The sequence below is a fragment of the Pseudoxanthomonas sp. Soil82 genome (assembly GCF_040446535.1).
GTDB classification, from domain to species: domain Bacteria; phylum Pseudomonadota; class Gammaproteobacteria; order Xanthomonadales; family Xanthomonadaceae; genus Pseudoxanthomonas; species Pseudoxanthomonas kaohsiungensis.
Genome location: NZ_JBEAAK010000001.1, coordinates 1 through 226900, shown reverse-complemented (window position 1 = coordinate 226900; position 226900 = coordinate 1). Strand labels below are relative to the sequence as shown.

Sequence of the window (226900 nt, the reverse complement as noted above, 5' to 3'; positions counted from 1 at the left end):
GGTGCGCGTCGCCCCGGTCGCGGTGGAAGTGCAGCTGGAGCCGGGCATCTTCCGCGCCTACGACATCCGCGGCGTGGTCGGCCGCGAGCTGACCCCGCAGGTCGCGGCCTGGATCGGCCAGGCCATCGGCACGGTCATGGCCGAGCAGGGCCTGACCGACATCGTGGTCGGCCGCGACGGGCGCCTGTCCGGCCCGGAACTGGCCGGCGGCCTGATCGAGGGCCTGCGCAAGGCCGGCCGCAACGTGATCGACGTCGGCATGGTGCCGACCCCGGTGGTCTACTTCGCCGCCTACCACCTGCGCGCCGGCAGCGGCGTGGCGGTCACCGGCAGCCACAACCCGCCCGACTACAACGGCTTCAAGGTCGTGGTCGGCGGCGAGACCCTGTCCGGGGCGGCGATCCAGGACCTGTACGCGCGGATCCGCGATGGCCGCCTGCAACAGGCCGACAGCGCCGGCTCGCTGCAGCAGCAGGCGGTGGACGAGGACTACATCCGCCGAATCGCCGACGACGTGCAGCTGGAGCGTCCGCTCAAGGTGGTGGCCGACGCCGGCAACGGCGTCGCCGGCGAGATCGCCCCGCGCCTGCTGGAGGCGATCGGCGCCGAGGTCATCCCGCTGTACTGCGACGTGGACGGCAGCTTCCCCAACCACCATCCCGACCCCAGCGAGCCGCACAACCTCGAGGACCTCATCGCCACGGTCAAGCGCTTCGACGCCGACCTGGGCCTGGCCTTCGACGGCGACGGCGACCGCCTGGGTGTGGTCACCAAGGAAGGCCAGATCATCTTCCCCGACCGCCTGCTGATGCTGTACGCGGCCGACGTGCTGTTGCGCAATCCCGGCGCGCTGGTGATCTACGACGTCAAGTGCACCGGCAAGCTGTCCGACTACATCCTGCGCCACGGCGGCAGCCCGATGATGTGGAAGACCGGGCATTCGCTGATCAAGGCCAAGATGCGCGAGACCGAGGCCGAGCTGGCCGGCGAGATGAGCGGCCATTTCTTCTTCAAGGAGCGCTGGTACGGGTTCGACGACGGCCTGTACTCGGCCGCGCGCCTGCTGGAGATCCTGGCCGGGCGCTTCGAAACGCCGTCGGAGGTGCTGGCCGAGCTGCCCGACAGCGTGTCCACGCCGGAGATCAAGGTGCCGGTGCAGGGCGATCCGCACGTGGTGGTGGCGCAGTTCGCCAGCGCGGCGCAGGCCGACGAGGCGACCTTCGGCGGCGCGCGCCTGACCACGATCGACGGCCTGCGCGCGGACTGGAACGACGGCTGGGGCCTGGTGCGCGCGTCCAACACCACGCCGGTGCTGGTGCTGCGCTTCGAGGCCGACGATGCCGCCGCCCTGGCGCGGATCAAGGACCTCTATCGCGGGCAGCTCGCCCGCCTGCTGCCGGACACGCCGCTGGAGTTCTGAGGTACGCCGGTCTCCTGCGCCAGTGCGGGATCCCCTGTAGGAGCCCATCTTCATGGGCGACACGGGCGTCCGAATGATGGAGCACCGCTTGTGCCGACGGCGCCGGGTCGCCGATGAATCGGCTCCTGAAACGGTCGATGGCGTCGGGTCGCCCATGAAGATGGGCTCCTACAAACAACGAGGCCGCGTTTTCGGGCGCCGTGACGGGGAGTGGCAGGGGCGCATCGCCCCGCGAGGCCGCGTTGGCGCGCCGACGGGCGCCTGGCCGCCCGGCGGAGCAGCGGGGCAGAGCCCCGCTCTACTGCTTCGGCGCCGGCGGCAGGTCCAGGGCCACGCGCGCGCCGGGGGCGTCGCTGGCCTTCAGGTCGCGGTAGCGCTGCATGATCTGTTCGATCTCCACGTCGAGCTCGGCGCGCTGCCGCTCGAAGCTGGCCTGCAGCGCCGTGTGGTAGAGCAGCTGCGCGTGGCGCACGCGGATGTCGCCGGCGAGCTTGTCCGGGACCGGCTTGCCCGACAGTTCGCGCTCGCCGGCCGTGCGCAGCAGGGTCACCAGCCCCTCGCGCAGGCTGGCCACGTTGTAGCGCGCGGTGTTGATGCTGTTGTCGACTAGGTTGACCCGTTCGGCGAACACGCGACGCAGCTCGTCCTCGGTCTGGAACGAGGTCAGCATGGCCTGGTCGGTGCGGCGGCGGGTCTCGGCGGCAAGCGCCTCGGTCTTGCGCTTGGCTTCCTCTTCGGCCTGGGCGGCGCGCTCCTCGTCGGTCAGCGCGCGCTGCACCTCGCCGGTGCGCATGCCGCTGCGCACGTTGATCTCCTCGCGCGCGGCAGCCATCGCCTCCGGCGGCAGCGAGTCGGCGCACTTGCGCTGGCCATTCTCGTTCCAGCAGTACAGCTTCTTCGGCGCGGCGTCCTTGTTGGCCTGGGCAAGCGCCGCCGCCGGCAGCAGGATTCCCGCTGCGAGGAGGCCGAGCATCGTTGGATGGATCGTCTTGATCGGCATCGCGGCAGCCCCCTGCTGTCAGTCAGCCCGTCGGATCGCAACCGTAGCGGGCACGGTAGGCCAGCAACGGTGCGCGGAATGCGGCCAGTTTCTCGTTTCCGTCGGCGAATGCAAGCAGGTCGCCCAGCCCGGCCACGGCCAGCACCGGCACCCCCGCCTCGGTGGCCACCGCCTGCGCGGCCGAGCGGCGGTCGCCGTCGGCGGCGATCTCCTGGCGGTCCAGGGCCACGGCAATGCCGGCGACCGTGCCGCCGCCGGCGGCGATGATCGCCAGCGCCTCGCGGATCGCGGTACCGGCGGTGATGACGTCGTCGACCACCAGCACCCGGCGCCCGGCCAGCGGCGCACCGATGAGGGTGCCGCCTTCGCCATGGGCCTTGGCCTCCTTGCGGTTGAATGCCACTGGCAGGTCGCGGCCGCGGCGGGCGTATTCGCACGCCAGCGCAGTGGCCAGCGGAATGCCCTTGTACGCGGGGCCGAACAGCAGGTCGAACTGCAGTCCCGCGGCCTCGATCGCGTCGGCGTAGCAGGCGGCCAGGGTGGCCAGGGTCGCGCCGCTGTCGAAGCGGCCGGCATTGAAGAAATAGGGAGACAGGCGCCCGGACTTCAGGGTGAATTCGCCGAAGCGCAGCGCGTCGGCATCCAGCGCCAGTTGCAGGAAACGGGTGCGGTGGTCGGACATCGGACACGCGGGTGCTTCGGTGGGGACGCCTAGGATACCTGTCCGCCTCGCCGGGGCGGGCCGTGGGCTGCGTCGTGTCCGCCGTGGCGCCCGGCCTGCCTGGCGGCCCGGCGCGGGTCTGCACGGATCGGGAGGACAGCGGGGCGAGCCCCGCTCTACGGGCACGCCGGCGATGCCGGCGCGTGGCAGCCACGCGGGCCACCGCCGGATTCGCTAGGCTAGCCGCTGGCCTGTCTCGGTTCACCGCATGCGCATCATCAGCTTCAACGCCAACGGCATCCGCTCCGCCGCCAACAAGGGTTTTTTCCACTGGCTCGACGCGCAGAAGGCCGACGTGGTCTGCCTGCAGGAGACCAAGTCGCAGGAGGACCAGCTCTCCGATCCGCGCTTCCGCCCCGACGGCCACCACTGCTTCTACCGCGACGCGAGCACCAAGAAGGGCTACAGCGGCGTGGCGATCTATGCCAGGCGCGAGCCGGACGAAGTGCGCACCGCGCTGGGCCGGCCGGACTTCGACGAGGAGGGCCGCTACATCGAGGCCCGCTTCGGCAACCTGAGCGTGGTCTCGTTCTACATCCCGTCCGGCTCGTCGGGCGAGCTGCGCCAGGGCTACAAGTTTCAGGTGATGGAATGGCTCAAGCCGATCCTCGACCAGTGGCTGGCCAGCGGCCGCGACTACGTGCTGTGCGGCGACTGGAACATCGTCCGCTCGCGCCTGGACATCCGGAACTGGACGTCCAACCAGAAGAATTCCGGCTGCCTGCCGCCGGAGCGCGACTGGCTCAACGGCCTGTGCGCCGACCAGGCCGGCGAGGCCGATGCGAAGCAGGGCCGGGGCTGGGTCGACGCCTACCGCGTGCTGCATCCGGAAGGGCAGGACTACACCTGGTGGAGCAACCGCGGCGCGGCGCGCGCCAACAACGTCGGATGGCGGATCGACTACCAGTTCGTCACCCCGTCGCTGCGTGATCGGCTGCGCGCCTGCTCGATCTACCGCGACGAGCGCTTCTCCGACCACGCGCCGTTCACCGTCGACTACGCGGACGGCGGCAAGTGAGCGCGGGCGTCCCGGAGCCGACGCGGGCGAGCCCGGCGCCGCCGACGAAGCCGGCGTACAAGGGCTGGACCGGCATCCGCCGTGCGTTCGGAACGCCCTCGGCGCTGACGATGGCGGTCCTGGGTTTCGGCTGCGGGTTGCCGTTCCTGCCGATCGCCTCGATGACGCTGTCCACGCGCCTGCGCGATTCGGGCCTGGAACTGCACGACATCGGCCTGATCAGCCTGGCCAGCTTCTTCTACCTGTTCAAGTTCCTGTGGGCGCCATTGCTGGACCGCTACGTGTTCAGGCCGCTCGGATTCCTCGGCCGCCGCCGTTCGTGGCTGGTCGGGGCGCAGCTGGGCGTGGGCCTGGGCCTGGCGGCGCTGGCGTTCACCCGCCCGGAACTGGGGGTGGCCCCGCTGGTGGGCTGGGTGCTGTTCTGCTCCTTCGCCGGCGCCACCCAGGATTCGGTGGTCGATGCCTACCGCATCGAGATCGCGCCCGCCGACGCGCAGGCGGCGCTGGCGGCGACCTACACCCTGGGCTACCGCATCGGCCTGATCCTGGGCGGCGCCGGTGCGCTCTACCTGGCCGACTTCGCCGGCTGGAAGGTGGCATACCTGGGCATGGCCGCGCTGATGGCGTTGCCGCTGCTGGCGACCCTGCTCAGCCGCGAGCCGGCCACCCCGGAGCTGAGCGTGCAGCGCCGGATCGATTTCATCGGCGCGTTCTGGCAGCCGTTCGCCAGCTTCTTCCGCAACAACGGCGTGACCTTCGGCATCGCCCTGCTGCTGTTCGTGGGGCTGTTCAAGTTCCCCGACCAGGTGATCGGGGTGATGGCCGGGCCGTTCTACCTGGATTCGGGCTATACGAAGGCCGACATCGCCACGGTGTCGAAGCTGTACGGGATCTGGGCCGGCATCGGCGGCGCGTTCCTGGGCGGGGTGTGCGTGGCCGCGTTCGGCTTCCGGCGGATGCTGCTGGTGGCGGCGCTGGGCGTGGCGCTGTCGAACCTGGCCTTCCTGCTGATGGCGCAGTATCCGTCGCAGATCTGGGCGTTCTACGCGGCGATCACCGCCGACAACGTCGCCCAGGGGTTCGCCGGGACCACCCTCGTGGCGTTCATGTCGTCGCTGACCGACCGCAACTTCACCGCCACCCAGTTCGCGCTGATGGTGTCCCTGGCCAACCTGCCCGGCAAGTTCGCCGGCGGGCTGTCCGGCTACCTGGTCGAGGCCAGCTCCTACGCCACCTTCTTCACCCTCAGCGCCATGACCGTGGTGCCGACCCTGCTGCTGCTGGCGTGGCTGTGGCCGCGCATCCGCGAGGCCGCGCCGGCCCCGGCATCCGGATGAACAGGGCGGCCGGCGCCGGCTCCAGCCCGCGTTGGATTCGTGGCAGTCTTGGCGGGCAAGGGGCCGAACAGGGGGCTGCATGACCGACCTGCTGCTGCGCGACATCGATCCGATCCTGGCCGACCGCATCCGCCGGGTGTCGGTGGCGCGCGGCTGGACCCAGCACGAGACCATCCTGCGGCTGCTCGAGCAGGGGCTGTTCGCCTCCGAGCACGAAGTCCGGGGCGGCTTCGAGGAGAGCGAGGTCGACGCCCTCGCGGAGGCCATCGCCGCGCTCAAGGAAGTGCCGGCCGGCAAGGGCTTCTGACGCCGCCGCCATGGCCGGTTTGCGGTTGCGCGCGTTGCAGGCCGACATCACCACCCTGGCGGTGGATGCGATCGTCAACGCGGCCAACGCGTCGCTGCTGGGCGGCGGCGGGGTGGACGGCGCGATCCATCGGGCCGCCGGTCCGCAACTGCTCCGAGCCTGCCGGACGCTGGGTGGATGCCCGGCCGGGCAGGCGCGGATCACGCCCGGCTTCCGCCTGCCGGCGCGTCATGTGATCCACGCCGTCGGCCCGGTCTGGCGCGGCGGCGGCGATGGCGAGCCGGAGCTGCTCGCCGGCTGCTACCGCAACAGCCTGGCGCTGGCCGAGGAAGCCGGCTGCACGAGCGTGGCGTTTCCTTCGATCAGCACCGGCGTGTACGGCTATCCGGCCGACCTGGCCGCGCCGCTGGCGGTGGACACGGTCGCCGCATTCGCGGCACGGCGGGTACGCGAGGTGGTGTTCTGCTGCTTTTCGACCAACGACCTCGACCGATACCGGGCCCTGCTCCCGTAGAGCGGGGCTCGCCCCGCTGCTTTTGCCAGCCGTCGTGCGCTCGAAGCCTGATGTCGCAGAAAACGACGCGTAGGCGCAGCGGGGCAGCGCCATGCCGTCACGTAGCCGCCGCCTTACGGCCGGGGCAGCGCCTCGTCGCGGAACACCGCCACGTGCGGCACGCCGTCGGCGCCGATCCAGCCGCGGTACATGCCCTCGGTGTTGAACGGGAACGCGACGCTGCCGTCGGCGCCCAGCGCGATCGCGCCGCCGTCGCCGCCGGCCGCGGGAACGTCGCGGTTGATCACGCCGTCGGCGGCGCGGGCCAGCGGCTGCCCGGCCAGGCGCACGCGCGCGCAGATCTCGTGCGCGGCGGCGGCGCGTATGTAGAACTCGCCCCAGCCGGTACCCGATACCGCGCAGCGCGCATCGGCCCAGGTGCCGGCGCCGATGATCGGCGAATCGCCGACGCGGCCGTAGCGCTTGTTGGTCATGCCGCCGGTGGAGGTGCCGGCGGCCAGCTTGCCTTGCGCATCCAGCGCCAGCGCGCCGACCGTGCCGAAGTAGGCCTTGCCCGGCAGTTCCAGCGGCGTGTTCGACGCCTGCGCCTTGGCTTCCGCGGCCAGCGCGTGCTGCAGCTGCTGCCAGCGCTTCTCGGTGCGGAAGTACGACGGGTCGACCAGTTCGACGCCCTGTTCGGCCGCGAACGCCTCGGCGCCGTCGCCCACCATCATCACGTGCTTCGAATGCTCCATCACCGCACGCGCCAGCACGATCGGGTTGCGCACCCGGTGCACGCCGGCGATCGCGCCGGCGCGGCCGCTGGCGCCGTCCATGATCGAGGCATCCAGTTCGTTGCGGCCGTCGTGGGTGAACACCGCGCCGCGGGCGGCGTTGAACTGCGGCGCGTCCTCCAGCACCCGGATGGCCGCGGCCACCGCGTCCAGCGCCGGCTTGCCGGCCTCGAGCTGCGCGTGGCCGGCGCGCAGCGCCGCCTCCAGCGCCCTGCGCGCGTCGGCCTCCTCCGCCGCCGACAGTCCGGCGCGCTCCACGCCGGCACCGCCGTGGATCACCAGCAGCGGCGCATCCAGGGCGACCAGCACGCCGTCGCGCACTGCGTAGCGGCGCTGGGCGGCCGGACGGTCCACCCTGCCCGAAGGCAGGTGCAGCAGCGAATCGACGCCTGCGACCACCGTGTCCACCCGTGCCAGCTGCATCGGCTCGTCTTCGGCCTGCTTCTGCGCGAAGCCGCCCCTGACCACGGTCGCGCCAGCCCCCGGCGCGGTCGCGTACACGCGGGCCCGGCCGTCGCCTTCCACCGCCACTGCCGCGTCCTCGTCCACGCCCAGCCCGATCAGCGGCCTGTCCGCCAGCGCCTCGCCCTTGGCGACGAAGGCGACCAGCCGTCCGAGGCGGCCGCGTTCGCTGAAATGGGTATCGGTGATGACGCCTTCGAGCGCGTCCAGGTGCAGGAAGCCGGTCTCGATGGTGTTGCCGTCGCCGAGCGGATCGGCCAGCGCCGCCGGAGAGGTCTGGCTGCCACCGTCCATTGCGCCGTAGAAATACTCGCCCTGCACCGCCAGGCCGGCGCTGGTGCCGCCCAGCGGCTTGCCGGCGCGCACATGCGCGTCCAGCGCCGCGGCCACCGGCGTGCCGCGCCAGTAGCGGACGTAGCGCGACTGGTCGCCGCCGGCCAGGAAGATGCCGTCGGCGCGCTTGAGCGCGGCCAGCACGGCCGGGTCGTACGCGGACTCGCGATCCTTGAACACGAACGTCTCCACCGAGGCGATGCCGCCGACCTCGTTGAAGAACTCCTCCCCGATCTCGCCACCCTGCGAAGCGCGCAGTACCACGATATGGCCATTGCCGGCCTTGCGCATGAACCAGCGCATCGCGTCGAAGTTGCGGTCGCCGCCGCCCATCAGCAGCAAGCCGGGCTCGACTTTGCCGGGGGTGCGGGCCGCAGTGTCGCCGAGCAGGTAGTGGCCCAGGTCGGCCGCCGCCACCGGCAGGGCCAGCAGCAGGCCCACCAACACCGCACCCGCCATCTTCCGCACACCGACACGACGCATCGACATTCCACCGCTCCCGGGATCCGGCGCCGCGGCAGGACGCCGTGGGCCACCACCAGCCTAGACGAACCGGCGGCCGCATTCCCCCATCGAGGCGCCCATCGACGGCCACGCGCTGGGCTAGAGTGCGACCATGTCCACTGAACTAGACGACTGGTTCGTCCGCGAGGTCCTGGTCCACGAGCGGGTGCTGATGCAGTACCTGCAGCGCTGCTGGCCGCACCGCGACGAGCTGCACGACCTGCGCCAGGAGGTCTATGCCCGCGTCTACGAGGCGGCGGGGCGCAGCCGCCCGACCGCGCCACGAGCCTTCGTGTTCACCACCGCCCGCCACCTGATGACCGACCGGCTGCGTCGCAGCCGGGTCGTGTCCATCGAGCCGGTGGGTGATTTCGAATCCTCGAACGTCTACCTGATCGACGAGGTGTCGCCCGAACGCTGGACCGGCACCCGCCAGGCGCTGCGACGGCTGGTCGAGGCCCTGGATGCGCTGCCCGAGCGCTGCCGCCAGGTCGTATGGCTGCGCCGGGTGGAGGAACTGTCGCAGAACGACGTCGCCCAGCGCCTGGGCATCAGCGGAAGGACCGTGGAAAAACACCTGGCCAAGGGCATGCGCTTGATCGCCGACCACCTCTACGGTGGCGGCGCCTCGGTGCCCGCCCGGCGGGTGCCGCGGACCGGAGCGGACGGGGATACGGGACATGGCCGACAGCAGGAGGATTGAGCACGTCGCCGCGGCCTGGCTGGCGCGCCGCGATGCCGGGCCATGGACCGACCAGGACCAGCAGGCGCTGGATGCCTGGCGGGACCAGGACACCGCGCACCGGGTGGCGCTGCTGCGGCTGGAGTCGGCCTGGCACCAGGCCGGGCGGTTGCAGGCGCTGGCCGCCGGGCTGCCCGAAGGCCAGGTGCCGCCGCGCCACCAGTGGTCGGACTGGGTTGCGTCCGGCGCGCGCGAGCCGGCGGCGTCGAACGGGGGTGCGATCCCCCATGCGCCGGACCTGAGTGCCGTGGCTTTCGCACCGCGCCGTGCAGCCACCCGCTCCACCGGTTGGCGGCGAGGCCTCGCCGCCACCGTGGTCGTGGCCCTGACCGCTGGACTGGGCTGGGGCGGCTGGCAGCTGGGCGGCCGCCACCAGGCCAGCCATGCCAGCGCGCTGGGCGAAGTGCGCGAGCTCGTGTTGGCCGACGGCAGCCACGCCACCCTGAGCAGCGACAGCCGGCTGGAAGTGCGCTTCGACCGCGGCGAGCGCCATGTCGCGCTGCTGCGCGGCGAAGCCTTCTTCGATGTCGCGCCCGACAAGGGCCGGCCGTTCGTGGTCGAGGCCGATGGCCACCGCGTTGTGGCGGTGGGCACGCATTACGCGGTGCGCCGGGATGCGGGCACCCTGCGGGTGGTGGTGACCGAAGGCAGGGTCAGGCTCGAGGCCAACCCCGGCCGCGACGGCCGCGCCGCGCCGGCGGCGCTGCTGCCGGCCGGCAGCTTGGCCACGGTCGGGCCGACCGGCGTGCTGGTGCGCTCGGTGCCGCTGGCGCAGGCGCAGCGCTACCTGGAATGGCGCGACGGCTTCCTGGCCTTCGATGATGTGCCGCTGGCGCAGGCGGCCGACGAGTTCAATCGCTTCAACGTCCGCCGGCTGGTGCTGGCCGATCCGGAGGTGGCCGGCGTGCGCATCGGCGGCAACTTCCGCTGGTCCAACCTGGACGGCTTCGTCGGCCTGCTCGAACAGGGATTCCCGGTCCGGGCCGAGCGCCATCCGGACCGGATCGTGCTGCATTCGCGCTGACCGCTCGCGGCCATGGGGGCATCGGCCGCGTCGTTCGTCCATAGCTCGAAAGAGTGCCGTTCCGGCACCGGGGAGAGAAAGATGCGTCATCCGTCGCGTGTCCTGCTGTTGAGCCTGGCCTGCACGACCGCGCTGGCGGCGCAGGCGGGCAATGCCTCCGGTCCGATCAACGTCCCGCCCGGCGACCTGGCCGCCGCGCTCAACACCCTGGCCCGCCAGTCCGACACCCAGCTGGTCTACCGCGCCGACGAGCTGAAGGGGCGCCGCACTGCCGGCGTCCAGGGCGCGGCCTCGACCGACCAGGCGCTGCAGCAGCTGCTCCACGGCAGCGGTTTCGACGCGCGGCGCGACCAGGCCACCGGCGCAGTGCTGGTCGCGCGGGCCGACGTCGCCCCGCGCCGGCCAGTGGCGCCGGCACCGGCCGCGCAGGATCTCGATGCCGGAAGCCCGGCGGCGGCGCAGGAAGAGGAGGTCACCGAGATCGAAGCGGTCCAGGTCACCGGGTCGCGCATTCCCCGCGCGCAGATCGAAGGCCCGGCGCCGATCAGCGTGATCACCGCCGAGGAGATCCGCGCCAACGGCTTCACGTCGGTGCCGGACATCCTGCGCGGCATGACCCAGAACAGCGGCGAGACCCAGAGCCAGCAGTCGGCCAGCGGCGCGGATTTCTCGCCCGGCGCGCAGCAGGTCGACCTGCGCGGACTGGGTCCCAACCATACCCTGGTCCTGGTCAACGGCCGGCGCATCGCCGACTTCCCGATGCCGTTCAAGGGCCGCAGCAACTTCACCGACATCTCCGGCATCCCGATCGGGATGATCGAGCGGGTCGAGGTGCTGACCGGCAGCGCCTCGGCGATCTACGGCTCGGACGCGATCTCCGGCGTGGTGAACTTCATCCTCAAGAAGAGCGTGGATGGCGTGCTGGTCGACATGCGCATCGGCACGACCAGCGATGGTGGCGGCGAATCCTTCAACGGCACCGTCGTCGACGGCTTCGAGCGCGGCCGCTTCAGCGGCCTGTTCGGCGTGGAGCTGCAATCGCAGACGCCGCTGTGGGCATACGAGCGCAGCATCCAGGATTCGACCCTGGACGCCCCCACCGCCAGCTCCCGGGCCGCACGCCGCGCCTGGCTGCGGACCGACTGGTGGGACTACTACATCGACCCCGGCCAGGCGGCATGCGACGCGCTGGCCGGGCAGAACCAGGGCAGCACCTACTACGCCTCGCGCCCCGGCTGGGGCTACGACGACGACCTCGGGGAAGAGGTCGATGGCTACTACTGCGGCAGCGACAAGTCGATCGGCTACGGCACGATCCTGAGCGAGCGCCGCGGCATCAACGGCTATGCCTCGCTGTCGTATGCCTTCGACAACGGCAGCGAATGGTTCGCCGACGTGCAGGTCGGCTACCACAACGTCGAGCTGTTCCGCGACGTGAGCTCGTGGAGCTACATGGCGCCGGACGGCAACGAGGAGGGCTATTTCTACAACGACGCCACCGGCCAGGTCGAATACTGGCAGCGGCAGTTCTCGCCGGAGGAAATGGGCGGGCTCGACCGCGGCATGGTCGAGACCACGCAGGAGACCTTCGGTGCGACCACGGGCTTCAAGGGCACGTTCGCCGCCGACTGGGACTACGAGGCGTCGCTGAGCTGGTCGCAGTACCGGGCAGAGATCAGCTGGCCGCAGATCGTGGCGGCTGCCGCCAACGCGCTGTTCCTGGGTCCGCAGCTGGGCGTGGACGACGACGGCTTCCCGATCTTCAACGCCGACCCGGCGCGCCTGTACACGCCGCTGACCCGCGACGAGTACGACAGCATCGCCGCGCGCTCGGTCTACCGGCCGAAGTCGGAAACCGGCACCGCGGCGCTTACCGTCAGCAAGGCCGACCTCTTCGTCCTGCCCGGCGGTGACGCGGGCTTCGCCGGCACGGTCGAGTTCGGCCACCAGGCCTATGAACTCAATCCCGATCCATTGGCCACCCAGTACTACTACTACAGCTGGAAGGACTCGGACGGCCATGGCAGCCGCAACCGCTGGGCCACCGCCGGCGAGCTGCGCATGCCGGTGCTCGAGAGCCTGAACTGGAGCCTGGCTGCGCGTTACGACCAGTACCGCTACTCGGGCAACTCGATCGGCAAGCCTACCTGGAGCACCGGCCTGGAATGGCGGCCGCTCGACAGCCTGCTCGTGCGCGGTTCGTACGGCACCGCGTTCCGCGCCCCCGACCTGCACTACGTGTACGCCGGCACAGGCAACGACGAAACCTCCGGGAACGACTACTACTACTGCCTGCTCGACGATGCCGACGACTGCTCCGACTACGAGGAAGGCCTGATCCGCACCCGCGAGGGCAACCGCGAACTGGACGCCGAAACCAGCACGTCCTGGACCGCCGGCTTCGTCTGGTCGCCCCTGGAGGGCCTGGACCTGTCGGCCGACTGGTTCGACATCGACATGCGCGACCAGGTGCAGGACATGAGCGTCGACGCGATCCTGCGCGACGAAGCGGCATGCCGCCTGGGCGAACTGGACATCGCCTCGCCGACCTGCGTGGACGCGATCGCGCGGGTGACCCGCACCGCCAACGACTCGCTCTACGGCATCTACGTCAATCCGATCAACGTCGCCCGCGAGACCACCAGCGGTATCGACGTCGTGGCGCGGTACCGCTTCGACACCCCGGTCGGGCGCTGGACCCTGAGCTTCAACCACACCTGGGTCAACGAGCACGAGTTCCAGCAGTTTCCGGGCGACCCGGTCGAGGACGAGTTCGCGGTCAACAGCGGCTTCGACATCCCGCGGACCAAGAGCAACGCCAGCATCGGCTGGGAGAACGGCACCTGGTCGGCCACGCTGTACGGCCAGCGCCTGGGCAAGCTGCCCAACGGCTGGTCGTACGACCAGGTGTGGGAGGAGGGCGATCCGGGTCCGTACATCGCCGCGACCTACCGCTACAACGCATCGATGGCCTACCGCTTCAACGAGCGCTCGCGCCTGGCGCTGGCCGTGACCAACCTGGCCAACAAGATGCCGCCGAAGGATCCGACCTATACGGCGTATCCATACTACGACATCTCCTGGTTCGATTCGGTCGGCCGTACGATCAACCTGCAGTTCACCCACCAGTTCGGCGGCAGCGCGCAGTAGGACCCAGGTCGCGGCGCCGCCGATCCCGGCGGCGACCGCGAATGGCGGGGCGGCCACGGCCGCACCGGGTGGTTGCGGCGGTGGCGCCGTCGTCATGGCGAGGCACGGCCACGGCGCCGCCGCGTTTGGGTCGTGCTACTCGTCATGCCATCGCTTCCCGGAACGCTTCACCGCGTTGCCGCCTTGCGTGGCGCTCCGTCGCATCGCCGCTTCCTTAGAGCGGGCTCGCTCCGGCTGCCTCATGTGGCGGGCAAGAGCAGCGGGACAAGCCCCGCTCTACGCGAGCAGGGTGCGCGGGTTTCGCGCCGGGTGCCCGCTCAGGCCGGATGCACCACGCCGAGCACGCGCGGTCCACGCGCGCCGGTCACCGCGGCCAGGTTGCCCGGCCGCCCGGCGAGCGTTTCGCGCGCCAGCCAGGCGAACGCCATCGCCTCGACGAAGTCCGGATCCAGCCCGTGGACATCGGTGGACTCGATGCGCGCGCCCGGCAGGTGCGCGGCGATGCGCGCCAGCAGCCGGGGATTGCGCACGCCGCCGCCGCAGGCGATCACCCGCGCGGTACCCGGCTGGTGCGCATCCAGCGCGCGGGCGACCGTTACCGCGCTTAGCTCCAGCAGGGTTGCCTGCACGTCGGCCGGCGACTCGCCGCCGAGCAGCCGCCGGTCGACCCAGTCCAGGTGGAACTGTTCGCGGCCGGTGCTCTTGGGCGGCGGCAGCGCGAACCAGGCCTCGTCGAGCAGCCGTTCCAGCAGTCCGCCGTCGACCTGGCCGCTGGCGGCGAACGCGCCGTCGGCATCGAACGGCTGGCCGGTGTGGCGCAGGCACCAGGCGTCGAGCAGCGCGTTGGCCGGGCCGGTGTCGAAGCCGCGCACGTCGCCCTGCCTCGGCAGCAGGGTGTAGTTGCCGATCCCGCCGAGGTTGAGCACGGCCCGATCCTCGTCTGCCGAATGCAACAGCGCGGCGTGGAAGGCCGGTACCAGCGGTGCGCCGTGGCCACCGGCGGCGACATCGCGGCGGCGGAAGTCGGCCACGGTGGCGATCCCGGTGCGCTCGGCGATCACGTTGCCGTCGCCGACCTGCATGGTGAACGGCGCGTCGCCGTGCGGGCGGTGGCGCAGGGTCTGCCCGTGCGAACCGATCGCCGCGACGCGCGCGGCCGCCACGCCGGCTTCGTCGAGCAGGGCCAGCGCCGCATCGGCAAACGCGCCGGCGACCTGCACGTCGAGCCGCCCCAGTTCGTCCAGCGAGGTCAGCTCGCCGCCCTGGCCGAGCGCGACCAGGCGCTCGCGCAGCGCCGGCGCCCAGGCGTGGGTACGCGCCGCGCGCAGCCGCAGGCCGGCCGTGCCGGTGCGATCGGGGAATTCGACCAGCGCGGCGTCGATGCCGTCGGCGCTGGTGCCGGAGATCAGGCCAAGGAAGAGGTGCGACATGCGCGAAGCGTAGCCGGAACGCGCCGCGGCGGCGATGGAGGGTTGGCGGGAAGGGGGGGCGGGTCGGCGGTGCACCATCCGCAGGGTCCGGCTTGCCGGCGCACGGGCGGCGGGATCAGCATTGCGCAGGGGCGGTGCGTCGGTGGCGTCGCCTATGCCGATGGCGTCGCGTCGCCGCTGGATCGGCTCCTACGCAAACGGGCGCGTCGGCTTTGCCTGCAGGAGCCCATTCATGGGCGACCCGAGGGGTTCAAACGGCGTCGCCTGTGCCGTCGCCATCGCGTGCGGGCACCCCCGGCCCATGCAACGACACGCGCTTCGCGTCGCCTGCAACGGCGCGCGCCGGCCGGTAATCAGCCGCGCTTGTTCTTCTTCTGCTTGGCCTGGTCGGCGTGGGCGAACATCAGCTGTTCCATCGATTCCATCCGCGCCAGGGTCGGGGCGGTCGCCGCCTTGAACGCAGCCAGGTCGGCGCCCTTGAGCGGCTCCGGCGGCGGCATGGTCACCGACAGCGGGTTGCGGTGCACGCCGTTGACTCGGAATTCGTAGTGCAGGTGCGGGCCGGTGGCCAGGCCGGTGGAGCCGACGTAACCGATCACCGTGCCCTGCGCGACCTGCTGCCCCTTGCGCACCTTGCCGAAGCGCGACATGTGCGCGTACAGCGTGGTGTGGCCGCGGCCGTGGTCGAGGATCACGACGTTGCCGTAGCCGCGCTGGGTGCCGACGAACTGCACCCGCGCATCGCCGGCGGCCATGATCGGGGTACCGGTGCCGGCGGCGTAGTCCACGCCCTTGTGCATGCGCATCTTGCCCAGCACCGGGTGCCGGCGCGCGCCGAACTTGGAGGACAGCCGCGCGTACGGGATCGGCATGCGGATGAAGCTCTTCTTCAGCGGCCGGCCGTCTGCGGTGAAGTACTCGGCCTTGCCGTTGCGCTCGAAGCGGAAGCCGGTATAGGTCTTGCCGTCGGTGGAGAAGGTCGCGGCGAGGATCCGGCCGGTGCCGATCCGCTCGCCCTCGCGCCAGGTCTCCTCGACCACCGCGCTGAAGCGGTCGCCCGGCTGCACGTCCTTGAAGTCGATGTCGTACTTGAAGATGTCGTCGGTCATGACCGCGATGGCGGCGGGGCTCAGCCCGGCCTTGCGACCGGCCGCGTACAGCGAGTGGTCGATCTCGGCGCTGGTCACCGCCAGGCGGGTGGTGGTGGCGCGCTCGAGCACCTTCTCGTGGATCTTCTCGCCGCGCAGGTCCAGCTCGACGCGCTGGGTCGGGCTGCGGTCGAAGCGGAACCCGCGCAGGTCGCCGTGCTCGTCCAGTTCGAACGCCAGCTCGGCGCCGGGGCGCAGGCGCACGAGCGCATCGCGGTTGGCGGGGTTGTCGAGGATGCGGTGCATGGTCGCCGCGGGCACGCCCATCCGGTCGAATACGCCGCCGAGGGTCTGGCCACGCTCGACCTGGACCACGTCCCACAGCCGCCCGGCGCCCTCGCCGGGCGCACGCACGGTCAGCGGCGGCAGTTGCAGCGGCAGGGTCGCGTGCAGCTGCGAGGCCGGCTGCAGCTGCGAGGAGAATCCGGGGACGATCGTGGCCAGCAGTGCGCCGAGGGTCGCGAACAGGCTGGCGTGCAGCCAGTGGCGGCGGGTCCAGCGGGTGTTGAAGGCGGCGGGGAAGCGCTCCTTCAGCTTGCGGTGCAGGTGTCGGTGGTGAAGGATGCCGAGGCGGTCGTGGAACTGCTGCTTGCGGACGCGGCCGTGATCGGTCAGGGACATCGCTTAACTTCCTTCACGGGACCCCGGGGTGCGGCCCATTCCGCCGGTACCTTAAACACCTGAAACTAGTGCGTCAAACCATTGAAGAAGCTGAACTTTTCGCTGGCTTTCCGGTTAACCCGCACGTAACATTTCGTTCAAGTTTGTCGTCGCCCGAACTGTGGAGCCGGTCGTGTTTTCCCCCCAGAACAAGTCCCCGTCCGTGGAAGATTCCCTCGCCCTGATCGGCCGCGGTGCCGACGAGCTGCTCAAGCGCGAGGAACTGGAGGCCCGCCTGGCGGCGTCGCTGCAGGCCGGCGGCCGGCCGCTGCGGGTCAAGGCCGGCTTCGACCCGACCGCGCCGGACCTGCACATCGGCCATACGGTGCTGCTGAACAAGATGCGCCAGTTCCAGGACCTGGGGCACCAGGTGATCTTCCTGATCGGCGACTTCACCGGGATGATCGGCGACCCCACCGGCAAGAACGCCACCCGCAAGCCCCTGACCCGCGAGGACGTGCTGGCCAACGCCCGCACCTACGAGGAGCAGGTGTTCAAGGTGCTGGACCGCGAGCGCACCGAGGTCCGCTTCAACAGCGAGTGGTTCGGCAAGATGAGCGCGGCCGACATGATCCGCCTGGCCGGCCAGTACACCGTGGCGCGCATGCTCGAGCGCGACGACTTCGCCAAGCGCTATGCGGCGCAGCAGTCGATCGCCATCCACGAGTTCCTCTACCCGCTGGTGCAGGGCTACGACTCGGTGGCGCTGGAGGCGGACGTCGAACTCGGCGGCACCGACCAGAAGTTCAACCTGCTGATGGGCCGCGGCCTGCAGGAGCACCACGGGCAGAAGCCGCAGATCGTGCTGACCATGCCGTTGCTGGAAGGCCTGGACGGCGTCAACAAGATGAGCAAGTCGCTGGGCAACTACATCGGCATCAGCGAGCCGGCGATCGACATCGTGACCAAGACGATGAAGATCGGCGACGAGCTCACCTGGCGCTGGATCGACCTGCTCAGCTTCGACATTTCCGTGGCCGAGGCGGCGAAGCTGAAGGCCGAGGTCGAATCGGGCGCGCTCAACCCGCGCGAGGTCAAGCTGCGACTGGCGCGCGAGCTGGCCACGCGCTTCCACGACGCCGCCGCGGCCGAGCAGGCCATCGCCGGCTGGCACGCGGTCGTCACCGGCCAGGGCGACACGTCTTCGCTGCCGCTGCAGGACGTGGTGGTGCCGGCCGAAGGCATCCGCATCGCCGCGCTGCTCACCGCCGCCGGAATCACGCCATCCAACTCGGAAGCCAACCGCAAGCTCAAGGAGCGCGCGGTGAAGGTCGAAGGCGCGGTGGTCGAGGATGCGCAGCTGTCGTTCGCGCCGGGCTTCGAGGGCGTACTGCAGGTGGGCAAGCGCAACTTCGCCCGGGTGCGGCTGGTGGCCGGCTGAGCGAAGGAGCCGGCGGCGGTTTCGGCACGGCCACGGTACGGCACGGCGAAAGCGGGAATGCGGGAGCGGAGCTGCGGGTGCGCGGCTCCGGAAGGGGCCGCCGTCCTGCCGCATGGGGGTGCGCCGCTCGGACCGGCATCCATGCCTCACCTCGCGGCCGCAGCCATCCATGGCTGCTCGCACCCCCATGCGACAGGACGACGTCCTCGGTGACCGGGATGGTCGTGGCTTTGTTCGCCGTGGCCGACGGCAACGCCGATGCCGATGCGGCAGCACGCGGGTGGTGATTGTTCTCGGGCAACGGCGACCGGTGCGATCGTGATCGCGGAGTGCAGCAGCCCAGAGTCTTGCTGTGGCTTCCGCAGCCTCAATCCACGCCACGACCCCAACGCCTGCAGGGACGTCGTCGCCCCGGGGGTTGGCCCAAGTGGCACATGGATGTGCCACGACCCGAGTACGGACAGGACGTCCGCCCGAGGGATGGGCCAACCCCCGGGGCGGCGACGGCCCCTTCCGAAGCCAGCACCCCCGCTTCACCGCTCGATGCTTCGAGGTATGAAGGCCTAAAGGGCGATACGACTCCGCCAGCCGCGCGCATCAGAGCGAGTGCGTCACCACGCAGTCGCGACCCGCCCGCTTGGCCGTGTACAGCGCCTCGTCGGCGCCGCGCATCAGCATCGACAGCGGCATCGGACGGTTCGAAACCGCCACGCCCAGGCTCGCGGTGACCCGCACCGGCGGGGCGGGCGCGTCGAGCCGCATCGTCGCCAGCGCCTGGCGGATCCGTTCGGCCAGGTGCTGGGCGTTGGGCGCGTCCGGGCCGGTCACCACGATCACGAACTCCTCGCCGCCGGTGCGGGCGAACACGTCGTGCTCGCGGGTCTGGCCGCGGATGGTGTCGCTGAGCTTCTGCAGCACCAGGTCGCCGATCTCGTGGCCGTAGCGGTCGTTGACCCGCTTGAAGTGGTCCAGGTCCAGCGCGATCACCGCCAGGTGCGCCTCCCGGGTCAGCTGCTCCAGCTCCGGGTCCAGCCGTGCGAACAGGCCGCGGCGGTTGAGAGTGCCGGTCAGCGGATCGAGCATCGCGGTCTGCCGCAGCGACTCGGCGGCACGGAAGCTGGCCAGCATCAGCATGCAGAAGTTGATCAGGTACCAGGTCGACAGGTCGACGTTGACCCAGGCGTCGTTGGGCCCGTACCGGCCGGTCAGGGCCTGCAGCAGGTCGCGGCCGTAGAGGTAGGCCAGCACCGCGCAACCCAGCATCACCAGGCGCGCGGGCACCCGCAGCGGCGGCACGTCCAGCCCGCGCAGCTGCCACAGCACCACCGCCAGCATCGCCAGTTCGGCCACGCTCATCGCCGCGCCCTGTCCGTCGACCGCGTCGCCGGCCAGCCACGCGGCCAGCGACATCGCCACGAAGCCGGGCACCACCATCCACTCCGCGCGCGTGAGCGGCCGCTGCTGGCCGAACTTGATCGCCGCGCCGGTCATCACCGCCAGGCCGCCGCAGGCCAGCACGCCGCCGGTCGCGGCCACCACCGCCGTGGCCGTGGTCGAGCCGGCGCGCTCCAGCCCGGTGGCGGCGCCATCGAGCATCGCCGCGCCCACGGAATAGAAGAAGTGACCCAGCCCCCAGGAGGCGATGCCGCGCACGCCGCGCGACACGCGCGATACGTACCAGAACAGGCCCAGCAGGATCGCCGCCAACGCGCAGTCGGTCAGCAGCAGGTTGTAGAAATCGGTGGTCATCCGCCGCCTCCGTCCCGGCACGGAGCGCCGGTTGCCCCGCGTCCTGCGGGTTCTCCTACCTCGGCGGCAAGGGTCGCCGATGGCGGCGGCGGCCGGCAAGCCCCGGTGGTCGGGGTGGCCGTCGGCGGCGCGCGCGGGCGCCCGCTGGCGCGCCCGCGCGACTGGAGCGGGTTCAGTCGCCCAGGGTCAGCAGCGAGGCGTTGCCGCCAGCGGCGGTGGTGTTGACCGTCACCGTCTTCTCGGTGGCGAAGCGCGGCAGGTAGTGCGGGCCGCCGGCCTTGGGGCCGGTGCCGGACAGGCCCTGGCCGCCGAACGGCTGCACCCCGACCACCGCGCCGATCTGGTTGCGGTTGACGTAGACGTTGCCGACCTTCACCCGCGACACGATCCGCTCGACGGTCTCGTCGATGCGCGAATGCACGCCCAGGGTCAGGCCGTAGCCGGTGGCGTTGACCTGCGCGATCACCGCGTCGAGCTGGTCGGCCTTCCAGCGGATCACGTGCAGCACCGGGCCGAACACCTCGCGCTGCAGTTGCGACAGCGACTGCAGCTCGTAGGCGCGCGGGGCGAAGTAGGTGCCATGCGCGGCCGCTTCGCCCAGGGCCACGGTGGCGATGTGGCGGGCCTCGCGGTCCATGCGCTGCGCATGGGCATCCAGCAGTGCCAGCGCATCGGCGTCGATCACCGGGCCGACGTCGGTGGCCAGCAGGCCGGGATCGCCGACCTTCAGCTCGGCCATCGCTCCAGCAAGCATCGTCATCACCTTGTCGGCGATGTCGTCCTGCACGAACAGCACGCGCGCGGCCGAGCAGCGCTGGCCGGCCGAGGTGAACGCCGAGGCGATCGCGTCCTTGACCAGCTGTTCGGGCAGCGCCGAGGAGTCGGCGATCAGCGCGTTCTGGCCGCCGGTCTCGGCGATCAGCACGGCGATGGCCGCGTCCTCGCGCGCGGCCAGGGCGCGGTTGATCGCACGGGCGGTCTCGGTCGAGCCGGTGAAGGCCACGCCGGCCACGCGCGCGTCGGCGGTCAGTGCGGCACCGACGGTGGCACCGTCGCCGGGCACGAACTGCACTACGTCGGCCGGTACGCCGGCCTCGTGCAGCAGTTTCACCGCCGCATGGCCGACCAGCGAGGTCTGCTCGGCCGGCTTGGCGATCACGCTGTTGCCGGCGGCCAGCGCGGCGCAGACCTGGCCCAGGAAGATGGCCAGCGGGAAGTTCCACGGGCTGATGCACACGAACACGCCGCGGCCCTGCAGCTGCAGCGCGTTGGACTCGCCGGTCGGGCCCGGCAGCTGCTCGGGGGCGCCGAACTGGCGGCGTGCCTGGGCGGCGTAGTAGCGCAGGAAGTCGACCGCCTCGCGGACTTCGGCGACCGAGTCGGGCAGGGTCTTGCCGGCCTCGCGCACGCACAGCGCCATGAACTGCGGCATGCGCTGCTCGAGCAGGGTGGCGGCGTGTTCGAGGATCGCCGCGCGGCTGGCGGCCGGGGTGCGGTCCCAGGCCGGCTGCGCGGCCACGGCATTGGCCAGCGCGCGCTGCACGGTGGCCGCATCGGCCGGCTGCCACTGGCCCACGATCTGGCGGCGGTCGGCCGGGCTGGTCACCGTGATCGCATCGCCGGCAGGGGTGGCGCCCGGCACCAGCGGCGCGGCGCGCCACGGACCGGCATGCTCGTCCAGGCGCGCGGCCAGGGCCTTGAGTTCATTGTCGTCGGCGAAGTTGGCGCCCATGGAGTTGTCCCTGTCGAAGCCTTGCTGGGTATAGAGGTCGCGCGGCAGCGGAATGCGCGGATGCGGAATCGATTCGAAGCCGGCCACGGTGGTTACCGGGTCCTGGATGAGGTCGGCCACCGGCACGTCCTCGTCGGTGATGCGGTTGACGAAGCTGGAGTTGGCGCCGTTCTCGAGCAGGCGCCGCACCAGGTACGGCAGCAGGTCCTCGTGGCTGCCGACCGGCGCATACACCCGGCACGGCACGCCCAGGCGGTCGGCCGGCACGACTTCGGCGTAGAGGTCGTCGCCCATGCCGTGCAGCTTCTGGTGCTCGTAGTCGCGGCCGTTGGCGATCGCGCGGACCGCGGCGATGGTCTGCGCATTGTGCGTGGCGAACATCGGATAAAGCGCGTCGGCGTGGCCGAACATGCGCCTGGCGCACGCCAGGTAGGACACGTCGGTGTTCTGCTTGCGGGTGAACACCGGATAGCCGGCCTGGCCTTCGACCTGGGCGCGCTTGATCTCCGCGTCCCAGTACGCGCCCTTGACCAGGCGCACCGGGATGCGGCGGCCGACGCGGCGGGCCAGGTCGGCGAGGAAGTCGATCACGAACGGCGCGCGCTTCTGGTACGCCTGCACCGCCAGGCCGTAGCCTTCCCAGCCCTCGAGCGAGGGGTCGGAGAAGGTCGCCTCGATCAGGTCCAGCGACAGCTCCAGGCGGTCGCTTTCCTCGGCGTCGACGGTGTAGCCGATGCCGTAGGACTTCGCCAGCCGCGCCAGTTCCAGCACCGCCGGCGCCAGCTCGGCCATCACCCGCTCGCGGTTGGCGTGCTCGTAGCGCGGGAACAGCGCCGACAGCTTGATCGAGATGCTCGGCGCGGCGAACACGCTGTTCGAAGCGGGGTCGCTGCCCACGTAATCGCCGCTGCGCCCGATCGCGTGGATCGCGTCGCGGTAGGCCTGCAGGTAGCGCTGGGCGTCCTTCATGGTCAGCGCGCCTTCGCCGAGCATGTCGAACGAATAGCGGTAGGCGGCGTTGTCGCCCTTCTTCGAGCGCGCCAGCGCCTCGGCGATGGTGCGACCCATGACGAACTGGTGGCCCATGATCCGCATCGCCTGGCGAACGGCCAGGCGCACGACGGGTTCGCCGACCCGGCCGACCAGGCGCTTGAACGCGCCGGGCACGTCGTGGCGGGTGAGGTCGTTGAGGTTGACCAGCTTGCCGGTGAGCATCAGCCCCCAGGTCGAGGCGTTGACCAGCACCGACTCGCTCTGGCCCAAGTGCTTTTCCCAGTCGGCGTCGCCGAGCTTGTCGCGGATCAGCTTGTCGGCGGTCTCCTGGTCGGGGATGCGCAGCAGCGCCTCGGCCACGCACATCAGCAGCACGCCCTCCTCGCTGCCGAGGTCGTACTGGCGCATGAACGCCTCGATCGCGCCCTGGTCCTGGGCGCGGGCGCGCACGCGCCGGACCAGGTCGGCCGCCAGTGCGTCGATCTCGGCCTGGACCAGCGGTTCCTGGCGGGCCTGCAGCAGCAGTTCGCGGACGTGGGTGGCCTCGTCGCGCAGCCAGGCGGCGGTGATCGCCGCGCGCAGCGCCGATGGCGGCGCGGCGGCGGGCGCGACCGGGATGGCGGCGTGCGGCGGGACGGGGGAATGCGGTTCGGGCGAGGCGTTCATGGGCGGGGGTCGGCTCTGGATCGAACGCCCGGGGCGCCCGGCGACGGCCGCAGGGCGGCGTGGCGGGCGCGGGCGGTCTGGCGGGGCGCCAGGCGCGCCATGATCGCCGGGGCCTGGGGTGCTGGCTTGACGGATTCCCGCGCCGCCGCCGCGGGAGGCGGCACAAAGCCGGCGGGCGGCCGCGTAGAGCGGGGCTTGCCCCGCTGGACGTGTCTGGGTGGTGGCCTGCGAAGGGCAGCGGGTACGCGAAGGGCAGCGGGGCAAGCCCCGCTCTACGTCGGTGGGGGCGGCGGGAGGGCGGGAGCGGGCGGCGAGCCACCCCGGCGCATCGGAGCGGCGGGACCGTCAGTCCCGGCGCAGGGCCCGGTATTCGCTCGGGGTCATCCCCACCAGTGCCACGAACCGGCGGGTGAAGGCGCTCTGGTCGCCGAACCCGCAGGCCTGGGCGATCGAGGCGATGCTGCCGGGGCCGTGCAGCCGGTGCATCGCGGCCTGGATCCGGATCCGGGTCAGCAGTTGCAGCGGCGCCAGCTGGAACACCTTCTGGAAGGTGCGCTCCAGCTTGGACTCGGAGAAGCCGGTGATCGCCAGCAGGTCCTGGACGCGGACGTTCTCGGCGTAGTGCCGGTTCATGTGGACCAGCGCTTCCCGCAGCGAGCGGTAATCGGCCTCCAGGCCCTCGCGGCTGGCCAGGTCGCGGGAGATCCCGATCAGCCCGATGACCTCGCCGTCGCGCAGCAGCGGCCGCTTGCAGGTCAGGCACCAGCCGGGCTCCTGGTCGGGGAACAGCTGCAGCTCGAGCAGGTTGTCGATCACCGCCCCTTCCAGCACCTGCTGGTCCTGCAGGCCGTAGGTGGCGCCCAGGCCGCTCGGGTACACCTCGCTGGCGCGCCGGCCGATGATGTCCCGGCGCGAGCGCAGCCCCAGCCGGCGCAGCATGGTGGCGTTGACATGGGTGTAGCGGCCTTCCCGGTCCTTGATGAAGAACAGGACGTCGGGGATCGAGTCGAACAGGGCCTCGACCTCGGCGGCGTCCACGGTCGGCAGGGCAGGCTTCACGTCGCGGCGGCGCAGGTCTTTCCGGGGAGGCGCCATTCTAGGGCCGGCGGCGGGCCGGAGCGGCCGCCCGCCTCGCGCCGGCGCTGCGCGGGCGGCCGTGGCGGCCCGCCAGGGCGGGCCCGCGCGGCCTGCGCCGGATCAATGCAAGTTGCCGCTGGATATGCCCAACGCTTACCATCCCGGTGTTTTCCGCAGGCGGCAAGCGGCGGTGGGCGGCATGATCGAGGTGGTTCCGGGCAGGTCCGGCGATGCCGGCGCGCAGTTGCGGCTGCGCCCGCCGCGGGCCCTGTCGGCCCGCCAGTTCAGGGGCCTGTTCACCGCGCTCTCGGGGGCGATGTGGCTGGTGGCCGGGCTCGGCTGGCTGGCCGGCAACGTCTTCGCACCGGCCTTCGCCCTGCTGCACAGCGCGGGGCTCGCGCTGGCGCTGCGCTGGCTGTGGCGCAGCGGGGAACGCGGCGAGGAGATCGCCATCGGCGCGGGGGCGGTGGAAGTCCGCCGCGGCGCCGATATCGTCTTCAGCGCCCATCCGCACTGGGTGCGGATGCAGCGGGAAGGGGACGACGGCAGGGTGATGCTGTCGTCCAGCGGCAGGCGGGTGGAGGTGGGCGCTTTCCTGGGCCCGGCCGAACGCTCGCAGCTGGCAGGGTGTTTGAAGCAGTTCCTGGCGGCCGCCGATGGCGACGGCCGCAACCGATGACGCAACCAGGGTCTAGGCAATGATGCAAGCGAAGGGATGGTGGAAGCGGTGGATGGCGGCAGGCGCGCTGTTGGCGGCGCCGGCGCTGGCCTGGGCCCAGTCGGCGGACCCGCACCGCTGGCAGCTGAACATGGGGCGCGGCGTGACCGCCTCCTCGCAGAACGCCTATGAAGCCCACATGATCGTGCTGATCGTCTGCGTGGTCATCGGCGTCATCGTGTTCGGCGCGATGGGCTACGCGATGTTCAAGTTCCGCCGCTCCAAGGGTGCGGTCGCGGCGCAGTTCAGCCACAACACCACCGCCGAGGTGATCTGGACGGTGATCCCGGTGCTGATCCTGATCGCGATGGCGTGGCCGGCCACGGCCAAGCTGATCGCGATGTACGACACCCGCGATTCCGAGATGACGGTAAAGGTCACCGGCTACCAGTGGATGTGGAAGTACGAGTACCTGGGCGAGGGCGTGGCCTTCACCAGCCGCCTGGACCGCGAGTCCGACCGCATCCGCCAGAGCGGCGAGCAGCCGACCCACGAGGCGAACCCGCACTACCTGCTGGACGTGGACAACCGCCTGGTGCTGCCGGTGGACACCAAGGTCCGCTTCGTCATCACCGCCGACGACGTGATCCACGCCTGGTGGGTGCCGGCCCTGGGCTGGAAGCAGGACGCCATCCCGGGCCTGATCAACGAGGCCTGGACCGAGATCAAGGAGCCTGGCGTGTACCGCGGCCAGTGCGCCGAGCTGTGCGGCAAGGACCACGGCTTCATGCCGATCGTGGTCGAGGCGGTGTCGAAGGACGAGTTCGCGCGCTGGCTGGCGGCGAAGAAGCCGGCACCGGCCGCGCCGCCTGCCGCCGAGGCGCCGGCCCCGGCGGCCGAAGCGCCGGCCGACGCCGCCACGCCGGCCGACGCCGCGCCGCAGGATGCCGCGCCCGAAGGCGCCGCCGCGCAGGGCTGATCCGACGAACACGCAACGGCCGCCGCGCGGCCGCCACGCAAACGCATTCCAGAGGTAGCAACGCCATGGCCCATTCCGCCGCCGGACACCACGACGACCCCCACGGCCACAAGCAGGGGTTCTTCGAGCGCTGGTTCTTCTCCACGAACCACAAGGACATCGGCACGCTGTACCTGCTGTTCTCCTTCACCATGTTCATCATCGGCGCGGCCATGTCGGTGGTGATCCGCGCCGAGCTGATGAAGCCGGGCCTGCAGTTCGTCAGCCCCGAGTTCTTCAACCAGATGACCACGGTGCACGCGCTGGTCATGATCTTCGGCGGCGTGATGCCGGCCTTCGTCGGCCTGGCCAACTGGATGATCCCGCTGCAGGTCGGCGCGCCTGACATGGCGCTGCCGCGCATGAACAACTGGTCCTTCTGGATCATGCCGTTCGCGTTCACCCTGCTGCTGATGACCCTGTTCCTGCCCGGCGGCGCCCCGGCCGGCGGCTGGACGCTGTACCCGCCGCTGTCGCTGCAGGGCGGCTACAACGTGGCCTTCACGATCTTCGCCATCCACATGATGGGCGTCAGCTCGATCATGGGCGCGATCAACATCATCGCCACCGTGCTGAACATGCGCGCCCCGGGCCTGGACCTGCTGAAGATGCCGATCTTCTGCTGGACCTGGCTGATCACCGCGTTCCTGCTGATCGCGGTCATGCCGGTGCTGGCCGGCGCGGTGACCATGCTGCTGACCGACAAGTTCTTCGGGACGAGCTTCTTCAATGCGGCCGGCGGCGGCGACCCGGTGATGTTCCAGCACATCTTCTGGTTCTTCGGCCATCCCGAGGTCTACATCATGATCCTGCCCGCCTTCGGCGTGGTCAGCGAGATCATCCCGACTTTCAGCCGCAAGCCGCTGTTCGGCTACCAGGCCATGGTCTACGCGACCGCCTCGATCGCGTTCCTGTCGTTCATCGTCTGGGCCCACCACATGTTCACCGTGGGCATGCCGCTGGGCGGCGAGATCTACTTCATGTTCGCCACGATGCTGATCGCGGTGCCCACCGGCGTGAAGGTGTTCAACTGGGTCAGCACGATGTGGAAGGGCTCGCTCACCTTCGAATCGCCGATGCTGTGGTCGGTGGCCTTCGTGATCCTGTTCACCATCGGCGGTTTCTCCGGCCTGATGCTGGCGATCGTGCCGGCGGACTTCCAGTACCACGACACCTACTTCGTGGTCGCGCACTTCCACTACGTGCTGGTGACCGGCGCGGTGTTCGCGCTGATCGCTGCGGTCTACTACTGGTGGCCGAAGTGGACCGGCCGCATGTACAGCGAGAAGGCGGCCAAGTTCCACTTCTGGTGGACGATGGTGTTCGTCAACCTGCTGTTCTTCCCGCAGCACTTCCTCGGCCTGGCCGGCATGCCGCGCCGCATCCCGGACTACAACGTGGTGTTCGCCGACTGGAACCTGGTCAGCTCGATCGGCGCGTTCGGCATGTTCGTCACCCCGTTCATGATGGCGGCGATCCTGTGGCACTCGCTGCGCAACGGCGCCAAGGCCGAAGCGCGCGCCTGGGAGTCGGCGCGCGGCCTGGAGTGGACCGTGCCGTCGCCGGCGCCGCACCACACCTTCGCCACCCCGCCGGTGATCAAGGACGGCGACCTGGCCCACGGCGACGTGAGCCATTGAGGCGAGTCCCTCGCAAGAGCCCGCACATCCATGTGCGGGTTATCAAATGTAGGAGCCGATTCATCGGCGACGTGAACCCCTGAGAAGCACGGATCCATGACCGCACCGGGCAACCACAACCAGGACAGCGCGCAGCGCCGCAAGGGCGTGGTGCGCACGGCGCTGGTGCTGGGCGTGGTCGCGCTGGCGATCTACGTGGGCTTCATCCTGTCGGGCGTGCTCAACGCATGAGCCAGGCGCAGTCCCCGGCCAGGCGTGGCGCCGGTTGGCTGAAGCTGGCAGGCGTGGCCGTGCTCGCGTTCGCGTTCACCTTCTCGCTGGTCCCGCTGTACCGGATCGCGTGCGAGAAGGTGTTCGGCATCCGCCTGGAGGGCGGCACCGGGCAGGCCCGTGCCGGCGCCGTCGCCGCGGCCGGCGCAGCCGAGCGGCAGTCGCGCACCGTCAGGGTGCAGTTCGACGGCGGGGTCAATTCGAAGTTGCCGTGGGCGTTCGAGCCCGAGCAGCTGACCATGGACGTGGTGCCGGGCGAACTCAACGAGGCGCTGTACTTCGCCCGCAACGACGGCGACCGGCCGATCGTCGGGAGCGCGGTGCCCTCGGTGGCGCCTGCGCGCGCCTCGGCCCATTTCACCAAGACCGAGTGCTTCTGCTTCACCGCCCAGACCCTGCAGCCGGGCGAGAAGCGCGACATGCCGGTGCGCTTCATCGTCGACCCCGACCTGCCGGACGACGTCAGGACGATCACCCTGTCCTACACTTTCTTCAAGAACGAGGACCTGACCGCGCGACTGGGCGCGGCGCAGGCCACCAACGCGCCGCACGCGGCGCCCTGACGAGCACGGAACCACCGCCATGGCCCAACCGCAGACGGACCACTACTTCGTACCGACCCACAGCAAGGCGCCGATCATGGCCTCGGTCGCGCTGTTCACGCTGATGATCGGCGTGGCCAGCTGGCTCAACGGCCTCGGCTGGGGCAAGTGGGTGTTCTTCACCGGCGTGGCCGCGATGCTGGCGGTGCTGTTCTACTGGTTCAGCGAAGTGGTGCGCGAATCCCTGGCCGGCCACTACAACCGCCAGGTCGACGTCTCGTTCCGGATGGGGATGATCTGGTTCATCTTCTCCGAGGTGATGTTCTTCGCCGCGTTCTTCGGCGCGCTGTTCTACGCCCGGCTCCTGGCCCTGCCATGGCTCGGCGGCGAAGGCGACGGCGTGATGACCAACGCCCTGCTGTGGGACGGTTATTCCGCCGCCTGGCCGACCGCCGGCCCGGGCCAGGTCGGTGGCCAGTTCCAGACCATCCCGGCCTGGGGCCTGCCGCTGCTCAACACCCTGATCCTGCTGACCTCCGGCGTGACCCTGACCATCGCCCACCACGCGCTCAAGGCCAATGCCCGCCGCCAGGTGCTGCTGTGGCTGGGCCTGACGGTCCTGCTCGGCCTGCTGTTCCTGTTCTTCCAGGCCGAGGAGTACATCCACGCCTACAAGGAGCTGAACCTGACCCTGGGTTCGGGCATCTACGGCTCGACCTTCTTCATGCTCACCGGCTTCCACGGCGCGCACGTGCTGCTGGGCACGATCATGCTGGCGATCATGTGGCTGCGGGTGGCCAAGGGCCACTTCACCCCCGACAACCATTTCGCCTTCGAAGCGGCCGCGTGGTACTGGCACTTCGTGGACGTGGTCTGGCTGGCGCTGTTCCTGTTCGTCTACGTGCTGTAAGGGCGGGATTCGCGAGCTGGGATCCGGGTTTCGCAGACGCGAACCGTGCAGTCCCCCTCAAGGGCGCCCTCGCGGCGCCCTTGGCTTTTCACCAATCCCGAATTCCCGATGCCGTATGCCGGGTGCCGATTCAGCCGCCGACGCCGTGCGGCTGGATAACCCCGGTCCAGATGCCGAGGATGACCAGCAGGATCAGCGCCACCGACAGGCCGATGCGGCGGGTGAGCGCATTGACCGTGCGCTTGCTCTGGCCGCGGTCGACCAGCAGGTAGTACAGGGCCGAGCCGAGGTTCCAGAGGATGACGAGCAGGAACGCCACCACCAGCAGGGTCTTGAGCGAATCGTTCATGGCGCGGGCCTCGGCGGCGACGTGGATGCAGTGCCCGGCATTATCGCAGGCACGCACGGGCCTGGCGCGATGAGCAGCCGACGCCTGCCATTGTGGGCCGGCTGGCTGCTGGCGCTGGCCGTGGCGGCGGCATGCGCCTCGCTGGGCGCGTGGCAGCTGCAGCGCATGCACGCCAAGCAGGCCCAGGTGGATGTCGCCGCGCAGGTCCTGGCCGACCGCCGTGCCGATCCGTTGTCCGCCGCGGCCGATCCGGCGAGCGCGCGCGGCTACCGGTGGTCCGCCGGGGAGGGCGCGTTCCTGCCGTTGCCGGCGGTGCTGCTGGACAACCAGAACCGTGGTGGCCGCGCGGGCGTGCATGCGTACCGGGTGTTCCAGCCGCGGGCGGAGCACGCCACGCCGCTGCTGGTCGACCTGGGCTGGCTGCCGCTTCCGGGCGACCGCCGCCTGCCCGACGTGCCGCGGCCGCCGGCCACGCGCGTGGCCGGCCTGCTGGCGCCGCCGCCCTCGCCGGGCCTGGTCGCGCCGGTGCTCGAGGTGCAGGCCGATGGCACGCTGCTGGCCGTGGTGCTGGAGCCGGCGGCAGTGGCGGATGCGCTGGGCCTGCCCGCGCTGGCGCCGCGCGTGCTGCGGCTCGACCCCGACCTGCCCATGGGCTACGCGCGGGACCTGGAAGTGCTGGCCAACACGCTGCCGCCGGAGCGCCACCTGGGCTATGCCGTGCAGTGGTTCGCCCTGTCGGCGGCGGTGCTGGTGATCGCGCTGCTGCTGACGCTGCGGGCCCGTCGCCGGCGCTGAGCCCGTCGATAGCGCGTGTCGTGCGAAAATCCCGCCCATGAACCTGCCTGCCCCCGATCCTGCCCGCACCCGCCGCGGGCGCCTGATGCTGGTCGCGTTGTTCCTCCTGTTCTTCGGCAGCGCCGCCGGTGCCGGCCTGCTGCGCCTCAGCGGCTGGATGCCCGCGGGCCTGAAGAACCACGGCGAGCTGTTGCAGCCGCCGGCCGACCTGCGCGAGATGCGCCCGTTGCTCGCCGACGGCACGCCCTACGAATGGAACCCGGCGTCCCGCACCTGGCGGATCGCAGTCGCGCCGCCGGCCGGATGCGCGGCCGACTGCGGGCACCTGCTCGCCGAACTGGACAAGGTGTGGCGGCTGTTTGGCCACAACGCCGACAAGGTCGAGATCCTCTGGCTGGGCCCCTTGCCGCCCGGAGCACCCGCGTTGCCCGAGTTGCGGCCGCTGCGCGCCGACGACACCCTGCGAGCGGCCCTGCCGCGCGCCGACGACCCGGCCGGCATCCCGCTGTACGTGATCGATCCCAACGGCTTCGTGATCCTGCGCTATCCGCCGCAGGCCGACCCGGCCGGCATCCGCACCGATGTCGCCCGCCTGCTGAAACTCAAGTGAGGTCACTGCGCCGATGAACGCGATCGTCCGGCCCGCGCTGGCCCGCCATTTCCACCGCATCGCCTGGCTGGCGGTGCTGCTGACGGCCTGCGTGGTGGTCTTCGGCGCCTTCGTGCGCTTGTCCGACGCCGGCCTGAGCTGCCCGGACTGGCCGACCTGCTACGGCCGCGCGACCTGGCCGTCGGCGCCGCAGGATGCGGCCGCGCATGCGGCCAGCGAGATCCGCCCGTTCGAGACCCACAAGGCCTGGCGCGAGCAGGTGCACCGCCACCTGGCCGCCTCGCTCGGCGTGCTGGTGCTGGTGCTGGCGCTGCTGGCCGCGCGCCGGCGCCGGTTCGGCGTCGCCCAGGTCGTCGGCGCATCGCTGCTGGTGGCCGCGGCCATACCGGCCTACATGCAGGGGCATATCGGCCTGGCCTTCGCGCTGGCGGGGGCGGGCGAGGCGGTTCTGCTGCTGGCGGCCCTGCGCTGGTCGAACATCGACCTGGCGCGCGCGGCGGCGCTTACCCTGGCGGTGATCGTGTTCCAGGCGCTGCTCGGCAAGTGGACCGTGACCCTGCTGCTCAAGCCGATCATCGTGATGGGCCACCTGCTCGGCGGCCTGGCCACGTTCTCGCTGTTGTTGTGGATGGCCTGGCGCGCGACCGGCCTGCCGATCCGCCTGGCCGATGCGCGCTGGCTGCGGCGCTGGGTGATCGCCGGCATCGTCCTGCTCGGCGTGCAGATCGCGCTCGGCGGCTGGACGAGCGCCAACTACGCCGCGCTCGCCTGCGGTGGCGGCGGCTGGACCACCGCGCAGCATCACTACCTCGACTTCCCGCGATGCGTAGGCCAGTGGTGGCCGCCGGCGGATTTCCACGAGGGCTTCGTCCTCTGGCGCGGCGTCGGCGTGGACTACGAGGGCGGCGTGCTGGACGGCGCCTCGCGCATCGCCATCCAGATGGCGCACCGGATGATGGCGGTGGTGGTGGCGGTGTACCTGCTGTGGCTGGCGCTGCGCCTGTACCGCCTGCCCGGCATGCGCGGCTGGGCAACCGCCCTGGGCCTGCTGGTGGTCGCGCAGGTCAGCCTCGGCATCCTCAACGTCAAGCTCGCGCTGCCGCTGTCGGTGGCGGTGCTGCACAACGCCGGCGCGCTGGCGCTGCTGTTCGTGCTGGTGACGCTGCTGGCGCGCCTGAAGGAACCCGAGTCGGTCGCATGAGCGCCATTCCCCTCTGGCGCCAGTACCTGGAACTGACCAAGCCGCGCGTGGTCGCGCTGCTGGTGTTCACCGCCCTGGTCGGCATGTTCCTGGCGGTGCCCGGCCTGCCGCCGGCGCGCGAAGCGCTGCTCGGCCTGCTGGGCATCTGGCTGGCCGCGTCCTCGGCCGCGGCGATCAACCACCTGATCGACCAGCGCATCGACAAGGTCATGGCGCGCACCGCGCACCGGCCGCTGGCCACCGGCGCGTTGCGGCCGGCACAGGTGCTGGCCTTCGCGCTGGTGCTCGGCGCCGCCTCGATGCTGGTGCTGGTGCTGTGGGTGAACACCGTCACCGCGGTGCTGACGTTCGCCTCGCTGATCGGCTACGCGGTGGTCTACACCGGCTGGCTCAAGCGCGCCACGCCGCAGAACATCGTGATCGGCGGCGTGGCCGGCGCGGCGCCGCCGTTGCTGGGCTGGGCGGCGGTCACCAACATGGAAGGGGCGTGGGACTGGCAGCACGCGCTGCTGCTGGTGCTGATCATCTTCGTGTGGACGCCGCCGCACTTCTGGGCGCTGGCGATCTTCCGCCGCGAGGACTACGCCCGCGCGCTGATCCCGATGCTGCCGGTCACCCACGGCGTCACCTACACCCGCTGGCAGATCCTGTTCTACACCGTGCTGCTGCTGCAGGTGAGCATCCTGCCGGTGGTGTTCGGCATGAGCGGCTTCTTCTACCTGGGTGGCGCGCTGGTGCTGGGCAGCGTGTTCCTCTGGTACGCCTGGCGGCTGCTGGATCCGCCGGACGAGTTCTTCGCCATGCGCGTGTTCAACTACTCGATCATCTACCTGATGGCGCTGTTCGCCTTCCTGCTGGTCGACCACTGGCTGCCTCTGCTGCTGCCAGCCTGAAGCGGCGGCTCGGTCGCCGCCACCGCGACCTGGTCCCCGTAGAGCGGGGCTTGCCCCGCTGCACTTCGCGTGCCGCGGAGGCCTCCAGGGGCAGCGGGGCAAGCCCCGCTCTACGGGGCGGTCTGCCCACAGGCATCGACAGCCTGTGGCTGGCCGCGCCGGACCCGGATCCGGCGCGGCCGGTCTGGCCGGTATCGAGGACCGTCAGCCGCCGCCCGCCTCGCCGGCCGAGGCGGCGGTCTTCTTCTCGCGGCTGCGGATCCACATGTTGATCGCCTCGACGAACACCGAGAAGGCCATGGCGGTGTACACGTAGCCCTTCGGGATGTGCATGCCGAAGCCGTCGGCGATCAGCACCAGGCCGATCATGATCAGGAAGCTCAGCGCGAGCACCTTGACCGTCGGATGGCGCTCGACGAAGTCGCCGATCGGGCCGGCGAAGGCCAGCATGAAGGCGATCGACACCACGATCGCGGTGACCATGACCCAGCGCTCGTCGACCATGCCGACCGCGGTGATGATCGAGTCCAGCGAGAACACGATGTCCAGCACCATGATCTGGGCGATCACGCCGGCGAACGAGGTGGCCGCGCGCTTGAGCGAAGGGTCGCCGCCGGCGCCCTCGACCTTGTGGTGGATCTCCAGCGTGGCCTTGGCGATCAGGAACAAGCCGCCGCCGATCAGGATCATGTCGCGCCACGAGAACGGCTGGCCAAAGGCTTCGAAGACCGGATAGGTCAGGCGCGTGATCCAGACGATGGCGAACAGCAGGCCCAGTCGCGTGATCGCCGCGCCGGCGATGCCCAGCCGGCGCGCGCGGGCGCGCTGCTCCGGCGGCAGGCGCCCGGCGAGGATCGAGATGAAGATGATGTTGTCGATGCCCAGGACCAGCTCGAGCGCGGTCAGGGTCGCCAGGGCGATCAGGATTTCGGCGGTGAACAGGGATTCCATGGCGGGTTCGGTCGAAGGGGTGCGGCCGGAGGGTGCCCGCGTGCGGGTGCACGCGGCGTGGTGGTCAGCGGAAGGATGCGGGCTGGGCCGCTAGAAGTCGAACAGTTCGCCGAGCAGCGACTTGGGCTTGCGCGGCTTGTTGCCGTAGCCGTGGGCGTCGTGATGGCCGTGCGGGCGCGGCGCGTGCCGCTCGTCGGGGCGGTAGGCCGGGCGCTGCGCGGGCATTTCGGCGCCGGCGCGTTCGATCAGGCGGTCCAGTTCACCGCGGTCGAGCCAGACGCCGCGGCATTGCGGGCAGTAGTCGATCTCGATGCCCTGGCGATCGGTCATGGCCAGGTTGACGGTCTTGCAGGCGGGGCATTGCATGTGGGGAGGCTCCGGGAAATCCAGGGCCACGACGGCCGTGCTCCGGAAATGGACGCACCTTCGCCGTGGGACGGCGAAGGTCTTGCCCACAGGCCTTTGGGCCTGCCGCCGCGCCGGGACCGGGGTCCGTAATGACGACGCGGGCGTTGGGGGCTACTCCCCTTCGATGCGCGATCCTAGCACGCGCATCATGACTGGCAGGCGGCGGTCACTCCGCCCCGGCAGGCGCACCGGTGCGCTCCAGCTGCGCGGCCACGACCGGCTCCAGCGAGGCCAGGCCGGCCTTCCGGCCCAGGGCGAGCGCCTCGGCGGCCGGCATCCCGGCGCGCGCGGCGCCCAGCGCCAGCAACGCGCCGGCGCGGTTGCCGGAGGCGCAATGCAGCAGTACGCCGCCGCCGCGCTCGGCGAGCAGTGCGGCCAGCGCATCGGCATTGGCGGGGGTGACGTCGTCCTTGCCTGCGATCGGCAGGGCGACGTAGTCCAGCCCCAGGCGGGCCGCTTCGGCGGCCTCATCGAAGCCGCGGTCCTCGCCCGGACCGCGCAGGTCGATCACCGTGCGCACGCCCTGCTCCTTGAGTCGGGCCAGGTCCTGCGCGGTCGGCTGGCCGCCGGTGCGCAGGCCGGCGCGCGGCTCGGCGAAGCGGTCCGGGCCGTCGAGCAGGTGCTGCTGCCAGAACAGCATCGAGGCGGCGTTGAAGTAGTCGGTGTTGGTCTTCTTGCGGAAGCCATGGCCCTCGTCGGCGAACTCCAGGTACCACACCGGCTGGCCATTGCCGCGCACCGCCTTCACGATCTGCTCGGCTTCGGTCCAGGGCACGCGCGGGTCGTTGCGGCCCTGGGCGACGAACAGCGGCGCGCGGATCCGGGCGGCGTGGTTGAGCGGGGCGATCCGGGCGAAGAACTCGGCCATTGCCGGGTCGCGCTCGTCGCCGTACTCGGCGCGGCGCAGGTCCCGGCGGTAGTTCTCGGTGTTCTGCAGGAAGGTGCGGAAGTCGGAGATGCCGACCACGTCGATCCCGGCGCGGATGCGGTCGCTGTAATGCATCAGCGCGGCCAGCACCATGTAGCCGCCATAGCTGCCGCCGTAGACGCCCACGCGCGAGGCGTCCAGATCGGGCTGTGTGGCGATCCAGTCCAGCAGCGCGCCGATGTCCTTGACCGAATCCTCACGCTTGAAGCCATTGTCGGCCTGCAGGTAATCCTTGCCGTAGCCGGAAGAGCCGCGCACGTTGGGCACCAGCACCGCCACGCCCAGGTCGGCGAGCATGAACTGGATGGTCGGATTGAACACCGGCTGCGACTGGCCCTCCGGGCCGCCGTGGATGTTGATCAGCACCGGATGCTTGCCCGATGCGGCGGCCTTGGCCGGGCGGTAATAGAACGCGGGAATCTTGCGCGGCGTGCCGTCGACTTCGTCGAAGGTCGGATAACGAATGAGCGTGGGCGCGATGAAGGCCGACGCATCCAGGCCGCCGACTTCGCTGCGCGTCCAACGCTCCAATGACTTGCCATCCAGGCCGAGCACGTACACGTCGCTGGGCGAGGTGGCGCTGTTGAGGTCCAGCGCCAGGCGCTTGCCGTCAGCGGAGAAATCGAAGTTGCCGATCACCCCGACCGGCAGTTGATCCAGCGCCGGCAGTTGCACCGGCTGCAGGCCGGGCAGGCGCAGCACGTGCAAGCGCGAGATGCCGTCCTCGTTGGTGCTGTAGGCCAGGTGGCGGCCGTCGCCGGCGATGCGCACTTCGTCCACGTCCCAGGGGATATGCGCGCTGATCAGCTTCGGCGCGCCCATGCCCGGCCCATGCCATCGCAGCGTGCGGAACTGCTGCGGCTTGCCGTCGATGTCCTCGTCTGAAATGTAGAACACGCTCTTGCCGTCCGGCGCGTACTGGAACTGCCCCAGCGCGGCCTTGCCGCCATCGACCGGGAACATCGCCAGCTTGCCGCTGGCCAGTTCCAGCTCGCCCGGATAGCTCTCGTTGGCCGAGACATAACGGCTGACCAGCAGGCGCGTGCCGTCGGGCGAGAAATCGCTGGCGCTCCAGCTGCCGCCCTCGGTCAATACCGCGCGCGACTGGCCGCTGCGCGTGTCGCGCACCCAGATGTCGCGGTCGGTGCCGTTGCGCACCGTGCTCGAGTAGGCCAGCAGCCCGCCGTCGCGGCTGACCACCGCGCCACCGTTCTGGCTGCGCCTGCCGTCGGTGAGCAGGGTGGTGACGCGGGTGGCGTCGTCGAACCAGTACAGCTGCGAGAACTCGTCGCCGCCGCGGTCCTTGGCGAATACGAAGCCATCGCGCCATGCGCCCGGCGGCGCCGGCACCAGCCCCGTGACCGGCTCGCGATGGAAGGTCAGCTGCTCGCGCATGCCCAGCGGCGTGCAGACGCGATGGGCCTGGGCGGTCTCGGCGAAGCGCGTGCTGACCAGCAGGCAGCCCTCGCGCGTCCAGCCGGCGAGGCTGGCGCCTCGGGTGTTTTGGTAGCGGTCCAGGCGTTCGAGCAGGTCGGCCGGCACCTCGGGCACGTTCTCGGTGGTGCGGTTGCCGGCCACCTGGCGCTGTACCGGATCGGCGGCCGCGGCCTGCAACGGCAGCAGGGCGAGCAGGAAGGCGGTGAACAGGTTGTGGCGCATCGAGGACCTGCGGAGTGCGATACCAGCCTGCAGGGTAAGCGGCCTATCCGCGGCCGGCCAGTCCCTGCAGCAGCATCCGCATCTCGTACTTGTCGGTCTCGTCCAGCCCCTGCGCGCGCTGCTTCTGCTGGAGCTCGTCGATGCGCTGCTGCACCGTCTGCCGTTCAAGCTGCGCGACGGCGTCGTGCAGCTCGTGCGCCCAGCTGGCCTCCTCGCCGGGCAGGACCTGCGCGGCGAGCCTGCGCAGCGCCTCGGCCTGTTCGTGCGCGGCGAAATGTTCAAGCAGGGCGCCGGTGCTGATCTCCGGCCGCTGCGCGACCACGTCCAGGATTTCCAGCAGCAAGGGCACGCCCGGCAGGCGCAGCTCGGCGAACCGGTAGGGGCGCTCCAGCTGCAGGCCCAGCGATGGCTGCTGCAGCAGCAGCGCGATCACGCTGCGCACCAGGCTGCGCCGCTGCTGCGCGGGGGCGGCCTGGCGCGCCGGCGGACGCGCCTCGGCGACCGGGCGGGCGGCATCGACGCCGGTCTGGCGTTGCAGTTCCTGCCGCATCAGGTCGGCGAAGGCACCATCGGGAAGCTGCGCCAGCAGCGGGCGTGCGCGCTCGGCCAGGCGCGCACGGCCGTCCAGCGTGCCGCGGTTGATGTCGCGGCCCAGTTCCTCGAAGAAGAACTGCGACAGCGGCGTGGCCTGGGCCAGGCGCGCGTCGAAGCCGGCGGCGCCTTCCTTGCGCACGATGCTGTCCGGATCCTCGCCGTCGGGCAGGAACAGGAAGAACGCCTGGCGTCCGTCCTTCATCCGCGGCAGCACCGATTCCACCGCGCGCCAGCCGGCGCGGCGGCCGGCGGCGTCGCCATCGAAGCAGAAGTAGACGTCCGGCGCGTTGCGGAACAGCAGTTCGGCGTGGTCGGCGGTGGTGGCGGTGCCGAGCGTGGCCACCGCCTGGGTGATGCCGTGCTGGAAGAGTGCCACCACGTCCATGTAGCCCTCGACCACGATCAGCCGTTCCAGCTTCTGGTTGGCCTGGCGCGCCTGCCACAGGCCGTACAGCTCGCGGCCCTTGTGGAACAGCGCGGTCTCGGGCGAGTTGAGGTACTTGGGGCCGGCGTCCCGGCCGTCGGCAGGCGCGGAGAGCACGCGGCCGCCGAAGGCGATCACCCGCCCGCGCCGGTCGTGGATCGGGAACATCACCCGGTCGCGGAACTTGTCGTAGACGTGGCCGCGGTCGTTCTTCGACAGCATGCCGGTGCGTTCGAGCAGCTTGAGCCGGCGCTCGTCGGTGCCCAGCGCGTCCTTGAGCGTGGAATAGCCGTCGGCGGCGTAGCCGATGGAAAAGCGGGCGCGGTTGTCCGCGTCGACGCCGCGGCCGTCCAGGTAGTCGCGCGCGCGCGGGCTGTCGGCCAGCTGCCGCTGGAACAGTTTCGCGGCCGCTTCCAGCGCCGCGTACTGGTCGCGCAGGTCGCTGTCCTGGTTGTTCTGGCGGGTCTCCTTGGGCACCTCGATGCCGGCCCGGCGCGCCAGTTCCTCGACCGCGTCGAGGAACTCGAGCCGGTCGTAGTTCATCAGGAAGCTGATCGCGGTGCCGTGCGCGCCGCAGCCGAAGCAGTGGTAGAACTGCTTGGTCGGCGAAACGTAGAACGAGGGCGTGCGCTCGTCGTGGAACGGACACGGCGCGCTGTACTCGCGGCCCTTGCGCTTGAGCGGCACGCGCGAACCGACGATCTCGACGATGTCGGAACGTGCGAGCAGGTCGTCGATGAACGCGTCGGACAGGCGGGCCATCGCAATAGGATGCCATGGCGCGTATTCCCGGGGGCGAAGCGGCATGCAACGGCGATGGCAACGACGGAGCGGCGGCGTCTGCCCCGGAGCGAGTCCGCCGGCACCTGGTCATGTGGTCCACCCCGGGACGACATCCCGTCCTTACGCGGTGTCGTGGCACATCCCTGTGCACTGGTTTCCTATGCCCGGGTGCCGGCGGACTTCGCCTGCTTCGCGGCTCGCACAATCCGGCTCAAGGCGGGGTCCGGGCCATGCCGTTCCGGGAGAGTGCGGAGTTCTCGAGGCCAGCTGCGCGCAGCTTCAGCCGCGACTGCGTCCGTTCGTCGATGACCGCGGTGATCAGCGCGCCGGCGAAGAACACCACCGCCGCGTAGTAGGTCCACAGCAGCAGCAGGACCAGCGCGCCCATCGAGCCGTAGGCGCTGCCGGGTGCGGCCTGCGCCAGGTACAGGCCGATCAGGTAGCGGCCCAGGGCGAACAGCAGCGCGGTGATCGCGCCGCCCAGGAACGCCTGCCGCCACGCCACCCGGCGGTCGGGCAGGTAGTGGTAGAGGAAGGCGAAGGCCAGCGTGTAGAGCAGCAGGGTGGTCGCGTAGCCGATCGCCGGCAGGACCGAGGGCAGGTGCGCGAACACCACCTGCAGCGCGGTGGTGGCGATCATCGACACGATCAGCAGGAAGCCCAGCGCCAGCACCACGCCCAGCGAGAACACCCGCTTGCGCAGCCAGGCGCGCAGGCCGCCGAGCCGCTCGCCGCCGGTGCGGAAGATCAGGTTGAGCGCCCCCTGCAGCTGGGCGAACACCACCGTGGCGCCCACGAACAGCAGGGCCAGGCTCCACACCCCGGCCAACGAGCCGATGTCCGGCTGCGCGTCGGCATTGCGGATCACCGTCGCGGCGACCGCCTCGGCGCTGGGACCGGCCAGGTCGCCGATCTGCGCGACCAGCGACGCCTGCGCCGGCGGATACAGCGACGCGGTCAGCCACAGCAGCAGCACCAGCAGCGGCGCCAGCGACAGCAAGGTGTAGAACGAGAGCGAGGCGGCCTGGGTCATCAGGTCCGCCTCGGCGAAGCGCCGGACCAGCGCCGCCGGCAGGCTCTGTTCGAGGCGGTCGAGGTGGCGGCGCAGCTTGGCGGGGGACAGGCGCTTCATCGCATGGGCGGGATGCACGGGCCCGGCCAGCGTCACCCAGGCGGCGTGGCAAGCGCGTGAGCGGAGCCCGCGTCGCCATTCGCGGCCAGGGTGCGCAGGGCGTCGCCGCTGACACGCTGCACGGTCCAGCCTTCCATCGGCCGGGCACCGAGGCCGCGGTAGAAGTCGATCGCCGGCGTGTTCCAGTCCAGCACCGACCACTCGAAGCGGCCGTAGCCGCGTTCCAGCGCCAGCCGCGCCAGGTGCACCATCAGCCGCCTGCCGATGCCGCGGCCGCGCAGCGCCGGCAGCACGTACAGGTCTTCCAGGTACAGGCCCGGCTTGCCGAGGAAGGTGGAGAAGGAGACGAAGAAGAGGGCGAAGCCGGCCGGCTGGCCATCGCATTCGGCGATCACCACCTCGGCGGCCGGGCGCGGGCCGAACAGGGCCGCTTCCAGGTCCGCAGCGGTAGCCACCGCCTCGTGCGCCAGGCGTTCGTACTCGGCCAGGCCAGCGATGAGTTCGAGGACCAGCGGGATGTCGGCGGGTACGGCCGGGCGCAGGTGGATCGTGTCGTTCGGCATGGCGGCGGCCCTGGGAAGTCGCTTCCATTGTGGCCGCAATGGGCACGCTTTCGCCGGATCATGAGGGTCGTACCCCGTGCCGTGCTGCTCGTGCCGGAGGCGGTGGCTTCCCTGCCGCCCCGTGGATCCCTGGCTGCCTACTTGGTGCCGGTGGAAGTGGCGGTCACACGCCAGATCGCGTTGCCGACATCGTCGGCGACCAGCACGCCGCCGCCGGCGTCCACCGCCACGCCGACCGGGCGCCCGCGGGCCTTGCCGTCATCGCCGACGAATCCGTCGAGCACGGTTTCCGGCGGGCCGGAGGGACGGCCGTCGGTGAACGGCACGAACACCACCTGGTACCCGACTTTCGGCGAACGGTTCCAGGAACCATGCAGGCCGATGAAGGCGCCGTCGCGATAGCGCGCCGGCAGCGCGTCTGCCGCGTAGAACGCCAGGCCCAGCGGCGCGACGTGGGAGCCCAGGCCGTAGTCGGGCACCACCGCGCGCGCGACCAGCGACGGATCCTGCGGTTCGACCCGCGTGTCCACGTGCTGGCCCCAGTAGCTGTAGGGCCAGCCGTAGAAGGCACCCTCGGCGACCGAGGTCAGGTAGTCGGGCACCAGGTCGTTGCCGAGCTCGTCGCGCTCGTTGACCACCGCCCACAGGCGCCGGTCGCGGGGATGGATCGCCAGCGCGGTCGGATTGCGCAGGCCGCCGGCATACACCCGGCGCGTGCCGGCGGCCGGGTCCACTTCCAGCACTGCGGCACGCTCGACCTCCTCGTCCATGCCGTGCTCGGCGATGTTGCTGTTCGAGCCCACGCCGACGAACAGCGTGGCACCCGCCGGGTTGGCGACCAGCGACTTGGTCCAGTGGTGGTTGCGCCCGGCGGGCAGGCCGACGACGCGGGTGGGCCTGGTGGCGATCGCGGTCGCGCCGGCGTCGTAGCGCACCTTCACCAGGGCGTCGGCGTTGGCGACGTACAGCGTGTCGCCGACCAGCGCCATGCCAAACGGCGAGTGCAGGCCCTCGAGGAAGACGTGGCGTTGCTCGGCCACGCCATCGCCGTCGGCGTCGCGCAACAGGGTGATCCGGTCGGCGCTGGGCACGCCGGCGCCGGCGCGCTCCTGGACCGCGGCCATGGCCTTCGGGCGCAGGCCGCGGACCGGTTCGGCCGGCGCGGGCTTGTTGGTTTCGGCCACCAGCACGTCGCCGTTGGGCAGGACCAGCAGGGTGCGCGGATGGTCCAGGCCGCGCGCGAACGCGGTGACCTGGAAGCCGTCGGCGGGTCGCGGCTGGCCGTCCGCCGGCCCGCCCACGGCCGGGGCGATCTCGACCACGGGAATGGCGGTCGACACTGGCGCCGGCAGTTCGGGCGATGGCCCGGTGCCGGGCGGGTACACCGGCGCCTGCGCCGCGGTGGCCGCGGCCGGCGCGGTCTCGTTCACCGGCGGCTGGTGGCTGCTGATGCAGCCGGCGAGGGTGGCGGCGAGCGCCGTCGCCAGCAGTGCCGGCCGGATGCGCCTGAAGGTGGGTGCCGCCATGGGGCCCGCTCCGCGTGGGGAGCGGGCATTGCAGCAGCGGCGCCGTGACGGCCCGGTCAGGGCCGATGTCGCCGGCCCGCGCGTGGGCTCAGCCCGCCAGGCGGCGCTTCACCAGGGCCGAGACCTGGCCCATGTCGGCCTGGCCGGCCAGCTGCGGCTTGAGCACGCCCATCAGCTTGCCCATGTCGGCCGCGCCGCTCGCACCGGTCTGCGCGATGGCCGCGTCGATCGCGGCCAGGATCGCGGCCTCGTCCAGCTTGGTCGGCAGGTAGCGCTCGATCACCACGATCTCGGCGCGCTCGATCGCGGCCAGGTCCTCGCGCGCGGCGGCTTCGTACTGGGTCACCGAGTCCTTGCGCTGCTTGACCATCTTGTCGAGCACGGCCAGCACCGCGGCGTCGTCCAGCTCGACCCGCTCGTCCACTTCCTTCTGCTTGATCGCGGCGTTGATCAGGCGGATCACGCCCAGGCTGTCCTTGTCGCCGCTCTTCATCGCGGCCTTCATGTCATCGGTCAGTTGCTGCTTGAGGGTCATGGCGTAGCCTGTCGGTTCGGTGGAGGGGATGCGCCGGCACGGCGGCAGGTAAGGTTTCGCGGGAAACACAAAAAGCCGGCCACGCGTGGGCGTGCCGGCTTTCGGTTTGCCTCGTCGACGGGGCGGCCCGTGCGGGCACCCCGGCAACAAACGCTGGCCTCAGTAGAGGCGCTGGCGCTTGGTGACGTCGCGCGACATCCGGCGCACCTGGCGCTTCACCGCCGCGGCGGCCTTGCGCTTGCGCTCCTGGGTCGGCTTCTCGTAGAACTCGCGCTTGCGGGTTTCGGCCAGGACGCCGGCCTTCTCGCAGGTGCGCTTGAAACGGCGCAGCGCGAACTCGAAGGGCTCGTTCTCGCGGACTTTGACGCTGGGCATGGAATCTCCGGGACACAAATAACCGGGTCGCGCCCGGTGAGCCGCGTATGATAGCGGGGTCCCCGGGGCCGGTGCAAGCCGGTTCCAGGGCCGCCCGTCACCTCCTTACCCGGCCCAGTCCCAGCCCATGCGCGTCCTCGGCATCGAAACCTCCTGCGACGAGACCGGCGTGGCCGTCTACGACACCGCCGTGGGCGGGGCCGCCGGCCTGCGCGCCCATGCGGTCTACAGCCAGATCGCGCTGCACGCCGAGTACGGCGGGGTCGTTCCCGAACTGGCCAGCCGCGACCACGTGCGCAAGCTGCTGCCCCTGGTCCGGCAGACCCTGGCCGAGGCCGGGCTGGGGACCGGCGACCTGGACGGGGTGGCTTACACGGCCGGCCCGGGCCTGGTCGGGGCGCTGCTGGTCGGTGCCGGGACCGCGCGCGCGCTGGCCTGGGCGCTCGACGTGCCGGCCATCGGCGTCCACCACATGGAGGGGCACCTGCTGGCACCGCTGATGGAGGACGACCCCCCGCAGCCCCCGTTCGTGGCCCTGCTGGTCTCCGGCGGGCACACCCAACTGGTGGCGGTGGAAGCGATCGGCAGCTACCGGCTGCTGGGCGAGACCCTCGACGACGCGGCCGGCGAGGCCTTCGACAAGACCGCCAAGCTGATGGGCCTGCCCTATCCGGGCGGCCCGCAGCTGGCCGCGCTGGCCGAGCAGGGCACCCCGGGCGCCTACCGCTTCGCCCGGCCGATGACCGACCGGCCCGGCCTGGACTTCAGCTTCAGCGGCCTGAAGACCCAGGTGCTGCTGGCCTGGCAGCAGTCCGACCAGTCGCCGCAGACCCGGGCCGACATCGCCCGCGGCTTCGAGGACGCGGTGGTCGACACCCTGGCGATCAAGTGCCAGCGGGCGCTGGACGCGGCCGGCTGCGACACCCTGGTGGTCGCCGGCGGCGTCGGCGCCAACAAGCGCCTGCGCGCGAATCTGCAGGCGATGTGCGCGCAGCGCGGCGGCCGCGCCTGCTTCCCGCGGCCGGCGCTGTGCACCGACAACGGCGCGATGATCGCGTTCGCCGGCGCGTTGCGGCTGCAGGCCGGCCAGCACGACGATGCGCAGGTGATGGTGACCCCGCGCTGGGACATGTCGGCGCTGCCGGCACTGACCTGAGCCTTGGAGGTCGGGATGCGCCCGCCTTCGCCGGGCGTGCATGCCGCCCGCGCTACCATGCGCGCATGGACAAGGTATTCATCGAAGGCCTCGAGATCGAGGCGCTGATCGGCATCTACGATTGGGAGCGGCGCATCCGCCAGGTCCTGCGCTTCGACCTGGAGATGGCGTTCGACAACCGCGTGCCCGCGGCCAGCGACGACATCGCCGACACGCTCGACTACAAGGCGGTGAGCAAGCGCCTGGTCGAGTTCGTCGGCCAGTCCGGTTTCGGCCTGGTGGAGACGCTGGCCGAGCGGTGCGCGGCGATCGTGCTCGAGGAATTCGGCGTGCAGTGGCTGCGGCTGAAGCTGAGCAAGCCCGGCGCGGTGCGCGGCGCGCAGGCGGTGGGCGTGGTGATCGAGCGTTCCCGCCCCGCCGGCGGGGCGTGAGCCGGTGATGGCGATCGCCCAGGCCGAGGCCGGCGCGGTCCGCTGGCTGGAAGGAACGCGGCTCGCGCTGGAGCCCTATCCGTGGGCCTACACCCTGCTGGTGCTGTCGCTGCTGCTGCTGGCCGCCGCGCTGGCCAACCTGCTGACCCGGAAGGTCCTGCTGCGCGGGTTGCGCCGGGTGGTGGGCCGGCTGGTGCGCCGTGGCGAGGGCGAGGACTCCTACCGGCTCAAGGTGATCCCGCGGCTGGCCAACGTGGTTCCGGCGCTGGTGATCTCCGCCGGCATCGGCTGGGTCCCGGGCGTGCCGCCGGCGGTGGTGGCCTTCGTCCACGGCGCATGCCAGGCGTGGGTGGTGCTGACCCTGGCGCTGGCCTTCTCGCACGCGCTCGACGCGCTCAACGACCTGTACGAGCGCCGGCCGGACGCGCGGCACAAGCCGATCAAGGGCTACGTGCAGGTGGCCAAGATCGCGGTCTTCATCCTCGCCGGGCTGTCGATCATCGCGACCCTGGCCGGCGTGCGCATGCTGCACCTGGTCACCGGCCTGGGCGCGGCGACGGCGGTGGTGATGCTGGTGTTCCAGGACACGATCCTGTCGTTCGTCGCCAGCGTGCAGATCAGCAGCGACGGCCGGGTGCGGGTCGGCGACTGGATCGAGATGCCCAGCCAGAATGCCGACGGCGACGTCACCGACATCGCCCTGCACACGGTCACCGTGCAGAACTGGGACAAGACCGTCACCACGATCCCGACCCGCAAGCTGATCAGCGAGTCGTTCAAGAACTGGCGCGGCATGACCGAATCGGGCGGCCGCCGGATCAAGCGCGCCCTGCACCTGGACCAGGCCAGCGTCCGCTTCCTCGATCCGGCCGAGCGCGACGCGCTCAGGCGCTTCACCCTGCTGCGCGACTACCTGGACACCAAGGAGCGCGAACTCGCCGACTGGAACGCCGGCCTCGGCGCCGATGGCGAACTGCCGGTCAACGCGCGCCGGATCACCAACCTCGGCACGTTCCGCGCCTATGTCGAGCGCTACCTGCGCCACCACCCGCAGGTGCACCGCGACCTGACCCTGCTGGTCCGCCAGCTGCAGCCCGGCCCGACCGGCCTGCCGCTGGAGATCTACTGCTTCACCAGCGACACCCGCTGGGCGGTGTACGAGGGCATCCAGTCGGACATCTTCGACCACCTGCTGGCGATCCTGCCGGAGTTCGGCCTGCGGGTCTTCCAGGAGCCCGCCGGTGCGGATTTCCGCACGCTGGCGGGCAGCGGGGAGCGGCGCGGGGATCCCGCCGCGTCGACTTGACGCCTGCAGCGCCCGCGTGCATGTTGCGATGCACAAGCCGGCGCGGGGACGACGGCGGCCAGGCAGGCAGGCGCGATGGATTGGGCTAGGTACCGGACGCCGTCGTATGACGAGCTGATCGACGGGGAGGGCCGCCCGCGGCCGGCCGCGCGGCCGCTGGTCGAATACCTGTCCGGGCTGACCGGGCGTGAACTGGCCGAACGCCAGCTCGCCGCCGACGTGGCTGCCCGGGTCATGGGCATCACCTTCACCGTCTACAGCGACGGTCGCAACGTCGACCGCACGCTGCCGTTCGACCTGATCCCGCGGATCCTCGACCGCCGCGAGTGGCGGCGCACCGAGGCCGGGCTCAAGCAGCGCATGCGCGCCCTCAACCTGTTCATCGGCGACATCTACGGCGACCAGAAGATCGTCCGGGACAAGGTGTTCCCGGCGGCGCTGCTGAAGCAGTCGGTGAACTTCCGCGAACAGTGCGTCGGCGTGCGCCCGCCGCTGGACGTGTGGGCGCACATCTGCGGATCGGACCTGGTCCGCGATGGCGACGGCACGCTGTACGCGCTGGAAGACAACCTGCGCATCCCCTCCGGCGTGTCGTACATGCTCGAGAACCGGATGGTGGCCAAGCGCGTGTTCCCGGAGCTGTTCGAGACCAGCGCGATCCTGCCCGTGGACGATTATCCGGCGCAGCTCTACGACACCCTCGCCGCGCTGTCGCCGCGGCCGGGCGACACCCCGGCGATCGCGCTGCTGACGCCCGGCGTACTCAACAGTGCCTACTTCGAGCACGCCTACCTGGCCCAGGCGATGGGGATCGAGCTGGTCGAGGGCGGCGACCTGTTCGTCGGCGACGACGACTGCACCTACATGCGCACCGTCTACGGGCCGCAGCGCGTGGATGTCATCTATCGCCGCGTCGACGACCTTTTCATCGACCCGGAAGTGTTCCATCCCGACTCGATGCTCGGCGTGCCTGGCCTGATCCGCAGCTGGCGTGCCGGCAAGGTGGCGCTGGCCAACGCGCCCGGCGCCGGCGTGGCCGACGACAAGGTCGTATTCGCCTACGTGCCGAAGATGATCCGCTACTACCTGGACGAGGAGCCGATCCTGCCGAACGTGCCCAGCTACCTCTGCCACAACGCGAAAGACCGCAGGTACGTGCTGGAGAACCTGGACAAGCTGGTGGTGAAGCCGGCCAACGAATCAGGCGGCTACGGCATGCTGATCGGGCCGCGCGCCAGCCGCAAGGAGCGCGAGAAGTTCCGTGCGCTGATCGAGGCCGACCCGCGCAACTACATGGCCCAGCCGACGCTGGCCCTGTCGACTGCGCCGATCGTCACCCCCGACGGCCCGGCGGCGAGGCACATCGACCTGCGTCCGTTCATCCTGTCGCGACAGGACACCTACGTGACCACCGGCGGCCTGACCCGGGTGGCGATGACCGAGGGCTCGCTGGTGGTGAACTCGTCGCAGGGCGGCGGCGCCAAGGACACCTGGGTGGTCGACCTGGAGGAGATGGGCTGATGCTCTCGCGCGTCGCCGACCACCTGTACTGGTTCAGCCGCTACCTGCGCCGCGCGGAGAACACCGCGCGCCTGGTCGGCGTGGGCAGCCTGCTGCAACTGGACCTGCCGCGCTCGGTGCGCTTCACCTGGCGGCCGATGATCGCCACGGTCGGCGCCGAGGCGCTGTTCACCGGCGTCCATCCGGAGCCCGAAGACGCGGACGTGCTCGATTTCCTGCTGCTGGATGCGCGCAATCCGTCGTCGTTGCGGACCTCGGTCGACAGCGCGCGCGAGATCCTGCGCGGCATCCGCGATGCCCTGCCGCAGGAAGTATGGGAGGCGGTGAACGACCTTCACCTGTACATCGATGCCGATGGCGAGCGGGTGCTGACCCGCCGCTACCGGCTCGAGTTCATCAACCGCATCACCGACGGCTGCCTCAAGGTCTCCGGCCTGCTGGCGGCCAACGTCAGCCGCGACATCGGATTCCATTTCCTGCGCCTGGGCACGGCGATCGAGCAGGCGGACATGACCACGCGGATCATCGACGCCGGCGCCTCCGGGCTGGTGACGCCGCGCAACGAGGACGACCGCGAGGCCTACCAGAACATGCAGTGGATGGCGGTGCTGCGCGCGCTGGCGGCGTACCAGATGTACCGGCGGCACGTACGCCAGCGGGTATCGGGCACGCATGCGCTACGCTTCCTGCTGCACAACGCCGAATTCCCGCGCAGCGTGCAGTTCTGCCTCACCCGCGTGCAGCGGATCCTGCCGGCGATGCCGCCGCGCCCGCCGGTGGAACGCGCCCTGACGCGGGCGACCGGCCTGGTGCGCCAGGCCGATCCGGTGCTGCTGGCCGCGGGTGATCCGGCGCGGTTCATGGACGAGGCGCAGGTCTACCTGGGCCAGCTGCACCAGGCCATTGCCGGCGGCTACTTCGCGGGATGAACGCACTCCATCGCCGGGACGCGGCGGGAACGCCGGGGATTGGTCGCGTTGTAGAATCGCGTCGCACAGCAACCACGGCCCGGACATGACCTATTGCGTCGGCATCGAAGTGGATGGAGGCCTGGCCTTCGCCGCGGACACGCGCACCAATGCCTCGCTCGACGACGTGCGCGTGCACCGCAAGCTGCACGTGTTCGAGTACCCGGGCGAGCGGGTGTTCGTGGTGATGAGTTCGGGCAACCTGGCCACGACCCAGCTGGCCGTGTCGCGGTTGCGGCGCGATGCCGAGGATCCGTCGGCGGCGCGCAGCCTGCGCACGTTCCGGCACCTGTTCGAAGTGGCCGAGTACGTGGGCGAGGTGCTCGTCGCCAGCCAGGTGCAGGCCCAGGACAGCGGCCAGCACAGCGGCGTCAGCACCCAGGCCACGCTGATCCTCGGCGGGCAGGTGGCGGGCGAGCGGCCGGGCCTGTACCTGGTCTACCCGCTGGGCAACTGCATCGCGGCGTCACCGGAAACGCCCTACCTGCAGATCGGCGAATCCAAGTACGGCAAGCCGATCCTCGACCGCATCATCCGGCCGGAAACCGAGCTGGAGGATGCGGCGCGCTGCGCACTGGTGTCGCTGGACTCGACCATCCGCTCGAACCTGTCGGTCGGCCTTCCGATCGACCTCGCCCTGATCCGCGCCGGCGACCTGCGCATCAGCCAGCAGATGCGACTGGAGGGCGACACGCCGCTCTACGCGGAGATCCACGAGAACTGGTCGCGCAAGCTGGAGAACGCGGTGCGGACGCTGCCGCGCTTCCCCTGGGAGGCCGAGCTGCCGGCGGGCGACGATCCGGTCGCGCTGCCGCCGCTGCCGCCGCTGCCGCCGCGCCGCTCGCCGTCGCGCCCGGATCCGGGCGACCAGTCGGCGCAGCAATAGCCAGCCTCGCCGCCATGCATCCGTCGAGCGAGAACCCCGCGTCCCGGGCGGGCGCCGTCACGGTGCTGCTCAGCCTGGGCAGCAACATCGAGCCGCAGCGGCACCTGCGCCTGGCCCTGGACGAACTGCGCCAGGCGTTCGGCGAGGTGGTGGTCTCGCCGGCCTACCGCACCGCGGCCGTGGGTTTCGACGGCGCGCCGTTCGTGAACGCCGCCGCGCTGATCCGCAGCACGCAACCGCTGCAGGCGCTCGAAGACTGGTTGCACGCGCTGGAAGACCGGCATGGCCGCGACCGCAGCGGCCCGCGCCTGTCCGACCGGACCTTGGACGTGGACGTGGTGTTCCATGGCGACCTGGTCGTGCGCGAGGGCGAGCGCGTGCGCGTGCCGCGGCCCGAACTGCGGCACGCATTCGTGCTCAAGCCGCTGGCCGACATCGCGCCGGACTTCGTCGATCCACTGGGCGGGCGAACGCTTGCGGAGATGTGGCGCGACCACCCGCAGCACGACGAGCCGTTCGAGGTCGTGCCGTTATAGGAGCCGGGGAGACCGGACATGCGTCCGTGGAAAAGCGCCCGCGACGCGACGTCCCGGCAAGCGCGACCTCGCCGCCATTCCGGCGTCCGTGTCGCCGGCAAGCTGCGCTCCCGCGATCGGACATGGCATCGCATCAACGCTCGCGCCCGCCGTCCACGTGCAGCACCTGGCCGGTGACGTAGCCGGCATCGGCCGACAGCAGCCACGACACCGCGGCGGCGATGTCGTCCGGCGCGCCCGCCCGTCCGAGCGCGGTGGCGGCGAGGATCGCCTGCTGCGCCTGCGCCGGCTGGCCGTGTTCCGGCCACAGGATCGCGCCCGGCGCCACCGCGTTGACGCGCACCTGCGGCGCCAGCTCCAGCGCCAGCGCGCGGGTCAGCGAAACCAGCGCCGCCTTGCTCGCCGAGTAGGGTGCGTGCGTGGCCAGCGGTCGGTGCGCGTAGACGTCGGCGAGGTTGACGATCGCGCCATGCGCGGCGCGCAGGTGCGGCGCCGCGGCCTGGGCCAGGAAGAACGGCGCGCGCGCGTTGACCGCGAACAGGGCGTCCCATTGCGACGGCGTCACCGTGTCCAGCGGCGTGGGATGGAACGCGGAAGCGTTGTTCACCAGGGCGTCGAGCCGTCCGAAGTGGCCGACCGTGGCCGCGACCAGTTCCGGGAGCCGGTCGGGCGCGGCCAGGTCCGCACGCAGCACGAGCACGCTTCCCGCCCGGACCTGCTCGAGTTCGCTGGCCAGCGCGGCCATTTCGTCCGACGAGTGCAGGTGGTGCAGCGCCAGGTCATGGCCGCCGGCATGCAGGCGGCGGGCGATCGCCGCACCGATCCGGCGGGCGGCTCCGGTGACCAGGGCGACGGGACGTTCTGGATTCATGCGCGGCCTCGCTCGGCTATGCTGCCCATTGTCTCCGCGAACACGCGCCGCTGCACGACCCGATGCATTCCGATCTGCCGCTTCCCGATCCGCTTGCCCAGGCCCATTCCGACACGCTGGCCGCGCACCTGCGCGCCGAGATCGCCGCGTCCGGCGGCGCGATGCCGTTCTCCCGCTTCATGGAGCTGTGCCTGTACGCGCCGGGCCTGGGCTACTACAGCGCCGGCAGCACCAAGTTCGGCGCTGCCGGCGACTTCGTCACCGCGCCCGAGCAGGGCAGGCTGTTCGCCGCCACCGTCGCCGGGGTCCTCGCCATGGCGCTGCGATCGCTGGGCCCCGGTGCGCGCGTGCTCGAACTGGGTGGCGGAAGCGGCGCTTTCGCCGAGGTGACGCTCAAGCGGTTGCTGCAGCTCGACGCCTTGCCCGACCGCTACGCAATCCTCGAGCCGAGCGCCGACCTGCGCGAGCGGCAGCGCGACCACCTGGCGCGCACGCTGACGCCGCCGGTGTTCGACCTGGTCGAATGGCTCGACCGCCCGTTCGAGGACGACTGGGATGGCGTGCTGTTCGCCAACGAAGTGATCGATGCCTTGCCGACGCCGCGTTTCACGCTGCGCGACGGCGAGGTCTTCGAGGAGTACGTGGCGATGGACGGCGATGGCCGTTTCGTCCGTACCGACCGCCCGGCCGACGCGTTGCTCGCCGCGGCGGTGCGGCATGTCGAGCACGCGCTCGGCACGCCGTTCGCCGATGGCTACCGCTCGGAACTGCTGCCGCAGCTGCCTTACTGGTTGCAGGCGGTGGCTGGCGGCCTGCGTTCGGGGGCCATGCTGTTCATCGACTACGGCTATCCGCGCGGCGAGTATTACCTGCCGGAGCGCGAGGACGGCACCCTGCGTGCGTTCTATCGCCAGCGCATGCACGCCGACGTGCTGCGCTGGCCGGGCCTGCAGGACCTGACCGCCTCGGTGGATTTCACCGCGCTGGCCGAGGCGGGGACGGGCGCCGGTTTCGACCTGGCCGGCTATTGCAGCCAGGCCAGCTTCCTGCTAGGCAACGGCATCGACCGCCTGCTTGCCGAGGCGGAAGCGCGCACGGACGAGGCCGGCGCGATGCGCCTGCGCCAGGAACTCAAGCGGCTTACCCTGCCCGCGCACATGGGCGAGCGCTTCCAGGCCATGGCGTTCGCGCGCGACGTCGACCTCGATGCGGCGTTCCTGCTCGGCGACCTGAGCTGGCGCCTGTGAAGGCAGCCAAGCCGTTCCGCCGGCCATGGCTCTGGCTCGGCCTGTGGTGGCTGGCGGTGCTGGTGGTGGTCGTCGCCAGCCTGTCGCCCCCGCCCCCGGTCGAACTGCCCCGCCACGGCGACAAGGTCGAGCACCTGCTCGCCTATGCACTGCTGGCCGCGGGCGCGGTGCAGGTGTTCCGCCGCGGCGCGCCGCTGTGGCTGGCAGGCCTGGGCCTGGTGCTGCTCGGCATCGGGCTCGAACTCGCGCAGGGGGGGTTCACCACCACGCGCATGGCCGACCCGGCCGATGCGCTGGCCAATGCCGCCGGCGTCGCGCTGGGCCTGCTCACCGTGCGCGCACCCTGGCGGGATGCGCTGCTGGGAGGCGAGGGCCGCGATGGTTGAGGCAGGGTCGCGGCGCGCATGCCGGTGCATGCGGCGGTGAGCGCGATGCTGCCGCCTTCGCAGCTGTATGCCCGTGCCGTCGCCGCCTACCGGCAGGGCGACAGCCGTGCCGCGTTGGTCGTCCTGCAGCAGCTGCTGCGCCAGCACCCCGGGCATGCCGACGCCTGGAACCTGGCCGGCGTGATCCACGGCACGCGGCAGGAACCGGCGCTGGCCGCCGACTGCTACCGGCGCGCCATCGCCGCCGGCGCCGGCGCCGGCGCGTGGATGAACCTCGGGCTCGCCGAGCAGCGGCGCCAGGCGCACGACGCGGCCGAAACCGCCTACCGGACCGCCCTGCGCCTGGACCCGGCGATGACCGCGGCCTGGCGCCAGCTCGGCACCCTGCTCGAGGAACAGGCGCGCCGCGAAGAGGCGCTGGCCTGCTACCGCCGGGCGTTGCGCCTGGATCCGGAGGACCTGCGCTGCCTGGGCGACGCGCTGATGCTGCGGCGCTACCTCGCCGACTGGGACCCGGCGGCCGTCCCGCAGCCGGAGGCGCTGCTGGCCGCCACCGCCAGCGCGACCCGCAGCGACCTCGCGCCGCTGCTCCTGCTGGCGCTGCCGCAAGCCGACGCGCGGGCGCAGCAGGTCGCGGCAAGGACATTCGCGGCCACCCAGTGGCACGCGCTCCTCGCGGCCACGCCGCTGTCGGCGCCGCCCATGGCCGCCGACGGACGACGCCTGCGCATCGGCTACCTGTCCTCGGACTTCCGCGAGCATGCGGTGTCGTTCCTGGCCCTGGACGCGATCGCCGCCCACGACCGCGACCGCTGCGAAGTGGTGCTCTATGCGCATGGTCCACCTGCGGAGGATGCGTGGCGCTGCAAGGCGCGCGCGGCCGCGGACCGGTTCGTGGAGCTGCAAGGCGACGATGTCCTCGCCGCACAGGCCATCGCCGGTGACCGCCTGGACGTGCTGGTCGACCTCAACGGATACACCGCCCACTCGCGGATGGGCATCGTCGCCCGCCGCCCGGCGCCGGTGATCGCGTCCTGGCTGGGCTACATCGGCACCCTCGGCGACCGCCGGCTCGTCGACTATGTCATCGGCGATGCGGTGGCCATCCCGGCCTCGCTGTCGGAGTTCTTCAGCGAAGCGGTGGCCAGGTTGCCGCTCTGCTTCCAGCCCAACGGCGGGCCGGAGCCGGTGCCGGCGACGACCCGCGAGTGCGAAGGGCTGCCGCCCGGTGCCATGGTCTTCTGCAGCTTCAACCAGGCCTACAAGCTGCATCCGGCGCTGTGGGACGACTGGTGCTCGATCCTGGCCGGCGTGCCCGGCAGCGTGCTCTGGCTGGCGCCGCCGCGCGACGACATCGCCCGCGCGAACCTGCGTCGCGAAGCACAGGCGCGCGGCGTATCCCCGGACCGCATCCTGTTCGCGCCGCAGGTCCCGAGGCGGCAACACCTGTCGCGGCTGGCGCTGGCCGACCTGGCGATCGATACCTGGCCCTACAACTCGGGCACCACCGCCAGCGATGCGCTGCGCATGGGCGTGCCATTGCTGACCTTCCCCGGGACCACCTTCGCCGGTCGCATGGCGACCAGCCTGCTGACGGCACTGGACCTGCAGGAATGCATCGCCACCGACCGCCAGGCGCTGGTCCGCGAGGCGATACGGCTGGGCAACGATGCGGCCGCGCGCGCAGCGCTGCGCGAGCGCCTGCACGGCAAGCTGCCGGGTGCGCGCCTGTTCGATCCGGCGGCGATGGCCGCCGACCTGGAGCGCCTGTTCCGGGCGATGCATGCCAACGCACTCACAGGCCGCCACGAGGACATCGATCTCGCCTGAAGGGGCCTGGCGGCTGGCGGTGGCAAAGACGCATGGCGGATGGCCCGCCATGCGTGTCGCCCGCGGCGCCGCTCAGCGCAGCTGCAGCGTGGCCCGGTCCAGCACCCACATCGCCGGCCGCGTATCGCCGGTGAAACGCAGGCAGAGGTCGTGCCGGCCGGCCAGCTCCTCCGCCAGCGGGGCAACGACTTCGACGAACCCGTCCGCGCCCGGCGTGGCGGGCAGCGGCACGCTGGCGATGCGTTCGCCGCCGCAGCCGCCGGCGTGGATGTCCAGTTCGCCGTGCGCCGAGCGCGCCGGTTCGAAGCGGCGCGCCGGCTCGTCGTGGGCCAGCTGGAAGTAGTACGGGATCCGGCCGGCGCGCACCTTCACCGAGGCCACGCCCTCAAGGTCCGCGCCGTTCCACTGCCAGCATGGGTAGAAGATCGTGGTGTTGAAGATGGCGCGCTCACCATCGGCCGGGCCGTCGTCCTCCAGGCGCAGCAGCAGGCGGCCGGCATCGGGGCAGGTGGCCAGCTGCTCGTCGGTGCGGCTGAGCATCGAGGCGGCGTCGTACGCGAAGGTGCGGGGCGCGGCGAGCGCCTTGCCGTCGGCGAAGGCGGCCGCACGCAGCGCAGCCGGCAGGGTCACCGGCACCGGCGCGGTGTACAGCGCCGAGGTCGCGGTCGGTTCGCTGCCGTCGTTGGTGTAGCGCACTTCGTAGCCGAGCGGATTGGCCAGGGTGACGATCGCGGTGCCGGCCTTGCGATCGTCCTCCGCTGTCGCGTCCACCTGGAACGGCGTCTGCGCGTAGCCGATTCCCCAGCGCCGGTAGCGTTCCAGCTGCGCCGGCAGGCGCTGCACGAAGCCGGCATAGTCCTTGCGCGCCTGCGGGGTCCAGCCGGTCTCGGCCACCGCGGCCAGCCGCGGGAACACGTTGTGCTGCAGCCGCTCGAAGGTGCGGGTGTGCTCGGTCCACATGTTCGCCTGCAGGCCGAGGATGTGGTGGCGCTGGCCCTCCTCGAGCGCGGCCGGGACCGGCTCGAAGTCGTAGACCTGCTTAATCGGAATCGTCGCCGGGCGGCCCGGCGGCTCGTCGGGCGAGGAGGTCTGCAGGTAGTCCAGGTACAGGTCGCTGGAAGGTGACATCACCACGTCATGGCCTTCGCGCGCGGCCTTGAGCCCGCCTTCGATGCCACGCCAGGACATCACCGTGGCCTCCGGCGGCATCGGGCCTTCGAGGATCTCGTCCCAGCCCACCAGGCGCTTGCCGTGCGCGGCCAGGAACTTCTCCAGGCGGGCGACGATGTGGCTCTGCATCTCCATCTCGGTCTTCGCACCGACTTCGCGCATGCGCTCCTGCACGCGCGGCGAGGCTTCCCACTGGTCCTTGACCGCCTCGTCGCCGCCGACGTGGAAGTAGGTGCCCGGGAACAGCGGGATCAGTTCGCCGATCACGTTCTCGAGGAAGGCGATCGTGCTCTCCTCGGTGTTGAACAGGTTCGGGAACACGCCCCATTCGCTGGACGGCACCAGCTTGCGGTCGGTGGAGCCCAGCTCGGGGTAGGCCGCGATCGCGGCGGTGGCGTGGCCGGGCTGGTTGATCTCCGGGACGACCGTGATGTGCCGCGCCGCGGCGTAGGCGACGATCTCGCGGACCTGGTCCTGGGTATAGAAGCCGCAGTACTGGCGCGGCTTGCCGGTGGACGGCTCGATGCCGCCGTCGCCCGCGGGAACGCGGCAGCCGCCGACTTCGGTGAGCTTGGGATACCGCTTGATCTCCACGCGCCAGCCCTGGTCGTCGGTCAGGTGCCAGTGCAGGGTGTTGAGCTTGTGCAGCGCCATCGCATCGATGACCTGCTTGACCTGCTCCACGGTCCAGAAGTGGCGGGAAGGATCCATCATGAAGCCGCGCCAGCCGAAGCGCGGCGCATCCTCGATGCGCACCGCCGGCAGCGTGACCGCGCCGGCGTCGTCGGCTGCGGCCAGCTGCAGCAGGGTCATCGCGCCGTAGAACAGGCCGGCGGCATCGCCGGCACTGACGGTCACGCCTTCAGGGGCGACTTCCAGGAGATAGGATTCCGCACCCGCGGCGGCGCGGGCCGGGTCGATCGCGAAGCGGATCGCGCCGGCGACACCGGTGCCGTCGGCGAGCGCGGGTTCCACGGCGAAGCCCTTGGCCAGCAGCGTCGCGAACTGCGTGGCGACCGTGCGTGCGCCTTCGCCTTCGGCCAGCAGGGGCGTGGCGGCTGTCAGGTCGAAGCGGCCTTCGCCGTGCTCGACGCTGGCCGGGAGCGGAATCAGCGATACGGGCGGTGCCGCCGACGCGGGGGCCGGCGACGCATCGGCCTGCTGCGGTGCGGCGGCGGTGTCGTGCCGGCCCTGGCAGGCGGCCAGCACGACGGCGATGCCCGCGGCGCACAGCAGGCGCGCGGGACGGGAAAGGCTGGATCGGTTCATCGTCACTCCCTCTGGTGCGGTGATGCGTTGCCTTGCATGCCTTCAAAAACGGAACGGGCCCGGATTTCTCCAGGCCCGCCCCGCAACGGACAGCCTGCGCTGCCGTCATGTGCTACCGGTCAGAACTGCACGCGCAGGGTCGCCATGTAGCGGCGGCCGGTGCGGTAGTCGCCGCGGACCAGCTTCTCGGTGTTGGCGATGCCTTCGACTTCCGCGTACGTGTAGTAGTTGGTGTCGAGCAGGTTCATGCCATCCAGGCTCACGCTCAGGAACTCGTTGATCCTGTAGGTGATGTTGGCGTCCAGCGAGTCGTAGTCGTCGGTGACCAGGAAGTTGCCGCGGTCGACCTGGGTGTAGTACTTCGAGCGCCAGGAGTAGGTCACGCGCGCGCTCCAGTCGTCGTTCTCGAAGAACGGGCTGACGTTGACCTGGTTCTTCGAGTTGTACGGCAGCGGATCGCCGTTGTCGGCCTCGGCGTCGGCGTAGGTGTAGTTGGCCAGCAGGCCGAAGCCGGCGCCGAAGGTCTGCTGGAACGCCGCCGAGAAGCCCTGGATGCTGGCGTTGCCGGCGTTGTTCGGGCGCGAGACGTCGTAGACCGTATCGCGGCCCTGGTTCTGGTTGAAGTGCGTTTCCTCCTGGGTGGTGACCAGGATGTAGTCGGACACGTCCTTGTAGAACAGGGTGCCGGCCAGGATCGAGTTCTCGGCGAAGTACCACTCGGCCGAGAAGTCCCAGTTGGTGGAGCGGTACGGATCGAGTTCCGGGTTGCCGCCGCCGCCGGTCAGGGTCTGGTCGCCCAGCCACAGGTAGCTCGACATGTCGCCGTAGTTCGGACGCGCCATCACCTGCGCCGCGGAGAAGCGCAGCACCACGTCGTCGGTGGCGTCGAACGCCACGTTCACGTTGGGCAGGATGTTGTCGTAGTCCTTCTTGACGCTGGTCGGCTCGTAGGCGGTGGCCGGGCAGGGGCTCACGTTGACGGTGCAGGCCCAGCCCATGCTGTTCGATTCGGTCTGCACGTAGCGCACGCCGAAGTTGCCGCGCACGCGATCCCAGCTGAAGTCACCCTGCACGTAGAACGCGTTGATGTCCTCGGTCACCGTCCAGGTGTTGGCGGCAAACGACGGGTCGTTGAACGTGCTCGGCTCCGGCATGGTCTGCCAGGGGGCCAGCCAGTCGCCGCTGAGGATCCAGTCGGCCAGCGCCCAGCCGTCGATGGTGAAGCGTTCGGACAGGTCGCCGGTGTTCGGGAAGCCGCTCAGGTAGTTGCCCGGCAGCGGACGCGGGCTGAACTGCGAAGCCAGTGCGTTGCCGTAGCCGGCGACGGTGGCCAGCGAAACGCCGCCCATTTCCTGGCCGGTCTCGTGCTCGCGGCGCTTGGCGCCGAAGCGGACCTGGTAGACCGGCGAATCGAGGCGGATGCCGAAGTCGACCTGGGCGTACTTCTCCTCGTCGCGGGTCGGCTTGAACACGATGTTGCCGCCCCAGCCCGGGTTCCAGGTGGCCGCGCTGCCCGGATCGGAGCCCCAGCCGCCATCGATCTGGAAGGCATCGGGGTTCAGGAACGGATTGGCGCCGTGGAAGGTCAGGCTGCGGTCGCCGCTGATGTCGTAGCTGTAGTCGGACCAGTTCAGGAACTCGCCGTACACCTGGCGGCCGGTGCCGCCGGTGGCCTTCGAGGTGCCCAGGTGGGTCGAGGCGAACCAGCGCTCGTCGTTCCAGGTCGCCTTGAGGTCGTAGGAGTCGGTGTCGATGGTGGACTGGCGGTTGATCAGGTCGTACACCACCAGCGCATTGTCGAAGGTGGCCTTGGTGATCACGCCGCCGTCGACGGTCAGGTCGGTCAGCTTCATGAGGCCGTTCCAGGCGTTGCCCGGGAAGGCGAACATGGAGTGGCTCATGTTGTCGAAGTCGGCCTTGACGTCGAGCATGTTGAACTCGATGTCCAGCTGGTCGACAGGCTTGAACTGCAGGGCGACCGAGATCGTGTCGCGGTTGCGCTGCTGCTCGAAGTAGTGCGCGCTGACGGAGTTGGGGCCGACCGCGTCGAGGTTGTCGAGCAGGGTGTCCTGGCAGGTGCCGACGCACGCGGCCGGCAGGGTCGGCTGCACGCCATTGACCGGGGCCTGCGACCAGTCCGGCGGCAGGTTGAACACCGAGCCGCCGCCGCCCTGGCCATAGGCGTAGTCGCGGCCGGTCACGGTGCCGTAGGACTCGATGCCGTCGCGGCGGATGCTCTCCTGCGCGCGCTGCGCCGAGACGATCACGCCGAAGTTGTCGGCGTCGTTCTTCCAGCCCAGCAGGACCGAGGCCTGCGGATCGCCGGTGCCGATGCGGTCGTTGTAGAGGTAGCCGATCTGGCCGGAGATGGTGGTCTTCTCCAGGTCCAGCGGCTTGCGGGTGATGATGTTGACGGTGCCGCCGATCGAACCCTCGTCGACGTGCGCTTCGGGGGACTTGTAGACGTCGACGCGGCCGACGATCTGCGGCGCGAGCAACGAATAGTTGAAGGTGCGGCCCGGTTGGTCGGTGATGAACCAGTCGGCGGAGGCCACGGTCTGGCCGTTGAGCAGGGTGCGGTTGAGCGCCGGGTCGGTGCCCAGGATCGAGACTTTCTCGCCCTGTCCGAACGCCTTGTCGATGGTGACGCCCGGGATGATCGTGATCGCCTCGGCCACGTTGGTGGCCGGGAACTTGCCCACGTCCTCGGCGGTGACGACGTCGACGATGTTGTCGGCGTCGCGCTTGGCGTCGAGGGCCTGCTTGAGGCTGCCGCGGATGCCGACGACGGTGACTGTGTCGAGTTCGGTGGCGGTGGCCTGTTCGGCGGCCGGCGCAGCCGGTGCGGCTTCCTGCGCCTGCACCTGCACGGCGAAGCCCAGGCAGGTGACGATGGCGGCGGAAAGAACGGACTTGCGGTGTTTCATGATGTCTCTCCCATCATTGTTTTGAGTTCCGCCGGGGACCGCCCCCGGCGACGACTGCTGCATGTGCCACGGCGTGGAGCGGCCCGTACGCACTAACCTCGCTTCCCACGAAACTGGCTCTTGCCGACGCCGTGTTGCTCACTTCTCCGAAAACCCCGATCCCTGGTACCAGCTGGCGGCGCCGATCACGCCCAGCTGGCCGTGTTCGACCAGCCGCACCGAGACCCGCTCGAGCGCCTCGCGCATCGGCCCCTTGTTGAGGAAGCGGGCGACGAAGTCGCTGCGGACCAGGAACTCGCGGATGTGCGGCAGGATCCCGCCGGCGAGGTAGACGCCCTGGACGCCGTACAGCAGCGCCATGTCGCCGACCGTGCTGCCGAGCAGGCCGCAGAACACTTCCAGGCTCTGGCGGGCCAGCGCATCGCTGCCGTCGAGCGCGGCGGCGGTGATCTCGCCGGGCCGGGCGAATACCGGGGCTTCGCCGCGCAGTGCGCACAGCGCCGAATAGAGGTTCATCAGGCCCGGGCCGGACAGGGCGTGCTCGACCGAGACGTGGCTGCGCTGGCCCAGCATCTGCCGCAGCAGCGCCATCTCGAGTTCGGTGCCCACCGCCAGCGCCGCCTGTCCGGCCTCGGTGGCCAGCACCACCGGGCCGTTGGCGGTCGGGATCCACACCGCCGCGCCCAGGCCGGTGCCGGGGCCCAGCACCAGGATGGGACCGGGGGCGATGCGTGCGGGCCCGGCCAGCTGCAGCACTTCGCTGGCGCCGAGATGGGCGACGGCGTGGGCCACGGCTTCGAAGTCGTTGACCAGGTGCACCGCATCCAGGCCGAGGCTGTCGCGGATCTCGGCCGGCGACAGGCGCCAGGGCAGGTTGGCGGTGATGACGGTGCCGTCGGCCAGCGGATAGCCGGCGCTGGCGATCACCGCCACGCGCACCGGCGTCTTGCCGGGCAGGCTGGCGATGAACTCGCGGACGATGTCGGCCAGGCTGGCGTAGTCGGCGCAGCGGAACTTGCTGTAGGCCAGCACCTGCAGGGGCGAGCCGGCCTGGACCAGGCCGATGCGGACATGGGTGCCGCCGACGTCGGCGGCCACGAACGGCTGCGAAAGTCCCGGCAGAAGTGTGGCGTTTGCGGCTGCTGACACGCGGATTCCCCGTAGCTGGCGTGCGCCGGTTTCCCCTGACCGGCGGCACGGATTGCGACGGAGTGTGGAAGTGGTCTGACAACGATGTCAACACATCGTGACAAATATCCTGCGCGTCGCCATGAGTCGCACCAAATGCGTGTAACCGGCAGCGCTGTCATCGACGATTCCGCACATCTATGGCGCTAAATCAATGACCTACATCGTATTCATGTTTCTCCGGGCGGCATGATCGCTGCTGCAAAGCAACATCGATGACGCCTCCGATGGCGCGATCCGGTTGACAAGGCACGCCTCGCGGCGGAAAGAATGTGACAACGTTGTTCCCGCCTGCGCACTCCTCATCGAGTCCGGGGCAGGTCCGGGGAAAACCGTCCAATCGCCGGGGAGGCACCGCACCCATGTCCGCAACCACCACAGCGCCCGCGCGCGCAGGCCTCGCCACGTCCATCGCGATCGTGGGCGGCCTGTTCTTCATCATCGGCTTCTTCACCTGGATCAACGGCCCGCTGATCACCTTCGTCAAGCTGGCCTTCGACGTCAGCGAGATCTCGGCGTTCCTGGTGCTGATGGTGTTCTACCTGTCGTACTTCTTCCTGGCGCTGCCTTCGTCCTGGATCCTCAAGGGCACGGGAATGAAGAAAGGCCTGGCGCTGAGCCTGGCGGTCATGGCGGTGGGCGCGATGATGTTCGGCGAGTTCGCCACCCGGCGCTGGTTCGGTGGCGCGCTGGGCGGACTGTTCGTGATCGGCGGCGGCCTGGCGCTGCTGCAGACCGCGGTCAACCCGTACATCTCGATCCTCGGTCCCATCGAGAGTGCGGCGCGGCGCATCGCGCTGATGGGCATCTGCAACAAGATCGCCGGCATCCTCGCACCGGTGGTGATCGGCTCGCTGGTGCTGCACGGCATCGGCGACCTGGCCAGCCAGGTCGAGGTGGCCGACGCGGCGACCAAGGCACAGCTGCTCAACGAGTTCGCCGCCAAGATCCACACCCCCTACCTGGTCATGGCCGGGATCCTCCTGCTGCTGGCGGTGGCGGTGCTGTTCTCGCCGCTGCCGGAGATCAGCCCGGCCGAGGCCAACGCGACGCCGGCCGCGGGCGGGGCCAGCGGACGCAGCAGCATCTTCCAGTTCCCGCACCTGTGGCTGGGCGTGCTGTGCCTGTTCGTCTACGTCGGCGCCGAGGTCATGGCGGGCGACGCGATCGGCACGTACGGCCATGCCTTCGGGCTGCCGCTGGACCAGACCAAGTTCTTCACGTCCTTCACCCTGGCGGCGATGCTGCTGGGCTACCTGGCCGGCCTGGTGCTGATCCCGCGCTACTTCTCGCAGGAGCGCTGGCTGAGCGTGTCGGCGGTCCTCGGCGTGCTGTTCTCGATCGGCGCGCTGCTGACGAAGGGCTACGCGTCGGTGGGCTTCGTCGCCGCGCTGGGCTTCGCCAACGCGATGATGTGGCCGGCAATCTTCCCGCTGGCGATCCGCGGGCTGGGCCGCTTCACCGAGACCGGTTCGGCGCTGCTGATCATGGGCATCGCCGGTGGCGCGATCATCCCGCAGGCGTTCGCCGTGCTGAAGCAGTACGCCGACTTCCAGTGGGTGTTCGCGGGGCTGATGGTGCCCTGCTATCTCTACATCCTCTACTACGCCCAGCGTGGCCACCGCGCCGGCCTGCCTGGCGGACGCGCGGGCGCAGGGTAATTGCCGCATCATGCACGGCGTACAGACCCACAAGGCGGAAAGCATGCGCAGGCCCACCATCAAGGACGTCGCCGAGCGGGCGAAGGTCTCGCTCAAGACGGTGTCGCGGGTGATCAACAACGAGCCGTCGGTGATGCAGGCCACGCGCTCGCGCGTGCTGGCCGCCATCGCCGAGCTCGACTACGAACCGGACGCCACCGCGCGCAACCTGCGCAGCGGCACGCCGTTCGTGATCGGGCTGGTGTACGACAACCCCAACCCGTACCACATCATCGGCGTGCAGAACGGCGTGCTGTCCGCCTGCCGGGAAACCGGCTTCGGCCTGCAGATCCAACCCTGCGATTCGACCTCGCCGCTGCTGGCCGAGGAGCTGGCCGAGTTCGTGCAGCGCTCGCGCCTGGCGGGCCTGGTGCTGACCGCGCCGATGTCCGAGCGCCCGGACCTGGTCGCCGCCCTGGTCGCGCGCGGTATCCGCGTGGTGCGGATCATCGCCGCCACCGATGATCCGGGCGATGGTCCCTGCGTCTACATCGACGACCGCGACGCCGCCTACGAGATCACCGAGCACCTGATCCAGCTTGGCCACCAGCGGATCGGATTCCTCTGGGGCGGCGCGCAGCACCGCTCCTCCGGCGAGCGCTATGCCGGTTACGAAGCGGCGCTGAAGGATTACGGCATCGCCCTGGACAAGCACCTGGTCGTACCCGGCGACTACACCTTCGACGACGGCTTCCGCGGCGCGCGCCGGCTCCTGGCCTTGCGCGAGCCACCTACCGCGATCTTCGGCAGCAACGACGAGATCGCCGCCGGCGTGCTGGCGGCGGCCAAGTCGGTCGGGCTCAACGTGCCCTACGACCTGTCCATCGCCGGTTTCGAGGACAGTCCGTTCTCGCGCCAGTCCTGGCCGGCGCTGACCACCGCCAAGCAGGCCACCGAAGAGATCGCCCGCCACGCCGCGCGTTTGCTGATCGGCGGCCTGCGCCAGGACGCCTACGACGACCATCCGCTGGCGGTCTCCAACCAGGGCTTCGTGCCGCAGCTGGTCGTGCGCGGCTCCACCGCGCCGGCGCCGCTGCAGGCGCGCCCACGACCTCCTTCCTCCTCCGAAGCATGACCATGTCGCTCGCGCTGCACGCCGGACTCCCGGCCGAAACCGAAACCCTGATGCACAACGAGGCGGCGCAGGCCGCCGAGGTGGTCGCCGCCCAGTTCGCCCGCAACCGCGAGGCCGTCGCCGCACTGGCCGCGCAACTGCGCGCCGCCCCGCCGCCGTTCGTGGCGACCTGCGCACGCGGCAGCTCGGACCATGCCGCCACCTACGCCAAGTACCTGATCGAAACCCAACTGGGCGTGGTCACCGCATCGCTGTCGCCCTCGATCGGTTCGGTCTACGCATCGCCGCTGAGGCTGGAGGGCGCGCTGTTCATCGCCATCTCGCAGTCCGGCAAGAGCCCGGACCTGCTGCGCAATGCCGAAGCGGCCAAGGCCTCGGGTGCGCGCGTGGTGGCGCTGGTGAACGTGGAGGATTCGCCGCTGGCGCGACTGGCCGACACGGTGATCCCGCTGGGCGCCGGTCCCGAAAAGAGCGTGGCGGCCACCAAGAGCTACCTGGCCTCGCTGGCCGCCATCGCCCAGCTGGTTGCGCACTGGAAGGACGATCCGGTCCTGCTCGCCGCATTGGACACGTTGCCGCAGGCCCTGCGCGATGCCTGGCAGCAGGACTGGTCGCCGCTCACGGACGGGCTGGTCGACGCGCGCAACCTGTTCGTGCTCGGTCGCGGCCTGGGCCTGGGCGCGGCCCAGGAAGCGGCGCTGAAGTTCAAGGAAACCTGTGGGCTGCATGCCGAGGCCTACAGCTCGGCCGAGGTCAAGCACGGGCCGATGGCGCTGGTCGGCTCCGGCTTCCCGGTACTGGTGTTCGCGCAGCCGGACGAAACCGGCCCCGGCGCGCTGGCCGTCGCCGACGAGTTCCACGGGCGCGGCGCCGAAGTCTGGGTCGCCTCGGCCGCGACCCGCGATGCAGGCAAGGGCTCAAGCGTGGCGCTGCCGCTGGCATCCGCCGCGCACCCGGCCCTTGCGCCGCTGCTGACCGTGCAGAGCTTCTACCGCGCGATCAACGCGCTGGCGCTGCGCCGCGGCCAAAACCCCGATCTTCCGCCGCACCTCAACAAGGTCACGGAGACCGTGTGATGGCAACGCGCGCGCTGGTCAACGCACGGGTACTGGTCGACGATGGTTTCCGCGACGACCTGGCGGTGCTGCTGGGCGACCGCGGCGACATCGCCGCGCTGGTCCCCGCAAGCCAGGCGCGCACGCAGGCGGACGAGATCGATGACCTGGCGGGAGGCTGGCTGGCGCCCGGCTTCATCGATGCCCAGGTCAACGGCGGCGGTGGCGTGCTGTTCAACAACGACACCAGCGTCGAGGCGATCGCGGCGATCGGCCGCGCCCATCGCCGCTTCGGCACCACCGGGTTCCTGCCCACCCTGATCAGCGACGACGCCGAGGTCATGGCGCGCGCCATCGGCGCGACCCGCGCCGCGATCGCCGCCGGCGTGCCGGGCGTACTCGGCGTGCACCTGGAAGGGCCTTACATCGCGCCGGCGCGAAAGGGCACGCACGACGCGGGCAAGTTCCGCGTGCCCGATGCCGCCGAAGTGGCGATGGCGACCTCGCTGGACAACGGCATCACGCTCATCACGCTGGCGCCCGAGCAGGTGCCGCTGGCGACGATCCGGGCGATGGCGGCGCGTGGCGCGATCGTGGTCGCCGGGCATACCGCCGCCAGCTACGAGCAGGCGCGCGCAGGCCTGGAGGCGGGACTGCGCGGCTTCACCCACCTGTACAACGCGATGTCGCCGCTGCAGGGCCGGGAGCCGGGCGCGGTCGGTGCCGCGCTCGAGGACCGCGACAGCTGGTGCGGGGTCATCGTCGACGGCGTGCACGTGCATCCGGGCAGCCTGCGCGTCGCGCTGGCGGCCAAGCCGCGCGGCAAGCTGTTCCTGGTGACCGACGCGATGCCGATGGTCGGCTCGGGCGACCCGGCATTCGCCCTGTACGGCGAAGTGATCACGGCGGTGGACGGCGTGGTGCGCAATGCCGCTGGCGCGCTGGCCGGCTCGGCGCTGGACATGGCCACCGCGGTGCGCAACTGCGTGCGGCTGCTCGGCCTGCCGCTCGACGAAGCCGCGCGGATGGCTTCGACCTATCCGGCCGACTTCCTCGGCCTGGGTGGGCGTTGCGGCCGCATCGCAGCGGGCCTGCAGGCCGACCTGGTCCTGCTGGACGAGTCGCTGGCCGTGCGGTCGACTTGGATCGCGGGCGTGCGCGAGGACGTGGCGTGACCAGGCTGGCGTCGCGGCGCCTCGCATGAGGGCATCGGGCCCGGCGAAGGCGCCACGTTTCGCCTCGGTCGACGCGCTGCGCGGCCTGACCGTGGCGGCGATGCTGCTGGTCAACAATCCCGGCGACTGGGGCCATGTCTATGCGCCCCTGCTGCATGCCGGGTGGCACGGCTGCACCCCGACCGACCTCGTGTTCCCGTTCTTCCTGTTCATCGTCGGCGTATCGATCGCGCTGGGCGTGGTACCGCGCCTGGAAGCAGGCGCATCCCGTGGCGCGCTGATGCGGACGCTCGCAGTGCGCGCGCTGCGCATCGTCGGCCTGGGCCTGCTGCTGCACCTGCTGGCGTGGTGGTGGCTGGACATGGCGCATTTCCGTCCCTGGGGCGTGTTGCAGCGCATCGGCCTGTGCTTCCTCGCGGCCGGTGCCGTGGCGTTGTGGTTGGCACCGAGGACGCAGTGGCTGCTGCTCGGCGGCCTGCTCCTGGGCTGGTGGGCGCTGCTGGCGTGGGGCGGGAGCCTCGCGCCGTGGGACAACCTCGCCAGCCGCGTCGATACCGCGTTGCTCGGGCCCTGGTTGTACCAGTTCGATCCCGCTACCGGGCGCGGGCATGACCCGGAGGGCCTGTTGAGCACGCTGGGTGCGCTGGCGACCACGCTGTTCGGCGTGCGGGCCGGCGACTGGTTGCGCCATGGTCGCCGGCGCGCTTTGTGCATCGCGGCGGTCGGCTCGCTGCTGCTCGGCCTGCTATGGGCGACGGTCCTGCCCTGGAACAAGCACCTGTGGACCCCGTCGTACGTGCTGTGGAGCGGCGGCTGGGCAATGCTGGCGCTGGCGGCGGCGCATGTGCTGGTCGATCGTCGCGGCTGGCCGGCGCTGGGCCGCAGTTTCGGGGTCAACGCGATCGCCGCCTATGCCGGATCGGCGGTGATGGTGTACGCGTTCGCCGCGCTCGGCTGGTGGGAACCCATCTATCGGGTCGGCTTCGCCGGCTGGATGGCGCCGCGCTTCGGTCCCTACCTGCCGTCCCTGGCCTTCGCCCTGGGGTTCGTGGGGTTCTGGTGGCTGGTGGTGCGCTGGATGGACCGGCGCGGATGGCACGTCCGGATCTGACCCTGGTTCGTCCGGCAGTGCCCTGATCAAGCCGGCGCGCACTGCGCGGCACGCGCCAGCAGCAGGGCGCGTTCGCGGCCATTGCCGGCCAACGCCGCGGCGCGCTCGAACTCGACGCGCGCCTCCGGTTCCCGGCCGAGCTTGAACAGCAGGTCGCCGCGCACGCTGGGCAGCAGGTGGTAGCCGGCCAGCTTCGGTTCGCCGCGCAATGCATCCACGCGTTCCAGCGCGACCTGCGGACCGAACGCCATCGACACCGCCACCGCGCGGTTGAGTTCGACCACCGGCGACGGCGCCAGCTGCGCCAGCGCGTCGTAGAGGGCGACGATGCGGACCCAGTCGGTGTCCGCCGCGGTGACCGCGCGCGCATGGCAGGCGGCGATCGCCGCCTGCAGGGCATACGGCCCGAGCGCGCCGCCGAGCCGCTGCGCGCGCTCCAGCGCCGCCAGGCCGCGCCTGATGAGCAGCCGGTCCCAGCGCGAGCGGTCCTGGTCCAGCAGCAGGATCGGCTCGCCGTCGGCGCCGATGCGCGCGTGCAGGCGCGAGGCCTGGATCTCCATCAGCGCCACCAGGCCGTGCACCTCGGACTCGTCGGGCATCAGCCCGGCCAGCACGCGGCCCAGGCGCAGCGCTTCCTCGCACAGCGCCGGGCGTATCCAGTCGTCGCCGGTGCTGGCCGCGTAGCCCTCGTTGAACACGAGGTAGACCACGCCCAGCACGGCCGACAGCCGTTCGGGCAGTTCCTCGCGGCGCGGTATCTCGAACGGCACGTTGGCTTCGGCCAGGGTCCGCTTGGCACGGACGATGCGCTGGGCCACGGTGGCTTCGGCGGCCAGGAACGCGCGCGCGATCTCGCCGGTCTCCAGGCCGCCGAGCAGGCGCAGGGTCAGGGCCACCCGCGATTCGGGCGGCAGCACCGGATGGCAACTGATGAACATCAGCCGCAGCAGGTCGTCGCCGACCGGATCGTCGAGCAGGTGTTCCTCGCGCCGGTCGGCGTCGTCCTGCAGCTGCTCCAGCTCGTAGGCGACCTGCAGGTGCTTCTCGTCGCGCAGCTTGAGGTGGCGCAGCCGGTCGATCGCGCGGTTGCGCGCGGTCGTGGTCAGCCATGCGCCCGGATTGTCCGGCACGCCGGTTTCCGGCCATTTCTCTAGGGCGGCGACCAGTGCGTCCTGGGCCAGCTCTTCGGCCAGGCCCACGTCGCGGACCATGCGCACCAGGCCGGCGATGACGCGTGCCGACTCCATCCGCCAGACGGCGTCGATGGCGCGGTGGATGTCGTGGTGGGTGCGGTCGGGGGTCATGCGCGGCGATCAGACCATCGCCGCGCAGGCCAGGCAAGTGCCGCCGCATTCATGCCTGCGGCGGCACCGCGTCGGGCGCCATGAAGAACGGCTCCCACTGGTGGCCGTCGAGGTCGGCCACGCTCTGCTGGTACATGAACCCGTAGTCGCGCGCCGGCTGGGTCACCGTCGCCCCGGCGGCCACCGCCTTGGCGACGAACGCATCGACCTCGTCGCGGCTGTCCATCGAAAGCGCCAGCAGGACTTCGGTCTGGCGGTGTGCATCGCTGATCGGCTTGGGCGTGAAGCCCTGGAAGAACGGCTGCACCAGAAGCATCACGAAGATGTCGTCGGACACGACCATGCAGGTCGCGTTCGCATCGGTGAACTGCGGGTTGAAGCTGAAGCCCAGGGCAGTGAAGAACGTGACCGACCGGTCCAGGTCCTGCACCGGCAGGTTGATGAAGATCTTGCGGGACATGCGGGTCTTCCTTGTGGCGAAGGGGCGCGGACGATCGACTGCGACGTCTCCGAACGGGCGGCCCGCTCAGCCGCCGGCGGCGATCTGGTCGCGCAGGCGACGTTCCTGCTCGCGCAGCTCGGGGGTGAATTCGGCGCCGAAGTCTTCGTCCTCGAACACCGGCCGGATCTCGATCTCGCTGTCCTCCATGTGCGGGTTGGGGCAGCGCTTGACCCATTCGATCGCCTCGTCCATCGACCGCACCTGCCACAGCCAGAAGCCGCAGACCAGTTCCTTGGTCTCGGTGAACGGGCCGTCGACCACGGTGCGCTGCTTGCCGGAAAACTGCACGCGGACGCCGCGCGAGGTCGGATGCAGGCCCTCGCCGGCCAGCATGACGCCGGCCTTGACCAGTTCCTCGTTGAACCGGCCCATGTCGGTCAGCAGCCGCTCGTCCGGCATCTGGCCGGCTTCGGAGCCGGCGGTGGCCTTCACTATCACCATGACGCGCATGTCGGGATCCTCTTGCGATGGAGGGAGCGCCCGGTGGGCTCCCGTGCCATGGCGACGGATGGCGGGAGGCGGAATCGACACGCCCGCCGTCGATCATCCCGCGTCCAGCTCCACGATCGGCTTGAAGCCACCCCAGAACATGCGCTTGCCGTCGAAGGGCATCTGTTCGCTGCCCATCCCGGCCACCCGCGGATCGGCCATGGCCGCCTTGTTGACCTTGTCGCGGTGCGCGCGGGAGCGATAGCGGATCCAGGAGAACACCACCACTTCGTCCGGCTTGAGCTTCACCGCCTGTGGGAACGACGTCAGCTTGCCCGGTTGGACGTCGTCTGCGACGGCCTCCACGTATTCCAGCGCGCCATGCTCCATCCAGACCTTGCCGGCCTTCCGCGCCAGCCTGCGATACGCGTCCACGTTGGCCCGGGGTACGGGCAGGACGAAACCATCCACGTACGACATCGTGCATTCCTCCTCTCGATGGGCGCCGGCAGCCCGGGCCTGCGGGAACGACGGGCGGACCGGGCGCGGATCGACACGATGCATCGCGGTTCGTTCACCCGGCGTGGTGGCGGCATGGCCGCAGCCGGCAGCCTGCGTGGCCTGCGCGCGGAGGCCAGGGCGTGCAGGCGGCCGTGCCGGCTGCCTTGGAGGTCAGCGCCGCAGCGTGCGGGCCGCGCCGATCGCGGCGATGCGCGCCTTGCGCACGGCCTCGCCGACCTGCGGGCCGCTGAGTCCGGCGCGTTCGGCCAGGTCGCGCGCGTTGACCGACATCGCGGCGGCGTGCAGGCGCAGCAGTTCCGGTCGTTGGGGATAGTCCGCATCCTCGCTGCCGAGGCGGCCACGCTTGTCCGCTTCGCAGGCCAGCGCGATGCGGGCCACGCGTTCGGGCCGCCGCAACGCGTCGCAGCGCTCCAGCAGCTCGAACACCGTGGCGTCGCGCAGTTCGGCCAGGCGATGCACGTTGAGGTGTTCGCGGCAGACGCACTCGGCCAGGCGGCGGTGCTCGAGCGGCACCTTGAGGCGTTCGCTCAGCGCGGCGAGTGGCTTGAGGCCGGCATGTTCATGGCCGACGTGCCTGGGAAGCGCGTGCTGCGGCGTCAGCGCCTTCCCGAGGTCGTGGGCCAGGGCGGCGAAGCCGACCAGGTCGTCGCCGGGCGCCAGGCGCGCGGCCATGTCGCTGACCAGCTGCTGGTGCACGCCGGTGTCGACCTCGGGATGGTACTCGGCGCGCTGCGGCACGCCGTACAGCGCGTCGACCTCGGGCAGGATCGATGCCAGCGCGCCGCAGTCGCGCAGCGTCGCCAGGAACGCCGAGGGACGCGGCGCGGCCAGCGCCTTGCGCAGCTCCTGCCACACCCGTTCAGGTACCAGCGTATCGAGTTCGCCGCTGGCGACCATGGAACGCATCAACGACAGCGTCTCCGGCGCCACCGTGAAGCCCAGCGGCGCCAGGCGGGCCATGAAGCGGCCGGCGCGCAGCACGCGCAGCGGGTCCTCGGCGAAGGCCGGACCGACATGGCGCAGCACGCGCGCATCGATGTCGTCCGCGCCGCGGTACGGATCGACCAGCTCGCCGCGTGCATCGCGGGCGATGGCGTTGATCGTGAAGTCCCGCCGCTGCAGGTCTTCCTCGAGGGTCACCGCCGGGTCGGCATCGACCACGAACCCGCGATGGCCCCGGCCGCTCTTGCGCTCGGTGCGGGCAAGCGCATGCTCCTCGCCGGTGTCCGGATGCAGGAACACCGGGAAGTCGCGGCCGACGGCCCTGAAGCCGGCTTCGAGCATCTGCCGTGGCGTGGCGCCGACCACCACCCAGTCGCGGTCGCCGGGCGGCAGTCCGAGCAGCGCATCGCGGACCGCGCCGCCGACAAGGTAGGTATCCATGCCGCGCATCGTATCGCGCCCCGTGGAGCGGGGCTTGCCCAGCTGCATGCGTGCAGTGTTGGGCCGCTTGCTCCTTGGGCTTCGCCAGCCGTGGAGTAGCGGGGCAAGCCCCGCTCTACGGGCCGGGGCAGGCGAAGCGCTTGCGCGCGCCCTCGGTGCGGCCGAGCATGCGCTGGCTCACCGGCAACGCGTCGCCGTTGAGCAGCCAGTCGTAGATCACGCTGAAGGCCATGACCCGGGCCACGTAGTCGCGGGTCTCCTTGTAGCTGATCGTCTCGATCCACAGGTCGGGGTCGTGCGCGGGGCGCTGCGAAAGCCAGCGCGCCGTCGGCGTCGGTCCGGCGTTGTATGCGGCGATCGCCTGGTAGGTCTGGCCGTACTTGTCTTCCATCTCGCGCAGGTAGGCGCTGCCCAGGGCGATGTTGGTGGACGAGTCGTACAGGCTCTCGGCACCGGCGTAGGGCAGGCCGGTGCGCTGGGCGACGCCGGCGGCGGTGCCCGGCAGCAGCTGCATCAGGCCGCGCGCGTTGGCCGGCGAGCGCGCATTCGGGTTGAAGATGCTCTCGGCACGGATCTCGGCGGCGATCCAGGCCGGATCGAGCTCGTTGCGCGTTGCCGCAACGCGGATGTCGGCGTCGTGGTGCAGCGGAAAGCGCAGCTTGTACAGGCGCTGTTCGTCGGGCGACTTGCCCAGCGAGAAGACCGCGCGGTCGAACCAGCCCTGTTCCTGCGCCAGCGCCACGGCCGTGCGGCGCCTCGCGTCGTCGAAGCGGGTCAGCGCGTCGTTCCATTCGCGCACCGCCCAGCCGGGCTGGTCGATCCGGTACAGCGCCAACGCGCGGACCAGGGCCGGATCGGCGGCCACTTCCCGGCGCAACGCCGGCGGATCCGACGGTTCCCACGGGCAGAGCGCATAGGGCAGTTGCAGCCGGTCGGCGGCGAGGAAGCCATGGAAGGTCGGCGAGGCGGCGGCGGCGCGGAACAGCGACTGGGCCTCGGCCCGGTGGCCGTTCTTCTCCAGCATCCGTGCCTCGAACCAGCGCCAGCGCGAATCCTCGCGTTGCTTGGCCGGCATCAGGCGGATCGCGTCGAGCGCGGCCTTCCAGTCGCCGCGGGCGAGCGCTTCGCGCGCACGCCACTCGTGCAGGCGCTCGTCATAGGCCGCCGCCGGCACGGCCGCCAGGCGGCGTGCCGATTCGGGCAGGTACGAGGCCACCGTCCAGAGGGCGACCTGGTAGAGCACCTTGCCGCGCTCGGCTTCGTCCATGCCCAGCAGCGGTGCCAGCTGCGCGAGCTGGCGCTCGGCCGCATCCGGATCGTCCTTGGCCAGCCGGGCCAGGCCCGCGGCGGCGACCTGGCGGCTGCGCGCGTCGCGCGGCCACTGCGCGGCGCGGGTGTGCGGGGCCTGGACGAAGGCGGCGTAGTCCTGGGCCAGGGCCAGCGCGTCGGCGGGCAGGCCGCGCGCCGCACTGCGCATCACCCCCGTTTCGCCCTCGGCCACGGCCAGGTCGAAGCGTTCCCAGCGCAGCGCATCGCCCAGCGCGCCGCGAGCGGCGAGCGTGGCGAAGGTCGCATCGCAGGCATCGGGCAGCGACTTGCCGCTGCGCCACAAGGCCTGGGCCTCGCTGTTCCACTCGGCACCGGCGCGGCCGAGTGCCTGCTGCGCGTTCAGGCGCGCGCAGCGCAGGCCCGGATCGTCGCTGGGCGTCCAGTCGGCGAGGAAGTCGGCCCACCGTTCGCGTCGCGACAGTGATGCCAGCCACAGCGGACGCAGCGCGGCGGCCGCGGCCTGGCCGTCGTGGCGCTGCAGGAACGCGCGGACCTGGCCGGCGTCGGCGTTGTCGAGGTCGCGCGACAGGCGCGCGAACTCCAGCCATGGCCAGCGTGGGTCGCCGCGCAGTGCATCGGCCTGGCTGGGGGCGAGCCGGCCGGCCTTCGCCGCGGCGATGGCGTCCTGCATGGCCGCATCGTTGGCGGCACCCGCGCCCGCCACCTGCGCGACGGCGGGTGCGGCCAAGAGGACGAGCGAGGGCAACAGCACCCCGGCCAGCAGGGCGCGATGCAATCGTTGCAATGACGGGATGGTGGCCGGGCGCGACATGCGTTCGAATATACCCAACGCGCCTGAATGGCCGTGATGACGCGACGCCCCACCGGCACGCTGCTCGTCCGGCCCCGTGGCGCCCGCCTGGAGTCGCAGCCTTGTCGCCGATGATGTTCCTGCTGTTCCCGTTGCTTGGCGTGGTCGCCGGCATCCTCGCCGGCCTGCTCGGCATCGGCGGTGGCCTGGTGCTGGTCGCCGCACTGGCCTGGCTGCTGCCGCTGTTCGGCGTGCCGCAGGACGCGGCGATGCACGCGGCCCTGGCCAGTTCGCTGGCCAGCATCGTCCTCACTGCAGCCTCCTCCGCGCGGGCGCATGCCCGTCGCGGCAGCGTGCTCTGGCCGACGGTGGCCTGGATGGTGCCTGGACTGCTGCTCGGCGCCTGGCTCGGCAGCGGGCTGGCGGTCGCGCTGGACGATGGCGTGCTGCGCTGGATCGTGGCGGTCTACTGCCTGGTCGCCGCCTGGCAGATCGGTTTCGGCCGCACCCGTGCGCCGGCCGACGGCACCGAGGTCGCGGCCCCGCGCGGCTGGCCGATGAGCCTGGCCGGCGGCGGGATCGGCGCGCTGTCGGCGGTGGTCGGCATCGGTGGCGGCAGCATGACCGTGCCGTTGCTGGTGTGGCGCGGAGTGAAGCCGGTGCGCGCGGTCGGCACTTCCAGCGCTTGCGGCGTCGCGATCGGCCTGTCGTCCGCGCTGGGCTATGCGATGCATGCGCCGGCCGGTGCGCTGCCGGCTCACGCGATCGGCTACGTGTACCTGCCCGCCGCGATCGGCGTGGCGGTGGCGTCGGTGCTGTCGGCGCCGTGGGGCACGCGCCTGGCGCACCGGCTCAGCGGCGAGGCCCTGCGCAAGGTGTTCGCGCTGTTCCTGTTGCTGGTCGGGCTGACCGTGCCGTGGTCGGGCTGACGGCGCCCGCCGCGCCCGTCGTGGTCACAGGAGGCGGTCGATCGGCGCCGCGCGCCGCCGCCATCGCGCATGCACGGTCGCGGCGGGCCGGCTTCCGCGGTAGCGCACACGGGATCAGCCGCCGCAGCTGGTGCTGACGATCTTCGCCAGGCGGTCGTACTCGGCCTGCCGCTTCTCCACGTTGTCGGGATGGGCGAAGCGCCAGCGCGTTTCGGCTTCGCGCGCGTAGCGCCGCCAGGCGTCGCAGGTGGCGCCGTCGGGCACGCGCGAGCACTGGTCGCGCACCACCTCGCAGGCGCGTCCGGCGCCTGCGGCCGGATTGCCGTCCAGGCCCACCGTGCGCAGCGGCAGGCAGCGCGGCGGCACCTCCTGTTCCTCGGACAGGTAACTGTCGTTGTCGTAGGTCGCGCAACGGAACAGTGGCGGCGGGGGCGGGCGGTCCGGGTCGGGTGGCGCGGTGTCCGCCGCCGGCATGCGTGGCAGGTTCGCGCTGTCGAGGATGCGTGGTTCGGGGCCGGTGCTGGTGGTGACGAACTCGCGGCCGGCGCCGGCCTGGGGCGGGGCTGCCTGGGCCGGAGCGGACAGGAAGATGGGCGTGTCCTCGGGCTGCGGTGCGTTCGCGGGCGCCGCCGCCGCGGGCGCCGTTGTCGAGGCTGGCGGGGCGTTGGCGCCGGAGAGGGAGCTGGGCACACCCTGCATCTGCTGCTCGCGCTGGGTGCTGCCGGCCGGGCATGGCTTGTTCTGCACGGTGAGGACGCCGGCGGCATCGGTGCAGCGGTAGATCGTCACCGGCTGCGCGGCAACGGGTGACGCGTGCAGCAGGCAGGCCAGCAGTGCGGCCAGGGGGCGGAGCAAGCGGGAAGCAGCGGAACCAGGCATCGGTGGTCAGTAGCCGGGGCAGTGGTCGGCCAGGTGCGCATCGATCTGGCGCTGTTCGCGATCCAGTTCCGTGCGCTGGCTGGGCATGGCCGCATGGTAGACGCGGAGGATCTCGTAGCGGCGATCGGAGAGCCGCGCGCACACCTCGTCCTGCGACAGGCGGATGCAGGGGTCACGCACCCAGGTGCCACCGGGCACGACCACGCCCGGCAGTGGCGGACGCGGGCCGTGGCCAGGGCCATGGGCCGGCAAGGGCGATGTCGTGGGCGCCGACGCGGGACGGACGGGCGGCAAGGGTGGTCGCGGCGGGGGTCGTGGGCCGGGCCCGACCGGATAGCCCAGTGTCCACAGCGGCACCCAGCGCTGGTTTCCTTGGTCGCTGTCGCTGGTGTAGGTCGTGCCATCCGGCGCGGTGCACTCGTACATCGGACGCGGTGCCTGCACGGTGACCACGCGCACCTCGCGCGGCAGCGGATCGGCCGCCGGCGGCGCGGGCGCCGCGGCGGTGGATGCGGTACGCGGCGGCGGATCCTGCGGGCGCTGCATCCGCACCACTTCCTGGCGTTCGCCGCTGCGGCACGGCGAGTCGCGCAGCGCGACCAGCTGGCCCTTGCTGTCGGTGCAGCGATAGACGGTCACGCCGCTCGCGGCCGGTGCCTGGGCGATGGCGGCCGACGGCGTCAGCAGTGCAGCCAGCAGCGGCGCGATGATGCCAAGGCGTCGCATGTCACTCCTACGGGCGGCATGGCGAGGACGCCATCCTAGCGCGCCATGCGTCGCCGGTCGCGGCGGCCAGTCGCTCAGAACCGCAGCACGCTGCCATCCAGGGCCACGCGGATCGGGGTGGGCTGGGCCAGTCCACCGGTTTCGCCCGCGACGATGCCGTCGATCGCATCGTCCAGCAGCGGATCCAGTTCGCCGCGTGCGTAGGCGGGCGGTTCGCCGCCACGGTTGGCGCTGGTGGACACCAGGGCGCCGCCGAACCCTTCGCACAGCGCGGTCACCACCGGATGGGCACTGATGCGCACGGCGATGCTGTCGCGCCCGCCGGTGATCCATGCCGGGGCGTCGGCCGCGGCAGGCATCACCCAGGTATGCGGGCCGGGCCAGCTGGCCAGTACCACGGCCAGGCGATCGGGCGGCAGCGCGGGCAGGTCGAGCCAGCGCCGCAGCGGGTCCAGGTGCGCGGCGACCAGGATCAGGCCCTTGTCGACCGGACGCTGCTTGAGCTCCAGCAGGCGCAGCACTGCAGCCTCGTTGTCCGGGTCGCAGCCCAGGCCCCAGACCGCCTCGGTCGGGTAGGCGAGCACGCCGCCCCGTTGCAACAACGGGGCGGCTTCGTCGATGGCGAGTGTGCGGGCCATGGCGGGCGATCTTAGCCGTGGGTTTGATGGCACGGGATGAAGACCGCGGGTGATCGCAGTCCCAGAACGGCGGGTCTCAGAACGGCGGGGCGTCGTCGGCACTGCCACGGGCGGCGGACTTGGCTGCCTTCCTGGCTGGAGCCTTCTTGGCAGCCGTCTTCTTCGCGGCCTTCTTCGTCGCCTTCTTGGCGGGTGCCTTCCTGGCCGCAGCCTTGGCCGGTGCGGCTTCCTTGGCCACGGCCTTGGTCGCCTTCTTCGCCGCGGCCTTCTTGGCCACCGCCTTCTTCGCGCCGAAACCGCGGCGGGCCGGCTTGCCGGTCTCCTCCATCAGCTTCTGCACTTCGGCCAGGCTCAGCGACGATGGCTCGCGGTCCTTGGGGATCTTGCCGTTGAGCTTGCCGTCGCTCAGGTACGGGCCGAAGCGCCCGTTGAGCACCTGGATGTCGCTGCCGGGGAACTCCTTGATCACGCGGTTGCGCGCGATCTCCTCCTTCTCCTCGACCAGGAACACCGCGCGCGCCAGGTCGATCTTGTACGGATCGTCCTCCTTCTTGAGCGACGCGTAGGTGCTGCCGCGCTTGGCGAACGGGCCGAAGCGGCCGATGCCGACGCTGACCTGCTCGCCGTTGCTCTCGCCCAGCTGCCGCGGCATGTCGAACAGCTTCAGCGCATCCTCCAGCGAGATCGAGTAGATGCTCTGGCCCGGCTGCAGCGAGGCGAACTTCGGCTTCTCCTCGTCATCGACCGTGCCGATCTGCACCATCGGCCCGAAGCGGCCGATGCGCGCGCTGACCTCCTTGCCGCTCTTGGGATCGGTGCCAAGCGAGCGCGAGCTGCCGGCGTCGGTGCGGTCCAGCGATTCCTTCTTGTCCTCGACCAGTTCCTTGAACGGAGCCCAGAACTTCTCCATCAGCGGAACCCACTCCTCCTCGCCGCGGGAGACGGCGTCGAGCTCGTCCTCGAGCCTGGCGGTGAAGTCGTAGTCCACGTAGCGGGTGAAGTGGCCGGACAGGAACTTGCTGACCGCGCGGCCCACGTCGGTGGGCTTGAACGCGCGGCCCTCCATCTCGGCGTACTTGCGGAACAGCAGGGTCTGGATGATCGAGGCGTAGGTCGAAGGCCGGCCGATGCCGTACTCCTCCAGCGCCTTGACGAGCGCCGCTTCGGTGAAGCGCGGCGGCGGCTGGGTGAAGTGCTGGTCGGCGTGGATACGGTCCAGCGGCACGCGCTCGCCCGGCTTGAGCGGCGGCAGCTTGCGTCCCTCGTCCTCGTCCTCGGCGGCTTTGCTGTCCTTGCCTTCCTCGTACACCGCCAGGAAGCCGGGGAATACCACGGTGGTGCCGCTGGCGCGGAACACGTGCTCGCTGCCGGCGGCCAGGTCGACCGAGACGGTGTTGAGCGTGGCCGGGACCATCTGGCTGGCGACCGCGCGCTTCCACACCAGTTCGTAGAGCTTGCGCTCGTCGTCGGTGAGGAAGCGCGAGACCTGCGCCGGCGTGCGCAGCGCGGAGGTCGGGCGCACCGCTTCGTGCGCTTCCTGGGCGTTCTTGGACTTGGTCTGGTAGGTGTTGGGCTTGTCCGGCACCGAGGCGGTGCCGTAGTCGCGCGCGATCACGTCGCGGATCTCGGCCAGCGCCTCCTGCGACAGGTTGACCGAGTCGGTACGCATGTAGCTGATCAGGCCGACGGTGCCCTCGTCGCCCAGGTTCACGCCTTCGTACAGCTTCTGCGCGACCTGCATGGTCTTGCGCGTGGTGAAGCCGAGCTTGCGCGACGCTTCCTGCTGCAGCGTGGAAGTCGTGAACGGCGGGGCCGGGCGGCGCTTGCGCTCCTTGCTGGCCACGTCGGTGACGTGCAGCGCGCCGGCGGCGGCCTGCTGCAGGCGCAGGCGTGCTGCCTCGGCCGTCTCGCCGTCGGTGATGGTGAACTGCTCGAACTTCTGCCCGTCCAGCTTGACCAGCTTGGCGGTGAACGGCTGCGAGGCGTGCGCCAGCTCGGCGCCGATGCTCCAGTATTCGCGCGCCTTGAACGCCTCGATCTCCTCCTCGCGCTCGACGATCATGCGCAGCGCCGGCGATTGCACCCGGCCGGCGGACAGTCCCGGCTGCACCTTGCGCCACAGCACCGGCGAGAGGTTGAAGCCGACCAGGTAGTCCAGCGCGCGGCGCGCCTGCTGGGCGTCGACCAGGTCGCCGGCGATCGAACGCGGCTGGGTCATCGCCTCCTTGATCGCGCGCGGGGTGATCTCGGTGAACACCACCCGGTGCATCGGCTTGTCGAGCCCGCGCTCGCGCAGGATCTCGGCGATGTGCCAGCTGATCGCCTCGCCCTCGCGGTCCGGGTCGGTCGCCAGCCAGATGTCGTCGGCGCCCTTGGCGGCCCTGGCGATGGCCTCGACGTGCTTCTCGTTCTTCTCGATCAGGTCGTAGCGCATGGCGAAGCCGCGCTCGGGGTCGACCGCGCCCTCCTTCGGCACCAGGTCGCGGACATGGCCATAGGAGGCCAGGACGGTGAAGTCCTTGCCGAGGTATTTGTTGATCGTCTTGGCCTTGGCGGGCGACTCGACGATGAGCAGGTGCTTGGGCATGGCGGCATTCTGGGGGGTACGGCGGCGGTCCTTCCGGGACCGGATGCGGGCGGTGAGCGTCGTGTGAAGGAGCGTCCGCCAGAGAAGCCGACGCCCGGGGGAGGTCCCCCGGGCGCGGTCGCTGTCCTTTTTATACGTGAATCACGCCGCGGCCGGCCGTGTCAAGCCGGCCGCGCCCGGCCCCCGTCCCGGCCTACCCCTTCATCGAGGAAATCAGGCCGACCATGGCCAGGCCCACCGCCAGCGCGCCGGCGATGAACAGGCCGAACAGCACGAGGATGACCACGGTGACCGTGCCGAGGCCGCGTTCCTGCCACTCCGGGCGGTCGGTGAAGGCCCACTTGTCGACCACCAGGGTGTCGCAGAGCATGTCGTGCAGGGCCTGCTTGCGCTCGGTGAAGGCCACCATCAGGCCGGAGATCAGGACGCCGATGCCGCAGGTCATCAGCACGAACAGGAAGTACGCCACGTACCGCAGCAGCGCGCGCCAGAAGCCCACCGGCTCGCCGCTGGTGCGCACCACCTTCACGCCCACGGCCATCTTGCCGAGGCTGGCCTGGGTGCCGGACGAGTGCATCCAGGCGAAGTACAGCGCCGGCAGGCCCAGGCTGATGCCGTAGTAGAGCAGCATGAAGGTCACGCTGGCGCCCGCGCCGGCCAGCTCGTTCTGGGCCAGGCTCGACAGGCTCAGGCCGAACAGCAGCATCAGCGGGATCAGCAGCGCGTAGGTGAGGATCGCGGTAACGATGCCATCGAGGAAGCTGGCCGCGACGCGGCGCCAGAGTCCGCCCATCACCACGTCGCCACCGTGGACCGGGGCCGGGCCGGCGTGACTGTCGAAACCGGTGGCCGGCGCCGCGTAGGGGCTGTAGGCGCCGGCCGCGGTCGCCAGCATTTCCGCCGGCACGTCGCCCGCGGGGCCCAGGGTGGGTTCGACCCGGAAGTCCAGCGTCGCCGGCGCCTCGTCCAGGCCCAGTTCGCCGCGCAGCGACCCCAGCGGCTGCCACGCCGGCAGGCCGTCGCGCCAGACCAGGGTCGCGGCGTCGATCTCGCCGGCGCGGAAGCGCTGGGCCAATGCCTCGGCGCTCTGGGGGCCGATCTGCCGGCGCTGGCGGTCGGCGTAATACCACTCGGTCATGCGTTGCGTTCCTCGCTGTCGGATTCCATGGCCGCGGTTCAACCGCGGCAGAAGGCGGGCAGGTGCTTGTCCTCGATCTCGGAGCTGCACTGCCAGGTGCTGCTGGCGGGGTCGTATTCGAGCCAGATCCGTTGCCCGTCGAGCGCGGGCTTGCCGGGCGTGGCCAGGGTCGCCTGCAGCCCGCACAGGTCGCTGCCCTCGAACTCGCCGAAGGTGACGTCCGCCAGTGCGCCCTGGGTATACCGCGCGGGGTCGTCGAAACCGGTGTCGTCATTGGTCGGGCAACGGCCCTGGGCGTCGAGGAATTCGACGACCTGCGGCTGCAGCGCCTGCGCCTGGCTGATGGCCGCGGTGGCCTGCGCGCGCAGGGTGTAGTCCTGGTAGGCCGGCAGCGCGATCGCGGCGAGGATGCCCAGCACCGCCACCAGGAAGATCCCCGCCACCGCGACCAGCGCGGCGATCGCGCAGCCGGACAGGCCGCTGGGCCGCGGCGTCGCCACCGTCGTCGCGGCCATGGCGGCGGGCAGCGGCGGCGGCAGCGCCGGCAGCTCCAGCTCGGCGGCGAATTCCTGGAGGGGGCGCCACTGGGCCATGCCCTCGCGCCAGACCAGGGTGTGGGCGCCGATCGTGCCGCCCGCGGCCAGCGCGCGCAGTTCAGCGGCCGGCAGCGGTCCGTGCCGCTGCCCGCTGGCAGTGGCGTAATACCAGTCGCTCATGGATTTTCCCCGTGGCTTGCGCGTCCAGTGTGCCGCATGGCCCCTGCGCACGGAAGCCGGCTTGCGCCGGCTTCCCGTCGGTACACGTGTCAGGCCTCGCCGCTCAATGCACCGGCTCGGGTTCCTCGCCGAACATCTGGGTCTCCAGCCAGGCATACGCCGCTTCGGCGCCGGGCTGATTGAACAACACCATCAGCACCACCCACTTCAGGTCGTCCAGGTCGATCTCGTCCTGGTCCAGGGCCATCGCCCGGTCCAGCACCAGTTCGCGCTGGCCGGCGTCGAGCACGCCCTGCTGTTCGAGGAACAGCAGGAAGCCGCGGCAATCGACGTCCAGGCGGTCAAGTTCCGGGCCGTGGTAGACGCGCACCGGGCCGTCGACCCGCGCTTCGCCGCCGGCCAGGCGCTGCTGCGCCAGTCCGTCGAGCCAGTCGAAGGCCTTGCTGATCTCCGCGGGGCTGAAGCCGGCTTCGATCAGCCCGTCGTGCAGTGGATCGCGGTCGCGGAGGGTGTCCGCATCGTCGCCGATGTAGTGTTCGAAGAGGTAGAGCAGGACGTCCAGGATGCTTTCTTTCATTGCCCTCGGCCTGCGCCCGGTGGGGGGCGCCGTGGGGTGGGGAACCACGGTCGCGGCGCGGTGGCCGGTCGTCCGTGTCAGGCCGCTTCGCCGCCGCCCGTGGACCTGCGTGCGTAGCGGCCATGTTCGACCGCCACCCGCCCATCCAGTTCCATGGCCAGCAGCATGGCCGACAGGGCCGCAGGCGTCAATCCGGTGCGGACGGCAAGGATATCCATAGGGGTGGGGTCGGCACCGAGGGCGTCCCACAATCTGTCGTGGTCGGTGGGTGATGCCGGCAGCGACCGCGCGGCTCCCGGAGGAGTCGGGTCCACGACCGGTCCGGGGTCGTCCACGGTGCCGTACGACAGGGCCAACCGGCCGGCCAGCGGGGCGATCCCGGCCAGGACCTCGGCCGGATCCTCGACCAGCTGCGCGCCCTCGCGGATCAGCCGGTGGCAGCCCCGCGACAGCGGATGGTGGATCGATCCGGGAATCGCGAATACCTCGCGCCCGGCCTCGGCCGCCAGCCGCGCGGTGATCAGGGCCCCCGAGCGGGCGGCGGCTTCGACCACGAGCACGCCCAGCGAGAGCCCGGCGACGATCCGGTTGCGGCCGGGGAAATGGCCGGCGCGCGGCGGCGTGCCCGGCGGATGCTCGCTGACCACCGCGCCGCTGGCTGCGACGCGCTCGCGCAGGGCGGCGTGGTAGCGCGGGTAGGCGACGTCGACCCCGGTGCCGAGCACGGCCACGGTCCGGCCACCCGACCATGCCAGCGCCGCCTCGTGCGCGGCCGCATCGATGCCCGCGGCCAGCCCGCTGGTGATCGCCAGCCCGCCCCGGCACAGGGCGCCGGCGAAGCGGCGGGTGTTCTCGCAGCCGGCCGCGCTCGCGTTGCGGCTGCCGACCACCGCGACCGCCGGTTGCCAGAGCGCATCCGGGTCGCCGTCGACGAACAGCGCCAGCGGCGGGTGCGGGGCCTGTCGCAGCAGCGCCGGGTAGCGGGGATCGTCGCTGCCGACCAGGTGGTGGCCCGGCCCGGCCAGCCAGGCCAGGGCACGGTCCAGGGCGGACGCGGGCACGCCGGCGATGCGCGCCTGCAGGCCCGCATCGCCGGTCTCGCCCGAGCGCAGGAGTGCATGGCGCGAAGCGCGGCGCCCGCCGGCCAGGATCAGCCGCAACAGGGGCAGGGGATCGACGGGGGGTGCGGGCGTTGGCATGCGCAGAGCCTGGCCCGGAAACGGCGACGGCGCCCTAGGGCGCCGTCGCGGATCGTTGTAGGACGCTTGCGCGACCGGCTTACTGCGCGTCCGGATGGCGCGCCTGGAAGCCGACCCGCACCGGCTTGGTGCCGTCCATCACCAAGGCGTAGCTGACCTTGTCGAAGGTGCGGAACACCATCGCGTGCGCGGCGTATTCCTCCGGCAGGGCGACGCTGCTGCCGCTGCCGGTGAACTGGTCGTCCATGCGCGAGGTACGGGGGCCGGTGACCTTGTCGTTGACGTGGCGGCCCGGGCGCCACAGCGAGTACACCGTGCCGTTGTCGACGCCGTCGAGGCGACCGGCCGAAATCGCGATCACGTCGCGCGGGCCACCGGCGGTGCCGGCGACGGCCACGGCCAGCACGCTGACATCGGCCGGTTGCGAGGCCGGCGGGTGCGGGAAGAACTGCAGGTCGTAGGCGGCGGCCTCGACCGGAACCACGCGGTCGCCGGCGCGCACTTCGTGGCCGCTGTCTTCCAGGCTGAGCGTGGCGACCTGCGCACCATTGGCGCCGGCGGCGCGGGTGATGGTGCCGACGTTGACCTTGGACAGCTCGAAACCGAGGAACTCGTTGCGGCTGCTCGGCGGCACGTACTGGCTCCACAGCACGCCATCGAGCGGCGTGGTGCTGCCGTTGGCCTCCAGCTGCTGGAACGGACGCGGCAGGGCGTAGCGCACGGTCGGGCGCAGGACCATGTAGCGCTGGCCGGCCTGGGCGGTGTCCAGCCCCTTCACGTAGGCCAGCTGGCCGGCGCTGCCGCGCAGGCGGTTGTCTTCGAAGCCGACCACGTAGGGCAGGTGCTCGAAGGCGTCGGTGACGCGCAGGTCCTTCAGGAACGGCTCGATCTCCGACAGCGGCACCGCGCCGATCGGGGCCTCCTCGCGCGGACCCGGCTGCACCGCCACGCGATCCAGGTAGGCCAGGCTGAGGACGTCGCCCGGGAAGATCAGGTGCGGGTTGGCGACCTGCGGATTGGCCTGCCAGATCTCCGGCCAGAGCCAGGGCTTGCCGAGGAAGCGGCCGGCGATATCCCAGAGTGTGTCGCCCCGGACCACCACATAGGTGTCAGGATGGCTGCCGCGCGACTCGACGGCGGCGGCATAGGTGGCGACAGTCAGCATCGCGACGGCAAGAACCGTCCGAAGGCGTGTGAGCATGGTTGCGATCCCGCCTGATTCCCCAACAGGTTCGCGGACTATAGTCCAGAATTCAGGCCGTTGCGCAAGCTTCCGCGCTAGAATTGCGACGGCCGGCCGGTTTGCCCCGGCCACCCCCACCGGAGTCCGCCCATGGCCCTGCTGCCCATCCTCGAGTTTCCCGACCCGCGCCTGCGTACCCGCGCTGCGACGGTCGACGCCGCGCAGGTGGCCACCCCCGAGTTCCAGAAGCTGCTCGACGACATGTTCGAGACCATGTACGAGGCGCCCGGCATCGGCCTGGCCGCCAGCCAGGTCGACGTCCACCAGCGCTTCATGGTGATCGACGTGAGCGAGGGCAAGGATGCGCCGATGGTGTTCATCAACCCCGAGATCACCGCCCGCGACGGCGACCAGGTCTACCAGGAAGGCTGCCTGTCGGTGCCGGGGATCTTCGCCGACGTGACCCGCGCCAACCGCATCACCGTGCGCTACCTGGACCGCCAGGCGCGCGAGCAGGAGCTCACCACCGAGGGCCTGCTGGCGGTCTGCATCCAGCACGAGATGGACCATCTGGAAGGCAAGCTGTTCGTCGATTACCTCTCGCCGCTCAAGCGAGAGATGGTGCGCAAGAAGCTGGCCAAGCAGCGCAGGCACGCGGCCTGATCCCCTGCGGCGCGCGTGCCCCCGGCCTGCGCACCGTGTCCCGCCCGGCCCGCCGCCGCCATGTCCGCGGCGGCCGGGGCTGATGCCTTCCGCCCGCGGCCCCTGGAGTTCCTGACCCGATGAGGATCGTCTTCGCCGGCACCCCGGATTTCGCGGTGCCCTCGCTGCGTGCCGCCGCGCGCCACAACGAAGTGGTGGCCGTCTACACCCAGCCCGACCGCCCCGCCGGCCGCGGCCGCGGCCTGGCGGCCTCGCCGGTCAAGCTGGAGGCGGTGGCGCGCGGCATTCCAGTCCTGCAGCCGGAGACCCTGCGTGACGTCCGGGCGCGGCAGGAACTGCGTGACCTGGCCCCCGACCTGATGGTCGTGGTGGCCTACGGCCTGATCCTGCCGCGCAAGGTGCTGGAGATCCCGGTCCACGGCTGCTGGAACGTGCACGCCTCGCTGCTGCCGCGCTGGCGCGGCGCCGCGCCGATCCAGCGCGCGATCCAGGCCGGCGACGCCGAGACCGGGGTGTGCCTGATGCGGATGGAAGCCGGGTTGGACACCGGCCCGGTGCTGCTGGAGCAGGCCACGCCGATCGGCCCGGACGAGACCGGCGGCCAGTTGCACGACCGGCTGGCGGAAATGGGCGCACAGGTGCTGGAAGACGGCCTGGGGTTGCTGCGCGCGGGGCTGTTGCCGGTGCCGTGGATCCAGCCGGAGGAAGGCGTGACCTACGCGCACAAGCTCGACAAGGCAGAGGCGCGGCTGGACTGGTCGCGGCCGGCGATCGAGCTGGCGCGCACCGTGCGCGCGTTCAATCCCTGGCCGGTGGCCGAAGCGGTGGTCGCCGGCGAACGCCTGCGCATCCATGGCGCGATCGCGGTGGACACCGGCCATGCGGCCGCACCGGGCACCCTGCTGGCGGCCGGGCGCGAAGGGATCGACATCGCCTGCGGCGACGGCGCGTTGCGGCTGCGCGTGGTCCAGCGCGAGGGCGGCCGCGCGATCACCGCGGCCGACTGGCTCAACGCCCGTCGCGACCTTGCCGGAGCCTGACCCATGCCGCAACCGCGCCCACCTTCGCAACGTTCCCCGGCGGCCAAACCCGCCAGGTCCGAGCGGCGGCCGCTGGCACCGGGCGTGGAAGTGCGCGTGCTCGCCGCGCAGGTGCTCGATGCCGTCGTCCACCGCGGCCGTTCGCTCAAGTCCGAGCTCGCCGCGGCACTGCCGCGCCTGCCCGACTCCCGCGACCGCGCGCTGCTGGAGGCGATCGCCTTCGCCGCGTTGCGCGGCCGCTACCGTTACGCGCCGGCGCTGCGCGGCTGGCTGCAGAAGCCCCCGGGCGCCAACGACGGCCCGCTGCTGGCGCTGCTGCTGGCCGGCTGCGCCCAGCTCGACGCGCTGCACCTGCCGGCGCATGCCGCGCTCGATGCCACGGTGGAGGCGGCCCGCGCGCTGGGCCGGCCGCACCAGGCCGGTCTGGTCAATGCGCTGCTGCGGCGGGCGCAGCGCGAAGGCATTCCGCCCGCCGATCCGGCCGGCGCCTGGCCGGACTGGCTGCGCGCACGGATCGAGGATGCCTGGCCCGGCGATGCCGCCGCGGTATTCGCCGCCAGCGCGCAGCCGGCGCCGATGTGGCTGCGGGTGAACCGGGCGCGGACCACGCGCGACGACTACCTCGCCCGCCTGCAGGAGGCCGGCCTGGCGGCGGCGATCGAGCCGCGGCTGGCCGACGCGCTGCGGCTGGACATGCCGGTGCCGGTGGCGGCCCTGCCCGGTTTCGGCGAGGGCCTGGTCGCGGTCCAGGACGGCTCGGCGCAGCAGGCCGCCGACGCGCTGGCGCCGGAGCGCGGCGCGCGCGTGCTCGATGCCTGCGCAGCGCCGGGCGGCAAGGCCGCGCACCTGCTCGAGCGCGATCCGGCGCTGGAGCTGCTCGCGCTGGAGGTCGATCCGCGCCGGTTGCCACGGCTGGAAGACACCCTGCGGCGCGCCGGCGTGGCCGACCGCGCCCAGGTCCGCGCCGCCGATGCCACCCTGCCGGCGCTGTGGTGGGACGGGTTCACCTTCGACGCGATCCTGCTCGACGCGCCGTGTTCGGCCACCGGGGTGGTGCGGCGGCAGCCGGACATCCTGCTGCATCGGCGGCCGGAGGACCTGGAGGCGCTGGTCCAGTCGCAGGCGCGCCTGCTGGACGCGACCTGGCCGCTGCTGCGCCCGGGCGGGATCCTGCTCTACGCGACCTGTTCGATCCTGCCCGAGGAGAACGTCGGCCAGGTGGAAGCGTTCCTGGCCCGCACCGCCGATGCCGTCGCCGTGCCGTTGGCGGACGCGTTCGGCCATCGTGCCGGGCCCGGTCGCCAGCGCCTGCCCGGCGAGGACGGCATGGACGGCTTTTTCTATGCGCGACTGCGCAAGGCCGAGTGAGCGGCCGCTAGAATCGCCCGTTGTGACCGCACCGGCTCAATCGGCGCCCATGCCCAACTTCGACGCGCGTACCCGCGACACCTGGCTGTTCTGGATCACCGCCCTGCTCGTGCTCGGCGCTGGCCTGGGCCTGCGCGATCCGTGGCCGGCCGACGAGCCGCGCTTCGCGCTGGTGGCCAAGCAGATGGTGGAGAGCGGCAACTGGCTGTTCCCGCACCGGGGCATCGAGCTGTATTCGGACAAGCCGCCGATGCTGATGTGGCTGCAGGCCGCGTTCTACACCGTGTTCGGCAACTGGCGCGTGGCGTTCCTGCTGCCGTCGCTGCTGGCCGCGCTGGGCACGCTGTGGTGCGTGCAGGACCTCGGGCGCCGGCTGTGGACGCGCAAGGTCGGGCTGTACGCGGCATGGGCGCTGCTGTTCGCGTTCCAGTTCACCTGGCAGGCGAAGAAGGCGCAGATCGACCCGCTGGTCACCTTTTTCATCACCCTGGCCAACTACGGCCTGCTGCGCCACCTGCTGGCCGGCCCGGACTGGCGCTGGTGGACGCTGGGCTGGTTCGCCGCGGGCCTGGGCACGATCACCAAGGGTGTCGGCGCGATCGCCCTGCTGATGATCCTGCCGGCGGCGATCGCCTCCTGGCGCGGCTGGCCGCGGGTCAGGGTGCATGCGCGGGATCCGCGGTTCTGGCTGGGTCCGCTCGGGTTCCTGGTCGCGGTGTCGCTGTGGCTGGCGCCGGTGGTGAGCGTGGCGCTGGCCAAGAACCTGCCCGAATACCGCGCCTACCTGGACGACATCCTGTTCCGGCAGACCGCCAAGCGCTACTCGCAGTCCTGGGACCATCACCAGCCGGCCTGGTACCACCTGGGCGTGATGCTGACGATGTGGATCCCGCCGGTGCTGGCACTGCCCTGGGCGGTGCCGGCGTGGTGGCGGCGGCTGAAGCGGCGCGACGCGCGCTACCTGCTTCCGCTGGCCTGGTGGGCCATGGTGGTGGTGTTCTTCTCGATCCCCGACGGCAAGCGCGACGTCTACATCATGCCGGCGTTGCCGATGATGTGCCTGGCGCTGGCGCCGCTGCTACCCGGCCTGTTGCGCCGCGGCTGGGCCAAGGCGCTGCTGCTGGCGCTGACCGCGCTGCTGGCGCTGCTGTTCCTGGCCGGCGGCGGCGTCCTGCTGCACGGCAGCGGCTCCCTGGTCGACCGGATGCACGACCAGCGCGGGCTGGATCCGGACGGAGTCCGCGCCCTGGGCTGGATGCTGCTGGCGGTCGGGGCCTGGGCGCTGGGCTGCATGCTGGCCTTCCGGCGCCGCGTGGCGGCCGCGCTGTTCGCGAGCCTGGCCGGCTTGTGGGTGGCCTTCAGCCTGGTCGGATACCCGGTCCTCAACGATGCCAGCTCGGCGCGCGGAGTCATGGCCGATGCCGGGCGCCGGATCGGTCCGGATGCCGAGCTCGGCCTGGTGGCCTGGAAGGAGCAGAACCTGCTGATGGCCGACCGCGAAGCGGCGAACTTCGGCTTCAACGTGCCGTGGGAGCAGCAGCTCCAGCGCGGCGTGGCCTGGCAGGCGCGGGCGCCGGGGCGCTGGCTGCTGGTGCAGGAGGCCGCGCTGGAAGCCTGCCTCGACCGCGACAAGATCGAGCTGGCCGGCATCTCCAACCGCCGGCGCTGGTGGCTGGTGCCCCCGGGTGCGGTGAACGGGGAATGCGTGGCGACGGAGGAAGAGCGCGCGCGCGCCGCCGCCGAGCAGGGGCGCGGGATCGACTAGGGATGCGGGGCCGGCTCAGCGCCTGTTCCGGCACTGGGCCGGAACATGCGCCGCAATCCGGCGCGGGATGGCAATGGACCAGGCGCGGCTGCACGACATCTCCAAGGACTTGCGCTGGCGCTGGGCGTCGGCTTGCGCCGTGGTGGGCCTGTGGAGCCTGCCGGCGCTGACGCTGAGCATTCCCAAGGGCCTGTTGCCGTTCGGCTTGCTGCTGCTGGCCTCGACCCTGCTGGTGCCGCTGCGGGTGGCGCGGGCGACGCGCCAGATCGGCTGGCCGTGGATGCTGGTGGCCGTCGCCGGCGTCGTGCCATTGCTGGTGGCGCTGGCGTCGATCCAGCTGATGGATTCGAGCGAGGGCATCGACGGCCGCGACCGCCTGTTGGTGCTGCCGTGGACGATGGCCTGGGCCTGGGCGCTGGACCCGCCACGGGTGATGTTGTGGCGCGGCGCCCTGGCCGGCCTGCTGGCGGCCGCGGCGTTGGCGCTGGTGCAGGTGCTGTCCGGTGCTCCGCGCGCGGGCGGCTGGCTCAACCAGATCGTGTTCGCCGACGTGGTGCTGGTGCTGATGGTGCTGGCGGTATTCTGCCGCCCGCCCCGCAGCTGGCACTGGTCCGCGTTCGGCCTGGCCCTGGGCGTGCTTGCCATCCTCCTGAGCGGCACCCGCGGGCCCTGGCCGGGACTGCTGCTGCTGTTGCTCGTGCTGGTGTTCGGCAGCGGCTGGCGCAGCCGTCGCAGCCGCGCGGTCCTGCTCGGCGGCCTGGTGACCGCGGGCATCGTCCTGCTGGTCTCGGTGCCGAGCCTGACCGAGCAGATGCGCCTGTCCGAACTGCGCCAGGACATCGAGCGGATGGATCGGGGCGACCACAACTCCTCGGCGGGCGCACGCCTGGAGCGGCTGCAGGTGGCGGCCGACGCCTTTGTCGCCGCGCCGTGGACCGGCGTGGGCTTCGGCGAGTTCGACCGGGCGATGGAAAGCCTGCCGGTGTGCAAGGGCGACAGCGGGCGCAAGGTCAAGCGCTGCCACCTCGGCCATGCGCACAACGACCTGGCCGAGTGGGCCGCGACCATGGGCGTGCCCGGGGTGCTGTCCCTGCTGCTGCTCTACGGCGTGCCGCTGTGGCTGTTCCTGCGCCTGCGCCGCGGCGTGCGGCTGGGCCGGCTGCGAGGCTGCGCGTCGGCCGGCGCGATGCTGGTCACGGTATTCATCCTGTGCGGCCTGACCCAGTCGATGTTCGCCCACCAGACCACGACCAGCGTCTACGCCGCCTTCGGCGGCGTGCTGCTGGGACTGGCGCTGCGCGAGGCGCGCTGGCGCCAGCCCGGCGGCGCTTCCGCCCCGGTGGCTGCGCCGCGGCGATAGCGGAAGGGGCGCGTCCGGCGGCGGCCGGACATGCCGACGGGAGCGAATGCGCGGCCCGCGCCGGACAGGGAGTCGCGGAAAAAAAGACGCCGGCCCTTGGAGGGGCCGGCGCCGGGGGGATGCCGGCGTCGCCGCCGGCGGGGGAGGGGACTACCTGGAGATGTCCACGTCCTTGGTCTCGCGCAGGAACAGCGTTCCCACCACCACGGTCAGCAGCGCGATGCAGATCGGGTACCACAGCCCGAAGTACATGTTGCCGGTGCCCGCCACCAGGGCGAACGAGATCGCGGGCAGGAAGCCGCCGAACCAGCCGTTGCCGATGTGGTACGGCAGCGACATGGAGGTGTAGCGGATGCGGGTCGGGAACAGTTCGACCAGGTAGGCGGCGATCGGGCCGTAGACCATGGTCACGTAGATCACCAGCACCCACAGGATGGCGAGCGTCATCGGGATGTTGATCCGGTCCGGATCGGCCTTCTCCGGATAGCCGGCCGCGGTCAGGGCCGCCTTCATCGTTCCCGCCAGCGCGGCGGCCTTGGCCTTGGCGTCGTCCTTGGCCAGGCCGGTCGCGTCGTACGACTCGAACGAGGCGCCACCCACCTCCACGCGGGCGACGGTGCCGGCCGGCGCGGCCTGCACCGTGTACGGCACGCCGGCCTTGGTCAGGGCCGCGGTCGCGATGTCGCACGCGCTGGTGAACTTGCGCACGCCCGCCGGATCGAACTGGAACGAACAGGTCGACGGATCGGCATGCACGATCGCCGGCGCGTTCTCGCGGGCTTCCTCGACGGCCGGGTTGGCGTAATGGGTCAGCGCCTTGAACAGCGGGAAGTACGTCAGCGCCGCCAGCAGGCAGCCGGCCAGGATGATCTTCTTGCGGCCGATCTTGTCCGACAGCCATCCGAAGACGATGAAGAACGGCGTGGCCAGGGCCAGTGCGCCGGCGATCAGCAGGTTGGCGGTGGTGCCGTCCACCTTCAGCGCCTGGGTCAGGAAGAACAGCGAGTAGAACTGGCCGCCGTACCAGACCACGGCCTGGCCGGCGGTGGCGCCCAGCAGCACCAGCAGCATGAGCTTGAGGTTGCCGCCCTTGAGCGAGTCACGGAACGGCTGCTTGGAGCCCTTGCCCTCGGCCTTCATCTGCTGGAACAGCGGCGATTCGCTCAGCTGCAGGCGGATCCACACCGAGATGCCCAGCAGCACGATGGAGACCAGGAACGGGATGCGCCAGCCCCAGGCCTCGAACGCCTCGGTGCCCAGGCTCAGGCGGCAGGTCAGGATGACCAGCAGCGAGAGGAAGAGGCCGAGCGTGGCGGTGGTCTGGATGAAGCTGGTGTACAGGCCGCGCTTGCCGTCCGGCGCATGCTCGGCGACGTAGGTCGCCGCGCCGCCGTACTCGCCGCCCAGCGCCAGGCCCTGCGCCAGCCGGAGCAGGATCAGGATGATCGGCGCGGCCACGCCGATGGTGGCGTAGGTGGGCAGGATGCCGACGATGAAGGTCGACAGGCCCATCAGCACGATGGTGACCAGGAACGTGTACTTGCGGCCGATGCGGTCGCCGAGGCTGCCGAAGAACGCCGCGCCGAACGGACGCACCGCGAAGCCGGCGGCGAAGGCCAGCAGGGCGAAGATGAAGCCGGTGGTCTCGTTGACGCCGCTGAAGAACTGCTTGGCGATGATCGCCGCCAGCGACCCGTACAGGTAGAAGTCGTACCACTCGAAGACCGTGCCCAGGCTCGAGGCGAAGATCACCTTCTTGTGGCCCTTGCCGAGTTCGCCCTGCGGCGAATGGTGGTGCGTTGTCGCGCTCATGTGGATCCCCTCCCTCAGAAGCTGTACTTGACGGATGTGTGGAAGCGCTTGAGGTCGCCTTCGCGGTCATCCTCGAGCGAACGCTGGCCCCAGCCGATCTCCGCGCCGATGTCCAGCTTCGGGAACGGCGAATAGATCAGGTTGGCGTGGTAGGACTGCGAGCGCTCGGTCACGCCCCAGCCAACCAGGCCCACGTCATTGTCGAACGACGCCATCGAATACATGAGGTTGGTGCGCAGCTTCGGGCTGAACACGTGGCGCCAGGCCACGAAGCCGCCCCAGCCGTCCAGCGCCTCGATGTCGCCGCTGGCGTCCTGCATCACGTCGCTGCCCAGGCCGAAGGCCATGTAGCGGCCGATGCCGCTGCCGTAGTTGGCCATGTAGCGGATGTCGTCGCTGGCGCCCACGTTGAACTTGCCCGACACGCTGACCGCGCCGCCCGAATCGGTGTTGTCCCCGGCCTTGAACTGGCGCAGCATGCCGGCCACCGAGAGGTGGCCCCAGTCGCCCTTCATGTTGTAGCGGCCGGTCAGGTCGGGGATGTTGTTGTCGCCGGTGGTGGTGCGTGCGCCGGCGATGGGCGAGTTCGGCGCGTAGGCCTGCAGCGTGGTGTTGGGATTCTCCAGCGCCACCGACCACGGGCCGTTGCTGTAGCGCACCTGGGCCTGGCGCACGAACACGGTGCCGTCGGTCACGCCGACGAAGTCCACTGCGTCGGGCAGCGCGGCCACGTCCTGGAAGTTGGACCAGGTCTGGCCGGCCAGCCAGTTGTTCCAGCTCACGTAGGCCTGGCGCAGGGTGACCGCGTAGGTGTTGGTGGCCACTTCGTTGCCGGCCAGGGCGTTGCTGCCGCCACCGAAGAAGTCCATCTCGACGTAGCCCTTGAGCTTGTCGCCGCCCTCGGTGACGTGGTCGGCGCTGAGCCAGAAGCGCGAGAACTGGGCGTGGAAATCGGTATAGGGATCGCCGCCGTCGGCGCCGGGGCCGCCCACCGGGATGGTGCTGGGCACGTAGAACATCCGGCCGGACGAGCCGTCGGCGATGCGGCCGTCGCTGGTGTCGGTCACCATCGCGTCGAGCTTGATGAAGCCGCCGTACGTGAACACCGACCCGGGGTTGCCCGCCGGCGTGATCGTGGTGCTCTGGATCGGCTGCTTGCCGGCCGGCACCGCCGCGACGGCGGGCGCGGCCGCCTGCGCGGTCTGGACCTGCGCCACCTGTTCCTGGGTGGTGGTGATCTGCGACTGTTGCTGCTGCTGCGCCGAGACCAGCATCTGCACCTGCCGCTCGAGCTCGGCCACGCGCGCCTCGAGCGCCTTCTCGCGCGCTGTCTGCGCGAACGCGGCGCCCGGCGCCACGATCGCCACCAGCAACGCGGCCGCCAGCGGCCGCCGCAAGAGCCTGGATGGATGTCTGCTCATTTCCCCTTTCTCCCTCGTAGTGGTGGCATGCACCGCGGATCGACGAGTGGCCGCGATGAGGCGGCCGGTGCACGGAGACTGCGCAGCGGACGGGCGGAGCGCCTATTCGCCATTAGTCGAAGGCGGCCCCCGCCGCCGGCCTGGGCCCGCGGCAACACGCGTTGCGCGGCCGCGGCCGCGGCGCGGCGGCACGTCGATTCGACCAAGGTCTAGCCCTCCCTGCTGCAATGCGTCACGGTGGATGCGTCAAACTGGCGCCCCGTCCATCGCGCGCCGCCGGCGCCGGCGATGGACCGCCGGGAGCCTTGAGGAGGGAGTAGCGATGTCCGACCTGTACCCCGTCAAGCCGGAGTTCGCCGCGCGCGCGCGGATCGGCAAGGACGACTACCAGCGCCTGTACCGCGAGTCGGTGGAGGACCCGGAGGGCTTCTGGCGCAAGGCCGCCGGGCGCCTGGACTGGTTCCGCGAACCGACCCGGATCAAGGACGTCAGCTATGCGCTGGACGACTTCCGCATCCGCTGGTTCGAGGACGGGCAGCTCAACGCCTCGGTCAACTGCCTGGACCGGCAGCTGGCCACGCGTGGCGACAAGACCGCGCTGCTGTTCGAGCCCGACAGCCCGGACGCGCCGGCGCAGAAGGTCACCTACCGCGAGCTGTACGAGCGCGTGTGCCGGCTAGGCAACGCATTGCGCAACCTGGGCGTGGTCAAGGGCGACCGGGTCACGATCTACCTGCCGATGATCCCCGACGCGGTGGTGGCGATGCTGGCCTGCGCCCGCATCGGCGCGATCCACTCGGTGGTGTTCGGCGGCTTCGCCCCGAACTCGATCGCCGACCGCGTCGCCGACTGCGGCAGCAAGCTGGTCATCACCGCCGACGAAGGCCTGCGCGGCTCGAAGAAGATACCGCTCAAGGCCAACGTCGACGCCGCGCTGAAGCTGCCGGGCACCAACTCCGTCGAGACCGTCCTGGTGGTGCGCCATACCGGCGGCGCGGTGGACATGCAGGCGCCGCGCGACCGCTGGTTCCACGACGTGGTCGACGGCCAGCCGGCGCAGTGCGAGCCGGAGCGGATGGACGCCGAGGACCCGCTGTTCATCCTCTACACGTCCGGCTCGACCGGCAAGCCCAAGGGCGTGCTGCACACCACCGGCGGCTACCTGCTGTACGCGGCCTACACCCACGAGGCGGTGTTCGACCTGCGCGAGGACGACATCTACTGGTGCACCGCCGACGTGGGCTGGGTGACCGGGCACAGCTACATCGTCTACGGCCCGCTGGCCAACGGCGCCACCTCGGTGGTGTTCGAGGGCGTGCCCAACTACCCCAGCGTGTCGCGCTTCTGGGAGGTGATCGACAAGCACCAGGTGACCATCTTCTACACCGCCCCGACCGCGATCCGCGCGCTGATGCGCGAGGGCGAGGCGCCGGTGAAGAAGACCTCGCGCGCCTCGCTGCGCCTGCTCGGCAGCGTCGGCGAGCCGATCAATCCGGAAGCCTGGCGCTGGTACTACGAGGTGGTGGGCGACGGACGCTGCCCGGTGGTCGACACCTGGTGGCAGACCGAGACCGGCGGCATCCTGATCTCGCCGCTGCCCGGCGCCACCGACCTCAAGCCGGGCTCGGCCTCGCTGCCCTTCTTCGGCGTGCGCCCGGCGCTGGTCGACGCCGGCGGCGAGCCGCTCGAAGGCGCCGCCGAGGGCAACCTGGTCCTGCTCGATTCCTGGCCGGGCCAGATGCGCACGGTCTACGGCGACCACCAGCGCTTCATCGACACCTACTTCCGCACCTACCCGGGCACCTACTTCACCGGCGACGGCTGCCGCCGCGATGCCGACGGCTACTACTGGATCACCGGCCGCGTCGACGACGTGATCAACGTCTCCGGCCACCGCATCGGCACCGCCGAGGTGGAGAGCGCGCTGGTGCTGCATCCGAAGGTGGCCGAGGCGGCGGTGGTCGGCTTCCCGCACGACATCAAGGGCCAGGGCATCTATGCCTACGTCACCCTCAAGGCCGGCGAGGTGCAGAGCGACGAACTCCTGAAGGAGCTGGTCGGCTGGGTGCGCAAGGAGATCGGGCCGATCGCCACGCCGGACCACCTGCAGTGGGCGCCGGGCCTGCCCAAGACGCGCTCGGGCAAGATCATGCGCCGGATCCTGCGCAAGATCGCCGAGAACGCCCCGGACCAGCTCGGCGACACCTCGACCCTGGCCGATCCGTCGGTGGTCGAGTCCCTGGTCAGCGAGCGCAAGGTGAAATGACGTGATGCCGGCGGCACCGGCGGAGCGGGAGGGATCCGCCGGTTCGTGCCGCAGGGCATCGGCCCGCATACTGGTCCGGCCGAATCCACTGCAACCGAGCGCCTCCCCCGCATGTCCACGATCCTGATCGCCGACGACCATCCGCTGTTCCGCGAGGCCCTGCGCGGCGCGGTGCAGCGGATCCTGCCGGGGGCGACCCTGTGCGAGGCCGACAGCGTCGACGCGCTGTACGGGCTGGTGGAGGCACATGCGGACGCGGACCTGCTGCTGATGGACCTCAACATGCCCGGCGCGCACGGTTTCAGCGCGCTGGTGCACCTGCGCGCGTTGCACCCGCAGCTGCCGGTCGTGGTGGTGTCCGCGCGCGAGGAGCCCAGCGTCATGCGCCGTGCGCTGGACCACGGCGCACTGGGCTTCATCCCCAAGTCGGCCGATTCGGACACCATCGGCGAGGCGATCGGCCTGGTCCTGGAGGGGGAACGCTGGGCGCCGGCCGCCGCCGCCGCCGCACCGGCGATGGACCGCGACGAGCAGGCCGTCGCGCAGCGCCTGCGCGAGCTCACCCCGCAGCAGTTCCGCGTGCTGCAGATGCTCGGCGAGGGCCGGCTCAACAAGCAGATCGCGTGGGACCTGGGCGTTTCGGAGGCGACGATCAAGGCCCATGTCACCGCGGTGCTGCGCAAGCTCGGGGTGGGCAACCGGACCCAGGCGGTGCTGATGGCCGGTCGCCTGGCGGTGGATCCGGACGGCGTCGTGGCCCCGCCCGAAGAGCACGACTGAGCGGACCGAAGCACGGCGGTTCGGCGCCCCGGCTGGAAGCGGTTACCGGGCCTCGGGCCTGAACGGCTGCTGCGCCGCCGCTTGCGGCCGGCCGGGTGGTGCGCCGCACAATAGCGGGGCGGGACGAGCCCCCGGCGCCGTGGGGCGCAGCCGTCGCGACGCCAGGAGAGCCACGTGGTCGCAGCTTCCGATCCTTCCGCCCGACGGCGCCAGGTGCCTCGATGACCGCCCCGGCCGCCACCCCCGCGCCCGCGGCCACGACCTGGCTGCCGGCGGTCGAATCGCCGCTGCCGATGCCCGGCCAGTCGCTGCGCGAGGGCCGGCTCGCGTCGCAGCGGCCGCCGACCTCGCCGCGCGGCATCGGCTGGCGCCGCCTGCTGGTGATCGGCGGCACCGCCGCGCTGACCGCTATGGCGACGATGGGCATGCTGCAGGTGCTGCGCGTGGGCGGCCTCAGTGTGCTCGACCTGGTGCTGCTGGTGCTGTTCGTGGCGCTGTTCGCCTGGATCGCGCTGTCCAGCGTCAGTGCCGCCGCCGGCTTCGTGCTGATGCTGGGGCGCGACCGCCTGCCGCTCGGCATCGAGCGCGACGGCCCGCTGCCCCGCCTGGCCACGCGCACCGCGCTGCTGATGCCTACCTACCACGAGGATCCGGCCCGGATCATGGCCGGCCTGCAGGCGGTCTATGAATCGGTCGCCGCCACCGGCCAGCTCGACGCCTTCGATTTCTTCGTGCTCAGCGACAGCCGCCGCGAGGAGGTCGCCGCGGCCGAGCTGGAGGAATTCCGTGCGCTGCTCGCGCGCACCGGCGGCGAGGGCCGCCTGTTCTACCGGCGCCGCGCCGACAACAGCGGGCGCAAGGCCGGCAACATCGCCGAATGGGTGCAGCGCTTCGGCGGCGCCTATCCGCAGATGCTGATCCTCGACGCGGACAGCGTCATGAGCGGCGCCACCCTGGTGCGGCTGGCATCGGCGGTCGAGCGCCATCCCGGCGTCGGCCTGGTCCAGACCCTGCCGCGGGTGGTCAACGGCCAGACCCTGTTCGCGCGCATGCAGCAGTTCGGCGGACACGTGTACGGGCCGGTCATCGCCCGCGGCGTGACCTGGTGGCACGGCAGTGAAGGCAACTACTGGGGCCACAACGCGATGCTGCGCACGCGCGCCTTCGCCGACCACGCCGGCCTGCCCGAACTGGCGGGGCGCAAGCCCTTCGGCGGCCACATCCTCAGCCACGACTTCGTCGAGGCGGCGCTGATGCGGCGCGGCGGCTGGGCGATCCACCTGGTCCCGCAGCTGGACGGCAGCTACGAGGAGGGTCCGCCGTCATTGACCGACCTGCTGGTGCGCGACCGCCGCTGGTGCCAGGGCAACCTGCAGCATGGCAAGGTGGTCGGCAGCGCCGGCCTGCACTGGGTCAGCCGCACGCACATGCTGGTCGGCATCGGCCATTACTTCACCGCGCCGATGTGGGCGATGCTGATGCTGGTCGGCCTGGCCATCCCGCTTTACAGCTCCGACCTGGTCTGGGACGGCTTCCAGCTGCCGGGCTTCTCGCCGCTGCGCTACTGGGCCGCGCGCGACGCCGAGCGGGTGGCGTGGCTGTTCGCCGCGACCATGGGCGTGCTGTTCGCGCCGAAGGTGTTCGGCTACATCGCCACCGTGCTCGACCCGCAGGCCCGGCGCGGCGCCGGCGGCGGGCTGCGCGCCTTCGCCGGCGTGCTGATCGAAAGCCTGCTGGCCGCGCTGATGGCGCCGATCGTGATGTACCGCCAGTCGCGCGGCGTGGCCGAGGTGCTGGCCGGCCGCGACTCGGGCTGGGAAGCGCAGCGCCGCGACGACGGCAGCGTGCCGTTCTCCAGCCTGGTGCAGGGCTATGCGGGGCTGAGCCTGTTCGGCCTGTTCATGGGTGCGCTGGCGTGGGCGGTGTCGCCGGGCCTGGCGCTGTGGATGGCGCCGGTGGTGGTGGGCATGGTCCTGGCCATTCCGACGGTGTGGATTTCCTCGGCGCGCACGCCCGGACGCTGGCTGCGCCGGCACCGGATCCTGTGCATCCCCGAGGAGCTCGATCCGCCGCCGGTGCTGCGCCGCGCCGCCGAACTGCGCGCGGCCGCGGCGGCCGCGCAGGCATAATGCCGGCGTCTACCGGGGAAGGACGAAAACCGATCATGCGGCTGGAATGCGTGGAGCAGGAGACCGGCCCGGCGCCGGCATGGACGGTGCTGTGGCTGCACGGGCTGGGTGCCGACGGCCACGACTTCGCCCCGATCGTGCCGGAGCTGCTGCGCCCGCACTGGCCGGCGCTGCGCTTCGTGTTCCCGCACGCCCCGGTGCGCCCGGTGACGATCAACGGCGGCATGCGCATGCGCGCGTGGTACGACATCACCGGCATGGACTTCGCCACCCGCGCCGATGCGGGCGGGATCGAGGAATCGGTGGCGCAGGTAGAAGCGCTGGTCGCGCACGAGGCCGCGCGTGGCATCGCGCCTTCGCGGATCGTGCTGGCCGGTTTCTCGCAGGGCGGGGCGATCGCGCTGGCGGCCGGCCTGCGCCGCAGCGAACCGCTGGCCGGCCTGGTCGCGTTGTCGACCTACCTGCCCGGCGGCGCCGCGGCCGCCGCGCAGCGCCACCCCAACGCGGTGGCGCAGCCGGTGTTCTTCGCCCATGGCGACAGCGACCCGGTCATCCCGGTGCAGTACGGCCAGGCCAGCGCGCAGATGCTGGAGCGGGCCGGGTTCGAGGTGCAGTGGCACCGCTATCCGATGGCGCACCAGGTCTGCGCGGAGGAGATCGCCGACCTGGGCGACTGGTTGGACCGGCGGCTGGCGGCCTGAGCGATGCGCGACCCGCGCCGCGACCAGCCCTGGTTCCCCGACCTGTGCCGGCTGCCGCGGCTGGCGGCGCTGCTGGGACTGGCGGCGCTGGTCGTGGTGGTGCTGGCGCTGGCGCCCGACGGTGCGCAAGGCTGGAGCGCCTACCGGTTCCTGTCCGCCTGCGGCCTGGCGATGTGGCTGGCGCTGGCGGTGGCGGTACTGCTGTGCAAGCTGCGCGCACCGCTTTCGCGGCTGTCGCACCGGCTGGGCGCGCTGGCCGCGCTGGCGGTGGCCGCGGCGGTGGCCTTCGCCGGGGCCGGCGTGGTGCACGCGCTGTACAGCACCCTGGGCGCCGAACCGCTGGGCGTCGGCTTCTGGCGCTTCACCAGCGGCAGCGCGGCGGTCACGGTGCTGATCGTGGCGCTGGCGTTGCGCCACTTCTACGTCAGCGACCGCTGGGCGGCCCAGGTCGAGGCCAATGCCCGGGCCGAGGCTGACGCGCTGCAGGCGCGGATCCGCCCGCACTTCCTCTTCAACAGCATGAACCTCATCGCCGGGCTGCTGCGGCGCGACCCGGCCGTCGCCGAGCGCGCGGTGCTCGACCTGTCGGACCTGTTCCGGGCCGCGCTCGGGGCCGGCGAGGGCGAGTCGACCCTGGCCGCCGAATGCGAACTGGCGGCGCAGTACCTGTCGATCGAACAGTTGCGGCTGGGCGACCGGCTGCAGGTGGCCTGGGAGCGCAGCGAGCCGCTGCCGTGGGAACTGCCGCTGCCCCGCCTGGTGCTGCAGCCGCTGGTGGAGAACGCGGTATTGCACGGCGTGTCGCGGCTGCCGGAGGGCGGCACGGTGTCGATCGCCCTGTGGACGGACGCGCAGTCGCTGCACCTGCGGGTGCGCAATCCGGCGCCGCCGCAGGACCCGTCGCTGGCCAGCCTGCACCGCGGCGCCGGCCACGCCCAGCGCAGCATCGCCCACCGGCTGGCCTGGCGCTTCGGCCCGCGGGCGCGGGTGACGGCCGGCTGGAGCGACGGCTACTATGCCTGCGAGGTCACTTTGCCCCTGGACGCATGAGCCTGAAACTGGTGATCGCCGACGACGAGCCGATGGCGCGCGAGCGCCTGCGGATGCTGCTCGCCGACGAATCCGGGGTGGAAGTGGTGGCCGAGGCCGGCGACGGCCAGCAGGTCCTCGATGCCTGCGCCGTGCACCGGCCGCACGCGGTACTGCTCGACATCGCCATGCCCGGGATCGACGGGCTGGAAACCGCGCGCCGGCTGGCGGCGGCGACGCCGCCCACGGCGGTGGTGTTCTGCACCGCGTACGACGCGCATGCGCTGTCGGCGTTCGAGGCCGCCGCCCTCGACTACCTGGTCAAGCCGGTGCGCCCCGAGCGCCTGGCCGCCGCGCTTGAGCGCGTGCGCACCTTCCTCGCCGGTCGCCCGGCGACCGCCAGCGGCAAGCGCACCCACCTGTGTGCGCGCCTGCGCGGCAGCCTGCGCCTGATCCCGCTGGAGGACGTGCGTTACCTGCAGGCCGAGGAGAAGTACGTGGTCGTGCACCACGCGCGCGGCGAGGACCTGATCGAGGAGTCGCTGAAGTCGCTGGAGGACGAGTTCGCCGACCGCTTCGTCCGCATCCACCGCAACTGCCTGGTCGCGCGCCAGGAGCTGGTCGAGCTGCGCCGCGGCACCGACGGCCACGTCATGGCGATGCTGCGCAGCGGGGGCACGCCGCTGGAGGTCAGCCGGCGTTGCGTGCCGCAGCTGCGGCAGACGCTGCGCCACCTCTGACCTCTTCCGGAAGACCGGCTGTCGCGACCTTCCGGCGGACCGCAGCACGCCGGTGCCCGGCGCCCATGCGCTGGCACACGTGGAACGCCCGCCACCGGCCCGGGCTGTTGCAGGCGCCGGGCCCGTCCGCGACCCGGCACCGTCCGCACCCGCGGCGCCCTCGCGATCCGGGCGCCCGTGGCCGATGAACAGGCTGCTGCATCCGCAGTCCACGCAAGCGCGGTTACCGCCGCCCGGCGCCTATCCGGGATAATGCGCGCATGGACAGCCTCCGCATCGCCACCCGCAAGAGTCCGCTCGCCCTGTGGCAGAGCGAACACGTCGCCGCGCGCCTGCGCGCCGCCCATCCCGGGCTGGAGGTCGTGCTGGTGCCGATGAGCACCCGCGGCGACGAGCAGCTGGACCGCTCGCTGGCGGCGATCGGGGGCAAGGGCCTGTTCCTCAAGGAGCTGGAACTGGCGATGCAGCGCGGCGAGGCCGATTGCGCGGTGCACTCGCTCAAGGACGTGCCGATGCAGCTGGAACCGGGCTTCGAGCTGCCGGCCGTACTCGAACGCGCCGACCCGGCCGATGCCTTCGTCAGCAACGCCTTCGACGGCATCGCCGCGTTGCCGCACGGGGCCGTGGTCGGCACCTCGTCGCTGCGGCGCCAGGCGCAACTGCGCGCGCGCCGTCCGGACCTGCAGCTGCGCGACCTGCGCGGCAACGTCAACACCCGCCTGGCCAAGCTCGATGCGGGCGAGTACGACGCCATCGTCCTGGCCTGCGCCGGCCTGGAGCGCCTTGGCCTGGACGCGCGCATCCGCGACCGCCTGGCGCCGCCGGACTGGTTGCCGGCGCCTGCGCAGGCGGTGGTCGCGGTGGAGACGCGGGTGGGCGACGCACGCACCCGCGAGCGCATGGCCGTGCTCGAGCACGTGCCGACCCGCGTGCGGATCGAAGCCGAGCGTGCGCTCAACCTTGCGCTGCACGGCAGTTGCCACGTACCGGTGGCCGCGTATGCCGAGCTGGACGGCGAGCGCCTGCGACTGCGTGCGTGGGTCGGTTCGGCCAGCGACGGCAGCGGCGTGTCGGCGCAAGGCGAGGGCGACGCCACGCAGCCGCAGGCGCTGGGACGGTCGGTGGCGGCCGACCTGCTGGCGCAGGGGGCGGGACGCTTCCTGGACTGATCGCGCCGGCAGCGGCGGGCGCGCCTGGGTCGGCTCAGTGCGCCTGCCGGTATTCCAGCACCGATCCGGCCAGGATCGACAGCGCCACCAGCGGCCAGATCGCGCCCGCCGAGCCGGGCCACACGTAGAGCAGGCCGGCCAGCAGCAGCGGCAGCCCCGCGACCAGGCCCAGCACCAGCCAGTGCATGGGCGACCGCAGCCGGGAACCGAGTCCGCCGCGCGCCTGCCACAGGGCCAGCAACAGCACGGCGGTGACCGTCGCCAGCAGGGCCAGCGAAGGTACCGGGCCGGCGGCCGGCAGCGGGCCCTGCCAGCGCAGCACCATCAGTGCGAAGAACAGGGCGGCGCCTCCCAGCAACGCCAATGCCAGGTGCACGGAGAGCAGCGGTCCCGCCTCGCCGTCATCCAGAAGCGCCAGCGCCGCGATCGTGGCCAGGGCGCTGGCGCAGGCCACCACGGCGACGGCCAGCAGCAGCCCGGGCTCGGATCCGTATCGCCACTGCAGCAGCGCCAGCGTGGCGCCGCTCGCCAGCAGCAGCGCCAGCGCGACCAGCCCGCGCAGCCACCAGCGCCCTGGCACGGCCGGGCGCGGCAGCAGCAGGCCCAGTCCGGCAGCGGCAAGCACGACGCCCAGGCCCAGTCCCCAGGCCTGCAGGTCGACCAGCTTGCGCTGGGTCGCGCTGTTGCCGAGCAGCAGCGCGCTGCTCAGGGCCACCCAAAGCACCAGCCCGCAGCCGGCGCCGCACAACGACAGCAGCAACGCGTGCACGCCGCCGCGCGTCGAGGCCGCGCCCGTCGATCCGCCCGCGGCCGCTGGCGGTCGTTTCCCACTCCTGGATTCCATCAGCTCTCCCCGGTTCGGCGGGCCCGGCCACCACGCGTGGCCGTCCCGTCCCGACCGCGATTCTGCCACCGACCGCCATGCCGTTCCGGGGCACCGGTCGGCAATCCGCGCAGGCCAGTCGCGGGGGCCGCCGCAACCGCGCCATAATCGGCCCATGGACCGCTACGAACGCATCAACGCGCTGCACCGCATCCTCAAGGCCGCGCGTTACCCGGTGACGGTGCCGCGGTTGCAGGAGGAGCTGGGCTGCTCGCGCGCCACCGTGTACCGCGACCTGGCCTTCCTGCGCGATGCGCTGATGGCGCCGGTGGAAGGCGACGGCGAGGCGGGCTTCCGCTACGCGGCCGGCGAGAGCGACCGCTTCGAGCTGCCCGGCCTGTGGCTCAGCTCGGAGGAACTTTACGCATTGCTGGCTTCGCAGCAGCTGCTGCGGCGTACCGGCGGCGGGGTGCTGTCGACCGTGCTGGCACCGCTGCAGCAGCGGATCGAGGGTCTGCTGGCCGCCCAGGCGGGCGCCAGCCGCTGGCCGGTCGAACGGGTGCGGGTGATTCCGCATCGCGGCCGGCGCCTGGACGAGAACAGCTTCCGGATGGTGGCCTCGGCGGTGCTGGAACGGCGCCAGCTCGCCTTCGAGTACCGCGCGCGCTCCACCGACGAGACCACGCGCCGCAAGGTCTCGCCGCAGCGCATCACCCATTACCGCGACAACTGGTACCTCGATGCGTGGGACCACGACCGCGAGGCGCTGCGCAGCTTCGCCGTGGACCGGGTCAGCCAGGCGCGGCTGCAGGACGCGCCGGCGCGAGACGTCGAGGAAGCCGTGCTGGACCAGCACCTGGCGTCCAGCTACGGCATCTTTTCCGGCGAACCCAAGGGCTGGGCGACGATCGTGTTCAGCCCGAAGGTCGCGCGCTGGGTGGCCGACGAGCACTGGCACTCCAAGCAGCAGGGCCGGTTCCTGGCCGATGGGCGCTACGAGCTCAAGGTGCCCTACAGCGTGCCCCGCGAGTTGTTGATGGACGTGCTCCACTACGGCGCCGATGCCGAGATCGTCGAGCCGACCATGCTGCGCGAACAGGCCAAGTCGCTGCTGTCGCTGGCGCTGTCGCAGTACGACCGCTGAGGCGGCCTCCTGCAGGGCCCATCCCCATGGGCGATCTGGGGCATCGGTGTCCCGGGACGTCGTCCGTACCCGTCGCCGGGTCGCCGATGAATCGGCTCCTGCAGGGGAAAGGCCGCGCGCTCTGTCGTAGGAGCCCATCCTCATGGGCGACCCGGGGCGTCGGTGTGCCGGGATGCCGCCAGGACCCGCCTTTCGTCGGGTCGCCGATGAACCGGTCCCCACGCGCAACGAAGTGCGCATCGCAGCTCCTGAGATGGCGCCGGTCCAACCTGCGCCTCCCAACCGAAGGAGCCGCCGCCATGCCGACCTGGTCGCCCACGCCCGCCGTCTTCGCCCCGTACCTGCCGGGGCAACGCCCGGATCCGGCCCTGGACCGGCTGCTGCGGTGCTGGCTCGTGGTGGGCTTGCTGGCCGTGCTGCTGGTGCCGGCCCTGCGCGGTTCCAGTGCGTGGCTGGGATGGTGGCCGATGTGGCTGGTGGCGATGCCTGCCGCGGCCTGGTGGGCCCTGCACCGGTTCGCCCTGCCGGCCGGCCTGCGCGCGGTCGTGCGTGGCCCGCGACGCCGGCGCGGCGGCGGCCAGGCGCGCCGGCGCGCCATGCCACGCGGTGCCGGCCGGCCGGATCCGCGCGTCGCACGCCGGGCGGCCTGACGCCGCCCGTGGCGGGGTCTTTACCGGCATTCGACTGCGCCTGACCATCGGCACAGGGGGCGCGGACGGAGCTGTGCTAGCGTCCCGGGTCTGTTTCGCAGCACCCGGAGCCGCTTGATGTCCCGTTTCGCCCAGGCCTGCCTGTTCGCAGGCCTCATCGCCGCCGGTGCGGCCCATGCCCAGGAGCCCGCCGTGGCCAACGACCCCTACCAGTGGCTGGAGGACGTGACCGGCGACAAGCCGCTGGACTGGGTCCGTGCCCAGAACGCGAAGACCGACGCCGCGCTGGCGTCCAGCCCCGAATTCAAGGCGATGGAGGCGGGCATCCGCGAGGTCCTCGATTCCGACGCCAAGATTCCCGGCGTGCAGAAGATCGGCGACTGGTACTACAACTTCTGGAAGGACCGGAACCACGAGCGCGGCATCTGGCGCCGGACCACGCTGGAGGAGTACCGCAAGCCGAACCCGGCCTGGGAAACGATCATCGACCTGGATGCGCTGAACAAGGCCGAGGGCGAGAACTGGGTCTGGCACGGCGCCGACTGCCTGCGTCCGGAATACAACCGCTGCCTGGTCGCGCTGTCGCGCGGCGGCGCCGACGCCGACGTCACCCGCGAGTTCGATGTCGCCAGCAAGCGCTGGGTCGAGGGCGGCTTCTTCCGTCCGGAGGCCAAGGGCGCGCTCGGCTGGATCGACCGCGACACCGTCTACGTCTACACCGACTTCGGCGCCGGCACGATGACCGAGTCCGGCTATCCGCGGGTGGTCAAGCGCTGGAAGCGCGGCACGCCGCTGGAATCGGCGCAGGTGGTGTACGAGGGCAAGGCGGACGACATGTACATCGCCGCCTACCACGACGACACGCCGGGCTTCGAGCGCGACTTCGTCAGCCGCACGCTGGCCTTCTACAACGACGAGCTGTACCTGGTCGGCAAGGACGGCAAGCTGGCCAAGGTCGATGCGCCCAATTCGGCCAACAAGGGCGTCAAGCGCCAGTGGCTGACCCTGGAACTGCGCGAGCCGTGGACGGTGGGCGGCAAGACCTACCCGGCCGGCTCGCTGCTGGCGACGGACTTCGGCGGCTTCATGGCGGGCAAGCGCGAGTTCGACGTGCTGTTCGAGCCGACCGACAGCACCTCGCTGGCCAGCTACTCGTGGACGAAGTCGCACCTGGTGCTGAACGTGCTGGACGACGTCAAGAACCGGCTGAGCGTGCTGACCCCGACCGCGCAGGGCTGGAAGCGCGGGGAATTCGTGGGTGCGCCGGCGTTCGGCACGCTGGGCGTGTCGGCCGTGGACGACGACGAATCCGACGCGGTGTGGTTGACCGCCACCGACTACCTGACCCCGACCACCCTGTCGCTGGCCCAGTTGGGCAAGGCGCCGGAGCAGCTCAAGGCGATGCCGTCGTTCTTCGACGGCTCCAACGACGTGATCGAGCAGCACTTCGCCACCAGCAAGGACGGCACCCGGGTGCCGTACTTCCTGGTGCGGCCGAAGGGCCTGAAGGCCGATGGCAGCAACCCGACCCTGCTGTACGGCTACGGCGGTTTCGAGATCGCGCTGACCCCCGGCTATTCCGGCGGGCTGGGCCGTTCGTGGCTCGATCGCGGCGGCGTGTACGCGGTGGCCAACATCCGCGGCGGCGGCGAGTACGGCCCGCGCTGGCACCAGGCCGCGCTCAAGGCCAACCGGCACAAGGCCTACGAGGACTTCGCCGCGGTCGCCCAGGACCTGATCGACCGCAGGATCACCTCGCCGCGGCACCTGGGCGTGCAGGGCGGCAGCAACGGCGGCCTGCTGACCGGCAACATGCTCACCCAGTACCCGGAGCTGTTCGGCGCGGTGGTGGTGCAGGTGCCGCTGCTGGACATGAAGCGCTACAACAAGCTGCTGGCCGGCGCCTCGTGGATGGCCGAGTACGGCAACCCGGACACGGCCGACTGGGAGTTCATCCGGACCTTCTCGCCGTACCACCTGTTCGATCCGGCGAAGACCTACCCGCCGGTGATCTTCACCACCTCCACCCGCGACGACCGGGTCCATCCCGGCCACGCGCGCAAGATGGCGGCGAAGATGATCGAGGCCGGCAAGGACGTGACCTACTACGAGAACATCGAAGGCGGCCACGGCGGCGCGGCCAACAACGCCCAGGCCGCGCACATGGCGGCGCTGGCGTACAGCTTCCTCTGGCAGCGCCTGTCCGCCGGTGCGGACGGCAAGGCCGACGGCGCCGTCGGCAAGTAAGGATCCACCCAGCGCCCCCGGAATCCGGGGGCGCTGCCCATGCGCGGCTTGGAATCGCTCCGACCGGACCCCATCGATGAAACTTCCCGCTTCGCTCCTGCTGGCCCTGCTGATGACCCTGCCGACCCCGCCCTCGAACGCCGCCGCGGCCCCGCCGGCCGCGCCTCCCGCGACCGCGCCCGATGCGGTGCGCAAGCCGCATCCGGTGACCGCGCCGTTCGGCGCCACCCGGGAGGACGAGTACTACTGGCTGCGCGACGACGACCGCAAGGACGCGGCCATGCTGGCCTACCTCGAGGCGGAGAACGCCTGGACCGACGCGGTGATGGCCCCGCTCAAGCCGCTGCAGGACACGCTCTACGACGAGATCGTCGGCCGCATCAAGCAGGACGACAGCTCGGTGCCCTACCGCGAGCGCGGCTGGTGGTACTACTCGCGCTTCGAGAACGGCAAGGACTACCCGGTGCATGCGCGCCGCCAGGACGGCCCGGGCATCGATGCGCTGTCGATCCAGGCCGCCAACGAGCGCGGCGACTTCGCCGGCGAACAGGTGCTGCTCGACGTCAACGCCATGGCCGAGGGCAAGGGTTACTTCAGCGTCGGCGACTATGCCGTCAGCCAGGACAACCGGATCCTGGCGTGGGCCGACGATGCGGTCGGCCGCCGCCAGTACACGATCCGCTTCCGCGACCTGGAAACGGGCCGGGTATGGCCGGAGACGATCGAGGGCGTTTCGCCCAACCTCGTCTGGGCCGACGACAACCGCACCCTGTTCTATGTCGAGAACGACCCGGAGACCCTGCTCACCGTGCGGGTGAAGAAGCACGTGCTCGGCACCCCGGTGGCGCAGGACGCGCTGGTCTACGAGGAGCACGACGACAGCTTCTACATGGGCATCGGCCGCACCCGCGACGACCGCTTCATCACCATCGGCGTGGAAAGCACGGTCGCATCCGAGCTGCGCTACGCGCCGGCGGCCGACCCGCGAGCGTTCACCGTGCTGGCCAAGCGCGAGCGCGACGTGGAATACGACGCCGACCACCTCGGCGGCCGCTGGGTGATCCGCACCAACGCGCCCGGCGCCGACGGCAAGCCGGCGACCAACTTCAAGCTGGCCACCGCGCCCAGCGACGCGACCTCGCGCGCGCAGTGGAGCGACTGGCTGGCGCACGATCCGGGCGTGTTCATCGAGGAGTTCGAGCTGTTCGACGGCTTCACCGCGGTGGCCGAGCGTTCCGGCGGCCTGGAGCGGATCCGCCTGCTCAAGGCCGATGGCAGCCAGCAGTACGTCGCCGCCGACGAGCCGGTCTACTCGATGGGCCTGTCGGTCAACGCCGAGCCGGACAGCGGCTGGCTGCGCTACGGCTACACCTCGCTGGCCACGCCGGCGACCACCTACGAGCTGAACGTCGCCACCGGCGAGCGCCGCCTGCTCAAGCAGCAGCCCGTGCCCGGCTACGACCCGGCGAAGTACGTGACCGAGCGGGTGTGGGTGACCGCGCGCGACGGGGCGAAGGTGCCGGTGTCGCTCGTCTACCGCAAGGGCCTGCGCAAGGACGGCACCGCGCCGCTGTTCCAGTACGCCTACGGCAGCTACGGCATCTCGATGGATCCGGCCTTCAATTCGCCGGTGGTGAGCCTGCTCGACCGCGGCGTGGTCTACGCGATCGCCCACATCCGCGGCGGCCAGGAGATGGGCCGCCAGTGGTACGAGGACGGCAAGCTGCTGAAGAAGCAGAACACCTTCAACGACTTCGTCGACGTGACCCGTGAACTGGTGAAGCTCGGTTACGCCGCACCGGGACGCGTGGCCGCCTCCGGCGGCAGCGCCGGCGGCCTGCTGATGGGCGCGGTGGCCAACCAGGCCCCGGCCGACTACCGGGTGATGGTGGCGCAGGTGCCGTTCGTGGACGTGGTCACCACCATGCTCGACGAATCCATCCCGCTGACCACCAACGAGTACGACGAGTGGGGCAACCCGCAGGAACGGCGGTTCTACGACTACATGCTGTCGTACTCGCCCTACGACAACGTTAAGGCGCAGGACTATCCGGCGCTGTTCGTCGGCACCGGACTGTGGGACTCGCAGGTGCAGTACTGGGAGCCGGCCAAGTGGGTGGCCCGGTTGCGCGACGTGAACACCGGCACCCGTCCGGTGGTGTTCCGCACCAACATGGAGGCCGGCCACGGCGGCAAGTCGGGCCGTTTCCAGCGCTTCCGCGAGCAGGCCGAGTACTACGCCTTCGTGCTCGACCAGCTGGGCGTGGCCGAGGCGAAGTAGCGCATCCGATCACCCCCTCCCCGCAGGCGGAGGGTTTTTTGTAGGAGCCGATTCATCGGCGACAGGGGCGTCGGAATCACGAGGGCTTCGCTTGTGCCGACAGCGTCGGGTCGCCGATGAATCGGCTCCTGCAAGGCGAGCCGGCCGGCGCCTATCATGGGCACCGATGGGCGACCGCGACCGCAACCGATTCCGCTGGGCCTGGTGGCTGCTCGCCTACGCCAGCCTGGGCGTGGGCATCGTCGGCATCTTCGTACCGGGCCTGCCGACCACCGTGTTCGTGATCGTCGCCGCCTGGGCCGCCACCCGCGGCTCGCGGCGGCTGGAGCGGCGGTTGCTGGCCCACCCGCACTTCGGCCCGGTGATCCTGGCCTGGCGCGAGCATGGCGCGGTCCCGCGCCGCGCCAAGTGGGCGGCGACCTGGATGATGCTGGCCTGCGCCGCGATCCTGCTGCTGGTGATGGCCACGGTGCCCTCGCACCGCGCCTGGATGGCCGTCCTGCCGATCGCCTGCATGGCCGTGGTCGGCACCTGGCTGTGGCTGCGGCCGGAGCCGACGCCGCGCGAGCCCGGGCCTTGATGCGCACACGGCCCCTTGGCGCGGCCTCGTTATACTGCCGCGCATGAACCTCAAGACGATCCTTTCCGCCGTTGCCGTCGCCCTGGTCCTGGCCGCCTGCGGCAACAAGGGGCCGCTGGTGATGCCGCAGAAGCCGGTGCCGGTGGAGCAGGAAATGCCCGCACCGCCGCCGGCCGAAACACCCCCGGCCACCGGGCCCGGACCCGCCGTCGACCCGGCGCTGCAGGACCAGGCCGACGACGCGGTGGACGACCCGACCGGCGGCGACGGGGATGGCTGAGCCGCTGCGCTTCAGCAAGATGCACGGCGCGGGCAACGACTTCGTCGTCATCGACCTGCGCGGCGGCACGCCGCCGCCCGATGCCGCGCTCGCCTCCCGGCTGGCCGATCGCCACACCGGCGTGGGCTGCGACCAGATCCTGACCATCGAAGCGCCGCGCAGTCCCGGCGCGGTCGCCGCGTACGGCATCTGGAACGCCGACGGCAGTCCGTCGGGCCAGTGCGGCAACGGCGCGCGCTGCGTGGCCGCCTGGCTGGTCCGCGACGGGAGCGCATCGGGTGCGCGCTTCGTGGTCGACAGCCCGGTCGGCCGCCACGAGGTGGAGAACGTGGGCGACGGCCGCTACGCGATCGCCATGGGCGTGCCGCGTTTCGATCCGGCCGACGTGCCGCTGGCCGGGCTCGCTGCTGCCGGCGACCAGTACGCGCTGGACCTGGAAGGCGGCAGCGTGGCGTTCGCCGCCGTGTCGATGGGCAACCCGCATGCGGTGATCGAGGTGCCCGACGTGGCCGCCGCCGACGTCGCCGGCATCGGCGCGGCCCTGCAGCGTTCGCCGGCGTTCCCGCAATCGGTCAATGTCGGCTTCGTCCAGGTGCTGGCGCCGGACCACGTCCGCCTGCGCGTGTTCGAGCGCGGCGTCGGCGAGACCCTGGCCTGCGGCAGCGGCGCCTGTGCGGCGGTGGCTGCGCTGGTCCGCCGCGGCCGCATCGCGCGCGAGGCGACCGTCTCGCTGCTCGGCGGCGACCTGCGCATCCGCTGGCCGGACGACCGCGCGGAGGTCATCATGGCCGGACCGGCGGCTTTCGTATTCGAGGGGGAATGGCAGGCATGAGCGACCAGCTTCAGGACAGGCACGGCGAAAAGCTGGGCGCGCACGAGGTCGCGACCTGGCTGCGCCGGCATCCGGGGTTCCTCAAGCAGTTTCCCGACCTGGCCCTGAGCCTGGTGGTGCCGCGCGACGACGGCCGTGCCGCCTCGCTGGCCAGCTACCAGCTGGAAGTGCTGCGCGACAAGAACCGCGAACTGTCGCGGCGACTGGCCGAACTGTCGGCCAATGCCCTGGAGAACGAGCGGCTGGCGGTGCGCACGCACCAGCTGACCCTGTCGCTGATGCGCCAGGCCGACTACGCCGACACCCTGCGGGCGATGGCCGCCTCCCTGGCCGAGGACTTCAACGGCGACCTGGTGCGGATCGTCTCGTTCCGGCCGGTGACCGGGATGGAGGACGCCGAATGGCTGCAGGTACGCGGCGAAGGCGAACCGGACCTGGTGCCGTTCCGCGACGCCCTGCGCGACGGCGAGCCGCTGTGCGGCCGCCTGCAGGCGGAAAAGAACGCGGTGCTGTACGGACCGCGCCAGGAGGAGGTGCAGTCCAGCGCGTTGCTGGCGCTGAGCGGCGTGGGCCTGGTGGCCGTCGGCAGCCACGATCCGAACCGCTTCTATCCCGGCATGGGCACCCTGTTCCTGCGGATGATGGGCGAGGCGCTGGTGGTGGCGCTTGAGCGTTTCGCCGACTGACGCCGATCGGCGCCGGCAGCCACAGGCTCCCGGCCGCAACGCCATCGGTGCCAGCGCTTCTTCACCGCCTGTGGCGCGTTTGCGTTTTCCAGGATCGCCCTGCGCGGCCTGCTCGACGTAGAGCGGGGCTTGCCCCGCTGCTCGCTGCGCCGGTAGACGTGGCGAAGCGGGGCAAGCCCCGCTCTACGAGCACCACCACGAGGCCGGGATCGCGGCGTTGCCCGTTTGCGCGCATCATGCACCCATGCATGATGGCGGCCGCCCCCGATGAACGGCATCGACGACTTCCTCGAGCACCTGCGCGTGGAACGGGCGATGTCGGCGCATACGCTCGACGCCTACCGCCGCGACCTCGATGCGCTCGCCGGCTGGGCGCTGGCGCAGGGCGCCGGCGATACGTGCCGGCTCGATGCGACCCACCTGCGCGAGTTCGTCGCCGCCGAGCACCGGCGCGGGCTGTCGCCCAAGAGCCTGCAGCGGCGCCTGTCCGCCTGCCGCAGCTACTACGCCTGGCTGCTGAAGAACGGCGCGGTACCGGCCAGTCCCGCTGCCGGCCTGCGCGCGCCCAAGGCACCGCGACGCCTGCCGCAGGTGCTGGACGTGGACGAAGCGGTGCGGCTGGTCGAAGTGCCGACCGATACACCGCTGGGCCTGCGCGACCGCGCGCTGCTCGAGCTGTTCTACTCCTCCGGCCTGCGCTTGAGCGAGCTTTGCGCGCTGCGCTGGCGCGACCTGGACCTGGACGCGGGCCTGGTCACCGTGCTCGGCAAGGGCGCCAAGCAGCGCAGCGTGCCGGTCGGCTCGCACGCGCGCCGCGCGCTCGGCGATTGGCGCGCCTCCACCGGTGCACAGGCCGACGACTTCGTCTTCCCCGGCCGCGGCGGCGGCGCCATCAGCCAGCGTGCCGTGCAGGTCCGCATCCGCCAGCTCGCAGCGCGCCAGGGCCTGTTCAAGAACGTGCACCCGCACATGCTGCGGCACAGCTTCGCCAGCCACGTGCTGGAATCCTCCGGCGACCTGCGTGGCGTGCAGGAGCTGCTCGGCCACGCCGACATCGCCACCACCCAGATCTACACCCACCTCGACTTCCAGCACCTGGCCAAGGTCTACGACGCCGCGCACCCGCGCGCCCGGCGCAAGCGCTGAGCCTGCGCCGCCGCCACCCGGCCTGCGCGCCGCCACGGCGGAGCCCGCGCGTGCCATGTCCGGATCCGGCGAGCCGGCGGCGCGCGCGCCTGCGATCCTGCATGCCCCTCCTCTTGCAAGGTCCGCGCATGTCGCCGTTCCGCCTGGCCGGCCTGGATCCGGCCCCTTTCGAACCGCTGTTCCTGCTCGACGACGCGGAGCTCGCCGCGCGCGGCATCGTCCGCCGTTTCGCCGACGCCGATCGCGGCTTTCCATGCCGTGTCGGCCTGGAGGACGCACGCGTGGGCGAGGAGCTGCTGTTGCTGAACCACGAACACCTGTCCGCACGCTCGCCCTACCGCGCCAGCGGCCCGGTCTATGTCCGCCGCGGCGCGCGCCGGCGCGTGCTGCCGCCCGGCCAGGTGCCGCCGTACGTGGCCAGCCGGCTGATCTCGGTGCGCGCCTACGACCGGGCGCACCGGATGGTGGACGCGCAGGTGTGCGAGGGCCGCGTGGTGGCCGCCTGGCTGGAGGCGGCGTTCGCACGCGCCGAGGTGGCCTATGCCCACCTGCACAACGCCCGCCACGGTTGTTACTCCTGCCTGGCCGAACGGACCTGGACGCCGGCGGTGCGGAAGGCTTGATCGCGGCCGGGCCTGTCCCCATGTCCGTGTGACAGCCCACGGAGGCCGCATGGACCCCAGCCAGAACCCCAACGTTTTCCACGCCACCACGATCGTCTGCGTGCGCCGCGGCGACAAGGTGGCCATCGCCGGCGACGGCCAGGTCACGCTCGGCCACACGGTGATGAAGGGCAATGCGCGCAAGGTGCGGCGGCTGGGCCGCGACGGCCAGGTGCTGGCCGGCTTCGCCGGCGCGGCGGCCGATGCGTTCACCCTGTTCGAGCTGTTCGAGGCCAAACTCGAGAAGCACGGCCAGCTCACCCGCGCCGCGGTGGAGCTGGCCAAGGACTGGCGCACCGAGCGCCGACTGGGCAAGCTCGAGGCGCTGCTGGCGGTGGCCGACCGCGAGACCTCGCTGGTCATCAGCGGCACCGGCGACGTGATCGAGCCGGAGGACGGCATCATCGCGATCGGATCCGGCGGCAGCTACGCGCTGTCGGCCGCGCGCGCGCTCATGGCCCACACGCAGCTCGACGCCAGGACGATCGCCACCGAGGCGATCGGCATCGCCGGCGACATCTGCATCTACACCAACCGCAACGTCGTCGTCGAAGAACTCTGAGGCCGCGTCATCGCACCGGCGCCGTCGCCATGCGGTGTCGCCGCGCCGGGCGCCAAGCCTGTTCCAGATCCCGCATCCCGTGATCGCCCCCGGCCCGGGGGCCGTCCACCCGAAGGCCGGCGGCCGCATGGCCCCGCCTTACAGCCACCAGTGAGCACGTCCATGTCGCACAACTTCGACAACACCTCCGCCACCATGACCCCGCGCGAGATCGTGCAGGAGCTCGACCGCCACATCGTCGGCCAGCAGTCGGCCAAGCGCGCGGTGGCCATCGCCCTGCGCAACCGCTGGCGGCGCATGCAGCTGGACCCGGAGCTGCGCAACGAGGTGATGCCGAAGAACATTCTGATGATCGGCCCCACCGGCGTGGGCAAGACCGAGATCGCGCGCCGGCTGGCGACGCTGGCGAATGCCCCGTTCGTCAAGGTCGAGGCGACCCGCTTCACCGAGGTCGGCTACGTCGGCAAGGATGTGGAGCAGATCGTGCGCGACCTGGCCGACACTGCGGTGAAGATGTACCGCGAGCAGGCCAAGGTGAAGGTGCGGCTGCAGGCCGAGGAGCGCGCCGAGGAGCGCATCCTCGATGCGCTGCTGCCGCGCCGCGCCGCGGCCATGGGCTTCGATCCGGCCGCTCGCGCGGAGGTGCAGGTGTCCGGCCCCGAGGATTCGACCCGGGCCAAGTTCCGCAGGATGCTGCGCGCAGGCGAGCTGGACGAGCGCGAGATCGAACTGGACCTCGCCGCCAATGCCGGCGTCGACATCATGACCCCGCCGGGCATGGAGGAGATGGGCCAGCAGCTGCGGCAGATGTTCGCCAACCTGGGCGGCGACAAGACCCAGAAGCGCACTGTGTCGATCAAGGCCGCGCGCCCGCTGCTGGTCGAGGAAGAAGCGGGCCGGCTGGTCAACGAGGACGAGATCCGGGCGCAGGCGATCGAGGCCTGCGAGCAGCACGGCATCGTCTTCATCGACGAGATCGACAAGGTGGCCAAGCGCAGCGGCACCGGCATGACCGGCGGCGACGTCAGCCGCGAGGGTGTGCAGCGCGACCTGCTGCCGCTGGTCGAAGGCTCCAGCGTCTCCACCCGCTACGGCACGGTGAAGACCGACCACATCCTGTTCATCGCCTCCGGCGCGTTCCACCTGGCCAAGCCGAGCGACCTGATCCCGGAGCTGCAGGGCCGTTTCCCGATCCGGGTCGAGCTGTCGGCGCTGAGCAAGGACGACTTCGTCCGCATCCTCACCGAGCCGAAGGCCGCGCTGACGCGGCAGTACGTGGAACTGCTGGGCACCGAGGGCGTCACCCTGGCCTTCGCCCCCGAAGCGGTCGAGCGCCTCGCCGAGATCGCCGCCCAGGTCAACGAACGCCAGGAGAACATCGGCGCCCGCCGCCTGCACACCGTGCTCGAGCGCCTGCTCGACACGCTCAGCTACGAGGCCCCGGACCGCGACGGCCAGTCGGTCACGGTCGACCGCGCCTACGTCGACGCGCACCTGGGCGAACTGGTGCAGGACCCGGACCTGAGCCGCTACATCCTCTGAGTCGCGCCATGCGCCGGCCGTTCAGCCGGCACCGGCCGCGGCGACCGTCGCATCCATCCATGCCTGCAGCCGCGCCTGCACGGTGGCGTCCCAGCGGCCGGCCTCCGCGTCCCAGCGGCTGGCCGCCCCGGCGACGAACAGCGAAGGGCCCACCACGCGCAGGCCGATGACGCCCAGGACATGGCGCAGGTGCGCCTGTGCCAGCCGCGTTCCCCAGGGGCCGACGGTGGCGCCGGCCACGGCCACCGGCTTGCCCGCGAGCCGGTCGGCATCGGCGCCGCGCGACAGCCAGTCGAGTGCGTTCTTGAGCGTGCCGGGGATCGACTGGTTGTATTCCGGCGTGGCGACCAGCAGGGCATCGGCGGCATGCACGGCCGCGACGAATGCGGCGACCGGGCCGCTGGCGAGCGCCTGCGCTTCGATGTCCTCGCCGAAGTGCGGCAATGCCGACAGGTCGGGTGCCCACGCCACCTCGGCGCGGGCGGGCGCGGCTGCGGCCGCGGCATGCAGCAGCCGGGTGTTCCAGGAGTCGCGGCGGGTGCTGCCGGAAAGTGCGAGTAGCTTCATGGTCAGGGATTCCAGGTGCGGAGCAGGAGGTGTGCGGCCATCGCGGCCATCGCCACGGCCATGGCGCGGTTGAACAGGCGCGACCGGCGCGGCGTGGCGAGCAGGCGCGACATCAGGCGGCCGCCACCCAGCCAGATCGCCGAACACAGGAGGCTGGCCCCGGCGAAGACCGCGACCGTGGCGGCGGCCGAGACGGCGCCACCGGCGGCATGAAGCGCGGCCAGCGAAGCGAGGAACGCCCAGGCCTTCGGATTGGCCAGCTGGAACGCAGCCATGGTCCAGAAGCCGGCCGGCGATGCGTGCAACGGCGCGTCCCCGGGCCGCGTCGCCCAGAGGGCCAGGGCCATCGCCAGCAGCATCGCCGCGCCGGCGCTTCCCAGCCAGGGCATGGCCGCCCGCGGAAGCGCGCCGGCGCCCAGCACGGCCAGGGCGATCGCAAGCATCACGCTGCCACCGAAGGCGATCCCCAGGCAGGCCGGCAGGCCGGCGAGGAATCCGCGCGTCGCTCCGCGATGCAGCAGCACCAGGTTGTTCGGGCCGGGCGTGATGGTGGAAGCGAAGATCAGCAGTGCAAGCGCGGCCATCGGCGGTACCCGGGAACGGACGGCGGCCAGTGTCGCGGCGGAGGCGGTCGTGCGCCGGCATCGCCATGGTCTAATCTGGAGACCATGGACAGGCTCCCGCTCCAGGCCCTCGCCGCATTCCACGAGGTGGTCCGCCACGGTGGCGTGCGTGCCGCCGCGCGCCACCTGGGCATCGCCCATTCGGCGGTCAGCCGCCGCCTCTGCGAACTCGAACGTGCGGCGGGGGCGCCGCTGCTGCAGCCACGGCGGCATCCGGGCGACGCGATCGGCCTGACCCGCCGCGGGCAGGAGATCGCCGACGCCGCGGAGGCCGCATTCGCGCGCCTGCACTTGGCGCTGCACAGGGAGCGGCGGCCCGCGCACGCGCGCGAACTGGTGGTCTCCACCACCGAATCCTTCGCCACCCGCTGGTTGCTGCCGCGCCTGCCGGCGTTCCGCCAGGCGCATCCGCGTACGCGTATATCGGTCTCGGTGCGCTCGGACCTGGTCGACCTGTCGCGCGAGCAGGTCGACATCGCATTGCGCATGGGCGCCGGTCCCTGGCCGAACGCGCGGCCGTGGATGGACGATGCGCTGGTGCCGGTCGCCAGTCCTAGCCTGCTGCGGCGGCGCACGCCATGGCCGCTGAAGACCTTGCGGGATCTGCCCCTGTTGCACGACCACGATCCGAACGCGGCGTGGTCGCGCTGGCGCGATGGGCCGGGCCCGGCGACGCTGGACGTATCGCAGGGGCAGTCGTTTCCGTCCTCGCACCTGGTGATCGAGGCGGCCGCGCAGGGTCTCGGCGTGGCCCTCGCGCGCCGGCGCCTGGCCCGGCGCGAACTGGACAGCGGCGTGCTGGTGCAGCCGTTCGGTCCCTATGAAATCCCGTTGCCGCAGGCGTACTGGATCGTGATGCCCGGCAACGGCAAGGTTCCGGCCGCGTTGGAGCGCTTCGTCGACTGGCTGCAGGCGCGCGCCGGCGATTGAAGCGGCAGGCGTGTTCTTCCGGCCGGGCCCGACCGGGATGCGGCGTCAGTCCTCGCCGATGTCCTCGTTCCACACCGCCGGATTGGCCGCGATCCAGTTGCCGAGCATCGCGATGCACTCCGGGTCGGCCAGGTCCACCACCTCGACCCCGTGCTCGCGCAGCCACTCGTGGCCGCCGCAGAAGTTGGCCGACTCGCCCATCACCACCGTGCCGATGCCGAACTGGCGCACCAGCCCGCTGCAGTACCAGCACGGCGACAGCGTGGTGACCATGATCGTGTCGCGGTAGGAGCGCTGGCGGCCGGCCTTGCGGAACGCATCGGTCTCGCCGTGCACCGACGGGTCGCCCTCCTGCACGCGGCGGTTGTGGCCGCGGCCGAGCAGGGTGCCGTCGCGGGAGAACAGCGCCGCGCCGATCGGGATGCCGCCCTCGGCCAGGCCCTGGCGGGCTTCTTCGACGGCGACGGCGAGCATGGCGCGGTAGTCGGGGAGGGCGGTCATCGGGTGCGATCCACGGGGGAGGGCCAGCGTACGCCAGCGCGACGTGAATCGCAGCGGTCGCCTGATGGCTCCCGGGGGTTGCGCCGGCACGCCCGCAGCGGGCAACGGATGCGGTTCCGGCAATGCGCTTGTCCGCCAGGGCCGACCGCCGCCGCGCCGTGGAGGACTGCGCGATGGCCGGGAGCTGCCGGCTCCGCGCTGTCGTGATCGTGGCCGCCGGCCCGCGGTGCCATAATCGCGGCATGAGCGATGCACACGACAAGCCCTCCCCGTACGAAGCCGGCACCACCCACTTCGGGTTCCGCGACGTGCCGGCGGGCGAGAAGCAGAAGCTGGTCGGCGAGGTCTTCACCTCGGTCGCCGGCAAGTACGACCTGATGAACGACCTGATGAGCCTGGGCATCCACCGGGTCTGGAAGCGCTATTTCGTCGCGACCTGCCAGGTCAAGCCGGGCGACCGCGTGCTCGACCTGGCCGGCGGTACCGGCGACATCGCCGCGCTGCTGAAGCCGCGCGTCGGTGACTCCGGCACGATCGTGCTGGGCGACATCAATGCCGGCATGCTCTCGGTCGGTCGCGACCGGCTGACCGACCGCGGCCTGGTCGCCGGCCTGGACTACGTGCAGTGCAATGCCGAGAAGCTGCCGTTCCCGGATGCCAGCTTCGACCTGGTGACCATGGCCTTCGGCCTGCGCAACGTCACCGACAAGGACGCGGCGCTGCGCGAGATCGCCCGCGTGCTGCGCGTCGGTGGCCAGGCGCGGGTGCTGGAGTTCTCCGAGGTCAAGGCGGAGTGGTTCAAGCCGCTGTACGACTTCCACTCGTTCAAGGTGCTGCCGAAGCTGGGCAGCCTGTTCGCCGGCGATCCGGGCAGCTACCAGTACCTGGCCGAGAGCATCCGCAAGCACCCGCCGCAGGAATCGCTGAAGGCGATGATGGAAGAGGCCGGGCTGTCGCGCTGCGGCTACGTCAACCTGAGCGGCGGGATCGTGGCGGTGCATACCGGCTACAAGGTCTGAGCCGTCCGGCCCAACCTTTTGTAGGAGCCCATCCTCATGGGCGACCCGGGCGCCGGAAGAGCGGGGTCGCCGCCGGTGCCGCCGGCGTCGGGTCGCCGATGAATCGGCTCCTACAAAAAGATGCCGCGCGAACCCCCTGTAGGAGCCCATCCTCATGGGCGACCCGGGCGCCGGAAGAGCGGGGTCGCCGCCGGTGCCGCCGGCGTCGGGTCGCCGATGAATCGGCTCCTACAAAAAAGACGCCGCGCGAAGCCCGTGTAGGAGCCCATCCTTATGGGCGACCCGATAGGGTGGGGCCGCGGCTCGTGGTCGGGCCCGCGTGCAACGGTTGGCTGGCAAGCCCGCTCCAGCATGGGCGCACAGCCCGACCACCGGGGCTCGACAGCCACTCAGGCAGCGCGAGGTAAACTGCCCGCTTCCCCGTTCCAGGCTCCGCCCCGCATGCGTCTTTCCTTCCTGTTCTCCCTTGCCATGGTCACCGCCGCCGGCGGCTGCTCCGGCGACAAGGCCCCGGCCGACGCCCAGTCCGCCGCCCAGCCGGCCAAGGCCGCCGCGGTATCCGAGCGTCGCCACGATGAAAGCTCCTTCGCCCAGCCCGACCAGGTCCGGATCACCGACCTGGCCCTGGAGCTGGCGCTGGACTTCGACCGGAAGCAGCTCGCCGGCACCGCCACCTACACCCTGGACTGGACCGATCCCAAGGCCACCCAGCTGGTGCTCGACACCCGCGAGCTGACCATCCAGAAGGTCGAGGGCCAGGCCGACGGCGCCTGGGCGCCGCTGCAGTTCGCCCTGGCCGACGCCGACCCGGTGTTCGGCAGCAAGCTGACCATCGAGGCGCCGCAGCGCAACCCGCAGGTCCGCGTCACCTACCACACCGCGCCGACCGCCTCGGGCCTGCAGTGGCTGGAGCCGTCGATGACCGAGGGCAAGCAGCTGCCCTTCATGTTCAGCCAGTCGCAGGCGATCCACGCGCGCAGCTGGGTGCCGCTGCAGGACACCCCGAGCGTGCGCTTCACCTATAGCGCGCACGTCACCAGCCGCCCGGACGTGATGGTGCTGATGAGCGCCGACAACGACCCGAATGCGGAGCGCGACGGCGACTACACGTTCAAGATGCCGCAGCCGATCCCGTCGTACCTGCTGGCAATCGCCGCCGGCGACCTGGTGTTCAAGCCGATCTCCGAACGCAGCGGCGTGTGGGCCGAGCCTTCGATGGTCGACCGCGCCACCGCCGAGTTCGCCGACACCGAGCAGATGATCGCCACCACCGAGCAGCTGTACGGCCCGTACCGCTGGGAGCGCTACGACATGCTGGTGCTGCCGCCGTCGTTCCCGTTCGGCGGCATGGAGAACCCGCGCCTGAGCTTCATTACTCCCACGGTGATCGTTGGCGACAAGTCGCTGGTCTCGCTGATCGCCCATGAACTGGCGCACAGCTGGTCGGGCAACCTGGTGACCAACGCCAGCTGGAAGGACATCTGGCTCAACGAGGGTTTCACCACCTACGTGCAGGGCCGCATCACCGAGGCGCTGTACGGCACCGAGATGGCGGAGATGGAGCGCCAGATCGACCAGGCCGGGGTGAAGAAGGACATGGCCGGGATGAGCCCGGAGCAGCAGGCGCTGGTGCTGCCGCCGCTGAGCGAGCGCGACCCGGACGAGGCGCTGAGCGAAGTGGCCTACGTCAAGGGTTCGTGGTTCCTGCAGTTCCTGGAGCAGCGCTTCGGCCGCGAGGTGTTCGATCCGTTCCTGCGCGGCTGGTTCGACGACCACGCCTTCCAGAGCGCCGACAGCGACCAGTTCGTCGCCTACCTGAAGAAGAACCTGCTGCCGAAGAACCCCAACGCGGTGCGCCCGGAGGAACTGGATGCGTGGCTGAACCAGCCGGGGATCCCGGCGTTCGCGCCGCAGGCGCAGTCGCGCACGTTCTCCAACGTCGACACCGCGCGCATCGCCTGGCGCGGCAGCGCGCTGCTGCCCAACGCGCAGATCACCAGCGAGTGGGGCACCCAGGCCTGGGTGCACTTCCTGGAAGGCATGGGCGAAGCGCTCAAGCCCGAGCAGCTGGCCCAGCTCGACGCCGCCTACAAGTTCACCGGCACGGCCAATGGCGAGATCGCCATGCGCTGGTATCCGCTGGCGCTGCGCAGCGGTTACCTGGAGGCGCGGCCGGCCGCGGGCGAGTTCATCGAGCGCGTCGGCCGGCGCAAGCTGATCATGCCGATCTACGAGGAACTGGTGAAGACGCCGGACGGCCTGGCCTTCGCGCATGAAGTATTCGCCCGCGCGCGCCCCGGCTACCACCCGATCACCACCGCCTCGGTCGAGGCGCTGCTGCAGCGGGCCGACAAGGCTGCCGCACTGGCGGCTCCGGCTTTCCCACCGGTGGCTCCGGCCGACGGGCAGGCAGAAGCACCGGCGGACGCATCGGCCGAACAGCCGACGCAGCCGTAACCGGTCCATGCGCGCCGGCCCGACCGGCGCGCTTTCATTCCGCATCCGTCGAGGAGCGCGTCGATGCAACCTGTCCATTCCCGGCTCGCCCTTTCCGCGCTGATTTGCGGCGCCGTCCTGCTGGCCACTACCGCCTGCACCGACCGCGAAGCGCAGCGCCAGGCGCAGGCCGCCGCCGAAGCGCAGGCGAAGGAACTGGCCGCCACGAAACTGCAGGGCGAATACGACGCGGCCGTGGCGGCCAACAACTGGGAGCTGGCGCGCATCCACGGCAGCGCGCTGCTGGCGCAGTATCCGGTTACCGAGGCGGCGGCGGCGGTCGAGCCGGCGCTGGCCGACGTCACCGCCAGGGCGGACGCCGCGCGCGAGCAGCGCCGCCTGGCCGCGCTGTGGAACTACGCGCGCGTGGCCGCCGGCAAGGGCGAGCAGCGCACGGCGGCGATCTTCAGCAAGGAACCGCTCGATACCGGCGGCAGCGCCCCGGCCACGGTGCAGCTGGTGATCCGCGACCACCCTGAGTGGAAGCGCAGCGCCTACCTGGTGCTTGAAGGCGGCGATTTCGACTGCTACGGCGGCTGCAAGGTCAAGGTCGCCTTCGACGACGCGGCGGCCAAGCCGATGTCCGCCTGGCGGCCGAAGACCGACGAGGCCATCGCGATGTTCATCGAGGACTACCGCGGCCTGTGGAAGCAGGCGCGCAAGGCGCAGGTGCTGGAAATCGAGTTCCCGGTGAAGGCCGGCGGCACCCGCACCGCGGTATTCGAGGTCGGTGGACTGGACGGCAGCCAGATGCCGGGCTGGGACTGAGCCGGCCGGCTACACGCCGCCGATGATCCGGTCCGCGGTGCATGGATGCCGGAGAAGCCGGGCGGGGCCCGGCGCGCACGCGTGCGTCGCCACGACCTGGAGGCGTGGCTGCGGCGCGGCGCATTCCCGTAGAGCGGGGCTTGCCCTGCTGCTCTACGATGCATGCCGCACGAGGCAGCGGGGCAAGCCCCGCTCTACAAGGGCGGCGATCACGCGGCAGGTTGCGCAGGTATCGACCGCGCGGCAGGGGACGTGGATTTCGAGGAACAGGGTGGTGAGGCAAGCCGCGTCATCCCACCAGGCAGGTACGGCAGGGCAGACCGCGGTGTCCAGGGACGCCAGCTCCGCCGGGATGGGAGCGGGCGCCCTCAGGCCAGCGAATACCCGAACTGCTGCTTGAACTGGTCGTTGAATTCGTCGAAGTCGAAGCGCTGGTTCTGGGTGCCCGGGTGCTCGACCTTCAGCGCGCCCATCAGGTTGCCCATGCGGCCGATGGTCAGCCAGTCGTAGCCCTTGTCGATGCCGAAGATCAGGCCGGCGCGGAAGGCGTCGCCGCAGCCGGTCGGGTCGACCACGCGGCGCTCGTGCGCCGGCGGTACGTCGTAGGTCTTTTCCGGGGTATGCACCAGCGCGCCGCGCGGGCCCTGCGTGGTGATGTAGGCCTTGACCCGCGCGACGATCTCGCGATCGTTCCAGCCGGTGCGTTCCTGCAGCAGGTTGGACTCGTAGTCGTTGACGACCACGTAGTCGGCCTGCTCGATGAACTGGCGCAGCTCCTGCCCGTTGAACAGCGGCATCGCCTGGCCGGGATCGAAGATGAACGGCACGCCCATCTCCTGGAACTCGCTCGCGTTCTGCAGCATGCCCTCGCGGCCGTCGGGACCGACCAGGCCCAGGGTGATGCCGGGCACGTCGCGGGCGTGGTTCTCGTAGGAGCGCATCATCGCGCCGGGATGGAAGGCGGTGATCTGGTTGTTGTCGTGGTCGGTGGTGATGAACGCCTGCGGGGTGAACAGCTCGTCGATCACCTTCACCCGCGACAGGTCGATGCCCAGCGCCTGGAAATGCTCGCGGTAGGGCCCGAAGTCCGAACCGACGGTGCCCATCGGGACCGGCTTGCCGCCCAGCAGGTGCAGGTTGTAGGCGATGTTGCCGGCGCAGCCGCCGAACTCGCGGCGCATCCGCGGCACCAGGAACGACACGTTCAGGATGTGGACCTTGTCCGGCAGGATGTGGTTCTTGAACTGGTCCGGGAACACCATGATGGTGTCGTAGGCAAGGGAACCACAGATCAGGGTGGACATCGTCTGGCTGCTCGGGAGGCCCGGGGGCGGGCAAGGGGCGCGGGCGGCGAGCGTGCGGGACGGCGCGCGTCCCGGCACCGCGGCGCCGGTGCGAAGGTTACCGGCTGCATCCCGGCACGGCCAGCCCGGCGGGGCGGCCCGATCCCCGTCCGGCGCCCGGGGACAGCGACGAAAGCCGCGGTTTTGCCGTGGAATTTCCTTGCCCGGGCCGGGTACCGTTGCTAGGCTAGCCGGCCTTGTTTCTGCCCAAATTTTCGCCACCCTCGCCGCCCCCGGGCGCGGGTCGCCGGGCTTCCCCGCTGCTCCACCGCCAGACCCCAGGACCGCCTCCCCCGATGTTCAAGAAGCTCCGCGGCATGTTCTCCAACGACCTGTCCATCGACCTGGGCACGGCCAACACCCTGATCTACGTGCGCGGCCAGGGCATCGTGCTGAACGAACCCTCGGTGGTCGCGGTGCGCCAGGACCGCGCCATCGGCGGCACCCGCTCGGTCGCCGCGGTCGGCGCGGAGGCCAAGCAGATGCTCGGCCGCACCCCCGGCAACATCACCACCATCCGCCCGATGAAGGACGGCGTGATCGCCGACTTCACCTACACCGAGGCGATGCTCAAGCACTTCATCAAGAAGGTGCACAAGTCGCGCTTCCTGCGCCCGAGCCCGCGCGTGCTGGTCTGTGTGCCGGCCGGCTCGACCCAGGTCGAGCGCCGCGCGATCAAGGAGTCGGCCGAGGAAGCCGGCGCCCGCGACGTGTACCTGATCGAGGAACCGATGGCGGCGGCGATCGGCGCCGGCATGCCGGTGTCGGAAGCGCGCGGCTCGATGGTCATCGACATCGGCGGCGGCACCACCGAAGTGGCGGTCATCTCGCTGAACGGCATCGTCTATTCGGCGTCGGTGCGCATCGGCGGCGACCGCTTCGACGAATCGATCACCAACTACGTGCGCCGCAACCACGGCATGCTGATCGGCGAAGCCACCGCCGAGCGGATCAAGGTCGAGCTCGGCTGCGCCTATCCGCAGACCGTGGTCCACGAGATGGAGATCTCCGGCCGCAACCTCGCCGAGGGCGTGCCGAAGATGATCAAGATCAACTCCAACGAGGTGCTCGAGGCGCTGCACGAGCCGCTGTCGGGAATTGTTTCCGCGGTGAAGCTGGCGCTGGAGCAGACCCCGCCGGAACTGTGCGCCGACGTCGCCGAGCGCGGCATCGTCCTGACCGGCGGCGGCGCGCTGCTGCGCGACCTGGACAAGCTGATCTCCGAGGAGACCGGCCTGCACGTGCAGGTCGCCGACGACCCGCTGACCTGCGTCGCCCGCGGTGGCGGCCGTGCGCTGGAAATGGTCGACATGCACGGCAACGAGTTCTTCGCCCCGGACTGAGCCGGACGCCACGTGGTGCCCGCCGCGGCGCGGCACCGGCGGGCGCAGGCCCGCGTCCGCCGCCATACTGCCCTCTTCGCCGCCGCGCCCCTGACCGTCCTCCGTGTCGTCCTATCCCGGACCTGCCGCCGCTGCCCGACCTGGTGACACCGCCGGCACGCTGCGCCTGCTGGCGTACCTGGCGCTGGCCGTCACCCTGCTGGTCCTGGACCATCGCGGCGGCTGGCTGCACCAGGCCCGTACCCAGGCCGGCCTGCTGGTGCAGCCGGTGTGGGCGCTGGCCGGACTGCCGGGACGCCTGGGCAGCGGCCTCAAGGACGGGCTGGCCTCGCGCGAGGCGCTGCTGGAGGAGAACCGGCAGCTGCGCAACGACCTGCTGCTGTCCAATGCGCGCCTGACCCGGCTGCGCAACGCCGCCATCGACAACGCCCAGCTGCGCGACCTGCTCGGCGTGGTCGAGCGTGGCGGCCTGGACGTGCAGCTGGTGCCGATCCTCGACATCGACCTGGCGCCTTCGCGGCAGCGGCTGGTGCTGGCCGCCGGCAGCCGCGAGGGCGTGCGCCTGGGCCAGGCGGTGATCGATGCCGGCGGCCTGCTCGGCCAGGTGGTCGAGGTGACGCCGCTGCATTCGACCGTGCTGCTGCTGACCGACCCGGACCACGCGGTGCCGGTGATGATCGCGCGCAATGGCGTCCGCCTGATCGCCTACGGCGGCGGCGACCGGCTGGAACTGCGCGACGTGCCGCTCAACCGCGACGTGGAGGTCGGCGACACCCTGGTGACCTCCGGCCTGGGCGGACGCTTCCCACCGGGCTTCCCGGTGGCCACCATCACCGCGCTGCGGCCGGACGAGAGCCAGGCCTTCCTGGTCGGCGAACTGGCGCCGGCCGCGCAGCTGGACCGCGGCCGCGACGTGCTGCTGTTGCGCAGCGGTGCGCCGCTGCCACTGCCGGCCGCCCCGGGCGCCGCGGCCGGGGCGGACGCGAATGCCGCCGCGAACGCCGCTCCGGCCAGCAGCCCGGCGACCGTTCCGGCCAGCCCTCCGCCGCGGCCGGCAGCCACGCGCGATGGCAGCGGCGCAGAGGCAGACGCCACTGGCGCGGCGCGGCCGCCTGCCTCGACCCCGCCGCCAGCGGTGCCCAGCAACCCGAACCCGCCGCGGGAGACGCCGCGATGAGCCGCCTGCGCGATGGCGGCTGGATCCTGCCGGTGAGCCTGTGCGTGGCCCTGCTGCTGGGCCTGCTGCCGCTGCCGGAGGCGCTGCAGCCGCTGCGCCCGTACTGGCTGGCCCTGGTGCTGGCCTACTGGGTGATCGAAGCGCCCTCGCGCGCCGGCCTGGGCCTGGCCTTCTGCGTGGGGCTGGCGGCCGACCTGGCCTACGGCGGCCTGCTCGGCGAGCAGGCGCTGCGGCTGGTGATCATGGCGTTCATCCTGCAGCGCTTCCGCGCGCGGCTGCGGTTCTTCCCGCTGTCGCAGCAGGCCCTGGCGATCGGCGCGCTGCTGCTGAACGACCGCATCGTCAGCGCGGCGATCCACCTGGCGCTGGGACAGCCGACCCTGCCCTGGCATTACTGGTGGGCGCCGGTGCTGGGCATGCTGCTGTGGCCGCCGCTGTTCCTGCTGCTGGATGCGCTGCGCCTGGGCCGGCGTGGCGACTGAGCCGTGAACAGCCGTCGCCCGGTCAAGAATCCGCACGCGGAAGCCGAGCAGTTCCGCCGCCGCGCCGCGATCGGCTTCATCGGCGTGGCCCTGGCGCTGCTGGGCCTGGGCGCGTGGTACTTCCGCCTGCAGGTGCTGCAGCACGACGATTACGCCACCCGCTCGGAAGCCAACCGCATCCGGCCAAAACCCGTCGTGCCGGCGCGCGGCATGATCTACGACCGCCAGGGCCGGCTGCTGGCCGAGAACCTGCCGGCGTTCCGCCTCGACGTCACCCCCGACAAGGCCGGCGACCTGGACAAGCTGCTGGCCGAACTGGGCCAGGTGATCGCGCTGGACGAGGACGAAATCGCCCACTTCCGGCGCGAGCGCAAGTCCGGTCGCGGCTTCCTGCCGATCACCCTGAAGCTGCGCCTGAGCGACGAGGAGATGGCGGCCTTCGCGGTCAACCGCTGGCGCTTCCCCGGCGTCGAGCTGCAGCCCTACCTGACCCGGCACTATCCCCACGGCGACCTGTTCGCGCACGTGATCGGCTACGTCGGCCGGATCGACGAGGACGACCTGGCCAAGCTGGGCGAGGGCGGCGCGGCGCTGACCCACATCGGCAAGACCGGGGTGGAGCGCGCCTACGAGGAACTGCTGCGCGGCCAGGTCGGCTACGAGCAGATCGAGACCAACGTGCAGGGCCGCGCGCTGCGCACCGTGGGCCGTGTGCCGGCGCGGCCGGGCGCCGACCTGCGCCTGTCGATCGACGCCGAGCTGCAGCGCGCCACGGTCGCCGCGTTCGGCGAGCTGGAGGGCACGGCGGTGGCGATGGACCCGCGCACCGGCGAGATCCTGGCCCTGGTCAGCCTGCCGTCGTTCGACGCCAACCTGTTCGTCAACGGCATCTCGCACGCCGACTACCGCGCCCTGAGCGACAACCCGTCGCGGCCGCAGTTCAACCGCGCCGTGCTCGGCGGCGTGGCGCCGGGCTCCACGCTCAAGCCGTTCCTGGCCCTGGCCGGGCTGGACAGCGGCACCCGCCGGCCGGAGGACCGCACCCTGTCCACCGGCATGTTCTACCTGCCGGGCACGCGGCGCGGCTGGGGCGACTCGCACCGCGGCGGCCACGGCTGGACCGATGCGCGCAAGTCGATCGCCGATTCGGTCAACACGTACTACTACAAGCTCGCCCTGGACATGGGCATCGACGAGATCGACCGTTACCTGCGCCGCTACGGCTTCGGCCAGCCCAGCGGCATCGACCTGTCCGGCGAGAACACCGGGATCCTGCCCAATCCGGCCTGGAAGCTGAAGAACCGCAAGGAGCGCTGGTATCCCGGCGACACGGTGAACATCAGCATCGGCCAGGGCGACTGGAAGGTGACCCCGCTGCAGATGGTGCGCGGCACCGGCGCGCTGGCCGACGACGGCCGGTTGCGGCGGCCGCACCTGGTGCAGGCGCGGCGCGACCGCTTCGACGCGCCCTGGGCGCCGCTGCCGCAGCCGGCGCCCACCCTCATCAGCGACAGCCCGGCGGACCTGCAGGTGGTGCGCGAGGGCATGGTCATGACCGTGCATGGGCCCGGCGGCACCGCGCGCGCGATCGGTGCCGGCTCGCCCTACCTGATCGCTGGCAAGACCGGCACCGCGCAGGTGGTCAGCCGCCGCGGCACCGCGGCGGTCGATCCGCGCAGCCTGCCGATGCACCTGCGCCATCGCGCGCTGTTCATCGGCTATGCGCCGGCGGACGACCCGCAGATCGCAGTGGCGGTGGCCGTGGAGGGTGGCGGTTATGGCGGCAGCACCGCGGCGCCGATCGCCAAGGCGATCTTCGATGCCTGGCTGCTGGGCAAGCTGCCGGCCGGGCTGGAGCCGATCGACGGACCGGCGACGGCGCCGGCGCCGGCCTGCGCGCCGGAAGACGCGACGTGCCTGCAGGCGCAGCCCGTGCCCGCCACGGGCGCCTCGGCCGCAGCCCGCGTCCTGGTCGATCGGCCGGCTTCGGCACCGGCGTCCAGCGCAGCGCCACCGCCGACCTTGGCGCCGACGCCGACGAACGCGGGCGAGCGTGACAGCGACCGCGCGGACGGACGCGAGGTGCGCCGTTGAGGGACTTCCTGCGCTGGCTGCTGGACATCGGCGCGCGTGCCACGCGCACGCTGGACTGGCCGCTGCTGCTGGCGCTGTTCGCGCTGATGGGCTTCGGCCTGGCGGTGCTGTACAGCGCCGGCGGCGCCAGCAACGGGCCGGCGCTGATCAAGGCCCAGGGCGCGCGCTTCGCGGTCGGCCTGCTGGCCATGTGGGCGCTGTCGCGGGTGTCGGTGATCCGCCTGCGCGCGTGGTCGCCGCCGGTGTACCTGCTCTCGCTGCTGCCGCTGGTCGCGGTGCTGCTGGTGGGCACCGGCAAGCATGGCCGGCACTGGCTGGACCTGGGCGTGTTCTACCTGCAGCCGTCGGAGCTGCTGAAGATCAGCCTGCCGATGATGGTCGCCTGGTACCTGCACCGGCGGCCGCTGCCGCCGCGCATCGACACGGTGCTGGTGGCCGGCGTGCTGGTCGCCGTGCCGACCAGCCTGATCCTGCTGCAGCCGGATTTCGGCACCGGCATGCTGATCGCGGCCAGCGGCGTGTTCGCGCTGCTGCTGGCGGGGTTGCCGTGGTGGTGGGTCGGCGTGGCCGTCGGCGGCGTGGCCGCGGTCGCGCCGGCGGCCTGGATCTGGCTGCTGCGGCCGTACCAGAAGGACCGCATCCTCACCTTCCTGGAGCCCGAGCGCGACCCGCTGGGCACCGGCTGGAACATCATCCAGTCCAAGATCGCGATCGGGTCCGGGGGCCTGACCGGCAAGGGCTGGGGCGAGGGCAGCCAGTCGCACCTGAACTTCATCCCCGAGCAGACCACCGACTTCGTGTTCGCGGTGCTGAGCGAGGAGTTCGGCTGGATCGGAGTGGCCACGGTGCTGGCGCTGTACCTGTTCGTGATAGGCCGCTGCCTGTGGATCGCGATGGAAGCGCGCGACACCTACTCGCGCCTGCTCGCCGGTTCGCTGGGCCTGGCGTTCTTCGTCTACGTGCTGGTCAACGGCGGCATGGTCTCCGGCCTGCTGCCGGTGGTGGGCGTGCCGATGCCGCTGCTCAGTTACGGTGGTACCTCGGCGGTGTCGCTGCTGGCCGGGCTCGGGCTGGTGATGGCGGTGCGCACGCACCGCCCGGTGCATGGCTACCGCTGACGCCGCGGGCCGGCGGATGCGACGGAAAATCCGGTGGTTCCGCGTGTTTGCGCACGATGCTACCCTGCCGTCGATGATGAAACCCGCGCTTGCCAGCCTGTTGGCTCTCGGTCTCCTCGGATGCATCCCGAAGGAGGCGTTCGTTTCCCCGCCGTCGTCGGCCACCGCCGTCGCCAGGCCCGCCACGCCGGCCGAAGCGGCGCCGGAGAAGCCGGTCGCGCCGCCGGTCGATCTCACCCCGGTGCCATTCGAGATCGCGCGCGCCAACTTCGTGCGCGACACGTCGGCGCGTTTCGGCATCCCGGCCGCCGAGATCGAGGCGACCCTGGCGCAGGCGACCGTGCTCGACAGCGTGGTCACCGCGATGTCGCGCCCGGCCGAGCGGGTCAAGCCGTGGCACGAGTACCGGCCGATGTTCATCAGCCAGGCACGGATCGACGGCGGCCGTGCGTTCCTGGCCAAGCATCGCCAGGCCCTCGACAAGGTGCAGGCCAGGACCGGCGTGCCGGCCGAGCTGGTGGTGGCGATCATCGGCGTGGAGACCAGCTACGGCGGCAACACCGGCCGCTACTCGGTGCTCGACGCGCTGTACACGCTGGCCTTCAACTACCCGCGCAGCGGCGACCCGGCCAAGCTCGAGCGCGAAGTGCGCCGCGAACTGTTCTTCCGCGACGAGCTGGCGCAACTGTTCGCGCTGGGGCGCGAGGAGAAGCTGGACATCGCCGCGCTCAAGGGCAGCTACGCCGGGGCGATGGGCCTGGGCCAGTTCATGCCCTCGAGCTACCGCCAGTTCGCCGTGGACGGCGACGGCGACGGCCGCCGCGACCTGTTCGGCAGCCTGGACGACGTGTTCGCCTCGATCGCCAACTATTTCGTGAAGAAGGGCGGCTGGGTCGCCAACGCGCCGGTGGCGGCGCCGGCCACGCTCGCGGCCGGGCGGGAACCGTTCAACCCCGAGGACTGGACGCCGACCCACACCCTCGAGGAACTGGCCGCGCGCGGCTACGCGCCGGTGCAGCCGGTGCCGGCCGGCATCACCGCCACGCCGGTGTCGCTGGAAGGCAGCGCCGGCCCGCAGTACTGGCTCGGCTTCCAGAACTACTACGCGATCACCCGCTACAACATCTCCAAGATGTACGCGATGGCCGTCTACCAGTTGTCGCAGGCGATCGCCGGGCGCGAGATCCCGCCGGCATGAGCGCGCGGCCGGCGCGCGCGCTGGTGGCGGTGCTGGCCGTGCTCGCACTGGCCGCGTGCGGCAGCGCGCCGAAGAAGTCCGCCAGCGCTTCGGCCGGCGGCAAGCCGCTGGCAGGGGCCGGCGCCGGGCACGCGCCGATGGCCGCGCTGCCGGAGGGCTGCACCGGCAAGTCGCCGTATGCCCCGGCGCAGGAAGACCCGTCGACGCGCGGCGACTACAAGGCCGGCGGCCTGTACAAGCCCGGGGTCAGCGACACCACGCCGGCCTACGTGCCCAACGTGGCCTGCATCCCGGAGCCGGTGGTCACCGACGAGGCGCGCTCCCCGGTCGGCAACCGCTCGCCGTACACGGTGCTGGGCAAGCAGTACCACGTGATGGACCGGACCCGGGGCTACGTCGAGAAGGGCACCGCCTCCTACTACGGGGCCAAGTTCCATGGCCGCCGCACCTCCAACCAGGAGGTGTACGACATGTACGCCTTCACCGCCGCGCACAAGACCCTGCCGTTGCCCAGCTTCGCCCGGGTGACCAACCTGGACAACGGCCAGTCGGTGGTGGTGCGGGTCAACGACCGCGGCCCGTTCCACGAGGGCCGGGTGATCGACCTCAGTTACGCGGCGGCGGTGAAGCTGGGCATCGTCGCCCGCGGCACCGGACGGGTGGAGGTGCGCGCGCTGCAGCCCGGCGACGACGACGCCCCGCGCAGTGCCGCCGCGCGCGCGCCGCAACAGGCGCCCGTGCGCGCCGTGGCGACGACCGCTCCGGCCACCCCGGCCACCGCGATGGACCAGCTGGTCCAGGCACTGCCGTCCACCGGCGGCGCGGTGGCCTCCGCGGTGGCGGCCGTGCCGGCGACGCCGGACGTGGCCGGCGCGGCCGTGGCGATGCTGCCGTCCTCGCAATCGGGCTCCTATGCGCCGGCGGGCGCGGCATCCGCCATGGCCGCGACCCGGGTCGACAACGGCGCCATCGCCGCGCCGGCGGCATCCGCCGGCCCGGAGCTGCAGGTCGCCAGTTTCTCCAGCCTCGACAACGCCCGGCGCGCGCTGGAGCGGCTGCTGGCCGCCGGCATCCCCGGGGCGCGACTGGACGACGTGGTCGCCGGCGGTCGCACCTTGTGGCGACTGCGCGTGGCCCCCGGCGCCGCGGACACCGCGGAACTTGCCGGCCGCATCGCCGGTCTCGGATTCGGTACCCCGCAACTGGTCCGCGAATGATGAACCGGCGCGGCCAGCGCGCCGCGCTTACAATTCCCAGCCCCCGCGCGAACGTCGCCCCGCGACCGCCGCCGCCAATCCCGCCGGCCACCGGCCGGCCAATGCAGGAGTTCCCACCCGCATGAAGTTCCGTTTTGCCGCCGGCGCGTTCGGCACCGCCCTGGCCACGACGCTGTCGATCGGCCTGGCCCTGGCCCAGGCACCCGCTCCGGCGCCGCCACCCGCCGCCGCCGCGCCCGCTGCCGTCGCCATTCCCGATGCGCCCAAGCCGGCCCAGTCCACCGCCTGGCTGGTGATGGACTACGCGACCGGCCAGGTCCTGGCCGGCGAGAACGCCGACGCGCGCGTGGAGCCGGCCAGCATCACCAAGGTCATGACCTCGTACGTGATCGCCGCCGAGATCGCCGCCGGCAAGGTCAACCCCGACGACCAGGTGATGATGAGCGAGCGCGCCTGGCGCGAGGGCGGGGCCCGCACCGACGGCAGCTTCAGCGGCTTCCCGGTCAACCAGACCGCGCCGCTGCGCGACATGGAAAAGGGCATGGCGGTGCAGTCGGGCAACGACGCCGCGATCGCCTTGGCCGAGCACGTGGCCGGCACCCAGGAGGCGTTCGCCGACCTGATGAACAGCTACGCGGCGAAGATCGGCATGAAGAACAGCCACTTCGTCAACGCCCACGGCCTCTCGGCGCCGGAGCATTACAGCACCGCGCACGACCTGGCCTTGCTGGGGCGCGCGTTCGTGCGCGATTTCCCGGAGGCGTACGCCTACAACAGCATCAAGGAATTCACGGTCAACGGCATCACCCAGCCCAACCGCAACCTGCTGCTGTGGCGCGACCCGAGCGTGGACGGCATCAAGACCGGCCACCACTCTGGCGCCGGCTACTGCCTGATGAGCTCGGCCAAGCGCGGCGACCAGCGCCTGGTCGCGGTGGTGATGGGTTCGAACTCCGAGCGCCAGCGCGCCGACGACAGCCTGGCCCTGCTCAACTGGGGTTTCCGCTTCTACGAGACCCACAAGCTGTACGAGCCGGGCAAGCCGGTGGCGCAGCTGAAGGTGTGGAAGGGCAAGGCCGACCAGGTGCAGCTGGGCGTGGCCCAGCCGCTGCTGGTGAGCGTGCCGCGTGGCCGCTACGCCGAGCTGAAGCCGGCGATGGAGGTGCCCAAGTCGCTGGTCGCGCCGATCGAGGCGGGCCAGGCGATCGGCACGGTCAAGGTGAGCCTGGACGGCGAAGTCGTCGCCCAGGCGCCGCTGGTGGCGATCGGCGCGGTCGAGGAAGCCGGTTTCTTCAAGCGCCTGTGGGATGCGTTCTGGATGTGGTGGGAGTCGGACTGAGCTCCACCGCTCCGATCGATGGCACACGCGCGCGGCCCTTCGGGGCCGCGCTGCGTTTCCGGGCTCGCAAAGGATCGGATCTGCTCGCGCCCCGCGTCTGAACGGCCACGCCCGCACTCCTCGTAGAGCGGGGCTTGCCCCGCTGCTTCCCCGCTCACCCGGGAGGGGGCGGCAGCCGGGCAAGCCCGGCTCTACGGAGGAACCTAACGCCGCGGGGTATGCTCGGCAGCCGCTGTTTGCGCGGATCGACGGGGAAGGGATCGTGAAGACATTCGCCGCTGGACTGTTATGCCTGCTGCTGCCGGTGGCGCCGGCATGGGCCGCCGAAGCGCCCATGCAGGCCTACACCCGCGCGACGCAGTCGCTGGACGGCGAGTGGAAGGTGATCGTCGATCCGTACGAGAACGGCTACTACAATTACCGCTACCAGCCGTTCGACCAGCAGGCCGATCCGCCCAAGGGCGCGTATTTCCGCGACGCGAAACCCGAGTCGCCGACCGACCTGGTCGAGTACGACTTCGACCGGGCCCAGTCGCTGCAGGTACCCGGCGACTGGAACACCCAGGACCCGAGGCTGTACTACTACGAAGGTAGCGTCTGGTACCGGAAGACGTTCGATGCGCCGGCGCGAAAGCCGTCGGAGCGCGCGTTCCTGGAGTTCGGCGCGGTGAACTACCGCGCCGACGTGTACCTCAACGGCCGCAAGCTCGGCGTCCACGAGGGCGGCTTCACCCCGTTCCGCTTCGAGGTCACCGACCGGCTCCGGCCGCGCGGCAACTCGCTGGTGCTGAAGGTCGACAACAAGCGGCGCGCCGATGGCGTGCCCACGCTCAACACCGACTGGTGGAACTACGGCGGCATCACCCGCTCCGTCGGGCTGGTGGTGGTGCCGGAAGTGTTCGTCCGCGACTACCGTCTCGCCCTGGCCTCGCTCGCCGACCGCGAAGTCGCCGGCCGCGTGCAGCTGGACGGCGCGCGCGGTGGCGAGGAGGTCAGCGTGGCGCTGCCGGAGCTGGGCGTGCGCCAACGCGTGCGCGCCGGTGCCGATGGCCAGGCGGAATTCCGCTTCCGCGTCCCGGGCGCGCGCCTTTGGTCGCCGGTGCATCCGCAGCTGTACCGGGTCGAGATCGCCAGCGGCAGCGACACGCTGGTCGACCGGGTCGGCCTGCGCACGATCGCGACCCGCGGCCGGCAGTTGCTGCTCAACGGCGAGCCGCTGTTCCTGCGCGGGATCTCGGTGCACGAGGAGTACGCGGCCGACGGTGGCGGGCGCGTGCGCGACGCGGACCAGGCGCGCCGGCTGCTCGAGCGCGCCCGCTCGCTGGAGGCCAACTTCGTCCGCCTGGCCCACTACCCGCACAACGAGCACATGGCGCGGCTGGCCGACGAGATGGGCCTGCTGGTGTGGTCGGAGATCCCGGTCTACTGGACCATCGACTGGGCCAACGAAGCCACCTACCGCAACGCCGAAGCGCAGCTGGAGGCGATGATCGGCCGCGACCGCAACCGTGCCTCGGTGATCGTCTGGTCGCTGGCCAACGAGACCCCGGTATCGGACGCGCGCAACCGCTTCCTCTCGCGCCTGGCCGCGCGCGCCCGCGCGCTGGACGACAGCCGCCTGCTCAGTGCGGCGATGGAGAAGCATTACCGCGAAGACGACCCGGACGTGGCGGTGGTCGAGGATCCGCTGGCCGAGCTGGTCGACCTGGTCAGCTTCAACCAGTACATCGGCTGGTACGACGGCACGCTGGACAAGATCGACCGGGTGCGCTGGCAGATCCCGTACGACAAGCCGGTATTCGTCAGCGAGTTCGGCGCCGACGCCAGGCAGGGCCTGCATGGCGACGCCGGCGCCATCTGGACCGAGGAATACCAGGCCGAGCTGTACCGGCGGACCTTGCGCATGCTCGACCGGATCGAAGGCTTCGCCGGGACCTCGCCGTGGATCCTGTCCGACTTCCGTTCCCCGCGCCGGCCGCTGGCGGGCGTGCAGGACGGCTTCAACCGCAAGGGCCTGATGTCGGAGAAGGGCGAGCCGAAGCAGGCCTTCCACGTGCTGCGCAACTACTACCGGGGGAAGGCGGGGAACGCTCCGCCGTAAGCCTGCGGACCCGCTCCGCCACCTGTCCGCGCATGACGCCGCCGGAACGCATCGAACACGCTGACCGTCGCCGGCCGAGCCTGGAAGGCGACGGGTCCGCGCCGGACATGGCTGCCGGGCGGCAGCCGCGTCCTGCGCGCACTTCGGCAGGGACTGCCCGGGGCTCTGGTTTATGATCGGCGGACCGGCGTGGGGGGCCGTATGCGTGCACTTCGATCGTGAAGGAACACGTTCGCCCGTCAGCGCCGTCCACCAACGACGGAGAGTGCAATGCGTAAAGGGAATTCGGGCATGACGATTCTGGCCGCCGCGCTGCTGGCATCGATGGCGGCGCCGGTCGCGGCGCAGAGCGCGCAGGAGATGCGCAAGCAGCAGGCCGCGCAGATCCCGGTCTGCGCCAAGCCGCTGGGGACCATCTCGGTGATCGAGCCGGAAGACGCGGTCAACTGGTGGACCGGGCAGCAGCTGCCGGCGCCGTCGAAGCTGATCAAGGTGTTCGTCAACAAGTCGCGCTGCTTCACCCTGGTCGATCGCGGCGTCGGCATGGCCGCCGCCCAGTACGAGCGCGGGCTGGCCGCCGACGGCGAGCTGCGCGGTGGCTCCAACATCGGCAAGGGCCAGGTCAAGGCGGCCGACTACGTGATGATCCCGGACCTGATCGCGCAGAACAGCAACGCCGGCGGCAACGCGATCAGCGGCCTGGTCGGCGGCCTGCTGGGCGGCAATGCCGGCGCCCTGGTCGGTGGCCTGAACATGAAGAAGAAGACCGCCGACGTGGTCCTGACCGTCACCGACGTGCGTTCGTCCGAGCAGGTGGCGATGGCCGAGGGCAGCGCCAAGAAGACCGACATCGGCTGGGGCTCCAGCGGCGGCCTGTTCACCGGCAGCGGCTTCGGCGCGGCGGGCGTGGGTGGCTATGCCAATACCGAGATCGGGCAGGTCATCACCCTGGCCTACCTGCAGGCCTACACCGACCTGGTCGGCCAGCTCGGCGGCCTGCCGGAAAACGCCTCGGCGGCCAATGTCAGCCAGGCCCTGCGCGTGACCAAGCCGGCGCGACTGCTGGCCAACGCCAAGGGCACCGGCTCGGCGGTGCGCGAGCTCGATCCGGGGATGCTGCTGTACCCCACCGGCGCCAAGGAGGGCCTGATGTGGGAAGTGGACGATGAGCTCGGCAACAAGGGCTGGGTCAACTCCACCATGACCGAGCTGGCGCGGTAAGCGGCCTGCCGCGCGCCGGTACCGACCGGCGCGCGGCGCCCGGAGCCTGCGGGACGGTACCGCCGTCCCGCGGTCCACGCCCGGCATCGCCGGCCGGCGCCGGCGCCGCGACTTGGGTTCACCCCCTGCCGCCCCGATAATGCCGGCATGGAAATCAAATCCGACAATCCCGAACACGGCTTCCAGTTCCCCGGCACCTTCGAGCTCAGCGCGATGGGCACCGCCGACAAGGGCCTGGAGACCGAACTGCCGAAGCTGCTCGTCGAGTACGGCGTGGAGGTCCTGGAAGAGCGCATCCAGTGGAAGCACTCGTCCAACGGCAAGTACGTGTCGGTGCGGATCAGCTTCCGCGCCGACAGCCGCGAGCAGTACGACGCGGCCCACCAGGCGTTGCGCGACCATCCGGAAGTGAAGTGGACGCTGTGAGTGCGCCCGCGGTGGAGGCCGGGCCCGCCTGCGGGGTCGCTTCTCCGGCCCGCGCACCGCTCCCGGCACGGGTGTTCGACCTGGGCCGCCAGCCCTACGAGCCGGTATGGCGGGCGATGCAGCGCTTCACCGACGCGCGTGGCGAGGACACCGTCGACGAGCTGTGGCTGGTCGAGCACGAGCCGGTGTTCACCCTCGGCCAGGCCGGCAAGCCCGAACACGTGCTCGCCCCCGGCGACATCCCGGTGTTGCACGTGGATCGCGGCGGCCAGGTGACCTACCACGGCCCCGGCCAGATCGTGCTGTACCCGCTGCTGGACCTGCGCCGCCTGGGCGTGGGCGTGCGCGAGTACGTGTGCCGGATCGAGCAGGCGATCATCGACACCCTGGACGAGTGGAACATCGGCGGCGAGCGCCGCGAGGGCGCGCCGGGCGTCTACGTGGGCGGCGCCAAGGTCGCCGCGCTGGGGATCCGCGTCCGCCGCGGCTGCACCTTCCATGGCCTGGCCTTCAACATCGGCATGGACCTGGAGCCGTTCCACCGGATCAATCCCTGCGGCTACCAGGGCCTGCAGGTGACCTCGCTGCAGGACCTGGGCGGCCCCTCGGGCATGGAGGCGGTCAAGCCGGTGCTGCTCGACCAGGTCGCCCGCCAGTTCGGGCTGGCCCTGCAGCCGCAGGCTGGGCTGCCCGGCACCGGCTTCTGAGTCCGTCACCCGAGTGCGGACAGGGCGTCCGTCCGAGGGATGCGCCCTGCCCCCGGGGCGCGACGGCCCCATCCGGAGCACGCGCTCCAGCTCTCCCGCACATCCCGGCGCGTGGTGGTGCCATCCGGAGTCCGCTCTCCCGCACGTCCGGGGGCGCGGCGGTCCCCACCGGAGTCCGCGCTTGTGCCCCCGTCGCTGTGTCCCAGCGGCATGGGCGTCCGCCTGCAGTTGCAACTTCCGCCCGGCTCCGCGCCCGGTCGCGGCTGCCGTTCCGGAGCCCGCGCCTCGGTCCGGGTCAACTCGCGCCCGGGTGCAGTCAGCGGGCGATCCGACCATGAAGGGCGGGTGCTCCGCCGGTCTGCGCATCGAGCGCCTCCCCGTCGTTCCGCCCGCCGCGACCACCGTTGCACCGGCGTTGGCCTTTCCGCCGGGCAGCGGGGCAAGCCCCGCTCTACAATAGGCGCCATGACTTCCACCGCCCCCCGCTCGATCCCGCTCCAGGTCCTGTCCGAACCGGCCGCGCCGGTGGCGGCGCCGCGCGATGGCGCGCTCCAGGAGGGCGCCAAGCAGCTGGGTGGCGACAAGATCGGCCGCTCCCCGGTGCAGTTCGCCGACGCGCCGGTGCTGCGGAAGCCGTCCTGGATCCGGGTCCGGATCCCGTCCGGCAACGCCGTGGCCAACCTCAAGGCCAAGCTGCGCGAGAACCGCCTGGTCACCGTGTGCGAGGAAGCCAGCTGCCCGAACATCCACGAGTGCTTCGGCCACGGCACCGCGACCTTCATGATCCTGGGCGAGGTCTGCACGCGGCGCTGCTCGTTCTGCGACGTCGCCCACGGCCGTCCCAAGCCGCCGGACGCCGGCGAGCCGGCCAACCTGGGCAACACGGTCGCCGACATGGGCCTGAAGTACGTGGTGGTGACCAGCGTCGACCGCGACGACCTGCGCGACGGCGGCGCCCAGCATTTCGTCGACTGCATCGCCGCGATCCGCGAGCGCGCCCCCGGCACCCGGATCGAGATCCTGACCCCCGATTTCCGCGGCAAGGGCCGCATGGACCGGGCCCTGGAGATCCTGGCGCAGAACCCGCCGGACGTGTTCAACCACAACATCGAGACGGTGCCGGAGCTGTACCCGAACGTGCGTCCCGGTGCCGACTACCAGTGGTCGCTGACCCTGCTGCAGAAGTTCAAGGCCCAGCACCCGGCGGTGCCGACCAAGTCCGGGATCATGCTTGGCCTGGGCGAGACGATGGAGCAGGTCCAGGCCACCCTGCGCGACCTGCGCGCGCACGACGTGGAAATGGTGACCATCGGCCAGTACCTGCAGCCGACCGCCCACCACCACCCGGTGATGCGTTACTGGACTCCCGAGGAATACAAGGCGCTGGAGGACTACGGCTACGCGCTGGGCTTCAGCCACGTCGCCTCCGGGCCGATGGTCCGCTCGTCCTACCATGCCGATCGCCAGGCGGCCGGCGCCGGGGTCGCGGCCTGACGGTCCGGGCCGTCGCCCGGCACCGGCGCGTCCCGCGCCGGGCGGTCCGGCCGCGGCGGCCGGCGATGGCGATCCGTTCACTTTTTCCTACGCGGCAGCCGCTAGCCTGCGATGAACGGTGCCGGCACGGGCCCGCGCAGGCCGGTGCAACTTCCGGCACTGGCCGCAGTCTCAGCCCTGGCACAGCCTGATCCGACCGGCGCCCGCCGGCCAAGAGCCACTACATGAACCGCAGATTCGCCGTCCCCCTGTCCCTGTTCGCCGCCCTCGTGCTGGCCACGCCGCTCGCCCTGCTGGCGCGCGCCGACGGCGGCAGCCCGCTGGCGATCACGCCAAACGCCGACCAGTCCACCGTCTCGAAGATGGTCTACGGCGCGCTGTCGGACAGCCGCCTGGCCTATCGCCCGCGGCCCGGCGACCAGGCGCTGTCGGAGGACATCTTCCGCCGCTACCTGGAGGCGCTGGACCCCAACCGGCAGTTCTTCACCGCCGCCGACATCGCCCGCTTCGAGCCGTACCGCGACGTGATGGGCGATGCCGTGCGCCAGGGCGATCCCGCCGCCGCCTTCGCCATGTTCGGCGTGTACCGCGAGCGGGTGGACCAGCGCGTGGCGCACGCGCGCAAGCTGCTCAAGCAGGACTTCGATTTCACCGGCGACGAGCGCTGGGAGTACGACCGCGAGAAGGCGCCATGGGCCGCCGACAACGCCGCGCTCGATGCGCTGTGGCGCAAGTCGGTGATGAACGACGTGCTGCGGCTCAGGCTCGCCGGCAAGGAGCCGGCCGAGATCCGCAAGACCCTGGACAAGCGCTACCAGCAGCTCGGCCGCTCGGTGGCCGAGCTCAAGAGCGAGGACGTGTTCTCGCTGTTCCTCAACGCCTATACCGCTTCGGTCGATCCGCACACCGACTACCTCAACCCGCGCAGCGCCGAGAACTTCAACCAGTCCATGTCGCTGTCGCTGGAGGGCATCGGCGCCCAGCTGCAGCGCCAGGACGACGTGGTCGTGATCCGCGAGATCATCCCGGGCGGTCCGGCAGCGATGGACGGCACGCTCAAGGCCGGCGACCGCATCGTCGGCGTCGGCCAGGGCCGCACCGGCGCGATCGAGGACGTGATCGGCTGGCGCATCGACGACGTCGTCGCCAAGATCCGGGGCACCAAGGGCACGCAGGTGAAGCTGGAGTACATCCCGGCCGAGAACGGCATCGACGGCGAACACCGCACCGTGACCCTGACCCGGCAGCGCGTGCAGCTGGCCGAGCAGGCCGCCAAGAGCAAGACCTACACGATCCCGGCGCACGGCGACATGCCCGCGCGGCTGATCGGCGTGATCGAACTGCCCACTTTCTACCAGGACTTCGAAGGCCGGCGCCGCAACGGCAACGACTACACCTCCGCGACCCGCGACGTGGCCCGCCTGCTGGGCGAGTTCAAGGACAAGGGCGTGGACGGCGTGGTCCTGGACCTGCGCAACAACGGCGGCGGTTCGCTGGACGAGGCGGTGCAGCTCACCGGCCTGTTCATCGACCAGGGGCCGGTGGTGCAGCAGCGCGAATCCGGTGGTCGCGTGCAGGTCTATGCCGACCGCAGCCCGGGCGTGGCCTGGGACGGCCCGCTGGCGGTGGTGGTGAACCGCGCCTCGGCCTCGGCGTCGGAGATCTTCGCCGGCGCCATGCAGGACTATGGTCGCGCGCTGATCATCGGCGAGACCACCTTCGGCAAGGGCACGGTGCAGAACCTGCTCGACCTGGACCGCTGGCCGGCGGCCGGCGAAGGCCCGCGCTATGGCCAGGTCAAGCTGACCATCGCCCAGTTCTTCCGTGCCGACGGCGGCAGCACCCAGAACAAGGGCGTGGTGCCCGACATCGCCTATCCGCTCAGCGTGGATGCCAACGAGTTCGGCGAGAGCACCTACGACAACGCGCTGCCGTGGACCCGCATCGCGGCCGTGCCGCACGCGCGCTACGGCAACTTCGCGCCGCTGCTGCCGCAGCTGCAGAAGATGCACGAGGCCCGGATCGCCGACGACCTGGAGTTCCAGTGGTGGAGCGAGGACGTGGCCCACTACCGTGCCGAGGCGGCCAAGAAGTACCTCTCGCTCAACGAGGCCGAGCGGCGCGCCGAGCGCGAGCGCCAGGAAACGCAGCGCAAGGAACGCCAGGCGATCCGCAAGCAGAAGGGCCTGGCCCTGGATCCGCTGGCCGACGAGACCGACGATGGCCTGACCGCCAACGAACGCGACGTGGTCAAGGACGCCGAGCGCGAGAAGGCCGCCGAGAAGCGCCCGGATCCGCTGCAGCGCGAGGCCGCGGCGATCCTGGCCAATGCGATCGACCTGCTCGAGCAGGACCGCCCGCTGTCGGCGCAGGTATTGCCGGGCACCCAGTCGGCGGTGCGCTGGGCCGACTGAGGCCAGCCACGCACCACCTGCGACGCCAACATCGGCGGCCTCGGCCGCCGATGCTGTTTGAGGTCCGCGCAGTGGCCGTTGCGGCGCGCATCGCAGTCGTCGATGTCCGTGGCCCGGCTCGTGTAGGAACCCATCTTCATGGGCGACCCGACGCCTGGCGCAGGCGACGGCGTCGTGTTCCCGGGACCCGGTCGCCCATGATGATGGGCTCCTACAAGGTGGGGCTCAATCCGGGATCGCCAGCGCCAGCGTCTCCTTGACCTCCTCCATCACGATGTAGCTCTTGGACTCGCGCACGTGCGGCAGGGTCAGCAGGCTGCTGCCGAGCAGCTTGCGGTAGGAGGCCATCTCCGAGATGCGGGCCTTGATCAGGTAGTCGAAGTCGCCGGACATCAGGTGGCACTCCAGCACGTTGGGCAGCTTCAGCGCGGCGCGGCGGAACTCCTCGAAGATGTCGCCGGACTTGTAGGCGAGGCTGATCTCGACGAATACCAGCAGGCCGGCCTTGAGCGCCTGCGGGTTGAGCCTGGCGTAGTAGCCCTCGATCACGCCGTCGCGTTCGAGCCGCCGCACGCGCTCGGTGCACGGGGTGGTCGACAGGCCCACGCGCTCGCCCAGTTCGGTGAAGGAGATGCGGCCCTCCTGCTGGAGGATCCGCAGGATGTGCCGGTCGATCCGGTCCAGGTCGCGGGCAGCGCGTTCGGGGCGGGCCGGCTGGGCGCGTGGACGGGCGGGGCGGTCGGCGGCCAAGGAAACCTCCACGGGTGGCCCGGTTGTTAAGGCGAATCCACCTTAACACGGCAAAAAAACGGAAAAAACAACCAGTTGATCGTCCATATACTGCGCGCCTTGCCGGCAGCTTCCCCATTCATCCAGTGGAAGTGCCTGAATCGAGGGTCGAGCGATGCAGCGGGTTCTGGTACTGGGCAGTGGCGTGATCGGCGTGACCAGCGCGTGGTACCTGGCGCAGGCCGGGTTCGAGGTGACCGTGGTGGACCGCGAGCCGGGTCCGGCGCGTTCGACCAGCTACGCCAACGCCGGGCAGATCTCGCCGGGCTACGCTTCGCCCTGGGCCGCCCCGGGCGTGCCGCTGAAGGCGATCAAGTGGCTGTTCCAGAAGCACGCGCCGCTGGCGATCAAGCCCACGCTCGATCCGGACCAGTACCTGTGGCTGGCGCAGATGCTGCGCAACTGCACGGCCGGGCGCTACGCGGTGAACAAGGAGCGCATGGTCCGCCTGGCCGAATACAGCCGTGATTGCCTGGACGAGCTGCGCGCCGACACCGGCCTGACCTACGAGGGCCGCCGCCTCGGCACCACCCAGCTGTTCCGCACCCAGGCCCAGCTCGACGCGGCCGCGCGCGACATCGCCGTGCTGCAGGAGGCCGGGGTGCCCTACGAAGTGCTCGACCGCGCCGGCGTGGCCCGGGTCGAACCGGCGCTGGCCGCGACCGCCGACCGGCTGGTCGGCGGCCTGCGCCTGCCCGGCGACCAGACCGGCGACTGCCAGCTGTTCTGCGAGCGCCTGGCCGCGCTGGCGAAGATGCGCGGCGTGGAATTCCGCTACGGCGCGAACATCGAGGCGATCGAAGCCGACGGCGACCGGGTCACCGGCGTGCGCATCGACGGCCGGCTGGAAACCGCGGACCGCTACGTGCTGGCGCTGGGGAGCTGGTCGCCGCAGCTGCTCAAGCCGCTCGGCATCCGCCTGCCGGTGTATCCGCTCAAGGGCTACTCGCTGACCATCCCGATCACCGATGCGGCGATGGCGCCGGCCTCGACCGTGCTCGACGAGACCTACAAGATCGCGATCACCCGCTTCGACCGCCGCATCCGCGTCGGCGGCATGGCCGAGGTGTCCGGCTACGACCTGTCGCTGGACCCGCGTCGGCGCGCGACCCTGGAGAAGGTGGTCGGCGACCTGTACCCGAAGGGCGGCGACCTGGCCCGCGCCGAGTTCTGGACCGGCCTGCGCCCGGCCACGCCCGACGGCACCCCGGTGGTCGGCGCCACCGGCCTGCGCAACCTGTTCCTCAACACCGGCCACGGCACCCTGGGCTGGACCATGGCCTGTGGCTCGGGCCGCTACCTGGCCGACGTCATCGCCCACCGCCCGACCCGGATCCGCAGCGAAGGCCTGGACATCTCCCGCTACGGCCGCGGCAACGCCACGCTGGAGCTCGATGGCGAGGCGATTCCGGCGACAATCGGCGGGTGATCCTCCGCGTCGATGGAAGCCGGGATGCGGTGAGCCCCGGGCCACCGGCGATGGACTGGCGCCTGTGCTTCCCCGGCGGTCGACCTCGATCCGCCGCGCCTGTTCCCCCTTACCCCGGCAGCCGATACCGATGCGTCCCGCCCGTGCCCTGATCGACCTGGAAGCGCTGCGCCACAACTATCGGCTGGCTCGCGGGCTCGGTGGCGGGCGCGCGCTGGCGGTGGTCAAGGCCGATGCCTACGGCCACGGCGCCGTGCGTTGTGCGCTGGCACTGCAGGACGAGGCCGACGGCTTCGCAGTGGCCTGCATCGAGGAGGCGCTCGCCTTGCGCGAGGCCGGCATCCGCGCGCCGATCCTGCTGCTGGAAGGCTTCTTCGACGCCGCCGAACTGCCGCTCATCCTGCAACACGACCTGTGGACCGTGGTCCACGCGGGCTGGCAGGTCGAGGCACTGGAGCGCACGCCGCTGCCCAAGCCGTTGCAGGTCTGGCTGAAGCTGGACTCGGGCATGCACCGCGTCGGCCTGGATCCGGCGGACTACCGCGACGCCTGGCAGCGGCTGCGCGCGTTGCCGCATGTCGGCGATCTCGTGAAGATGAGCCACTTCGCCCGCGCCGACGAAACCGGGTGCGCGCGCACCGACGAGCAGCTGGCGACTTTCGCCGCCGCCACGGCCGGCCTCGCGGGCGACACCAGCCTGTGCAATTCGCCGGCCCTGCTCGGCTGGCCGCAGGCGCGTGCCGACTGGGCGCGCCCGGGGCTGATGCTGTACGGCGTGTCGCCGTTCGCGCAGCCCAACGACAAATCCGCGCAACTTCGTCCGGTGATGACGCTGGAATCGAAGATCATCGCAGTGCGCGAGCTGCCGGCCGGCGAACCGGTCGGCTACGGCGCGCGCTTCGTCACCGACGCGCCGACCCGGATAGGCGTGGTTGCCATCGGCTACGCCGACGGCTACCCGCAGTTCGCGGTCAATGGCACGCGGGTGGCGATCGACGGGAAGCCCGGTCGCCTGGTCGGTCGCGTGTCGATGGACATGCTCACCGTCGACCTCACCGACCACCCGCGGGCCGGTATCGGCAGCGGCGTGGAACTGTGGGGCAAGCAGGTGCCGGCCGCGGAGGTCGTCGCCCACAGCCAGACCAGCAGCTACCGCCTGCTGTGCGCTGTAAAGCGGGTGCCGCTGCAGTACACGGGCTGAGGTTCCTGCAGACGCATCGCGCCGGTCCCGGCGTTTCCGGCTGACCTGGCGGCCGCTCCGCCGCCTCGACACCCGTTCGCCGGCGGCGCATAGTCGGCACGCACGGCGGAAGGCCCCGCAGGGACCTGACCATCCACGGTTGCCAGGGAAGCGTCCATGGCTGTCGTACCGCGTCCCCCGTCCTATTTCGATGCGGCGCTGCCGCTGGTCGTGCTGGTGGTGCTGGTCGGCACCTCGGTCGCGCTGTTCGGCATGGCTGCGGTGGATGGGCCGATGCAGGTCGCGATGATCCTGGCCTCGATGTCCGCGATCGCGGTCATCCTCAAGAACGGCCATCCCTGGGAGGCGATCGCGCAGTCCGGGCAGAAGGGCCTGGCCACGGTGGTCGGCGCGATCTTCATCCTGCTGGCGGTCGGCGCGCTGATCGGCACCTGGAACATGTCCGGCACGATCCCGACGCTGGTGTACTACGGCATCCAGCTGATCGACCCGGCCTGGTTCCTGCCGGTGGCGTTCCTGGTCTGCGCGGCGATCTCGCTGAGCATCGGCAGTTCCTGGACCACCGCCGGCACCGTCGGCGTGGGCCTGATGGGGCTGGCGCAGATGATCGGCGTGTCGCCGGCGATGACCGCGGGCGCGGTGATCGCCGGTGCCTACGTCGGCGACAAGACCTCGCCGCTGTCGGAGACGACCGTGCTGGCCGCGCAGCTCAACGGCGTCGACCTGTTCCGCCACATCCGCTACCAGGCCTGGACCACGGTCCCGGCCGGGCTCGTCGCGCTGCTGGTGTTCGTGGCTCTGGGGTCCTCGCAGCGCAGCGGGCTGCCCGACGCGATCGTCTCGGCCGAGCTCGCGCACATCGATGCGCTCTTCCACATCAGCGCCTGGAACCTGCTGCCGCTCCTGCTGCTGGTGGGGATGTCGATCCGCAAGGTGCCGGCGACGCTGGCGATAATGCTCGGCCCTGCTGGCGGGGGTGATGGCGGTGTTCCTGCAGCCGCAGGCGGTGGCGCAGTTCGTGGATGCGCCCGGCGAACCGGCGACGGTGGTGGCGATCAAGGGCATGTGGCTGGCGATGGCCAACGGCTTCGGCGTGGACACCGGCATGGCCGAGGTCGATGCGCTGCTCTCGCGCGGCGGCATGGACAGCATGCTGCTGACCATCTGGCTGATCATCGGCGCGGTCACCTTCGGCATCCTGGTCGACGATTTCGGCCTGCTCGGCAAGCTGGTGGCGCCGCTGCTGCACCGGGCCCGCACCACCGGCCGCCTGTTCGCGTCGGTGGTGGCGACCGCGCTGGGCCTCAACGTCGCCGCGGGCGACCAGTACATCGCGCTGCTGCTGCCCACGCGGCTGTATTCGGCCGAGTTCGCCCGGCGCGGGCTGGCACCGGAGAACCTCTCGCGCGCGGCCGGCGACGCCGGCATCGTCACCTCGGCCCTGGTGCCGTGGAACTCGTGCGGCGCCTACATGGCGGTGGTGCTCGGCGTGCCGACCATGGCCTACCTGCCGTTCGCGGTGTTCAACTACACCGCGCCGCTGCTCACGCTGCTGCTGGGTTTCACCGGCTGGCGGATCGCGCGGTTGCCGGCGGCGCCGGCGCCAGCCGGAGCGGTTCCGGCCGAGCGCCAGGCCTAGCCGCGCAGCTCCGACGTCCTCTTCCCGTATGGGTCGGTTCATCGGCACCGGACATCGGGGCGTCGCAACGTCGCGCGTGCCAACGGCGCCGGGTCGCCGATGAATCGGCTCCTACACGATGGGCGGCCGATGCATCAGGCGGGGCTGGCCGGCTTCGGCAACCGCACCATGCGTTCCATCAGGTGGTCGAGGGTGGCCGCCAGGTCGCCGTCGCAGCGGCCCATGTGCACCGGCGAAGTCTGGATGATCGCGCTGCGCCGCGCGGTGAGCCAGTGGAAGCGCGCGCGCGGCGGCAGCAGGCCGATCGGCGCGGCCGCCTCGCCGCCGCGGCAGATCGCCGGGATCGCGGCGAGGTGGCGGCCCACCAGCGCCAGGTCGATCGCCGGGTCCAGCGCCCGCAGGCGCGCGGGGTCCACTTCGATGCGTGCCTCGAGGAAGCGTGCGCGCTCGCAGGAAAGGATCACGCCGACATTGACGAATTCCTCGCGCTCCACCCGGGGTACCACGCGGATGACGGCGTAGTCGTAGGTCTCATGCACGTGCACGGATCGCCTCCTGCACGAAGCCTTCGCGCGCGGCCAGCCGCTGGCACAGGTAGGCGACATAGGCGGCGCGCTGCGTGGCCGGATCGGCGAACGCATCCGGTCCCTGCAGCCAGTCGTCGGGCACCTGGCCGACGATGTCGGAGATGACGTCGGCCGGCAATCGCTTCGCCATGTCGGCGTCGACCCCGGCGATGCGGTCCGCCCAGCGCAGCAGCACGTGGTCGCGCACCAGCGCGAACGGCTTGCCCGCCTGCGTGGTGTCGCCGTCCCAGCCATGGTGGAAGTACAGCGACGCTCCATGGTCGATGAGGTACAGCCGGCCGTGCCAGACCAGCATGTTCGGGTTTCGCGCGGTGCGGTCGACATTGCTGGTGAACGCGTCGAACCAGACGATGCGCGAGGCCAGCTCCGGGTCGGGCTGCTCGGCGACCGGGTCGAAGTTCATCGCCCCGGGCAGGTAGTCCATGCCCAGGTTGAGCCCGGCGCTGGCCTTGATCAGGTCCTGGATCTCCGGGTCGCCCTCGGTGCGCGCCAGTTCGGCGTCGAGGTCCATCAGGACGATTTCGGGCATCGGCAGGCCGAGCGCACGGGCCAGGCCGCCGCTGATCGCCTCGGCGACCAGCGCCTTGGGCCCCTGGCCGGCGCCGCGGAACTTGAGCACGTACAGGCCCTGGTCGTCACCCTCGACCACGGCGGGCATGGAGCCGCCTTCGCGCAGCGGGGTGACGTAACGGGTGGCGCAAAGGCGGCGGAGGGACATGCGCGAAGGATACCGCCCGGCGTGCCACGCCAGGCGGTGTCCTCCGGGTGTGCGCCCTCAGTGCGGGGTATTGCGGCCGTCGCGCCTGGCCTGGGTCCGCTTGCCACGGGTGCTGATGCTGCCCTGGATCGGCTTCATGCGGCTCTGCCCGGCATGCAGCCGCTTGGCCTTGCTGGCCGCGCTGGACGACTGGAAGCCGGGATCCGGCACCGACGGCGCGTCGACGCCGTCCATGGCCTGCCATGACCGGGGCGCGCGGTCGCGTTCGGTCTTCTTCTGCAGCAGCTTCTTCTTGGCCCGGACCGCCTGGATGCGCTTCTTCGCCGCCACGTCCCGCGCGCTGGCCTTGCGCACGGGCGCTTTTCTGGTCTCCGCGGCCCCGGTGTCGCCGGCGGCCTGGCGCAACGCGGCGCGCGATGCGACGCGGGGGGATGCCTGCTTCGGCTGGGCGGCGGTACGCCTGGCGGCGCTGGTCTTCCCGGCCGCTTTCGCGGTGGCTGGTTTCGCCGCGGCCTTCTTCACGGCGGGGTTCAGCGCACCCTCGAAGCGCTTGAGGATGTCATCGAGCAGGGCGGCCTTGTCCTTGCTGCGCTGGTTGGCCTGGCCGCTGGTGCCGCGCTTGCTGCCGGTGGCGGCGCGCGAGGCCAGCTTCTGCCGCTGGGTCAGGTCGCGCGCCCGGTCGCGTGCGCGGCGCGCACGCGCGATGCGTTTCTCCAGGGCGGCGGCATCGAGCTTGCGCAGCGGGTTGCTGCGGCTCTCGTCGTACAGCTCCATCTCGCCGGCGTTGAGCAGGGCCTGGGCCTGGTGGCGGGTGATCGGCATGGCGGACTCCACGCATGGTATGGGCACGCCGAGCATACGCCGGTGGCCGTCCGGATTCCGTCATTTTGACGGAGGTGCCACGTCGCGCCATGTCGCGGCGCGGCGGAACCCAGCATTCCGCCAAGGTGGTTGAGCGGGCCACCGCCGGGGAGTGAAATGGCGATCCCGCTTCCCCCTCCGGAATCCCCCCATGGAATACCGCTACCTCGGCCGCTCCGGCTTCCGCGTCCCCGTCCTCAGCTTCGGCACCGGCACCTTCGGCGGCAGCGGCGCGCTGTTCAGCGCCTGGGGCAGCACCGACGTGGCGCAGGCGCGGCGGCTGGTGGACATCTGCCTGGACGCCGGCCTGAACATGTTCGACAGCGCCGACGTGTACTCGAAGGGCGCGGCCGAGGAGATCCTCGGCGAGGCGATCAAGGGCCGGCCGCGCGATTCGTTGATCATCTCGACCAAGGCCACGTTCCGCTTCGGCGAGGGTGAGAACCAGGTCGGCTCCTCGCGCTACCACCTGGTCAATGCCGTCGACGCCGCGCTCAGGCGCCTGGGCACCGACTACATCGACCTGTTCCAGCTGCACGGCTTCGACGCGCGGCCGCCGGTGGAGGAAGTGCTGTCCACGCTCGACAACCTGGTGCGGGCCGGCAAGATCCGCTACCTGGGCGTGTCCAATTTCTCAGGCTGGCACCTGATGAAGTCGCTGGCCACCGCCGACCGCTACGGCTGGAGCCGCTATGTCGCCCACCAGGCCTACTACTCGCTGCTGGGCCGCGACTACGAATGGGAGCTGATGCCGCTGGCCGAGGACCAGGGCGTGGGCGCGGTGGTGTGGAGCCCGCTGGGCTGGGGTCGGCTCACCGGCAAGATCCGGCGCGGCCAGCCGCTGCCCGAATCCAGCCGCCTGCAGTCGCAGACCGCGGTCGATTCCGGCCCGCCGGTGGATTTCGAACACGTATACAAGGTGGTCGATGCGCTGGACGAAATCGCCGCGCAGACCGGCAAGTCGGTGCCGCAGGTGGCGTTGAACTGGCTGCTGCAGCGCCCGACCGTGTCGACCGTGGTGATCGGCGCGCGCAACGAGGAACAGCTGCGGCAGAATCTCGGCGCAGTCGGCTGGAACCTCAGCGCCGAACAGGTGGCGAAGCTGGACGAAGCCAGCGCGGTCACCAAGCCGTATCCGTACTGGCACCAGGCTGGTTTCAAGTACCGAAACCCCACCCCGGTGTGAGCCAACCGATCCTCGCCGCAACGGGAAGCGGGCATCCTCCCGGCAAGTGATTCGACAGGACGCGATGGACACCGGGCATCTCAAGGAGTTCTGTGCCGCATTGGCCGGCGCCGATGTGCGCCTGCACGGCGCGCCGGCGAACATCCTGGTCTACTCGATCGGCGGGAAGTCGTTCGCCTATTTCAAGACCAGCGAACCGGAGCGCTGGCGTTTCAGCTTCAAGGCCACGCCCGAGCGGTTCCTCGAGCTGACCGACATCCCCGGCATCAAGCCCGCGCGCTGGCGCGGTCGCCACCAGTGGGTGACCGTGGTCGACGTGCGCAGCTTGCCCGATGCCTACCTGCGCGAACTGGTCGAATGGTCGTACCGCCATGCGCTGGGCAAGCTGAGCCGGGCCCGCCAGGTGGAGCTGGCCGGCGCTTCGTTGCCGCCCAGGGCGCGTGCGAGGCGCGGCGACCCATAGCCGGTGCGGGCAGGCAGGGCCGGGCTGCGTGACGGCTCAACCGGCCAACGGATTGCCTTGCGCATCGACGACGAAGCGTGCCCGCCTTCCTCCGTAGTAGAAGGATGCGCGCCACGTGCCGGCATCCTCGCCGGTGCCGCGTTCGCACAACACGGTGATCTTGCCGTCGTCCATCAACTGCCGGAACGCGGCCACGTCCAGGCCCATTGCACGGGCGACCAGGGCGCCGTCGATTTCCAGTTCCGGTCGGATCGTGTCCATGAGGGCGGTCAATGGGGGCGGATGCAGGGTCGCGCAAGGCGCGCGCCATCGCCTTGACCTGGATCAGGGGCCGGCAAGGCGCGCGCACGGCGCACGTGGTCAGCGGGTGAATGCCGTGCCACCCGCCGCTGGGGTGGCGCGCCAGGCGGGGCCACGGTCCGCCAGCGATGGCGGATAATGGCCTGCCCGACGCCGTGCCTGCGCGCTTGAACCTCCACGACGATCCCCTCAAGGCCTTGCTGCTGCCGTTCGACGGTGGCCCGCTGGCATGGCCGGCGCAGGGCGATATCGCCTTCCTGCGCGCGCGCGACGGCTGGCCGTTGCGGCAGCATCCATTGGATCGACTGCGCTGCGAGCAGGGTTTCAAGCCGCTGGCCGATGGCCTGGGCCAGGCCGGGCTCGATGTCCATCCCGAGCTCGACAGCGCCGCCGAGGCTTCACTGGTGCTGGTGCTGCCGCCGCGCCAGCGCGACGAAGCGCAAGCGCTGCTCGCCCGCGCCGTGGCCATGGCCGCCCCCGGCGCCCGCGTGGTCGCTGCGGTGGCCAATGACGAAGGCGCCCGCTCCCGCGAGAAGGACCTGCAGCAGCTGGCCGGGCTCGACGGCACGCTCACCAAGTTCCATTGCCGGGTGTTCTGGACACCGCCGCTGTCGGGCGCGCGCGACCCCGCGCTCGCCGCGCGCTGGCGCCAGGCCGATGCGCCGCGTCCGATCCTGGGCGGACGCTTCCAGAGCCGCCCGGGCGTCTTCGCCTGGGATCGCATCGATCCGGCGTCAGCCCTGCTGGCCGCGCACCTGCCGACCGACCTGTCCGGTCGCGGTGCGGACCTGGGTGCCGGCTGGGGCTACCTGGCCGCCGAAGTGCTGGACCGTTGCGCCGGCGTGAGCGCATTGGACCTGTACGAAGCGGAGGCGCGCGCGCTCGAACTGGCACGCGCCAACCTGGCTGCCCGGGCCGGTCGCGCCGCGCTCGCGTTCCACTGGCACGACGTCACCACCGGGTTGCCGCAGGACGGTTACGACTTCATCGTCAGCAACCCGCCGTTCCACGCGCACGACCGCGGCGACCGGCCCGAGCTGGGCCAGCGCTTCATCGAGGTCGCCGCGCAGTCGCTGCGTCCCGGTGGCCGCCTGTTGCTGGTCGCCAACCGGCACCTGCCGTACGAGGCGACCGTGGCGCAGGCATTCGCCACGCACCGCGTGCTCGCCGAAGGCGGCGGTTTCAAGGTGATCGAAGCGGTGAAGGCCCAGGCGGTGAGAGGGCAGGCCGCGAATGGTCCTGCGATGAAGGGCCGGGCGATGAGGGAGCGGCGTCGATGAGCAAGTCGATGAAACTGGTCAAGCACCTGGCCAACCTGGGGTACGGCAGCCGCAAGGAAGTGGCGTGGATGTTCCGCGAAGGCCGGGTCACCGACGCCGCCGGCGAGGTGCTCTACGCCGACGATCCGCTGGACCACGGCAATGTGCGCGTGGATGGGGAGCCGCTGGATCCGCCGCAGGGCCTGGTGCTGATGCTGCACAAGCCGGCCGGCTACACGTGCTCGACCAAGGACAAGGGTCGCATCGTCTACGACCTGCTGCCCGAACGCTTCCGCCTGCGCGATCCGGTGCTGTCGACGGTCGGCCGGCTGGACCGCGAGACCACCGGCCTGCTGCTGATGACCGATGACGGCGGACTCCTGCACCGGATCGTCTCGCCGAAATCGAAGCTGGCCAAGATCTACGAGGCCACGCTGGCCAGCGACCTGCGCGGCGACGAGGCCGCGCTGTTCGCCAGCGGCACGCTCGTGCTCGAATCGGAGACCACACCACTGCTGCCGGCGCGACTCGAGGTGCTCGGGCCACGCCATGCGCGCCTGACGCTGCACGAGGGCCGCTACCACCAGGTGCGGCGCATGTTCGCCGCCACCGGCAACCACGTCGAAGCGCTGCACCGGCCGCAGGTCGGCGGGCTGGCGCTCGACGGCCTGCCCGAAGGCCAGTGGCGCGCGCTGGATGCCGCCGACCTCGACCGCCTGTTCAACCCGGAGACCCCGTGAACCTGCCCGCCCCCGTCGCCCCCCTCCCGTTCGCGCCCGATGCCGTGATCTTCGACATGGACGGACTGATGCTCGACAGCGAGCGCGCGATCAACGCCTGCATGGCGCAGGCGGCGCGCGAACTGGGCCACGACATTCCCGACGCGCTGTGGTTGCGGATGATCGGTGGGGGCGATGGCCTGTGCCGGCGGCTGGTGGCCGAGCGCATCGGCGAGGCCGCGGCCGACGCGCTGCTGGAGCGCTCCGAAGTCCTGTACGACGCGGTCGCCAACGCCGGCATCGACCATCGCCCCGGCATCGTCGACCTGCTGGAGTGGCTGGTGGCGCGCGGCCTCCCGCGCGCGGTCGCAACCTCGACCCGGCGTCCGCTGGCCATGCGCAAGCTCCAGGCCGCCGGGCTGCTGCCGTACTTCGACGCGGTGTGCACCAGCAGCGACGTGGCCCGGCCCAAGCCGGCGCCGGACGTCTACCTGCTCGCCGCACGCACGCTGGACGTCGCGCCCTCGCGCTGCCTGGTGCTGGAGGATTCCCCGACCGGCGTGCGCGCCGCACTCGCCGCGGGCATGACGCCGATCCAGGTCCCGGATCTGTTGAGCCCGGATGCGGCGACCCTCGCCCTCGGCCACCGCATCGCGCCCTCGCTGGAAGTGGTCGTGCCGATGCTGCAGGCGGCGCTGGTCGCGGTCGAGGACGGACGCCCGGATTGAAGCGGCGCGGCTCCGGCACGGGAACGGGATTCGCTTCGGGGCGAGCGCGAGCGACACTGGCGGCCGGCGCGCTATCGGACTTCCCGCCGGGCCGGAAAGGGACGGGCCGGATTGCAAGGCCGGGCACTGGCGGCGTTGCGCCGCCGGAACGCAACGAGCGAGGAGCAGTCATGTTTCCGATCCATCCCGTACGAATCGCGCATGGCATGTGGATCGCCGTCCTGGCTTCCGTGATGCTGCCGGTCCTGTTGCTGGCCGGCTGCTCGCGCGAGGCCGCGGTGCCGGCAGCGGCGACCGCCGCGCCCGGGGTTCCGGTGGCCACGGACTGGCCGCTGCCCGCGCCGACGGGCGCCGCACAACCGGACCTCGTGCGGGCGCCGGATGGCCGCCTGCTGCTCAGCTGGCTCGAGCCGGCGGGGGAGCGGGGCCACCGCCTGCAGCTGGCGGCGACGCTCGCCGGGGAAACCGGGTGGGCGCCGACCCTGGCCGTGGCCGAAGGCCAGGGCTGGTTCGTGAACTGGGCCGACACCCCGCGGGTGCAGGCGCTGGCCGACGGCTCGCTGTGGGCGCACTGGCTGGAGCGCACCGGCCCGTCACGCATGGACTACGGCATCGCCCTGGTGCGCTCGGGCGACGGGGGCCGCCACTGGCAGCGCAGCGCGCCGGTCCATCCGCGCGGTCGCGGCGACCACGGCTTCACCACGTTCTGGCGCGCCGGCGACGACCGCCTCGGCCTGGCCTGGCTGGACAGCCGGCAGAAGGCGGCGGCAGGCGAGACCGAAGGCCACGACGGCCACCATGGTGGCGCCGCGGCGATGATGCTGCGTGCCGCGGTGCACGGGCCGGACGGCGTCCAGCAGGCGGAGTGGCCGCTGGACGCGTCCACCTGCGACTGCTGCACCACGGCTTCGGCGCAGACCGCACGCGGCGTGGTGGTGGTCTACCGCGGCCGCGGCGCCGGCGAGATCCGCGACACGCGCATCGTGCGCCTGCAGCCCGACGGCACCTGGACCGCGCCGCGCGACGTGCACAGCGATGGCTGGCATTTCCCCGGGTGTCCGGTGAACGGCCCGGCGGTCGCGGCCGAGGATCAGGACGTGTGGGTGGCCTGGTACACCGAGGCCGATGCCGTGCCGGAACTGCGCCTGGCGCATTCGCGCGACGCCGGTGGCCGCTTCGATCCGCCGGTGGTGCTGGCGCGCGGGCCGCAGGTGCTGGGCCGGGTCGCCCTGGCGCAGGGCGGCGGGCACGTGCATGCGGCCTGGCTGGAAGAGGCGGGAGAGGGCGGCCAGGTCCTGCGCCTGGCGCGCTACGCGCCGGACCTGGCATCGCCGGCGGTGGTGCAGGTGGCCACCCTGCACGCGCGCGGCCGCGCCAGTGGCTTGCCGCGGCTGCAGTGGGCCGATGGCGCCGCGTGGCTGGCTTGGACCGACGTGGAGGCAGGCGCGCCGGTGCTGCGGGGCGCGGTGGTGCGCTGAGCTCAGGCGTATTGCATCTTCCGGCCCATGCCGCCGTCGGCGATGAACTCCTGGCCGGTGACGAAACCCGACAGCGCGGGTGCCAGCAGCCAGACCGCCAGCGTTGCGATGTCCTCCGGCGTGCCGACGCGCCCGGCCGGGTGCTGGTCGTGGTCGCGCCGCGACAGCTTCGGCCTGCGTCGCCGCGCCGGCCCGCGCCAGGCCTCGGTGGCGATCCAGCCCGGGCTGATGCAGTTCACCCGCACCCGCGGCCCCTCGCTCACGGCCAGGGCGTGGGTGAAGGCCAGCAGGCCGCCCTTGGCCGCGGCATAGGCCTCGCTGTGCGGCTCGGACTGGTGGGCGCGGGTGGAGGCGATGTTGACGATGGCGCCGCCGCCGTCGGCCTGGCGCAGCGCGGGCAGCGCATGCCGGCTGCACAGGAAGGCGCCGTGCAGGCTGGAGAGGCGCCGGTTCCACTCGCCGAGGTCCAGCGCGTCCAGCGACGGCACGTGCGGGTCGGGCAGGCCGGCGTTGTTGACCAGGCCATCGATGCGGCCGAAGCGCTCCAGCGCCGCGGCGGCGAAAGCGGCCGTGCTGCGCTCGCTGGCCACGTCCAGGCGCCGGAACAGGGCGCGCGCCGGCGTGCCCCATTCGCGGATGCAGGCGCGGCCGGCGTCGGCATCGAGGTCGCCGATCACCACGCTGCCGCCGGCGCCGATCACCGCCTGGGCAATGCCGCGACCGATGCCTTGGGCGCCGCCGGTGACCAGCACCACGCGGTCCTGCAACGGCGCGGGATTCCAGGGACGGATCGGCGGGACCAGGGACATGGCGGGGCTCCGTGGGGTGCCGGGCCAGTGTCGCGCAGGCGGCGTGCAGGCGGTGCAGCCAGGCGCGACGCCGCCCCCGGGTCAGCCGGCGTCGCGTGGCGGAAACAGCGCCTTCCAGCCGGCATGGCCCAGCTCGCGCAGCGTCGCGTAGTTGCGCTCGATGATCGAATCCGGATCCGGATAGGCGTCCACCGCGCGGCTGACGCTGTCCTCGCGCAGCAGGTGCAGGGTCGGGTACGGCGCGCGGTTGCTGTAGTTCTCGATGTCGTCCGGGCCGCTGTCGGCGAACTGGTAGTCCGGATGGAAGCTGGCCACCTGCAGTTCGCCGTCCAGTTCCAGCACCTCGACCAGGGCGTCGGCCTGTTCGAGGAAGTCGTTGTAGTCGAGGAAGTCCTGCAGCACATGCGGGTGCACCAGCAGGGTGGTGTCGACCTGGTCGGCCGGGGTGTCGCGCAGCAGCAGCAGCTCCTCGCCGAGCTGCTCGATCAGCTGTTCGGGCGTGGTCGCGTCGCTGTAGACGAAGCGCACCTGCTGCTTGGCGTACACCGCCTTGGCGAACGGGCACAGGTTCAGGCCGATCACCGCCCGCTCCAGCCAGCGGCGGGTGAGCTCCAGCGCCTCTTCCTCGCCGGGCTGCAGGCTGTCGTGGTCGGCGTTCATGGCCAGGCTCAGTCGCGGAAGTTTTCGAACTGAAGCGGGATGCCGAAGTCGGCCTTGCGCAGCAGGGCGATCGCCTCCTGCAGGTCGTCGCGCTTCTTGCCGTTCACGCGCAGCTTGTCGCCGTTGATCTGGCTGTCGACCTTGAGCTTGGCGTCCTTGAGCGCGGCCTGGATCTTCTTCGCGGTCTCGCGCTCGATGCCCTGCTTGATCGTGACCTTCTGCCGGGCCCCGGCCAGGTTGGTCTCCACGTCGCCGAATTCCAGGCAGCGCACGTCGATGCCGCGCGCGGTCAGCCGCTGCTTGAGGATGTCGGTCATCTGCTTGAGCTGGAAGTCGCTGGGCGCGGACTGGCTGACCACGCTTTCCTCCAGCACGAACTTCGCGTCCACGCCCTTGAAGTCGAAGCGGGTGGTGAGTTCGCGGCTGGCCTGGTCGACCGCGTTGGTCAGCTCGTGGGAGTCGACTTCGGAAACGACGTCGAAGGAGGGCATGTTCGTGGTCCGTCGGGGCAGGCGCGCATTCTAGCGCCGATGCGTGCCCGGCCGGCGCGCGGCGGGCGATAATGCAGGCATGTCCCCGATCCGTTCCCCGCTGGCCGCCATCGGCTGGATGCTCGCTGCCGTCGCCACCTTCTCGCTGATGGATGCCGGCATGAAGCAGCTCGCCGCGCACTATCCGCCGCTGCAGGTGACGATGCTGCGCGGCGCGGCATCGCTGCCGTTCGTGCTGGTCTGGGTGCTGGCCACCGCCGGTGCGCGCTCGATCGTGCCGGTGCGCTGGGGCCTGCACCTGCTGCGCGGCGTGCTGGGCATGGTGATGATCGGCTGCTTCGTGTTCGCGCTGAAGCGGATGCCGTTGTCCACGGCCTATTCGATCTACTTCGTCGCGCCGCTGCTGGTGGCGGCGCTGTCGGTGCCGCTGCTCGGCGAGAAGGTCGGCCCGCGCCGCTGGACCGCCATCGCCATCGGCCTGGTGGGGGTAGTGGTGGTGCTGCGGCCGGGGGTAGACGGGATCGTCTCGTTCCCGGGTCTGATGGTGCTGCTGGCCGCCACGGCCTATGCCATCGCCGCGGTCACGGTCAGCCTGCTCACCCGGACCGACACCCCGCAGTCGATGGTGGTCTGGTTCCTGGCGATCATGGCGGTCGGTGCCGGCCTGGCGGCGATCCCCGGCTGGGTGCCGCTGCGCTGGGACCACACCGCGCTGATCCTGGGCATGGGCCTGGCCGGTGCGCTGGGGCAGATCGCGCTCACCCGTGCCTTCATGTGCGGCGACGCCTCGCTGATCGCGCCGCTGGAGTACACCGGGCTGGTCTGGGTGATCGCCTGGGACTGGCTGTTCTGGCGCACCTTGCCCGACGCCACCACCTGGATCGGTGCGGCGATCATCGTCGCCAGCGGGCTGTACCTGCTGCGCCGCGAACGCACGGTCGGCGCGGAGCGGGCGGCGCCGATCGATTCGCTGTAGCGGCCGCCGCGCGCGCCAAGGGTAAGCTGGGCGCACGACCCGGAACAGGTGCTGCCGGATGCTGCTGGTGCTGTTGCTGCTCGCCCTGCCCCTGCTGGCGCTGCTGCTGGTCCTCTCGCTCGCGCTGTTGCCATGGCTGCTCTGGCAGCGCTACCGCGCGGGCAGTGCGCGACGGCGCGCGTGGAGCTGGGTGCTGGCTCTGGGGTGGTGGACGTCGCTGGCGTCCACTGCGCTCTTCGCCGTATCGGTGCTGGTGGCCGGGTTCTTCTGGCCGGCGGCCTGGCGGTACTGCGCCATCGCCTGGCTGGCCGGGCTGCTGTTGGGTGCGTTCGGGCACGCGATCACGCGCTTCGAGGCGACGCCGCAGGGCCTTTACTACCAGTCCAACCGCTGGCTGGTGCTGGCGCTGACCCTGCTCGTCGCCGCGCGCATCGTGGCCGGCATGGTCCAGGCGACGCGGGTCTGGTTGTACGGCGCGACCTGGCCGGAAAGCGGCTGGCTCAGCCATGCGGGCCTGCTCGCCGTCGCGGCATTGCTGCTGGGTTACGCGACTGCGCAGGCCTTCGGCTTGCACCGGCGCGCGCGCCGGTTCGAGCGATACCGCGGCTACGACCGTTCACCGCGTTGAGGCCGGAAGCGCGCTCGCGGCTGCGGGGAAAAAGGAAAGGGCCCGTGTCCGGGCCCTTTCCATGCTGCTGCCAGGGTGGTCGCTTGGCTTAGAAGCGGGCGCCCAGGCCCACGCCCACGGTCCACGGGTCCAGCTTCAGCTCCTGGCCGGTGCCCTCGCCGGCCACGCGCAGTTCCGGACGCGAGTGCATGTAGCGCACGTCGGTGCGGGCGAACCAGGTCTCGTTGATGTTCATGTCCAGGCCGACCGTGCCGATCGCGCCCTTGGCCGTTTCCAGGCCCACGTGCGGACCGCCGCCGGCGATGTCCTCGTTGCTGAAGTTCGACTCGTAGTAGCCCAGGCCCACGAACGGACGGAACACGTTGTCCGCCTGGCCGAAGTGCCACTGGCCGCTCAGCGCGATCGGCTGCTGCTCGACCGTACCGATCTTGCCGACGCCGTCGCCGCGCACGCGGTGGTTGAACTTGTCCGCCGCGCCCCACAGCTCGACGGCGAAGTTGTCGGTGGCGTACCAGCTGGCGCTCAGGGTCGGCGCGCCGTCGCCGTCGACCTTCAGGCCCGGTGCGGCGTCGGTCTTGGGGTCGAGGTGGGTGTAGCCGCCGACCACGGCGAAGCGCTTGCCGGCGGCGCTGCCCGTGTCGGTGGAGGTGTCCTGGGCGAAAGCCGGCGACGCGGCCAGCGAGGTGATCAGGGCCAGGCTCAGGATTCGAAAGGTCCGCATGGGAAGTCTCCTGCTTCGTTGTTATTGATGCCCTGGAGTGGGCGCGGCAGACCGTATCGGCGCGCCCATGAACGGAACCCCGCATGCGCGCGCACGCGGCGCATCCGGTTCAGCCACCCGGCCGAATCCATTGGAAATACGCGTCCGGCACGGTCGCGGCAGTTCATGCAGCTGATCGCCGCGTGAGGAACCGCGTCGCACGGCGCTCACGCGGTGCGCAGCCTGCGGCGCGCGACAGACCCTTGCACATGCGCCGGCGTACTGCCCGGTGGTGCGGGCCGGGGCGATGGTCTCCACTGAAACCTGTCGCGGGACAGGCCGGCGCGACGCCACGACGCAGCCGGCAAAGGTTGGCGGGGGGGCGCGCAGGCGGACACAATAGGGGTCTTTCCCCACACACGTACCGCCGGAGTCCTGGCATGGCCGAAATCAAGGAAGCGCGCGTCCCCGACATCGGGGATTACAGCGACGTCCCCGTCATCGAAGTCCTGGTCGCCGTCGGCGACACCGTGGCCAAGGACCAGGGGCTGGTCACGCTGGAGTCCGACAAGGCCACGCTGGAAGTGCCCGCGCCGTTCGCCGGCGTGGTCAGGGAGCTCAAGGTCAAGCTCGGCGACACCCTGTCCGAGGGCGGCGTGGTCGCGCTGATCGAAGCCGCCGACGGCGCTGCGCCGACGGCCAAGGCCGCCGCCCCCGCCCCCGCGAAGGCCGAGGCGCCGGCCGCGCCGGTCAAGACCGCCGAAACCGGCGCCAAGGTCGAGCCGGTCGCGGTGGCGACCGAGCCCGACAAGCTCGCCCAGCGCGAAATCGCGCAGGTGCAGGCGCCGCCGGCCGGCGGCGGCAGCGATCCGGAAGCCACGCCGCCGCGCACCCCGCCGGTGGAATTCGGCGCCGCCAGCGTGCTGCCCGACCAGGTGCCGTACGCGAGCCCGGCCGTGCGCCTGTTCGCGCGCGAGCTGGGCGTGGACCTGGCCCAGGTCAAGGGCAGCGAGCGCGGTGGCCGCATCTCGAAGGAGGACGTACAGCGCTTCGTCAAGGCCGCACTGGCCGGCGGCGTGCCCGCCGCGGCGGGCGCCGCGCCGGCCGCCGGCGGTGGCGGCCTGAACCTGCTGCCGTGGCCGAAGGTCGACTTCAGCAAGTTCGGCGAGGTCGAGACCCAGCCCCTGTCGCGGATCAAGAAGATCTCCGGCGCCAACCTGGCCCGCAACTGGGCCGTGATCCCGCACGTGACCCAGTTCGACCAGGCCGACATCACCGAGCTTGAAGCGCTGCGCGTGCAGCTCAACGCCGAGCAGGAGAAGGCCAAGTCGGGCGTCAAGCTGACCATGCTCGCCTTCCTGCTCAAGGCCAGCGCCGCGGCCCTGAAGCAGTTCCCGGACTTCAACGCCTCGCTCGACGCGACCGGCGAGAACCTGACGCTGAAGAAGTACGTCCACATCGGCTTCGCCGCCGACACGCCGAACGGCCTGGTCGTGCCGGTGATCCGCGACGTCGACAGGAAGGGCGTGCTGCAGATCGCGCAGGAGATGGGCGAACTGGCCAAGAAGGCGCGCGACGGCAAGCTCGGCCCGGCCGACATGAGCGGCGGCTGTTTCTCGATCAGCTCGCTGGGCGGCATCGGCGGCACCGCGTTCACCCCGATCATCAATGCGCCGGAGGTGGCGATCCTGGGCGTGTCCAAGTCGAGCCAGCAGCCGGTATGGGACGGCAAGCAGTTCGTGCCGCGCCTGACCCTGCCGCTGTCGCTGAGCTACGACCACCGCGTGATCGACGGCGCCGCCGCCGCGCGCTTCACCACCTACCTGTCGCAGGTCCTCGCCGACATGCGTCGCGTACTGCTCTGAGGGCGCGAACATGGCGAACACGATCGAGGTGAAGGTTCCGGACATCGGCGACTACAGCGATGTCCCGGTGATCGAGGTGCTGGTCGCCGTCGGCGACTCGGTGAAGAAGGACCAGGGCCTGGTCACGCTGGAATCGGACAAGGCGACGCTGGAAGTACCGTCGTCGGCCGATGGCGTGGTCAGGGAAATCAAGGTCAAGGTCGGCGACCGGCTGTCGGAAGGCGGCGTGGTGGTCGTGCTGGAAGCCGCGGGTGCCGCGGCGGCGCCTGCTGCAGCCAAGGCTGCGGCCCCGGCTGCTGCGGCGAGCGCGCCTGCCCCGGCTGCGGCTCCCGCATCGGCTCCCGCTGCGCCTGCAGCCGCTGCACCGGCTGCCGCCGCTTCGTCCGGCCCGGTCGAGGTCAAGGTGCCCGACATCGGCGACTACAGCGGCGTGCCGGTGATCGAGGTGCTGGTCAAGGTCGGCGACACGGTCAAGAAGGACCAGGGCCTGGTCACGCTGGAGTCGGACAAGGCCACGCTGGAAGTGCCGTCCACCGCCGATGGCGTGGTCAAGGAACTGAAGGTCAAGCTCGGCGACGCGCTGTCGCAGGGCGACGTGGTCGCGGTGCTCGAATCGGCTGGCGGCGCTCCCGCGGCCGCCGCGCCGGGCAGCAAGCCGCCGGTCGCGCCGTCGCATCGCGCACCGGCCGAACCGCCGGCGCCCAAGCCGGCGCTGGGCACCGGCAAGCCGGCCGACATCGAATGCCGGATCGTGGTTATCGGGTCGGGTCCCGGCGGCTACACCGCCGCGTTCCGCGCCGCCGACCTGGGCCTGGATACGGTGCTGGTCGAGCGCTACGACACCCTGGGTGGCGTCTGCCTCAACGTCGGCTGCATCCCGTCCAAGGCGCTGCTGCATGCGGCCGCGTTGATCGAGGAAGCGTCGCATTCGGACGACATCGGCATCAGCTTCGGCAAGCCGAAGATCGACCTCGACAAGCTGCGCGGCTTCAAGCAGGACAAGGTCGTCGGCCAGTTCACCAAGGGCCTGGCCGGCATGGCCAGGCAGCGCAAGGTGCGCACCGTGCAGGGCGTGGCGAAGTTCGTCTCGCCGAACGAACTCGAGATCGCCGGCAGCGACGGCAAGACCCAGCTGCTGCGCTTCGAGCAGTGCATCATCGCCGCCGGGTCGCAGGCGGTGAAGCTGCCGAACTTCCCGTGGGACGACCCGCGGGTGATGGATTCCACCGACGCGCTGCAGCTGGCCGAGGTGCCGAAGTCGCTGCTGGTGGTCGGCGGAGGCATCATCGGCCTGGAGATGGCCACCGTGTACCGCGCGCTGGGCGCCGAAGTCACCGTGGTCGAGTTCATGGACCAGTTGATGCCCGGCGCCGACAAGGACATGGTCAAGCCGCTGGCCGACCGCCTGAAGAAGCAGGGCGTGGTCGTGCACCTGAAGACCAAGGCGGCCAAGGTCGAAGCCTCGAAGAAGGGCATCACCGTCTCGTTCGAGAGCGCCACCGAAGGCCAGAAGCCCGAGCTGGAATCGGGCACCTGGGACCGCGTGCTGGTCGCTGTGGGTCGCGCGCCCAACGGCGGCAAGCTCGACGCAGGCAAGGCCGGGGTGCAGGTCACCGACCGCGGCTTCATCCCGGTCGACCGGCAGATGCGCACCAACGTGCCGCATATCTTCGCCATCGGCGACCTGGTGGGCCAGCCGATGCTGGCGCACAAGGCCACCCACGAGGGCAAGCTGGCCGCCGAAGTGGCCGCCGGCGAGAAGAAGGAATGGGTGGCGCGGGTGATCCCGTCGGTGGCCTACACCGATCCGGAGATCGCCTGGGTCGGTGTCACCGAGACCGAGGCCAAGGCCAAGGGGCTGAAGGTCGGCGTGGGCAAGTTCCCCTGGGTGGCGTCGGCGCGCGCGGTCGGCATCGGCCGCGGCGAGGGCTTCACCAAGCTGATCTTCGACGAGCACACCCATCGCATCATCGGCGCCGGCATCACCGGCGTGCACGCCGGCGACCTGATCTCCGAGCTGGCGCTGGCGATCGAGATGGGCGCCGAGGCCGGCGACATCGGCGCGACCATCCACCCACACCCGACCCTGGGCGAGACGGTGGCGATGGCGGCCGAGGTGTACGAGGGCACGATCACCGACCTCTACATCCCGAAGAAGAAATAACGGCGCGTCGCCTCGAGCGGAAAGCGAAAGCCCCGGCCTGGCCGGGGCTTTCTACTTTTCGCCGCGTGTAGCGCCATGGATCGCGCCATCGCAATCCATGGCGCGCGTCCCTGGGCGTCAGAACGCCAGCGTCACGCCCACGACCGGGCCCTTGAACCGCTGGTCCCAGCCGACGATGCCGTCCTCGATGAAATCGCCGCGCACGTCGCGCTTGACGTCCAGCCGGTACCACTCGTAGCCGCCGAACAGGCCGAAGTTGTCGGTGAAGCGGTACTCGGCGACCGCGTTGATGCGGCTGATGCTGCCGTCGTAGTCGCCGAAGTCGCCCCAGCCGGCGTCCAGGTACTGGCCCTGCAGGTTGAGCAGCCAGCGATCGCCCGGGCGCGCGGTGAAGCGAACGCCGACCACCGGTGCATAGCCGTCCTCACTGGCGCGGTCGCTCCAGCGCTCGTCGCCGGCCTCGGCCAGCAGGCTGGCCTCGGCCTTGGCCCATTCGGCGCCAATCTGCAGGCCCAGGCTGAAGTCCTCGTTCTCCACCACTGCGTAGTCGTAGAGCAGGCTGGCCAGCTGGAAGTCGAGTTCGGCACGGGCGAAGCTGCCGGCCGGGATGGTGATGTCGTCGAACGAGACGTCCTCGTCCAGCGACTCGCGCCGCTTCTTGTCGTAGTTGAAGTAGTCGAACACCAGGCGGTGGCGGTCGCCGAAGCGGAACACGCCGTCGATCCGCGGCACCCACTCGTCGCTGCCGAAATCCACGTTCTCCGAGAAGCGGTAGCGTTCGTCCATGAACGTGGTCTCGGCCGACAGCGTGCTGTCGGCGGACGCGCTCATCGCGCCGACCCGCAGGGTGAAGCGGTCGGCCTCCTGGTCCTGGGCGTGCGCGGCGATGCTGGCCAGCGACAGCGCAGGTGCGGCGGCGAGCAGGACCGGGAAGAAGGAGCGGCGGCGGGGGGCATGGGTCATGGGTGGCTCTCGGGGCGCGGGGGGCTCCGACTATTCAGGCCGGGCGGTCCACAGGCCGTGATGCGCGCATCGATACGACGTGAAAGTCGTTGATCAACACTCCAACGCGCGCCAACGCCGTCCAATAGAAAGCCCCGGTGGGGGCCGGGGCTTGGGTGCCGCGCTGGACCGACGAGGTTCTCCGCCACGGCACAGGAACCGACCGGCACAGGGCGGGGGAAGTTCCATACGCCCGCCCCAACCTTCGCCGGTTGTCCCCGAAAATGTCCCGCTGCTATACTTTTGCGGCTCGGCAGGGCGCGTTTCATGCCTGCCTTCCGCTTACTCCCGCAGGTAATCATCACGTGCTGAACTCCGTTGCCGCAGGCCGGCGACAGGCCGGTCGCGCGATTGCCTGGCAGGTGGGGGCGACGCTCCTGGTCGCGCTGGCCTGCCTCTGGAAGGGCCTGCACTGGTCGGCGGCGGCGCTGGTGGGCGGCGGGGCGGTGGTCCTGGCCGGTTGGTTTTCGGCCCGGATCGCGCTGGGAGGCGGCGTGGACGCGGCGCTCCCGGCGCTGGCCAGGCTGGTGGCGGGGGTGCTGGCCAAGTGGCTGGTCCTGGTCGCGGCGCTGGCGCTGGGCGTTATCGCCCTGGGGCTGCCCCCGCTGCCGATGCTGGCCGCGGCGGTGACGGTGCTGGCGGCGCAGGTCCTGGCCCTGGCACTGGCCCGCTGACCGAAGTGCGGTACCGGCAAGCGCATCCGAACCATCTCAATTCAAGCGGTTAGAACAGGAAAACGGGACCCATGGCGGCTGAGGCGGAACTGACCCCAACCAGCTACATCCAGCACCACCTGCAGAACCAGGTCGCGCACCTGGGCGAGGGGAGCTTCTGGACGCTGCACGTGGACACCTTCGTGACGGCGGTGGCGATGGGCCTGTTCATGGTGTTCATCTTCTGGCTGGCCACCCGCAAGGCCACCGCGGGCGTGCCGGGCAAGTGGCAGGCCTTCGTCGAGATCTGCCTGGAGTTCGTCGACCGCCAGGCGCGCGACACCTACCACGGGACCAGCAAGCTGGTGACGCCTATCGCGATCACCCTGTTCTTCTGGATCCTGCTGATGAACCTGCTAAAGATGATCCCGGCGGACTTCTTCGCGATCCCGCTGGGCTGGGTCGGCGTGCACTACTGGAAGCCGGTGCCGACCGCCGACGTGAACGCAACGCTGGGCATGTCGATCAGCGTGTTCTTCCTGATGATCTTCTTCGCGCTGCGCGCCAAGGGCCTGGGGCACTTCACCCTGGAATTCCTGACCGCGCCGTTCGGCAAGTGGATGATGCCGTTCAACCTCATCCTCAACATCGTCGAGTGGCTGAGCAAGCCGATTTCGCTGGCGATGCGACTGTTCGGCAACATGTTCGGCGGCGAGATCGTGTTCCTGCTGATCTGGGTGCTCGGCGGCGCCGGCATCGCCGGCATGTTCGCCGGCGCGGCGTTCGGCTTCGGCTGGATGATCTTCCACCTGCTGGTGATCCCGCTGCAGGCGTTCATCTTCATGATGCTGTCGATCGTGTACCTGAGCCTGTCCGAAGACAGCCACTGACGTTACTTCCCGATTTCACGCTTCACCTTTCCCTTCACCGCTTCACTTAAAGCAATCCGCTCCGGAGAAAACCATGGAAATCGCACTGACCGCCCTCGCTTCCGTCCAGGCTTCGACCGTTCTGGCCATCGGCATCATGATCGGCCTGGCCGCGCTGGGCGCCGGCCTGGGTCTGGCCATCATGGCCGGCAAGTTCCTGGAGTCGGCCGCGCGCCAGCCGGAGCTGATCCCGGTCCTGCAGGTCCGCATGTTCATCACCGCCGGCCTGATCGACGCCGCGTTCATCATCTCGGTCGCCGTCGGCCTGCTGTTCGCCTTCGCCTCGCCGTTCGTCGCGCCGTTCCTGGCCCAGCTGGGCGGCTGATCGAGCGTCGGGTGGCGCCCGCGCATCCGCACGGGCGCTGACAGGATGCAGGGGCCGGCCGGCACAGCCGTCGGCCCCGTCACCACAGGCAGAGCGCACCAATGAGCATCAATCTGACCCTTTTCGCCCAGGCGCTGGCCTTCGCCGCGCTGATCTGGCTGATCGCCACCAAGATCTGGCCGCCGCTGCTCAAGGCCATCGAGGAGCGCCAGCAGAAGATCGCCGAGGGCCTGGCCGCGGCCGACCGCAGCCAGAAGGACCTGGCGCAGGCGCAGGACAAGGTCAACGAGCTGCTGAAGGAAGCCCGCGTCAAGGCCAACGAGATCATCGACCAGGCCCACGCGCGCGCCAACCAGATCGTGGACGCCGCGCGCGAGGAAGCGCTCGCCGAGGCCGGCCGCCAGAAGGCCATCGCCCAGGCCGAGATCGACGCGTCCGCCAACCGCGCCCGCGAGGACCTGCGCAAGCAGGTGTCCGTGCTGGCCGTGAACGGCGCCGAAAAGCTGCTCCGCCGCGAGATCGACGCCAACGCCCACAAGGCGTTGATCGACGATCTGGCCGCGCAGCTCTGATCGGGAGCTGACATGAGCCAGGCCCTCACCCTCGCCCGTCCCTACGCACGTGCCGCCTATGCGGCCGCCCGCGACGAAGCTCGCGTGGACGCGTGGTCGCAGGCGCTGGGCTTCGCCGCCCAGGTCGCCGCCGATCCGCGCGTGGCCGGCCTGCTGCTCAACCCGGAGCTGCAGCGCGACCAGGCGGTCGCGCTGCTGGCGCCGCAGGGCGCCGAGGCGGCGTTCACCCGCTTCCTGGGCCTGCTCGCCGACGCCGGGCGGCTGCCGCTGCTGGCCGAGGTCGCAGGCCTCTTCGAGCAGCTGCGCGCCGAAGACCAGCGCGTGGTGCGGGCCACCGTCACCTCCGCCGCCGAGCTGTCGGCACAGGAGCTGGACAAGCTGCGCGACGCACTCCAGCGCCGCTTCGGCCGCGAGGTCGAGCTGGAGTCGGCGGTCGATGCCAGCCTGATCGGCGGCGCGGTCATCGACGCCGGCGACGTGGTGATCGACGGCTCGCTCAAGGGCAAGCTCGCGCGCCTGCAGACGGCGCTGGCGGGCTGACCGGACGCTGCACCAGACAGTTCACTTTTCAGGTCGCCAAGCCCCGGCCGCGACTCCAAGGAATCCAAATGGCTACCACGCTCAACCCCTCCGAAATCAGCGACCTCATCAAGACCCGCATCGAGCAGGTCAAGCTGTCGGCTGAAGCCCGCAACGAAGGCACCGTGACCTCGGTGTCCGACGGCATCGTGCGCATCTTCGGCCTGGCCGACGTGATGCAGGGCGAAATGATCGAGCTGCCGGGCAACACCTTCGCCCTGGCGCTGAACCTGGAGCGCGACTCGGTCGGCGCCGTGGTCCTGGGCGACTACGAGCACCTGCGCGAAGGCGACGTGGCCAAGACCACCGGCCGCATCCTGGAAGTGCCGGTCGGCCGCGAACTGCTGGGCCGCGTCGTCAACGCGCTGGGCGAGCCGATCGACGGCAAGGGCCCGATCGGCGCGGCGCAGACCGCCCCGGTCGAGCGCGTCGCCCCGGGCGTGATCTGGCGCAAGTCGGTCGACCAGCCGGTCCAGACCGGCTACAAGACCGTCGACGCGATGATCCCGATCGGCCGCGGCCAGCGCGAGCTGATCATCGGCGACCGCCAGACCGGCAAGACCGCGCTGGCGATCGACGCGGTGATCAACCAGAAGAACACCGGCATCAAGTGCGTGTACGTGGCGATCGGCCAGAAGGCCTCGACCGTCGCCAACATCGTGCGCAAGCTGGAAGAGAACGGCGCCCTGGCCCACACGATCGTCGTGGCCGCCACCGCCTCCGAGTCGGCCGCGATGCAGTACATCAGCGCCTACTCCGGCTGCACCATGGGCGAGTACTTCATGGACCGCGGCGAAGACGCGCTGATCGTCTACGACGACCTGTCCAAGCAGGCCGTGGCCTACCGCCAGATCTCGCTGCTGCTGCGCCGCCCGCCGGGCCGCGAAGCCTACCCGGGCGACGTGTTCTACCTGCACTCGCGCCTGCTGGAGCGCGCCGCGCGCGTCTCGGAGGAGTACGTCGAGCAGTTCACCAAGGGCGAAGTGAAGGGCAAGACCGGCTCGCTGACCGCGCTGCCGATCATCGAGACCCAGGCCGGCGACGTGTCGGCGTTCGTGCCGACCAACGTGATCTCGATCACCGACGGCCAGATCTTCCTGGAAACCGACCTGTTCAACGCCGGCATCCGCCCGGCGGTGAACGCCGGCATCTCGGTGTCGCGCGTCGGCGGCGCCGCCCAGACCAAGATCATCAAGAAGCTGTCGGGCGGAATCCGCATCTCGCTGGCGCAGTACCGCGAGCTGGCGGCCTTCGCGCAGTTCGCCTCGGACCTGGACGAAGCCACCCGCAAGCAGCTCGAGCGCGGCCAGCGCGTGACCGAGCTGATGAAGCAGAAGCAGTACCAGCCGATGTCCATCGCCAACCAGGCGCTGTCGATCTACGCGGTCAACGAGGGCTACCTGGACGACGTGCCGGTGGCCAAGATCGGCGCGTTCGAGGAGGGCCTGCACGCCCACTTCGCCAACACCGCCGGCGCGCTGGTCGACCAGATCAACAGCACCGGTGGCTGGAACGACGAGATCGAGGCGGCGTTCAAGAAGGGCATCGCCGAGTTCAAGCAGACCGGCACCTGGTAAGCCGCGACATCGGCGGGCCACGGCCCGCGCGGTGACGGAACCAAGTCCAACGGCGGGCCAGGCGGCCTGCCACACGGGAAGAAGAGATGGCTGGCGGACGCGAAATCAAAACCAAGATCAAGAGCGTGCAGAACACCCGCAAGGTGACGCGCGCGCTGGAAATGGTCTCGGCCTCCAAGATCCGCAAGGCGCAGGAGCGCATGCGCACCTCGCGTCCCTACGCGCAGGCGATGAAGCAGGTGATCGGCCACCTGGCCCAGGCCAATACCGATTACCAGCATCCGTTCCTGGTCGAGCGCAACGAGGTCAAGCGGGTCGGCTACATCGTGGTCTCTTCCGACCGCGGCCTGGCCGGCGGCCTGAACAACAACCTGTTCCGCAAGTTGCTGGGCGACGTGCGCCAGTTCAACGAGCAGGGCGTCGAGGTCGACATGGTCACCATCGGCCAGAAGGCGCAGGCCTTCTTCCGCCGCATCAAGGTGAACATGGTCGGCAGCGTCTCCCACCTGGGCGACGTGCCGCACCTGGACGACCTGGTCGGTGTGATCAAGGTCATGCTCGACGCGTACACCGAGGGCAAGGTCGACCGCGTTTTCGTGGTCTACAACCACTTCGTCAACACGATGAGCCAGAAGGCCACGTTCGACCAGCTGCTGCCGCTGCCGGCGGCGCCTGCCGGCGTGCCGAACCACGACTGGGACTACATCTACGAGCCGGATGCGGCCACGGTGCTGGACCACGTGATCACCCGCTACATCGAGTCGCTGGTGTACCAGGCCGTGCTGGAGAACGTGGCGTCCGAGCATGCCGCGCGCATGGTCGCGATGAAGTCGGCCAGCGACAACGCGACCAAGCTGATCGGCACCCTGAACCTGGTCTACAACAAGGCCCGCCAGGCGGCGATCACGCAGGAAATCTCCGAAATCGTGGGCGGCGCCGCTGCGGTCTGAGCCGCGACGCCATACAGAATTCATCTAGAGGAATGCAGCAATGAGTCAGGGCAAGATCGTTCAGATCATCGGCGCCGTCGTCGACGTCGAGTTCCCGCGCGCCGAAGTGCCGAAGGTGTACGACGCGCTTAAGGTCGAGAACACCGCCATCACCCTCGAGGTCCAGCAGCAGCTGGGCGACGGCGTGGTCCGCACCATCGCGCTGGGTTCGACTGACGGCCTCAAGCGCAACCTGGTCGCGACCAACACCGGCAAGGCGATCTCGGTGCCGGTCGGCGCCGGCACCCTGGGCCGGATCATGGACGTGCTCGGCCGCCCGATCGACGAGGCCGGCGACGTGCAGGCTTCGGACCACTGGGAGATCCACCGCAGCGCGCCGTCGTACGAGGACCAGTCCTCGGGCAACGAGCTGCTGGAGACCGGCATCAAGGTCATCGACCTGATGTGCCCGTTCGCCAAGGGCGGCAAGGTCGGCCTGTTCGGCGGCGCCGGCGTCGGCAAGACCGTCAACATGATGGAGCTGATCAACAACATCGCCAAGGCGCACAGCGGCCTGTCCGTGTTCGCCGGCGTGGGCGAGCGTACCCGCGAGGGCAACGACTTCTACCACGAGATGAAGGACTCCAACGTCCTCGACAAGGTGGCGATGGTCTACGGCCAGATGAACGAGCCGCCGGGCAACCGCCTGCGCGTCGCGCTGACCGGCCTGACCATGGCCGAGTACTTCCGCGACGAGAAGGACGCCTCGGGCAAGGGCAAGGACGTCCTGCTGTTCGTCGACAATATCTACCGCTATACCCTGGCCGGTACCGAAGTGTCGGCGCTGCTGGGCCGCATGCCGTCGGCGGTGGGCTACCAGCCGACCCTGGCCGAAGAGATGGGCGTGCTGCAGGAGCGCATCACCTCGACCAAGACCGGCTCGATCACCTCGATCCAGGCCGTCTACGTGCCCGCGGACGACCTGACCGACCCGTCGCCGGCGACCACCTTCGCCCACCTCGATGCCACCGTCGTGCTGTCGCGCAACATCGCCTCGCTGGGCATCTACCCGGCGGTCGACCCGCTGGATTCGACCAGCCGCCAGCTGGACCCGAACGTGATCGGCCACGAGCACTACGACACCGCGCGCCGCGTGCAGTCCACGCTCCAGAAGTACAAGGAGCTGAAGGACATCATCGCGATCCTGGGCATGGACGAGCTGTCGGAAGAGGACAAGCTGGCCGTCTCGCGCGCGCGCAAGATCGAGCGCTTCTTCAGCCAGCCGTTCCACGTGGCCGAGGTCTTCACCGGCTCGCCGGGCAAGTACGTCTCGCTGAAGGACACCATCCGCGGCTTCAAGGGCATCGTCGACGGCGAGTACGACCACCTGCCGGAGCAGGCGTTCTACATGGTCGGCACCATCGACGAAGCCGTCGAGAAGGCCAAGAAGATCGCCTGATCGCGATCTTCCGGAACTGAGCACAGCGAGGCCCCATGAGCACCATCCGTTGCGACATCGTCAGCGCCGAGCAGGAGATCTTCCACGGTGAGGCCACCCTGGTCGTCGCCACCGGCGAGCTGGGCGAGCTGGGCATCGCGCCGCGCCACGCGCCGCTGATCACCCGCCTGAAGCCTGGCAAGGTCGTGGTCACCCTGGCCGACGGCTCGCACCTGGATTTCGCCATCTCCGGCGGCATCCTCGAGGTGCAGCCGCAGGTGGTCACCGTGCTGGCCGACACCGCGATCCGCGCCGAGGACATCGACGAGGCCGCCGTGCGCAAGGCCAAGGAAGAGGCCGAGCGCGTGCTGGCCAACCGCAGCGAGGCGATGGAAGTGGCCGAGGCGCAGCAGCGCCTGGCCGAAGTCACCGCCCAGCTGCAGGCGCTGGAGCGCCTGCGCCGCAACCTCAAGCACTGACCGCGCCTGGTCCGGTTCGCCGGACTGCGCAACGAACGACGCCGGCCGATGCCGGCGTTTTTCGTTCCCGGAGCTGCCGGCGCCGCGCGTTCGCGTGGAGCGGGGCTTGCCCCGCTGCCTCTCGATCACCGGGCAAGGGCAGCGGGGCAAGCCCCGCTCCACGGCGATCCGTCCTGTTCCCGGCGCGCTAGACTCGCAGGGTTCCCCGGATCCCTGCATGCCCATGACCATCACCCCCCAGGAAGCCCTGCAGCGCACGATCGAGCACCGCGAGATCTTCCACGACGAGATGGTCGGGCTGATGCGGCAGATCATGCGCGGCGATGTCTCGCCGGTGATGGCGGCGGCGATCCTCACCGGCCTGCGGGTGAAGAAGGAGACGGTCGGCGAGATCGCCGGCGCCGCGCAGGTGATGCGCGAGTTCTCTCGCACGGTGGAGGTGGCCGACCGCGGCCACCTGGTCGACATCGTCGGCACCGGGGGCGACGGCTCGCACACCTTCAACATCTCCACCTGCTCGATGTTCGTGGCCGCCGCCGCCGGTGCGCGGGTGGCCAAGCACGGCAACCGCAGCGTCTCGTCCAAGTCCGGAAGCGCCGACGTGCTCGAGGCGCTGGGCGCGACGATCGAGCTGCAGCCGGAACAGGTGGCGCAGTCGATCGGGCGCTGCGGCATCGGCTTCATGTTCGCGCCGATCCACCACCCGGCGATGAAGGTGGTCGCCCCGGTGCGGCGCGAGATGGGCGTGCGCACCATCTTCAACATCCTCGGGCCGCTGACCAACCCGGCCGGCGCGCCGAACATACTGATGGGCGTGTTCCATCCCGACCTGGTCGGCATCCAGGCGCGCGTGCTGCAGGAACTGGGCGCCGAACGGGCGCTGGTGGTCTGGGGTCGCGATGGCATGGACGAGATCTCGCTGGGCGCGGCGACCATGGTCGGCGAGCTGCGCGACGGGGTGGTGCGCGAATACGAGATCCACCCGGAGGATTTCGGCATCGCCATGTCGGCCAGCCGCAACCTCAAGGTCGCCGACGCGGCCGAATCGCGCGGCATGCTGCTCGGCGTGCTCGATGGCGCGCCGGGTCCGGCGCGCGAGATCGTGGTGCTCAACGCCGCCGCCGCGCTTTACGTGGCCGGGGTGGCGGTGGACATCGCCGATGGCATCGTGCGCGCGCGCCGTACCATCGACGACGGCAGCGCGCGGCAGGCGCTGGCGCGCTACGTGGAAACCACCCGCACCCTGGCCGCACAGGCGACGGTGCCGTGAGCGACGCCGGTTTCGCGCGCCTGCCCGAGCCTCCGTACTACGCGGTCGTCTTCAGTTCCCTGCGCAACGGCGAAGACCCGGCCGGCTACGCCGCCGCGGCGGAGCGGATGATGGCGCTGGCCGCCGTCCAGCCCGGCTTCCTCGGCGCGGAGTCCGCGCGCGAGGCCGGGGGATTCGGCATCACCGTGTCCTACTGGGAAAGCGAGGCGGCCATCCGCGCGTGGCGGCTGCATGCCGAGCACGCCGAGATCCGCCGGCACGGGCGCCAGCACTGGTACGCCCGCTACGCGCTGCGGGTGGCCAGGGTGGAGCGCGCTGCGGACTTCGATGCCGGCTGACCCGGCCGCGCTGGAGCGGCCATCCCCGGCATCCGTGGGCCGTCCAGCTCGTGCGAGAATGCCCGTCCGCCGCGTGCCGGACCGCGATAGCCGATGAGCGACATCCTCCAGACCATCCTCGCCCGCAAGGCCGAAGAAATCGCCGAGCGCAGCGCGCGCGCGCCGCTGGCCGAGGTGGTCGCGCGGGCGCGCGATGCCGGTCCGGTCCGTGGTTTCGCCGCGGCGCTGCAGTCGACGATCGCCCTCGGTGACCCGGCGGTCATCGCCGAGGTGAAGAAGGCCAGCCCGTCCAAGGGCGTGATCCGGCCGGACTTCCGCCCGGCCGAGATCGCGGTGGGCTACGAGTTCGGCGGCGCCTCCTGCCTGTCGGTGTTGACCGACGTCGACTTCTTCCAGGGCTCCGACGAGTACCTGCAGCAGGCCCGCGCGGCCTGCACGCTGCCGGTCCTCCGCAAGGATTTCACCATCGACCCGTACCAGGTGCACGAGGCCCGCGCGCTCGGCGCCGACTGCATCCTGCTGATCGTCGCCGCGCTCGACGACATGCAGCTGGCCGACCTGTCCGGGCTGGCGCTGGAACTGGGCATGGACGTGCTGGTCGAGGTCCACGACATCGACGAGCTCGAGCGCGCGATCCAGGTGCCGGTGCCGCTGGTGGGGATCAACAACCGCAACCTGCGCACCTTCGAGGTCTCGCTCGACGTGACCCTGGAGATGAAGGCCGCGGTGCCCCGCGATCGCCTGCTGGTCACCGAGAGCGGCATCCTGGTCCACGACGACGTGGCGCGGATGCGCGCGGCCGGCGTGCATGCCTTCCTGGTCGGCGAGACGTTCATGCGTGCCGAGGAGCCGGGCGAGGCGCTGCGGCAGCTGTTCTTCGACCGCTGAGCCATTCGATGGGACGGCGCGCATGACCCGCACCACCTATCCGCCGCCGCGCGAGGATGCGCCGCTGGTGGTGTTCGACTTCGACCACACCCTGTACGACGGCGATTCGGGCAGCCACCTGTTCGCCTGGCTGATCCGGCGCAACCCGCTGCGGGTCCTGGCCGCGTTGCTGGCCACCCCCGTGCTCGGGCCGATGGTCGCCTTCCTGCCGACCCGGCGCTGGGGCATTTCCGGCTACGCGTGGATCGGCAGCTTCGGATTGCACGCGGCACGCGACTTCGACCGGGTGATCGACCGCTACGTGGCCAGGCACCGCGAGCAGATCGCCGCTCGGCTGCTGCCGGTGGCGCTGGAGGTGTTCGCGCGGCACCGGGCCCAAGGCGACCGCGTGGTCGTGGCCACCGGCGCGCCGCCGGAACTGGCGCGGGCCATCCTGTCGTTCGTGGCCCACGAGGACGTGCCCGTGGTCGGGACCGTGGTCGGGCCGCGCCTGGGCGCGGTGGTCGCCACCCGCCATTGCCACAACGAGGAAAAGGTGCGGATGCTGCGCGAGCGCGGCTACACCGGCATCGGCATGGCGTACTCCGATTCCTCGGCCGACCTGCCCTTGCTGCTGGCCGCACGCGAACCAGTAGTGGTCAACCCCAAGCCCAGCCGTGTCGAATTCTTCCGGCGCGTGCTGCCCCCGGGGACGCCGATCCTCAACTGGGGTTGCCAGGACCGCGCCGGCGACCCGGTGCTGTAGGAGCCGATCCTTATCGGCGACCCGAGCCGCTCGGCGCGGAAGACGTCCTCGCCATCCGCGCACACCGGTCGCCGATAAGGATCGGCTCCTACAGGAATCGGGCCAGTGCGTGGCCGATCTGGTACAGGCTGATGCACAGCACCAGCAGACCTACCGCCACCAGCACCCACTTTTCGCGCACCCGACTGACCAGCAGCGCGGCCACCGGCGCGGCGATCATTCCGCCTACCAGCAGGCCGAGCACGATCTGCAGGTGTTCGATGCCGATCGACAGGAAGAAGGTGATCGACACCGCCAGGGTGACCACGAACTCGGCCGCGTTGACCGAGCCGATCACGGTGCGGGCCTGGCCGCCCCCGGCCAGCAGGGTGGAGGTGGCCAGCGGGCCCCAGCCGCCGCCGCCGCTGGCGTCGAGCAGGCCGGCGAAGAAGCCCAGCACCGGCACCCGGCGCACTTCCCGGCGCGGCACCATCCGGCCGCTGGCGCGGACCAGGATCAGGACCGCCAGCACCAGCAGGTAGAGGTAGACGAACGGCCGGATCAGGTCGCCGGGCAGCTGGGTCAGGACGTAGGCGCCGATGACCCCGCCGACGACGCCCGGAATGGCCAGGCGCAGGAACAGCCGCCGGTCGACATTGCCCAGCGCGATGTGCGAGGCGCCCGAGGCGCCGGTGGTGAAGACCTCGGCGGCGTGGATGCTGGCGCTGACCTGGGCCGGCGGCAGGCCCATGCCCAGCAGCACCGACGAGGACACCAGGCCATAGGCCATGCCGAGCGCCCCGTCGACCAGCTGCGCGGCCAGGCCGATGAGTACGAACCAGAAGAAGGTTTCGCCGAATTCCATCAGCGGCGTGCCGGTTCAGCAGGGGGCGGGGAGGGCGTGGCCGGCGCCGCCCGCGGAGGTTCGCCGGCCGCCGACGGCCGATCAGCGGGTGCCGTACAGCACCACGGTCTTGCCACGCGCATGCAGCTGGCCGTCGGCCTGCAGTTTCTTCAGGACCCGCCCGGCCATCTCGCGCGAGCAGCCCACCAGGCGCGCAAGCTCCTGCCGCGACACGCGCATCTGCGTGCCCTGCGGGTGGCTCATCGACTCGGGTTCCTTGGCCAGGTCGTGCAGCGTGCGGACGATCCGGTCGGTGACGTCGAGGAAGGCCAGGCGGCTGGCCTTGCGGCTGGTGGTCAGCAGCCGCCGCGACAGCTGCACGCCGATCGAATAGAGCAGGCGCGGGGCGTCGGCCGACAGCGGGCCGAGCATCAGCTGCTGCAGGCGGTCGTAACTGATTTCGGCCAGCTCGCAGGCGCTGCGGGTGCGCAGGATGACCTCGCGGCTGTCCGACTCGATGAACAGGCCCATCTCGCCGACGAATTCGCCGGCGCCGTAGTAGCCCAGCACCAGCTCGCGGCCGTCCTCTTCCTCGGCGATGATGCTGACCGAGCCGTTGACCACGTAATACAGGGTCCCCGCCGGGTCGCCCGGGCGGAACACGTCGGTACGGTTGGGGTAGCGGCGGCGCTGGCAATGCGCCAGGAACCGCTCGACGGCGGACTGGTCCAGCGACAGGGGACTGCTGGCGAAGCGCACGGGGGACACGGTGGTGGGCTTCCTGGCGTTCATGGATGGGGGGTCGGGGGATGCCGCAGCGTAGCCGTATGTGCGCCGGTCGGCAAACCGTGGCCCGCCGGGTACATACCCCCGTCACCGGGTTTGCCCCATAATTGCGCGTTCCCCATCCTCCAGAGGCATGACCGCCGTGGTCAAACCCCTGCCGCGCCTGAGGCTGCAAGGCTTCAACAACCTCACCAAGGCGCTGAGCTTCAACATCTACGACGTCTGCTACGCGGTCTCCGAGGACGAGCGCCAGCGCTACATCGAGTACATCGATGAGGCGTACAACGCCGACCGCCTGACCCAGATCCTGACCGACGTGGCCCAGATCATCGGCGCCAACATCCTCAACGTGGCCCGGCAGGACTACGACCCGCAGGGCGCCTCGGTGACCATCCTCATTTCCGAGGAGCCGGTCATCGACAAGAAGGCCGCCGGCAAGGAAGTGATCTCCGACGCGGTAGTCGCGCACCTGGACAAGAGCCACATCACGGTGCACACCTACCCGGAGACGCACCCGCAGAACGGCATCGCCACGTTCCGCGCCGACATCGACGTGGCCACCTGCGGCGTGATCTCGCCGCTGAAGGCGCTGAACTACCTGATCGAGAGCTTCGAGTCCGACATCGTGGTGATGGACTACCGCGTGCGCGGCTTCACCCGCGACATAAAGGGCAAGAAGCACTATATCGACCACAAGATCAACTCGATCCAGGACTACCTGGCGAAGAACATCAAGTCCCGCTACGAGATGATCGACGTCAACGTCTACCAGGAGAACATCTTCCACACGAAGATGCACCTGAAGGAGTTCGACCTCGACACGTACCTGTTCGAGGAGAAGGCGCGCAACCTCTCGTTCAAGGAGCGCATGCGCGTGGAAGCGCTGCTCAAGCGCGAGATCGAGGAGCTGTTCCACGGGCGCAACCTGTCCGAGTGACCGGGGACCCGCGCGCCGCCGCGGGTGGCGCGTGGTTCAGGCGGGCGGCGCCAGGATGGCGCCACGAATTCGCGGGACGTCCCGCGCGCGGCCCCGGCCGCGGACCAAGACCGACGGCGGTCCGGAGCCATGCTCCGGGCCGCTTTTTTTTCCCGTCCCCGGGATCGTTGCCGGGCGGCGTTCACCGAGGAGAATCGACGATGGCGTGGACCTACCTGCTGCTGGCGGGACTGTTCGAGATCGGCTTCGCCCTGGGCCTGAAGCACACCGACGGCTTCACCCGGCTGTGGCCCAGCCTGGGGACCGCGGCCGCCGCGGCCGTCAGCCTCTACCTGATGACCCTGGCCATGCGCTCGATTCCGGTCGGCACCGCCTACGCGGTGTGGACCGGCATCGGTGCGGCCGGCGTGGCGGCGATGGGGATCATGCTGCTGGGCGAGAGCGCCTCGCCGATGCGGCTGGCCTGCATCGGCCTGATCATCGCCGGCGTGATCGGCCTCAAGCTGGCATCGCCGGCTTGACCGCAACGCCCGGGCTACCGAGCCGCACGGGCGCCGACATGGACCGTAGAGCGGGGCTTGCCCCGCTGCTCCTCACCCGGCGCCGATCAAGAGCAGCGGGGCGAGCCCCGCTCTACGAGTAGCGTCCTGCGTAGCGGAGCGAGCCCCGTCCTCGAGGTTGGCCGAATCGGCGGATCGAGCGGGCGGGTGGGCACAGCGCGGACGAGGGTGCGCCTCAGAGCCGGTACGCGACCAGCTTCATCAGCCGGGACGCCAGCGCCATCGCCTGCGGGATCGGCGGCGGCAGCGCCCGGGCGCCGGCGTGTTCGGCCTGGTCGGCGTGGCGTGCTTCGTCTTCCTTCATCACCCGGAGGATCTCGCGGCTGCGCTGGTCGGTGGCCGGCAGGGACTGGAGGTGCTCGTCCAGGTGGGCCTCGACCTGGCGCTCGGTTTCCACCACGAAGCCCAGGTTCCAGCCGTCGCCGCGCAGGCCGGCCGCGGTGCCGATCGCATAGCTGCCGGCGTACCAGAGCGGGTTGAACAGGCTGGGCCGGCTGTCCAGTTCGCGCAGGCGCCTGGCGCACCAGGCCAGGTGGTCGGTCTCTTCCTGGGCGGCCTCCAGCAGGTGCGCGCGGGTGGCGGGGTCGCGCGCCACCGCGGCCTGGCCGAAATACAGGCCCTGGGCGCAGACCTCGCCGACGTGGTTGATCCGCATCAGGCCAGCCGCGTGGCGGCGGGCGGCGGCGGGCAGCACCGGGTCCTCGGCGCTGGCGGGGTAGGGCCGGGCGGCGGGCGGGTCGCCCAGGGTCGTTTCGAGGGCGCGCTGGGCCTCGACCAGGAAGCGGTCGAGCGGGGTCAGGTGGCGGACGGCGGACATGCGGGCTCCGGAGGCGGGTCGTCCGGGCCGCCGGGCGGCCCTCGCCGGATTGTCCGTCCGGCGGCGAGCCGCTGCCAAGCGCATGGGCCGCACGGCCTGGCCCGGGTTTGCCGGCAGGTTGCGCCGACGCGCGTGGGCGGGTATCATTCCGCCTCTTTGCTGCGCCCTTGACAACGCGAGGCGAAGTTCCGTCCGGGCAACCCGGCCGCGGAACCAACCCGACCAACGACCCGAGTTCCCATGAAGACTTTCATCGCCAAGTCCGAGACCGTCCAGCGCGACTGGTACCTCGTCGACGCATCCGGCAAGACCCTCGGCCGCCTTGCCGCCGAACTTGCCCATCGCCTCCGCGGCAAGCACAAGCCCGTCTACACCCCGCACGTCGATACCGGCGACTACCTCGTCGTGGTCAACGCCGAGAAGATCGCGGTGACCGGCAAGAAGCTGCAGGACAAGATGTACCACCGCTTCACCGGCTACATCGGCAACCTGAAGAGCGAGACCCTGGCCCAGGCGCTGGAGCGCCACCCGGAGCGCGTGCTCGAGATCGCGGTCAAGGGCATGCTGCCGAAGGGTCCGCTGGGCCGTGCGATGTACCGCAAGCTCAAGGTCTACTCCGGTTCCGAACACCCGCACGCGGCCCAGCAGCCGCAGCCGCTGGACATCTAAGGCACAACGATGGCTACCACTCAGAATTACGGCACCGGCCGTCGCAAGTCCTCCACCGCCCGCGTGTTCCTGCGCAAGGGCAGCGGCAGCATCACCGTCAACGGTCGTCCGCTGGACGAGTTCTTCGGCCGCGAGACCGCGCGCATGATCGTGCGCCAGCCGCTCGAGCTGACCCAGAGCACGGACAAGTTCGACATCGTCGTCACCGCCGCCGGCGGCGGCACCACCGGCCAGGCCGGTGCGATCCGCCTGGGCATCGCCCGCGCGCTGGTCGAGTACGACGAGTCGCTGAAGAGCGACCTGCGCAAGGCCGGGTTCATGACCCGCGACGCGCGCGAAGTCGAGCGCAAGAAGGTCGGCCTGCACAAGGCACGCCGCGCCTCGCAGTTCTCCAAGCGCTGATGCGCCTGGCGGGCCGCATCGCCTCGCCTGGGGCATGCGGCCACGGCGGACCGGGCCAGGCCGGCCCGGTTCCGCCAACACGGTGGAATGCCCCGGTGGGATGCATTCGACCGCCGGCGGGACTATAATTCCGCCCTGCCTACAGCCCCGTCGCCAAGCGGTAAGGCACCTGACTCTGACTCAGGCATTCGGTGGTTCGAATCCATCCGGGGCTGCCATATCCAAGGAAAAGCCCGGCCGAAAGGCCGGGCTTTTTCGTGTCCGGCGTGCACGTCCGGACCGCGGAGGCTGGCATGGCATGTTTCTTGCTGTTTTCCGGCATCGCTATGCTGCCGCCGTCATGCCCGACCGTTCCGCCAAGACCGATTCCGGTGTCCTGCACTTCGTGCGGTACACCTGTGCCATGCGCGCGCTGGGGTTCTTCGCCGCCATGCTCGGCATCGGCTCGGCCCTGGTCGGGCAGGATGCCGCGGCGCCGGTGCTGCTCCTGCTCGCGTTCACCTGCCTGGGCTGGCCGGTGCTGGCCTGGCGCCTGTCGACGCAGTCCTCCGATCCGCTGCGTGCCGAGTTCCGCAACCTGACCATCGACACGGGGCTGGCCGGCTTCTGGATCGCGATGGCGCAGTTCGACCTGCTGCCCAGCGCGCTGCTGGTGGCCATCATGGCGATGGACCGGACCGTCGCCGGCGGCTGGTCGCTGACCCGCCGCTCGATGGGCGTGATGGCGCTGGTGGCGCTGGCGACCGCCGCGCTGAACGGCTTCGGCTTCCAGCCGCGTACGCAGTTCACGACCATGCTGTGGTGCATGCCGTTCCTGCTGTGCTACCTGCTGGCGGTCGGGGCCTCGACCCGGATGTTCGCCGACAAGGTGCGCGCGCAGAAGCGCGCGCTGGAACACGGCTCGCGCATCGATGCGCAGACCGGGCTGGCGACGCGGCCGCAGTGGCTGGCGCTGGTCATGGCCGAGCTGCGGCGATTCCACCGCTACGGCGCGGTGTCGTCGCTGCTGATGGTCGATATCGACCGTTTCAAGCGCATAAACGACGGTGCGGGGCACCTGGCGGGCGACCAGGTGATCCACCAGGTCTGCGCGATCCTCCGCGAAAACCTGCGCAGCGCGGATACCGCCGGGCGCTACGGCGGCGACGAGTTCGGCGTGCTGCTGCCGGGCACCGGCCACGAGGCCGCGCTGGAAGTGGCCGAACGGTTGCGCCGTGCGGTGTCCTCGCGGGTCGCGGTCGGCGGCGTCCCGGTGACGCTGAGCATCGGCGTGGCCGAGCTGGCGCCGGGCATGGAGGCGATCGAGGACTGGACCGGTGCGGCCGACGAGGCGTTGTACCGGGCCAAGGGCGACGGACGCGATTGCGTGCGCGCCTAGGTCGCGCCAGCAGGCGCGTCGCCGCGACGGCATCCGCTCCTCCTGCCAGGCAATGGCGACGACGCGACTGCGTCCGCACCTGGCCCACACGGAAAGGCGCGACGACGCGAACCGCGCCTGACGAGGCCAGGTAGGCGCGACCGGCGCCATGGCGCCCGCGCATGACCCGATCGGGCACTTTCAGCCGGCGAGGGGGCGGCAGCCCAGCGCCGCCAGCGGGCCGTGCAACGCGGGCACCTGCATCAGCCACGGCGCCGACAGGGTCAGCAGGCCCGCGCCGAGGACCACGCCACCCAGCGCATTGCGCAGCGCCCGGCGTTGCAGCCAGCGGTTCATGCGCGCGCCCGACCAGGTCAGCGGCAGCATCACCGGCAAGGTGCCGAGGCCGAAGGCCGCCATCACCAGCGCGCCGCCAGCGGCGCTGGCCTGCAGCCAGGCCACCGTCAGCAGGCCAACGCTCAGGCCGCATGGCATCCAGCCCCACAGGCCGCCCAGCGCGATCCGGCGCCAGGCGCGGTCGGCCGGCAGCAGGTGCCGGTGCAGCGGTTGCAGCCAGCGCCAGGCGCGCGCACCGGGTTTCGACAGCAGGTCCATGCGTCCGCCGCGATCGAGCAGGCGCAGCGCCACCAGCACCAGCGCGAGGCCCGCCGCCATGCGCACGCCGGTGGTCAACGCCTCGATGCGCACCAGCCGCAGCAGGCCGCCGCCCAGTCCACCGGCCACCGCGCCAGCGACGACATAGCCGCCGATCCGGCCCAGGTTCGCCTGCCAGGCCACCGCCAGCGGCCGCCCGGGCGCCATGGCCGGGAAGCCCGCGGCGATGCCGCCGCACATCACCGCGCAATGCGCGCCGCCGAGGACGCCGGCGAGCGCGGCTGCGACCAGCGTCGGCAGGTCGACCGGCATGTCAGCCGCCGGGCCGGTCGCGATCCGGCGGCGGAGCGGGGCGGTCGTCGTCTTCGAGGATGTCCAGCGCCGGGGTGTCGAGGTCGTCGAACTGGCCGCGCTTGACCGCCCACACGAACGCGGCCACCGCCACGCCCAGCAGCACCAGGCTGATCGGGATCAGCAGCAGCAGGATGTTCATGCAGCGGACCTCGCCGGCAGGAAGGACGCGGCCGGCCCGGCATGCGTGCCGCGTGCCAGGCGCAACGCGTTGACGGTGACGGCCAGCGAGGACAGCGCCATGCCCAGCGCGGCCAGCCACGGCGTGACCAGCCCGGCGGCGGCCAGCGGCAGCGCCAGCAGGTTGTAGGCGGCCGCCCAGGCCAGGTTCTGGCGGATGACGCGATGGGTGCGCCGCGCCAGCGCGACCGCGGCCGGGATCCGCGCCAGGCTGCCGCCGGTGGTGACCAGGTCGGCGGCCCGGTGCGCCAGCGATGCGCCCCCGGCCATGGCGATGGAGACATCTGCGCCGGCCAGCACCGGCGCATCGTTGAGGCCGTCGCCGACCATCGCCACGATCCGGCCCTGCGCCTGCAGCGCGCGCACGCGCTCGAGCTTGTCCTCCGGCGACTGCCGGGCGTGGATCCCGTCGAGCGGCAGCGTGGCGGCCATGCGGTCCACCGCCGCCTGGCCATCGCCGCTGGCCAGGTGCACCTGCAGTCCCTGCGCGCGCAACGCGGCCATCGCTTCGGCCGCGTCCGGGCGCACGCGCTCCTGCAGCGTGAAGCGCGCGCTGGCGCCAGTGCCGTCGCCGAGCCACAACGCGCCGTCGTCGACGCCGCCGCTGGCGAAGTCCGCGCGACCGAGCCGCCACTGCCGGCCATCGACCTCGCCCTGCACGCCGCGGCCCGGCACCGCCTGGACCACGGTAGCCTGCGTGGCAGGACTGCCGTGGCGGGCGAACGCGGCCGCCAGTGGATGGCCGCTGTCGCGTTCCAGCGCCGCTGCGATGCGCAGTGCCTGCGCGCCTTCGATGTCGAACCCCTCGGTCGCCACCAGCACCGGACGCCCGTCGCTGAGGGTGCCGGTCTTGTCGAACACGATGTCGGTGGCGCGGCCCAGCGTGTCCAGCGCGTCCGACCGCACCGCCAGCAGGCCGATCCGCGCCAGCGCGCCGTGCGCGGCGGCCAGCGCGGCCGGCACCGCCAGCGACAGCGCGCACGGGCAGCTGATCACCAGCAGGGCCAGGGTCACTTCCAGGGCCCGCGAGGCGTCGTAGTGCCACCATCCGGCGAACACCAGCGCGGCCACCGGCAGCAGGAACAGGACGAAGCGGCCGGCGATGCGATCGGCGGTGCGGGCCAGCGCGGGCCGGTGCGCCTGCGCCTGCTCGACCAGGCGGGTGAGCTGCGACAGGCGCGTGGCCGCGCCGGTGCAGGTCACGCGCAGGCGCGCCGGACGTTCGCGGCAGACGGTGCCGGCGAAGACCTCGTCGCCGGCGGTCTTGCGCACCGGCGTGGACTCGCCGGTCAGCAGCGCTTCCTCGAACCAGGCTTCGCCGTCGAGCAGCAGGCCGTCGGCCGGCACCGATTCGCCCGCGGCCACGCAGGCCACGTCGCCGGGCCGCAGGGCCGCCAGCGGCACCGTCTCGCGGCCACCGTCGCCGCGCTCACGGGTCGCGAAGGCCGGCCGCGCCCGCGCCAGCGCATCGACCTGGGCGCTGGCCACGCTGCGCGCGCGCTGCTCGAGCATGCGTGCGGCCAGCAGCAGGAACACGAACATCACCGCCGCGTCGTACCAGACGTGCTCGCCGCCGCGGATCGTCTCGAACAGGCTGGCGAAGTACGCCAGCAGGGTGGAGCCGGCGATGAGCACGTCCATGCCCAGGCGCCGCTGCCGCAGTTCGGCGATCGCACCGGCGATGAACGGCCACCCGGCGTAGAACACCACCGGCGTGCTCAGCAGGAAGGCCAGCCAGCGGAAGAAGTCGCGCGTGGCCAGCGGCATGCTGCCGTCGAAATCCAGGTACAGCGCCTCGGCCAGCATCATCGCCTGCAGCGTGCCCAGCCCGGCGACGCCCAGCCGCAGCAGCCAGCGCCGGCGTTCGCGGATGCGTTCGCGTTCCAGTGCCTCGCTGCCGGCGAGGTACGGGCGGTAACCGAGCATCGCCAGGCGCTGCAGCGGCACGGACAGCGTGGTGCGCGCCGGATCCCAGGTGAGGTGGATGCGCCCGGTCACCGCGTTGGCGGTGCAGTCGACCACGCCGGGCTCGCGCGCCATCGCGCGGTCGATCAGCCAGGCGCAGGCGGCGCAGCGCATGCCGTCGGTGAGCAGGGTGATCTGGCGGCCGCCAGCCACCGCGCGGCTGTGCTGGGCCTGGACGTCGTCGCGGTCCCACACCGACAGGTCGGGCAGGTCGTCGCCGACGCGCCCGCCACCGGCATCGCGCAACCGGTAGTAGCCCGAGAGGTCGGCGTCGGCGATCCATTCGGCGGCGGCGGCGCAGCCGTGGCAGCAGAAGGCGTGTGTGCGGCCCTCGAACTCCTGCAGGCAAGGCTGCGCGGGCAGCGGCTCGCCGCAATGGCGGCAGCTGCCGGTGGCCAGGGCGCGCGGAGCCTGCATGGCCAGGCCGACGGCCACGGCGGTTCAGCCGCCCGCGCCGGGCGCAGGGGCGCCCAGCGAGGGTGCCAGGCGCGCGGCGTGCCGGTCCCGGGGCAGCCGGCCATGCAGCCGCCAGCTGCCATCGGCGGCCTGCAGCTGCACGATCCAGTCGTGCCTTGGATCGACGTCCTGCTGCAGGCGCCAGCCCGGGCCCTCGGGCGCCAGCCGCAGGTGCAGGTCCTCGGCCTGGGTCACCGGATGCTCCAGCAGCAGCTGCAACGGCTGGTCGCGCGGGAAGTCGCCGGTCGCCGGCAACACCTCGACGATGCCGTCCTCCACCCGCAGCACCGCGCTGAGCCCCAGCCGCTTCGCCGCCGCGTCCGGTCCCAGGTCGGTGGTCTGGATCTGGGCCACGCGGCGGACCGGATCGTTGACCGGGTCGGCGCCGCCGGTGCGCACGGCGGTGATCACCAGGCCGACGCCAGCCACGATCGACAGCAGCGGCAGGCCGACCACCAGCCACATCACCGGGTTGCGCCAGTGGGAACGCGCGTGGCCGTCGGTGTCGGGGTCGGTGTCGGTGCGGCGGGATTCGTTCATGGGCTGGGTCCGAAGAAGCTGCTCTCGATGATGCGCCGGTCGCGCCCGTCCTCGCTCTCGACCACGAAGCGGATGTCGCGGCGGCCACCGGTGCCGGCGTCGGCGGCCACGCTCAGGGTCACCGGCAGCACCTGCTCGGGACCGGCCTCGACCACCGCCGGCCCGGACAGCCGCAGGCCATCGCCGGCCGGCTCCAGGGAGATGCGATACCGGCGCGTCTCCTGGCTCTTGTTGATCAGCTTGAGCGTGTAGTCGTTCTCGACATGGCCGTCGGCCGCTTCGCGATACAGGGCGTTGCGGTCGCGGAGCACTTCGGCGATCAGTTCGCTGCGGTGGGTCACGCCCCACAGCCAGGCGCCGCACAGGCCCAGCAGCAGCAGGCCGTAGACGAAGATGCGCGGCCGCAGCACGCGCGTGTCCTTGCCGTCGATCGCGTTCTGGGTCGAATAGCGGATCAGGCCGCGCGGGTAACCCATCTTGTCCATCACCTCGTCGCAGGCATCGATGCACGCCCCGCAGGCGATGCACTCGTACTGCAGGCCGTTGCGGATGTCGATGCCGGTCGGGCAGACCTGCACGCAGATCGTGCAGTCGATGCAGTCGCCCAGTTCCTCGTGGGCGAACTTCGGCAGCGGCTCGGCGACCGCGCCGGCGCCGGCCAGGGCGATGGTGCCGTGGGCCTGCAGGCGGTTGTCGGCGGCGGTCGGATGGCGGCTGGCGCGGAACACGTAGTCGTAGGCGGTACGCGGGTCGAGCAGCCCGCGCGCGCGCTCGAGCACGCTGCCGAGGCCGCGCTTGCGCGGGCCGCGCGGCTCGCCGCGCATGGGGTCGTAGGCGATCAGCAGGGTGTTGCGGTCGAACATCGCGCTCTGGAAGCGCGCGTACGGGCACATGTACTTGCATACCTGCTCGCGCAGGAAGCCGGCGTTGCCCCAGGTCGCCAGCGCGTAGAACAGCACCCAGAACGTTTCCCAGCCGCCCCACTGGAACGGCACCAGGCGCGCGGCCAGGTCGGTGATCGGGGTGAAGAAGCCGACGAAGGTGAAGCCGGTCCACAGCGCGAACAGCGCCCACAGCGCGTGCTTGGCACCCTTGCGCAGGATCTTGTCGCGGTTCCAGGGGCCGGCGTCGAGCTTCATCCGCTTGCCGCGGTCGCCCTCGGTCCAGCGCTCCATCCACAGGAACACCTCGGTCCACACCGTCTGCGGGCAGGCGTAGCCGCACCACAGGCGGCCGGCGAGCGCGGTGAAGAAGAACAGCGCCATCGCCGCCATGATCAGCAGCAGGGCCAGGAACAGGAAGTCCTGCGGCCAGAACGCCAGGCCGAACACGTAGAACCTGCGCGCCGGCAGGTCGAACAGCACCGCCTGGCGGCCGTCCCAGCGCAACCAGGGGAACAGGTAGAACATGCCCAGCAGCCACACCACCGCGGCCACCCGCAGCCGGTTGAAGCGGCCGGAGACGTCGCGCGGGTAGACCTTGCGTTCGCTGACGTAGAAGGAGTTGCCCTGCTCGTCGACGACGTCCAGCGGGATGCGCTTGCTCATGGCTGCCGTCCTGGCTGCGGCATCGCGCGCCGGGGGTGGCGTCGGCCGTGGCGGGTGGATTCGGTTGCGGTCATTTCGGTGGGCTTGGCCGCGCATGGCGGCGTGGCTGGCGGATCGTGCCTGCTTGCCTGCCACCAGTATCCGCGGTTCCGCGCCGCGCGCCAGACGACAGATTGTCGCAGTGGCGCCGCGCCGCGGGCGCGCCGGGCTAGTCGGGCGGCAGCGCGCGGTTGAAGCGGCTGGACGGGCGCAGCAGGATCCAGGTGAACAGGCTCGACGAGGCGGTCGCCAGCCAGAACATGAAAAAGCCGATGGTGTAGCCGAGCTCGCGGGTCAGCGGCAGGTCCGGGAAAGTCAGGTCGCGCAGCGCCAGCGGATCGACGAAGGCGAAGAACACCATCGTCGCCACGCCCGCCGCGAAGAAGCTCGGCCAGGCGATCGCCCCGACCCGCTGGGCGAGCGGGCGGGGCGGATGGTCGAAGCGCGGCTCGCTGAAGTCGGTCACTTCCTGCCCTCATTGTTGCGACGGCTGGCTCCCCGTCCTGGCCGCATTATGCGACAGCGACCAGACGTAGGCGGCGACCAGGCGGGCGCGGGTTTCGCCCAGCAGCTCGCGGTGCGCCGGCATCACGCCGTGGCGGCCGTGGACGATGGTCTGGTAGAGGCTGTCGCGGCTGCTGCCGTACATCCAGTAGTCGTCGGTCAGGTCCGGGGCGCCGATGTCCTGGTTACCCTTGCCGTCGATGCCGTGGCAGGCCACGCAGACGCCTTCGTACAGCTTGCGGCCGCGGGCGGCCATGTAGTTGTTCTGCAGCGTTTCCGGCGCCGCGAGGGTGCGCACGTAGGCGATGGTGTAGTCCACCGCCTCCGGGCCGCCCATGCCGGTGAGCACCGTGCCCCATTCCGGCATCACGCCTTCGCGGCCGTCGAGCACCGACTGCAGGACGTGGTCGGGGGTGCCGCCCCAGTTCCAGATCGCGTCGGTGAGGTTCGGGTAGCCGATCGCGCCCTGGCCGCTGGAACCGTGGCAGGTGGCGCAGGTATTGCTGAAGATCGAGCGGCCCAGGGCCACCGCCTTGGGATCCTGCGCCAGGGTGTCGATGGCCATGCCGGCGAACGGCTTGAAGGTCTGCTCGAGCTTGGCGTCCTCGACCGCCTTGGCCTTGGCGTGCTCGCCGACCGAGGTCCAGCCGCCGTAGCTGGGCACGCCGCCCAGCCCGCCGAACCAGAACAGGTAGGCGACGGCGAAGATGATGGTGAGGTAGAACAGGTTAATCCACCACTTCGGCAGCGGCTTGTTGTACTCGGTGATGTCGCCGTCCCATACATGCGAGGTGTCCTCGGGCTTGGGATCGCCCGGGCGGCGGCGCGCGGTCCACCACAGCAGCCACACGCAACCCACGATGTTGATGGCCACCAGGATGATGACGAACCAGGTCCATCCGCTTGTCATGCCACGTCCCCTTTTTCTTGCCGGCCGGCGTCGCCGTCGTCCAGCGGCAGCTGCGCCGCCTCGTCGAACGCCTGCTTGCGCTTCGGGCTCCACGCCCAGATCCAGCCGCCGATGAACAGCACCAGCAGCGCCGCGGTGAACAGACCGGCGATCATGGCTGGCCTCCGCGCGGCGCGTGCCGTCCCAGCGCCTGCAGGTAGGCCACCACCGCGTCGAGCTCGGTCTTGCCCTCCACGTCGGCGGCGGCCTGCGCGATCTGCTCCTCGGTGTAAGGGTCGCCCAGGGTCCGCAGCGCCTTCATGCGGCGGGCGACGGTGGCGCCATCGACCTCGTTCCGCGCCAGCCAGGGGAACCCGGGCATGTTCGACTCGGGCACGACGTCGCGCGGGTTGATCAGGTGGACGCGGTGCCAGTCGTCCGAGTAGCGGCCACCGACCCGCGCCAGGTCCGGCCCGGTGCGCTTGCTGCCCCACTGGAACGGGCGGTCGTAGACCGATTCCCCGGCCAGCGAATAGTGGCCGTAGCGTTCGGTCTCGAAGCGCAGGGTACGGACCATCTGCGAGTGGCAGTTGTAGCAGCCCTCGCGCACGTAGACGTCGCGCCCGGCCAGCTGCAGCGCGGGGTAGGGTTCGACGCCTTCCAGCGGCTTGATCGCCTCGGCCTGGAACATCAGCGGCACGATCTGGGCCAGGCCGCCGAAGGAGATGGCCACGGCGATCAGCACCGCCATCAGGCCGACGTTCTTCTCGATCTTCTCGTGGGGATTCTGGTTGTGTTCGCTCATGTGGGGCCTCAGGCGCGCACTTGGGAAGCATCGACCGGCAGCAGCGGCTGCGGGGCGATCGCGGGGGCGGCGCGGTAGGTGCGCACCAGGTTCCAGGCCATCACGAACATGCCGGCCAGGACCAGCAGGCCGCCGAACAGCCGGATCAGGTAGTACGGATAGGTGGCGGCGAGCGCCTCGACGAAGCTGTAGGTCAGCGTGCCGTCGTCGTTGGTGGCGCGCCACATCAGGCCCTGCATGACGCCGGCGATCCACATCGAGGCGATGTAGAACACCACGCCCAGCGTGTGCATCCAGAAGTGCAGGTCGACCGCCTTGACCGAGTACATCTGCTCGCGCCCCAGCAACCTGGGCAGCAGCGAGTAGATCGAACCGATCGAGATCATCGCCACCCAGCCCAGCGCGCCGGCGTGGACGTGGCCCACGGTCCAGTCGGTGTAGTGCGACAGTGAGTTGACCGTCTTGATCGACATCATCGGCCCCTCGAAGGTGGCGATCATGTAGAACGAGATGGCTACGATCAGGAACTTCAGGATCGGGTCGGTGCGCAGCTTGTACCAGACGCCCGACAGGGTCATCACGCCGTTGATCGCGCCGCCCCAGGACGGGGCCAGCAGGATCAGCGAGAACACCATGCCCAGCGACTGCGCCCAGTCCGGCAGCGCGGTGTAGAGCAGGTGGTGCGGGCCGGCCCACATGTACACCGCGATCAGGGCCCAGAAGTGCACGATCGACAGGCGGTAGGAGTAGATCGGACGGCCGGCCTGCTTGGGCACGAAGTAGTACATCATGCCGAGGAAGCCGGCGGTCAGCAGGAACCCGACCGCGTTGTGCCCGTACCACCACTGCACCATCGCATCGACCGCGCCGCTATAGACCGGGTACGACTTGCCCAGCCCCACCGGGATGGCGATGTTGTTGACGATGTGCAGCAGGGCGATGGCGATGATGTAGGCGCCATAGAACCAGTTGGCCACGTAGATGTGCTTGACCCGGCGCTTGACGATCGTGCCGAAGAACAGCGCACCGTAGGCCACCCAGACGACCGTGATCAGCAGGTCGATCGGCCATTCCAACTCGGCGTACTCCTTGCCCTGGGTCAGGCCCAGCGGCAGGGTGATGGCCGCCAGCAGGATCACCAGCTGCCAGCCCCAGAACACGAAGGCCGCCAGCCCGTCCGAGATCAGCCGCACGTGGCAGGTGCGCTGGACCACGTGCAGGCTGGTGGCGAACAGGGCGCTGCCGCCGAAGGCGAAGATCACCGCATTGGTGTGCAGCGGGCGCAGGCGCCCGTAGCTGAGCCATGGCAGGTCGAAGTTCAGCGCCGGCCAGTAGAGCTGCGCGGCGATGAGCACGCCCACGGCCATGCCGACGATGCCCCAGACCACGGTCATCACCGCGAACTGGCGCACCACCTTGTCGTTGTAAGTCCCCTGCACGCTTTGCATGCGTTCCGTCCCTCAGTCTGTACGGGGGCGATCATCCCCCCTCGGGGTGATCCGGGTATTGATCGGGATCAATGCCTGCCGGATGACGTCGGGTTACCCATTGGCGCAAGGCGCGTGCCGGCACGGGTCGGAACTGCCTGGCCGGCCGGCGCTGGGTAAGTCCTTGCGCCAAGCATAGGCCGAACCCGGCCGCCGTGCCCCGGTCAGATTGTCCCGGGGTGGGGCGACGGCGCCGGCCGCGGTATGGTGGACCGGCGCAGGCAAGGAGCATCGGCGGCATGAGTACCTACGCCCTGGACGCGGTCTTCCGCCCCAAGTCGGTCGCCGTGGTCGGCGCCAGCCCGCGCGAGCGCTCGGTCGGCCGGGCGGTGGTGCGCAACCTGCGCGAGGCCGGCTTCGCCGGTCCGGTGGGCCTGGTCAACCCGAAGTACCGGCAGATCGACGGTCTGCCCGCGGTGGCGCGCCTGGCGGACCTGCCGTTCCAGCCGGAGCTGGTGGTCGTGACCACGCCGCCGGACACGGTGCCCGGCGTGGTCGCCGAGGCGGTGGCCGCCGGCGCCCGTGCCGCGGTGGTGGTCACCGCCGGCCTCGGGCAGGGGCCGGGTTCCCTGCTCGAGCGCCTGCGCGAGGCGGCGCGCCCGCACGGCCTGCGCGTGGTCGGGCCCAACTGCCTGGGGGTGATGGCCCCGCATGTCGGGCTCAACGCCAGCTTCGCCGCGCGCAGCCCGCTCAAGGGCGACCTGGCGCTGGTGTCGCAATCGGGCGCGATCGCCTCGGGGCTGGTGGAATGGGGCGTGGCGCGCTCGATCGGCTTCTCGGCCGTGGTGTCGCTGGGCGACGCGCTGGACGTGGATTTCGGCGACCTGCTGGACTGGTTCGCCCAGGACACGAAGACCCGCGCGATCCTGCTCTACATCGAATCGATCCGCGACGCGCGCAAGTTCATGTCCGCCGCGCGCGCGGCCGCGCGCGCCAAGCCGGTGGTGGTGGTCAAGTCCGGCCGCCACGCCCAGGGTGCGCGGGCGGCCGCCACCCATACAGGCGCCCTGGCCGGCTCGGACGCGGTCTACGACGCCGCGTTCCGCCGCGCCGGCCTGCTGCGGGTGCTGGCCCTGGACGAGCTGTTCGCCGCCGCCAAGACCCTCGGCCACCTGCGCAGCGCGCCCGGCGGGCGGCTGGCGATCCTGACCAATGGCGGCGGCATCGGCGTGCTGGCGGTGGACCGGCTGGTCGACCTCGGCGGTACCCTGGCCGCGCTGGACGAGGCCACGGTTCGCCGCCTCGACGGCATGCTGCCGCCGACCTGGTCGCGCGCCAATCCGGTGGACATCGTCGGCGACGCCGATGCGTCGCGCTATGCGCAGGCGCTGGAAGCGCTGCTGTCGGACCGCGAGAACGATGCGGTGCTGGTGATGAACGTGCCGACCGCGCTGGCCTCCTCCACGGATGCCGCCGACGCGGTGACGCGGGTGCTGGCGCAGCGCCCGCGTCCCGGCGCAGGCAAGCCGGTGCTGGGGGTCTGGCTGGGCCGCGAAGCCGAGGCCCTCAGGTCGCTCGAAGCGGCCGGCGTGCCGACCTACAACACCGAGGCCGGCGCGGTGCGCGGCTACACCTACCTGGTCCGCCATCGCGAAGCGCAGCAGGCGCTGATGGAGACGCCGCCAAGCCTGCCCGAGGATTTCGTGGTCGACAGCGCCACCGGGCAGGCGGTGGTCGCCGGCGCACTGGCGCAGGGGCGGCAGTGGCTGGACCCGCTGGAGGTCAACACGCTGATGGCCGCCTACGGCATCCCGATCACGCCCGTCACCCTGGCCGACGATGCCGACGCCGCGGTGGCCGCGGCCGCGCCGCTGCTGGCCGGTGGCATGCAGGTGGCGCTGAAGATCCTGTCGCCGGACATCCTGCACAAGTCCGACGTCGATGGCGTGCGCCTGAACCTGGCCAGCGAGGCGGCGGTGCGCGAGGCGGCCGGGGCGATCCTGGCCCGGGTGCGCGAACTGCGGCCGGACGCGAAGATCCAGGGCATCACCGTGCATCCGATGATCGTGCGCGCCAAGGCGCGCGAGCTGATCGCCGGACTGGCCGACGACCCGACCTTCGGCCCGGTGGTCGTGTTCGGCCGCGGCGGCACCGCGGTGGAGGTGATCGACGACAAGGCCCTGGCCCTGCCGCCGCTGGACCTGCGCCTGGCCCACGAGTTGATCTCGCGCACGCGCGTGTCGCGCATCCTCAAGGCCTATCGCGACGTGCCCGCGGCGGACGAGCGCGCGGTCGCGCTGGTGCTGGTCAAGCTGGCGCAGATGGCGGCGGACATCCCGCAGGTGCGGGAACTGGACATCAATCCTCTTCTCGCGGACCGGGACGGCGTGATCGCGGTGGATGCGCGCGTTTCCGTCGCGCCGCATCCGGGCCCGGCGCAGAAGGGCCCGTGGCACTCGCGTTTCGTCATCCGCCCGTACCCGAAGGAGTGGGAACGCGAGGTCGAGCTGGCACACGGCCGGCGCATGTTCGTGCGGCCGGTGCGGCCGGAGGACGAGGACATGTTCCGCGCCTTCTTCGAGCGGGTCAGCGACGAGGACCTGCGCCTGCGCTTCTTCTCGGCGGTGCGCCACTTCAGCCACGAGTTCATCGCGCGGCTGACCCAGCTCGACTACGCGCGCTCGATCGCGCTGGTGGCGATCGACCCGGGCAGCGGCGAGATGCTCGGCGCGGTGCGCCTGCTCGCCGACGCCAACTACGAACGCGGCGAGTACGGGATCCTGGTGCGCTCGGACCTGAAGGGCTTCGGCATCGGCTGGCAGCTGATGCGGATCATGATCGAGTACGCGGGCACGATCGGCCTGAAGCTCATCGAGGGCCAGGTCCTGCGCGAGAACGTGACCATGCTGGCGATGTGCCAGCAGCTGGGCTTCCGGATCCGCCCCGACGCGGACGACGCCACGCTGATGGACGTGACGCTGGACGTCGCCGCGCCGCCCTGACGGTCGCCACCTTTCCCGCCGGCTGCCCCGGCGTTGGCGTGGCGGGCATGGCTCGCCGTGGCGGGTCCCGGACGGCGGAACGCAGCAAGCTTCGCCCCGCGACCACATCGCGCGGTATTCACGGCGCATGCCTATGGTGTCCGGACGCCATGGCGGGAACGATGTGATGGACGCGGCGCGGAACGCACCGGTGGATGTACTCGTGATCGGCGGGGGGCCCGCCGGACTGACAGCGGCCACCTACCTGGGACGCCTGCACCGGCGATGCCTGGTGCTGGATGCCGGCGACAGCCGCGCGCGCTGGATCCCGGAGACCAACAACTGCCCGGGCTTTCCCCAGGGCATCGCCGGCACCGCCCTGCTGGCGCGCATGCGCGAGCAGGCGGCGGTCCACGGCGCGGCCTTCGAGCAGGCCACGGTGACCTCGCTGCGACGCACGACCGGCGGATTCGAGGTGCAGGACGAAAGCGGTCGGCGCTGGCATGGCCACGCCGTGATCCTGGCCAGCGGCCTGAGCGACCGCCTGCCGGCGATGGCCCACGTCGAGGAAGCGGTGGCGTGCGGCGCGCTGCGGCTGTGCCCGGTCTGCGACGCCTACGAGGTCACGGATCGCGACATCGGCCTGTTCGGTCCGTGGGATGCCATCGTCGCCCACACCCGGTTCCTGCGCGGCTATAGCGCGCGGCTTTCGCTGCTGCCGACCGATGCGCACGGCGATCCGGCCGCGCTGGAGGGCATGGCGGCGCGGGTGCTGCCGGCCGGCGGGCGGCTGCTGTTCGACGGCCGCCGCTGCGGCTACGTGGTCGAGGGCGACGACTGCTTCTGGTTCGACACCGTGTATCCGTTCCTCGGCTGCGACAGCAGCGCCGGCCTGGCGGCGCAGGCCGGTGTCGTGCTGACCGATACCGGCGAGATCCCGGTGGACCGCAGCCACCAGACCACCGGCGTGCCCGGCCTGTACGCGGTCGGCGACGTGGTCAGCGGGTTGAACCAGATCTCGGTGGCGGTGGGTCAGGCCGCGGTGGCGGCGCTGGACGTCCACGCCAGGCTGCCGTTCGCGCCGCGGAGATAGGCCGCGCTCCGGGGGGGCGTGCGCGCGGCCCGATAGGGGAGTACTCTCGCGCCGTTGGACCGCGGCGGCACCTCCTTCGGGCCAAGGCCGTCGCGGCGGAACGCGCACATGGTTCTACCTGGCCATCCCCGGATCGAGTTGCAGATGTCCGTCGGGGTGCCAGGCGTTCAATCGTCACCCCGACCGGCACGCATGCCCTGCGACAGGCATTGCCGGTGACGCCTTTCGAAGGAATACGAAACAGCACCGGGAGAATCGAGCATGGGCGACACGACGGCATCGTACGGGCGTCCCGACCTCCGGCCTGGAGGCCGGGTCGGCACAAGCGGCAAGCCGGGACGCGTCTTCGGCTGGACCGTGGGACTGGCGATGCTCCTGCTCGCCACGACGGCTTGCAACCGCAACCAACACCCGGCCGGCGCCGCTTCCGATCCGGCTGCGGATCCGGCACCGGCCGCCGGCGCGCCCACGCCGGAAGAGCTGCGGGGAATCATCAAGGACGCCTACGTCTACGGCTTCCCGATGGTGGACAGCTACCGGATCCAGTACTCGTACTTCGTCGATACGGCCAATCCCGAGTACAAGGGGCCCTGGAACCGGCTGCACAACGTGGCGCGCGTGTTCACGCCGCAGGACAAGGCGATCCAGACGCCGAACTCCGACACGCCGTACTCGTTCCTGGGCGCGGACCTGCGCACCGAACCGCTGGTGATCAGCGTGCCGGCGATGGACGAGGGGCGCTACTACTCGCTGCAGTTCATCGACATGTACACCCACAATTTCGCCTACGTGGGCAGTCGCGCCACCGGCAACGAAGCCGGCAGCTTCCTGCTGGCCGGACCGGCCTGGCAGGGCGAGGCACCGGACGGGATCACATCGGTGATCCGGTCCGAGACGGAACTGGCCTTCGTGCTGTTCCGCACCCAGCTGTTCGGCGCCGATGACCTGGAGAACGTCAAGGCGATCCAGGCCCAGTACCGCGTCCAGCCGCTGTCGCAGTTCACCGGCACCGCCGCACCGCCCGCCGCGCCCCCCATCGAGTTCATGAAGCCCTTGTCCGCCGAGGCGCAGAAGTCCTCGCCCGAGTTCTTCTCCATCCTCAATTTCCTGTTGCAGTTCGCCCCCACGCATCCCAGCGAGACCGCGCTGATGGAGCGCTTCGCCAGGGCCGGGATCGGCGCCGGCAGGACGTTCGACGTGGCCGCACTGTCTCCCGGGCAGCGCCAGGCGGTGGAGGCGGGCATGGCCGACGCGCTGGCGGCGTTCGCGCAGTACAAGGCCGAAATGATCGATACGGGCAAGAAGAGCAGCGCCGATGGCTTCGGCACGCGCGAGTTCCTCGGCAACGACTACATGGTCCGGATGGCCTCGGCCGTGCTCGGCATCTACGGAAACTCGAAGGAGGAGGCGAACTACCCGGCCTACTTCGTCGATTCGGACGGCAACCCCCTGGACGGGAAGGGCAATCGCTACACCGTGCGCTTCGAGCCCGGCAGGCTGCCGCCGGTCAACTCCTTCTGGTCGCTGACGATGTACGAGCTTCCCGCCAGCCTGCTGACCGAGAACCCGATCGACCGCTACCTGATCAACTCCCCCATGGAGAAAGACCTGGTGCGCGATGCCGATGGCGGGATCACCCTGTACATCCAGCACGAGTCGCCTGGCAAGGACAGGCAGGCCAACTGGCTGCCGGCGCCCGAGGGCCCGTTCTTCATGGTGATGCGCCAGTACTGGCCCAGGCCCGAGGCCCTGGACGGGTCCTGGAAGGTGCCGCCGGCGGTGCGCGCCACCGAATGACCGCCATCGAGGTCGCACCCGCAACACCCGGACTTCCGAACCCCGAGCCCACGAGGTGACCATGAAGACCCGTCGAATCACCGCCACCGTCCTGTCCGCCACCATTCTTGCGAGCCTTGCCGCCTGTGGCGAGCGTGGCGGGGCCGACGCGCCCGCCGCCGCCGTGCCGGCGAGCGGCCCCGTCGCGGAACAAGGCGCGCCTGCCTCCACCGTTCCGGACCTGGCCGACCCCTCGCGCTGGACGCGGACCGCCGAGGGCAGGATCCGGGTCACCCCGGACAACTTCATCCGCGCCGAGTCCGACGTGTACATGGCCGCGCAGTTGAAGGAAGGCGCGTTCGGCAAGTTCAAGCACACCCGCGAACCGGCGCCGATCGACAACCAGCCCATCATCCGCCTCAACCGCGACACCATCTATTCGGCGGCGGTCTTCGACCTGGACGCCGGCCCCGTCACCATCACCCTGCCCGACGCGGGTTCGCGCTTCATGTCGATGCTGGTGATCAACCAGGACCACTACAATCCGGCCGTTTTCTACGAGCCGGGTGCCCACACCCTGACCCGCGAGAACGTCGGTACCCGTTACGCGATGGTGGGCATCCGCACCCTGGCCGACCCGGACGACCCGGAAGACATGAAGCAGGCCCAGGCGCTGCAGGACGCGATCACCTTCGAGCAGCCCGGCGGGCCCGGGACGTTCGAGATCCCCGACTGGGATCCGGTGAGCCACAAGAAGGTGCGCGAAGCCTTGCTGGCGCTTTCCGGCACGATTCCCGACCTGCGCTACGCGGCGGGCGCGGACAAGGCTTCGGTCGACCCGGTGCGGCGGATCGCCGCGGCGGCCTCCGGCTGGGGCCTGAACCCGGACAAGGACGCCATCTACCTCAACGTCTACCCGGAAAAGAACGATGGCCTCACGCCCTACCGGCTGGTGGTGGGCGAGGTGCCGGTGGACGCGTTCTGGTCGGTCTCGGTCTACAACGCCGATGGCTACTACCAGCGCAACGACCTCAACGCCTATTCGCTCAACAGCGTCACCGCCGACAAGGGCGAGGACGGTTCGATCACCATCCAGTTCGGCGCCTGCACCCAGGACACGCCCAACTGCCTGCCGGTCACCGCCGGCTGGAACTACATGGTCCGCCTGTACCGGCCGCGCCAGGAAATCCTCGACGGCAGCTGGTCGTTCCCCGAGGCGACGCCGCTGCAGTAGCGGGCGCGGCTCGAAGGGCATGGGTCGGGTGCGGACCGGCGCGCAAGGACGCTCCCGGTCGCCCTGGACCGCGGCGCGATACGCGGACGGTCGACGCCGGCTGTCCGCGATGCCTCAGAAGCTGCCGGCGGGTACGCGCACGTGGCCTTCCATCAGCACGCGCGCGCTGCGGCTCATCAGCGCCTTGGTGACGGTCCACTGGCCGTCGACCTGCCGCGCTTCGGCGCCGACGCGCAAGGTGCCGGACGGGTGGCCGAAGCGCACCGAGTCGCGCGGCCCGCCACCGGCGGCCAGGTTGACCAGGGTGCCGGGGATGGCCGCCGCCGTGCCGATCGCCACCGCCGCGGTGCCCATCATCGCGTGGTGCAGCTTGCCCATCGACATCGCGCGCACGCGCAGTTCGATGTCGCCGGCGTCCACCTGCTTGCCACTGGAAGACACGTAACCGGCGGCTGGCGCGACGAAGGCCACCTTGGGCGTGTGCTGGCGCCTGGCCGCGTCGGCGACGTCGGCGATCAGGCCCATCCGCACCGCGCCATGCGCGCGGATCGCCTCGAATCGCGCCAGCGCGGCGGCGTCGGAGTTGATCGCCTCCTGCAGCTCGCTGCCGGTGTAGCCGATGTCGGCGGCGTTGACGAAGATGGTCGGGATGCCGGCGTTGATCAGCGTCGCCTGCAGCGTGCCGACGCCGGGCACGTCCAGGGTGTCGACGAGGTGGCCGGTCGGGAACATTGCCCCGCCGTCCTCGCCCTCGTCGGCCGGGTCGAGGAACTCGAGCTGGATCTCGGCGGCGGGGAAGGTGACGCCATCCAGCTCGAAGTCGCCGTCCTCGACCACCTGCCCGCCGGCCATCGGCACGTGGGCGACGATGGTCTTGCCGATGTTGGCCTGCCAGATGCGCACGATGGCCATGCCATCGCGCGGCAGCTTCGACGCATCGACCAGCCCGGCGGAAATCGCGAACGGGCCGACCGCGGCCGACAGGTTGCCGCAGTTGCCGGACCAGTCGACGAAGGCGCTGTCGATCGAGACCTGGCCGAACAGGTAATCCACGTCATGGCCGGCGCGCGTGCTCCGCGACACGATCACCGACTTGCTGGTCGAGGAGGTCGCCCCGCCCATGCCGTCGATCTGCTTGCCATACGGATCGGGCGAGCCGATCACGCGCAGCAGCAGGGCATCGCGTGCGGCGCCTGGTTGCCGCGCCGCCACCGGCAGGTCCTCCAGGCGGAAGAACACGCCCTTGGAGGTGCCGCCGCGCATGTAGGTGGCGGGGATGCGCGTTTGCGGGGCGTGGCGCGTCGGCGTGGAAGCCATGTCATCTGTTCCGGAAGGCGGGGTTCAAGCGAGCAGGTCGGGCTGCACGGGAGCCGGTTGCGCGGGCGGGCGCAGCGGGAAGGTGTCGACCACCTCGTAGCGGTAGTCGGCGCCGCGTCCGGCCACCTCCACCAGTTCGACGGCGTCGATCTGCCAGGGCACCGGCGCGATCGCGCGCGGCTCGAGCTGGCGATCGGCGAGGTAGCTGACCGTGACATGGGCGCGGTGGCCGAACGCCTGCGCCAGGCCGTGGTCTTCGAGCTTGGAACGCACGTCGGCCATCAGCAGCTTCATGCCGAGCGGCTTGTGGCCCTCGGGCACGAACTTCCAGTGGATGCGCCCGGGCGTGTTGCCGGAACTGCGCAGCTGGTCGAGCTGCAGGCAGAACGCGCGCGCCTCGAGCCGGCTGCAGGCCAGGCGCAGGTGTTCGCGCGCCTCGGGCGGATGCAGGTCCGACAGCGACTGGTGCCAGTTGCGCGGCGGGTACAGGGCGCGGCCCAGGGCCTGGTCGAGGCCGCTTTCGGCCAGCACCTGCAGCAGCGCCTCGCGCACCGTGTCGGGCACGCGCACCATCACGAACAGTTCGCCGGGTTGTGCCATCTCAGGCCGCCTTCGCCGCTTCGAGGAAGTCCTGGGCGAAGCGCTGCAGCACGCCGCCGGCTTCGTAGATCGACACTTCCTCGGCGGTGTCCAGGCGGCAGGTGACCGGCACCTCCAGGCGCTCGCCGTTGCGGCGGTGGACCACCAGGACCAGGTCGGCGCGCGGGCGGCGCTCGCCGAGCACGTCGAAGGTTTCGCTGCCGTCGATGCCGAAGGTGTGGCGGTCCTGGCCCGGCTTGAACTCCAGCGGCAGCACGCCCATGCCGATCAGGTTGGTACGGTGGATCCGCTCGAAGCCCTCGGCGACGATCGCCTCCACCCCGGCCAGGCGCACGCCCTTGGCGGCCCAGTCGCGGCTGGAGCCCTGACCATAGTCGGCGCCGGCGATGATCACCAGCGGCTGCCGCCGCTCCATGTAGGCCTCGATCACCTCCCACATGCGCATGACCGTGCCCTCGGGTTCCAGCCGGGCCAGCGAGCCCTGGCGCACGTTGCCCGCCTCGTCGCGCACCATCTCGTTGAGCAGCTTGGGATTGGCGAAGGTCGCGCGCTGCGCGGTGAGGTGGTCGCCGCGGTGGGTGGCGTAGGAATTGAAGTCCTCCTCCGGCAGGCCCATCTTCGCCAGGTACTCGCCGGCGGCGCTGGAGGCCAGGATCGCGTTGGACGGCGAGAGGTGGTCGGTGGTGATGTTGTCGCCCAGCACCGCCAGCGGGCGCATGCCGCGCAGCGTGCGCTCGCCGGCCAGCGCGCCTTCCCAGTAGGGCGGGCGGCGGATGTAGGTGCTCTGCGGGCGCCAGTCGTACAGCGGCTCGACCTTGCCGGTGTGTTCGACGCGCACGTCGAACATCGGGCCGTAGACCTTGCGGAACTGCTCGGGCCTGACGCTGGCCTTCACGATCGCGTCGATCTCCGCGTCGGACGGCCAGATGTCCTTCAGCCGCACCTCGTTGCCTTGCGCATCGATCCCGAGAACGTCCTTCTCGATGTCGAAGCGCACGGTGCCGGCGATGGCGTAGGCGATCACCAGCGGCGGCGAGGCCAGGAACGCCTGCTTGGCGTAGGGGTGGATGCGTCCGTCGAAGTTGCGGTTGCCCGACAGCACCGCGGTCGCGTACAGGTCGCGGTCGATGATCTCCTGCTGGATCGCCGGGTCCAGCGCGCCGCTCATGCCGTTGCAGGTGGTGCAGGCGAAGGCGACGATGCCGAAGCCCAGCTGCTCCAGGTCCGGCAGCAGGCCCGATTCCTCCAGGTACAGCTGCACCGCCTTCGACCCCGGGGCCAGCGAGGTCTTCACCCAGGGCTTGCGCTGCAGGCCGCGCGCGTTGGCGTTTCGCGCCAGCAGCGCCGCGGCGATCACGTTGCGCGGGTTGCTGGTGTTGGTGCAGCTGGTGATGGCGGCGATGATCACCGCGCCATCGGGCATCAGGCCGCGCGCTTCCTCGTCGCGGGCCGCCGCGAGCTTGGCCTCGTCGGCGATGCCGCGCTCGGCCAGCGCCGAGGTCGGCAGCCGCCTGTGCGGGTTCGACGGGCCGGCCATGGTGCGCACCACCGAGGACAGGTCGAACTCCAGCACGCGTTCGTACTGCGCCGCGGCCAGGTCGTCGGCCCACAGGCCGGCGGCCCTGGCGTAGGTTTCGACCAGTTGCACCTGCTTCTCCTCGCGGCCGGTCAGGCGCAGGTAGTCCAGGGTCTGCTGGTCGATGTAGAACAGCGCGGCGGTGGCGCCGTACTCGGGGCACATGTTGGAGATGGTGGCGCGGTCGCCGATCGTCAGCGCCGCGGCGCCCTCGCCGAAGAACTCCAGGTAATGGCCGACGACCTTCTCCCGGCGCAGGAACTCGGTCAGCGCCAGCACCACGTCGGTGGCGGTGATGCCCGGCTGCGGCCGCCCGGCCAGCTTCACCCCGGTGATGTCGGGCAGGCGCATCCACGAGGCGCGGCCGAGCATCACGTTCTCCGCCTCCAGCCCGCCGACACCAATCGCGACCACGCCCAGCGCGTCCACGTGCGGGGTGTGGCTGTCGGTGCCGACGCAGGTGTCGGGGAAGGCCACGCCGTCGCGCGTGTAGACCACCGGCGACATTTTCTCCAGGTTGATCTGGTGCATGATCCCGTTGCCCGGCGGGATCACTTCCACGTTGCGGAACGCGTGCCGGGTCCATTCGATGAAGTCGAAGCGGTCGGCGTTGCGGCGGTCCTCGATGGCGCGGTTCTTGGCGAACGCATCGGGATCGTAGCCGCCGCATTCCACCGCCAGCGAGTGGTCGACGATCAGCTGCACCGGCACCACCGGATTGACCTGGGCCGGGTCGCCGCCCTGTTCGGCAATGGCGTCGCGCAGGCCGGCCAGGTCGACCAGCGCGGTCTGGCCGAGGATGTCGTGGCAGACCACGCGCACCGGGAACCAGGGGAAATCCAGGTCGCGTCTGCGCTCGACGAGCTGCAGCAGGTAGGCGTCCAGCCTGGCCGGATCGGCGCAGCGCACCAGGTTCTCGGCGTGCACGCGCGCGGTATAGGAAAACGTGGCCCAGGCGCCGGGGCGGAGCGCCTCGACCGCTTCGCGGGCATCGAACCAGTCCAGGGGCGTGCCGGACGCGGGTGGGCCGGGGAGGGGTTTGCGGTGTCGGGTGTTCATGGCGGGCGGGCGCTGGCTCGTGGGCGGGCAGCCGGTCCGCTCGCGGTGGCGGCCGGTGGGTCTGCACCGATTCTAGGCCGCCCCCCGGCGGCGACCCATGCCGGAACGCTGCGTCGCGGCCGACGCGAGCCGAAACGGAGGGTTTGCATTGATGCAGGCGATCAACGCTTCCCGGTCCGCCCCGCGCCGGAAGCCCCCCACCGCGCTTCCCCGGGCCGCCGCGCAACGCCGGCCATGCGCCCGCCGCGGGCGGCGGAAACGGGGAGGCGTTCGCCCCGCCTTTATGGGGCCGGGAAGGCGCCCAGGTCCCCGGTTGCGCACTGCAGCAAGCCATTTTGCGGGGGGCTGGTACAGTCCGCATCTGCCCATGGCCGCCGCATCGCGACGCGGCCATGGCCAGCAACGGGCCGAGGCGCCCGTTTTTCCCTGGACATGATGGTAGCGCTAACACAAGGCGGGATTGAGCGGACTGGAATGAGCGGAATGGACCGGAACTCCCCGATCGTCATCGGCCTCGACGTCGGCACCCAGAGCGTGAAGCTGGTCGCCTACGATCCGCAGGCACGGCAGGTCGCGGCCACCCTCGGCGAGGCGCTGGAGCTGGCGTCCGGCGACGACGGCACGCGCGAACAGCGCGCCGAATGGTGGATCGACGCGATCCGCGCCTGCTTCTCGCGGCTCGACCCCGCGCTGCGGCAGCGCACGAGCGCCATCGGCGTGTCCGGCCAGCAGCACGGCTTCGTGCCGCTGGACCGCGCCGGCAACGTGCTGGCCCCGGCCAAGCTGTGGTGCGACACCAGCACCGCGGCCGAGTGCGACCTGATCATGGACGCGGTCGGCGGCGCGCAGGGCGCGATCGCCACCGCCGGCAACCCGATCATGGTCGGCTACACCGCCTCCAAGCTGCCGTGGACCCGCGAGCACCGCTCGCAGGCCTACGCCCAGCTGGCCACGATCCTGCTGCCGCACGACTACGTGAACTTCTGGCTGACCGGCGAGCGCTGGATGGAGCGCGGCGACGCCTCCGGCACCGGCTGGCTGGACGTGCGCACGCGCCAGTGGTCGGACGCGATGATCGCGGCCACCGACCCCGACCGCGACCTGCGTCCCTGCCTGCCGCCGCTGGTCGAGGCCGATGCGATGTTCCCGATCGCGGCGCCGATCGCCGACGAACTGGGCCTGCCGCGCGACGTGCGCGTGTCGGCCGGCGGCGGCGACAACATGATGGCGGCGATCGGCACCGGCAATGTTTCTCCCGGGGTGCTGAGCATGAGCCTGGGGACCTCCGGCACCCTGTTCGCCTACGCCGGGCAGGCGATGGTCGACGACGAAGGCCGCTGGGCCGCGTTCTGCGATTCCACCGGCGGCTGGCTGCCGCTGATCTGCACCATGAACTGCACGGTGGCCACCGAAGCGGTCGCGAAGCTGTGCGACTTCTCCACCAGGCAGGGCGACGACCTGCTCGCCGGCACCCGCCCGGGCGCCGGCGGCCTGCTGATGCTGCCGTTCTTCAACGGCGAGCGCACGCCCAACCTGCCCGATGGCCGCGGCAGCCTGTTCGGCATGACCGCCACCAACCTGACCCCCGCCAACCTGTACCGCGCGGCGATGGAAGGCGCGGTCTACAGCCTGAAGAACGGCTACGACGCCTTCGTCGACGCCGGCATGCGCTTCGAGGCGATCCGCCTGACCGGCGGCGGCAGCCACAGCGCGGTCTGGCGGCAGATGGTCGCCGACGTGTTCGGCCTGCCGGTGGACGTGCCCGAGCAGGCCGAAGGCGCCGCGTTCGGCGCGGCGCTGCAGGCGCTGTGGGCCAGCGAGCGCGCCGGCGACACCGGCGCCGACCTGGCCGCGCTGGCCGCCGCGCACGTGCGCCTGGATCCGCGCCTGTCGGCGCACCCGCACGCCGAGGCGACCGCCGCCTACGCCGCCCAGTACCAGCGTTTCCTTTCCCACCTGGATGCGATCCGGCCGCTGTACGCCTGATCGCGCAACCCGCGACACCCCCACTCCCTACGCGAGCACAGTCATGAGCAGCAAGCCCTTCATCGGCGCCAAGGAATACTTCCCCGGCATCGGCGCGATCCCCTACGAGGGTCCGAAGTCCGACAACCCGCTGGCCTTCAAGGTCTACGACGCCGACAGGAAGATCGGTGGCAAGACCATGCGCGAGCACCTGCGCTTCGCGGTCTGCTACTGGCACACCTTCTGCAACGCCGGCGCCGATCCGTTCGGCCCGGGCACGCGCCACTTCCCGTGGGAGCGCGACACCGCGATGGCCACGGCCGAGGCCAAGGTCGACGCGGCGTTCGAGTTCTTCACCAAGATCGGCGTGCCGTACTACTGCTTCCACGACGTCGACCTGGCGCCAGACGCCGAGGACGTGGGCCAGTACGAGAAGAACCTCAAGCACCTGGTCGGCCTGGCCAAGGAGCGCCAGCAGGCGACCGGGGTCAAGCTGCTGTGGGGCACGGCCAACCTGTTCTCGCACCCGCGCTACATGAACGGCGCCTCGACCAACCCGGACTTCGCCGTCGTCGCCCGCGCCGCGGTGCAGGTCAAGTCGGTGCTGGACGCGGTGGTCGAGCTGGGCGGCGAGCACTACGTGTTCTGGGGCGGCCGCGAGGGCTACGCCTCGCTGCACAACACCCTCATGAAGCGCGAGCTGGAGCACTTCGCCCGCTTCCTGACCATGGCCCGCGACTACGGCCGCAGCATCGGCTTCAAGGGCCAGTTCTTCATCGAGCCCAAGCCGATGGAGCCGATGAAGCACCAGTACGACTTCGACAGCGCCACCGTGGCCGGCTTCCTCAAGGAGCACGGGCTGGAGAAGGACTTCTCGCTGAACATCGAAGCCAACCACGCGACCCTGTCCGGCCACACCTTCGAGCACGACCTGCAGGTGGCCTCCGACCACGGCCTGCTGGGCAGCATCGACGCCAACCGCGGCAACGCGCAGAACGGCTGGGACACCGACCAGTTCCCGACCGACCTGTACGACACCGTCGGCGCCATGCTGGTGGTGCTGCGCCAGGGCGGCCTGGTCGGCGGCCTGAACTTCGACGCCAAGCCGCGGCGCGAGTCGACCGACATGGAGGACCTGTTCATCGCCCACATCGGCGGCATGGACGCGTTCGCCAAGGGCCTGGAAGTGGCGCACGCGCTGCTCAACGACTCGCCGTGGGAGGCCTGGCGCAAGGAGCGCTACGCCAGCTTCGACAGCGGCGCCGGCAAGGACTTCGAGCTGGGCAAGCTGTCGCTGGCGGACCTGGCCGCGCTGGGCGCGAAGAACGGCGAGCCGAAGCAGACCAGCGGCAAGCAGGAGCGCTACGAGAACCTGCTCAACCAGTACCTGCTGCGTTGAGGCGGTACGCCGTCCCTGCCGCCGGCGTCCGTGCCCGCGCCTGAGGGAGGCCCGGGCAAGACGGACGCGCAAGGCGCGGGGGCGGCGTGTTTCACCTGCACGTGCTTCAGCTGCACGTGCTTCATTGGCACGTGCTTCACCTGCAGCCAGAGGAGGGGACCGATGGGCAGCAGTGCCCGTATCGCGCGCGATCCGGCCGGCGCCGGCCTTGCCCGGCCCGGGCCCTCAGCCGGACTTGCCCGGGGCGCCGACCGAGCCGCGCACCACCAGCCGGTGCGGCACGACCTGGTCGACCAGGACGCGGGTGCTGCTGTCCTTGCGGCGGATGGTGCGCAGCAGGACGTCAATCGCGGCATTGGCCATCGAGGCGATCGGCTGGTGGATGGTGGTCAGTTCCGGCCACACCGTGGTGGCCGAGGAGCTGTCGTCGAAGCCGACCACCGACAGGTCGCGCGGGACGTCCAGCCCGCGCCGGTGCGCGACCGAGACCACCGCCGCGGCCATGTCGTCGTTGGAGGCGATGATCGCGGTCGGCGGGCGCTTGTGCGCGAGGATCTTCTCGCCGGTCTTCAGGCCGGAACGGTAGGTGTAGTCGCCCTGCTGGACCAGCGAGGCGTCGATGGGCAGGCCGGCCTCGAACATGGCGGTCTGGAAACCTTCGTAGCGCCGGGCGCTGGCGCTGAGGTCCGGGCGGCCCTTGATGAAGCCGATCCGGGTATGGCCCTGGGCGATCAGGTAGTCGGCCAGTTCCTTGCCGGCGCGCAGGTCGTCGATGCGCACGCAGGAGATCTCGTCGCTGGAGCGGCCGGCGGCGATCGCCACCACCGGGATCCCGGCGCGCACGAATTCGCTGACCGCCGCGTGCGATTCGCACACCGGCGGCGGCAGGATCACGCCGTCGACCTTGCCGGCCATCGCCCGCGCGGCCTTGCGCTCGGCGTCGGCGTCGGTGTGTTCCCAGTAGTCGATCACCAGCTGGATCGAGGTGCGCGAGGCCACCCGCAGCAGGCCGACCAGCATCTCGCGCAGGTACGCGCCGCTGGGATTGTTGTAGACCAGGGCGATGCGGGTGTGCTGCGCGGCGGCCAGCGAGCTGGCGGCCAGGTTGGGCGTGTAGTCCAGCTCGCGCACCGCCTGCAACACCCGCTCGCGGGTGGTGTCGCGGACCTTGCCCTGGTTGTTCATGACCCGCGACACGGTCATCGGCGACACGCCGGCGAGGGTGGCGACCTCGTCGATGGTCACGCCGCGACCCTTGCGTCGCACGGATTTCCTTGGCTTTTCCAACGTGGGTCCCTTCGAAAGTGCGCGATGGCCGGGGGGCGCATGGCCTTCGCCACCGGGCCGGCGCGGCCCGCATCCCCCCTGCACCGGAGGTTTTGATGGTATCGCTATCCCATGGGGCGCGCGATGCGGCCCGGGCCGGCAGCCGCTGGCACCGCGCCGGGCTGCTCTGCCTGTGCTGGCTGGCCGGGCTGGTGACAGGCTTGCCGGCGATGGCCGAGGACGGCTACGCGCTCTGGCTGCGCTACGTTCCGCTCGACGCCGGCCGCCAGGCCGCCTATCGCGCCCATGCGACCGAACTGGTTGTCGATGCCGGCACCCCGACCGGCCGCGCGATCCGCGACGAACTGCAGCGTGGCCTGCACGGCCTGCTGGGCCGGGCGCCGGTGCTGGCGGCCGGCGCCGGGCGCGCAGGCGCGATCGTGGTGGGCACGCCGTCGACTTCGCCGCAGCTGGCGGCACTGGGGCTGGACCTGTCGGCGCTGGGCGAGGAGGGCTACCTGCTGCGCAGCGTGCGCATCGACGGCCGTCCGGCGACCGCGGTCGCGGCCAACACCGAGCTCGGCGCGCTGTACGGCGCCTTCCACCTGCTGCGCCTGGTCCAGACCGCGCAGCCGCTGGACGCGCTCGACATCCGCCAGGCACCGAAGACCCGCGTGCGGGTACTCAACCACTGGGACAACCTGGACCGCTACGTCGAGCGCGGCTACGCCGGCGAGTCGATCTGGGACTGGCACAAGCTGCCGGACTGGACCGCCCCGCGCTATACCGACTACGCGCGCGCCAACGCCTCGATCGGCATCAACGGCACGGTGCTCAACAACGTCAACACCAGCGCGCAGTCGCTCACGCCGATGTACCTGCAGAAGGCGGCGGCGCTGGCTGGGGTGTTCCGTCCCTATGGAATCAAGGTCTACCTGAGCGCGCGCTTCAGCGCGCCGATCGAGATCGGCGGGCTCAAGACCGCCGATCCGCTCGACCCGGCGGTGCGGGCGTGGTGGAAGGCCAAAGCCGACGAGGTGTACCGCATCATTCCGGGATTCGGCGGCTTCCTGGTCAAGGCCAACTCCGAAGGCCAGCCCGGGCCGCAGGACTACGGCCGCTCGCACGCCGACGGCGCCAACATGCTGGCCGAGGCGCTGGCGCCGCATGGCGGCATCGTGATGTGGCGCGCCTTCGTCTACTCGCACGAAGAACCCGACGACCGCGCCAAGCAGGCCTACACCGAGTTCGTGCCGTACGACGGCCGGTTCGCGCAGAACGTGCTGGTGCAGGTCAAGAATGGCGCGATCGACTTCCAGCCGCGCGAGCCGTTCCATCCGCTGTTCGGCGCGATGCCCAAGACGCCGCTGATGATGGAGTTCCAGATCACCAAGGAGTACCTGGGCTTCGCCACCCACCTGGCCTACCTGGCGCCGATGTACGCGGAGACGCTGCGTGCCGACACCCATGCGCGCGGGCCGGGCTCGACCGTGGCCAGGGTCGTCGACGGTTCGCTCGAAGGACACCAACTCACCGGCATGGCCGGCGTGGCCAACATCGGCAGCGACCGCAACTGGAGCGGCTCGCACTTCGACCAGGCCAACTGGTTCGCGTTCGGCCGCCTGGCCTGGGACCCGTACCTGGACCCGGAGGCGATCGCGCGCGAGTGGGTGAAGATGACCTTCTCCACCGACCCGGGCTTCGTCGATCCGGTGGTGGCGATGATGATGGGCTCGCGCGAGGCGGTGGTCGACTACATGACCCCGCTGGGCCTGCACCACCTGATGGGCCGCGGCCACCATTACGGGCCGGCGCCGTGGGTCGAAGGCGGTCCGCGCGCGGACTGGACCTCGGTCTACTACCACCGCGCCGATGCGAAGGGTATTGGTTTTGACCGCAGCGCCAGCGGCAGCAATGCGGTGGCGCAGTACGCGCCGCCGGTGGCGGCGCGGTTCGGCGACCTGGCGACGGTGCCGGAGGAATTCCTGCTCTGGTTCCACCACGTGCCCTGGGACCACCGCATGGCTTCGGGCAACACGCTGTGGGACGAGCTGGTCCTGCGCTACGGCCGCGGCGTGGACTACGTCGCCGGCATGCGCCGGACCTGGGACGGGTTGGCCGGGAAGGTCGACCCGGAGCGGCATGCCCAGGTTGCTGCGTTCCTGGCGATCCAGGAGAAGGAGGCGCAGTGGTGGCGCGATGCGTCCATCGCCTACTTCCAGACCTTCTCGAAGCGGCCGCTGCCGGCGGGCGAACCCGCGCCGCCGCACTCCCTGGCGTACTACCAGGCGCTGCAGTTCCCGTTCGCGCCCGGAGACGGCAAATGAGCGGTGCCATTGCGCTCGCCACGCGCCGCTGGCCGGCGCTCGTCCTCGCATGCCTGGCGGCGGCTGCATTGCCGGTCGGGATGGCCGCGGCCGCGGCCGCGGCCACGCCGGCCTTGGCGCAGCAGCAGGCGCCGTTGCTGCACGCGCTGTTCCAGGACCATGCGGTGCTGCAGCGCGACCAGCCGATCCGGGTCTGGGGCGTGGCTGCGCCGGGCGAGGCGGTTACGGTCGAACTGGCCGGCAAGCGCGCCGGCGCCCGCGCAGGCAGCGACGGCCGCTGGCAGGCGCAGCTGCCGGCGATGAAGGCCGGCGGCCCGTACACGCTGGCCGCGCGCACCGCCGCAGCGAGGCAGTCGGTGGCCGACGTGATGGTCGGCGACGTGTGGCTGTGCTCGGGGCAGTCGAACATGGAGCTGCAGGTGTGGCGCACGCTGGACGCGCGCGCTGAGATCGCCGGTGCCGGCAACGACCGCATCCGCCTGCTGACCGTGCCGCAGAGCGGCAGCGTCGAGCCGCAGGCCACGTTCTCCAGCCCGGTGCAGTGGCGGCCGGTGGACCCGGAATCGGTCCGCGACTTCTCCGCGGCCTGCTACTACTTCGCGCGGGAACTGCAGAAGAGCGTCGACGTGCCGATGGGCCTGGTCAGCGCCGCCTGGGGCGGGTCGCGGATCCAGGCCTGGACCAGTGCGCCGGCGCTGCGTGCGACCGGATGGTACGACGGCGAGCTCGACGTGCTCGCGCGCTACGCCGGCGATCCGGTGTCCGCGGTCGGCGACTGGGGCTCGCTGTGGCAGCGCTGGTGGGCTGGCGCTCCGGGCGTGGCCGCCGGCGATGAACCGTGGAGCGCAGGCAAGCCGGTCGGCGAGTGGCGCCAGGCGCCTCCGCAGCTGGGGGCGTGGGAGCGATGGGGCGTGCCGGCGCTGGCCGATTTCAACGGCATGGTCTGGTACCGCACCACGATCGAGCTGACCGCCGCGCAGGCCGCGCAGGACGCCGTGCTGGCGCTGGGCCCGGCCGACGAGATCGACATGACCTGGGTGAACGGGCGCGCGGTCGGCAGCACCTACGGCGCCGGCCCGGGCCGCGAGTACGCACTGCCGCCGGGCCTGCTGCGCGCGGGCACCAACACGGTGGTGGTCAACGTGCTCGACACCTACCGCGATGGTGGCCTGGGTGGGCCGGCGTCGGTGCATGCTCTGCACTTCGCCGATGGCAGCAAGGCACCGCTCGACGGCACGTGGAGCTACCGGATCGTTCCCGCCGCGGCGGGCAACCCACCGCGCGCGCCCTGGCAGACCGCCGCCGGCCTGTCGACGCTGTACAACGGCATGATCGCCCCGCTCGGCGGATACGGCCTGCGCGGCGCGCTCTGGTACCAGGGCGAATCCAACACCTTCGAGCACGACCGCTACGCCGGGCTGCTGCGCGCGCTGCGCCAGGACTGGCGCTCGCAGTTCGGCGCCGACCTGCCGCTGCTCGTGGTGCAGCTGCCCAACTACGGTACGCCGCCGACCAGGCCGGGCGAGAGCGACTGGGCCTCGATGCGCGCCGCGCAGCGCGCGGTGGCGGCCGAGGATCCGCGCACCGGCCTGGTGGTGGCGATCGACCTGGGCGACCGCTACGACATCCATCCCAGCAACAAGCAGGAACTCGGCCGCCGCCTGGCCCGCGCCGCGCGCCACGTGGTGTATGGCCAGAAGATCGCGGCCGCCGGGCCGGTGCCGCTTGCCGCGACCCGCAATGGCGATGCGGTGGTGGTCGAGTTCGGCGACGCCACCGATGGCCTGGTCGCCTACGGCGCCGACGGCCCCATCGGCTTCGAGTTGTGCGGGGCGGAGAAGGACAGCTGCCGCTACGCCGACGCGGAAATCCGGAGCCACCGCGTCACCCTGCGCGCGCCCGGCGCGCACGCGGCCACCCGGATCCGCTACTGCTGGGCCGACAGCCCGGTCTGCACGCTGTTCGACGGCGCCGGCCTGCCGGCGGGTCCGTTCGAGCTTCCCCTTTCCCCCATGCCCCACGACGACCACGCCCGATGAGCACGCCAGCCGCCACCGAAACCACCACGCACGGTTCAAAGAATGATCGCGAGATCATCGATGCCAAGGTCATCGTCACCTGCCCGGGCCGCAACTTCGTCACCCTGAAGATCACCACCCGCTCGGGCGTGCATGGCCTGGGCGACGCGACGCTCAATGGCCGCGAGCTGGCCGTGGCCTCCTACCTGCAGGACCACGTGGTGCCGAACCTGATCGGCCGCGATGCCGGCCGGATCGAGGACATGTGGCAGTTCCTGCACCGCGGCGCCTACTGGCGGCGCGGCCCGGTGACGATGAGCGCGATCGCCGCGGTCGACGTGGCGCTGTGGGACATCCTCGGCAAGATGGCCAACCTGCCGGTCTACCAGCTGCTCGGCGGCCGTTCGCGCGAAGGCGCGCTGGTCTACGGGCACGCCAATGGCCGCGACATCGCCGAGGCCTCCGACGCGGTCGGCCGCTTCATCGAGCAGGGCTTCCTGGCGGTGCGCGCGCAGTGCGGCGTGCCGGGGGTGAAGAAGGCCTACGGCATCTCCAACGCCAAGGGCTACGAGCCGGCCGAGAGCGAGCTGCCGCTGGAGACGGTGTGGAACACGCCACGCTACCTGGAGGTGGTGCCGCAGCTGTTCGAGCAGCTGCGCAAGGACCACGGCAACCACGTCGAGCTGCTGCATGACGTGCACCACCGCCTCACCCCGATCGAGGCCGCGCGCCTGGCCCGCGACCTGGAGCCGTACCGGCTGTTCTGGCTGGAGGATTCGACCCCGGCCGAGAACCAGAAGTCGTTCGAACTGATCCGCCAGCACTCGGTCACCGCGCTGGCGGTGGGCGAGGTGTTCAACTCGATCTGGGACTGCAAGCACCTGATCGAGAACCAGCTGATCGACTACATCCGCACCACGATCGTCCACGGCGGCGGCATCACCCACGTGCGGCGGCTGGCCGACTTCGCCGCGCTGCACCAGGTGCGCACCGGTTTCCACGGTGCCACCGACCTGTCGCCGGTGACCATGGGCGCGGCGCTGCACTTCGATACCTGGGTGCCGAACTTCGGCATCCAGGAGTACATGTTCCACACCGACGAGACCGACGCGGTGTTCCCGCACGACTACGTGCTGCGCGCCGGCCGCCTGCACGTGGGCGACACCCCGGGTATTGGCGTCGACATCGACGAGAAGCTGGCGGCGAAATATCCGTATGCGCCGAAGCAGCTGCCAATCGCGCGGCTGGAAGACGGCTCGATGTGGGACTGGTGAGGCGGGATCCCGGGAAAGGCAACGACGAAACGCGGCGGCACTAAGAGGAGAGGACGCGGAATGATGCAGGTGAAGAACGGGAAGGGCCGCATGCCGCGGCTGCTGGCGACGGGGCTGGCGGCGATGCTGCTGGCCGGGTGCGGCGCGGACCGGGGCGAGGGCAAGTCGACCGCCGCCAGTCCCTCCGGGGACGGTACGCCGGCCCCCGCCTACTTCGACTGGTTCGAGTACACCGGCCGCGACGCCGCCTTCGAGGCGCCGGTGCCGGACGGCAGCTTCCGCAACCCGGTGCTGTCGGGCTTCCACTCCGACCCCGCCGTGACCGCCGCCAATGGCAAGTTCTACCTGGTCGCCTCGACCTTCACCTTCTTCCCTGGCATCCCGGTGTTCGAGAGCGAGGACCTGGTGCACTGGAAGCAGGTGGGCAATGCGATCCACCGCCCGGAGCAGCTGGACTTCGACGGCCTGGGCGTGTCGCGCGGCGTGTTCGCCCCGTCCATCGAGTACCACGACGGCACCTTCTACGTGGTCAACACCTCGGTCGATGCCGGCGGCAACTTCATCGTCACCGCCACCGACCCGGCCGGCCCGTGGTCCGACCCGATCTGGCTGCCGACCATCGGCGGCATCGACCCGTCGCTGTTCTTCGACGACGACGGCAAGGTCTACATCCTCAACAACGACGAGCCGGAAGTACCGGTGCGCTACGACGGCCACCGCGCGATCTGGCTGCAGGAAATCGACATCGCCAACGGCAAGCCGTTCGGCCCGCGCAAGGTGCTGATCGATGGCGGGGTCAAGCCCGAGGAGAACCCGATCTGGATCGAGGGGCCGCACATCTACAAGGTAGACGGCTGGTACTACCTCAACAATGCCGAAGGCGGCACCGGGCCGCAGCATTCGCAGGTGATCCTGCGCAGCCGCGACGTCTGGGGGCCGTACGAGCCGTACCAGGACAACCCGATCCTGACCCAGCGCGACCTGGACCCCAACCGCTCGCTGCCGGTCACCAACGCCGGCCACGCTGACCTGGTGCAGGGGCCGGACGGCAGCTGGTGGGCGACCTTCCTGGCCAGCCGCAACTACGGCGTGGACCACTACAACACCGGCCGGGAAGCGTTCCTCCTGCCGGTGACCTGGAAGGACGGCTGGCCGGTGATCCTGCCGCACGGGGAGAAGATCCCGTACGTGCTGCCGGGCCCGTCTTTCATGAAGAAGCCCGCCGACCAGGCGCCGATGACCGGCAACTTCACCTGGCGCGACGAGTTCGACACCGTCGGGCTGGGCAAGGGCTGGATGACTCCGCGCGTGCCCAAGACGCCGTGGTACGACGGCAGCGCGCGCCCGGGCTGGCTGGCGATCCACCCGCTGGCCGAACGGCTGGATTCGATGGTCAACCCGGCGTTCTACGCGCGCCGCCAGCAGCACCAGGTGTTCCAGGCCAGCACCGCGATGGAGCTGCCGGCGCCGGGCGTGGCCGCCGGCCTGGCGGCGTTCCAGGGCGAGACGCACTGGTACTTCCTCGGTGTGCGTCGTGCCGGCGAGGGCGACGGCGCGGAGGTGTTCCTGGAGAAGAAGGCCGGCGGCGAGGTCGAGCTCGTGGCCCGCCAGGAGGCGCCGGCGGCCGCGCAGCTGACCCTGCACATCGAAGGCAACGAAGGCACCTACGGCTTCGGCTTCGACGCCGGCGACGGCAAGGGCGTGCAGTGGCTGGTGCGCGACGCCGACGGCACGGTCCTGAGCACCGACGTGGCCGGCGGCTTCGTCGGCGCCACCCTGGGCCCGCATGCCCGCCTCGAACCCGCGCGCTGAGACGCGTGCCCCACCCGCACGATTCCCCGCGACACGAACGCCAGGAGAGAACCCGATGATGGACGCCCACCACCCCCTGTCGCCGCCGGTCCGGCCTGCGACGCCGGCACGCGGCGCACTGCGCCGGCGACTGCTCGCGCGCGGCTGCGTGCTCGCGCTGCTGGCGGCCGTGCCCGCGCTGCAGGCGCAGGCCGACGATGCCCGGCCGTGGCTGGACACCACGCGCAGCTTCGAGGACCGCGCCGCCGCGCTGGTGGCGCAGATGACGCTGGAGGAAAAGGCCGCGCAGATGCAGAACGACTCGCCGGCGATCGAGCGCCTGGGGCTGCCGGCCTACGACTGGTGGAACGAAGCGCTGCATGGCGTGGCGCGGGCGGGCGGGGCGACCGTGTTCCCGCAGGCGATCGGCATGGCCGCCTCGTTCGACATCCCGCTGATGGACCAGGTGTCGGCGGCGATCAGCGACGAGGCGCGGGCCAAGCACCATCGCTTCCTGGCCGAGGGCAAGCACGGCCGCTACCAGGGCCTGACATTCTGGTCGCCGAACATCAACATCTTCCGCGACCCGCGCTGGGGCCGCGGCCAGGAAACCTACGGCGAAGACCCGTACCTGACCTCGCGCATGGGCATCTCGTTCGTGCGCGGCCTGCAGGGCATGGACCCGGTGACCGGCGCGCCGCTGGATCCGAAGTACCGCAAGCTCGATGCCACCGCCAAGCACTTCGCCGTGCACAGCGGCCCGGAAGCCGACCGCCACACCTTCGACGTGCATCCCTCGAAGCAGGACCTGTACGACACCTACCTGCCGGCGTTCGAAGCGCTGGTCAAGGAAGGCGACGTATACGCGGTGATGGGCGCCTACAACCGCGTCTACGGCGAGTCGGCCAGCGCCAGCCAGTTCCTGCTGCTGGACACCCTGCGCCGCGACTGGGGATTCAAGGGGTACGTGATGTCCGACTGCTGGGCGATCGTGGACATCTGGAAGAACCACAAGATCGTCCAGACCCCCGAACAGGCCGCCGCGCTGGCGGTGAAGAAGGGCACCGAGCTCAACTGCGGCAGCACCTACGCCAAGCACCTGCCGCTGGCGGTGCAGCAGGGGCTGATCACCGAAGCCGAGCTCGACGACGCGCTCGGCCGGCTGTTCGCCGCGCGCATGCGGCTGGGCATGTTCGATCCGCCGGCGCAGGTGAAGTGGGCGCAGATCCCGTACTCGGTCAACCAGTCGGCCGAACACGATGCGCTGGCGCGGAAGATGGCGCAGGCCTCGATCGTGCTGCTGAAGAACGACGGCGTGCTGCCGCTGTCGCGCGACACCGGGAAGATCGCGGTGGTCGGCCCGACCGCCGACGACACCATGGCCCTGCTCGGCAACTACTACGGCACGCCGGCCGACCCGGTGACGATCCTGCGCGGCATCCGCGAGGCGGCACCGCAGGCGGAAGTGGTGTACGCCCGCGGCGCCGACCTGGTCGAAGGCCGCAGCGACCCGGCGGCCACGCCGCTGGTCGAGGCGCAGTACCTGCGTCCGTCGCCCGTTCCCGGTGCGGAGACGAACGCGACCGAGCGCGGCCTGCGCGGCGAGTACTTCCGCAACACCGGCCTGTCCGGCACGCCGGCGCTGGTCCGCGTCGACCCGGTGATCGGCTTCAGCTGGGACCGCGGTTCGCCGACCGACAACCTGCTCGCGCGCGGCGAAGCCGGCCCGGACGAGGCGGTGCCCGCCGACAACTTCTCCATCCGCTGGAGCGGCCAGCTGCTGCCGCCGGTGTCGGGCACGTACACGCTGGAGGCGGCGGCCAACGACGGCGTGCGCGTCTACCTCGATGGCAAGCGCGTGATCGACCACTGGCGCAAGGCCGACCGCCTCGAGGCGCATGCCGCCACCGTGCAGCTGGAGGCCGGGCGCGCCTACGACATCCGCCTGGAATACCAGGAGCTGGAGCGCGACGCGGGCGTGCGCCTGGCCTGGCGCATGCCGGGCGCGAAGCCGCCGTTCGAGGAGGCGGTGGCCGCGGCGCGCGACGCCGACGTGGTGGTGTTCGTCGGTGGCCTGACCGGCGACGTCGAGGGCGAGGAGATGACGGTCAACTATCCCGGCTTCGCCGGCGGCGACCGCACCGACACCCGCCTGCCCGCGACCCAGCAGAAACTGCTGGAGGCCGTGCACGCCACCGGCAAGCCGGTGGTGCTGGTGCTGACCACCGGCTCGGCGCTGGCGGTGGACTGGGCCAAGCAGAACGTGCCGGGCGTGCTGGTCGCCTGGTATCCGGGCCAGCGCGGCGGGAATGCCGTGGCCGACGTGCTGTTCGGCGACGCCAATCCCGCCGGGCGGCTGCCGGTGACCTTCTACAAGGCCGACGAGAAACTGCCGGCGTTCGACGACTACGCCATGGCCGGGCGCACCTACCGCTACTTCGGCGGCGAGCCGCTGTACCCGTTCGGCCACGGCCTGTCGTACACGACGTTCGACTACTCGGGCCTGCGCCTGGACCGCACGCGCGCCAGCGCGGGGCAGCCGGTCAAGGCCACGGTCACGGTGCGCAACAGCGGCGCGCGCGCCGGCGACGAGGTCGTGCAGCTGTACGCGCGCGCGCCGCAGGGCGACGGGCGGCCGCTGAAGGAGCTGCGCGGCTTCCAGCGCGTGCACCTGCAGCCGGGCGAGGCGCGCGACGTGGTCTTCACCCTCGATCCGGGCAAGGACCTGCGCCACTACGACGAGCAGGCCCAGGCCTACGCCGTGGTGCCGGGCGAGTACGAGCTGCAGGTCGGTGCTTCCAGCGCCGACATCCGCGCCCGCACCCGGCTGGCGGTGGAGCAGGACTGATGCGTTCCAGCCGGCCTTCCTCCGTCTCTCCAGGAGGGGGCCGGCCGAGGCGCGTGCGGAGTCGCCGGCACCTCCCAGGCCGTCGGCTTCGCACCGCCTCACCCTCTGCCGGGCCGTCGCGACGGCCCGCCGCGCCGGCAAGCCGGTGATCCGTGTTGCATCGGCCCGGTGGCCCGGGCCCCTGTTCCGACGCAGGCCAGGACCCCGATGAGCGATTCCGCCGTGCCCGTGCCACCCCGACTGTGCGATGCCACGCTCGCCGGCCTGCCGGCCCATGTCGCGCGGCCGGCATACGACCGCACGCGCACCCGCATCGGCGTGGTCCACTTCGGTCCGGGCGCGTTCCATCGCGCGCACCAGGCCGCGTACCTGGATGCGGTGCTCGACGCCGATCCGGCCTGGGCGATCTGCGCGGTGTCGCTGCACAGCCCCGGCGTGCGCGACGCGCTGCGGCCGCAGGATGGCCTCTACACGCTGGTGCTGCAGGGCGAGCGGCCGGCGCTGCGGGTGGTCGGTTCGATCCGCGAGCTGCTGTGCGCACCGCAGGAGCCGGAGGCGGTACTGGCACGCCTGGCCGACCGCGACGTGCGCCTGGTGACGCTGACCATCACCGAGAAGGGCTATTGCCTGTCCGCCGACGGCGTCGACCTGGCGCATCCGGACATCGTCCACGACCTGGCGTCGCCGGAGATGCCGGCCAGTGCGATTGGCTGGCTGGTCGCCGGCCTGCGCGCGCGGCGCGACCGCGGCTTCGAACCGTTCACCGTGCTCAGCTGCGACAACCTGGCCGACAACGGCGGCCGCCTGCGCCGTGCGGTGTTGCAGTTCGCCGCGCAGCTCGACCCGCGGCTGGCGGACTGGATCGAAACCGGCGTCGCCTTCCCGCGTTCGATGGTCGACAGCATCACCCCGGCCAGCGACGACGCGTTGCGCGCATGGGTCGCCGCGCAGGCGGGCGTGGAGGACGCCTGGCCGGTGCAGCGCGAGCCTTACACGCAGTGGGTGGTGGAGGACCACTTCCCGCATGGCCGGCCGCCGCTGGAACGCGCCGGCGTGGTCCTCAGCGACGACATCGCCGGCTACGACCGGGCCAAGCTGCGGCTGCTCAACGCGCCGCATTCGGCGCTGGCCTACCTCGGTTCGCTGCTGGAAATCGACACGGTGGCCGCAGCGATGCGCGAGCCGGCGCTGGCCGGCTTCGTCGAACGGCTGATGCAGCAGGACATCGTGCCGACGCTGAAGCTGCCGCGCGGTTTCGATCCGGATGCCTACATCGACGCGATCCTGGCCCGCTTCCGCAACCCGGCCATCGCCCACCGGCTGGCGCAGATCGCCTGGGACGGCTCGCAGAAGATCCCGGTGCGCCTGCTCGGCACGATCGCCGACGCGCTCGCCGCCGGGCGGCCGATCGAGCGGCTGTGCCTGCCGGTGGCCGGCTGGCTGCATTTCGTCCGCCGGCAGGCGCGCCATGGCGTGCCGATCGTCGATCCGCTGGCCGACACGCTGGCGCGTGTCGGCGCGGCCGGCAGCGGCGAAGCGAAAGGCGAAGCGGTGGGCGGAACTGCAGGCGGGACCGTGGGTCAGATGGTGGACGGAGTGGCAGGCGGGACGACGGGCAAGGTCGCGGGCGGGGCGGCAGGCGGGGTGGATGCATTCCTCGCCCTGGACGCCGTGTTCGCGCCGCTGTCGGCCGACGAACGTTTCGTCGCCGCGTTGCGCCGCGCCTATGCCGCGCTCGGCGATGCGTCGCCGGCGGCCGTGGCGGCCGCGCTGGCCGCGGATGGGCGGGCGTGAGCCTGTCGCGTACCGGCGGCGTCGGGTCGCCGATGAATCGGCTCCTACAGGAAGGATGCCGCGCCGGCGCTTTTGTAGGAGCGGGCATGACCGCGACCCGAGGGCGCTGGCGATGCGAGGACGTCGCCCATGCCGACGCCGTCGGGTCGCCGATGAATCGGCGCCTGCAGGAAGGTTGCCGCGCCGGCGCCTTTGTAGGAGCGGGCATGACCGCGACCCGAGGGCGCCGGCGATGCGAGGACGTCGCCCATGCCGACGCCGTCGGGTCGCCGATGAATCGTCGCCTGCAGGAAGGCTGCCGCGCCGGCGCCTTTGTAGGAGCGGGCATGACCGCGACCCGAGGGCGCCGGCGATGCGAGGACGTCGCCCATGCCGACGCCGTCGGGTCGCCGATGAATCGGCTCCTACAGGAAGGATGCCGCGCGGCGGCCTTTGCAGGAGCGGGCATGACCGCGAGCCGAGGGCGCCGGCAATGGCGCCCGGAACTTCCGCACCAGATATAGCGCTTCCTCTCCCTTCGAGCCGTTGGAGCCCGCCATGCCTGCGACCCTCACCCGCCATGCCACCGAAGCCGGCCCGCGCTGGGCGCTCGACGGCCACTACCTGCCAACTGACTTCACCCTGGGCGACTGGCTGGCCTGGCCGCAGGCCGATGCGCAGGCGCGGCTGGCCGCGCTGCCGCGCGGCGGTGCGGCCGACGGTCCTTTGCTGGCGCCGATCGAGGACACCCAGGAGGCCTGGGCCAGCGGGGTGACCTACCTCAGCAGCCGCATGGCGCGCGAGGCCGAGTCGCAGAGCGCCGACGTCTACCAGAAGGTCTACGCGGCGGCGCGGCCGGAGCTGTTCTTCAAGGCGCCCGGCTGGCGTGTGCGCGGACCCGGTGAGGGCATCCGCATCCGCGCCGACAGCCACTGGAACGTGCCCGAGCCGGAACTGGTGCTGGTGCTGGACGCGCGCGGCGCGATCCGCGGCTGCACCGCCGGCAACGACGTGTCCTCGCGCAGCATCGAGGGCGAGAACCCGCTGTACCTGCCGCAGGCCAAGGTCTACGACGGCGCCTGCGCGATCGGGCCGTCGATCCGGCTGTGCGATGCCGAGATGCTGCGCGACCTGCCGATCGCGCTGGACATCGCGCGCGGCGGCGCCACCGTGTTCGTCGGCGCCACGCGCACCTCGCAGATCAAGCGCGGGCTGCAGGAACTGGCCGACTGGCTGTTCCGCGAGCTGGCGTTCCCGCGGGGCGCGTTCCTGTTCACCGGCACCGGCGTGGTCCCGGGCGAGGACTTCACCCTGCAGGCCGGCGACGTGGTCCGCATCGACATCGACGGCCTGCTGCTGGAGAACCCGGTGCGATGAGCCGCGGCCTCGCCATCCGCCCCCCTGCCGGTTCGCGGTCGCGCCTGGCCCGCGGCCCGCGCACCCGGCATGACCCGTGAACGGAGCACCGCCATGAGCACGCAGGACATCGGCCTCGACGCGATCCTCGGCGACGGCGCGCCGCTGGCGGCCACGCGCACCTCGGGCGAAGGCCCGCACGGGCACCTGCCGATCGACGCGCGGATGCTGCGCGAGGCGCCCAGCGGCGACCTGTTCGGCCTCACCCAGAACGCCGGCATGGGCTGGCGCGCCAGCGAGGTGGCGCGCGATCCCTACCTGATCGTGAGCACCCAGGGCGGCTTGCGTGCGGCCGACGGCCGCCCGGTCGCGCTGGGCCTGCACACCGGCCACTGGGAGATCGACCGCCTGGTCGGCGCCGCGGCCGAAGCGTTCGCCGCGCACGGCGGGCTGCCGTTCTCGGTGATGTGCAGCGACCCGTGCGACGGTCGCACCCAGGGCACCACCGGCATGTTCGACAGCCTGCCGTACCGCAACGACGCGGCGATCACGATGCGCCGGCTGATCCGCTCGCTGCCCACGCGCCGCGGCGTGCTCGGCGTGGCCACCTGCGACAAGGGCCTGCCGGCGATGATGCTGGCGCTGGCCGGCTGCGCCGACCTGCCCGGCGTGGTCGTGCCTGGTGGGGTGACCCTGCCGGCGCGCGGCGCCGAGGACGCGGGCAAGGTGCAGACCATCGGCGCGCGCTTCGCCCACGGGCTGATCGACCTGGAGCATGCGGCGGCGATGGGCTGCCGCGCCTGCGGCTCGCCCGGCGGCGGTTGCCAGTTCCTCGGGACCGCGGCGACCTCGCAGGTGATCGCCGAGGCGCTGGGGATCGCATTGCCGCACAGCGCGCTGGCGCCCTCCGGCGAGCCGGTGTGGACCGACATGGCGCGGCGCTCGGCGCTGGCGCTGGTGCGGCTGGCGGCCACCGGCACGCCGCTGTCGCGGATCCTCACCCGCCAGGCGGTGGAAAACGCATTGCTGGTGCATGCCGCGTTCGGCGGCTCGACCAACCTGCTGCTGCACGTGCCGGCGATCGCGCACGCCGCCGGCCTGGCGCGGCCGACGGTGCGCGACTGGATCGCCGCCAACCGCGCCACGCCGCGGCTGGTCGACGCGCTGCCCAACGGACCGCACCACCATCCGACGGTGCAGGTGTTCATGGCCGGCGGCGTGCCGGAGGTGATGCTGCACCTGCGCGACATGGGCCTGCTGCACCTGGACGCATTGACCGTCAGCGGCCGCACCGTGGGCGAGAACCTGGCCTGGTGGGAAGCCAGCGATGCGCGGCGGCGGGCGCGCGAACGCCTGCGCGAACTCGACGGCGTCGATCCGGACGCGGTGATTATGGGCCCGGACGCCGCGCGCGCCGCCGGCATGACCAGCGCCTTGGTGTTCCCGGTCGGCAACCTGGCGCCGGACGGCGCGGTGATCAAGGCCACGGCGATCGATCCGTCGGTGGTCGATGCCGACAACGTCTATCGCCACATCGGACCGGCGCGCGTGTTCGCCTCCGAGCACGACGCGATCCGCGCGATCAAGAGCAAGGGCGACGACGCGGTGCGCGCCGGCGACGTGGTGGTGCTGGCCGGCTGTGGCCCGGCCGGCACCGGCATGGAGGAGACCTACCAGCTCACCTCGGCGCTGAAGTACCTGCCCTGGGGCAAGCACGTGCCGGTACTCACCGACGCGCGCTTCTCCGGCGTGTCCACCGGCGCCTGCATCGGCCATGTCGGCCCGGAGGCGTTGGCCGGTGGCCCGATCGGGCGCCTGCGCGACGGCGACACGGTGCGGATCGAGATCGACCGCAACACCCTGCAGGGCCGCATCGACCTGGTCGGTACGCAGGCGGAAGGTGACCTCGAAGTGGACGCCGCCGCCGCGCTGCTGGCCGCGCGCGCGCCGCACCCGGCGATCGCCGCGCATCCGCGCCTGCCGGACGACACCCGGCTGTGGGCGGCGTTGCAGGACGCCAGCGGCGGCACCTGGGGCGGCTGCGTGTACGACGTCGACGCGATCTTCGAAACGCTGCGCGCCGGGCGCGAGGCCCTGGCCGCGAAGGGTGGCCGCGCATGAGCACCTTCCTGGTCATCGCCGCGGCCATAGCGCTGCAGATCTTCCTCACCGCGCGCAAGCTCAGCCCGTTCCTGTCGCTGCTGGTCGTGGCGATTCCGATGGGCCTGCTGCTGGGCATGTCGCCGGCCGAGCTGCTCAAGACCATCGACGCCGGCGTCGGCAGCACCCTGGGCGGGCTGGCACTGGTGATCGTGCTCGGCGCGATCCTGGGCAAGGTGCTGGAGGAGAGCGGGGCGGCAGAGAAGATCGCCATCACCCTGGTCGGGCGCTTCGGCGAGCGGCACATCCAGTGGGCGCTGCTGCTGACCGGCTTCCTGGTCGGCATCCCGCTGTACTTCAACGCCGGCTTCATCATCCTCGTACCGCTGATCTTCTCGCTCGCGCGCCGGACCGGGCTGCCGATCCTGTACCTGGCCATCCCCACGGTGGCCTCGCTCAGCACCACGCATTGCTTCCTGCCGCCGCACCCGGGGCCGGTGGTGCTGGTCAACGCGTTCGGCGCCGACATGGGCCTGACCCTGCTCTACGGCATCGCCATGGCGGTCCCGGCGGTGGTCATCGCCGGTCCGCTGCTGGGCCGGCGGCTGCAGTCGGTCAACCCGCCGCTGCCGGACCTGTTCACCGCCAGCGAAGCACCGCGCGAACTGCCCGGCGGCTGGAGCTCGTTCCTGGTCGCGCTCTCGCCGGTGCTGCTGATCAGCATTTCGGTGCTGGCCGACGCGCTGCTGCCCGAGGGCCTGGCCCGCACCGCGCTGCTGTTCCTGGGTAATCCCACGGTCGCGCTGCTGCTGGCCACGCTGGTCGCGTTCTGGTGGCTGGGCTATCGCCGCGGCGTCGGCCTGGAGGCGCAGACGCGCTGGCTCAACGCGGCCATCGCCGGGATCGCGGTGATCCTGCTGATCATCACCGCCGGCGGCGTGTTCAAGCAGGTGCTGGTGGACAGCGGCGTGGGCGCGCGCATCGCCGCGCTCAGCGCGAGCTGGCACATGCCGCCGCTGGTGTTCGCCTGGCTGGCCACCGCCGTACTGCGGGTGATGATCGGCTCGGCCACGGTGGCGGTGATCACCGCCGCCGGTATCGTCGCCCCGCTGATCGCCAGCACCGGCGCCTCGCCCGAACTGATGGTGCTGGCGGTGGGCGCCGGCAGCGTGTTCGGCTCGCACGTCAACGACTCCGCGTTCTGGATGTTCAAGGAGTTCTTCGGCCTGTCGATGGCGCAGACCTTCCAGTCGTGGACGGTGATGGAGTCGCTGATCTCGGTGATCGGGCTGGGCGGGGTGCTGCTGCTGGACCTGGTGCTGGGCTGGAGCGGCGGGCCCCCGCCCGCCGCCTAGCCGGGCGTCGTCCGGGTTTCAACGGTCCAGCGGGCTGAGCACCCCCAGCGCGCCGCGGTTGAGCACGTGGGTGTAGATCTGGGTGGTGGCCACGTCCTTGTGCCCGAGCAGCTCCTGCACGGTGCGGATGTCGGCGCCGGATTCGAGCAGGTGGGTGGCGAAGCAGTGGCGCAGCGTGTGCGGCGTGACCGGCCGGTCGAACCCGCAGGCCAGCGCTGCGCCGCGCACCGCCTTCTGCAGCACCTTCTCGTCGAGGTGATGGCGCCGGCGCACGCCGTCGCGCGGATCCTCCGAGAGCCGCGTGGCCGGGAACACGTACTGCCAGGCCAGCTCGGCCGGCGCATTCGGATACTTGCGCGCCAGCGCATGCGGCAGGTACACGCGGCCGGCGCCGCAGGCCAGGTCGCGCGCGTGCAGCTCGCGCACCGCCGCAAGCTGCCGTTCCAGCCCCTCCCTGATCGCGGCCGGCAGCACCGTCACCCGGTCCTTGCCGCCCTTGCCGTCGCGCACCACCAGCTCGTTGCGGGCCAGGCCCACGTCCTTGACCCGCAGGCGCACGCATTCCATCAGGCGCAGGCCGCTGCCGTAGAGCAGCCCGGCCATCAACGCCTCGCGCCCGGCCAGGCGCTCGAGCAGCCGCGCCACCTGTGCCCGTGCCAGCACCACCGGCAGGCGTCGCGGCCGCTTGGCCCGGACCACGTTCTCCATCCACGGCAGCTCCACCCCCAGCACCTCGCGGTACAGGAACAACAGCGCCGACAGGGCTTGGTTCTGGGTGCTGGCGGCGACGTCGTCGCGGGTGGCCAGACCAGTGAGGAAAGCCTCCACCGCCGCCCCGTCCAGCTCGCGCGGGTGCCGTGGCAGCCACACGCGGATATACCGGCGGATCCAGTACACGTAAGCCTGTTCGGTGCGCCGGCTGTAGTGCCTGAGCCGCAGCCGCGCCCGCACCTGGTCCAGCAGGCGCGGCTCGCGCGCCGCTGCCGGCCCGCCCGATAACGGGGCCAGCTCGCCGTCATAAGACATATCGGGGCCTCCATGCCGCCTTTACCGGCAAAGTGACCCGAGGCGGGCCCTGCCGCCATTGGACAAGTCCGTGATCGGTGTAGGAATTCCCGCATTGACGCCCGCCCGGAGCGGGCCACACACTCGGCGCTACACCCCCGCTGGGGGTCTACTGGTAGTTAGGCATCACATGAAGTCATACGCGCCGTTACTAATATTCCCGGTTGGCTACCTGGTCTACTGGATTCTTCTATCTAGGAGCCGGGGCAAGCTCTTCAGCTCATTTTTCGGCTATGACTCTTACGAGGATCTACGAAAAGTTTCTTGGCGCTGGTTCGTGGCCGTGATGACGCTTCTTGCTTTAGTGGTGCTAAGCGACACCTCTTCCAACAATGCTCTACTGGCTGCTTCTTTTGCCTTGGGCTACCTTCTGGCGCACGCTAGGTTTCTCTTGGCTCCTGCTAACAAGTGGGCGCGGCGGTGATTCCTAACAATTCATTCAAGCCGAACCCGCTTCGCGGGTCGGCTTAATTCAGGCGTTATACCTAGCTTGAGCTTTTAGCGATCATCAGGGGGGAACATGCACGAACATCAGAATCCGATGACTGGATTCAAGTTGCTGGAGCAGGCGTTTTCGCAAGGCTTCCGTATGCGTCGGGTGCCAGACACCGAAGATCTGTTCGTGGAGATAGATCAGGGGCTGCGAACAGAGCGCTACACGTATGCTCGCCTAGAAGGTTTGAAGGTTCAGCAACTTGTCGTGCTTGATGAAAATGAGCCGCTCAATGGCTTGCCGTGCTTCTGTCTTTTCTACGGCACTCTTGAGAGCCTCAGGGAGCAAGGCCTAACGTCACCATTTATCCGGCAATGCCTTGACCAATTCAAGAAAGACCTTCCGCCAAGGTATGGCCAGAGCTACTACGTAGAGTCTTTGATCGAGACAGATAATGAGCCATCGCTCGCAATCGCCAAAAAACTCTTTGGCGAGCCAAGTCATGATGGTGTTGATCAGATGTCTGGGGTGCCGACACGAATTTGGCAGTTCAAGGAAACTCGTTAGTCTCTGTGGCTAGGTATAACAATTCATTCAAGCCGATGCCGCTTCGCGGCACGGCTTAATTCAGGCGTTAGGCGGGTTGTGGCGTTCGTGTTTGGGGTGGGGCGTCGGACTTCGGTAGGGGAATCGCAATGGATCGTTGGCGTGCGGCATCGCAGCGGGTCGGGCGCGGGGAAGGCCTTCGTTCGGAGCGCGTCTCGCACAATCAGTCGGCTGGCGTTTCGGTCGTCCAGGCTTCTTGCCTGATGGGTCGCCGGCCTAACCACTCGTTCAAGCCGACGCCGCTTCGCGGCGCGGCTTAACTCCGGCGTTAGGCGGGTTGTGGCGTTCGTGTTTGGGATGGGTCGTCGGACTTCGGTAGGGGAATCGCAATGGATCGTTGGCGTGCGGCATCGCATCGGGTCGGGCGCGGAGCAGGCGTTCGGTCGGAGTGCGCGTCGCACAATCGGCGGGCTGGCTACTCGGTCGTCCAGGCTTCTTGCCTGATGGCTCGCCGGCCTAACCACTCGTTCAAGCCGACGCCGCTTCGCGGCGCGGCTTAACTCCGGCGTTAGGCATCACACCAAGCAATCGCTGACCATGACGAAACGAAAGCACCAAGCACGAGAAGCGCTTCGCGAGGCATCAAACGAGCTCAGCGTGGAGTTCGCTGAAGGGAAATGGGATCATCTGCCAGGCATCCGCGCCACTCCCGTCGGTGAGTGCATGGAGCTTTTGAGAGAGCTGGAGAGGCGTTGTCCTGGCCATGCGGCGGAGGTGTACCAAGAGGCCTTCCGTCGCAGTGTGTTTACGTACAGGTGATGCCTAACAATTCATGTATGGACTCCTCCGTCAAGCAGGTTTGCCGCAGCTGATGTTCGATCGTTGGGAAGCGGAACGGTTGCAGTCGTGTATTCGGCCTTGAGGTGAGCGGTCGATGTGCTCGG

General features: G+C 71.0%; 195 protein-coding genes, 1 tRNA gene and 4 pseudogenes (1 of these 200 cut by a window edge). 126 read left to right on the top strand and 74 right to left on the bottom strand.

The window, feature by feature from the left end; all coding sequences use genetic code 11:
* Window positions 1–1420, top strand: partial view of a phosphomannomutase/phosphoglucomutase gene (locus tag ABKA19_RS01000; RefSeq protein WP_353687254.1) — the 3' portion only. It extends 902 nt beyond the left edge of the window; 1420 of the gene's 2322 nt are visible here — the last part of the coding sequence; its start codon lies off the left edge, out of view; it ends in the stop codon at window positions 1418–1420.
* Between the two features lie 298 nt (window positions 1421–1718).
* Here the strand turns inward: ABKA19_RS01000 and ABKA19_RS00995 are convergent, their stop codons facing one another.
* Both ABKA19_RS00995 and pyrE read right to left on the bottom strand, forming a co-directional pair.
* A complete protein-coding gene (locus ABKA19_RS00995) occupies window positions 1719–2393 on the bottom strand; it encodes a hypothetical protein (protein ID WP_353687253.1) in 675 nt (224 codons plus the stop codon).
* A gap of 49 nt (window positions 2394–2442) precedes the next feature.
* The gene (pyrE, locus tag ABKA19_RS00990) at window positions 2443–3102 is read right to left on the bottom strand and encodes an orotate phosphoribosyltransferase (RefSeq protein WP_353687252.1); all 660 of its coding nucleotides are present in this window, start codon (window positions 3100–3102) and stop codon (window positions 2443–2445) included.
* Window positions 3103–3349: 247 nt separating this feature from the next.
* On the opposite strand from pyrE, the gene ABKA19_RS00985 reads away from it, so the two are divergent.
* The 4 genes from ABKA19_RS00985 to ABKA19_RS00970 all read left to right on the top strand — a co-directional run bounded on the left by ABKA19_RS00985 (window position 3350) and on the right by ABKA19_RS00970 (window position 6317).
* Complete coding sequence (locus ABKA19_RS00985; RefSeq protein WP_353687251.1) at window positions 3350–4159, top strand: exodeoxyribonuclease III; 810 nt, start codon at window positions 3350–3352, stop codon at window positions 4157–4159.
* On the top strand, window positions 4156–5496 hold the full coding sequence (locus tag ABKA19_RS00980) for an AmpG family muropeptide MFS transporter (RefSeq protein ID WP_353687250.1): 1341 nt from the start codon (window positions 4156–4158) through the stop codon (window positions 5494–5496). The genes ABKA19_RS00985 and ABKA19_RS00980 overlap by 4 nt, the downstream gene beginning before the upstream one ends.
* A gap of 79 nt (window positions 5497–5575) precedes the next feature.
* Window positions 5576–5803 carry a hypothetical protein gene (locus ABKA19_RS00975; RefSeq protein WP_162378361.1) on the top strand — a complete coding sequence of 76 codons (228 nt, stop codon included), beginning with the start codon at window positions 5576–5578 and terminating at the stop codon, window positions 5801–5803.
* 19 nt (window positions 5804–5822) lie between these two features.
* A complete protein-coding gene (locus ABKA19_RS00970; protein WP_502945709.1) occupies window positions 5823–6317 on the top strand; it encodes an O-acetyl-ADP-ribose deacetylase in 495 nt (164 codons plus the stop codon).
* A gap of 113 nt (window positions 6318–6430) precedes the next feature.
* Here ABKA19_RS00970 and ABKA19_RS00965 read toward each other — a convergent pair whose 3' ends face one another.
* Together ABKA19_RS00965 and ABKA19_RS00960 are read right to left on the bottom strand one after the other, a co-directional pair.
* On the bottom strand, window positions 6431–7411 hold the full coding sequence (locus tag ABKA19_RS00965) for an isoaspartyl peptidase/L-asparaginase family protein (RefSeq protein ID WP_353688012.1): 981 nt from the start codon (window positions 7409–7411) through the stop codon (window positions 6431–6433).
* A gap of 204 nt (window positions 7412–7615) precedes the next feature.
* Window positions 7616–8176: pseudogene (locus tag ABKA19_RS00960) on the bottom strand (cyanophycinase); the annotation flags it as partial.
* Between the two features lie 325 nt (window positions 8177–8501).
* On the opposite strand from ABKA19_RS00960, the gene ABKA19_RS00955 reads away from it, so the two are divergent.
* The 3 genes from ABKA19_RS00955 to ABKA19_RS00945 all read left to right on the top strand — a co-directional run bounded on the left by ABKA19_RS00955 (window position 8502) and on the right by ABKA19_RS00945 (window position 13305).
* Window positions 8502–9092: an RNA polymerase sigma factor gene (locus tag ABKA19_RS00955; protein WP_353687248.1), complete on the top strand. Its 591-nt coding sequence runs from the start codon at window positions 8502–8504 to the stop codon at window positions 9090–9092.
* Window positions 9070–10155: a FecR family protein gene (locus ABKA19_RS00950; protein WP_353687247.1), complete on the top strand. Its 1086-nt coding sequence runs from the start codon at window positions 9070–9072 to the stop codon at window positions 10153–10155. The genes ABKA19_RS00955 and ABKA19_RS00950 overlap by 23 nt, the downstream gene beginning before the upstream one ends.
* An 81-nt stretch (window positions 10156–10236) precedes the next feature.
* On the top strand, window positions 10237–13305 hold the full coding sequence (locus ABKA19_RS00945; protein ID WP_353687246.1) for a TonB-dependent receptor domain-containing protein: 3069 nt from the start codon (window positions 10237–10239) through the stop codon (window positions 13303–13305).
* A gap of 317 nt (window positions 13306–13622) precedes the next feature.
* Here the strand turns inward: ABKA19_RS00945 and ABKA19_RS00940 are convergent, their stop codons facing one another.
* Window positions 13623–14735: an anhydro-N-acetylmuramic acid kinase gene (locus tag ABKA19_RS00940; RefSeq protein WP_353687245.1), complete on the bottom strand. Its 1113-nt coding sequence runs from the start codon at window positions 14733–14735 to the stop codon at window positions 13623–13625.
* A gap of 353 nt (window positions 14736–15088) precedes the next feature.
* On the bottom strand, window positions 15089–16504 hold the full coding sequence (locus ABKA19_RS00935; protein WP_353687244.1) for a peptidoglycan DD-metalloendopeptidase family protein: 1416 nt from the start codon (window positions 16502–16504) through the stop codon (window positions 15089–15091).
* Window positions 16505–16676: 172 nt separating this feature from the next.
* Here ABKA19_RS00935 and tyrS point away from each other — a divergent pair, with 172 nt between their 5' ends.
* Window positions 16677–17924 (top strand): tyrosine--tRNA ligase, encoded by a 1248-nt coding sequence (gene tyrS, locus ABKA19_RS00930; RefSeq protein WP_353687243.1) that lies wholly within the window; start codon window positions 16677–16679, stop codon window positions 17922–17924.
* A gap of 597 nt (window positions 17925–18521) precedes the next feature.
* Here tyrS and ABKA19_RS00925 read toward each other — a convergent pair.
* From ABKA19_RS00925 to ABKA19_RS00915, 3 genes are all read right to left on the bottom strand, one after another.
* Window positions 18522–19673, bottom strand: coding sequence for a GGDEF domain-containing protein (locus ABKA19_RS00925; RefSeq protein ID WP_353687242.1), 1152 nt, complete (start codon window positions 19671–19673; stop codon window positions 18522–18524).
* Between the two features lie 172 nt (window positions 19674–19845).
* Window positions 19846–23064: a bifunctional proline dehydrogenase/L-glutamate gamma-semialdehyde dehydrogenase PutA gene (gene putA / locus ABKA19_RS00920; RefSeq protein WP_353687241.1), complete on the bottom strand. Its 3219-nt coding sequence runs from the start codon at window positions 23062–23064 to the stop codon at window positions 19846–19848.
* 345 nt (window positions 23065–23409) lie between these two features.
* On the bottom strand, window positions 23410–24111 hold the full coding sequence (locus ABKA19_RS00915; RefSeq protein ID WP_502945708.1) for a PAS domain-containing protein: 702 nt from the start codon (window positions 24109–24111) through the stop codon (window positions 23410–23412).
* Between the two features lie 229 nt (window positions 24112–24340).
* On the opposite strand from ABKA19_RS00915, the gene ABKA19_RS00910 reads away from it, so the two are divergent.
* From ABKA19_RS00910 to ABKA19_RS00885, 6 genes are all read left to right on the top strand, one after another.
* Window positions 24341–24820, top strand: a complete 480-nt coding sequence (locus ABKA19_RS00910) for a DUF2244 domain-containing protein (RefSeq protein ID WP_353687239.1) — start codon at window positions 24341–24343, stop codon at window positions 24818–24820.
* A gap of 52 nt (window positions 24821–24872) precedes the next feature.
* A complete protein-coding gene (gene coxB, locus ABKA19_RS00905; RefSeq protein WP_502945679.1) occupies window positions 24873–25778 on the top strand; it encodes a cytochrome c oxidase subunit II in 906 nt (301 codons plus the stop codon).
* Window positions 25779–25843: 65 nt separating this feature from the next.
* The gene (gene ctaD / locus ABKA19_RS00900) at window positions 25844–27457 is read left to right on the top strand and encodes a cytochrome c oxidase subunit I (protein ID WP_353687237.1); all 1614 of its coding nucleotides are present in this window, start codon (window positions 25844–25846) and stop codon (window positions 27455–27457) included.
* 96 nt (window positions 27458–27553) lie between these two features.
* Window positions 27554–27688 carry a hypothetical protein gene (locus ABKA19_RS00895; RefSeq protein ID WP_274381861.1) on the top strand — a complete coding sequence of 45 codons (135 nt, stop codon included), beginning with the start codon at window positions 27554–27556 and terminating at the stop codon, window positions 27686–27688.
* A complete protein-coding gene (locus tag ABKA19_RS00890) occupies window positions 27685–28290 on the top strand; it encodes a cytochrome c oxidase assembly protein (protein WP_353687236.1) in 606 nt (201 codons plus the stop codon). Before ABKA19_RS00895 ends, ABKA19_RS00890 begins: the two co-directional genes overlap by 4 nt.
* Before the next feature lie 19 nt (window positions 28291–28309).
* A complete protein-coding gene (locus tag ABKA19_RS00885; protein ID WP_162376854.1) occupies window positions 28310–29179 on the top strand; it encodes a cytochrome c oxidase subunit 3 in 870 nt (289 codons plus the stop codon).
* Between the two features lie 130 nt (window positions 29180–29309).
* Here the strand turns inward: ABKA19_RS00885 and ABKA19_RS00880 are convergent, their stop codons facing one another.
* A complete protein-coding gene (locus ABKA19_RS00880) occupies window positions 29310–29528 on the bottom strand; it encodes a twin transmembrane helix small protein (RefSeq protein WP_162376855.1) in 219 nt (72 codons plus the stop codon).
* 69 nt (window positions 29529–29597) lie between these two features.
* On the opposite strand from ABKA19_RS00880, the gene ABKA19_RS00875 reads away from it, so the two are divergent.
* The 4 genes from ABKA19_RS00875 to cyoE are packed head-to-tail and all read left to right on the top strand — an operon-like array spanning window position 29598 to window position 33027.
* The gene (locus ABKA19_RS00875; RefSeq protein ID WP_353687235.1) at window positions 29598–30323 is read left to right on the top strand and encodes an SURF1 family protein; all 726 of its coding nucleotides are present in this window, start codon (window positions 29598–29600) and stop codon (window positions 30321–30323) included.
* A gap of 37 nt (window positions 30324–30360) precedes the next feature.
* Entirely contained in the window at window positions 30361–30933 is a 573-nt protein-coding gene (locus ABKA19_RS00870) for a redox-active disulfide-containing membrane protein (RefSeq protein ID WP_162376857.1), read from the top strand.
* Window positions 30934–30946: 13 nt separating this feature from the next.
* Window positions 30947–32134, top strand: a complete 1188-nt coding sequence (locus tag ABKA19_RS00865; RefSeq protein ID WP_353687234.1) for a COX15/CtaA family protein — start codon at window positions 30947–30949, stop codon at window positions 32132–32134.
* Window positions 32131–33027 carry a heme o synthase gene (cyoE, locus tag ABKA19_RS00860; protein WP_353687233.1) on the top strand — a complete coding sequence of 299 codons (897 nt, stop codon included), beginning with the start codon at window positions 32131–32133 and terminating at the stop codon, window positions 33025–33027. The genes ABKA19_RS00865 and cyoE overlap by 4 nt, the downstream gene beginning before the upstream one ends.
* 204 nt (window positions 33028–33231) lie before the next feature.
* On the opposite strand, the gene ABKA19_RS00855 is transcribed toward cyoE, so the two are convergent.
* The 9 genes from ABKA19_RS00855 to rpsU form a co-directional block, all read right to left on the bottom strand.
* Complete coding sequence (locus ABKA19_RS00855) at window positions 33232–33978, bottom strand: TerC family protein (protein WP_353687232.1); 747 nt, start codon at window positions 33976–33978, stop codon at window positions 33232–33234.
* Window positions 33979–34068: 90 nt separating this feature from the next.
* On the bottom strand, window positions 34069–34344 hold the full coding sequence (locus tag ABKA19_RS00850; protein ID WP_353687231.1) for a TFIIB-type zinc ribbon-containing protein: 276 nt from the start codon (window positions 34342–34344) through the stop codon (window positions 34069–34071).
* Between the two features lie 208 nt (window positions 34345–34552).
* Window positions 34553–36973 carry an alpha/beta fold hydrolase gene (locus ABKA19_RS00845; protein WP_353687230.1) on the bottom strand — a complete coding sequence of 807 codons (2421 nt, stop codon included), beginning with the start codon at window positions 36971–36973 and terminating at the stop codon, window positions 34553–34555.
* Between the two features lie 43 nt (window positions 36974–37016).
* Complete coding sequence (gene dnaG / locus ABKA19_RS00840; RefSeq protein ID WP_353687229.1) at window positions 37017–38753, bottom strand: DNA primase; 1737 nt, start codon at window positions 38751–38753, stop codon at window positions 37017–37019.
* A gap of 232 nt (window positions 38754–38985) precedes the next feature.
* Window positions 38986–39906 carry a YihY/virulence factor BrkB family protein gene (locus tag ABKA19_RS00835; RefSeq protein ID WP_353687228.1) on the bottom strand — a complete coding sequence of 307 codons (921 nt, stop codon included), beginning with the start codon at window positions 39904–39906 and terminating at the stop codon, window positions 38986–38988.
* A 32-nt stretch (window positions 39907–39938) separates the two neighbouring features.
* Window positions 39939–40469 carry a GNAT family N-acetyltransferase gene (locus ABKA19_RS00830; RefSeq protein ID WP_353687227.1) on the bottom strand — a complete coding sequence of 177 codons (531 nt, stop codon included), beginning with the start codon at window positions 40467–40469 and terminating at the stop codon, window positions 39939–39941.
* Between the two features lie 137 nt (window positions 40470–40606).
* Entirely contained in the window at window positions 40607–41995 is a 1389-nt protein-coding gene (locus ABKA19_RS00825; RefSeq protein ID WP_353687226.1) for a PQQ-dependent sugar dehydrogenase, read from the bottom strand.
* A gap of 88 nt (window positions 41996–42083) precedes the next feature.
* Complete coding sequence (locus tag ABKA19_RS00820; RefSeq protein ID WP_353687225.1) at window positions 42084–42530, bottom strand: GatB/YqeY domain-containing protein; 447 nt, start codon at window positions 42528–42530, stop codon at window positions 42084–42086.
* A 159-nt stretch (window positions 42531–42689) separates the two neighbouring features.
* Window positions 42690–42905 carry a 30S ribosomal protein S21 gene (gene rpsU, locus ABKA19_RS00815; protein ID WP_052631395.1) on the bottom strand — a complete coding sequence of 72 codons (216 nt, stop codon included), beginning with the start codon at window positions 42903–42905 and terminating at the stop codon, window positions 42690–42692.
* A gap of 127 nt (window positions 42906–43032) precedes the next feature.
* On the opposite strand from rpsU, the gene tsaD reads away from it, so the two are divergent.
* From tsaD to folK, 7 genes are all read left to right on the top strand, one after another.
* On the top strand, window positions 43033–44061 hold the full coding sequence (tsaD, locus tag ABKA19_RS00810; RefSeq protein WP_353687224.1) for a tRNA (adenosine(37)-N6)-threonylcarbamoyltransferase complex transferase subunit TsaD: 1029 nt from the start codon (window positions 43033–43035) through the stop codon (window positions 44059–44061).
* A 65-nt stretch (window positions 44062–44126) separates the two neighbouring features.
* Complete coding sequence (folB, locus tag ABKA19_RS00805) at window positions 44127–44492, top strand: dihydroneopterin aldolase (RefSeq protein WP_353687223.1); 366 nt, start codon at window positions 44127–44129, stop codon at window positions 44490–44492.
* A gap of 7 nt (window positions 44493–44499) precedes the next feature.
* Window positions 44500–45798, top strand: coding sequence for a mechanosensitive ion channel family protein (locus tag ABKA19_RS00800; RefSeq protein ID WP_353687222.1), 1299 nt, complete (start codon window positions 44500–44502; stop codon window positions 45796–45798).
* Between the two features lie 75 nt (window positions 45799–45873).
* Window positions 45874–47319: a circularly permuted type 2 ATP-grasp protein gene (locus ABKA19_RS00795; protein WP_353687221.1), complete on the top strand. Its 1446-nt coding sequence runs from the start codon at window positions 45874–45876 to the stop codon at window positions 47317–47319.
* Entirely contained in the window at window positions 47319–48248 is a 930-nt protein-coding gene (locus ABKA19_RS00790) for an alpha-E domain-containing protein (RefSeq protein WP_353687220.1), read from the top strand. Before ABKA19_RS00795 ends, ABKA19_RS00790 begins: the two co-directional genes overlap by 1 nt.
* 85 nt (window positions 48249–48333) lie before the next feature.
* Window positions 48334–49173 carry a proteasome-type protease gene (locus tag ABKA19_RS00785; RefSeq protein WP_353687219.1) on the top strand — a complete coding sequence of 280 codons (840 nt, stop codon included), beginning with the start codon at window positions 48334–48336 and terminating at the stop codon, window positions 49171–49173.
* A 14-nt stretch (window positions 49174–49187) separates the two neighbouring features.
* Window positions 49188–49709, top strand: coding sequence for a 2-amino-4-hydroxy-6-hydroxymethyldihydropteridine diphosphokinase (gene folK, locus ABKA19_RS00780; protein ID WP_353687218.1), 522 nt, complete (start codon window positions 49188–49190; stop codon window positions 49707–49709).
* Window positions 49710–49842: 133 nt separating this feature from the next.
* Here the strand turns inward: folK and ABKA19_RS00775 are convergent, their stop codons facing one another.
* Window positions 49843–50580, bottom strand: a complete 738-nt coding sequence (locus tag ABKA19_RS00775; RefSeq protein ID WP_353687217.1) for a pteridine reductase — start codon at window positions 50578–50580, stop codon at window positions 49843–49845.
* A 62-nt stretch (window positions 50581–50642) separates the two neighbouring features.
* On the opposite strand from ABKA19_RS00775, the gene ABKA19_RS00770 reads away from it, so the two are divergent.
* From ABKA19_RS00770 to ABKA19_RS00760, 3 genes are read left to right on the top strand one after another with little or no spacing between them, the layout of a single operon-like run.
* A complete protein-coding gene (locus ABKA19_RS00770) occupies window positions 50643–51827 on the top strand; it encodes a class I SAM-dependent methyltransferase (protein WP_353687216.1) in 1185 nt (394 codons plus the stop codon).
* A complete protein-coding gene (locus ABKA19_RS00765) occupies window positions 51824–52213 on the top strand; it encodes a VanZ family protein (protein WP_353687215.1) in 390 nt (129 codons plus the stop codon). The genes ABKA19_RS00770 and ABKA19_RS00765 overlap by 4 nt, the downstream gene beginning before the upstream one ends.
* Window positions 52214–52258: 45 nt before the next feature.
* The gene (locus ABKA19_RS00760) at window positions 52259–54043 is read left to right on the top strand and encodes an O-linked N-acetylglucosamine transferase, SPINDLY family protein (protein ID WP_353688011.1); all 1785 of its coding nucleotides are present in this window, start codon (window positions 52259–52261) and stop codon (window positions 54041–54043) included.
* 72 nt (window positions 54044–54115) lie between these two features.
* On the opposite strand, the gene ABKA19_RS00755 is transcribed toward ABKA19_RS00760, so the two are convergent.
* The 3 genes from ABKA19_RS00755 to ABKA19_RS00745 form a co-directional block, all read right to left on the bottom strand.
* Window positions 54116–56482, bottom strand: coding sequence for a family 20 glycosylhydrolase (locus ABKA19_RS00755; RefSeq protein WP_353687214.1), 2367 nt, complete (start codon window positions 56480–56482; stop codon window positions 54116–54118).
* 119 nt (window positions 56483–56601) lie between these two features.
* Entirely contained in the window at window positions 56602–59409 is a 2808-nt protein-coding gene (locus ABKA19_RS00750; protein WP_162376880.1) for a TonB-dependent receptor, read from the bottom strand.
* Between the two features lie 138 nt (window positions 59410–59547).
* Window positions 59548–60564: a glucokinase gene (locus tag ABKA19_RS00745; RefSeq protein WP_379655861.1), complete on the bottom strand. Its 1017-nt coding sequence runs from the start codon at window positions 60562–60564 to the stop codon at window positions 59548–59550.
* Window positions 60565–60959: 395 nt separating this feature from the next.
* Here ABKA19_RS00745 and ABKA19_RS00740 point away from each other — a divergent pair, with 395 nt between their 5' ends.
* The 5 genes from ABKA19_RS00740 to ABKA19_RS00720 are packed head-to-tail and all read left to right on the top strand — an operon-like array spanning window position 60960 to window position 66713.
* The gene (locus tag ABKA19_RS00740) at window positions 60960–62258 is read left to right on the top strand and encodes a sugar MFS transporter (protein ID WP_353687213.1); all 1299 of its coding nucleotides are present in this window, start codon (window positions 60960–60962) and stop codon (window positions 62256–62258) included.
* A gap of 43 nt (window positions 62259–62301) precedes the next feature.
* Window positions 62302–63372 carry a LacI family DNA-binding transcriptional regulator gene (locus ABKA19_RS00735; protein ID WP_162376883.1) on the top strand — a complete coding sequence of 357 codons (1071 nt, stop codon included), beginning with the start codon at window positions 62302–62304 and terminating at the stop codon, window positions 63370–63372.
* A 2-nt stretch (window positions 63373–63374) separates the two neighbouring features.
* Entirely contained in the window at window positions 63375–64448 is a 1074-nt protein-coding gene (locus ABKA19_RS00730) for an SIS domain-containing protein (RefSeq protein ID WP_353687212.1), read from the top strand.
* The gene (gene nagA / locus ABKA19_RS00725; RefSeq protein WP_353687211.1) at window positions 64448–65602 is read left to right on the top strand and encodes an N-acetylglucosamine-6-phosphate deacetylase; all 1155 of its coding nucleotides are present in this window, start codon (window positions 64448–64450) and stop codon (window positions 65600–65602) included. The genes ABKA19_RS00730 and nagA overlap by 1 nt, the downstream gene beginning before the upstream one ends.
* Window positions 65603–65627: 25 nt before the next feature.
* Window positions 65628–66713 carry an acyltransferase family protein gene (locus tag ABKA19_RS00720; protein WP_353687210.1) on the top strand — a complete coding sequence of 362 codons (1086 nt, stop codon included), beginning with the start codon at window positions 65628–65630 and terminating at the stop codon, window positions 66711–66713.
* A gap of 26 nt (window positions 66714–66739) precedes the next feature.
* Here the strand turns inward: ABKA19_RS00720 and ABKA19_RS00715 are convergent, their stop codons facing one another.
* From ABKA19_RS00715 to ABKA19_RS00690, 6 genes are all read right to left on the bottom strand, one after another.
* On the bottom strand, window positions 66740–68017 hold the full coding sequence (locus ABKA19_RS00715) for an RNA polymerase sigma factor (protein WP_353687209.1): 1278 nt from the start codon (window positions 68015–68017) through the stop codon (window positions 66740–66742).
* Window positions 68018–68066: 49 nt separating this feature from the next.
* The gene (locus ABKA19_RS00710; protein WP_353687208.1) at window positions 68067–68477 is read right to left on the bottom strand and encodes a VOC family protein; all 411 of its coding nucleotides are present in this window, start codon (window positions 68475–68477) and stop codon (window positions 68067–68069) included.
* Between the two features lie 66 nt (window positions 68478–68543).
* On the bottom strand, window positions 68544–68969 hold the full coding sequence (locus tag ABKA19_RS00705; RefSeq protein ID WP_353687207.1) for a YciI family protein: 426 nt from the start codon (window positions 68967–68969) through the stop codon (window positions 68544–68546).
* Between the two features lie 93 nt (window positions 68970–69062).
* Entirely contained in the window at window positions 69063–69428 is a 366-nt protein-coding gene (locus ABKA19_RS00700) for a DUF1428 domain-containing protein (protein ID WP_162376889.1), read from the bottom strand.
* 192 nt (window positions 69429–69620) lie between these two features.
* Window positions 69621–70853: a multifunctional CCA addition/repair protein gene (locus ABKA19_RS00695; protein ID WP_353687206.1), complete on the bottom strand. Its 1233-nt coding sequence runs from the start codon at window positions 70851–70853 to the stop codon at window positions 69621–69623.
* Window positions 70854–70968: 115 nt separating this feature from the next.
* The gene (locus ABKA19_RS00690; protein WP_353687205.1) at window positions 70969–72954 is read right to left on the bottom strand and encodes a transglycosylase SLT domain-containing protein; all 1986 of its coding nucleotides are present in this window, start codon (window positions 72952–72954) and stop codon (window positions 70969–70971) included.
* Window positions 72955–73064: 110 nt separating this feature from the next.
* Here ABKA19_RS00690 and ABKA19_RS00685 point away from each other — a divergent pair, with 110 nt between their 5' ends.
* Window positions 73065–73862, top strand: coding sequence for a sulfite exporter TauE/SafE family protein (locus ABKA19_RS00685; RefSeq protein WP_353688010.1), 798 nt, complete (start codon window positions 73065–73067; stop codon window positions 73860–73862).
* Window positions 73863–73976: 114 nt separating this feature from the next.
* Here ABKA19_RS00685 and ABKA19_RS00680 read toward each other — a convergent pair whose 3' ends face one another.
* From ABKA19_RS00680 to ABKA19_RS00640, 9 genes are all read right to left on the bottom strand, one after another.
* Complete coding sequence (locus tag ABKA19_RS00680) at window positions 73977–74717, bottom strand: DUF4124 domain-containing protein (RefSeq protein ID WP_353687204.1); 741 nt, start codon at window positions 74715–74717, stop codon at window positions 73977–73979.
* Window positions 74718–74747: 30 nt separating this feature from the next.
* Window positions 74748–75467, bottom strand: coding sequence for a hypothetical protein (locus tag ABKA19_RS00675; protein WP_353687203.1), 720 nt, complete (start codon window positions 75465–75467; stop codon window positions 74748–74750).
* A gap of 74 nt (window positions 75468–75541) precedes the next feature.
* The gene (tsaC, locus tag ABKA19_RS00670) at window positions 75542–76105 is read right to left on the bottom strand and encodes an L-threonylcarbamoyladenylate synthase type 1 TsaC (RefSeq protein ID WP_353687202.1); all 564 of its coding nucleotides are present in this window, start codon (window positions 76103–76105) and stop codon (window positions 75542–75544) included.
* Window positions 76106–76181: 76 nt separating this feature from the next.
* Complete coding sequence (locus ABKA19_RS00665) at window positions 76182–78692, bottom strand: DNA topoisomerase I (RefSeq protein WP_353687201.1); 2511 nt, start codon at window positions 78690–78692, stop codon at window positions 76182–76184.
* Window positions 78693–78885: 193 nt separating this feature from the next.
* Complete coding sequence (locus ABKA19_RS00660) at window positions 78886–79830, bottom strand: RDD family protein (RefSeq protein WP_353687200.1); 945 nt, start codon at window positions 79828–79830, stop codon at window positions 78886–78888.
* Between the two features lie 38 nt (window positions 79831–79868).
* Window positions 79869–80546 carry a GYF domain-containing protein gene (locus ABKA19_RS00655; protein ID WP_353687199.1) on the bottom strand — a complete coding sequence of 226 codons (678 nt, stop codon included), beginning with the start codon at window positions 80544–80546 and terminating at the stop codon, window positions 79869–79871.
* Window positions 80547–80649: 103 nt separating this feature from the next.
* The gene (locus tag ABKA19_RS00650) at window positions 80650–81123 is read right to left on the bottom strand and encodes a DUF494 family protein (RefSeq protein WP_162376896.1); all 474 of its coding nucleotides are present in this window, start codon (window positions 81121–81123) and stop codon (window positions 80650–80652) included.
* Window positions 81124–81200: 77 nt separating this feature from the next.
* On the bottom strand, window positions 81201–82322 hold the full coding sequence (dprA, locus tag ABKA19_RS00645) for a DNA-processing protein DprA (RefSeq protein WP_353687198.1): 1122 nt from the start codon (window positions 82320–82322) through the stop codon (window positions 81201–81203).
* A gap of 79 nt (window positions 82323–82401) precedes the next feature.
* Entirely contained in the window at window positions 82402–83523 is a 1122-nt protein-coding gene (locus tag ABKA19_RS00640) for a LysM peptidoglycan-binding domain-containing protein (RefSeq protein WP_162376898.1), read from the bottom strand.
* A 132-nt stretch (window positions 83524–83655) separates the two neighbouring features.
* On the opposite strand from ABKA19_RS00640, the gene def reads away from it, so the two are divergent.
* The 5 genes from def (at window position 83656) to ABKA19_RS00615 (ending at window position 89701) form a co-directional block, all read left to right on the top strand.
* Window positions 83656–84168 carry a peptide deformylase gene (gene def / locus ABKA19_RS00635; RefSeq protein WP_162376899.1) on the top strand — a complete coding sequence of 171 codons (513 nt, stop codon included), beginning with the start codon at window positions 83656–83658 and terminating at the stop codon, window positions 84166–84168.
* A 119-nt stretch (window positions 84169–84287) separates the two neighbouring features.
* Window positions 84288–85208 carry a methionyl-tRNA formyltransferase gene (gene fmt / locus ABKA19_RS00630; protein WP_353687197.1) on the top strand — a complete coding sequence of 307 codons (921 nt, stop codon included), beginning with the start codon at window positions 84288–84290 and terminating at the stop codon, window positions 85206–85208.
* Between the two features lie 3 nt (window positions 85209–85211).
* The gene (gene rsmB, locus ABKA19_RS00625; protein ID WP_353687196.1) at window positions 85212–86576 is read left to right on the top strand and encodes a 16S rRNA (cytosine(967)-C(5))-methyltransferase RsmB; all 1365 of its coding nucleotides are present in this window, start codon (window positions 85212–85214) and stop codon (window positions 86574–86576) included.
* A 49-nt stretch (window positions 86577–86625) separates the two neighbouring features.
* Complete coding sequence (locus ABKA19_RS00620; RefSeq protein ID WP_353687195.1) at window positions 86626–88341, top strand: glycosyltransferase family 39 protein; 1716 nt, start codon at window positions 86626–86628, stop codon at window positions 88339–88341.
* 73 nt (window positions 88342–88414) lie between these two features.
* Window positions 88415–89701 carry an O-antigen ligase family protein gene (locus tag ABKA19_RS00615; RefSeq protein WP_353687194.1) on the top strand — a complete coding sequence of 429 codons (1287 nt, stop codon included), beginning with the start codon at window positions 88415–88417 and terminating at the stop codon, window positions 89699–89701.
* A 150-nt stretch (window positions 89702–89851) separates the two neighbouring features.
* On the opposite strand, the gene ABKA19_RS00610 is transcribed toward ABKA19_RS00615, so the two are convergent.
* Together ABKA19_RS00610 and ABKA19_RS00605 are read right to left on the bottom strand one after the other, a co-directional pair.
* Window positions 89852–91513: an MFS transporter gene (locus ABKA19_RS00610; protein WP_353687193.1), complete on the bottom strand. Its 1662-nt coding sequence runs from the start codon at window positions 91511–91513 to the stop codon at window positions 89852–89854.
* 14 nt (window positions 91514–91527) lie between these two features.
* Window positions 91528–92934, bottom strand: coding sequence for a DcaP family trimeric outer membrane transporter (locus ABKA19_RS00605; protein ID WP_353687192.1), 1407 nt, complete (start codon window positions 92932–92934; stop codon window positions 91528–91530).
* A 322-nt stretch (window positions 92935–93256) separates the two neighbouring features.
* Between ABKA19_RS00605 and acs the strand changes: the two genes are divergently transcribed.
* The 7 genes from acs (at window position 93257) to hemC (ending at window position 101748) form a co-directional block, all read left to right on the top strand.
* Window positions 93257–95200: an acetate--CoA ligase gene (gene acs / locus ABKA19_RS00600; protein ID WP_353687191.1), complete on the top strand. Its 1944-nt coding sequence runs from the start codon at window positions 93257–93259 to the stop codon at window positions 95198–95200.
* Between the two features lie 111 nt (window positions 95201–95311).
* Complete coding sequence (locus tag ABKA19_RS00595) at window positions 95312–95980, top strand: response regulator transcription factor (protein WP_162376907.1); 669 nt, start codon at window positions 95312–95314, stop codon at window positions 95978–95980.
* Window positions 95981–96201: 221 nt separating this feature from the next.
* Entirely contained in the window at window positions 96202–98109 is a 1908-nt protein-coding gene (gene mdoH / locus ABKA19_RS00590) for a glucans biosynthesis glucosyltransferase MdoH (protein ID WP_353687190.1), read from the top strand.
* A 35-nt stretch (window positions 98110–98144) separates the two neighbouring features.
* A complete protein-coding gene (locus tag ABKA19_RS00585) occupies window positions 98145–98810 on the top strand; it encodes an alpha/beta hydrolase (protein ID WP_353687189.1) in 666 nt (221 codons plus the stop codon).
* A 3-nt stretch (window positions 98811–98813) separates the two neighbouring features.
* Window positions 98814–99860, top strand: a complete 1047-nt coding sequence (locus tag ABKA19_RS00580) for a sensor histidine kinase (RefSeq protein ID WP_162376910.1) — start codon at window positions 98814–98816, stop codon at window positions 99858–99860.
* Window positions 99857–100579 carry a LytR/AlgR family response regulator transcription factor gene (locus tag ABKA19_RS00575; RefSeq protein ID WP_353687188.1) on the top strand — a complete coding sequence of 241 codons (723 nt, stop codon included), beginning with the start codon at window positions 99857–99859 and terminating at the stop codon, window positions 100577–100579. Before ABKA19_RS00580 ends, ABKA19_RS00575 begins: the two co-directional genes overlap by 4 nt.
* A 260-nt stretch (window positions 100580–100839) precedes the next feature.
* On the top strand, window positions 100840–101748 hold the full coding sequence (hemC, locus tag ABKA19_RS00570; RefSeq protein ID WP_353687187.1) for a hydroxymethylbilane synthase: 909 nt from the start codon (window positions 100840–100842) through the stop codon (window positions 101746–101748).
* Between the two features lie 34 nt (window positions 101749–101782).
* On the opposite strand, the gene ABKA19_RS00565 is transcribed toward hemC, so the two are convergent.
* Entirely contained in the window at window positions 101783–102517 is a 735-nt protein-coding gene (locus ABKA19_RS00565) for a hypothetical protein (protein ID WP_353687186.1), read from the bottom strand.
* A gap of 229 nt (window positions 102518–102746) precedes the next feature.
* Here ABKA19_RS00565 and ABKA19_RS00560 point away from each other — a divergent pair, with 229 nt between their 5' ends.
* The 12 genes from ABKA19_RS00560 (at window position 102747) to hslU (ending at window position 115183) form a co-directional block, all read left to right on the top strand.
* Entirely contained in the window at window positions 102747–103715 is a 969-nt protein-coding gene (locus ABKA19_RS00560; protein ID WP_162376913.1) for a helix-turn-helix transcriptional regulator, read from the top strand.
* 299 nt (window positions 103716–104014) lie between these two features.
* Window positions 104015–104365, top strand: a complete 351-nt coding sequence (locus ABKA19_RS00555; protein ID WP_353687185.1) for a hypothetical protein — start codon at window positions 104015–104017, stop codon at window positions 104363–104365.
* Between the two features lie 117 nt (window positions 104366–104482).
* Window positions 104483–106612, top strand: a complete 2130-nt coding sequence (locus ABKA19_RS00550) for a prolyl oligopeptidase family serine peptidase (RefSeq protein ID WP_353687184.1) — start codon at window positions 104483–104485, stop codon at window positions 106610–106612.
* Between the two features lie 76 nt (window positions 106613–106688).
* A complete protein-coding gene (locus ABKA19_RS00545; RefSeq protein ID WP_353687183.1) occupies window positions 106689–108893 on the top strand; it encodes a S9 family peptidase in 2205 nt (734 codons plus the stop codon).
* Between the two features lie 166 nt (window positions 108894–109059).
* Entirely contained in the window at window positions 109060–109473 is a 414-nt protein-coding gene (locus ABKA19_RS00540) for a YbaN family protein (RefSeq protein WP_353687182.1), read from the top strand.
* A 43-nt stretch (window positions 109474–109516) separates the two neighbouring features.
* On the top strand, window positions 109517–109753 hold the full coding sequence (lptM, locus tag ABKA19_RS00535; RefSeq protein WP_353687181.1) for an LPS translocon maturation chaperone LptM: 237 nt from the start codon (window positions 109517–109519) through the stop codon (window positions 109751–109753).
* Complete coding sequence (gene dapF, locus ABKA19_RS00530) at window positions 109746–110585, top strand: diaminopimelate epimerase (protein ID WP_353687180.1); 840 nt, start codon at window positions 109746–109748, stop codon at window positions 110583–110585. Before lptM ends, dapF begins: the two co-directional genes overlap by 8 nt.
* On the top strand, window positions 110582–111271 hold the full coding sequence (locus ABKA19_RS00525; protein WP_353687179.1) for a DUF484 family protein: 690 nt from the start codon (window positions 110582–110584) through the stop codon (window positions 111269–111271). Before dapF ends, ABKA19_RS00525 begins: the two co-directional genes overlap by 4 nt.
* 267 nt (window positions 111272–111538) lie before the next feature.
* Window positions 111539–112417: a tyrosine recombinase XerC gene (gene xerC / locus ABKA19_RS00520; RefSeq protein WP_353687178.1), complete on the top strand. Its 879-nt coding sequence runs from the start codon at window positions 111539–111541 to the stop codon at window positions 112415–112417.
* Window positions 112418–112545: 128 nt separating this feature from the next.
* Window positions 112546–113040 carry a DUF1203 domain-containing protein gene (locus ABKA19_RS00515; protein ID WP_353687177.1) on the top strand — a complete coding sequence of 165 codons (495 nt, stop codon included), beginning with the start codon at window positions 112546–112548 and terminating at the stop codon, window positions 113038–113040.
* Window positions 113041–113089: 49 nt separating this feature from the next.
* Window positions 113090–113641 (top strand): ATP-dependent protease subunit HslV, encoded by a 552-nt coding sequence (gene hslV / locus ABKA19_RS00510; RefSeq protein WP_162376922.1) that lies wholly within the window; start codon window positions 113090–113092, stop codon window positions 113639–113641.
* Between the two features lie 162 nt (window positions 113642–113803).
* A complete protein-coding gene (gene hslU / locus ABKA19_RS00505) occupies window positions 113804–115183 on the top strand; it encodes an ATP-dependent protease ATPase subunit HslU (protein ID WP_502945677.1) in 1380 nt (459 codons plus the stop codon).
* A 21-nt stretch (window positions 115184–115204) separates the two neighbouring features.
* Here the strand turns inward: hslU and ABKA19_RS00500 are convergent, their stop codons facing one another.
* The gene (locus ABKA19_RS00500; RefSeq protein WP_353687176.1) at window positions 115205–115750 is read right to left on the bottom strand and encodes an NADPH-dependent FMN reductase; all 546 of its coding nucleotides are present in this window, start codon (window positions 115748–115750) and stop codon (window positions 115205–115207) included.
* 2 nt (window positions 115751–115752) lie between these two features.
* Entirely contained in the window at window positions 115753–116334 is a 582-nt protein-coding gene (locus tag ABKA19_RS00495) for a LysE family transporter (RefSeq protein WP_353687175.1), read from the bottom strand.
* A gap of 84 nt (window positions 116335–116418) precedes the next feature.
* Here ABKA19_RS00495 and ABKA19_RS00490 point away from each other — a divergent pair, with 84 nt between their 5' ends.
* Window positions 116419–117303, top strand: a complete 885-nt coding sequence (locus ABKA19_RS00490; protein WP_353687174.1) for a LysR substrate-binding domain-containing protein — start codon at window positions 116419–116421, stop codon at window positions 117301–117303.
* A 45-nt stretch (window positions 117304–117348) separates the two neighbouring features.
* Here the strand turns inward: ABKA19_RS00490 and ABKA19_RS00485 are convergent, their stop codons facing one another.
* Window positions 117349–117804 carry a nucleoside deaminase gene (locus tag ABKA19_RS00485; protein WP_353687173.1) on the bottom strand — a complete coding sequence of 152 codons (456 nt, stop codon included), beginning with the start codon at window positions 117802–117804 and terminating at the stop codon, window positions 117349–117351.
* A 242-nt stretch (window positions 117805–118046) separates the two neighbouring features.
* Here ABKA19_RS00485 and ubiE point away from each other — a divergent pair, with 242 nt between their 5' ends.
* From ubiE to ABKA19_RS00470, 3 genes are all read left to right on the top strand, one after another.
* Window positions 118047–118823: a bifunctional demethylmenaquinone methyltransferase/2-methoxy-6-polyprenyl-1,4-benzoquinol methylase UbiE gene (gene ubiE, locus ABKA19_RS00480; RefSeq protein ID WP_353687172.1), complete on the top strand. Its 777-nt coding sequence runs from the start codon at window positions 118047–118049 to the stop codon at window positions 118821–118823.
* Between the two features lie 441 nt (window positions 118824–119264).
* Window positions 119265–121280, top strand: coding sequence for a M1 family metallopeptidase (locus tag ABKA19_RS00475; RefSeq protein WP_353687171.1), 2016 nt, complete (start codon window positions 119265–119267; stop codon window positions 121278–121280).
* 63 nt (window positions 121281–121343) lie between these two features.
* Window positions 121344–122087, top strand: a complete 744-nt coding sequence (locus tag ABKA19_RS00470) for a hypothetical protein (RefSeq protein ID WP_353687170.1) — start codon at window positions 121344–121346, stop codon at window positions 122085–122087.
* 368 nt (window positions 122088–122455) lie between these two features.
* Here the strand turns inward: ABKA19_RS00470 and ABKA19_RS00465 are convergent, their stop codons facing one another.
* Window positions 122456–123391 carry a carbohydrate kinase family protein gene (locus ABKA19_RS00465; protein ID WP_353687169.1) on the bottom strand — a complete coding sequence of 312 codons (936 nt, stop codon included), beginning with the start codon at window positions 123389–123391 and terminating at the stop codon, window positions 122456–122458.
* 335 nt (window positions 123392–123726) lie between these two features.
* Here ABKA19_RS00465 and ABKA19_RS00460 point away from each other — a divergent pair, with 335 nt between their 5' ends.
* The 14 genes and pseudogenes from ABKA19_RS00460 (at window position 123727) to ABKA19_RS00395 (ending at window position 141761) form a co-directional block, all read left to right on the top strand.
* On the top strand, window positions 123727–124773 hold the full coding sequence (locus tag ABKA19_RS00460) for a rod shape-determining protein (protein ID WP_162376930.1): 1047 nt from the start codon (window positions 123727–123729) through the stop codon (window positions 124771–124773).
* Between the two features lie 103 nt (window positions 124774–124876).
* Window positions 124877–125920, top strand: a pseudogene (gene mreC, locus ABKA19_RS00455) (rod shape-determining protein MreC); the annotation flags it as partial.
* A 26-nt stretch (window positions 125921–125946) separates the two neighbouring features.
* Window positions 125947–126432 (top strand): rod shape-determining protein MreD, encoded by a 486-nt coding sequence (gene mreD / locus ABKA19_RS00450; protein ID WP_353687168.1) that lies wholly within the window; start codon window positions 125947–125949, stop codon window positions 126430–126432.
* A 3-nt stretch (window positions 126433–126435) separates the two neighbouring features.
* Window positions 126436–128298 (top strand): annotated as a pseudogene (gene mrdA / locus ABKA19_RS00445) (penicillin-binding protein 2); the annotation flags it as partial.
* A gap of 224 nt (window positions 128299–128522) precedes the next feature.
* Complete coding sequence (rodA, locus tag ABKA19_RS00440; protein WP_353687167.1) at window positions 128523–129644, top strand: rod shape-determining protein RodA; 1122 nt, start codon at window positions 128523–128525, stop codon at window positions 129642–129644.
* A gap of 73 nt (window positions 129645–129717) precedes the next feature.
* Window positions 129718–130842 (top strand): lytic murein transglycosylase B, encoded by a 1125-nt coding sequence (mltB, locus tag ABKA19_RS00435; RefSeq protein ID WP_353688008.1) that lies wholly within the window; start codon window positions 129718–129720, stop codon window positions 130840–130842.
* On the top strand, window positions 130839–132059 hold the full coding sequence (locus ABKA19_RS00430; RefSeq protein WP_353687166.1) for a septal ring lytic transglycosylase RlpA family protein: 1221 nt from the start codon (window positions 130839–130841) through the stop codon (window positions 132057–132059). Before mltB ends, ABKA19_RS00430 begins: the two co-directional genes overlap by 4 nt.
* 121 nt (window positions 132060–132180) lie before the next feature.
* On the top strand, window positions 132181–133398 hold the full coding sequence (locus ABKA19_RS00425; RefSeq protein WP_162376936.1) for a D-alanyl-D-alanine carboxypeptidase family protein: 1218 nt from the start codon (window positions 132181–132183) through the stop codon (window positions 133396–133398).
* A gap of 262 nt (window positions 133399–133660) precedes the next feature.
* A complete protein-coding gene (locus ABKA19_RS00420) occupies window positions 133661–135499 on the top strand; it encodes a glycoside hydrolase family 2 protein (RefSeq protein ID WP_353687165.1) in 1839 nt (612 codons plus the stop codon).
* A 270-nt stretch (window positions 135500–135769) separates the two neighbouring features.
* Complete coding sequence (locus tag ABKA19_RS00415; RefSeq protein WP_502945676.1) at window positions 135770–136720, top strand: CsgG/HfaB family protein; 951 nt, start codon at window positions 135770–135772, stop codon at window positions 136718–136720.
* Between the two features lie 147 nt (window positions 136721–136867).
* Entirely contained in the window at window positions 136868–137146 is a 279-nt protein-coding gene (locus ABKA19_RS00410) for a DUF493 family protein (protein WP_162376938.1), read from the top strand.
* Window positions 137134–137853 carry a lipoyl(octanoyl) transferase LipB gene (gene lipB / locus ABKA19_RS00405; protein ID WP_502945675.1) on the top strand — a complete coding sequence of 240 codons (720 nt, stop codon included), beginning with the start codon at window positions 137134–137136 and terminating at the stop codon, window positions 137851–137853. Before ABKA19_RS00410 ends, lipB begins: the two co-directional genes overlap by 13 nt.
* 465 nt (window positions 137854–138318) lie before the next feature.
* The gene (gene lipA, locus ABKA19_RS00400; RefSeq protein WP_353687163.1) at window positions 138319–139347 is read left to right on the top strand and encodes a lipoyl synthase; all 1029 of its coding nucleotides are present in this window, start codon (window positions 138319–138321) and stop codon (window positions 139345–139347) included.
* A gap of 224 nt (window positions 139348–139571) precedes the next feature.
* Complete coding sequence (locus ABKA19_RS00395; protein ID WP_162376940.1) at window positions 139572–141761, top strand: carboxy terminal-processing peptidase; 2190 nt, start codon at window positions 139572–139574, stop codon at window positions 141759–141761.
* Window positions 141762–141986: 225 nt separating this feature from the next.
* On the opposite strand, the gene ABKA19_RS00390 is transcribed toward ABKA19_RS00395, so the two are convergent.
* Window positions 141987–142511, bottom strand: coding sequence for an Lrp/AsnC ligand binding domain-containing protein (locus ABKA19_RS00390; protein WP_353687162.1), 525 nt, complete (start codon window positions 142509–142511; stop codon window positions 141987–141989).
* A gap of 154 nt (window positions 142512–142665) precedes the next feature.
* On the opposite strand from ABKA19_RS00390, the gene ABKA19_RS00385 reads away from it, so the two are divergent.
* The 4 genes and pseudogenes from ABKA19_RS00385 to ABKA19_RS00370 all read left to right on the top strand — a co-directional run bounded on the left by ABKA19_RS00385 (window position 142666) and on the right by ABKA19_RS00370 (window position 146819).
* Entirely contained in the window at window positions 142666–143979 is a 1314-nt protein-coding gene (locus tag ABKA19_RS00385) for a D-amino acid dehydrogenase (protein WP_353687161.1), read from the top strand.
* Between the two features lie 130 nt (window positions 143980–144109).
* Window positions 144110–145180, top strand: coding sequence for an alanine racemase (gene alr / locus ABKA19_RS00380; protein WP_353687160.1), 1071 nt, complete (start codon window positions 144110–144112; stop codon window positions 145178–145180).
* A gap of 156 nt (window positions 145181–145336) precedes the next feature.
* Window positions 145337–146131: pseudogene (locus ABKA19_RS00375) on the top strand (Na+/H+ antiporter NhaC family protein); the annotation flags it as partial.
* Between the two features lie 28 nt (window positions 146132–146159).
* Window positions 146160–146819, top strand: a complete 660-nt coding sequence (locus ABKA19_RS00370) for a Na+/H+ antiporter NhaC family protein (protein WP_353687159.1) — start codon at window positions 146160–146162, stop codon at window positions 146817–146819.
* A gap of 134 nt (window positions 146820–146953) precedes the next feature.
* Here the strand turns inward: ABKA19_RS00370 and ABKA19_RS00365 are convergent, their stop codons facing one another.
* From ABKA19_RS00365 to ABKA19_RS00355, 3 genes are read right to left on the bottom strand one after another with little or no spacing between them, the layout of a single operon-like run.
* Window positions 146954–147364, bottom strand: a complete 411-nt coding sequence (locus ABKA19_RS00365) for a DUF3037 domain-containing protein (RefSeq protein ID WP_353687158.1) — start codon at window positions 147362–147364, stop codon at window positions 146954–146956.
* A complete protein-coding gene (locus ABKA19_RS00360; protein WP_353687157.1) occupies window positions 147351–148124 on the bottom strand; it encodes a HipA family kinase in 774 nt (257 codons plus the stop codon). The genes ABKA19_RS00365 and ABKA19_RS00360 overlap by 14 nt, the downstream gene beginning before the upstream one ends.
* A 57-nt stretch (window positions 148125–148181) precedes the next feature.
* A complete protein-coding gene (locus ABKA19_RS00355; protein ID WP_353687156.1) occupies window positions 148182–148946 on the bottom strand; it encodes a hypothetical protein in 765 nt (254 codons plus the stop codon).
* A gap of 190 nt (window positions 148947–149136) precedes the next feature.
* Here ABKA19_RS00355 and ABKA19_RS00350 point away from each other — a divergent pair, with 190 nt between their 5' ends.
* Together ABKA19_RS00350 and ABKA19_RS00345 are read left to right on the top strand one after the other, a co-directional pair.
* Window positions 149137–150171, top strand: coding sequence for an aldo/keto reductase (locus ABKA19_RS00350; RefSeq protein WP_353687155.1), 1035 nt, complete (start codon window positions 149137–149139; stop codon window positions 150169–150171).
* A 64-nt stretch (window positions 150172–150235) separates the two neighbouring features.
* The gene (locus ABKA19_RS00345; RefSeq protein ID WP_353687154.1) at window positions 150236–150634 is read left to right on the top strand and encodes an MmcQ/YjbR family DNA-binding protein; all 399 of its coding nucleotides are present in this window, start codon (window positions 150236–150238) and stop codon (window positions 150632–150634) included.
* Window positions 150635–150670: 36 nt separating this feature from the next.
* Here ABKA19_RS00345 and ABKA19_RS00340 read toward each other — a convergent pair whose 3' ends face one another.
* Window positions 150671–150895 carry a DUF6522 family protein gene (locus tag ABKA19_RS00340; protein ID WP_162376949.1) on the bottom strand — a complete coding sequence of 75 codons (225 nt, stop codon included), beginning with the start codon at window positions 150893–150895 and terminating at the stop codon, window positions 150671–150673.
* Between the two features lie 167 nt (window positions 150896–151062).
* Between ABKA19_RS00340 and ABKA19_RS00335 the strand changes: the two genes are divergently transcribed.
* The 4 genes from ABKA19_RS00335 (at window position 151063) to ABKA19_RS00320 (ending at window position 155118) form a co-directional block, all read left to right on the top strand.
* Complete coding sequence (locus ABKA19_RS00335; RefSeq protein WP_353687153.1) at window positions 151063–152214, top strand: class I SAM-dependent methyltransferase; 1152 nt, start codon at window positions 151063–151065, stop codon at window positions 152212–152214.
* A gap of 8 nt (window positions 152215–152222) precedes the next feature.
* A complete protein-coding gene (locus ABKA19_RS00330; protein ID WP_353688006.1) occupies window positions 152223–152933 on the top strand; it encodes a pseudouridine synthase in 711 nt (236 codons plus the stop codon).
* Entirely contained in the window at window positions 152930–153640 is a 711-nt protein-coding gene (locus ABKA19_RS00325; protein WP_162376951.1) for an HAD family hydrolase, read from the top strand. The genes ABKA19_RS00330 and ABKA19_RS00325 overlap by 4 nt, the downstream gene beginning before the upstream one ends.
* 206 nt (window positions 153641–153846) lie before the next feature.
* On the top strand, window positions 153847–155118 hold the full coding sequence (locus tag ABKA19_RS00320) for a hypothetical protein (protein WP_353687152.1): 1272 nt from the start codon (window positions 153847–153849) through the stop codon (window positions 155116–155118).
* Between the two features lie 2 nt (window positions 155119–155120).
* On the opposite strand, the gene ABKA19_RS00315 is transcribed toward ABKA19_RS00320, so the two are convergent.
* The 3 genes from ABKA19_RS00315 to ABKA19_RS00305 all read right to left on the bottom strand — a co-directional run bounded on the left by ABKA19_RS00315 (window position 155121) and on the right by ABKA19_RS00305 (window position 157078).
* Window positions 155121–155927: an SDR family oxidoreductase gene (locus tag ABKA19_RS00315; protein ID WP_353687151.1), complete on the bottom strand. Its 807-nt coding sequence runs from the start codon at window positions 155925–155927 to the stop codon at window positions 155121–155123.
* 81 nt (window positions 155928–156008) lie between these two features.
* A complete protein-coding gene (locus tag ABKA19_RS00310; protein ID WP_353687150.1) occupies window positions 156009–156587 on the bottom strand; it encodes a DUF1415 domain-containing protein in 579 nt (192 codons plus the stop codon).
* A gap of 8 nt (window positions 156588–156595) precedes the next feature.
* Window positions 156596–157078, bottom strand: a complete 483-nt coding sequence (locus ABKA19_RS00305) for a YajQ family cyclic di-GMP-binding protein (protein WP_162376955.1) — start codon at window positions 157076–157078, stop codon at window positions 156596–156598.
* 79 nt (window positions 157079–157157) lie between these two features.
* Here ABKA19_RS00305 and ABKA19_RS00300 point away from each other — a divergent pair, with 79 nt between their 5' ends.
* Together ABKA19_RS00300 and ABKA19_RS00295 are read left to right on the top strand one after the other, a co-directional pair.
* Window positions 157158–158054 (top strand): DMT family transporter, encoded by an 897-nt coding sequence (locus ABKA19_RS00300; RefSeq protein ID WP_162376956.1) that lies wholly within the window; start codon window positions 157158–157160, stop codon window positions 158052–158054.
* Between the two features lie 58 nt (window positions 158055–158112).
* Window positions 158113–158682, top strand: a complete 570-nt coding sequence (locus tag ABKA19_RS00295) for a CcdC protein domain-containing protein (RefSeq protein WP_353687149.1) — start codon at window positions 158113–158115, stop codon at window positions 158680–158682.
* An 88-nt stretch (window positions 158683–158770) separates the two neighbouring features.
* On the opposite strand, the gene ABKA19_RS00290 is transcribed toward ABKA19_RS00295, so the two are convergent.
* Window positions 158771–159403 (bottom strand): OmpW/AlkL family protein, encoded by a 633-nt coding sequence (locus ABKA19_RS00290; protein WP_162376957.1) that lies wholly within the window; start codon window positions 159401–159403, stop codon window positions 158771–158773.
* A 419-nt stretch (window positions 159404–159822) separates the two neighbouring features.
* Here ABKA19_RS00290 and aceF point away from each other — a divergent pair, with 419 nt between their 5' ends.
* Together aceF and lpdA are read left to right on the top strand one after the other, a co-directional pair.
* Window positions 159823–161247, top strand: coding sequence for a dihydrolipoyllysine-residue acetyltransferase (aceF, locus tag ABKA19_RS00285; protein ID WP_353687148.1), 1425 nt, complete (start codon window positions 159823–159825; stop codon window positions 161245–161247).
* Between the two features lie 10 nt (window positions 161248–161257).
* On the top strand, window positions 161258–163411 hold the full coding sequence (lpdA, locus tag ABKA19_RS00280) for a dihydrolipoyl dehydrogenase (RefSeq protein WP_353687147.1): 2154 nt from the start codon (window positions 161258–161260) through the stop codon (window positions 163409–163411).
* A 117-nt stretch (window positions 163412–163528) separates the two neighbouring features.
* On the opposite strand, the gene ABKA19_RS00275 is transcribed toward lpdA, so the two are convergent.
* On the bottom strand, window positions 163529–164374 hold the full coding sequence (locus tag ABKA19_RS00275; protein WP_353687146.1) for a hypothetical protein: 846 nt from the start codon (window positions 164372–164374) through the stop codon (window positions 163529–163531).
* A 344-nt stretch (window positions 164375–164718) separates the two neighbouring features.
* On the opposite strand from ABKA19_RS00275, the gene ABKA19_RS00270 reads away from it, so the two are divergent.
* The 13 genes from ABKA19_RS00270 to ABKA19_RS00210 all read left to right on the top strand — a co-directional run bounded on the left by ABKA19_RS00270 (window position 164719) and on the right by ABKA19_RS00210 (window position 175135).
* Window positions 164719–165087, top strand: a complete 369-nt coding sequence (locus tag ABKA19_RS00270) for a hypothetical protein (protein WP_353687145.1) — start codon at window positions 164719–164721, stop codon at window positions 165085–165087.
* Between the two features lie 71 nt (window positions 165088–165158).
* Window positions 165159–165956 carry a F0F1 ATP synthase subunit A gene (gene atpB, locus ABKA19_RS00265; RefSeq protein WP_353687144.1) on the top strand — a complete coding sequence of 266 codons (798 nt, stop codon included), beginning with the start codon at window positions 165159–165161 and terminating at the stop codon, window positions 165954–165956.
* A 73-nt stretch (window positions 165957–166029) separates the two neighbouring features.
* Complete coding sequence (atpE, locus tag ABKA19_RS00260) at window positions 166030–166320, top strand: F0F1 ATP synthase subunit C (RefSeq protein WP_162376963.1); 291 nt, start codon at window positions 166030–166032, stop codon at window positions 166318–166320.
* A 101-nt stretch (window positions 166321–166421) separates the two neighbouring features.
* Window positions 166422–166892, top strand: coding sequence for a F0F1 ATP synthase subunit B (locus ABKA19_RS00255; protein ID WP_162376964.1), 471 nt, complete (start codon window positions 166422–166424; stop codon window positions 166890–166892).
* A gap of 12 nt (window positions 166893–166904) precedes the next feature.
* On the top strand, window positions 166905–167432 hold the full coding sequence (locus ABKA19_RS00250; protein ID WP_353687143.1) for a F0F1 ATP synthase subunit delta: 528 nt from the start codon (window positions 166905–166907) through the stop codon (window positions 167430–167432).
* Between the two features lie 68 nt (window positions 167433–167500).
* Window positions 167501–169048, top strand: a complete 1548-nt coding sequence (gene atpA, locus ABKA19_RS00245) for a F0F1 ATP synthase subunit alpha (RefSeq protein WP_353687142.1) — start codon at window positions 167501–167503, stop codon at window positions 169046–169048.
* Between the two features lie 86 nt (window positions 169049–169134).
* Window positions 169135–169998: a F0F1 ATP synthase subunit gamma gene (gene atpG / locus ABKA19_RS00240; protein WP_353687141.1), complete on the top strand. Its 864-nt coding sequence runs from the start codon at window positions 169135–169137 to the stop codon at window positions 169996–169998.
* A 40-nt stretch (window positions 169999–170038) separates the two neighbouring features.
* The gene (gene atpD / locus ABKA19_RS00235) at window positions 170039–171436 is read left to right on the top strand and encodes a F0F1 ATP synthase subunit beta (RefSeq protein WP_353687140.1); all 1398 of its coding nucleotides are present in this window, start codon (window positions 170039–170041) and stop codon (window positions 171434–171436) included.
* 35 nt (window positions 171437–171471) lie between these two features.
* The gene (locus ABKA19_RS00230) at window positions 171472–171894 is read left to right on the top strand and encodes a F0F1 ATP synthase subunit epsilon (protein ID WP_162376969.1); all 423 of its coding nucleotides are present in this window, start codon (window positions 171472–171474) and stop codon (window positions 171892–171894) included.
* A 223-nt stretch (window positions 171895–172117) separates the two neighbouring features.
* Entirely contained in the window at window positions 172118–173164 is a 1047-nt protein-coding gene (trpD, locus tag ABKA19_RS00225) for an anthranilate phosphoribosyltransferase (protein WP_353687139.1), read from the top strand.
* Window positions 173161–173502: an antibiotic biosynthesis monooxygenase family protein gene (locus tag ABKA19_RS00220; protein WP_353687138.1), complete on the top strand. Its 342-nt coding sequence runs from the start codon at window positions 173161–173163 to the stop codon at window positions 173500–173502. Before trpD ends, ABKA19_RS00220 begins: the two co-directional genes overlap by 4 nt.
* A gap of 93 nt (window positions 173503–173595) precedes the next feature.
* Window positions 173596–174390 (top strand): indole-3-glycerol phosphate synthase TrpC, encoded by a 795-nt coding sequence (gene trpC / locus ABKA19_RS00215; protein WP_353687137.1) that lies wholly within the window; start codon window positions 173596–173598, stop codon window positions 174388–174390.
* A 22-nt stretch (window positions 174391–174412) separates the two neighbouring features.
* A complete protein-coding gene (locus ABKA19_RS00210; RefSeq protein ID WP_353687136.1) occupies window positions 174413–175135 on the top strand; it encodes a haloacid dehalogenase-like hydrolase in 723 nt (240 codons plus the stop codon).
* An 88-nt stretch (window positions 175136–175223) separates the two neighbouring features.
* On the opposite strand, the gene ABKA19_RS00205 is transcribed toward ABKA19_RS00210, so the two are convergent.
* Window positions 175224–175979 (bottom strand): sulfite exporter TauE/SafE family protein, encoded by a 756-nt coding sequence (locus tag ABKA19_RS00205; protein WP_353687135.1) that lies wholly within the window; start codon window positions 175977–175979, stop codon window positions 175224–175226.
* Window positions 175980–176060: 81 nt separating this feature from the next.
* Window positions 176061–176750 carry a cAMP-activated global transcriptional regulator CRP gene (gene crp, locus ABKA19_RS00200; RefSeq protein ID WP_162376974.1) on the bottom strand — a complete coding sequence of 230 codons (690 nt, stop codon included), beginning with the start codon at window positions 176748–176750 and terminating at the stop codon, window positions 176061–176063.
* Between the two features lie 136 nt (window positions 176751–176886).
* On the opposite strand from crp, the gene speD reads away from it, so the two are divergent.
* Window positions 176887–177681, top strand: coding sequence for an adenosylmethionine decarboxylase (gene speD, locus ABKA19_RS00195; RefSeq protein WP_162376975.1), 795 nt, complete (start codon window positions 176887–176889; stop codon window positions 177679–177681).
* Between the two features lie 200 nt (window positions 177682–177881).
* Entirely contained in the window at window positions 177882–178202 is a 321-nt protein-coding gene (gene sugE, locus ABKA19_RS00190; protein WP_162376976.1) for a quaternary ammonium compound efflux SMR transporter SugE, read from the top strand.
* A gap of 214 nt (window positions 178203–178416) precedes the next feature.
* Here the strand turns inward: sugE and coq7 are convergent, their stop codons facing one another.
* Window positions 178417–179058: a 2-polyprenyl-3-methyl-6-methoxy-1,4-benzoquinone monooxygenase gene (gene coq7 / locus ABKA19_RS00185; protein ID WP_353687134.1), complete on the bottom strand. Its 642-nt coding sequence runs from the start codon at window positions 179056–179058 to the stop codon at window positions 178417–178419.
* Between the two features lie 240 nt (window positions 179059–179298).
* Between coq7 and rplM the strand changes: the two genes are divergently transcribed.
* The 4 genes from rplM to ABKA19_RS00165 all read left to right on the top strand — a co-directional run bounded on the left by rplM (window position 179299) and on the right by ABKA19_RS00165 (window position 181507).
* Entirely contained in the window at window positions 179299–179727 is a 429-nt protein-coding gene (rplM, locus tag ABKA19_RS00180; protein WP_162376978.1) for a 50S ribosomal protein L13, read from the top strand.
* Window positions 179728–179736: 9 nt separating this feature from the next.
* Entirely contained in the window at window positions 179737–180129 is a 393-nt protein-coding gene (gene rpsI, locus ABKA19_RS00175; protein WP_162376979.1) for a 30S ribosomal protein S9, read from the top strand.
* Between the two features lie 143 nt (window positions 180130–180272).
* Window positions 180273–180347: transfer RNA gene (locus tag ABKA19_RS00170), tRNA-Gln, on the top strand.
* Window positions 180348–180469: 122 nt separating this feature from the next.
* Window positions 180470–181507 carry a sensor domain-containing diguanylate cyclase gene (locus ABKA19_RS00165; protein ID WP_353687133.1) on the top strand — a complete coding sequence of 346 codons (1038 nt, stop codon included), beginning with the start codon at window positions 180470–180472 and terminating at the stop codon, window positions 181505–181507.
* A 180-nt stretch (window positions 181508–181687) separates the two neighbouring features.
* On the opposite strand, the gene ABKA19_RS00160 is transcribed toward ABKA19_RS00165, so the two are convergent.
* The 10 genes from ABKA19_RS00160 to ccoN all read right to left on the bottom strand — a co-directional run bounded on the left by ABKA19_RS00160 (window position 181688) and on the right by ccoN (window position 190825).
* Window positions 181688–182413, bottom strand: coding sequence for a sulfite exporter TauE/SafE family protein (locus ABKA19_RS00160; protein WP_353687132.1), 726 nt, complete (start codon window positions 182411–182413; stop codon window positions 181688–181690).
* A 1-nt stretch (window position 182414) separates the two neighbouring features.
* On the bottom strand, window positions 182415–182594 hold the full coding sequence (ccoS, locus tag ABKA19_RS00155; protein ID WP_162376981.1) for a cbb3-type cytochrome oxidase assembly protein CcoS: 180 nt from the start codon (window positions 182592–182594) through the stop codon (window positions 182415–182417).
* Window positions 182591–185032, bottom strand: a complete 2442-nt coding sequence (locus ABKA19_RS00150) for a heavy metal translocating P-type ATPase (protein ID WP_353687131.1) — start codon at window positions 185030–185032, stop codon at window positions 182591–182593. The genes ccoS and ABKA19_RS00150 overlap by 4 nt, the downstream gene beginning before the upstream one ends.
* Window positions 185033–185038: 6 nt before the next feature.
* The gene (locus ABKA19_RS00145) at window positions 185039–185593 is read right to left on the bottom strand and encodes a FixH family protein (RefSeq protein ID WP_353687130.1); all 555 of its coding nucleotides are present in this window, start codon (window positions 185591–185593) and stop codon (window positions 185039–185041) included.
* Window positions 185590–187140, bottom strand: coding sequence for a 4Fe-4S dicluster domain-containing protein (locus ABKA19_RS00140; RefSeq protein ID WP_353687129.1), 1551 nt, complete (start codon window positions 187138–187140; stop codon window positions 185590–185592). Before ABKA19_RS00140 ends, ABKA19_RS00145 begins: the two co-directional genes overlap by 4 nt.
* 208 nt (window positions 187141–187348) lie before the next feature.
* Window positions 187349–187645: a hypothetical protein gene (locus ABKA19_RS00135; RefSeq protein WP_162376984.1), complete on the bottom strand. Its 297-nt coding sequence runs from the start codon at window positions 187643–187645 to the stop codon at window positions 187349–187351.
* 9 nt (window positions 187646–187654) lie between these two features.
* On the bottom strand, window positions 187655–188593 hold the full coding sequence (gene ccoP / locus ABKA19_RS00130; RefSeq protein ID WP_353687128.1) for a cytochrome-c oxidase, cbb3-type subunit III: 939 nt from the start codon (window positions 188591–188593) through the stop codon (window positions 187655–187657).
* Window positions 188590–188748 carry a cbb3-type cytochrome oxidase subunit 3 gene (locus ABKA19_RS00125; protein WP_353687127.1) on the bottom strand — a complete coding sequence of 53 codons (159 nt, stop codon included), beginning with the start codon at window positions 188746–188748 and terminating at the stop codon, window positions 188590–188592. Before ABKA19_RS00125 ends, ccoP begins: the two co-directional genes overlap by 4 nt.
* Window positions 188745–189377 carry a cytochrome-c oxidase, cbb3-type subunit II gene (gene ccoO / locus ABKA19_RS00120; RefSeq protein WP_353687126.1) on the bottom strand — a complete coding sequence of 211 codons (633 nt, stop codon included), beginning with the start codon at window positions 189375–189377 and terminating at the stop codon, window positions 188745–188747. Before ccoO ends, ABKA19_RS00125 begins: the two co-directional genes overlap by 4 nt.
* A gap of 8 nt (window positions 189378–189385) precedes the next feature.
* A complete protein-coding gene (ccoN, locus tag ABKA19_RS00115) occupies window positions 189386–190825 on the bottom strand; it encodes a cytochrome-c oxidase, cbb3-type subunit I (RefSeq protein WP_353687125.1) in 1440 nt (479 codons plus the stop codon).
* A gap of 278 nt (window positions 190826–191103) precedes the next feature.
* Here ccoN and ABKA19_RS00110 point away from each other — a divergent pair, with 278 nt between their 5' ends.
* The 4 genes from ABKA19_RS00110 to ABKA19_RS00095 all read left to right on the top strand — a co-directional run bounded on the left by ABKA19_RS00110 (window position 191104) and on the right by ABKA19_RS00095 (window position 197888).
* Window positions 191104–193806, top strand: a complete 2703-nt coding sequence (locus ABKA19_RS00110; RefSeq protein ID WP_353687124.1) for a bifunctional acetate--CoA ligase family protein/GNAT family N-acetyltransferase — start codon at window positions 191104–191106, stop codon at window positions 193804–193806.
* A 166-nt stretch (window positions 193807–193972) separates the two neighbouring features.
* Window positions 193973–194878, top strand: a complete 906-nt coding sequence (locus ABKA19_RS00105; RefSeq protein WP_353687123.1) for an NAD(P)/FAD-dependent oxidoreductase — start codon at window positions 193973–193975, stop codon at window positions 194876–194878.
* Between the two features lie 369 nt (window positions 194879–195247).
* A complete protein-coding gene (locus tag ABKA19_RS00100) occupies window positions 195248–196675 on the top strand; it encodes a DUF1254 domain-containing protein (RefSeq protein WP_353687122.1) in 1428 nt (475 codons plus the stop codon).
* Window positions 196676–196736: 61 nt separating this feature from the next.
* On the top strand, window positions 196737–197888 hold the full coding sequence (locus ABKA19_RS00095; protein WP_353687121.1) for a DUF1214 domain-containing protein: 1152 nt from the start codon (window positions 196737–196739) through the stop codon (window positions 197886–197888).
* A gap of 114 nt (window positions 197889–198002) precedes the next feature.
* Here ABKA19_RS00095 and prpF read toward each other — a convergent pair whose 3' ends face one another.
* Genes prpF through acnD form a run of 3 tightly spaced genes read right to left on the bottom strand, consistent with a single transcriptional unit; the run spans window position 198003 to window position 202440 of the window.
* Complete coding sequence (prpF, locus tag ABKA19_RS00090; protein WP_353687120.1) at window positions 198003–199205, bottom strand: 2-methylaconitate cis-trans isomerase PrpF; 1203 nt, start codon at window positions 199203–199205, stop codon at window positions 198003–198005.
* A gap of 24 nt (window positions 199206–199229) precedes the next feature.
* Window positions 199230–199805, bottom strand: coding sequence for a 2'-5' RNA ligase family protein (locus ABKA19_RS00085; RefSeq protein ID WP_353687119.1), 576 nt, complete (start codon window positions 199803–199805; stop codon window positions 199230–199232).
* 1 nt (window position 199806) lies between these two features.
* The gene (gene acnD / locus ABKA19_RS00080) at window positions 199807–202440 is read right to left on the bottom strand and encodes a Fe/S-dependent 2-methylisocitrate dehydratase AcnD (RefSeq protein ID WP_353687118.1); all 2634 of its coding nucleotides are present in this window, start codon (window positions 202438–202440) and stop codon (window positions 199807–199809) included.
* 483 nt (window positions 202441–202923) lie between these two features.
* Between acnD and xylB the strand changes: the two genes are divergently transcribed.
* Both xylB and xylA read left to right on the top strand, forming a co-directional pair.
* The gene (gene xylB / locus ABKA19_RS00075; protein WP_353687117.1) at window positions 202924–204426 is read left to right on the top strand and encodes a xylulokinase; all 1503 of its coding nucleotides are present in this window, start codon (window positions 202924–202926) and stop codon (window positions 204424–204426) included.
* A gap of 43 nt (window positions 204427–204469) precedes the next feature.
* Complete coding sequence (gene xylA / locus ABKA19_RS00070) at window positions 204470–205804, top strand: xylose isomerase (protein WP_353687116.1); 1335 nt, start codon at window positions 204470–204472, stop codon at window positions 205802–205804.
* A 225-nt stretch (window positions 205805–206029) separates the two neighbouring features.
* On the opposite strand, the gene ABKA19_RS00065 is transcribed toward xylA, so the two are convergent.
* Window positions 206030–207091: a LacI family DNA-binding transcriptional regulator gene (locus ABKA19_RS00065; protein WP_353687115.1), complete on the bottom strand. Its 1062-nt coding sequence runs from the start codon at window positions 207089–207091 to the stop codon at window positions 206030–206032.
* 95 nt (window positions 207092–207186) lie between these two features.
* Between ABKA19_RS00065 and ABKA19_RS00060 the strand changes: the two genes are divergently transcribed.
* The 6 genes from ABKA19_RS00060 to ABKA19_RS00035 all read left to right on the top strand — a co-directional run bounded on the left by ABKA19_RS00060 (window position 207187) and on the right by ABKA19_RS00035 (window position 219122).
* Entirely contained in the window at window positions 207187–209397 is a 2211-nt protein-coding gene (locus ABKA19_RS00060; protein WP_353687114.1) for an alpha-glucuronidase family glycosyl hydrolase, read from the top strand.
* An 80-nt stretch (window positions 209398–209477) separates the two neighbouring features.
* Window positions 209478–211436, top strand: a complete 1959-nt coding sequence (locus tag ABKA19_RS00055) for a sialate O-acetylesterase (protein ID WP_353688005.1) — start codon at window positions 209478–209480, stop codon at window positions 211434–211436.
* Window positions 211433–212689, top strand: coding sequence for a D-mannonate dehydratase ManD (gene manD, locus ABKA19_RS00050; protein ID WP_353687113.1), 1257 nt, complete (start codon window positions 211433–211435; stop codon window positions 212687–212689). The genes ABKA19_RS00055 and manD overlap by 4 nt, the downstream gene beginning before the upstream one ends.
* A 123-nt stretch (window positions 212690–212812) precedes the next feature.
* On the top strand, window positions 212813–214501 hold the full coding sequence (locus tag ABKA19_RS00045) for a glycoside hydrolase family 43 protein (RefSeq protein WP_502945707.1): 1689 nt from the start codon (window positions 212813–212815) through the stop codon (window positions 214499–214501).
* Window positions 214502–214559: 58 nt separating this feature from the next.
* The gene (locus ABKA19_RS00040) at window positions 214560–217328 is read left to right on the top strand and encodes a glycoside hydrolase family 3 C-terminal domain-containing protein (RefSeq protein WP_353687112.1); all 2769 of its coding nucleotides are present in this window, start codon (window positions 214560–214562) and stop codon (window positions 217326–217328) included.
* Between the two features lie 207 nt (window positions 217329–217535).
* A complete protein-coding gene (locus ABKA19_RS00035) occupies window positions 217536–219122 on the top strand; it encodes a mannitol dehydrogenase family protein (RefSeq protein ID WP_353687111.1) in 1587 nt (528 codons plus the stop codon).
* A 44-nt stretch (window positions 219123–219166) separates the two neighbouring features.
* Here the strand turns inward: ABKA19_RS00035 and ABKA19_RS00030 are convergent, their stop codons facing one another.
* Window positions 219167–219493 (bottom strand): hypothetical protein, encoded by a 327-nt coding sequence (locus ABKA19_RS00030; protein WP_353687110.1) that lies wholly within the window; start codon window positions 219491–219493, stop codon window positions 219167–219169.
* 166 nt (window positions 219494–219659) lie between these two features.
* On the opposite strand from ABKA19_RS00030, the gene ABKA19_RS00025 reads away from it, so the two are divergent.
* From ABKA19_RS00025 to ABKA19_RS00015, 3 genes are all read left to right on the top strand, one after another.
* A complete protein-coding gene (locus ABKA19_RS00025) occupies window positions 219660–220478 on the top strand; it encodes a fumarylacetoacetate hydrolase family protein (RefSeq protein WP_353687109.1) in 819 nt (272 codons plus the stop codon).
* 93 nt (window positions 220479–220571) lie between these two features.
* Window positions 220572–222578: a YjhG/YagF family D-xylonate dehydratase gene (locus ABKA19_RS00020; RefSeq protein ID WP_353687108.1), complete on the top strand. Its 2007-nt coding sequence runs from the start codon at window positions 220572–220574 to the stop codon at window positions 222576–222578.
* Window positions 222575–223912 (top strand): GntT/GntP/DsdX family permease, encoded by a 1338-nt coding sequence (locus tag ABKA19_RS00015; protein ID WP_353687107.1) that lies wholly within the window; start codon window positions 222575–222577, stop codon window positions 223910–223912. The genes ABKA19_RS00020 and ABKA19_RS00015 overlap by 4 nt, the downstream gene beginning before the upstream one ends.
* A gap of 18 nt (window positions 223913–223930) precedes the next feature.
* Here the strand turns inward: ABKA19_RS00015 and ABKA19_RS00010 are convergent, their stop codons facing one another.
* Complete coding sequence (locus tag ABKA19_RS00010; RefSeq protein ID WP_353687106.1) at window positions 223931–224938, bottom strand: integron integrase; 1008 nt, start codon at window positions 224936–224938, stop codon at window positions 223931–223933.
* A 580-nt stretch (window positions 224939–225518) separates the two neighbouring features.
* Between ABKA19_RS00010 and ABKA19_RS00005 the strand changes: the two genes are divergently transcribed.
* The gene (locus tag ABKA19_RS00005) at window positions 225519–225977 is read left to right on the top strand and encodes a hypothetical protein (RefSeq protein ID WP_353687105.1); all 459 of its coding nucleotides are present in this window, start codon (window positions 225519–225521) and stop codon (window positions 225975–225977) included.
* The last annotated feature ends 923 nt before the right edge of the window (window positions 225978–226900 follow it).

Excerpts from the sequence above, each read along its gene's own strand:
- ABKA19_RS00995 (WP_353687253.1), bottom strand. The coding sequence starts at position 2,393 with ATGCTCGGCCTCCTCGCAGCGGGAATCCTGCTGCCGGCGGCGGCGCTT.
- pyrE (WP_353687252.1), bottom strand. The coding sequence starts at position 3,102 with ATGTCCGACCACCGCACCCGTTTCCTGCAACTGGCGCTGGATGCCGAC.
- ABKA19_RS00985 (WP_353687251.1), top strand. The coding sequence starts at position 3,350 with ATGCGCATCATCAGCTTCAACGCCAACGGCATCCGCTCCGCCGCCAAC.
- ABKA19_RS00975 (WP_162378361.1), top strand. The coding sequence starts at position 5,576 with ATGACCGACCTGCTGCTGCGCGACATCGATCCGATCCTGGCCGACCGC.
- ABKA19_RS00955 (WP_353687248.1), top strand. The coding sequence starts at position 8,502 with ATGTCCACTGAACTAGACGACTGGTTCGTCCGCGAGGTCCTGGTCCAC.
- ABKA19_RS00950 (WP_353687247.1), top strand. The coding sequence starts at position 9,070 with ATGGCCGACAGCAGGAGGATTGAGCACGTCGCCGCGGCCTGGCTGGCG.
- ABKA19_RS00945 (WP_353687246.1), top strand. The coding sequence starts at position 10,237 with ATGCGTCATCCGTCGCGTGTCCTGCTGTTGAGCCTGGCCTGCACGACC.
- ABKA19_RS00940 (WP_353687245.1), bottom strand. The coding sequence starts at position 14,735 with ATGTCGCACCTCTTCCTTGGCCTGATCTCCGGCACCAGCGCCGACGGC.
- ABKA19_RS00935 (WP_353687244.1), bottom strand. The coding sequence starts at position 16,504 with ATGTCCCTGACCGATCACGGCCGCGTCCGCAAGCAGCAGTTCCACGAC.
- ABKA19_RS00925 (WP_353687242.1), bottom strand. The coding sequence starts at position 19,673 with ATGACCACCGATTTCTACAACCTGCTGCTGACCGACTGCGCGTTGGCG.
- putA (WP_353687241.1), bottom strand. The coding sequence starts at position 23,064 with ATGAACGCCTCGCCCGAACCGCATTCCCCCGTCCCGCCGCACGCCGCC.
- ABKA19_RS00910 (WP_353687239.1), top strand. The coding sequence starts at position 24,341 with ATGATCGAGGTGGTTCCGGGCAGGTCCGGCGATGCCGGCGCGCAGTTG.
- coxB (WP_502945679.1), top strand. The coding sequence starts at position 24,873 with ATGGCGGCAGGCGCGCTGTTGGCGGCGCCGGCGCTGGCCTGGGCCCAG.
- ctaD (WP_353687237.1), top strand. The coding sequence starts at position 25,844 with ATGGCCCATTCCGCCGCCGGACACCACGACGACCCCCACGGCCACAAG.
- ABKA19_RS00895 (WP_274381861.1), top strand. The coding sequence starts at position 27,554 with ATGACCGCACCGGGCAACCACAACCAGGACAGCGCGCAGCGCCGCAAG.
- ABKA19_RS00890 (WP_353687236.1), top strand. The coding sequence starts at position 27,685 with ATGAGCCAGGCGCAGTCCCCGGCCAGGCGTGGCGCCGGTTGGCTGAAG.
- ABKA19_RS00885 (WP_162376854.1), top strand. The coding sequence starts at position 28,310 with ATGGCCCAACCGCAGACGGACCACTACTTCGTACCGACCCACAGCAAG.
- ABKA19_RS00880 (WP_162376855.1), bottom strand. The coding sequence starts at position 29,528 with ATGAACGATTCGCTCAAGACCCTGCTGGTGGTGGCGTTCCTGCTCGTC.
- ABKA19_RS00875 (WP_353687235.1), top strand. The coding sequence starts at position 29,598 with ATGAGCAGCCGACGCCTGCCATTGTGGGCCGGCTGGCTGCTGGCGCTG.
- ABKA19_RS00870 (WP_162376857.1), top strand. The coding sequence starts at position 30,361 with ATGAACCTGCCTGCCCCCGATCCTGCCCGCACCCGCCGCGGGCGCCTG.
- ABKA19_RS00865 (WP_353687234.1), top strand. The coding sequence starts at position 30,947 with ATGAACGCGATCGTCCGGCCCGCGCTGGCCCGCCATTTCCACCGCATC.
- cyoE (WP_353687233.1), top strand. The coding sequence starts at position 32,131 with ATGAGCGCCATTCCCCTCTGGCGCCAGTACCTGGAACTGACCAAGCCG.
- ABKA19_RS00855 (WP_353687232.1), bottom strand. The coding sequence starts at position 33,978 with ATGGAATCCCTGTTCACCGCCGAAATCCTGATCGCCCTGGCGACCCTG.
- ABKA19_RS00850 (WP_353687231.1), bottom strand. The coding sequence starts at position 34,344 with ATGCAATGCCCCGCCTGCAAGACCGTCAACCTGGCCATGACCGATCGC.
- ABKA19_RS00845 (WP_353687230.1), bottom strand. The coding sequence starts at position 36,973 with ATGCGCCACAACCTGTTCACCGCCTTCCTGCTCGCCCTGCTGCCGTTG.
- dnaG (WP_353687229.1), bottom strand. The coding sequence starts at position 38,753 with ATGGCCCGCCTGTCCGACGCGTTCATCGACGACCTGCTCGCACGTTCC.
- ABKA19_RS00835 (WP_353687228.1), bottom strand. The coding sequence starts at position 39,906 with ATGAAGCGCCTGTCCCCCGCCAAGCTGCGCCGCCACCTCGACCGCCTC.
- ABKA19_RS00830 (WP_353687227.1), bottom strand. The coding sequence starts at position 40,469 with ATGCCGAACGACACGATCCACCTGCGCCCGGCCGTACCCGCCGACATC.
- ABKA19_RS00825 (WP_353687226.1), bottom strand. The coding sequence starts at position 41,995 with ATGGCGGCACCCACCTTCAGGCGCATCCGGCCGGCACTGCTGGCGACG.
- ABKA19_RS00820 (WP_353687225.1), bottom strand. The coding sequence starts at position 42,530 with ATGACCCTCAAGCAGCAACTGACCGATGACATGAAGGCCGCGATGAAG.
- rpsU (WP_052631395.1), bottom strand. The coding sequence starts at position 42,905 with ATGCCCAGCGTCAAAGTCCGCGAGAACGAGCCCTTCGAGTTCGCGCTG.
- tsaD (WP_353687224.1), top strand. The coding sequence starts at position 43,033 with ATGCGCGTCCTCGGCATCGAAACCTCCTGCGACGAGACCGGCGTGGCC.
- folB (WP_353687223.1), top strand. The coding sequence starts at position 44,127 with ATGGACAAGGTATTCATCGAAGGCCTCGAGATCGAGGCGCTGATCGGC.
- ABKA19_RS00800 (WP_353687222.1), top strand. The coding sequence starts at position 44,500 with ATGGCGATCGCCCAGGCCGAGGCCGGCGCGGTCCGCTGGCTGGAAGGA.
- ABKA19_RS00795 (WP_353687221.1), top strand. The coding sequence starts at position 45,874 with ATGGATTGGGCTAGGTACCGGACGCCGTCGTATGACGAGCTGATCGAC.
- ABKA19_RS00790 (WP_353687220.1), top strand. The coding sequence starts at position 47,319 with ATGCTCTCGCGCGTCGCCGACCACCTGTACTGGTTCAGCCGCTACCTG.
- ABKA19_RS00785 (WP_353687219.1), top strand. The coding sequence starts at position 48,334 with ATGACCTATTGCGTCGGCATCGAAGTGGATGGAGGCCTGGCCTTCGCC.
- folK (WP_353687218.1), top strand. The coding sequence starts at position 49,188 with ATGCATCCGTCGAGCGAGAACCCCGCGTCCCGGGCGGGCGCCGTCACG.
- ABKA19_RS00775 (WP_353687217.1), bottom strand. The coding sequence starts at position 50,580 with ATGAATCCAGAACGTCCCGTCGCCCTGGTCACCGGAGCCGCCCGCCGG.
- ABKA19_RS00770 (WP_353687216.1), top strand. The coding sequence starts at position 50,643 with ATGCATTCCGATCTGCCGCTTCCCGATCCGCTTGCCCAGGCCCATTCC.
- ABKA19_RS00760 (WP_353688011.1), top strand. The coding sequence starts at position 52,259 with ATGCTGCCGCCTTCGCAGCTGTATGCCCGTGCCGTCGCCGCCTACCGG.
- ABKA19_RS00755 (WP_353687214.1), bottom strand. The coding sequence starts at position 56,482 with ATGAACCGATCCAGCCTTTCCCGTCCCGCGCGCCTGCTGTGCGCCGCG.
- ABKA19_RS00750 (WP_162376880.1), bottom strand. The coding sequence starts at position 59,409 with ATGAAACACCGCAAGTCCGTTCTTTCCGCCGCCATCGTCACCTGCCTG.
- ABKA19_RS00740 (WP_353687213.1), top strand. The coding sequence starts at position 60,960 with ATGTCCGCAACCACCACAGCGCCCGCGCGCGCAGGCCTCGCCACGTCC.
- ABKA19_RS00735 (WP_162376883.1), top strand. The coding sequence starts at position 62,302 with ATGCGCAGGCCCACCATCAAGGACGTCGCCGAGCGGGCGAAGGTCTCG.
- ABKA19_RS00730 (WP_353687212.1), top strand. The coding sequence starts at position 63,375 with ATGTCGCTCGCGCTGCACGCCGGACTCCCGGCCGAAACCGAAACCCTG.
- nagA (WP_353687211.1), top strand. The coding sequence starts at position 64,448 with ATGGCAACGCGCGCGCTGGTCAACGCACGGGTACTGGTCGACGATGGT.
- ABKA19_RS00720 (WP_353687210.1), top strand. The coding sequence starts at position 65,628 with ATGAGGGCATCGGGCCCGGCGAAGGCGCCACGTTTCGCCTCGGTCGAC.
- ABKA19_RS00715 (WP_353687209.1), bottom strand. The coding sequence starts at position 68,017 with ATGACCCCCGACCGCACCCACCACGACATCCACCGCGCCATCGACGCC.
- ABKA19_RS00710 (WP_353687208.1), bottom strand. The coding sequence starts at position 68,477 with ATGTCCCGCAAGATCTTCATCAACCTGCCGGTGCAGGACCTGGACCGG.
- ABKA19_RS00705 (WP_353687207.1), bottom strand. The coding sequence starts at position 68,969 with ATGCGCGTCATGGTGATAGTGAAGGCCACCGCCGGCTCCGAAGCCGGC.
- ABKA19_RS00700 (WP_162376889.1), bottom strand. The coding sequence starts at position 69,428 with ATGTCGTACGTGGATGGTTTCGTCCTGCCCGTACCCCGGGCCAACGTG.
- ABKA19_RS00695 (WP_353687206.1), bottom strand. The coding sequence starts at position 70,853 with ATGGATACCTACCTTGTCGGCGGCGCGGTCCGCGATGCGCTGCTCGGA.
- ABKA19_RS00690 (WP_353687205.1), bottom strand. The coding sequence starts at position 72,954 with ATGTCGCGCCCGGCCACCATCCCGTCATTGCAACGATTGCATCGCGCC.
- ABKA19_RS00685 (WP_353688010.1), top strand. The coding sequence starts at position 73,065 with ATGATGTTCCTGCTGTTCCCGTTGCTTGGCGTGGTCGCCGGCATCCTC.
- ABKA19_RS00675 (WP_353687203.1), bottom strand. The coding sequence starts at position 75,467 with ATGCGACGCCTTGGCATCATCGCGCCGCTGCTGGCTGCACTGCTGACG.
- tsaC (WP_353687202.1), bottom strand. The coding sequence starts at position 76,105 with ATGGCCCGCACACTCGCCATCGACGAAGCCGCCCCGTTGTTGCAACGG.
- ABKA19_RS00665 (WP_353687201.1), bottom strand. The coding sequence starts at position 78,692 with ATGCCCAAGCACCTGCTCATCGTCGAGTCGCCCGCCAAGGCCAAGACG.
- ABKA19_RS00660 (WP_353687200.1), bottom strand. The coding sequence starts at position 79,830 with ATGACCGAGTGGTATTACGCCGACCGCCAGCGCCGGCAGATCGGCCCC.
- ABKA19_RS00655 (WP_353687199.1), bottom strand. The coding sequence starts at position 80,546 with ATGAGCGACTGGTATTACGCCACTGCCAGCGGGCAGCGGCACGGACCG.
- ABKA19_RS00650 (WP_162376896.1), bottom strand. The coding sequence starts at position 81,123 with ATGAAAGAAAGCATCCTGGACGTCCTGCTCTACCTCTTCGAACACTAC.
- dprA (WP_353687198.1), bottom strand. The coding sequence starts at position 82,322 with ATGCCAACGCCCGCACCCCCCGTCGATCCCCTGCCCCTGTTGCGGCTG.
- ABKA19_RS00640 (WP_162376898.1), bottom strand. The coding sequence starts at position 83,523 with ATGCTCACACGCCTTCGGACGGTTCTTGCCGTCGCGATGCTGACTGTC.
- def (WP_162376899.1), top strand. The coding sequence starts at position 83,656 with ATGGCCCTGCTGCCCATCCTCGAGTTTCCCGACCCGCGCCTGCGTACC.
- fmt (WP_353687197.1), top strand. The coding sequence starts at position 84,288 with ATGAGGATCGTCTTCGCCGGCACCCCGGATTTCGCGGTGCCCTCGCTG.
- rsmB (WP_353687196.1), top strand. The coding sequence starts at position 85,212 with ATGCCGCAACCGCGCCCACCTTCGCAACGTTCCCCGGCGGCCAAACCC.
- ABKA19_RS00620 (WP_353687195.1), top strand. The coding sequence starts at position 86,626 with ATGCCCAACTTCGACGCGCGTACCCGCGACACCTGGCTGTTCTGGATC.
- ABKA19_RS00615 (WP_353687194.1), top strand. The coding sequence starts at position 88,415 with ATGGACCAGGCGCGGCTGCACGACATCTCCAAGGACTTGCGCTGGCGC.
- ABKA19_RS00610 (WP_353687193.1), bottom strand. The coding sequence starts at position 91,513 with ATGAGCGCGACAACGCACCACCATTCGCCGCAGGGCGAACTCGGCAAG.
- ABKA19_RS00605 (WP_353687192.1), bottom strand. The coding sequence starts at position 92,934 with ATGAGCAGACATCCATCCAGGCTCTTGCGGCGGCCGCTGGCGGCCGCG.
- acs (WP_353687191.1), top strand. The coding sequence starts at position 93,257 with ATGTCCGACCTGTACCCCGTCAAGCCGGAGTTCGCCGCGCGCGCGCGG.
- ABKA19_RS00595 (WP_162376907.1), top strand. The coding sequence starts at position 95,312 with ATGTCCACGATCCTGATCGCCGACGACCATCCGCTGTTCCGCGAGGCC.
- mdoH (WP_353687190.1), top strand. The coding sequence starts at position 96,202 with ATGACCGCCCCGGCCGCCACCCCCGCGCCCGCGGCCACGACCTGGCTG.
- ABKA19_RS00585 (WP_353687189.1), top strand. The coding sequence starts at position 98,145 with ATGCGGCTGGAATGCGTGGAGCAGGAGACCGGCCCGGCGCCGGCATGG.
- ABKA19_RS00580 (WP_162376910.1), top strand. The coding sequence starts at position 98,814 with ATGCGCGACCCGCGCCGCGACCAGCCCTGGTTCCCCGACCTGTGCCGG.
- ABKA19_RS00575 (WP_353687188.1), top strand. The coding sequence starts at position 99,857 with ATGAGCCTGAAACTGGTGATCGCCGACGACGAGCCGATGGCGCGCGAG.
- hemC (WP_353687187.1), top strand. The coding sequence starts at position 100,840 with ATGGACAGCCTCCGCATCGCCACCCGCAAGAGTCCGCTCGCCCTGTGG.
- ABKA19_RS00560 (WP_162376913.1), top strand. The coding sequence starts at position 102,747 with ATGGACCGCTACGAACGCATCAACGCGCTGCACCGCATCCTCAAGGCC.
- ABKA19_RS00555 (WP_353687185.1), top strand. The coding sequence starts at position 104,015 with ATGCCGACCTGGTCGCCCACGCCCGCCGTCTTCGCCCCGTACCTGCCG.
- ABKA19_RS00550 (WP_353687184.1), top strand. The coding sequence starts at position 104,483 with ATGTCCCGTTTCGCCCAGGCCTGCCTGTTCGCAGGCCTCATCGCCGCC.
- ABKA19_RS00545 (WP_353687183.1), top strand. The coding sequence starts at position 106,689 with ATGAAACTTCCCGCTTCGCTCCTGCTGGCCCTGCTGATGACCCTGCCG.
- ABKA19_RS00540 (WP_353687182.1), top strand. The coding sequence starts at position 109,060 with ATGGGCGACCGCGACCGCAACCGATTCCGCTGGGCCTGGTGGCTGCTC.
- lptM (WP_353687181.1), top strand. The coding sequence starts at position 109,517 with ATGAACCTCAAGACGATCCTTTCCGCCGTTGCCGTCGCCCTGGTCCTG.
- dapF (WP_353687180.1), top strand. The coding sequence starts at position 109,746 with ATGGCTGAGCCGCTGCGCTTCAGCAAGATGCACGGCGCGGGCAACGAC.
- ABKA19_RS00525 (WP_353687179.1), top strand. The coding sequence starts at position 110,582 with ATGAGCGACCAGCTTCAGGACAGGCACGGCGAAAAGCTGGGCGCGCAC.
- xerC (WP_353687178.1), top strand. The coding sequence starts at position 111,539 with ATGAACGGCATCGACGACTTCCTCGAGCACCTGCGCGTGGAACGGGCG.
- ABKA19_RS00515 (WP_353687177.1), top strand. The coding sequence starts at position 112,546 with ATGTCGCCGTTCCGCCTGGCCGGCCTGGATCCGGCCCCTTTCGAACCG.
- hslV (WP_162376922.1), top strand. The coding sequence starts at position 113,090 with ATGGACCCCAGCCAGAACCCCAACGTTTTCCACGCCACCACGATCGTC.
- hslU (WP_502945677.1), top strand. The coding sequence starts at position 113,804 with ATGTCGCACAACTTCGACAACACCTCCGCCACCATGACCCCGCGCGAG.
- ABKA19_RS00500 (WP_353687176.1), bottom strand. The coding sequence starts at position 115,750 with ATGAAGCTACTCGCACTTTCCGGCAGCACCCGCCGCGACTCCTGGAAC.
- ABKA19_RS00495 (WP_353687175.1), bottom strand. The coding sequence starts at position 116,334 with ATGGCCGCGCTTGCACTGCTGATCTTCGCTTCCACCATCACGCCCGGC.
- ABKA19_RS00490 (WP_353687174.1), top strand. The coding sequence starts at position 116,419 with ATGGACAGGCTCCCGCTCCAGGCCCTCGCCGCATTCCACGAGGTGGTC.
- ABKA19_RS00485 (WP_353687173.1), bottom strand. The coding sequence starts at position 117,804 with ATGACCGCCCTCCCCGACTACCGCGCCATGCTCGCCGTCGCCGTCGAA.
- ubiE (WP_353687172.1), top strand. The coding sequence starts at position 118,047 with ATGAGCGATGCACACGACAAGCCCTCCCCGTACGAAGCCGGCACCACC.
- ABKA19_RS00475 (WP_353687171.1), top strand. The coding sequence starts at position 119,265 with ATGCGTCTTTCCTTCCTGTTCTCCCTTGCCATGGTCACCGCCGCCGGC.
- ABKA19_RS00470 (WP_353687170.1), top strand. The coding sequence starts at position 121,344 with ATGCAACCTGTCCATTCCCGGCTCGCCCTTTCCGCGCTGATTTGCGGC.
- ABKA19_RS00465 (WP_353687169.1), bottom strand. The coding sequence starts at position 123,391 with ATGTCCACCCTGATCTGTGGTTCCCTTGCCTACGACACCATCATGGTG.
- ABKA19_RS00460 (WP_162376930.1), top strand. The coding sequence starts at position 123,727 with ATGTTCAAGAAGCTCCGCGGCATGTTCTCCAACGACCTGTCCATCGAC.
- mreD (WP_353687168.1), top strand. The coding sequence starts at position 125,947 with ATGAGCCGCCTGCGCGATGGCGGCTGGATCCTGCCGGTGAGCCTGTGC.
- mltB (WP_353688008.1), top strand. The coding sequence starts at position 129,718 with ATGATGAAACCCGCGCTTGCCAGCCTGTTGGCTCTCGGTCTCCTCGGA.
- ABKA19_RS00430 (WP_353687166.1), top strand. The coding sequence starts at position 130,839 with ATGAGCGCGCGGCCGGCGCGCGCGCTGGTGGCGGTGCTGGCCGTGCTC.
- ABKA19_RS00425 (WP_162376936.1), top strand. The coding sequence starts at position 132,181 with ATGAAGTTCCGTTTTGCCGCCGGCGCGTTCGGCACCGCCCTGGCCACG.
- ABKA19_RS00415 (WP_502945676.1), top strand. The coding sequence starts at position 135,770 with ATGCGTAAAGGGAATTCGGGCATGACGATTCTGGCCGCCGCGCTGCTG.
- ABKA19_RS00410 (WP_162376938.1), top strand. The coding sequence starts at position 136,868 with ATGGAAATCAAATCCGACAATCCCGAACACGGCTTCCAGTTCCCCGGC.
- lipA (WP_353687163.1), top strand. The coding sequence starts at position 138,319 with ATGACTTCCACCGCCCCCCGCTCGATCCCGCTCCAGGTCCTGTCCGAA.
- ABKA19_RS00395 (WP_162376940.1), top strand. The coding sequence starts at position 139,572 with ATGAACCGCAGATTCGCCGTCCCCCTGTCCCTGTTCGCCGCCCTCGTG.
- ABKA19_RS00385 (WP_353687161.1), top strand. The coding sequence starts at position 142,666 with ATGCAGCGGGTTCTGGTACTGGGCAGTGGCGTGATCGGCGTGACCAGC.
- alr (WP_353687160.1), top strand. The coding sequence starts at position 144,110 with ATGCGTCCCGCCCGTGCCCTGATCGACCTGGAAGCGCTGCGCCACAAC.
- ABKA19_RS00370 (WP_353687159.1), top strand. The coding sequence starts at position 146,160 with ATGGCGGTGTTCCTGCAGCCGCAGGCGGTGGCGCAGTTCGTGGATGCG.
- ABKA19_RS00360 (WP_353687157.1), bottom strand. The coding sequence starts at position 148,124 with ATGTCCCTCCGCCGCCTTTGCGCCACCCGTTACGTCACCCCGCTGCGC.
- ABKA19_RS00355 (WP_353687156.1), bottom strand. The coding sequence starts at position 148,946 with ATGCCGATCACCCGCCACCAGGCCCAGGCCCTGCTCAACGCCGGCGAG.
- ABKA19_RS00350 (WP_353687155.1), top strand. The coding sequence starts at position 149,137 with ATGGAATACCGCTACCTCGGCCGCTCCGGCTTCCGCGTCCCCGTCCTC.
- ABKA19_RS00345 (WP_353687154.1), top strand. The coding sequence starts at position 150,236 with ATGGACACCGGGCATCTCAAGGAGTTCTGTGCCGCATTGGCCGGCGCC.
- ABKA19_RS00340 (WP_162376949.1), bottom strand. The coding sequence starts at position 150,895 with ATGGACACGATCCGACCGGAACTGGAAATCGACGGCGCCCTGGTCGCC.
- ABKA19_RS00335 (WP_353687153.1), top strand. The coding sequence starts at position 151,063 with ATGGCGGATAATGGCCTGCCCGACGCCGTGCCTGCGCGCTTGAACCTC.
- ABKA19_RS00330 (WP_353688006.1), top strand. The coding sequence starts at position 152,223 with ATGAAACTGGTCAAGCACCTGGCCAACCTGGGGTACGGCAGCCGCAAG.
- ABKA19_RS00320 (WP_353687152.1), top strand. The coding sequence starts at position 153,847 with ATGTGGATCGCCGTCCTGGCTTCCGTGATGCTGCCGGTCCTGTTGCTG.
- ABKA19_RS00315 (WP_353687151.1), bottom strand. The coding sequence starts at position 155,927 with ATGTCCCTGGTCCCGCCGATCCGTCCCTGGAATCCCGCGCCGTTGCAG.
- ABKA19_RS00310 (WP_353687150.1), bottom strand. The coding sequence starts at position 156,587 with ATGAACGCCGACCACGACAGCCTGCAGCCCGGCGAGGAAGAGGCGCTG.
- ABKA19_RS00305 (WP_162376955.1), bottom strand. The coding sequence starts at position 157,078 with ATGCCCTCCTTCGACGTCGTTTCCGAAGTCGACTCCCACGAGCTGACC.
- ABKA19_RS00300 (WP_162376956.1), top strand. The coding sequence starts at position 157,158 with ATGTCCCCGATCCGTTCCCCGCTGGCCGCCATCGGCTGGATGCTCGCT.
- ABKA19_RS00295 (WP_353687149.1), top strand. The coding sequence starts at position 158,113 with ATGCTGCTGGTGCTGTTGCTGCTCGCCCTGCCCCTGCTGGCGCTGCTG.
- ABKA19_RS00290 (WP_162376957.1), bottom strand. The coding sequence starts at position 159,403 with ATGCGGACCTTTCGAATCCTGAGCCTGGCCCTGATCACCTCGCTGGCC.
- aceF (WP_353687148.1), top strand. The coding sequence starts at position 159,823 with ATGGCCGAAATCAAGGAAGCGCGCGTCCCCGACATCGGGGATTACAGC.
- lpdA (WP_353687147.1), top strand. The coding sequence starts at position 161,258 with ATGGCGAACACGATCGAGGTGAAGGTTCCGGACATCGGCGACTACAGC.
- ABKA19_RS00275 (WP_353687146.1), bottom strand. The coding sequence starts at position 164,374 with ATGACCCATGCCCCCCGCCGCCGCTCCTTCTTCCCGGTCCTGCTCGCC.
- atpB (WP_353687144.1), top strand. The coding sequence starts at position 165,159 with ATGGCGGCTGAGGCGGAACTGACCCCAACCAGCTACATCCAGCACCAC.
- atpE (WP_162376963.1), top strand. The coding sequence starts at position 166,030 with ATGGAAATCGCACTGACCGCCCTCGCTTCCGTCCAGGCTTCGACCGTT.
- ABKA19_RS00255 (WP_162376964.1), top strand. The coding sequence starts at position 166,422 with ATGAGCATCAATCTGACCCTTTTCGCCCAGGCGCTGGCCTTCGCCGCG.
- ABKA19_RS00250 (WP_353687143.1), top strand. The coding sequence starts at position 166,905 with ATGAGCCAGGCCCTCACCCTCGCCCGTCCCTACGCACGTGCCGCCTAT.
- atpA (WP_353687142.1), top strand. The coding sequence starts at position 167,501 with ATGGCTACCACGCTCAACCCCTCCGAAATCAGCGACCTCATCAAGACC.
- atpG (WP_353687141.1), top strand. The coding sequence starts at position 169,135 with ATGGCTGGCGGACGCGAAATCAAAACCAAGATCAAGAGCGTGCAGAAC.
- atpD (WP_353687140.1), top strand. The coding sequence starts at position 170,039 with ATGAGTCAGGGCAAGATCGTTCAGATCATCGGCGCCGTCGTCGACGTC.
- ABKA19_RS00230 (WP_162376969.1), top strand. The coding sequence starts at position 171,472 with ATGAGCACCATCCGTTGCGACATCGTCAGCGCCGAGCAGGAGATCTTC.
- trpD (WP_353687139.1), top strand. The coding sequence starts at position 172,118 with ATGACCATCACCCCCCAGGAAGCCCTGCAGCGCACGATCGAGCACCGC.
- trpC (WP_353687137.1), top strand. The coding sequence starts at position 173,596 with ATGAGCGACATCCTCCAGACCATCCTCGCCCGCAAGGCCGAAGAAATC.
- ABKA19_RS00210 (WP_353687136.1), top strand. The coding sequence starts at position 174,413 with ATGACCCGCACCACCTATCCGCCGCCGCGCGAGGATGCGCCGCTGGTG.
- ABKA19_RS00205 (WP_353687135.1), bottom strand. The coding sequence starts at position 175,979 with ATGGAATTCGGCGAAACCTTCTTCTGGTTCGTACTCATCGGCCTGGCC.
- crp (WP_162376974.1), bottom strand. The coding sequence starts at position 176,750 with ATGAACGCCAGGAAGCCCACCACCGTGTCCCCCGTGCGCTTCGCCAGC.
- sugE (WP_162376976.1), top strand. The coding sequence starts at position 177,882 with ATGGCGTGGACCTACCTGCTGCTGGCGGGACTGTTCGAGATCGGCTTC.
- coq7 (WP_353687134.1), bottom strand. The coding sequence starts at position 179,058 with ATGTCCGCCGTCCGCCACCTGACCCCGCTCGACCGCTTCCTGGTCGAG.
- rplM (WP_162376978.1), top strand. The coding sequence starts at position 179,299 with ATGAAGACTTTCATCGCCAAGTCCGAGACCGTCCAGCGCGACTGGTAC.
- rpsI (WP_162376979.1), top strand. The coding sequence starts at position 179,737 with ATGGCTACCACTCAGAATTACGGCACCGGCCGTCGCAAGTCCTCCACC.
- ABKA19_RS00165 (WP_353687133.1), top strand. The coding sequence starts at position 180,470 with ATGCCCGACCGTTCCGCCAAGACCGATTCCGGTGTCCTGCACTTCGTG.
- ABKA19_RS00160 (WP_353687132.1), bottom strand. The coding sequence starts at position 182,413 with ATGCCGGTCGACCTGCCGACGCTGGTCGCAGCCGCGCTCGCCGGCGTC.
- ccoS (WP_162376981.1), bottom strand. The coding sequence starts at position 182,594 with ATGAACATCCTGCTGCTGCTGATCCCGATCAGCCTGGTGCTGCTGGGC.
- ABKA19_RS00145 (WP_353687130.1), bottom strand. The coding sequence starts at position 185,593 with ATGAACGAATCCCGCCGCACCGACACCGACCCCGACACCGACGGCCAC.
- ABKA19_RS00140 (WP_353687129.1), bottom strand. The coding sequence starts at position 187,140 with ATGAGCAAGCGCATCCCGCTGGACGTCGTCGACGAGCAGGGCAACTCC.
- ccoP (WP_353687128.1), bottom strand. The coding sequence starts at position 188,593 with ATGACAAGCGGATGGACCTGGTTCGTCATCATCCTGGTGGCCATCAAC.
- ABKA19_RS00125 (WP_353687127.1), bottom strand. The coding sequence starts at position 188,748 with ATGATCGCCGGTCTGTTCACCGCGGCGCTGCTGGTGCTGTTCATCGGC.
- ccoO (WP_353687126.1), bottom strand. The coding sequence starts at position 189,377 with ATGAGCGAACACAACCAGAATCCCCACGAGAAGATCGAGAAGAACGTC.
- ccoN (WP_353687125.1), bottom strand. The coding sequence starts at position 190,825 with ATGCAAAGCGTGCAGGGGACTTACAACGACAAGGTGGTGCGCCAGTTC.
- ABKA19_RS00110 (WP_353687124.1), top strand. The coding sequence starts at position 191,104 with ATGAGTACCTACGCCCTGGACGCGGTCTTCCGCCCCAAGTCGGTCGCC.
- ABKA19_RS00105 (WP_353687123.1), top strand. The coding sequence starts at position 193,973 with ATGGACGCGGCGCGGAACGCACCGGTGGATGTACTCGTGATCGGCGGG.
- ABKA19_RS00100 (WP_353687122.1), top strand. The coding sequence starts at position 195,248 with ATGCTCCTGCTCGCCACGACGGCTTGCAACCGCAACCAACACCCGGCC.
- ABKA19_RS00095 (WP_353687121.1), top strand. The coding sequence starts at position 196,737 with ATGAAGACCCGTCGAATCACCGCCACCGTCCTGTCCGCCACCATTCTT.
- prpF (WP_353687120.1), bottom strand. The coding sequence starts at position 199,205 with ATGGCTTCCACGCCGACGCGCCACGCCCCGCAAACGCGCATCCCCGCC.
- ABKA19_RS00085 (WP_353687119.1), bottom strand. The coding sequence starts at position 199,805 with ATGGCACAACCCGGCGAACTGTTCGTGATGGTGCGCGTGCCCGACACG.
- acnD (WP_353687118.1), bottom strand. The coding sequence starts at position 202,440 with ATGAACACCCGACACCGCAAACCCCTCCCCGGCCCACCCGCGTCCGGC.
- xylB (WP_353687117.1), top strand. The coding sequence starts at position 202,924 with ATGGACCGGAACTCCCCGATCGTCATCGGCCTCGACGTCGGCACCCAG.
- xylA (WP_353687116.1), top strand. The coding sequence starts at position 204,470 with ATGAGCAGCAAGCCCTTCATCGGCGCCAAGGAATACTTCCCCGGCATC.
- ABKA19_RS00060 (WP_353687114.1), top strand. The coding sequence starts at position 207,187 with ATGGTATCGCTATCCCATGGGGCGCGCGATGCGGCCCGGGCCGGCAGC.
- ABKA19_RS00055 (WP_353688005.1), top strand. The coding sequence starts at position 209,478 with ATGGCCGCGGCCGCGGCCGCGGCCACGCCGGCCTTGGCGCAGCAGCAG.
- manD (WP_353687113.1), top strand. The coding sequence starts at position 211,433 with ATGAGCACGCCAGCCGCCACCGAAACCACCACGCACGGTTCAAAGAAT.
- ABKA19_RS00045 (WP_502945707.1), top strand. The coding sequence starts at position 212,813 with ATGCTGCTGGCCGGGTGCGGCGCGGACCGGGGCGAGGGCAAGTCGACC.
- ABKA19_RS00040 (WP_353687112.1), top strand. The coding sequence starts at position 214,560 with ATGGACGCCCACCACCCCCTGTCGCCGCCGGTCCGGCCTGCGACGCCG.
- ABKA19_RS00035 (WP_353687111.1), top strand. The coding sequence starts at position 217,536 with ATGAGCGATTCCGCCGTGCCCGTGCCACCCCGACTGTGCGATGCCACG.
- ABKA19_RS00030 (WP_353687110.1), bottom strand. The coding sequence starts at position 219,493 with ATGGGCGACGTCCTCGCATCGCCGGCGCCCTCGGGTCGCGGTCATGCC.
- ABKA19_RS00025 (WP_353687109.1), top strand. The coding sequence starts at position 219,660 with ATGCCTGCGACCCTCACCCGCCATGCCACCGAAGCCGGCCCGCGCTGG.
- ABKA19_RS00020 (WP_353687108.1), top strand. The coding sequence starts at position 220,572 with ATGAGCACGCAGGACATCGGCCTCGACGCGATCCTCGGCGACGGCGCG.
- ABKA19_RS00015 (WP_353687107.1), top strand. The coding sequence starts at position 222,575 with ATGAGCACCTTCCTGGTCATCGCCGCGGCCATAGCGCTGCAGATCTTC.
- ABKA19_RS00010 (WP_353687106.1), bottom strand. The coding sequence starts at position 224,938 with ATGTCTTATGACGGCGAGCTGGCCCCGTTATCGGGCGGGCCGGCAGCG.
- ABKA19_RS00005 (WP_353687105.1), top strand. The coding sequence starts at position 225,519 with ATGACTGGATTCAAGTTGCTGGAGCAGGCGTTTTCGCAAGGCTTCCGT.